Origin of the sequence: Brevibacterium album DSM 18261, assembly GCF_000426445.1 — a bacterium.
In the GTDB taxonomy this organism is placed as follows: Bacteria; Actinomycetota; Actinomycetes; order Actinomycetales; family Brevibacteriaceae; genus Brevibacterium; species Brevibacterium album.
In genome coordinates this window covers 824,340-1,026,773 of the sequence record NZ_KE384526.1, presented here as the reverse complement: position 1 = coordinate 1,026,773, position 202,434 = coordinate 824,340, and the positions used below count along the sequence as shown (strand labels likewise).

General features: G+C 71.1%; 157 protein-coding genes, 4 tRNA genes, 1 other RNA gene and 2 pseudogenes (1 of these 164 cut by a window edge). 78 read left to right on the top strand and 86 right to left on the bottom strand.

What is annotated here, in order from left to right; translation table 11 throughout:
• The 10 genes from K318_RS0118190 to dctP all read right to left on the bottom strand — a co-directional run.
• The coding region (locus K318_RS0118190) for an aldehyde dehydrogenase family protein (RefSeq protein WP_029090529.1) at positions 1 to 501 on the bottom strand (501 nt) is incomplete at its 3' end.
• A gap of 133 nt (positions 502 to 634) precedes the next feature.
• Positions 635 to 1,174 (bottom strand): Lrp/AsnC family transcriptional regulator, encoded by a 540-nt coding sequence (locus tag K318_RS24070; RefSeq protein ID WP_051298206.1) that lies wholly within the window; start codon positions 1,172 to 1,174, stop codon positions 635 to 637.
• 12 nt (positions 1,175 to 1,186) lie between these two features.
• Complete coding sequence (locus K318_RS0118180; protein WP_029090528.1) at positions 1,187 to 2,272, bottom strand: Zn-dependent alcohol dehydrogenase; 1,086 nt, start codon at positions 2,270 to 2,272, stop codon at positions 1,187 to 1,189.
• 56 nt (positions 2,273 to 2,328) lie between these two features.
• Positions 2,329 to 3,729, bottom strand: a complete 1,401-nt coding sequence (locus tag K318_RS0118175; protein WP_029090527.1) for a dihydrolipoyl dehydrogenase family protein — start codon at positions 3,727 to 3,729, stop codon at positions 2,329 to 2,331.
• Between the two features lie 46 nt (positions 3,730 to 3,775).
• Positions 3,776 to 5,260, bottom strand: coding sequence for a dihydrolipoamide acetyltransferase family protein (locus tag K318_RS0118170; RefSeq protein WP_029090526.1), 1,485 nt, complete (start codon positions 5,258 to 5,260; stop codon positions 3,776 to 3,778).
• Entirely contained in the window at positions 5,257 to 6,237 is a 981-nt protein-coding gene (locus K318_RS0118165; RefSeq protein WP_029090525.1) for an alpha-ketoacid dehydrogenase subunit beta, read from the bottom strand. The genes K318_RS0118170 and K318_RS0118165 overlap by 4 nt, the downstream gene beginning before the upstream one ends.
• Positions 6,234 to 7,292: a thiamine pyrophosphate-dependent enzyme gene (locus K318_RS0118160; protein WP_035282278.1), complete on the bottom strand. Its 1,059-nt coding sequence runs from the start codon at positions 7,290 to 7,292 to the stop codon at positions 6,234 to 6,236. The genes K318_RS0118165 and K318_RS0118160 overlap by 4 nt, the downstream gene beginning before the upstream one ends.
• A gap of 52 nt (positions 7,293 to 7,344) precedes the next feature.
• The gene (locus K318_RS0118155) at positions 7,345 to 8,793 is read right to left on the bottom strand and encodes a TRAP transporter large permease (protein WP_169721495.1); all 1,449 of its coding nucleotides are present in this window, start codon (positions 8,791 to 8,793) and stop codon (positions 7,345 to 7,347) included.
• Positions 8,790 to 9,332 (bottom strand): TRAP transporter small permease, encoded by a 543-nt coding sequence (locus K318_RS24065; protein ID WP_084500398.1) that lies wholly within the window; start codon positions 9,330 to 9,332, stop codon positions 8,790 to 8,792. The genes K318_RS0118155 and K318_RS24065 overlap by 4 nt, the downstream gene beginning before the upstream one ends.
• 68 nt (positions 9,333 to 9,400) lie before the next feature.
• On the bottom strand, positions 9,401 to 10,510 hold the full coding sequence (dctP, locus tag K318_RS0118145; protein ID WP_029090522.1) for a TRAP transporter substrate-binding protein DctP: 1,110 nt from the start codon (positions 10,508 to 10,510) through the stop codon (positions 9,401 to 9,403).
• Between the two features lie 301 nt (positions 10,511 to 10,811).
• On the opposite strand from dctP, the gene K318_RS0118140 reads away from it, so the two are divergent.
• Positions 10,812 to 12,095, top strand: a complete 1,284-nt coding sequence (locus K318_RS0118140; protein WP_029090521.1) for a TRAP transporter substrate-binding protein — start codon at positions 10,812 to 10,814, stop codon at positions 12,093 to 12,095.
• Between the two features lie 168 nt (positions 12,096 to 12,263).
• Here K318_RS0118140 and K318_RS0118135 read toward each other — a convergent pair whose 3' ends face one another.
• Entirely contained in the window at positions 12,264 to 13,433 is a 1,170-nt protein-coding gene (locus K318_RS0118135) for a CaiB/BaiF CoA transferase family protein (protein ID WP_029090520.1), read from the bottom strand.
• Between the two features lie 156 nt (positions 13,434 to 13,589).
• Between K318_RS0118135 and K318_RS0118130 the strand changes: the two genes are divergently transcribed.
• Both K318_RS0118130 and K318_RS0118125 read left to right on the top strand, forming a co-directional pair.
• Positions 13,590 to 14,645, top strand: a complete 1,056-nt coding sequence (locus K318_RS0118130) for a phosphotransferase family protein (RefSeq protein ID WP_084500396.1) — start codon at positions 13,590 to 13,592, stop codon at positions 14,643 to 14,645.
• Between the two features lie 366 nt (positions 14,646 to 15,011).
• Positions 15,012 to 15,575 carry an NADPH-dependent FMN reductase gene (locus tag K318_RS0118125; RefSeq protein WP_029090518.1) on the top strand — a complete coding sequence of 188 codons (564 nt, stop codon included), beginning with the start codon at positions 15,012 to 15,014 and terminating at the stop codon, positions 15,573 to 15,575.
• Between the two features lie 238 nt (positions 15,576 to 15,813).
• On the opposite strand, the gene K318_RS0118120 is transcribed toward K318_RS0118125, so the two are convergent.
• Entirely contained in the window at positions 15,814 to 16,878 is a 1,065-nt protein-coding gene (locus tag K318_RS0118120) for an alcohol dehydrogenase (RefSeq protein WP_029090517.1), read from the bottom strand.
• 420 nt (positions 16,879 to 17,298) lie between these two features.
• On the opposite strand from K318_RS0118120, the gene K318_RS0118115 reads away from it, so the two are divergent.
• A complete protein-coding gene (locus K318_RS0118115) occupies positions 17,299 to 18,432 on the top strand; it encodes a TAXI family TRAP transporter solute-binding subunit (RefSeq protein WP_029090516.1) in 1,134 nt (377 codons plus the stop codon).
• An 82-nt stretch (positions 18,433 to 18,514) separates the two neighbouring features.
• Positions 18,515 to 20,497, top strand: coding sequence for a TRAP transporter permease (locus K318_RS23225; protein WP_084500395.1), 1,983 nt, complete (start codon positions 18,515 to 18,517; stop codon positions 20,495 to 20,497).
• Between the two features lie 9 nt (positions 20,498 to 20,506).
• On the opposite strand, the gene K318_RS23220 is transcribed toward K318_RS23225, so the two are convergent.
• Positions 20,507 to 21,097 carry a hypothetical protein gene (locus K318_RS23220; RefSeq protein WP_156914098.1) on the bottom strand — a complete coding sequence of 197 codons (591 nt, stop codon included), beginning with the start codon at positions 21,095 to 21,097 and terminating at the stop codon, positions 20,507 to 20,509.
• A 176-nt stretch (positions 21,098 to 21,273) separates the two neighbouring features.
• Here K318_RS23220 and K318_RS23215 point away from each other — a divergent pair, with 176 nt between their 5' ends.
• Genes K318_RS23215 through K318_RS25780 form a run of 3 tightly spaced genes read left to right on the top strand, consistent with a single transcriptional unit; the run spans position 21,274 to position 25,024 of the window.
• A complete protein-coding gene (locus tag K318_RS23215) occupies positions 21,274 to 22,869 on the top strand; it encodes a sensor histidine kinase (protein ID WP_051298202.1) in 1,596 nt (531 codons plus the stop codon).
• Positions 22,857 to 23,501: a response regulator transcription factor gene (locus tag K318_RS0118095; RefSeq protein ID WP_029090515.1), complete on the top strand. Its 645-nt coding sequence runs from the start codon at positions 22,857 to 22,859 to the stop codon at positions 23,499 to 23,501. The genes K318_RS23215 and K318_RS0118095 overlap by 13 nt, the downstream gene beginning before the upstream one ends.
• A gap of 35 nt (positions 23,502 to 23,536) precedes the next feature.
• Positions 23,537 to 25,024, top strand: coding sequence for a DUF4097 family beta strand repeat-containing protein (locus tag K318_RS25780; protein WP_029090514.1), 1,488 nt, complete (start codon positions 23,537 to 23,539; stop codon positions 25,022 to 25,024).
• A gap of 151 nt (positions 25,025 to 25,175) precedes the next feature.
• On the opposite strand, the gene K318_RS23210 is transcribed toward K318_RS25780, so the two are convergent.
• Entirely contained in the window at positions 25,176 to 25,973 is a 798-nt protein-coding gene (locus tag K318_RS23210; RefSeq protein ID WP_084500394.1) for a pyroglutamyl-peptidase I, read from the bottom strand.
• 197 nt (positions 25,974 to 26,170) lie between these two features.
• On the opposite strand from K318_RS23210, the gene K318_RS0118080 reads away from it, so the two are divergent.
• Positions 26,171 to 27,190 (top strand): NADP-dependent oxidoreductase, encoded by a 1,020-nt coding sequence (locus K318_RS0118080; protein WP_029090513.1) that lies wholly within the window; start codon positions 26,171 to 26,173, stop codon positions 27,188 to 27,190.
• 27 nt (positions 27,191 to 27,217) lie between these two features.
• On the opposite strand, the gene K318_RS23205 is transcribed toward K318_RS0118080, so the two are convergent.
• Complete coding sequence (locus K318_RS23205) at positions 27,218 to 27,907, bottom strand: DUF1990 domain-containing protein (protein WP_084500393.1); 690 nt, start codon at positions 27,905 to 27,907, stop codon at positions 27,218 to 27,220.
• Positions 27,904 to 28,968, bottom strand: a complete 1,065-nt coding sequence (locus K318_RS23200; RefSeq protein ID WP_035282275.1) for an asparaginase domain-containing protein — start codon at positions 28,966 to 28,968, stop codon at positions 27,904 to 27,906. The genes K318_RS23205 and K318_RS23200 overlap by 4 nt, the downstream gene beginning before the upstream one ends.
• Positions 28,969 to 29,140: 172 nt before the next feature.
• Here K318_RS23200 and K318_RS0118065 point away from each other — a divergent pair, with 172 nt between their 5' ends.
• Entirely contained in the window at positions 29,141 to 30,235 is a 1,095-nt protein-coding gene (locus K318_RS0118065; protein ID WP_035282273.1) for an MBL fold metallo-hydrolase, read from the top strand.
• 103 nt (positions 30,236 to 30,338) lie between these two features.
• Here the strand turns inward: K318_RS0118065 and K318_RS25325 are convergent, their stop codons facing one another.
• Together K318_RS25325 and K318_RS0118055 are read right to left on the bottom strand one after the other, a co-directional pair.
• Complete coding sequence (locus tag K318_RS25325) at positions 30,339 to 30,803, bottom strand: VanZ family protein (RefSeq protein ID WP_211233357.1); 465 nt, start codon at positions 30,801 to 30,803, stop codon at positions 30,339 to 30,341.
• Positions 30,800 to 31,588 carry a hypothetical protein gene (locus K318_RS0118055; protein ID WP_029090511.1) on the bottom strand — a complete coding sequence of 263 codons (789 nt, stop codon included), beginning with the start codon at positions 31,586 to 31,588 and terminating at the stop codon, positions 30,800 to 30,802. The genes K318_RS25325 and K318_RS0118055 overlap by 4 nt, the downstream gene beginning before the upstream one ends.
• Before the next feature lie 302 nt (positions 31,589 to 31,890).
• On the opposite strand from K318_RS0118055, the gene K318_RS0118050 reads away from it, so the two are divergent.
• Entirely contained in the window at positions 31,891 to 32,559 is a 669-nt protein-coding gene (locus K318_RS0118050; protein ID WP_084500392.1) for a DNA-3-methyladenine glycosylase I, read from the top strand.
• 167 nt (positions 32,560 to 32,726) lie between these two features.
• On the opposite strand, the gene K318_RS23190 is transcribed toward K318_RS0118050, so the two are convergent.
• Both K318_RS23190 and K318_RS0118035 read right to left on the bottom strand, forming a co-directional pair.
• Positions 32,727 to 33,419 (bottom strand): hypothetical protein, encoded by a 693-nt coding sequence (locus K318_RS23190; RefSeq protein ID WP_051298199.1) that lies wholly within the window; start codon positions 33,417 to 33,419, stop codon positions 32,727 to 32,729.
• A 167-nt stretch (positions 33,420 to 33,586) separates the two neighbouring features.
• On the bottom strand, positions 33,587 to 34,240 hold the full coding sequence (locus tag K318_RS0118035) for an NAD(P)-dependent oxidoreductase (RefSeq protein ID WP_029090509.1): 654 nt from the start codon (positions 34,238 to 34,240) through the stop codon (positions 33,587 to 33,589).
• Positions 34,241 to 34,377: 137 nt separating this feature from the next.
• Between K318_RS0118035 and K318_RS0118030 the strand changes: the two genes are divergently transcribed.
• Entirely contained in the window at positions 34,378 to 34,875 is a 498-nt protein-coding gene (locus K318_RS0118030; RefSeq protein ID WP_084500391.1) for a MarR family winged helix-turn-helix transcriptional regulator, read from the top strand.
• A 163-nt stretch (positions 34,876 to 35,038) separates the two neighbouring features.
• Here the strand turns inward: K318_RS0118030 and K318_RS25130 are convergent, their stop codons facing one another.
• Positions 35,039 to 35,746, bottom strand: coding sequence for a helix-turn-helix domain-containing protein (locus tag K318_RS25130; protein WP_029090507.1), 708 nt, complete (start codon positions 35,744 to 35,746; stop codon positions 35,039 to 35,041).
• 294 nt (positions 35,747 to 36,040) lie between these two features.
• On the opposite strand from K318_RS25130, the gene K318_RS23185 reads away from it, so the two are divergent.
• Entirely contained in the window at positions 36,041 to 38,944 is a 2,904-nt protein-coding gene (locus K318_RS23185) for an MMPL family transporter (protein ID WP_035282271.1), read from the top strand.
• Positions 38,944 to 41,535, top strand: coding sequence for a YhgE/Pip domain-containing protein (locus tag K318_RS0118015; RefSeq protein ID WP_035282269.1), 2,592 nt, complete (start codon positions 38,944 to 38,946; stop codon positions 41,533 to 41,535). Before K318_RS23185 ends, K318_RS0118015 begins: the two co-directional genes overlap by 1 nt.
• A 22-nt stretch (positions 41,536 to 41,557) precedes the next feature.
• Here K318_RS0118015 and K318_RS23180 read toward each other — a convergent pair whose 3' ends face one another.
• On the bottom strand, positions 41,558 to 43,639 hold the full coding sequence (locus K318_RS23180) for an FAD/NAD(P)-binding protein (RefSeq protein ID WP_051298198.1): 2,082 nt from the start codon (positions 43,637 to 43,639) through the stop codon (positions 41,558 to 41,560).
• Positions 43,636 to 45,900, bottom strand: coding sequence for an LCP family glycopolymer transferase (locus tag K318_RS0118005; protein ID WP_051298197.1), 2,265 nt, complete (start codon positions 45,898 to 45,900; stop codon positions 43,636 to 43,638). Before K318_RS0118005 ends, K318_RS23180 begins: the two co-directional genes overlap by 4 nt.
• Before the next feature lie 279 nt (positions 45,901 to 46,179).
• Here K318_RS0118005 and K318_RS0118000 point away from each other — a divergent pair.
• The 3 genes from K318_RS0118000 to K318_RS0117990 all read left to right on the top strand — a co-directional run bounded on the left by K318_RS0118000 (position 46,180) and on the right by K318_RS0117990 (position 48,320).
• A tRNA-Ser gene (locus tag K318_RS0118000) sits at positions 46,180 to 46,268 on the top strand.
• A 264-nt stretch (positions 46,269 to 46,532) separates the two neighbouring features.
• On the top strand, positions 46,533 to 46,853 hold the full coding sequence (locus tag K318_RS0117995) for a hypothetical protein (protein ID WP_029090504.1): 321 nt from the start codon (positions 46,533 to 46,535) through the stop codon (positions 46,851 to 46,853).
• A 147-nt stretch (positions 46,854 to 47,000) separates the two neighbouring features.
• Positions 47,001 to 48,320, top strand: coding sequence for an Nramp family divalent metal transporter (locus K318_RS0117990; RefSeq protein WP_029090503.1), 1,320 nt, complete (start codon positions 47,001 to 47,003; stop codon positions 48,318 to 48,320).
• 146 nt (positions 48,321 to 48,466) lie between these two features.
• Here K318_RS0117990 and K318_RS0117985 read toward each other — a convergent pair whose 3' ends face one another.
• On the bottom strand, positions 48,467 to 50,299 hold the full coding sequence (locus K318_RS0117985) for a phosphoenolpyruvate carboxykinase (GTP) (protein ID WP_029090502.1): 1,833 nt from the start codon (positions 50,297 to 50,299) through the stop codon (positions 48,467 to 48,469).
• A gap of 306 nt (positions 50,300 to 50,605) precedes the next feature.
• On the opposite strand from K318_RS0117985, the gene K318_RS0117980 reads away from it, so the two are divergent.
• The 3 genes from K318_RS0117980 to K318_RS23175 all read left to right on the top strand — a co-directional run bounded on the left by K318_RS0117980 (position 50,606) and on the right by K318_RS23175 (position 54,008).
• A tRNA-Arg gene (locus K318_RS0117980) sits at positions 50,606 to 50,681 on the top strand.
• A gap of 73 nt (positions 50,682 to 50,754) precedes the next feature.
• Positions 50,755 to 52,101, top strand: a complete 1,347-nt coding sequence (locus K318_RS0117975) for a DUF2079 domain-containing protein (RefSeq protein ID WP_245579942.1) — start codon at positions 50,755 to 50,757, stop codon at positions 52,099 to 52,101.
• Positions 52,102 to 52,187: 86 nt separating this feature from the next.
• Positions 52,188 to 54,008, top strand: coding sequence for an alpha/beta-hydrolase family protein (locus tag K318_RS23175; protein WP_245579954.1), 1,821 nt, complete (start codon positions 52,188 to 52,190; stop codon positions 54,006 to 54,008).
• A gap of 199 nt (positions 54,009 to 54,207) precedes the next feature.
• Here K318_RS23175 and K318_RS0117965 read toward each other — a convergent pair whose 3' ends face one another.
• From K318_RS0117965 to K318_RS23165, 3 genes are all read right to left on the bottom strand, one after another.
• Positions 54,208 to 57,090 carry an ExeM/NucH family extracellular endonuclease gene (locus K318_RS0117965; RefSeq protein ID WP_029090500.1) on the bottom strand — a complete coding sequence of 961 codons (2,883 nt, stop codon included), beginning with the start codon at positions 57,088 to 57,090 and terminating at the stop codon, positions 54,208 to 54,210.
• A 165-nt stretch (positions 57,091 to 57,255) separates the two neighbouring features.
• The gene (locus K318_RS23170) at positions 57,256 to 58,725 is read right to left on the bottom strand and encodes a protealysin inhibitor emfourin (protein ID WP_035282267.1); all 1,470 of its coding nucleotides are present in this window, start codon (positions 58,723 to 58,725) and stop codon (positions 57,256 to 57,258) included.
• A 168-nt stretch (positions 58,726 to 58,893) separates the two neighbouring features.
• Entirely contained in the window at positions 58,894 to 59,253 is a 360-nt protein-coding gene (locus tag K318_RS23165) for a cupin domain-containing protein (RefSeq protein ID WP_156914096.1), read from the bottom strand.
• 94 nt (positions 59,254 to 59,347) lie between these two features.
• On the opposite strand from K318_RS23165, the gene K318_RS0117950 reads away from it, so the two are divergent.
• Positions 59,348 to 60,847, top strand: a complete 1,500-nt coding sequence (locus tag K318_RS0117950) for a hypothetical protein (RefSeq protein ID WP_035282813.1) — start codon at positions 59,348 to 59,350, stop codon at positions 60,845 to 60,847.
• 23 nt (positions 60,848 to 60,870) lie between these two features.
• Here K318_RS0117950 and K318_RS23160 read toward each other — a convergent pair whose 3' ends face one another.
• From K318_RS23160 to K318_RS0117935, 3 genes are all read right to left on the bottom strand, one after another.
• The gene (locus K318_RS23160; protein ID WP_051298195.1) at positions 60,871 to 61,464 is read right to left on the bottom strand and encodes a hypothetical protein; all 594 of its coding nucleotides are present in this window, start codon (positions 61,462 to 61,464) and stop codon (positions 60,871 to 60,873) included.
• Positions 61,465 to 61,556: 92 nt separating this feature from the next.
• A complete protein-coding gene (locus tag K318_RS0117940; RefSeq protein ID WP_029090498.1) occupies positions 61,557 to 62,762 on the bottom strand; it encodes a macrolide family glycosyltransferase in 1,206 nt (401 codons plus the stop codon).
• 124 nt (positions 62,763 to 62,886) lie between these two features.
• Positions 62,887 to 66,420: a proline dehydrogenase family protein gene (locus tag K318_RS0117935; protein WP_084500390.1), complete on the bottom strand. Its 3,534-nt coding sequence runs from the start codon at positions 66,418 to 66,420 to the stop codon at positions 62,887 to 62,889.
• Positions 66,421 to 67,706: 1,286 nt separating this feature from the next.
• On the opposite strand from K318_RS0117935, the gene K318_RS25125 reads away from it, so the two are divergent.
• Both K318_RS25125 and K318_RS0117925 read left to right on the top strand, forming a co-directional pair.
• A complete protein-coding gene (locus K318_RS25125) occupies positions 67,707 to 68,348 on the top strand; it encodes an FCD domain-containing protein (RefSeq protein ID WP_169721493.1) in 642 nt (213 codons plus the stop codon).
• A gap of 106 nt (positions 68,349 to 68,454) precedes the next feature.
• A complete protein-coding gene (locus K318_RS0117925) occupies positions 68,455 to 70,506 on the top strand; it encodes an acetoacetate--CoA ligase (protein ID WP_029090495.1) in 2,052 nt (683 codons plus the stop codon).
• 511 nt (positions 70,507 to 71,017) lie between these two features.
• Here K318_RS0117925 and K318_RS25670 read toward each other — a convergent pair.
• From K318_RS25670 to K318_RS24060, 3 genes and pseudogenes are all read right to left on the bottom strand, one after another.
• Positions 71,018 to 71,566, bottom strand: a pseudogene (locus K318_RS25670) (sugar transferase); the annotation flags it as partial.
• Positions 71,563 to 72,807, bottom strand: coding sequence for a GNAT family N-acetyltransferase (locus K318_RS0117915; RefSeq protein ID WP_029090493.1), 1,245 nt, complete (start codon positions 72,805 to 72,807; stop codon positions 71,563 to 71,565). The gene K318_RS0117915 and the pseudogene K318_RS25670, both read right to left, overlap by 4 nt.
• Before the next feature lie 340 nt (positions 72,808 to 73,147).
• Positions 73,148 to 74,884 (bottom strand): hypothetical protein, encoded by a 1,737-nt coding sequence (locus K318_RS24060; RefSeq protein WP_029090492.1) that lies wholly within the window; start codon positions 74,882 to 74,884, stop codon positions 73,148 to 73,150.
• A gap of 279 nt (positions 74,885 to 75,163) precedes the next feature.
• Here K318_RS24060 and K318_RS0117905 point away from each other — a divergent pair, with 279 nt between their 5' ends.
• The 4 genes from K318_RS0117905 to K318_RS0117890 all read left to right on the top strand — a co-directional run bounded on the left by K318_RS0117905 (position 75,164) and on the right by K318_RS0117890 (position 80,496).
• Positions 75,164 to 76,639 carry a malate:quinone oxidoreductase gene (locus K318_RS0117905; RefSeq protein ID WP_029090491.1) on the top strand — a complete coding sequence of 492 codons (1,476 nt, stop codon included), beginning with the start codon at positions 75,164 to 75,166 and terminating at the stop codon, positions 76,637 to 76,639.
• A gap of 152 nt (positions 76,640 to 76,791) precedes the next feature.
• The gene (locus K318_RS0117900) at positions 76,792 to 77,589 is read left to right on the top strand and encodes an isocitrate lyase/PEP mutase family protein (protein ID WP_029090490.1); all 798 of its coding nucleotides are present in this window, start codon (positions 76,792 to 76,794) and stop codon (positions 77,587 to 77,589) included.
• Between the two features lie 541 nt (positions 77,590 to 78,130).
• Positions 78,131 to 79,306: a PrsW family intramembrane metalloprotease gene (locus K318_RS23140; protein WP_169721492.1), complete on the top strand. Its 1,176-nt coding sequence runs from the start codon at positions 78,131 to 78,133 to the stop codon at positions 79,304 to 79,306.
• On the top strand, positions 79,303 to 80,496 hold the full coding sequence (locus K318_RS0117890) for a MarP family serine protease (RefSeq protein WP_029090489.1): 1,194 nt from the start codon (positions 79,303 to 79,305) through the stop codon (positions 80,494 to 80,496). Before K318_RS23140 ends, K318_RS0117890 begins: the two co-directional genes overlap by 4 nt.
• A 100-nt stretch (positions 80,497 to 80,596) precedes the next feature.
• Here K318_RS0117890 and K318_RS0117885 read toward each other — a convergent pair whose 3' ends face one another.
• The 3 genes from K318_RS0117885 to upp form a co-directional block, all read right to left on the bottom strand.
• Positions 80,597 to 81,517 (bottom strand): endonuclease/exonuclease/phosphatase family protein, encoded by a 921-nt coding sequence (locus K318_RS0117885; RefSeq protein WP_029090488.1) that lies wholly within the window; start codon positions 81,515 to 81,517, stop codon positions 80,597 to 80,599.
• 68 nt (positions 81,518 to 81,585) lie between these two features.
• Positions 81,586 to 82,551 carry a winged helix-turn-helix domain-containing protein gene (locus K318_RS0117880; RefSeq protein WP_029090487.1) on the bottom strand — a complete coding sequence of 322 codons (966 nt, stop codon included), beginning with the start codon at positions 82,549 to 82,551 and terminating at the stop codon, positions 81,586 to 81,588.
• Between the two features lie 356 nt (positions 82,552 to 82,907).
• Complete coding sequence (gene upp / locus K318_RS0117875; RefSeq protein ID WP_029090486.1) at positions 82,908 to 83,543, bottom strand: uracil phosphoribosyltransferase; 636 nt, start codon at positions 83,541 to 83,543, stop codon at positions 82,908 to 82,910.
• Positions 83,544 to 83,620: 77 nt separating this feature from the next.
• Between upp and K318_RS0117870 the strand changes: the two genes are divergently transcribed.
• The 3 genes and pseudogenes from K318_RS0117870 (at position 83,621) to K318_RS0117860 (ending at position 85,060) form a co-directional block, all read left to right on the top strand.
• Positions 83,621 to 84,169 (top strand): tRNA adenosine deaminase-associated protein, encoded by a 549-nt coding sequence (locus K318_RS0117870; RefSeq protein WP_029090485.1) that lies wholly within the window; start codon positions 83,621 to 83,623, stop codon positions 84,167 to 84,169.
• A 185-nt stretch (positions 84,170 to 84,354) separates the two neighbouring features.
• A pseudogene (gene tadA, locus K318_RS0117865) lies at positions 84,355 to 84,804 on the top strand (tRNA adenosine(34) deaminase TadA); the annotation flags it as partial.
• 165 nt (positions 84,805 to 84,969) lie between these two features.
• Positions 84,970 to 85,060 (top strand) — tRNA-Ser (locus K318_RS0117860).
• A gap of 291 nt (positions 85,061 to 85,351) precedes the next feature.
• On the opposite strand, the gene K318_RS0117855 is transcribed toward K318_RS0117860, so the two are convergent.
• On the bottom strand, positions 85,352 to 86,569 hold the full coding sequence (locus K318_RS0117855; RefSeq protein WP_029090483.1) for an aminotransferase-like domain-containing protein: 1,218 nt from the start codon (positions 86,567 to 86,569) through the stop codon (positions 85,352 to 85,354).
• A 67-nt stretch (positions 86,570 to 86,636) separates the two neighbouring features.
• Entirely contained in the window at positions 86,637 to 88,202 is a 1,566-nt protein-coding gene (locus tag K318_RS24055) for an alpha/beta hydrolase (RefSeq protein WP_051298192.1), read from the bottom strand.
• 214 nt (positions 88,203 to 88,416) lie between these two features.
• On the opposite strand from K318_RS24055, the gene K318_RS0117845 reads away from it, so the two are divergent.
• From K318_RS0117845 to tgt, 3 genes are read left to right on the top strand one after another with little or no spacing between them, the layout of a single operon-like run.
• Positions 88,417 to 89,535 (top strand): histidinol-phosphate transaminase, encoded by a 1,119-nt coding sequence (locus K318_RS0117845; RefSeq protein WP_029090482.1) that lies wholly within the window; start codon positions 88,417 to 88,419, stop codon positions 89,533 to 89,535.
• Between the two features lie 7 nt (positions 89,536 to 89,542).
• A complete protein-coding gene (locus tag K318_RS23130) occupies positions 89,543 to 91,039 on the top strand; it encodes an FAD-binding oxidoreductase (RefSeq protein WP_084500389.1) in 1,497 nt (498 codons plus the stop codon).
• Complete coding sequence (gene tgt, locus K318_RS0117835) at positions 91,036 to 92,400, top strand: tRNA guanosine(34) transglycosylase Tgt (protein ID WP_084500388.1); 1,365 nt, start codon at positions 91,036 to 91,038, stop codon at positions 92,398 to 92,400. The genes K318_RS23130 and tgt overlap by 4 nt, the downstream gene beginning before the upstream one ends.
• Positions 92,401 to 92,527: 127 nt before the next feature.
• Here the strand turns inward: tgt and K318_RS24050 are convergent, their stop codons facing one another.
• A complete protein-coding gene (locus tag K318_RS24050) occupies positions 92,528 to 94,156 on the bottom strand; it encodes an NYN domain-containing protein (protein ID WP_084500431.1) in 1,629 nt (542 codons plus the stop codon).
• Positions 94,157 to 94,288: 132 nt separating this feature from the next.
• The gene (locus K318_RS24045; RefSeq protein ID WP_051298190.1) at positions 94,289 to 94,894 is read right to left on the bottom strand and encodes a TetR/AcrR family transcriptional regulator; all 606 of its coding nucleotides are present in this window, start codon (positions 94,892 to 94,894) and stop codon (positions 94,289 to 94,291) included.
• A gap of 208 nt (positions 94,895 to 95,102) precedes the next feature.
• Between K318_RS24045 and K318_RS0117820 the strand changes: the two genes are divergently transcribed.
• From K318_RS0117820 to K318_RS0117745, 16 genes are all read left to right on the top strand, one after another.
• Positions 95,103 to 96,050 (top strand): ABC transporter permease, encoded by a 948-nt coding sequence (locus K318_RS0117820; RefSeq protein WP_035282263.1) that lies wholly within the window; start codon positions 95,103 to 95,105, stop codon positions 96,048 to 96,050.
• Positions 96,047 to 96,943: an ABC transporter permease gene (locus tag K318_RS0117815; RefSeq protein WP_035282261.1), complete on the top strand. Its 897-nt coding sequence runs from the start codon at positions 96,047 to 96,049 to the stop codon at positions 96,941 to 96,943. Before K318_RS0117820 ends, K318_RS0117815 begins: the two co-directional genes overlap by 4 nt.
• A complete protein-coding gene (locus K318_RS23115) occupies positions 96,936 to 98,030 on the top strand; it encodes an ABC transporter ATP-binding protein (RefSeq protein ID WP_051298189.1) in 1,095 nt (364 codons plus the stop codon). Before K318_RS0117815 ends, K318_RS23115 begins: the two co-directional genes overlap by 8 nt.
• Positions 98,027 to 99,211, top strand: a complete 1,185-nt coding sequence (locus K318_RS23110) for an ABC transporter ATP-binding protein (RefSeq protein WP_029090478.1) — start codon at positions 98,027 to 98,029, stop codon at positions 99,209 to 99,211. Before K318_RS23115 ends, K318_RS23110 begins: the two co-directional genes overlap by 4 nt.
• Positions 99,208 to 99,648: a Zn-ribbon domain-containing OB-fold protein gene (locus tag K318_RS0117800; RefSeq protein ID WP_029090477.1), complete on the top strand. Its 441-nt coding sequence runs from the start codon at positions 99,208 to 99,210 to the stop codon at positions 99,646 to 99,648. The genes K318_RS23110 and K318_RS0117800 overlap by 4 nt, the downstream gene beginning before the upstream one ends.
• A gap of 1 nt (position 99,649) precedes the next feature.
• Positions 99,650 to 100,798 (top strand): thiolase family protein, encoded by a 1,149-nt coding sequence (locus tag K318_RS0117795; RefSeq protein ID WP_029090476.1) that lies wholly within the window; start codon positions 99,650 to 99,652, stop codon positions 100,796 to 100,798.
• A 52-nt stretch (positions 100,799 to 100,850) separates the two neighbouring features.
• Positions 100,851 to 101,996 (top strand): acyl-CoA dehydrogenase family protein, encoded by a 1,146-nt coding sequence (locus K318_RS0117790; RefSeq protein WP_029090475.1) that lies wholly within the window; start codon positions 100,851 to 100,853, stop codon positions 101,994 to 101,996.
• Positions 101,997 to 102,049: 53 nt separating this feature from the next.
• Positions 102,050 to 102,841, top strand: coding sequence for an SDR family NAD(P)-dependent oxidoreductase (locus K318_RS0117785; RefSeq protein WP_029090474.1), 792 nt, complete (start codon positions 102,050 to 102,052; stop codon positions 102,839 to 102,841).
• Positions 102,842 to 102,886: 45 nt separating this feature from the next.
• On the top strand, positions 102,887 to 103,702 hold the full coding sequence (locus tag K318_RS0117780; protein ID WP_084500386.1) for a crotonase/enoyl-CoA hydratase family protein: 816 nt from the start codon (positions 102,887 to 102,889) through the stop codon (positions 103,700 to 103,702).
• Positions 103,703 to 103,707: 5 nt separating this feature from the next.
• On the top strand, positions 103,708 to 104,730 hold the full coding sequence (locus K318_RS0117775) for an NAD(P)H-dependent flavin oxidoreductase (protein WP_211233356.1): 1,023 nt from the start codon (positions 103,708 to 103,710) through the stop codon (positions 104,728 to 104,730).
• A gap of 54 nt (positions 104,731 to 104,784) precedes the next feature.
• Complete coding sequence (locus K318_RS23105) at positions 104,785 to 106,341, top strand: AMP-binding protein (RefSeq protein ID WP_051298188.1); 1,557 nt, start codon at positions 104,785 to 104,787, stop codon at positions 106,339 to 106,341.
• A 118-nt stretch (positions 106,342 to 106,459) separates the two neighbouring features.
• Positions 106,460 to 108,010, top strand: coding sequence for an ABC transporter substrate-binding protein (locus K318_RS0117765; protein ID WP_029090471.1), 1,551 nt, complete (start codon positions 106,460 to 106,462; stop codon positions 108,008 to 108,010).
• Between the two features lie 73 nt (positions 108,011 to 108,083).
• Positions 108,084 to 109,049, top strand: a complete 966-nt coding sequence (locus tag K318_RS0117760; protein ID WP_029090470.1) for an NAD(P)H-dependent flavin oxidoreductase — start codon at positions 108,084 to 108,086, stop codon at positions 109,047 to 109,049.
• 111 nt (positions 109,050 to 109,160) lie between these two features.
• Positions 109,161 to 109,580: a cupin domain-containing protein gene (locus K318_RS0117755; RefSeq protein ID WP_051298187.1), complete on the top strand. Its 420-nt coding sequence runs from the start codon at positions 109,161 to 109,163 to the stop codon at positions 109,578 to 109,580.
• A gap of 207 nt (positions 109,581 to 109,787) precedes the next feature.
• Complete coding sequence (locus K318_RS0117750; protein ID WP_029090468.1) at positions 109,788 to 110,024, top strand: amphi-Trp domain-containing protein; 237 nt, start codon at positions 109,788 to 109,790, stop codon at positions 110,022 to 110,024.
• 199 nt (positions 110,025 to 110,223) lie between these two features.
• Positions 110,224 to 111,444: an ATP-binding protein gene (locus tag K318_RS0117745; RefSeq protein ID WP_029090467.1), complete on the top strand. Its 1,221-nt coding sequence runs from the start codon at positions 110,224 to 110,226 to the stop codon at positions 111,442 to 111,444.
• A 221-nt stretch (positions 111,445 to 111,665) separates the two neighbouring features.
• On the opposite strand, the gene K318_RS23100 is transcribed toward K318_RS0117745, so the two are convergent.
• Positions 111,666 to 112,394, bottom strand: a complete 729-nt coding sequence (locus K318_RS23100; RefSeq protein WP_051298186.1) for a queuosine precursor transporter — start codon at positions 112,392 to 112,394, stop codon at positions 111,666 to 111,668.
• Between the two features lie 268 nt (positions 112,395 to 112,662).
• The gene (locus K318_RS23095; RefSeq protein WP_245579940.1) at positions 112,663 to 115,410 is read right to left on the bottom strand and encodes a M3 family metallopeptidase; all 2,748 of its coding nucleotides are present in this window, start codon (positions 115,408 to 115,410) and stop codon (positions 112,663 to 112,665) included.
• A gap of 118 nt (positions 115,411 to 115,528) precedes the next feature.
• On the opposite strand from K318_RS23095, the gene K318_RS0117730 reads away from it, so the two are divergent.
• Complete coding sequence (locus tag K318_RS0117730; RefSeq protein ID WP_029090466.1) at positions 115,529 to 116,770, top strand: MFS transporter; 1,242 nt, start codon at positions 115,529 to 115,531, stop codon at positions 116,768 to 116,770.
• A gap of 201 nt (positions 116,771 to 116,971) precedes the next feature.
• Here the strand turns inward: K318_RS0117730 and K318_RS23090 are convergent, their stop codons facing one another.
• A complete protein-coding gene (locus tag K318_RS23090; protein ID WP_051298185.1) occupies positions 116,972 to 118,621 on the bottom strand; it encodes a multicopper oxidase family protein in 1,650 nt (549 codons plus the stop codon).
• A gap of 297 nt (positions 118,622 to 118,918) precedes the next feature.
• On the opposite strand from K318_RS23090, the gene K318_RS23085 reads away from it, so the two are divergent.
• Positions 118,919 to 119,317 (top strand): helix-turn-helix domain-containing protein, encoded by a 399-nt coding sequence (locus K318_RS23085; RefSeq protein WP_156914095.1) that lies wholly within the window; start codon positions 118,919 to 118,921, stop codon positions 119,315 to 119,317.
• Between the two features lie 58 nt (positions 119,318 to 119,375).
• Here the strand turns inward: K318_RS23085 and K318_RS0117715 are convergent, their stop codons facing one another.
• The 10 genes from K318_RS0117715 to K318_RS0117670 form a co-directional block, all read right to left on the bottom strand.
• On the bottom strand, positions 119,376 to 119,972 hold the full coding sequence (locus tag K318_RS0117715; RefSeq protein WP_029090465.1) for a ClpP family protease: 597 nt from the start codon (positions 119,970 to 119,972) through the stop codon (positions 119,376 to 119,378).
• Positions 119,969 to 120,787 (bottom strand): ClpP family protease, encoded by an 819-nt coding sequence (locus tag K318_RS23080; RefSeq protein WP_084500430.1) that lies wholly within the window; start codon positions 120,785 to 120,787, stop codon positions 119,969 to 119,971. The genes K318_RS0117715 and K318_RS23080 overlap by 4 nt, the downstream gene beginning before the upstream one ends.
• Positions 120,788 to 120,961: 174 nt before the next feature.
• The gene (locus tag K318_RS0117705; RefSeq protein WP_029090464.1) at positions 120,962 to 121,909 is read right to left on the bottom strand and encodes a phosphate/phosphite/phosphonate ABC transporter substrate-binding protein; all 948 of its coding nucleotides are present in this window, start codon (positions 121,907 to 121,909) and stop codon (positions 120,962 to 120,964) included.
• A 52-nt stretch (positions 121,910 to 121,961) separates the two neighbouring features.
• Positions 121,962 to 122,702 carry a histidine phosphatase family protein gene (locus tag K318_RS0117700; protein WP_029090463.1) on the bottom strand — a complete coding sequence of 247 codons (741 nt, stop codon included), beginning with the start codon at positions 122,700 to 122,702 and terminating at the stop codon, positions 121,962 to 121,964.
• A gap of 37 nt (positions 122,703 to 122,739) precedes the next feature.
• Positions 122,740 to 124,509: a phosphonate ABC transporter, permease protein PhnE gene (gene phnE / locus K318_RS23075; protein WP_051298184.1), complete on the bottom strand. Its 1,770-nt coding sequence runs from the start codon at positions 124,507 to 124,509 to the stop codon at positions 122,740 to 122,742.
• On the bottom strand, positions 124,506 to 125,330 hold the full coding sequence (gene phnC, locus K318_RS0117690; protein ID WP_029090462.1) for a phosphonate ABC transporter ATP-binding protein: 825 nt from the start codon (positions 125,328 to 125,330) through the stop codon (positions 124,506 to 124,508). Before phnC ends, phnE begins: the two co-directional genes overlap by 4 nt.
• Before the next feature lie 64 nt (positions 125,331 to 125,394).
• Positions 125,395 to 126,345 (bottom strand): phosphate/phosphite/phosphonate ABC transporter substrate-binding protein, encoded by a 951-nt coding sequence (locus tag K318_RS0117685; protein WP_029090461.1) that lies wholly within the window; start codon positions 126,343 to 126,345, stop codon positions 125,395 to 125,397.
• 341 nt (positions 126,346 to 126,686) lie between these two features.
• Positions 126,687 to 126,944 (bottom strand): helix-turn-helix domain-containing protein, encoded by a 258-nt coding sequence (locus tag K318_RS0117680; protein ID WP_211233355.1) that lies wholly within the window; start codon positions 126,942 to 126,944, stop codon positions 126,687 to 126,689.
• A 226-nt stretch (positions 126,945 to 127,170) separates the two neighbouring features.
• Complete coding sequence (locus K318_RS0117675) at positions 127,171 to 128,697, bottom strand: L,D-transpeptidase (RefSeq protein ID WP_051298182.1); 1,527 nt, start codon at positions 128,695 to 128,697, stop codon at positions 127,171 to 127,173.
• A gap of 289 nt (positions 128,698 to 128,986) precedes the next feature.
• Entirely contained in the window at positions 128,987 to 130,414 is a 1,428-nt protein-coding gene (locus tag K318_RS0117670) for an MFS transporter (protein ID WP_029090458.1), read from the bottom strand.
• Between the two features lie 173 nt (positions 130,415 to 130,587).
• On the opposite strand from K318_RS0117670, the gene K318_RS0117665 reads away from it, so the two are divergent.
• Both K318_RS0117665 and K318_RS24900 read left to right on the top strand, forming a co-directional pair.
• Positions 130,588 to 130,672 (top strand) — tRNA-Ser (locus K318_RS0117665).
• A 372-nt stretch (positions 130,673 to 131,044) separates the two neighbouring features.
• Positions 131,045 to 131,533, top strand: a complete 489-nt coding sequence (locus K318_RS24900) for a hypothetical protein (protein WP_156914094.1) — start codon at positions 131,045 to 131,047, stop codon at positions 131,531 to 131,533.
• Positions 131,534 to 131,740: 207 nt separating this feature from the next.
• Here the strand turns inward: K318_RS24900 and K318_RS0117655 are convergent, their stop codons facing one another.
• The 5 genes from K318_RS0117655 to K318_RS0117635 all read right to left on the bottom strand — a co-directional run bounded on the left by K318_RS0117655 (position 131,741) and on the right by K318_RS0117635 (position 138,016).
• Positions 131,741 to 132,418 (bottom strand): class I SAM-dependent methyltransferase, encoded by a 678-nt coding sequence (locus tag K318_RS0117655; RefSeq protein WP_029090456.1) that lies wholly within the window; start codon positions 132,416 to 132,418, stop codon positions 131,741 to 131,743.
• A 397-nt stretch (positions 132,419 to 132,815) separates the two neighbouring features.
• Entirely contained in the window at positions 132,816 to 134,324 is a 1,509-nt protein-coding gene (locus tag K318_RS23065) for an MFS transporter (protein WP_035282256.1), read from the bottom strand.
• Between the two features lie 117 nt (positions 134,325 to 134,441).
• The gene (locus K318_RS23060; RefSeq protein WP_051298181.1) at positions 134,442 to 136,808 is read right to left on the bottom strand and encodes a heavy metal translocating P-type ATPase; all 2,367 of its coding nucleotides are present in this window, start codon (positions 136,806 to 136,808) and stop codon (positions 134,442 to 134,444) included.
• Positions 136,792 to 137,778 carry a hypothetical protein gene (locus K318_RS23055; RefSeq protein ID WP_051298180.1) on the bottom strand — a complete coding sequence of 329 codons (987 nt, stop codon included), beginning with the start codon at positions 137,776 to 137,778 and terminating at the stop codon, positions 136,792 to 136,794. Before K318_RS23055 ends, K318_RS23060 begins: the two co-directional genes overlap by 17 nt.
• Positions 137,779 to 137,809: 31 nt before the next feature.
• On the bottom strand, positions 137,810 to 138,016 hold the full coding sequence (locus K318_RS0117635; RefSeq protein WP_029090455.1) for a heavy-metal-associated domain-containing protein: 207 nt from the start codon (positions 138,014 to 138,016) through the stop codon (positions 137,810 to 137,812).
• Between the two features lie 194 nt (positions 138,017 to 138,210).
• On the opposite strand from K318_RS0117635, the gene K318_RS0117630 reads away from it, so the two are divergent.
• Positions 138,211 to 138,510, top strand: coding sequence for a metal-sensitive transcriptional regulator (locus tag K318_RS0117630; RefSeq protein WP_211233354.1), 300 nt, complete (start codon positions 138,211 to 138,213; stop codon positions 138,508 to 138,510).
• Positions 138,511 to 138,747: 237 nt separating this feature from the next.
• Here the strand turns inward: K318_RS0117630 and K318_RS0117625 are convergent, their stop codons facing one another.
• The 4 genes from K318_RS0117625 to K318_RS0117610 form a co-directional block, all read right to left on the bottom strand.
• On the bottom strand, positions 138,748 to 139,050 hold the full coding sequence (locus K318_RS0117625) for a metal-sensitive transcriptional regulator (RefSeq protein ID WP_029090453.1): 303 nt from the start codon (positions 139,048 to 139,050) through the stop codon (positions 138,748 to 138,750).
• A gap of 127 nt (positions 139,051 to 139,177) precedes the next feature.
• On the bottom strand, positions 139,178 to 140,203 hold the full coding sequence (locus K318_RS0117620; protein WP_029090452.1) for a CNNM domain-containing protein: 1,026 nt from the start codon (positions 140,201 to 140,203) through the stop codon (positions 139,178 to 139,180).
• Positions 140,200 to 141,588: a hemolysin family protein gene (locus tag K318_RS23050; protein ID WP_035282254.1), complete on the bottom strand. Its 1,389-nt coding sequence runs from the start codon at positions 141,586 to 141,588 to the stop codon at positions 140,200 to 140,202. The genes K318_RS0117620 and K318_RS23050 overlap by 4 nt, the downstream gene beginning before the upstream one ends.
• 239 nt (positions 141,589 to 141,827) lie before the next feature.
• The gene (locus K318_RS0117610) at positions 141,828 to 142,733 is read right to left on the bottom strand and encodes a LysR family transcriptional regulator (RefSeq protein WP_029090451.1); all 906 of its coding nucleotides are present in this window, start codon (positions 142,731 to 142,733) and stop codon (positions 141,828 to 141,830) included.
• 236 nt (positions 142,734 to 142,969) lie between these two features.
• Here K318_RS0117610 and K318_RS23045 point away from each other — a divergent pair, with 236 nt between their 5' ends.
• The 6 genes from K318_RS23045 (at position 142,970) to K318_RS23035 (ending at position 150,041) form a co-directional block, all read left to right on the top strand.
• Positions 142,970 to 144,088: a PrpF domain-containing protein gene (locus K318_RS23045; RefSeq protein WP_035282251.1), complete on the top strand. Its 1,119-nt coding sequence runs from the start codon at positions 142,970 to 142,972 to the stop codon at positions 144,086 to 144,088.
• A complete protein-coding gene (locus tag K318_RS23040) occupies positions 144,085 to 145,182 on the top strand; it encodes a Bug family tripartite tricarboxylate transporter substrate binding protein (RefSeq protein ID WP_051298179.1) in 1,098 nt (365 codons plus the stop codon). The genes K318_RS23045 and K318_RS23040 overlap by 4 nt, the downstream gene beginning before the upstream one ends.
• 89 nt (positions 145,183 to 145,271) lie before the next feature.
• Positions 145,272 to 147,236, top strand: a complete 1,965-nt coding sequence (locus K318_RS0117595) for a tripartite tricarboxylate transporter permease (RefSeq protein ID WP_029090450.1) — start codon at positions 145,272 to 145,274, stop codon at positions 147,234 to 147,236.
• Positions 147,237 to 147,787: 551 nt separating this feature from the next.
• Positions 147,788 to 148,348, top strand: coding sequence for a GNAT family N-acetyltransferase (locus K318_RS0117590; RefSeq protein WP_051298178.1), 561 nt, complete (start codon positions 147,788 to 147,790; stop codon positions 148,346 to 148,348).
• A 204-nt stretch (positions 148,349 to 148,552) separates the two neighbouring features.
• Entirely contained in the window at positions 148,553 to 149,302 is a 750-nt protein-coding gene (locus tag K318_RS0117585) for a hypothetical protein (protein WP_156914093.1), read from the top strand.
• A gap of 169 nt (positions 149,303 to 149,471) precedes the next feature.
• Entirely contained in the window at positions 149,472 to 150,041 is a 570-nt protein-coding gene (locus tag K318_RS23035; protein ID WP_245579938.1) for a GNAT family N-acetyltransferase, read from the top strand.
• Between the two features lie 16 nt (positions 150,042 to 150,057).
• Here the strand turns inward: K318_RS23035 and K318_RS0117575 are convergent, their stop codons facing one another.
• Both K318_RS0117575 and K318_RS23030 read right to left on the bottom strand, forming a co-directional pair.
• The gene (locus K318_RS0117575) at positions 150,058 to 151,287 is read right to left on the bottom strand and encodes a DUF3137 domain-containing protein (RefSeq protein WP_029090447.1); all 1,230 of its coding nucleotides are present in this window, start codon (positions 151,285 to 151,287) and stop codon (positions 150,058 to 150,060) included.
• Positions 151,284 to 151,862: a LemA family protein gene (locus K318_RS23030; protein WP_051298177.1), complete on the bottom strand. Its 579-nt coding sequence runs from the start codon at positions 151,860 to 151,862 to the stop codon at positions 151,284 to 151,286. The genes K318_RS0117575 and K318_RS23030 overlap by 4 nt, the downstream gene beginning before the upstream one ends.
• 200 nt (positions 151,863 to 152,062) lie before the next feature.
• Here K318_RS23030 and K318_RS0117565 point away from each other — a divergent pair, with 200 nt between their 5' ends.
• Positions 152,063 to 154,003 carry a potassium transporter Kup gene (locus tag K318_RS0117565; RefSeq protein ID WP_029090446.1) on the top strand — a complete coding sequence of 647 codons (1,941 nt, stop codon included), beginning with the start codon at positions 152,063 to 152,065 and terminating at the stop codon, positions 154,001 to 154,003.
• 16 nt (positions 154,004 to 154,019) lie between these two features.
• Here the strand turns inward: K318_RS0117565 and K318_RS0117560 are convergent, their stop codons facing one another.
• Complete coding sequence (locus K318_RS0117560) at positions 154,020 to 155,075, bottom strand: Rv2578c family radical SAM protein (protein ID WP_029090445.1); 1,056 nt, start codon at positions 155,073 to 155,075, stop codon at positions 154,020 to 154,022.
• A 201-nt stretch (positions 155,076 to 155,276) separates the two neighbouring features.
• Between K318_RS0117560 and K318_RS0117555 the strand changes: the two genes are divergently transcribed.
• Positions 155,277 to 155,696, top strand: coding sequence for a hypothetical protein (locus K318_RS0117555; protein WP_029090444.1), 420 nt, complete (start codon positions 155,277 to 155,279; stop codon positions 155,694 to 155,696).
• 94 nt (positions 155,697 to 155,790) lie between these two features.
• A complete protein-coding gene (locus tag K318_RS0117550; RefSeq protein ID WP_029090443.1) occupies positions 155,791 to 156,669 on the top strand; it encodes an NAD(P)H-binding protein in 879 nt (292 codons plus the stop codon).
• Positions 156,670 to 156,824: 155 nt separating this feature from the next.
• Here the strand turns inward: K318_RS0117550 and K318_RS0117545 are convergent, their stop codons facing one another.
• Both K318_RS0117545 and K318_RS0117540 read right to left on the bottom strand, forming a co-directional pair.
• Entirely contained in the window at positions 156,825 to 158,411 is a 1,587-nt protein-coding gene (locus K318_RS0117545) for an AbgT family transporter (RefSeq protein ID WP_029090442.1), read from the bottom strand.
• A gap of 105 nt (positions 158,412 to 158,516) precedes the next feature.
• Entirely contained in the window at positions 158,517 to 159,890 is a 1,374-nt protein-coding gene (locus K318_RS0117540; RefSeq protein WP_029090441.1) for a M20 family metallopeptidase, read from the bottom strand.
• A 214-nt stretch (positions 159,891 to 160,104) separates the two neighbouring features.
• On the opposite strand from K318_RS0117540, the gene K318_RS0117535 reads away from it, so the two are divergent.
• From K318_RS0117535 to K318_RS24035, 3 genes are all read left to right on the top strand, one after another.
• Positions 160,105 to 163,410, top strand: a complete 3,306-nt coding sequence (locus tag K318_RS0117535; protein ID WP_029090440.1) for an acetyl-CoA carboxylase family protein — start codon at positions 160,105 to 160,107, stop codon at positions 163,408 to 163,410.
• 95 nt (positions 163,411 to 163,505) lie between these two features.
• Positions 163,506 to 165,224 (top strand): class I adenylate-forming enzyme family protein, encoded by a 1,719-nt coding sequence (locus tag K318_RS0117530; protein ID WP_051298176.1) that lies wholly within the window; start codon positions 163,506 to 163,508, stop codon positions 165,222 to 165,224.
• 69 nt (positions 165,225 to 165,293) lie between these two features.
• Positions 165,294 to 166,046 carry a TetR/AcrR family transcriptional regulator gene (locus tag K318_RS24035; RefSeq protein WP_051298175.1) on the top strand — a complete coding sequence of 251 codons (753 nt, stop codon included), beginning with the start codon at positions 165,294 to 165,296 and terminating at the stop codon, positions 166,044 to 166,046.
• 10 nt (positions 166,047 to 166,056) lie between these two features.
• Here K318_RS24035 and K318_RS23020 read toward each other — a convergent pair whose 3' ends face one another.
• The 6 genes from K318_RS23020 to K318_RS23005 all read right to left on the bottom strand — a co-directional run bounded on the left by K318_RS23020 (position 166,057) and on the right by K318_RS23005 (position 176,614).
• Complete coding sequence (locus K318_RS23020) at positions 166,057 to 166,932, bottom strand: ABC transporter permease (protein ID WP_035282247.1); 876 nt, start codon at positions 166,930 to 166,932, stop codon at positions 166,057 to 166,059.
• Positions 166,932 to 167,876, bottom strand: a complete 945-nt coding sequence (locus K318_RS0117515) for an ABC transporter permease (protein ID WP_029090438.1) — start codon at positions 167,874 to 167,876, stop codon at positions 166,932 to 166,934. Before K318_RS0117515 ends, K318_RS23020 begins: the two co-directional genes overlap by 1 nt.
• Entirely contained in the window at positions 167,873 to 168,703 is an 831-nt protein-coding gene (locus K318_RS23015; RefSeq protein ID WP_051298174.1) for an ABC transporter ATP-binding protein, read from the bottom strand. The genes K318_RS0117515 and K318_RS23015 overlap by 4 nt, the downstream gene beginning before the upstream one ends.
• On the bottom strand, positions 168,700 to 169,803 hold the full coding sequence (locus K318_RS23010; RefSeq protein ID WP_084500382.1) for an ABC transporter ATP-binding protein: 1,104 nt from the start codon (positions 169,801 to 169,803) through the stop codon (positions 168,700 to 168,702). Before K318_RS23010 ends, K318_RS23015 begins: the two co-directional genes overlap by 4 nt.
• Before the next feature lie 6 nt (positions 169,804 to 169,809).
• Positions 169,810 to 171,321 carry an ABC transporter substrate-binding protein gene (locus K318_RS0117500; protein ID WP_029090437.1) on the bottom strand — a complete coding sequence of 504 codons (1,512 nt, stop codon included), beginning with the start codon at positions 171,319 to 171,321 and terminating at the stop codon, positions 169,810 to 169,812.
• 124 nt (positions 171,322 to 171,445) lie between these two features.
• The gene (locus K318_RS23005) at positions 171,446 to 176,614 is read right to left on the bottom strand and encodes a DEAD/DEAH box helicase (RefSeq protein WP_051298173.1); all 5,169 of its coding nucleotides are present in this window, start codon (positions 176,612 to 176,614) and stop codon (positions 171,446 to 171,448) included.
• Between the two features lie 253 nt (positions 176,615 to 176,867).
• On the opposite strand from K318_RS23005, the gene K318_RS0117490 reads away from it, so the two are divergent.
• Positions 176,868 to 177,725: an AraC family transcriptional regulator gene (locus K318_RS0117490; RefSeq protein ID WP_029090436.1), complete on the top strand. Its 858-nt coding sequence runs from the start codon at positions 176,868 to 176,870 to the stop codon at positions 177,723 to 177,725.
• A gap of 101 nt (positions 177,726 to 177,826) precedes the next feature.
• On the opposite strand, the gene K318_RS25320 is transcribed toward K318_RS0117490, so the two are convergent.
• Complete coding sequence (locus K318_RS25320) at positions 177,827 to 181,867, bottom strand: hydantoinase B/oxoprolinase family protein (RefSeq protein WP_211233353.1); 4,041 nt, start codon at positions 181,865 to 181,867, stop codon at positions 177,827 to 177,829.
• Between the two features lie 314 nt (positions 181,868 to 182,181).
• Between K318_RS25320 and K318_RS22990 the strand changes: the two genes are divergently transcribed.
• Both K318_RS22990 and K318_RS22985 read left to right on the top strand, forming a co-directional pair.
• Positions 182,182 to 182,823: a GntR family transcriptional regulator gene (locus K318_RS22990; RefSeq protein ID WP_051298172.1), complete on the top strand. Its 642-nt coding sequence runs from the start codon at positions 182,182 to 182,184 to the stop codon at positions 182,821 to 182,823.
• A gap of 230 nt (positions 182,824 to 183,053) precedes the next feature.
• The gene (locus tag K318_RS22985) at positions 183,054 to 184,475 is read left to right on the top strand and encodes an MFS transporter (protein WP_211233352.1); all 1,422 of its coding nucleotides are present in this window, start codon (positions 183,054 to 183,056) and stop codon (positions 184,473 to 184,475) included.
• Between the two features lie 81 nt (positions 184,476 to 184,556).
• Here the strand turns inward: K318_RS22985 and K318_RS0117470 are convergent, their stop codons facing one another.
• Together K318_RS0117470 and K318_RS0117465 are read right to left on the bottom strand one after the other, a co-directional pair.
• Complete coding sequence (locus tag K318_RS0117470) at positions 184,557 to 185,543, bottom strand: HAAS signaling domain-containing protein (RefSeq protein WP_029090435.1); 987 nt, start codon at positions 185,541 to 185,543, stop codon at positions 184,557 to 184,559.
• Positions 185,540 to 185,887, bottom strand: a complete 348-nt coding sequence (locus tag K318_RS0117465) for a PadR family transcriptional regulator (RefSeq protein ID WP_029090434.1) — start codon at positions 185,885 to 185,887, stop codon at positions 185,540 to 185,542. Before K318_RS0117465 ends, K318_RS0117470 begins: the two co-directional genes overlap by 4 nt.
• A gap of 90 nt (positions 185,888 to 185,977) precedes the next feature.
• Here K318_RS0117465 and K318_RS24030 point away from each other — a divergent pair, with 90 nt between their 5' ends.
• Positions 185,978 to 186,883 (top strand): DUF1707 SHOCT-like domain-containing protein, encoded by a 906-nt coding sequence (locus tag K318_RS24030; RefSeq protein WP_051298171.1) that lies wholly within the window; start codon positions 185,978 to 185,980, stop codon positions 186,881 to 186,883.
• The gene (locus tag K318_RS24025) at positions 186,880 to 187,752 is read left to right on the top strand and encodes a DUF1707 SHOCT-like domain-containing protein (RefSeq protein ID WP_051298170.1); all 873 of its coding nucleotides are present in this window, start codon (positions 186,880 to 186,882) and stop codon (positions 187,750 to 187,752) included. The genes K318_RS24030 and K318_RS24025 overlap by 4 nt, the downstream gene beginning before the upstream one ends.
• A gap of 12 nt (positions 187,753 to 187,764) precedes the next feature.
• On the opposite strand, the gene K318_RS0117450 is transcribed toward K318_RS24025, so the two are convergent.
• From K318_RS0117450 to ffs, 5 genes are all read right to left on the bottom strand, one after another.
• Positions 187,765 to 188,298, bottom strand: a complete 534-nt coding sequence (locus tag K318_RS0117450) for a type 1 glutamine amidotransferase domain-containing protein (protein WP_029090433.1) — start codon at positions 188,296 to 188,298, stop codon at positions 187,765 to 187,767.
• A 135-nt stretch (positions 188,299 to 188,433) separates the two neighbouring features.
• Complete coding sequence (locus K318_RS22970) at positions 188,434 to 189,426, bottom strand: cation diffusion facilitator family transporter (protein WP_084500379.1); 993 nt, start codon at positions 189,424 to 189,426, stop codon at positions 188,434 to 188,436.
• Positions 189,427 to 189,639: 213 nt separating this feature from the next.
• Entirely contained in the window at positions 189,640 to 190,572 is a 933-nt protein-coding gene (locus tag K318_RS22965) for a DUF808 domain-containing protein (protein WP_035282242.1), read from the bottom strand.
• Between the two features lie 280 nt (positions 190,573 to 190,852).
• Positions 190,853 to 191,491, bottom strand: a complete 639-nt coding sequence (locus K318_RS22960; RefSeq protein WP_084500378.1) for a MaoC/PaaZ C-terminal domain-containing protein — start codon at positions 191,489 to 191,491, stop codon at positions 190,853 to 190,855.
• A 22-nt stretch (positions 191,492 to 191,513) separates the two neighbouring features.
• An RNA gene (gene ffs / locus K318_RS24475) (signal recognition particle sRNA small type) lies at positions 191,514 to 191,609 on the bottom strand.
• Between the two features lie 276 nt (positions 191,610 to 191,885).
• On the opposite strand from ffs, the gene K318_RS0117430 reads away from it, so the two are divergent.
• A complete protein-coding gene (locus K318_RS0117430) occupies positions 191,886 to 192,242 on the top strand; it encodes a VOC family protein (protein WP_029090432.1) in 357 nt (118 codons plus the stop codon).
• A 42-nt stretch (positions 192,243 to 192,284) separates the two neighbouring features.
• Here K318_RS0117430 and K318_RS0117425 read toward each other — a convergent pair whose 3' ends face one another.
• Positions 192,285 to 192,935, bottom strand: coding sequence for a GyrI-like domain-containing protein (locus K318_RS0117425; RefSeq protein WP_029090431.1), 651 nt, complete (start codon positions 192,933 to 192,935; stop codon positions 192,285 to 192,287).
• Between the two features lie 118 nt (positions 192,936 to 193,053).
• On the opposite strand from K318_RS0117425, the gene purU reads away from it, so the two are divergent.
• Positions 193,054 to 193,914, top strand: a complete 861-nt coding sequence (purU, locus tag K318_RS0117420) for a formyltetrahydrofolate deformylase (protein ID WP_029090430.1) — start codon at positions 193,054 to 193,056, stop codon at positions 193,912 to 193,914.
• Positions 193,915 to 194,024: 110 nt separating this feature from the next.
• Here the strand turns inward: purU and K318_RS0117415 are convergent, their stop codons facing one another.
• Positions 194,025 to 194,492 carry a flavodoxin family protein gene (locus K318_RS0117415; RefSeq protein WP_029090429.1) on the bottom strand — a complete coding sequence of 156 codons (468 nt, stop codon included), beginning with the start codon at positions 194,490 to 194,492 and terminating at the stop codon, positions 194,025 to 194,027.
• A gap of 174 nt (positions 194,493 to 194,666) precedes the next feature.
• Here K318_RS0117415 and K318_RS0117410 point away from each other — a divergent pair, with 174 nt between their 5' ends.
• From K318_RS0117410 to K318_RS22950, 3 genes are read left to right on the top strand one after another with little or no spacing between them, the layout of a single operon-like run.
• Entirely contained in the window at positions 194,667 to 195,629 is a 963-nt protein-coding gene (locus tag K318_RS0117410) for an alpha/beta fold hydrolase (protein WP_029090428.1), read from the top strand.
• A gap of 9 nt (positions 195,630 to 195,638) precedes the next feature.
• The gene (locus K318_RS22955) at positions 195,639 to 196,562 is read left to right on the top strand and encodes a Sir2 family NAD-dependent protein deacetylase (RefSeq protein WP_245579937.1); all 924 of its coding nucleotides are present in this window, start codon (positions 195,639 to 195,641) and stop codon (positions 196,560 to 196,562) included.
• Positions 196,543 to 197,319 carry a TIGR03085 family metal-binding protein gene (locus tag K318_RS22950; RefSeq protein ID WP_169721491.1) on the top strand — a complete coding sequence of 259 codons (777 nt, stop codon included), beginning with the start codon at positions 196,543 to 196,545 and terminating at the stop codon, positions 197,317 to 197,319. Before K318_RS22955 ends, K318_RS22950 begins: the two co-directional genes overlap by 20 nt.
• 147 nt (positions 197,320 to 197,466) lie before the next feature.
• Here K318_RS22950 and K318_RS22945 read toward each other — a convergent pair whose 3' ends face one another.
• Together K318_RS22945 and K318_RS0117390 are read right to left on the bottom strand one after the other, a co-directional pair.
• Complete coding sequence (locus tag K318_RS22945; protein ID WP_051298168.1) at positions 197,467 to 198,306, bottom strand: ABC transporter ATP-binding protein; 840 nt, start codon at positions 198,304 to 198,306, stop codon at positions 197,467 to 197,469.
• Between the two features lie 99 nt (positions 198,307 to 198,405).
• A complete protein-coding gene (locus tag K318_RS0117390; RefSeq protein WP_029090427.1) occupies positions 198,406 to 199,716 on the bottom strand; it encodes an ABC transporter permease in 1,311 nt (436 codons plus the stop codon).
• 197 nt (positions 199,717 to 199,913) lie between these two features.
• On the opposite strand from K318_RS0117390, the gene K318_RS22940 reads away from it, so the two are divergent.
• Complete coding sequence (locus tag K318_RS22940) at positions 199,914 to 201,512, top strand: sensor histidine kinase (RefSeq protein ID WP_051298167.1); 1,599 nt, start codon at positions 199,914 to 199,916, stop codon at positions 201,510 to 201,512.
• Positions 201,509 to 202,273, top strand: a complete 765-nt coding sequence (locus K318_RS0117380) for a response regulator (RefSeq protein WP_029090426.1) — start codon at positions 201,509 to 201,511, stop codon at positions 202,271 to 202,273. Before K318_RS22940 ends, K318_RS0117380 begins: the two co-directional genes overlap by 4 nt.
• Before the next feature lie 99 nt (positions 202,274 to 202,372).
• Here the strand turns inward: K318_RS0117380 and K318_RS22935 are convergent, their stop codons facing one another.
• Positions 202,373 to 202,434, bottom strand: the end of a protein-coding gene (locus K318_RS22935) for a CsbD family protein (protein ID WP_245579936.1). Its footprint extends 229 nt past the window's final position; the window shows 62 of its 291 coding nt (coding positions 230-291); its start codon lies beyond the right edge, outside the window; it ends in the stop codon at positions 202,373 to 202,375.

Sequence of the window (202,434 nt, the reverse complement as noted above, 5' to 3'; positions counted from 1 at the left end):
GGCCGAGGACTTCGGGTCCTGGGGTGCGTGCTTGAGGATGATCGTGTTGCCCAACGCGAGGTTGGGGGCGGCGAAGCGGGCGACCTGGTAGTAGGGGAAGTTCCAGGGCATGATCCCCAGGATGGACCCGACGGGCTTGCGGCGGACGTAGGCCTGGTCGGCGGGATCGGTGCCGCGGAGGGGTTCGTCTGCGAGGAAGGCTTCTGCGTGTTCGGCGTAGTACCGGTAGATGAGCTGGCAGAGCTGGAGTTCGCCCTTGGCCTCGGCGATCTTCTTGCCCATCTCCTGGTGGATGATCTCAGCGAGCTCGTCTGCCCGTTCGGCGTAGAGGTCGGCGACCCGGTTCAGGACCGCCGCCCGCTCGGCGACCGGCCGGGCCGCCCACTCGGCGAAGGCGTCATGGGAACGCTGCTGGGCCTCGGCGATCTGAGCGTCCGTGGCGGTGGGATACGTCTCCACGACCTCACCGGTGGCGGGGTTGAGAATCTGATAGATCGACATGATGTGCTCCTTTGCAGTGGGTGAAATGGCTGTCTGGGTGGGGACGCTGGGTGGAAGCGGACCGAGGGCCGGCCCCGGCGGCCCTCGGTACTCGAAAGGGGAAGGCTGAGCTCCACAGGGAGCCGGGCGCCGGTCAGTCCTCGGCTCCGAGCTCGGCGAGCAGCTGGTCGAGGACCCTGACGCGGTAGTCATCGCGCTCGAACGCGGCCAGGCTCACCCGGGTGTCGGAGTGGAGGATGCGGAGATTGCCCTCGATCAGCTTGTTGAACAGGACATCGTTGAGGTGGTCCCTGTCCCGCACGTTGATCTTGAGCAGGAGGTCGTGCGAGCCGGTTGTCATGACGACCTTCTCGACCTCCTCGATGTCGGTCAGCTGCCGTGACTGCTCGCGGTGCTCCGGTCCCAGTTCGCGCTGGACGTTCACGTAGACGGTGAGGCCGTAGCCCAGCGCCTCGAGGTCGATCTGCGCGGTGTAGCCGGTGATCACCCCCGCGGCCTCGAGCTGCGCGATCCGCTCCGCGACGGCCGGGGCGGACAGGCCCACCTCCTTGGCCAGGGACCGCTGGGAGCGCCGGGAATCCTGGACCAGGAGCCGCAGCAGCTGCAGGTCGATCCGGTCGAGGTCCTTCCGCGCGGCCCGGGTGCCCCGGGCGGCAGGTCTGCGACTGTTCACTCGAACCTCTCATCACTCCATGACGACGACGGACCGAGCCCCTTCCGCGCGGCCCATCCGCTCGAAGCCGTCGGAGAGCTCATCGAGGCCGATTCTATGGGAGATCATCGCCTCGAGATCGAGGTCGCCCGTCAGCGCGTGCTCAGCCATGCGGGGCACATCACGGGCGGGATCGCTCGAGCCGAAGACCGAGGACCGCAGGGTCCGGTTGAAGTGGAAGATCTCCATCGCGCTGAGGCTGACCCGGTCATCCGCCCGGCCGACGCCCACGACCGTGCACTCACCGCCTCGGCGGGTCGACTTCCACGCCGCCCTGATGGTGGCAGACAGCCCCACGCATTCGAGGGCGTGGTCCGCACCGCGGCCCTCAGTGAGCGCGCGAACGTCGCGGCTGAGCGAGTCCGTCGACAGGACGAAGTCCGTCGCCCCCATCTGCAGGGCGAAATCGCGCTTGGCCTCCGAGACATCGGCGGCGATGATCCGGGAGGCCCCGGCCAGGCGGGCGCCCATGATCGCCGAGAGCCCGATGCCGCCCAGCCCGATGACGAGAACGCTGTCCCCCTCGCGGATGCCGGCGGTGTTGACGGCGGCTCCCACGCCGGTGAGGACTGCGCAGCCGAGCAGTGCCGCGTGGGCCATGTCCAGGCCCTCCGGGACGGACACCACGGCGTGAGCGGGCATGACCACCTCCTCGGCGAAGGCGCCCACGCCCAGCGCCCTGTGCACGGGCGTGCCGTCCGCCCGCGCGGTGTAGGGAGCCGAGGTGCCGGCCCTCTCCACCGCGGAGCACAGCCAGGGCTGCGCCGCGCGGCAGAACCAGCACTCCCGGCACGGCGGCGCCCAGTTGAGGACCACCGGCTGCCCGGGCTCCAGGCCCGTGACGTCCGCCCCCACCTCCGCGATGCGGCCGGAGGCCTCGTGCCCGAGGACGACGGGCAGCTCCGAGACGACGGTTCCGTTCATATAGGACAGATCCGAATGGCAGGCCCCGGCGGCTGCGACCCTGATCCGGACATCGTCGGGGCCGAGAGGCGGCAGTTCGAGGTCTTCGAGAACGAGAGGCCTTCCGACCTCGTGGAGTACGGCCATCGTGACCATGTGTGCCTTCTTCCTGGACCGGCGGACGCCGATCCGACAGCGGCTGCGGGAGGGGGTCAGGCGCGGGGGACCAGTGCGGCCGCGGCGTCCTGCACCAGCTCGGAGAGCGTGGGATGGGGGTGGACGGTAAGGGCGAGGTCCGCCGGGCTCGCCGCCATCTCGACGGCGAGGGTGACCTCCCCGATGAGCTCGGAGGCGTGCGGTCCCACCAGGACACCGCCCACGACGGCATCGGTCTCCGTGTCCACGACCAGCTCGGCGGAGCCCTCCGCCGCCTCCATCGTCGCAGCGCGGCCCGAGGCGCCCAGCGGCAGCCGGACCGTACGCGTGCGCAGGCCCTCGGCCTCGGCGGCCGCCGGCGTGAGGCCCGTGACGGCCACCTCGGGATCGCTGAAGACGACGAGCGGGATCGTCGTGGAGGACAGTGCGGCGCTCTGCCCGCACAGGGAGCGTACGGCGACCCTCGCCTCGGCGATGGCCTTGTGCGCGAGCGCCGGGCCGGCGACCACATCGCCCACTGCGGCGATGCGGGGTGCCGCCCGGAAGCCCGCGTCCACGGGGATGAGCCCGGAGGCGTCGAGCCGGATGCCGGCCTCGGCCAGCCCCAGATCCCCGGTGGCCGGCCTGCGCCCCACGGCCACCAGCACCGCATCCGCCTCGACGGTGGTCGTGGCCCCGGCGGAATCGGCGACGCTCAGGCTCCTGCCGTCCCAGCCCTGGGCGGTGCGGTCGGTGAGCAGGTCGATCCCCAGCCGGCCGGCACGGCGCGCCACCTGCTTCTGCGCTCCTGCGGGCATACCCGGCAGGATCGTGTCCGCGGCCTCGACCACCGTCACGGCGCTGCCCAGCTTGCGCAGCGCCGTGCCGATCTCGATCCCGATGTATCCGCCGCCCACCACCGCGAGCCGTTCGGGCAGCTCCGTGAGGGCGAGGATGCCCGCGGCGTCGAACACTGCGGTCCCGTCGAAGGGCACCGGCGGGATCTGCACCGCGGCGGAGCCGACCGCGATCACCGCGTCCTCGAACTCGACGTGCCGGGGCGGGCTCTCGCCTCCCAGCTCGATGACACCGCGGGCCTTCCCCGTGAAGGTGAAGGATCCCGCGACGATCTGGACCCCGGCCTTCCTCAGCGCGCCGTGGACCCCCTTCGACAGGCGTGAGACGAGTCCGCCCTTCCACGCCTGGAACCGGCCCATGTCGACGGGACCGGACGCGAGGCCCAGTGCGGAATCGGCGAAGGCCACCGCGCGGCTGCGCAGCTCCGCGGCCTCGATGAGCGCCTTGGAGGGGATGCACCCCTCCAACAGGCAGGTCCCCCCGATCCCGTCCGCACCCGCCCTGTCGACCAGGGTCACGCTGCGCCCCTGTGCGGCGGCCTCGAGCGCGGCGGTGTAGCCGCCCGGGCCCGCGCCGATGACGAGGAGGTCGAGCCCCTCCGGCATCTCTCCGACGACCATCAGCGGTTCCTCCCCTGCACGCGCGCTCTCTCTCCCGTGGTCACCATCAGAACTCCTCCGCCAGCATCCGCACGGGGTCCTCCAGGAGCGCCGTCAGCTGCTCCAGGAACGCGCCCATGTCCGCCCCGTCGATCAGCCGGTGGTCGGCGGAGACCGCAACCGGCAGGATCGGGCGGACCACCGGTGCGCCGTCCTCGGCGACCACCTGGTCCGCGATCCTGCCGAAGCCCGCGATGGCGGACTCGGGCGGGCGGATGATGGGAGTGCCCAGCCAGCCGCCATAGGAGCCGAAATTGGTGATGGTGAAGGTGCCGCCGGACATCTCCTCGCTGGTGATCGTCCGCGCCCGTGCCCGGTCGGCCAGGGCCTGGGCGGCCTGGGAGATCCCCACGAGGGACAGCGCCTGGGAGTTCTTGAGCACCGGCACGAAGAGCCCCGCCTCCGTCGACACCGCCAGTCCGATGCTGCGGTGCCCGAAGTAGGTGATCCGCTCCGTCTCCATGTCGAGCGCGGCGTTGAACTTGGGACTGTGGGCGAGGGCGATCGACACCGCCCGCACGAGGAACGGCAGATAGGTGATCTTCTCGCCCCGGCCGGATGCGGCGAGATGCGCGTTCACGGCACGCCGCGCGGCGACCAGCCCGGAGGCGTCGACCTCGCGGAAGTCCGTGATGTGCGGGACCTGCTGCCAGGACTGCGTCATGTTCCTCGCGATCTGCCTGCGCAGTCCCCGCAGCGGTGCGGTCTCGTCCTCCCCGCGCGGACCCGCCGCAGGGGGAAGCACGGGGGCATCGGTCCGGAATCCCCCGGCCGTCGCCGAGGTGCCCTCCTCGGAAGCGCCCGCCGCCGAGGCCGCGGAAGGGACGGCCCCGGCTTCGGCGCTCGTGGGCGTCGCCGCACCTGCGGATGCCGCTGCGCCCTCGGCCGTGAGGCCTGTCTGCGCGGCATCCGCGGCGGCGGGACAGACCTGGGCGGCGGCCAGCACATCGTCCTTGGTCACCCGGCCGCCGGGACCCGAACCCCGCACCTCGCGGAGGTCCACGCCGAGATCCAGCGCCGCTCTGCGCGTGGCCGGGGAGGCCAGCACCCGCCCGCGGTGCGTCGGGGATTCCGCCGAGGCGGCGGCCCGGTCCGCGACCGGCGTGGACGCGGCATCGCCGGCGGCGGTCGCAGAGGAGGTCTCCGCACCGAGGCCCGCGGGAGCTTCCCGCGAGGGGGGAGCGCCTTGTGCGGGAGCTTCCTGTGCGGACGGGGGATTCCCGGCTGCGGGAGCTGTGCCGTCGCCGGCCTCGGCGAGTGCGATCTCGACGAAGACGGCGCCCACCTCGACCATGTCGCCGGGTTCGCCGGCCAGTGCCGTGACGGTTCCCGCGATGGGAGAGGGGACCTCGACGACGGATTTGTCCGTCTCCACCTCGGCGAGCACCTGGTCGGGGACGACCTCAGCGCCCACTGAGACCTTCCAGCTGATGATCTCGGCTTCGTCGAGGCCCTCGCCCACATCGGGCAGGTGGTAGGAGAACGTGCTCATCGCGCGCTCACCGCCTTGCGCGCCGCCGCGACCACACGGTCCACAGCGGGCAGGAAGGTCTCCTCGATGCCGATGTTCGGATAGGGCACGTCCGGGGCCGTGACTCTCAGCACGGGCGCTTCGAGCGAGTAGAACGCCTCCTCCTGGATGGTGGAGACGACCTCGGCTCCGAAGCCCGAGGTCAGCGGCGCCTCGTGCACCACCACGGCGCGCCCGGTGCTCGCGACAGCCTCGCGGATCCCGTCCACATCCAGCGGGACCAGGGTGCGGAGGTCCACCACCTGTGCGGAGATCCCCTCGTCCGCGAGTGCGGCGGCCGCCTTCTCCGCGAGCTGGACAGCTGCGCTCCAGGCGAAGAGCGTGACATCCCTGCCCTCGCGCGCCACTCGCAGCCTCCCGAAGGGGATGGTGTGCTCCCCCTCCGGGACCTCGCCCTTGACCAGGCGGTAGCCCTTGAGCGGTTCGCAGAAGAGCACCGGGTCCTCACCGCGCACTGCTGTGGTGAGCAGGCCCTTGGCCTCGGCCGGGGTCGAAGGCATGACGACCTGCAGGCCCGGCACGTGGGTGAACTGCGCTTCGATCGCGTCCGAGTGCAGCTCCGGGGCGCGCACTCCGCCGCCGAAGGGCGCACGGATGGTGACGGGCGTGGTGAATCGACCCTGCGAGCGGTAGCGGAAGCGCGCCAGCTGCGGCACGATCTGGTGATAGGCCTGATGCGTGAACCCCATGAACTGGAGCTCCGCGATGGGGTTCATCCCCGCCAGCGACAGGCCGATGGCGGAGCCCACGATGGAGGCCTCGGCCAGCGGCATGTCGACGATCCGCTCCTCCCCGAACTCCGCCTGCAGGCCCTCCGTCGCCCGGAAGACGCCGCCCAGCTTCCCGATGTCCTGGCCGAGGACCATCACCTTCTCATCGCGCAGCATCTCCTCGCGGATGGTGCTCCGGATCGCTTCGATCATGGTCATGACGGTCATCGCTGGACTCCCTTCGCAGCGGTGTGGAGTATCTCTTCCCGCTGTCTGAGCAGGCGGACGTCCGGCTGGGACCAGACGTGGTCGAACAGGGACTCCGGCAGGGGCGGGCGCACGGCGCCGAGAGCCTCGATCGCCCTGTCCACCTCGTTGCGATTGCGCTCCTCGATCCCGGCGAGGTCCTCGTCCGTGAGGGCTCCCTGCGCGCGGAGGTGGGAGACGACACGCGGAATGGGATCGAGCTGCTCCCAGCTGAGCTTCTCGTCCGTGTCCACGTACTTGCTGGGATCGTCCGCAGTGTTGTGCGCACCCAGACGGTAGGTCTGCGTCTCGATGAGTGTGGGCCCCTCGCCTGCGCGGGCGCGGGCGACGGCCTCGGCGGAGGCCTGGGCCACGGCGAACAGGTCATTGCCGTCCACCAGCACCGAGGGCACCCCGTAGCCGGCACCGCGCTCCGCGAAGCTCTTCGCAGCCGACTGCTTGGAGCGGGGCGTGGAGATGGCCCAGCCGTTGTTCTGCAGGACGAAGACCACGGGTGCCTTCCTCACCCCTGCGAGGTTGAGGGCTTCGTGGAAATCGCCTTCGGAGGAGCCGCCGTCGCCCACGAAGGTCATGACGACTCCCGGGTCGGCCTGCAGCTTCAGCCCCCAGGCGAGACCCACAGCGTGGGGGAGCTGCGCGGCCAGACCGATCTGCGGGGGCAGCACCTTCACGCCCTCCGGGATGCGGGCGGCCTCGGAATTGCCCTTCCAATAGGAGAGGATGCCCTCGATCGAGAGCCCGTGCCGCAACAGGGCGGGCAGCTCACGGTACTGCGGCACGATCCAGTCCGTGCCCGGATCCAGGGGCAGGCAGCTGCCCACCACGGAGGCCTCCTGCCCCCGCACGGCGGAGTAGGTGCCCATGCGGCCCTGCCGCTGCAGGCTGAACGCCCGTTCGTCCACGAGCTTGGACAGCAGCATGAGTTCGAGCGCACCGAGAGTCGAGGCCGCGTCGAGCGGTGGGTCGATGCCCGGAGCCAGGGCGCCCGAGGCGTCCAGCAGTTCACGTCGTTCCATTGTGCCGATGCTCCTTCGCATTGGGGTGGGCATGGGGGGTGTTTGAGGCGATTCAGCCGCGGATGGTGCTCGGCAGCCAGGTCACGAGATCCGGGAAGGTGAAGAGGATCGAGACCACCAGCAGCTCCGCCGGGACGAACCACGCGACGCCGCGGAATGCGTTGGCCACCGTGACCCCGCGGGTGCCGGCGAGGACGAAGACGTTCATGCCCACCGGAGGTGTGATCAGTCCGAGCTCGACCATTTTGATCATGAGGATGCCGAACCAGATGCCGTCGTATCCCAGGCCGGTGACCAGAGGGTAGGCGATGGGAACGACGATGAGCAGGACGGAGAGCGAGTCCAGGAACATCCCGAGCGGGATCATGAGCACCAGCAGCAGGATCACCACGAGCGCCGGCGAGGGGTTCAGGCCGATCACCCACGTGGCGAACTGCGTGGGAACCCCGGCGGACACGAGGAAGTACGTGAACACCGTGGCGCCGATGAGGATGCCGAAGATGAAGCTGGAGACGGAGGCGGCCTCCGAGAAGGACTCGCGGATGCTCGCGATGAGCGCGCTGCGCCCCTGGCGGAAGCCGTCCAGCAGGAGCATGACGAGCGCCGTGGCCGCACCGAAGGCGGCGGATTCCGTGGCGGTGAGGATGCCCGAGTAGATGCCGCCGATCACGATGGTGAAGAGCAGCGCGATCTTGAGCGCCCCCGCATAGCCCTTGCGCTTCTCCGCCAGCATGGCGTCGGTGGGGTCATCGGGGTCCGCGCGGCCCGTGCTCCCGCCTGCGGCGGAGATGCGGCCGGGTGCCGGAGCCGCCTCGGCGGCTGCGGTCCTCCCCGCCCCTGCGGCACCGGTGAGCACCGGCACGTTGCCCGAGACCAGCGAGGGCTTGAGCTTGGCGCGCACGAGGATGAGCAGCCCGAAGACGAGCACCGTGATGATGCCGGGGACTATTCCCGCACTCAGTGTGGCGCCCACGGACTCGCCGGTGAGCAGGGCATAGACCACGAGGACGATGCTCGGCGGGATGAGGAAGCTGAGCGTTCCGCCTGCGGCCACGACTCCGGCGGCGAAGGAGGTGCTGTACCCGTACTTCTGCATCTGTGCTATCGACATCCGGCCGATCGTGGCGGTGGTCGCCACGCTGGATCCGGAGACCGCGCCGAAGGCCGCGCATGCGAACAGGGAGGCGAGGGCGAGGCCGCCAGGGAGCCTCCGGAGGAGGCGGTGCCCCAGCAGGAAGACGTCCTCGGCGATCCGCGCCTTCTCCGCGAGCACGCCCATGAGGACGAACATGGGGATGACGACGAGTGCCACCTTCGCAGTGGACTGGTAGGGCAGGCTCGCGAGCGCGGAGGAGGCGGTGGAGGAGCCGGAGAGGACGAAGAGGCCGAGCGCGCCGGAGACTGCGAGGGCGAAGGCGACGGGGATGCCGGTGGCCAACAGCGCGAGCAGGATGACGACGGCCGCTACGACCACGAGGAGGATGATCGGCTCCATGCTCATGCCCTCCCTTCCGTGCCGTCCTCCGAGGCGCTGTCCTCGGAGGCGCTGTTCTCCGGGGCTCCTCTGCCCCACGTCTTCGCCAGGGTGATGACGCATTCGAGGATCAGCGCGGCCAGGGCGACGGGGATCACGGCCTTCGCCGGCCAGATCGGCACCTGGATGAGCCCGTACCGGTACTCGCCCGCGGAGATCGAGCGCAGTGCCGCGCCGCCCGTCTGGAACGTCATCCAGACGAGCACGGCAATGGCCGTCACCATGCCGATGGTGAACACGATCCTGCCCGCACGGGCCGGCATTCTCTCGACCACGAGGTCGACAGCCACATGGGCTCCGGTGCGCATGGCGTATGCGAGGCCGAGGAACGCGGCGGCGACGAGGAACACCTCGCTGAACTCCGTGGTGCCCGGGATCGACCGGCCGGTGAGGGATCTGCGCGCCACGTCTGCGACGGTCAGGACCATGATGAGAGCGATGGTCAGCGAAGCGATCACCGCGAACGTGCTTGACAGCCGTCTGGAGAAGGTGTCGAGTGCTTTCATGTTCTGCGACCCGTCGTTCGGCGGCGAGGACGGTGACGCTGCCCTGTGCGGCTGCACATCAGCCGGTGTCAGCCGGCCTGCGCGAGGCAGGGGCGGATGGAGAGATCGGCGTCCGAGCTTCCCTCGCGATCGGCGATCTGCGACTGCAGCTCTTCGAGGAAGGCATCGGCATGCGCCTCCTCGACACCGGCGGCGACGGCATCGGCCTTCCACGACTCGATCTGCGAATCGCCCACCTCATCCCGCAGCTTCTTCTGTTCCTCCTCGGAGAACTCGACCGGAGCGCTGCCGGACTCCAGATAGGCGGTGCAGCTCTCCTCGAGATCGCTCGCGACGAAGCCCGAGGCATCCGCGGCGAACGTGTCGACCTGTGCCTCGATGGCCGTCCGCTGTTCGTCCGTGAGGCCGTCCCAGTCGGACCCGTTCATGAGGATGGCGCCCACCGAGTACACGCCGAAGCCGGGATCGGCCACATGGGGTGCGACCTCGTGGAAGCTGTTCTGGATCGCGATGTCGAAGGGGTACGACGTGTAGCCGTCGATGACGCCGGTCTCCACCGACTGATAGACCTCGCCGGCGGAGATGGAGACGGGGTTCGCGCCGATCTGGCTGATGGTGTCCGAGAGGAGGCCCACGGCGCGGATCTGTTTGCCGCCGAAGTCCTCGACGGTCTCGATGGGGGAGCTCGAGCCCACGATCGTCGTGGCGACGGGGACGAAGGAGACGAGGTGCACCCCTGCCTTGTCGTACTCGGCCTGCAGGACCTCGCTGCTCCGGTACATCTCGTTCATGGCGTCCGTGTGCGAGGCCGGATCCTGGGACATGAACGGGACGCTCGCGACATTCGTGAGCGGCAGTTCTCCCGGGTAGTAGAAGGGGTTGATGATGCCGACGTTCGCACGGCCGTCCGCGATCCCAGGCAGGATGTCCGCGGCGGCCAGCAGGGACTCCTGGTGGAACACCTCGGTGTCGGCGATGTCCTCCTCTGCCAGGAAGTCCGTGACGCCGACGAAGGCCCGGCTGAACGAGTTCTGCTCGGGCATGTAGTTCGCTCCCTGCCATGAAGCGGCACCGGTGTCGCTCCCGCCGGCTCCGGCGACACCGCCGCAGGCAGCGAGCGCGAACGCGGCACCGGCCGCCGTCGCGGCTCCGCAGAGGCTCCTGGTGGATATGCGCATGAGGATCTCCTTTGATTCTCGTGTCGGTTCCAGGCTCCTGTGCCGGGCTCGCGGTCTGGTGCGGCATCGGCGAACGCTGGACATGAGCCAACATAGTCACACGCATAGTGTGAGTCAATGAAAACTTTTCAATCGGAAAGCAATTAGATCAATGAACATTTCATGTAACTTCCTGACTGAGCGTCGCTCGTGCGGTCCTCCTGCGGCGCCCGGGTTGCTGCGGCGCAGGAGGAGGGTGGGCCCTTGACAGGTGCTTATCGAACGATCACTGTTCTTATGTGCAGAGACAAGGAGGTCGCACATGCATGGAGCATCGAAGAGCACCCTGACAGCCGTCGCCGGGACTGCTGCTGCCGTCCTCGCCCTGACAGCCTGTGCCGGTTCCGCCGGCTCGTCCGGCGGGGGCGGAGGGGCAGGCGGAGGGGCCGGATACGAGTACGGCGCCTCGGACGAGGAGATCCTGGCTGCGTTCGAGGACGTGGAGCCCGTCACCATCAAGTACCAGCCTTCCGCGCAGTCCGCCGAGGGGCCGGACTCCTACCGGGCGCAGGCGTTCAAGGACAACCTGGAGACCAGGTCCGGTGGGAAGATCACGGTGGACACCACCTATGCGCAGGGCATCGCAGGTTACACGGACCTGCCCGATGCGCTCGCCGACGGACGCGTGGACATCGCCTACGCGCTCCCCATCTACCAGCCGGATGAGTTCCCCGTGTTCCAGGCGTGGGTGACCGGCACGACCCTCACCGGCACCTCGCCACTCGTCGACGAGCTCGCCGCCAATGCGGCTCTGGGGGAGCTCGCCTGGCAGGACGAGAATCTCGTCGCGGAGTTCGAGGATCGGGGGCTCACTCCGCTCAACCTGTTCAATGCCGCCGGCGCCGTCATGTCGTTGTGCTCGGAGCCGCACACCACCGCAGCCGATTGGGCTGGGAACCAGGTGCGCGCCTCGTCCACCGCCCAGAGCGCGCAGCTCGAGGCGGTCTCAGCCTCGCCGGTGTCGCTCGAGTACACCGAGGTGTTCGAGGCGCTCCAGCGCAACACCATCGACTGCACGCTCACGGCGACGCTGCCTGCGGAGACGGCAGGCGTCTTCGAGGTGGCGAACGAGGTCGCCTATACGACCGACGTGACCTTCGCCCGCGGTCCCGGCGGGGTGTTCGCCGGCAGCGCATGGGACTCCTGGCCGCTGGCCGTCCGCCAGCTGGTCTTCGACTCGATGGCCGACGAGTTCGTCCAGTCGCGTCGCGGTGACCTTGCGGGCAACTACGCTGCCGCTGAGCTGGTGCGCGAGGGAGGGGGCTCCTTCGCGGAGATGGACCGGGAGACCCAGTCGCTCATCCGCGCGGCCTCCGAGGGGCTCGTGGAGGAGAAGGTCGGTGACGGCCTGCTGCCGGAGGGGTCGGTGGAGGCCATCCCCGCCTCGGTCTCCGAATGGCGCGACATCGTCACGGAGCTGGGGTATGAGGACGAGGGCTCCTTCGCGGACTTCGACGCCTGGTACCCGGAGGACGACAGCGACTACCTCACCCCGCTGGGCGAACGGTACTTCGCGGAGGTCATGCTGCCGCACCGGCCCAGCTGAGGCTCGCCAGCTGCGCGAGCGGGGGTCCGCGCGGCCGAACATGCCAAGCCGCGGTCGCGAAAGCTCAGCATGCGCACGTGATTGCGCGGCGCAGCTGAGTTTTCGCGACCGTGTGCGGCAGCGGGACGCGCGCCCGGAGCCCTCGCTGCAGAGAGGCGAACTCCGCTGTCAGCCCTCCGAGTCCAGCCAGGCGCGCACGGCATCGCCGTCCGCGCCCAGCTCCGGCGGCTGCTTCCGGTAGCTCACGGGCGAGGCGGAGAACGAGAGCGAGGGGCGGATGGTGGGGATCGACCCCTCCTCCCCGGTGGTCCACACCGGCTCGAGGCCCAGCTCCTCCGCTGTCACCAGGCCCTCGTTCACGCTCTGCACGGGTGAGCTCGGCAGTCCCGCGGCGCTCAGGAGCTCGAACCACTCGTGCTTGCCCCTGTGCGAGAGCGCCTCCTCCAGGAGGGGCCGGAGCTCGTCGCGGTTGACGTTGCGCTTCTCCGGGGAGTCGAAGCGCTCATCCTCGCTCCACTCCGGATGTCCCAGCACCTTCGCCAGGCGTGCGAACTGCCCGTTGTTCGCGCCCACGATGATGAGCTCCCCGTCCCCGGTCGGGAACGCGTTGTACGGGTAGATGGTGCCGTGCTCTGCACCGGCGCGCCGCGTGGTCTGCCCGCTGAGGGCCACCTGGTACTGGTTGGTCATCGTGAACAGCGCATTGCTCATGAGGTTGTTCTCGATGAGCTGGCCCTCGCCGGTGAGGTCGCGGTGCCGGACGGCCGCCGTGATCCCCAGCGCGGTCATCATGCCCGTCGTGATGTCGAAGAGCGACACGCCGGAGCGCACGGGCGGGCCGTCGGGCTCGCCGTTCATGTCCATGAGGCCCGCGGCGCCCTGCACGAGGACGTCGTAGCCGGGCATGTCTGCGCCCTTCTTCGTCCCGAAGCCGCTGATGTGCGCGTAGATCACCTGTGGGTTCAGTGCGCGCACGCCCTCGTAGCCCAGGCCGAACTTGTCGATCGAGCCGGGCTTGAAGTTGTGGAGGAAGACGTCTGCGCGCGCAGCGATGCGCTTGGCGACCTCGAGGTCGTCGGGGTCCGTGAAGTCCAGGGCGATCGAATGCTTGTTCCTGTTCACGGCCTGGTAGTAGCTGGCCTGGCCCATGTGGACGGGAGGGCTCCAGGAGCGTGTGTCGTCACCTGTGGGGCTCTCCACCTTGATGACGGTCGCGCCCAGATCGCCCAGGGTCATCGAGCAGAAGGGTCCCGCGAGGACGCGCGAGAAGTCCGCGACGACGATGCCGCTGAGCGGCCCCTGCGCGGTGTCCGTGGTCTCTGTGGGCAGACTGGTCATCGTCTTCCTCCGTGGGTGAGCGGGCAGATGTGCTGGCCTACTAGCGTATAGTCCAAGAGGCCGAACGTTTGATAAGGCCAAGCTCTGAGACGGCGGCCCAGGGTCCTCGCCGGTCCGCCGCCGGAGCTTCGCCACTGCCGCGAGGAGAAGCCGACGATGATGTCGAGAAGCCAGACAGCGTCCGCATCAGCCCCCAGCGGGATCGGCCCCGGCGTGCGCCCGTGGATCGCGGCCCGTGTGGGAGCGGACGAGAGCGCGATCGGGTTCCGGGTGCTCTCCGTGGGCCGTTCGAACCTCACGTTCGCCGTCACCCTCGACGGCGTCGACCGCTGGGTGCTGCGCCGCCCGCCCCTGGGGCACGCGGGCGGCAGCGCCCATGACGTCTCCCGCGAGGGCCGGATCATGGCCGCACTCGGCCCCACGCCCGTGCCGGTGCCCACCATCCTCGAGATCGTCGACGATCCGGATGTGCTCGAGGTGCCCTTCGTCTTCCAGGACCACTGCGACGGGTTCCCCATCCACGAGCCCGCGGACCTCGAGCTCATCCCCGCCTCGGGATCGGTGGCGGATTCGATGCTCTCGCTGGTCGACGCTCTCGCGAAGATCCACTCCGTGGACGTCGATGCGGTGGGCCTGGGGGACCTCCGCCGTCCGGGAGGCTTCGTCGAGCGCCAGCTGCGCCGCTGGCTGGGGCAGTACGAGGCGGTCACCACCCGCGACATCCCCGTCATCGCCGAGGTGCAGGCCGCGCTCGCGCGCGACATCCCGCCGGAGACCGCCACCGGCCTCGTGCACGGGGACGTCAAGCCCAACAACATGCTCTTCGACCGCCGCACGGGCGAGGTGCAGGCGGTCGTCGACTGGGAGCTGTCCTCGATCGGCGATGTCGTCACGGACCTGGGCTACCTCCTCGCCATGATGTTCGTCCCCCTCGAGTACACGGGCATCTGGACGCCCACGCCGGCCGAGGGCGGGCTCACGGCGGAGCAGGTCGTCTCCCGCTATGCGGAGCTCACCGGCCAGGACACCTCACGGGTGCCGTACTACGCCGCCTTCGCCGCCTGGAAGCTCGCCTGCATCCGGGAGGGCGTCTACACCCGCCTCAAGCAGGGGCGCATGGGCGATCTCGACCTGGACCCGGAGGAGACGGGGGCGGGTGTGGAGCCGTTGGCCGCCCATGCGCTCGAGATCCTGCGCTCGGGGCAGCTCTGAGGCCCGCCTCGGCGTCAGCGCTCGCGTCTCGGTTCGCGCTCGCGTACTCGTGTCTCGGTTCGCGCTCGTGTCTCACTCTGCTTCGCCGCATCCGCGTGGGAGCGATGCACAGCGAGACATGAGTCGCACCTGAGACGGGAACCGTCCCTAAGACGGGAGCCGCACCGGAGGCACGTGCGCCTCGGGCGGGTGAGATCCGTGACACAGGCGCCCGCCGAGACGCGTGAGAAGGAATAACCGGCGCGCCCATCTCCTTGGACTCCCCGGGGTCGGACAGACGGTCCGGGCCCGTACGGCAGCGCCGCGCCCGAGGCGCCGGTTCGCCCGCCGTGCCACGCACACCAGGAGCAGCAGGAGTCTGAGACCATGACGCGGATCGGAATCATCGCAGGCAGCAACCGCCCCGGAGCGCTCAACCCGCAGGTGGTGGACTGGGTGAAGGCGCAGCTGGACGCGGCCGGCGTGGAGAACGCGGTCGTGCGGTACGAGGACTTCGATCTGCCCATCCTCGACGAGCCGATCCCCGGCGGCGCGCACCAGTACCAGAACGCGCACACGGTGGCCTGGGGCGCGGCCCTGGAGCCCTTCGACGGGTACATCGTCGTCACCCCGGAGTACAACCACTCCGTCCCCGGCCCGCTGAAGAACGCCATCGACTTCGTCGGCCCCGAGTTCGCGCACAAGCCCGTCGCCTTCGTGAGCTACGGTGCGGACAAGGGCGTGCGCGCGGTCGAGGCGTGGCGTCTGGCCTTCACGAACTTCCGGGCGGCCACGGTGCGCGGGACCGCCTCCTTCTCGATCTTCACGGACTTCGCCGAGGGCGAGTTCGCTCCGGAGGAGGTCTCCGCCCAGACCTTCGGGCCCATGCTCGGGGACCTGCTCGCGTGGGCCGAGGGCTTCAAGACGGTCCGCGCGGCGCTCGCGGCCTGACGCCCGCGTCTCCCTCCCGCTCGCGTCTCACTTCGTGCTCGTGTCTCATCCTGCGTCGATCTTCCGGCTCGCAGGCGAAGCGGAGTGAGACATGAGCGGGACTTGAGACGCGAGTGGGAACTCAGACATGAGCGGGAACTGAGACGCGAGCAGGCACGACAGGAGGGGCCGAGACGGACATCCGTCTCGGCCCCTCCTGCACGTCACCCGGGCGCATCCGGGTGACGCGCCCTGCCCCTCAGCCCGCGACGAGCACCACGCGGCCGGTGACCGCGCGGTTGGCGAGGTCGTCGAGGGCGCCGGTGACGTTCTCGGCCTCGAGCGGGCGCTCCTGGATGGGCAGGCGGGGGAGGTCCGTCTCGCCGGCGAGCTCCACGAGCGCCTTGAGCTCGGGCAGGCTGCCCACGAAATTGCCCTCGATCTTGAGCTGGGAGAGCGCCAGCAGGGTCGTGGGGAAGGCCAGCTGCCCGCCGAACAGTCCCACGCTCACGAGCTTCCCGCCGATCCCGAGCGCACTGAGCGCGAGGCCGGAGGTGGCGCCGTTGTTGACGAAGTCGATCGCGCCGGCGAGCTTGCCCCCACCGGCGGCGATGAGGTCCGCGACCGGGTTCTCGCCGGTCGTGAGCACGGTGGCGGTGGCGCCGGCGGCCTTCGCGTTCTCCAGCGCGGCCTCGCTGACATCGGCGGCCACGATGTTGTTGTGCCCGCGGGCCTTCAGGATCGGGATGACGCTGAGCCCCACGCCGCCGGTGCCGATGACGGCGATGGGGCGGTCGACCTCGGGGGTGAGGACCTTGGTGGTCGCGGCGTAGGAGGTCAGGCCCGAGCATGCGAGGGTGGCGGCCCAGGAGGGATCGAGGTCGCCCACCGGCACGAGGTAGCGGGAATCCGGCACCCAGACCTCGCGGGCATAGCCGCCGTTGAGCGCGACGGAGAGGTTCCGCTTGGCGCCGGTGCAGTAGTTCTCACGGTCCTCGGCGCAGGCCTGGCACTGCCCGCAGCCGATCCACGGGAACACGATGAACTTCTCATCTCCGGGCTGCACGGAGGATTCGGGCCCGGCGGCCACGACCTCGCCGACGATCTCGTGTCCGAGGACGAGCGGGTACTCGGCACCGGCCGAGGTGTAGGGGAGCTTGCCGGCGTCGCCGAGGTCGAAGAACCCCTCGCGCGCGTGGAGGTCGGAGTGGCAGACACCGGAGTTCGTGATGCGGACGAGCACGGAGGCGCCCGTGAGCTCCGGGGCGTCGATGTCGATCTCCTCGGCGGGAGCGTTGGGGGAGGCGATGCCGAATACCTTCATGAGACCCTCCTCGGTCTGCGGAATCTGGTCGTCTGTGACCTGGCTGAACGTTCGACAGATAGCCGGGCGCTCATGCATCACTCAATCACAGGGAGGGTGCGCGCGGCTACTGATCTCGGAGGAGGACTTCCGATGTGCGGGGGGCCTGCGCTGCGACGAGGCGCGAAGGGGCGCCCGCGCCGCACGCCCTCGCAGACACCGCCCCCGACTGCAGATGCGCATCCTCGCGCGGCAGACATGCGCGGCCTGCGAGCGCACCCTCTGATCCGGCGCAGGACGCGCATCAGATTACTTAACTTTTCTGCATCAAAGGATTGTGATTTCTCTCGATCATGTGCATAGTTGAGCGTGCCAGTCATGTGAACGGCATCACGGTCGTCAGTGCGGACGCCGGTGTCGACGAACGCTCAAGGAGCTTCAATGAGGAAACTTCCAGCAGTCGCCTCGGCGGCGGCGCTCGCCCTGACCCTCTCCGCCTGCGGGAGCGGCGGACAGGAGGCCCAGACAGCGGTCGAGGAGGGCCCCCTCCCGGACACCTACGCCATCAGCACCTACGGGACCGGGACCTCGACCTATGCCGACACCTCGGCGGTGGCGGAAGCGCTCACCAACAGCGAGGGGGCGAGCATCAGGGTGGTGCCCTCAGACACCGCGATCGGGAGGGTCTCCCCGCTGCGCGATGGGCAGGCGCTGTTCTCCCGCGGCGGCGACGAGTACATCTACGCCTTCGAGGCCGAGTACGATTTCGCCGTGCCGGACTGGGGGCCGCAGGACGTCCGGATGACGTGGGCGCCCACCGCGCCGCACAGCCTCATGGCCATGAGCGATTCCGGCATCGAGACCTTCGCCGATCTCGAGGGGAAGCGCGTCCCCTGGGCCACCGCGAACCCCTCGGTGCAGAACAAGATGACCGCCTTCCTCGCCTATGCGGGACTCACCTGGGACGATGTCGAGGCCGTCGACATCAGCTACGGCGATCAGGCCGATGGGCTGCGCAACGGGCAGATCGACGTCGTCTACCAGCAGGTCTACGGCTCCTCCCTCTACGAGCTCGACAGCCAGCACGATGTGCAGTGGCTGGACCTCGACGCCGGCGACGAGGAGGCGGTGGAGCGGATGATCGAGGTCGCCCCCTCGACCTACGTGGACACCTTCACCGGCGGTCCGGCGCAGGCCGAGGGCGAGGAGACCGAGGCGCTCTTCTACACCGTCCCCGTCATCACCTACGCGGACACCTCGGTCGAGGCCGTCCACGACCTCGCCACGCAGCTGCACGAGAACTTCGACGCCTACAAGGACGTCACCCCCACGACGGACGGCTGGGGGATCGACGCGATCCAGAGCGAGCCCACCCAGGTGCCGTTCCACGACGGCCTCGTGCAGTTCCTCGACGAGCAGGGCGTGTGGACGGAGGAGGCCGAGGCCCGCAACCAGGAGCTCATCGAACGGCAGGAGCAGCTCCAGGCGGAGTGGGACGCCTACCTGGAGGCCACCGAGGAGTCCGAGGTGGGGCATGAGAGCTGGATCGAGTGGAAGGACGAGAACCTCAGTTGACCCCCGGCGGCGGTGAGTCCGCTGCCGGCCCGCATCAGGGGCCGGACCGCACAGGTCCGGCCCCGCCCCCGATTGGACTCCCATGGATACTCGACTCACCCCGCTCTGGAGGGCGGTCGTGGCGGTGCTCACCGTCGCGGGCATCCTCCTGGCGATGAACCAGGTCTTCTTCTGGAACCCCGGCGGCTTCTCCCTGCTCCGCAACTCCTATCTGTACTTCGTCCTCGCGTGCTTCCTGCCCATCTGCTTCCTCGCGTTCCCCATCGCCAAGGCCGTGCGGCACCGGCCCGTGCCCCTCTACGATGCGGCTCTCGCGCTGATCGCGGCCGGCACCTGCGTGTACTTCGGGCTCAACGGCGAGAACATCGTCAACCAGGGCTGGGACTACGTGGCGCCGCAGACTGCCGTTCTGCTGGCCTACGTCCTCTGGATCCTCGTGCTCGAGGCGCTGCGCAGGACCGCGGGCCTCATCGTCACCGTCATCGCGCTCGCCTTCTCGCTCTATCCGCTGGCCGCCGGCCACATGCCGCTCGACTTCCTGCGCGGCATCTCCGCGGATCTCACCGGCTCCGCACGGGCACATGCGATGGGCGTGGACTCGATTCTCGGCCTGCCGCTGCAGACGGCCGGGCTCATCCTCATCGGCTTCCTCCTCTTCGGCGTCGCACTGCAGCACACGGGAGGCGCGACGTTCTTCTACGACCTCGCCCAGGCCGTGTTCGGCCGCTACCGGGGCGGTTCGGCCAAGGTCTCGGTCTTCTCCTCCGCGTTCATGGGCATGATGTCCGGCTCTGCGGTCTCGAACGTCCTCACGACCGGACCCATGACGATCCCGGCGATGAAGAAGGCCGGGTTCCCGGGACGCTACGCCGCCGGCATCGAGGCGACAGCTTCGACCGGCGGCACCGTCACCCCGCCCATCATGGGCAGCGCCGCGTTCCTCATGGTCTCCTTCATCGGCGTCCCGTACAGCGAGATCGCACTCGCCGCAGCGGTGCCTGCGGTCCTGTACTTCCTCGGCATCTTCGTGCAGGTGGACGCGTATTCGGCCAAGGCGGGCCTGCGCGGCGAGGCGGGTCCGGGTGCCGGTGCCGTCGGCGGCATACTGGCGCGGGGCTGGCCCTACCTCGCCGCGCTCGTGGGCCTCGTGGTCCTGCTGGTCGTCCAGCAGCGCGAATCGCAGGCACCGTACTGGATCGTGGGCTTCCTCGTGGTCGTGCTGATCGTGAGGCTGGCGGCGCAGGGGAAGGCCCGGCAGATCCCGGAGTCGCTGTACTCCTTCGTGGTCTCGGCGGGCCGGACCATCGCCGAGATCATCGGCATCATCGCCGGTGTGGGACTGATCGTGGGCGGTCTGTCGATGACGGGCGTCTCGCTCTCGCTGGCCCGCGAACTCGTCGCAGCGGTGGGGGAGAACGTCGTCCTCATCCTCCTCGCGGGAGCGGTCACCTGCTTCATCCTGGGGATGGGCATGACGGTGTCGGCCGTCTACGTCTTCCTCGCGATCGTCATGGCGCCGGCGCTCACGCAGCTGGGCGTGAACCCGATCGCCGCCCATCTCTTCGTCATCTACTGGGCGACGGTCTCCTACATCACCCCGCCGGTGGGACTGGCGGCGTTCGCGGCCGCGAACATCGCGAAGACGCCGCCCATGGCGACGGCGTGGAAGGCCACCCGGCTGGGCGCGGTCAAGTACCTCGTGCCGTTCGCCTTCGTCTTCAACCCCGCGCTGCTGGGGCAGGGGAGCGGCCTCGACATCGCCCTGGCGATCGTCACCTCGGTGGTGGGCGTCATCTTCCTGGGCTGCGCGTTCGAGGGCTGGATGGTCGGGGTGGGACGCGCCCTCACCGTTCCCGCACAGATCCTCATGGGCGTCCTCGCCGCCGCGTCGCTGGTCGCGCCCTCGGCGGTCATGAGCTTCGCTGGTCTGCTCGGGTGCGCGGTGGTCGCCTTCGCCACCCGCTTCTGGAACGCCGGCGACGAGACCGTGTCCGCGGAGCGCGAGCGGGCGCGGATGGCAGCCGAGGCCGCGGCGGACGAGGGGAGGTCACCCGCGGAGGCGTGAGCGCCGCGCCTACCGCCGCGGCTGCTCGCGCAGAAGGCTGCGCAGGTGATAGCCGCGGACGGTGCCGAAGAGCACGAGCACGACGGTCGCCGCGGCCACCAGTCCGACGACGGCCCAGTCGATCCCCGGCTGGGTGTGGAAGAAGGCGAGCTCCGCGATGAGCACGGAGAAGATCGAGGCGCACACCGCCGGGATCGTCCACGAGGCCGAGATGCGCGAGGAGATGGAGATGATGACGACCGCTCCTGCCGCGATGGCCAGCGGCGACACCTGCCACACCGTGATGACCACGAGTCCGGCCACGAGGGCCGAGGGCGGCCCGATGTAGGTGTCCTCCTCGAGCTCCTCGCTGTCGTGGCGGATCGCCGCGGGCACGAGGCACAGCGCCAGCAGGCCCAGGACGGCGTCGGAGACGAGCGTGACCCAGAACAGCTCGGGATCGGACATCTTCACCCCGGGCAGCCAGGCGTTGATCGCGGCCGCGTGGTAGAAGAACGAGTACACGAGCCCGAGGACGGCGGAGATGAGGACCAGCGCCGTGGTCCTGTGCTTCGACCGCAGCGGCGAGCTCACCGGTGGGCCGGGTGGGGGCATGGTCATGGCTCCTCGTCCTGTGCCGGTCGTCGTGTGCGGTGTCCGCAGCTCTCCCACCATGGTAGGCAGTCTCCTCCGTCTGCGCTCGCGGCTGATCCCCAGGTCCAGGTGGCGGGTTTTCCCCACCGACGACGGCAGTTCGCCCCGTGGTCCGCGGTCCTCCGGCGCGGGATAGTGGAGGCATGAACGACGAATCCACGAGACCGCTGCCGCAGGAGGGCGCCGCTCCCGGTGCCGCGGCTCCCGGCGAGACCGCCCCGGCCGATGCGCCCACCCGCGTGATGCCGGACGGCGAGATGCCGACCCGCGTGCAGGCCGCGGCCCAGCCGCACGAAGCCGCCGAGGCGCAGGAATCCTCCCAGCCTCAGGCCACCCCCGTACCTCACCCCACCGGAGACCCGAGCCCCGCCGACTGGGACCCGGACAGCTGGGCTCCCGCAGCGGCACCCGCCCGCTACACCAAGGCCCGGATGCCCTGGCTCATGGGCATCTTCAACGTCACCGTCTCCGCCCTCGTCGGGGTGTTCCTGCTGTGGATCCCCACCCTGCTGTTCTTCTCGGGCGTGGCGGGGCTCTTCGCGCTGGGCAGCGGCGTCCTCGCGCTCATCGTCTGGTTCTTCGTGATGCGCGCGATCCATCATGTGGAGCGGCTGCGCTCCGAGGCCGTCTACGGCGAGCACATCCTCGTGCCCCGCTGGCGGCGGACGCTGCGGACCGGGTTCCCCGGGTGGCTGCACCAGCAGTGGCTCATCCTCGCCTCGGGCGCGTTCTGGCGCTCGACCGCGCACCACTACGTGAAGGCGGTGTACGGAGCGTTCGTGGGCGTCCTGGTGACGCTCGCCGTCGCCACCGGCGTGGGCGTGCTGACGCTCGCGATCAACCCTGACGCGGGCTCCTCGTTCTTCGTCATGGGCTTCACCGACGTGCCGGCGGGCATCCTCGACGGGTTCGGTGAGAACGTGCCCTTCGCCGCGCGCTTCTGGGTGGGCGCACTGGGCGTGCTCATCGCGCTCGTGGGCTTCGCGATCCTCGTGTTCTCCCCGTGGCCTGACCGCATGCTCGACCGGGCTCTGCTGCCTCCGGCCAAGACCGAGGAGCTCGAGGAGCAGCGCGCGACGCTCACCCGCGAGGTCGGCCAGCTCGAGACCGCCCGCTCGGGCGCGGTGGACGCCGCGACGACGGAGCGTCTGCGGATCGAACGCGATCTGCACGACGGGGTCCAGCCCATGCTCGTGGCGCTGAGCATGAAGCTCGGCATGGCGAAGTCGAAGCTGGACTCGGACCCGGACGGGGCCAAGCGGCTCGTGGGCCAGGCGCACGAGGACTCGAAGGCCGCGATCACGGAGCTGCGGCAGCTGGCCCGGGGCATCCACCCGGCGGTGCTCGACGACCGCGGACTCGATGCCGCGATCAGCGCGCTCGCCGCACGGTCCTCCGTCCCCGTCTCGCTCGATGTGCGCGTCCCGGAGGGCGTGAACAGGGAGGCCGAGTCCGTGGCCTATTTCGTCGTCGCGGAATCGCTGACGAACATCGCCAAGCACGCTCAGGCGACGTCCGCGCACGTCGCGATCACCGGCATCGCGGCCGAGGCGGGACACGCTCTGCAGATCGTCGTGACGGACAACGGCCTCGGCGGTGCGAAGATCATGCGTGACGGCGTGTCGACAGGACTCCGGGGACTGGCCGACCGCGTCGCCGCAGCCAAGGGAACCCTGTCCGTGACCAGCCCCGCCGGCGGTCCGACAACGATAGTCGTGGAGGTGCCATGCGCATCGTGATCGCAGAAGACAACGTCCTCCTCCGGGAGGGCATCTCCCTCCTCGTCACCGATGCCGGGCACGAGGTGGTGGAGGCGGCCGCGGATGCGAACGGCCTGCTCAGCGCCGTCGCCGCCCTGGCTCCGGACCTCGCCGTGGTGGATGTGCGGATGCCGCCCTCGTTCACGGACGAGGGGATCCGGGCCGCGACCCTCATCCGCGAGCAGAATCCCGAGGTGGCCGTCCTCGTGCTCAGCCAGTACGTGGAGGAGCGCTACGCGAGCGAGCTCATCGCCTCGGGCAAGGGCAGCTTCGGCTACCTCCTCAAGGACCGGGTCGCCGATGTCGAGGACTTCCTCGGAGCGCTCGAGGAGGTCGCCGCGGGCGGCACCGTGCTCGATCCCGAGGTGGTCTCCCAGATCCTCGTCCGCTCGCGGAAGCAGGGCGGGCTGGCCGATCTCACGGAGCGCGAGCGCGAGGTGCTGGAGCACATGGCCTCCGGCAAGTCGAACTCCGCCATCGCGCAGACGATGTTCCTCTCCGCCGGGGCGGTGGAGAAGCACATCAGCTCCATCTTCGCGAAGTTCGGACTCTCCGCGGACACGAGTGAGAACCGCCGCGTGCTCGCCGTCCTCCGCTTCCTGGGCGTCTGAGCCGCACATACCCTCTTCACCACAAGGACCCGATCATGAACGATCAGCACGACCCCGAACAGCAGAACCCCTACGATCCCCCGCCGCGGCAGGACGTGCCGCAGACTGAGTCGCAGCCGCAGGTGCCGCCGCAGACCCAGCCGCAGGCCGCGCCGCCTGCGGAGAACGCGCAGAACCGTATGCCGAGCGGGCAGCAGGCACAGCCCGGGCCGCAGGTGCCGAGCGGGCAGCACCCCGCGCATGCGCCGTTCGGAGCCCCCGGCACCACCCCTGCTCAGAGCATGCCCGGTGCTGAAGGTGCTCCGGGGCAGGGTGTTCCGGGCCAGGGCGCTCCCGGCTACGGCTTTCCCCGTCACGGCGCTCCGAGCCAGGGCATCCCCGGTCACGGCGCTCCGGGTGTGCCTGCGGGTGCCGCGGCAGGCGGCTACGGCGGGCAGCCGCCGCAGCCGCCCCACACCCCGCCTCCCATGCCGGGGCCGCAGCCGCCTCGCGGTCCCTCCTCGGAGCCCGGGCGGCCGGCGGAGCCGATGACCCTGGGCGGCCCGGGCCGGGCTCTGGGGCGGACGCTCATCGCAGTGGCGGCGATCGCCGCGCTCGCGGTCCCCACTGCGGCGATCGGTGTGGGCGCCTACCACCAGATCAACCAGATCACGGAGACCACGACGATGGACCTCCCCGCGGACACCACGGCGCTCACCGTGGACGCCACCCGGTCCACGGTGTCCGTGGAGGTCGACGAGGAGCTCGACGCCCCCGCCGTGGAGCGGATCTATCAGGGTCGTCGGCAGGCGGTGCCGGAGCTCCAGGTGAGCGAACAGGACGGCGAGGCGCGGATCCGGCTGGACGATTCGGGCAACTCCCGCTGGTGGCTGGACGGCTACGAGGAGCTCAGGGTGAAGCTGCCCGGGGAATACGCGGAGCAGCTGAGCCTCGACGTGGCGACGACGTTCGGGACGATCGACGTGGCGGGGGAGTACGACGCCGTGAATGCCTCGACGGAGGCGGGCGTGGTGAACGTCATGGACGTGATCGCCGGACAGGTCGAGCTCTCCGCGACGACAGGGGTCATCGATGTGTGGGACGGATCTGCGGAGGTCCTCACCGCGCAGACCCAGACCGGTGCGATCTCCGTCTCCGGCACACGGGTGTCCTCGCTGCTCAAGGCCACGACCCGCAGCGGCTGGGTGGACCTCGAGCTGAGCGGCGGGACCGTGCCGGCGGACGGCATCGAGGCGAGCGCGAAGAGCGGCGCGGTCGATGTGGCAGTGCCGCGGGAGAGCACGCTGGAGGATGCGGAGCTCACCGGCTACTCGGTCACGTCACAGACCCAGGCGGGCTGGACGGACGTGCTGATCGCGGATTCCGCGGCGGAGGAGGGCGTGGTGCCCATCACCGTGAGCACCTCGAGCGGCGGGATCACGATCGAATATCTCGACGGAGCGGACGACCGGGGCTGGGACGAGAGCGACGCCGCATGGGACGAGGGTCATGACGGGTACGGCGGCGACCGGTACGGAAGCTAGCACCGGACCTGCGGCTCCCTGAGCGCTGACCGCGGGCCCGGGGCGATGAGCAGGCAGCGATGAGCGCCTGGCGCCGTCTCGCCTGGCCGCAGGCTCACTGCGCCGCAGGGTCACCGCGCCGCCGGAGCGCCGCGCCGCCGGGGTGCTCCGCTCAGTCCTCGGCGCCCGCGGCCCCGGTGTCGGCGCGTGAGACGGGAGCCTCTCCCGCATGCCGGATCGCGGCGAGGACGGCGGCCACGGCCGCGGCGTCGATGAGCGCCTGAGGCAGGGCACCGTCCTCGGAGGAGGCGCTGTGAGTGGTGTCGCCGGCGGCTGTGCCCCGGGCGGAGGCGTCGGCCCCGCCCGCATGGCCGGCTCCTGCTGGCTCGGCGGCTCCGCCCGGTTCGGTGGCCCGGGGGACGTGGACGAAGCCGGCGAGCGGCGCCTCCTCGCCGTTCTCCCGCATCCGCGCGGCGCATTCCAGCGCCGCGTACATCACCGCATTGCACACGAAGGTGCCCGCCGTGTAGGAGAGACGCGAGGCGACGCCCGTGGCCCGGACCGCCTCGGCCATCGCGCCCACCGGCAGGGTCGAGAAGTGCGCGGGCGCCGCCCCCGGCACCAGGGGACGATCGACCGGCTGCGCGCCGGCGTTGTCCGGGATGCGCGCCTCGGCGAGGTTGAGGGCCACGCGCTCGGGGGTGACTTCGGCCCGACCCGCCGCCAGCCCGAAGGAGACGACGACAGCCGGGCGCACCTCGGCGATGAGCTCCGCGATCTGCCCCTGGGCGGCGGCGAACTCGACCGGCAGGACCCGCACGGTGAGGTCCGCGATCCCGGCGAGTTGGGAGGCGACCGCGCGGACGGCGTGCTCGGCGGGGTTGTCATCACCCGCGCCGAAGGGCTCGAAGCCGGTCACGAGCACCCGTGGGAGCGGGCCTGCGGGCGCATGCGGTGGGAGATCGGTCATGTCGCCAGGCTAGCGAATGCACGGTCGGACGCGGCGGCTATCGCCGGGGCAGCGCTTCCCGTCCGGAACCCTGCCGCCCGCAGAGCCTCCCCAGCGGCGCAGGGCTCACATGAGAGCATCCTCAACTTCCGCACCTGTCTGCGCGGATGACCGGTAGTGTGAGCGGCAGCACTCACCCCTTCCCGAGAGGACCGATGATGACGTCGATGTACCGCAGCTACCGCCTCGCCTCCCGCCCGCAGGGCGCACCGACCGCGGAGAACTTCGAGATCGCCGAGGCGCCGGTCCCGACGCCGGCCGAGGGCCAGGCCCTGCTCCGCACCCTCTACCTCTCCCTCGATCCCTACATGCGCGGGCGGATGGACGATGCGAAGTCCTATGCCAAGCCCGTGGAGATCGGGCAGGTGATGGTGGGGGCGACCGTCGCCGAGGTGGTCGAATCGCGCTCGCCCGAGGTCAAGGCCGGTGACATCGTGCTCGGCTACGGCGGCTGGTCGGAGTACTCGGTCGAGGACGCGACGACGCTGCGCGTGCTCGATCCCGCGGCCGCGCCCGTCACGACGGCGCTGGGCGTACTCGGCATGCCCGGCTTCACGGCCTATGCGGGACTGCTCGCGATCGGCGATCCCAAGCCGGGTGAGACGGTGGCCGTGGCCGCCGCGACGGGGCCGGTGGGTTCGGCCGTGGGCCAGATCGCGAAGATCAGGGGCGCGCGGGCCATCGGGATCGCAGGCGGGCCCAGGAAGGTCGAGCTGCTGCGGGAGTTCGGCTTCGACGAGGCGCTCGACCACAGGGAGGACGACCTCCGCGGGACGCTCAAGGCCGCTGCCCCCGACGGCATCGACGTCTACTTCGAGAACGTCGGCGGCCATGTGTGGGACGCCGTACTGCCGCGGCTCAACACCTACGCGCGGGTGCCGGTGTGCGGGCTGGTCGCCGGCTACAACGGCACGGGCGCGCTCTCACCAGCCGGGTCGATGGAACGGCTCATGCGGGCGGTCCTCACGAAGTCGCTCACGCTGCGCGGGTTCATCCAGACCGAGTTCGTCGAGGCGATGCACGCGGACTTCCTCCGTGATATGACCGCATGGGTCGCCGAGGGGCGGGTGAAGTACCAGGAGGACGTCATCGACGGCTTCGACGACGTCGTGGGGGCGTTCAACGACATGCTCGCGGGGAAGAACTTCGGCAAGACGGTCGTGAAGGTCGCGGACTGAGGGCATCCCAGGACGGGAACGCCCTTCTCACAGACTGCGGAGATAGCGCCTGCGGTACAGCGGCTGGAGCGCGAGCGCGCCGGGGAACAGGAGGCCGCGGAGTCCGGGAGCAGCCGTCGTGAGCGAGCGGAGCGTGAGCCTCACCGTGCCGTGGGCATCCCGGCTCATGACCCAGGCCTCCTCGCCGCACACCGGATGGCCCGCGCGGGTGCCGTAGGCGCAGCCTGCCCTGTCCTCCGCGTCCACGACCGCGACGACCCGCACGGGCTCACGCACCACCATCGGCCCGAGGCGGGCGAGGACGATCCGGTCCTCGCCCGCCCGCACACGGGCCTCGCCTTTGTGCGGGGTGCCGTCCGGCCCGGGTTCCGGGGTGGGATCCGGGGTGTTGTCCGGCTCGCCACCTGGCTCACCGCCCGGCCCGCGGTCCTGCCTGGGTTCCAGCCCGCTGTCCGCCGGTGCCAGGGAGAAGCCCGACCGCAGCTTGACCTCCCAGCGGAGGACCGCCTCGGCGGCGGTGCGCCAGGCTTCCTCTCCCCGGCCGATCACCGTCACCGCCTCGTGCCGCCGGAAGCCGGCGGGCGTCGGATCCCAGACCGCGTCCGCCGGCCGGGTGGCACCTGGGCAGCCACAGGTGAGCGGCGCGGGCGCGGGCTGCGTGCACCCGGACGGCCTGCCGTGAGCCGAGGGCTTCCTCCTCCGTCGCCGACCGCTCACTGCAGCCAGGCGGGGAAGGCGGTCTCGAAGCGGTGGGCGAGGACGAGCGCCAGCCGGGCCTTGCGCGCATCGAGCACACCTGCGGGCACGAGGCCGCGCGCGATGAGGTCGAGCTCGGCACCCGGGTAGCCGTAGGTGCGTTCGAGCACCGCGCCCGCACCGGTGCGGGAGGCCAGCACGACGGGCATCTCCGCCGCGAGCGCCCCGGCCCGCTCGACCGCCTCGACGGAGACGTGCCCGCCGCCCACTCCGGAGAGCACGCAGCCGGAGTAGCCGGCGCCGGGCAGCGCCTCGAGGAGGGCCAGGTCGTCGCCGAGGCCCGCCTCCACGAGCGCGATGCGCGCGAATCCGAGGGCGGCGGCCGCCTCGGGCACCTTCCAGCCGGGCACCTCGCGGGAGGCCAACGGCACATGGGGCAGGAGCACGCGGTCCTCGGAGACCCAGCCCAGCGGTCCCATGCCCGGGCCCGAGGCGAACGCCGCGACCGAGGTGGTGTGCGCCTTGACGGCATAGAGGGGATCGTGGAGCTCATCGGCGAAGACGAGGACCGAGGCGAGTCTCCGCTGGGCGGCCAGCTCGCGGACCTGCGGGCTCAGCGCGGTCAGCGCCGCTGCGCGGACGTTCGCCCCGCCGTCCGCCCCCGGCAGGGAGGGATTGCGCATCGCACCCGTGACGGCGATGGGGATGCCGGAGTCGTTGAGGAGCGCCAGGACGAAGGCGGAGTCCTCCAGCGTGTCGGTGCCCTGCGTGAGCACGATGCCGTGGGCGCCTGCGGCTGCGGCGCGGCGGGCGGCGCGGACCACGGCACCGAGGTGCGAGAGCGTGATCGAGCCCGAGCCCACCTGCGCGAGCTGCTCGAACGTGATGCGGAGGGGAGGGGCCGCCGGGTCCTCGCCGTCGTCGCGCAGATGGGCGGTGGTCGAGGCGGGCAGGTCGTCGAGGTGAGCGGCCGCGGCGATCTCCTCCGCGCCCACGCTCGGCACGACGCCGCCTCCCGAATCCGCCGGGACCGAGGCGATGGTGCCGCCCAGGGCGATCACATGCAGGTGGGGAGTGCTCATTGCGCGAGTCTAACGACGCGCGGGCGGAGTGCGGTGCTGCGGGTGCGCCAGGGGGTGCGTCGTGCCCGTGAGCGAACGGCCGTTAAGGTGAAGCGGAACACAGTTGCACGGACGTGGCCGCGGACGAGCCCGCACACAGGGCATCGCCGCGATCGAGAGGGAGGACTCACCGATGGGCGGACAGGCAGAGGCGGGGCACCTCGACATCCGGGCGCTGAGCGCGACGCAGGCCCAGGCGTGGAAGGACCGGGTGATGCCGCCGCCGGAGCGGATCGCCGAGGGGACATGGGCGATCCCGGTCCCCATCCCGGACAACCCGCTCCGGTACACCTATTCCTACGCTCTCGCCGCCGATGACGGCGTCGCGGTCATCGACCCGGGCTGGGACGGTGCGGAGCGGCTGCGGGCGCTCACCGACGGCCTCGCCGGGGCCGGCTGGCGTCCTGAGGACATCGTGGGCATCGCGGTGACGCACTACCACCGCGACCATCTGGGCCTCGTGCCCGCGCTCCTCGAGCTCGCGTCGGAGGCATGGGTGGCGCTGCACGGCAACGACATCAGGGCGGTGACGGACCTGGTGCGGAGCCGGCGCGAGGAGGCCGCCGCGATGGCCGCGGGCCTCGGTGATGCGCTGGGCGTCCCGCCGGAGCGCGGGAACGAGTTCGCGAGCATCTTCACCGCCGCGACCTCCACGCGCGGGGACTCGCCGATGGCGGGGTTCCGCTGGCCGCGCCGCGTCCTGTCCGTGTCCGAGGGCGAGCTGCTGCCGGTGCCCGGCCGCAGCATCCGCGTCATGTGGACGCCGGGACACACCTTCGGCCACATCGCGCTCCACGACGAGGAGCACGGCACCTTCTTCTCCGGCGACCACGTGCTCCCGAGCATCTCCCCGAACATCGGCCTCGACGTCGTGTCCCTCTCGCACAGCCTGGGCGACTACCTGGGCTCGCTCGAGCGCATGTCGCGGCTGCCGGAGTCCACCGCCGTGGCTCCGGCCCACGGCTACCGCTTCGAGGGGCTGGGCATCCGCGCCGAGCAGCTGCTCGCCCACCATGATCAGCGGCTGGCCGAGCTGCGCGCCCGGGCCGAGGCCACCGCGGACCACTCCGTGTACTCGCTGTGCCAGGGCATGCACTGGGCCCGCGGCTTCGACTCCCTGCACGGCTTCCAGCTCTACGCGGCCCTGCTGGAGACCGCGGCGCACATGCACTACGCCGGCTTCCCGGTGCCCGAGCTGTGGCGGGGACGGGCGGAGCAGGCGAGCTGACGCAGCTCAGGTCTGATCTCACCCGCCGGGTGAGCACTTCCTGTCGGTCTGAGGCGCTCAGCCCGACAGGAACTGCTCACTCGATGGGACGGAGGGCGGCAGCTCAGGCCCGGGGCCGGCGGAGCGCGGTGCTCAGCCGCATGATCCCTGCGGCAGTGAGCCAGCCCAGGGCGATGCCGATGCCGTCTGCGAGAACATCGAGGGGATCGCCTGAGCGGGATTCGAGGAAGACCCCCTGGACGATCTCGCTGACGACGGCGTGGACTGCGTTGATCGCGAGCACCCAGCGGGTGCGGACGCCGGCGAGCATCGCGGTCGCAGTCACCGCGGCGAACGCGGCCGCGTGGAAGACCTTGTCCGCGTGCGGGAAGGGGGCCGGACCGCCGCCTTCGGGTGCGTACAGGCCGTTGAGCTGGGCGATCAGGCACAGCACGGCGAGGACGGCCCAGAGCAGGCGCACGGGAGGGCGGCTCGCCTCGATGTCCAGCGGCTCGGCCTCGGCACCTGCGCGTTCGAGCGAGCAGGTCTCATCCGAGGGCGGGCGGGTGCGGTGCTCGGCGATGCTCACTCCTCGTCCTCGCGCCGGTGCACGCCCTGGGCCTCGGCGGTGGGAGCGGTCGGTGCCGGAGCGGAAGGGGCGCTGGTGCCCGCGGCGGCCTCGGGAGCGGGATCCGAGGGGCTGCCCGCAGGGTCCCCGCCGTCGAGGGCCTCCGCGGGGGAGTCGCCGGCGGCGGCGATGAGCGCGGAGATGAAGACCTCCCCGGTCCGCTCCTGCAGGGCGGTCATGAGGAGCGAGAAGACGGAGACGGTCACGGTGCCCGGGGCGGGGACAGCTTCCGATGCCGGGGCGGCGAGCCGCACCGAGGGCATGCCGTGGTCCGGGGCCTGCGGGTGGTCGTCCTCCAGCGTCCAGGTGCCGCCGAGCGTGCGGATGAGGGTCTCGCCCACATAGCGCATGAGATCTTCGGCCAGCCGCCGGTTCGCCGGTGCCGCGGCGAGGGCGGGGGAGGCCAGGCGGGAGACGGCATAGGCCTCGACCCAGGGCAGGGAGGCGGGAGTGAGGTCCTTGACGAACTCGCGCTCCTCGTCCTCGACCGCGACCGAGGCGGGCAGCCCGCCGGCGATGAAGGCCTCGAGCCGTTCGGGCATGGTGGCGAGGAAGCGCTCGAAGGCCTGCTGCTGGGCGTCGACGGTCCCGGCTTCTGCTGCGTGGGTGCCGGAGGCGCCGCCCTCGCTCGCGGCGGAGGACGCCTCGGCGGGAGCCTCTGCGGCGGAGGACGCCTCGGCGGGGGCCGTCTCGGGGAGGGGCTGGGCTGCGGGATCGCCTGCGGCCCGGGTGGGGTCGAACGTCATGGGGGACAGCCTAGACGTGAGGGGCCGGGGTCTGTCACGTCCGAGTGAGGCGGATCGCCATGCGCGGACCGCCTCTGGGATGATGCTGATGAATGCCAGCGCACGATCATGCACCATCGCGGCGCGGTCCGCGGGCGCGAACCAGAGGGCGACAACGACTGCGCGGGCGAGGACCGGAAGGGCAGATTCGGCGGTCATGCTCGGGTGCAGGGGAATGACGGCGGTGCGGCACCGGCGCGGGCGGGCGGTGGAGGCCTCAGGCCGTGCGGAAGCACAGCCGTGCAGATGAAGAGGAGAGCGGGATGGTCACGGACGATCACGGCAGACCGGGAACCGCGGTCGGCGCGGAGCACGACAGCGCCGGCGCAGGCGGCGAGGGGAACGGCCTCGTGCGCGGCGAGGACGGTCTGCTGCGACCGCCCTGGGCGGCTGTGGACCCGCTCCTGCGGGAGTACTACGACACGGAGTGGGGCATGCCCGTGCGCGATGAGACCGGCATGTTCGAGCGGATCAGCCTCGAGGCGTTCCAGTCGGGGCTGTCCTGGGCGACGATCCTGCGCAAGCGGCCGGCGTTCCGCGAGGCGTTCGCGGGATTCGACCCGGAGGCCGTCGCGGAGTTCGGCGAAGCGGACTTCGAGCGGCTCATGGCGGATGCCGCGATCGTGCGCAACCGGGCCAAGATCAGGGCGACCCTGGCGAACGCGCGGGCCACGCTGGCGCTGCGGGACAGGGGCGGGCTGGCGGACTTCGTGTGGTCCTTCCGCCCGGAGGCCACACCGGAGCCCCGCACCTTCGCCGAGGTGCCCACCCAGTCCTCGGAGTCCCGCGCGCTGTCGAAGGCGCTGAAGCGTGAGGGCTTCGCCTTCGTGGGGCCCACGACGATGTACGCGCTGATGGAGGCCGTGGGCATCGTCGACACGCATCTGCTGGGCTCCCACCGCCGCGGGACCTCGGGGGTGTGGGCCGGCTGAGCGCCGGCCGGGGAGGGCGAAGCCGGGACAGCTGAGGCCAGCGGGACAGGCGGGGCGGCCGAGGCCGGCCGTGGACCCAGCCGGAGCAGGTTGAGCAGCCGAGGCAGGCCGGCGCATCGGACCCACTCGCTTCATGCCTTGCACGTGCTCGCAACGCCGTGCCCGCCTTACACTCTCGGCACCCTCCGGGCGAAGACCGGGAACGGCGTGAGGCCGGCGTCATGCAGCGTCCGCCTCACGGTTCCGTAGAAGGACGGCCGCAGCAGCTGCCCGGCGAGGAACGGCATCACCCCGCCCGGCAGACGCGCGTAGTTCATGATGAGGAACGGCGCCTCGGGCTCATAGCCGAGCAGAGTGGAGTTGTCCACGCCGAGCTTCTCCAGGTACCACGTGGAGACCGCCTTCCATGCATCGGTCGCCTCGGCCGTCGCCTCGCCCGTGCCCTTCGGGTGTGTGCCGGCGAAGTGATTGAGCAGGATCTCGCCGTCGCGGGCCTCGGTGTCGCCGATCCTGCCCGTGTTCCGGGCGGTGAGCGCCAGTTCCGGATCCGTGAGTCCGAGCTCGGTGGTGCGTTCGGTCAGGGCGTCCGTGAGGGGCTGAGTCGAGTGCATGAGCAGGGCGAGGTCGCAGCGCGGGCCGCCGGGCAGCGGTGGGATCACCGTCATCTCAAGGGCGTGCGCGGTGTGGACTCCCTCCTCGCGGACCAGCTGCGCGACGAGGGCGGCAAGACGTGCGCGAAGCGGTGCCCGCTCGTCGCTGTGTAGGACGAACGGCCCCCGCAGGCGCAGGTCGATGTTCCATGCGAGGTGTGTGAACCAGCCGCTCAGGGGCTGTTCGAAGTCGGCGGTCCGTGTGCTCATTCTCGTGCTCCGATCCGTGTGCCTCTGCGATTGTGCGTACAGGTCTTGTGTGCGCCGCCCGGCTGCGCACTGCATCGCGCGCGGTGCGCGGCGTGCGCGGCGGAGGCGTCCGTCTCGCGGGATACTGCGGTTGTACGTCTGCGGGGCGGCAGTCGGCACGCGGCGTCCTATTCCGCCACGTACACGTGCTGTCGGCCGAGATCCCTGCGCTCGGCGATGTCCAGGAGTGCGGTGGCCATGTCCGGTGCCGCGATCGACCAGCCTCCGCGCAGAGGTCCGTCGAGGCCGAGGCGGTACTGTCGCTCGCGCCCTGACGGTCCGTGCCTCCTCTGTGGCCGGATGCGGGGCGCGCGCACCGCGGTCCACTGCGCAGACGACTCCCACAGCGCGATGTCCATGCGCCGCATGTCGTCGTACGTGGCGCCGAGGAGCCGCTGCAGGAGAGGCAGCACGATCCAGAGCTTGAGCGGTCCCTGGTGCGCCCAGTGGTCGGCGACCTCGGAGGAGATGACCACGATGCGGTCGAGCCCGTGCGCCTCCATCCCGGCGATCAGATTGCGCGTGCCCTGCGAATAGAGGGTGGTGGGTGTGCGCGAAGCTCCGATCCCGACGGTGCTCACCACCGCTTCGATGCCCTCGAGCAGCGGCATCACCGCCTCGGCGTCGAGGATGTCCGCCCGGACGACCCGCAGCCGAGGGTGGGTCAGGGCGAGCTTCGAGGGATCGCGGGCCACGGCCGTCACCGTGTGCCCGCGGGCCAGAGCCTGCGCGATGACGTGCTGTCCGACCATGCCGGTGGCTCCCGGCACGAGGATCCTCATGCTGTTCTCCCCCTGCTGCTGTCACTGCAGGCGGCGGTCGATGCGGATGCTCGTACACTGGACATCAGTCCCCCTAAGGTGGAATCCACATCGGGGATGTTCCCGAGTGTGGAGTAAGTGTAGCAAGGAGTGCAGTGATGACGGAGGGGAAGGCGACGGAAGGCGGTCCGCGCCAGGTGGACGCGGAGGTCCCGGGTGTCGCGGGTGGTGAGCAGATCGCGCGGGTGCGGAGGGCTCTGCAGGGCCAGCTCGTGAATGCGGTGCTGGGCAATGAGCGCGTCGCCCGGCAGCATGGCCTGCGGGTGACGGACCTGCAGGCGCTGCACCTGCTCGTCCTGCGCGAGGACGTGCGGACGCCGCGGCGGATCAGTGAGATCACGGGGATGCCGACGAGCACGGTCACCAAGCTGATCGACCGCCTCGAGGCCGGCGGCTATGTGCGGCGCGCGCCGGATCCCGCAGACCGGAGGAGCACCCGGCTCGAGCTCGTGGTCGAGGCTCTCGCCCCGCTGCAGCTGCTCTATGGCCGGGCGGACGAGGACTTCGACGCCGTCAGCCGCGAGTTCACGTCCGCTGAACTGGACACCGTGATCCGCTACCTCGACGCCGTCAGTGTGGTCTCAGCGCCACAGTGACGCTGCCGCCAGGGGCAGACCCACGTTCTCTGCGCGGTCCCAGTGCCGCGCCCCCTATCTTCTGTTCACTTCCCATAGCCGTCGGCGCCAGGGAGGCTGTGGGAAGTGAGCAGAAGATGCGGGGAGGCGGGTCAGCACCCGGTGCGGCCTCATGTCGGGGCGGTCAGTCCTCACAGGGGAAGCGGACGAAGGCCATGAGCACCATGAGCAGGCGGCTGGTGTCGACCTCGACCTCCTCGTCCTCCGGGTGGGCGGCCACGGCCTCGTCCGCGGCCACGTCGTGGCAGCCGCTGCAGATCATGATGAGGTCCTCCGCGCTGATGAGGAGACGGGCGCCGTGCGAGGAGAGCAGCGCCTCGATCACGGTTCTCAGCTGGGCCTCGTGCACCCGCTGCACCTCATCCATGCGGGTCTGGAGGTCCGGATTGCGCAATGCGTGCACCCGGATCTCGCGCGAGGCGATGATCGCCGTCCGCGATCCGCTGAACGGCAGGCGGAAATGGCTCAGCAGATCGGAGAGGATCGCGCGCTTCTCCTCCTGGGTGACGGCGTGACCGCGGCTGGCACACACCGTGCCCGAGGCTCCCGCGCTGTCCGCTTCCGTCGTGCCCGAAGTGCCGCCGCGCTCGGCCTCCATGCTGTCGAGCAGCCGGCTCGCGCCCGCGGTCACCGCGGCGAGGACCTGGTCGATGATGTCGAGCACCAGCTCGTCCTTCGACGAGTAGTTGGAGTAGAACGCGCCGCGGGTGAAGCCGCCCTCCTCGCAGATCTCCTCGATGGAGGCGCCTGCCACCCCCTGACGGGCGAACACGGTGGTCGCCGCCTCGCGCAGGGCTGTCCTTGTGCGCCTGCGGCGGTCGCTGATGGTCACGGTTCCTCGTTCCTCCGGTCTCTGCGCGAGGTGCGCACGTTCGGTCGCTGCCGTCGATTCTCGCTCACATGCGGTCCCGCCGGGTGCGGCCTCACCGGGAGGGCCCCGTCCGCGTGCACCTGCCTGAGGAGGCGGTTTGCATGCGAGCCCCGGGGCCGCAAGAATACAGGAGTGTATTCGATACAGAAGTGTATCGAGCGTGATCCGAAACGGTGAGGCCCGCCGCCAAGCCCTGTGCGCCCGCAGGAGCCTCGCCCCGGACCACCGCCCATCTCCCGCGCGAAAGGCTGCAGCGTGTCCTCCTTCCTCTACGATCTGGGCCGGCAGGCCTTCCGGAAGCGCAAGACCGTCGTCGCCGTCTGGCTGGCGATCTTCGCGGTCGTGGCAGGCCTCGTCGCCGCCTTCGCGGAGGACTTCCAGGACGATTTCACGCTCCCCGGCGCCGAGGCCCAGGAGGCCCTCGACGCCATGCAGCTCACCTTCCCGGAGATGTCGGGCGCGAGCGCGCAGGTGGTCGTCGTCGCCGCGGACGGCGGGGACATCGCACAGGCGCCCTACGCCGAGCGCATCGAGGAGGCGGTCGACGAGATCTCCGAGCTCCCGCACGTGGAGCAGGCGGCCTCTCCCTTCGACGACATGATCGAGGGCGCGGTCAACGACGCCTCCACGGCCGCGCAGATCAGCGTCCAGTACGACGCCGGCCTCGAGGAGCTGCCGGCCGATGAGGTGAAGGATCAGCTCGCCGCGGTCGCGGATGCGCTCGAGGCCGATCTGCCCGCGGGCTCCCAGACCGCGCCCGGCGGCGAGCTCTACCAGGTCACCGGCGTCCACATCTCGATCGTCGAGGCGATCGGCGTCGTCATCGCCTTCGTCGTCCTCATCCTCACGCTCGGCTCCCTGCGCGCGGCCGGCATGCCGCTCATCACCGCGATCCTCTCCGTGGGCATCGGCCTGCTCCTCGTGGTCCTCTCCACCGCGTTCTTCACCGTCAACGCCACGACCCCCATGCTCGCGCTCATGCTGGGCCTGGCCGTCGGCATCGACTACGCCCTCTTCATCGTCTCCCGCCACCGGCGCTTCATGGCCGAGGGCTGCGATGCCGAGGAGGCCGCCGCGCGCGCCAACGCCACCTCCGGATCCGCCGTCGTCTTCGCGGGCGTGACGGTCATGGTCGCGCTCACCGGCCTCTCCGTCGCGGGCATCCCCTTCCTCTCCGTCATGGGCATCGCCGCCGCGGGCACGGTGGGCATCGCCGTCGCCGTCTCGCTCACGATGCTGCCCGCGCTGCTCGGCTTCGCGGGCGAGCGCATGCGCCCCAAGCCCAGGAAGGCGCGGTCCGACAGGGCGCAGAAATCCTCCGCCGAGGCGCAGGCCGGTTCCCCGCGCACCTCATCTGCCGCGCCCGGGCCCACGGCGGAGACCGGAGCGGCCACCGCCCAGCCCGCCCGCGCCTCGGCGGCATCCGCCCTGCCCGAGTACCGCGGCATGCAGCGGTTCTACGCGGGCTGGGTCCGTGCGGCGATCAGGGTGCCGGTGCTCACGATCCTCGTGGTCGTCGTGGGCCTCGGCCTCTTCGCGATCCCCGCCTCCAAGCTCGCGCTCGCCCTGCCGGACGGGGGCAGCGCGGAGGAGGGCAGCCCGCAGAAGATCGCCTACGACCTCATCGCCGAGGAGTTCGGCCCCGGCTACAACGGGCCGCTCGTCGTCAAGGCCGACATCATCTCCTCCGACGATCCGCTGGCCGACATCGACGCGCTCGCGGACGAGATCGAGGAGGTCGAGGGCGTCGAGGCTGTCGTGCTCGCCACCCCCAACCGCAATGCGGACACCGGCATCGTCCAAGTGATCCCCACCACCGCCCCCGACGACGCCGCCACCGAGGAGACCGTCGAGCGCATCCGCGCGCTGGAGCCGCACTTCATGGAGGAGTACGGCTTCGCCACCGCCGTCACGGGCTCAACCGCGCTCGGCATCGACGTGAGCACGCAGCTGGGCGGGGCGCTGCTGCCCTTCGGCATCTTCGTGGTGGGCTTCTCCCTCCTCCTGCTCATGGTGGTGTTCCGCTCCATCGTGGTCCCGATCAAGGCGACCGTGGGCTTCCTGCTCTCCGTCGTCACTGCCTTCGGTGCCGTGGTGCTCGTCTTCCACGAGGGCTTCCTCGCCGGTCCGCTGGGCCTGCCGGACACGGGGCCGGTCATCAGCTTCCTGCCGATCATCCTCATGGGCATCCTGTTCGGCCTCGCGATGGACTACGAGGTCTTCCTCGTCACCGCCATGCGCGAGGAGTACGTCCACGGCGCGGACGCGCGGACCGCGATCATCAGGGGCTTCGTCTCCTCGGCCGCCGTCGTCGCGGCCGCGGCGGTCATCATGTTCGCGGTGTTCTTCGCCTTCGTCCCGACCGGCGAGCCCATCATCAAGTCGATCGCCCTGGGCCTTGCGGTAGGCGTGTTCACGGACGCCTTCATCGTCCGCATGACGCTCGTGCCCGCGGTGCTCGCGCTCCTGGGCGACGCCTCGTGGAAGCTGCCGCGCTGGCTCGACCGCATCCTGCCCCGCGTGGACGTCGAGGGCGAGGGCCTCGTCCACCAGGTCGAGCTGCGCGACTGGCCGCACCCGCACGCGGACTTCGCCGCGTACGGCGAGGGACTGGCGATCGAGCACGCGGACGGCTCGCACGTGTACCGGGACGTCGACGTGGCCGTGCGCCCCGGCGAGGTGCTCACTGTCACCGGCCGCGGCTCCTCGGCGCTGCTGCTCACGCTCTCCGGCAGGATCGCGCCCGACCGCGGCCGCCTCAAGATCGCCGGCATGGTGGTGCCCGAGGAGGGCCGCAAGATCCGCGGCGCCGTCCCCTTCCTCACCCTCGACTCCCCGGAGCCGGAGTTCATCGCGGACCTCCGGACCCTGCGCGAGGCAGCGGCGGCTCCGCCCGATCTCCTCGTGCTCGACCATGCGGACCGGCCGCAGGACAGGGCGAGTGCCGAGGCCGCGGCGGAGCTCGTCCGCGCCGCCCTGGAGCGCGGCGGCGCGGTGGTGCTCGGCCTCGTGGACCCGGAGGCGGACTGGATGATCCCCGCAGGCGCCGAGTACGCACAGATCGACCTGGAATCCCGTCCGGAGCGTGCGCCCGCCGCGGCTGCGGCACCGGGCGACACCCGCACAGACATGACCGCCCACCACGGAGGTGCTCGCTGATGGCGACGTTCGAACGCGCAGACACGGACCGGCGGGCCTCCTGGGTCACTGTGCTGGGGCTCATCCTCGTGCCCGTGCTCATCGCGGCGGGCTTCGTCCTCGCGACCTGGAAGATGGGCGAGCGGCTGGACCGGGTTGACGCCGCGATCGTCAACACGGACGAGGGCGCGGAGATCGACGGGCAGACGGTGCCGCTGGGACGCCAGCTGGCGGCCGGCCTCGTGGACAGCGACTCCGACGACAACATCAGCTGGGTGCTCTCCGATGCCGAGGACGCCGAGGACGGACTCGCCGAGGGCAGGTACGCCGCCGTCGTCACGATCCCGGAGGGCTTCTCCGAGGCCGTGACCTCCTCCGGCGACGAGGACCCCATGCGGGCGCGGCAGGCGACCCTGGACGTGCGGAACTCCGCCTCCTCCCCGCTCATCGACTCCGCGATCGCGACCGCCGTCACCTCGGCCGCCACCTCGCAGTTCAACGCGATGTGGTCCCAGAACTACCTCGACCAGGTGCTCATGGGCTTCACGGACATGGGCGAGCAGATGGAGGAGATGGGAGATGCCGCGGACGAGCTCGCCACCGGTGCCGGTGAGCTCGACACGGGTGTGGGCGAGCTGGCTGCCGGCAGCGAGGAGCTCGATGCGAACAGCGGCGAGCTCACGGACGGGTTCGGGCAGATGCGCGACGGCGTCGGCGCGCTCTCCGAGGGTGCGGACGGCCTCGCCGACGGCATCGGCCGGGTCTCGGGCGGCGTGGACGAACTCGCCGGAGGTGCCGATGAGCTCGCCGGCGGCGCCGATGAGCTCTCGGACGGGGCCGGGCAGCTCTCCGCGGGGATCGACCAGATGTACAGCGGTGCGGACGGCAGCCCGGGTGCCGCCGATCTGCCCGATCAGACCCAGCAGCTCGCGGACGGCGCGTCCGACCTGTCAGCGGGTGCGGGCCAGCTCTCCGAGGGCGTGGACGAGTACACGGAGGGGATCGACGGGATCGTCGAAGGGCTTGCAGGCGCCGGCAGCGGAGGCGGCCTCGGCGAGCTCGCCGACGGCGCCGAGCAGGTGGCTTCCGGTGCCGGAGGCGTGTCCGACGGCCTCGACGCCGTCCACGGCGAGCTGGAGAGCGGCGCCGAGGGTGCGGGGCAGATCGCGCAGAACCCCGCAACGACGAGCCTGGCCGGGCTCGCGGAGCAGGGGTTCCTCACGGGTGAGCAGGCTGCGGCGCTCCAGGGGCAGGCCGAGCAGCTGTGCGCGGACAGCGAGGACGCCTCGGCGTGCACGGAGCTCGCTGTGGCCGCGGCGGCCTCCGGCGCGGCGACGGGCCTCGGCACGGGGGCGGGCGCGCTCGATCAGGCGGATCCGGCCACCGGTCAGTCCCTGCGGGACGGGGCCTCCGGTGTGGCCGACGGCGCCGAGGGCGTGGCCGAGGGCGCACGCCAGGCCGCCGACGGCATGGCCGAGCTCGAGGAGCAGGCCCCGGCCCTGCTCTCGGCCTCGGAGGAGCTGCGCGGCGGTGCCTCGGACCTCGCCGACGGCGCGGGCGGGCTGGTCGACGGCACGCAGCTGCTCGCCGACGGCATGGGGCCGCTGGCCGAGGGCATCAGGGACGCGGGCAGCGGCGCCGCGGAGCTCTCCGACGGCGCCGGCCAGCTCTCGGACGGTGCGGGTGAGCTCGCCGACGGCGCGGGCCAGCTCTCCGAGGGGATGGGTCCCCTGTCCGACGGCGCGGTGCAGCTGTCCGACGGTGCGGACGAGCTCGGCGCGGGCATGGGCGAGTTCGGCGACGGCTTGGACCAGTACACCGGCGGCGTGTCCCAGCTGGCGCAGGGCATCGGCATGCTCACCGAGGGGACCGGCCAGCTCGCCGAGGGCACGGAGCAGTTCGCGGACGGCATCGCCGAGGGGGCGGAGCAGGTGCCCAGCTACAGCCAGTCGGAGCGGGACAATCTCGCCGAGGTCGTGTCCGAGTCCGTGACGGATGACGCGGGCGGCTTCAGCGGCCTCGCGCAGAACTCGACCATCGCGATGCTCGTGGTCATGGCGATGTGGATCGGCGCTCTGGTCGTGTACACCGTGCTGCGCGCGGTGCCGGCGAGTGCGCTGACCTCGCGCGCCTCCTCGTGGGCGGTGCTGCTGAAGGGGCTGGTGCCGGGTCTGGTCGTGGGCGCGGTGCAGGCCGTCGTGCTCATGGTCCTGGCCGTCACGGTGCTGGACATGCCGCTGTTCGACGTGGGGCCGCTGCTGTGCCTGCTCCTCGTCGCCGCGCTCGTGTTCACGGTCGTGAACTTCGCGCTCACGGCGTGGCTGGGCGGCTTCGGGAGGCTCGTGTCCGTGGCGGCCGTCGTGCTCGCGGTCGCAGGCCGCCTGTTCAGCGCCACGCCCGCCTGGTTCGACGCCTTCGCGCCGTTCCTCCCGCTCACCCCCGCGATGAACGGCATGACGGCGCTGGCCGCAGGCTCACCGGGGCTCGGAGCGGCGTTCGGCGGGCTGCTGGGCTGGTTCGTGCTGGGGCTGATCGGGTCGATCACCGCCGTTGCGCGCAGCCGCGTGGCGGGTTCGAAGGGCCTCGCCCGGCTGTCCCGCTCAGGCGCGTGAGGGCCGGCTGAGAGCGTGCCCCTCAGCACAGGGCGAGCACTGCCCGGGCCACGGCATCGGCATCGCGGAAGATGCGGGCATCGGACTGCGGGTTCGCCGCGATCGCGAGGCCCAGCTGGACCGAGGACAGCTGGAGCGAGAGCACGAAGCGCGCGGGGTGGACGCGCCCGCGCGCGTCGACCGTCCGATAGGGCGACCCGGTGACCGCGAGACCCGTGGAGGGAGCCACAGTGGTCTCGTCGAGCCGATGCTCGGCCGCGGTGAGCTGACCGCGGTCGAGCATTCCGCGGATGAGCCGGTCAGCGGCCTGCGTGACCCGGTTCGCCGGTGAGCTCGCGTCCACGAGCGCTCGCGCCCGCAGCTCGCCGTCCACGGCGGATGACGTCGCCGTGAAGCCCGCCGGCTCTCCCGCGCGCGAGGTGCCGATCCTCACCTGAGGGCCCGCGAAGTCCACGATCCCGGCCTCCGCCAGGGCGATGAGCTCGGCGAAGCGCTGCGGAGGAGGACCGTCGCAGATGCCGGAGACGAAGTCCTCGAACCAGCCGCGCACCTCGGTGACGAAGCTCGCCGGCTCCACCCGCTCCTCGGCGACGAGCTCCTTGAGCAGCAGCCGCGCCTGCCACAGCACGGGGAACAGCGCCTTCTCCGGCGAGAGCTCCGGTCCCGTGAGCGAGGCCGCGAGGTCCGCGCGGAGGAAGTCCAGCATGGCGGTGCGCAGCTCCGCGCGGCTGCGGCAGCCGTGGGCGTCCAGGGGCCGCAGGAGGCGGTGCAGGTCCAGCAGGAGGCCCGGCTCCGCAGCGGTCGCGGCGGGGTCGAGGGCGCGTGCCTCGGCGGTGTGCCACTGCTCCGCCTCGTGCCGGGGTTCGTCCCGCAGGTGGCGGTCCGTGGCCTCGGCGAGGGCGGTGTGCAGCAGCGCGGGATCCTCGCGGAAGACCTCGGGGCGCGAGCGGGCGAGAGCCGTGTACCAGGCCCGGCGGAGATCGGCGAGGATGAGCGGCCAGAGCTGTTCGTCGAACCGCAGGCCGTCCGGCCGTGCCGGCAGCTGTGCGATGTTCTCAGCCGTGAAGTGGGCGAGGGCGGTGCCGGGCGGCACGGGCAGGGGGTGCGCGGCCGTGAGGGGCTTGCACCGGTACGGGACGCCGCGGCGCGAACCCGGGATGAGCACCGGCTCCCGGCCGCTCGGCAGGTAGCGGAGGCGGGGGAGGGCGCTGTGTGCGGCGGGGGCGGCTCCGGCCGGGAGCTCGGGTTCGAAGACACCGCCGCGTCCGCAGGTGAGCAGGGCCTGCAGGTCGAAGAAGTTGAGGCCGAATCCGCGGATGAGCACGGGTTCGCCGGCCGGGAGGAGGTCCACCGGCGTCTCCGCGGGCAGACCCGGAGGCAGGTAGACGAGTCCGGCTGCGTCTGCGAAGCGCTTCCAGGCCGCGCGTTCGTCGCTCAGCGCCGCCGGGATGTGACCGACGCAGAGGATGACGGCGTCGACCTCCGCCGTGCGGCCGTCGGAGAGCCGCAAGGCCTGCGGCGCGGGGGAAGCCGCGGCAGAGGGCTCCGTGATTGCGGATGCCGTGCGTCGGGGAGCGCGGGCGTCCGCATTCTCCGGGAGGTCGAGGATCTGCCGGACCTCGCAGGCTTCGTGGACGATCCGGACGTGCGCAGGCGCGCTCGTCACCAGGCGGTCCCATGACCAGGCGAGGTACTCGCCATACTCGCGGCGCCGCGGGAACAGGCCGGAGGATGCGGGGGCCGATCCCGCCCATTCCGGCATGGAGGGGCCGGAGCCGGTGCCGGGGACGCGGCAGGAGGAGTCCGGGAAGACCGTCTGTTCGTCCAGGACGGTGTTCATGAGCAGCTCGCCGGGCTGGTCCGTGCGCCACACCCGGCCCGGGCCGGGGGAGTGGGGATCGAACACGCGGATGTCGAGGGAGACCTCGGCGGCAGGCTGCTCCCGTGCGTCCCGGGAGGGCGCCGCCTCGTCGGGAGCCGCGGCGGGGCGGGAGGGTGCCGCCTCACCGGCAGACGTCGTGCGGGCGTGGGCGAGCAGGCGCTCGAGGGCGATGAGGCCGCGGGGACCGGCCCCGACGATGCCGATCCGCAGCGCTGGGCTCACTCCTGCTCTCCGCCGGGGCCGGGCCAGCCGGGCCAGCCCGAGCTGGGCTCGTAGCCGCGCGGGTAGCACTTGCCCTCGGCGTTCTCCACGCCCTGCTCGGGCTCCTCGGTCGCCTCGGGGGTCGGCTCCTCCTCAGGGGCCTCCTCCGCGGTCTCGCCGCCCGAGGCCTCCTCGGCCTGGCTGGGCTCTGCCGGGTTGATCTGCTCCTGCACCCAGCTGTGGAGCGCCTCGTAGTCCGGGCTGACGGTCGCCACGACATCGTTGTTGATCTGGGCGGACTTGATCTCGCTGCGCTGCATGGCGATCGCGAGCTCGACGAAGGCGGGCACCTCGTTCTGCGCGATGTCCGTCTGGATGTTGCGCTCGGCCGAGCCCGCGAGCTTGGGGTAGGCCGCGGCGAGCTCCTGCGGGTTGATCTGGTCGAGCGTCGTCTTGATCATGCGCTGCTGACGGCACATGCGGTCGTAGTTGTCCGCGCCGTCGCGGGAGCGGACGTACCAGAGGGCCTTCTTGCCGCGCAGCACCTGTTCGCCGGGGTCGATCCAGTCGTTGATCGGGTTCTTCAGGCCGGTGTTCATATTGGTGCCCCCGCCCATGGGGATGGGGCGCTCCACGTCGATGCGCACGCCCCCGATCGCATCGATGACGTCCTCGAACCCGGCCATGTCCACGCTCGTGTAGTAGTCGACGTCGAGGCCCAGGGAGCCCTCGACCGCCTGCATGGTGGCCTCCATGCCGACATCGAGGCCTTCGGAGACCTCGCCCACGGACTCCGGGTTCTGCTCGGCCCAGGTCCAGACGGCGTTGATGAGGCTCTCGTCGGGGCCGAAGCCGTCGAAGCCCAGGGGGAACCGCTCGGCCAGTGCGCTGCCCTCGGGGAACTGGGCGCGGTTGAGGTTGCGGGGCACGCTGATGAGGGTGGTGTCGCCGGCCCGGGTGTCGATGGAGGCCACGAGCATGGTGTCGGGGCGGGTGCCCTCGCGGCCGTCGCCGTTGTCGCGTCCGATGAGGAAGACGTTGATCCTCTCCTTGTCGGCCCACAGGTCGTCCTTGGCCGCGATGGCGCCGCCGGAGCGGCCGAATACCTGGACGATGGCGTCCGCGTGCACCTTGGAGTAGGCCGAGCCCACGCCGAGGGGCACGGCGACGCACACGATGAGCGCGGCGACGAGCGCCCAGCCGAGGCCGCGCTGCGGGGAGGTCATCCGGGTTCCCCGGCGCAGGACCCGGTAGGAGCGCAGGATCGTGATGATCCAGATGACCACGGCGACGGCGAGGGCGCCCGCGATCGAGTAGAGGAGGATAGGATCGCCGGCCACGCGCGCGAGCGCCCGCACCGGAGTGCGCCAGACGATCCAGCCGATCACGACGGCGATGACGGCGAGGAAGCCGATGAGCACGATCCAGCCGCGCCGGTGCCTGCCGTGGATGAGGCCGAGGCCCGGCAGAAGCGTGCCGAGGGTGGTCCAGCGCACGAGGGAGCTGAAGCCCTCGCCCGTGCGGCGCGAATGGCGCGGCTGGGCGTCTGCGGGAGCGGCGGCTGCGGCGTGGGTGTCGCGGCGGCTGCGGCGTGAGGGCTGGGGCGGGGAGGGGTGCTCCGCCGAGGGGTGCTCCGCCGCAGAGTCGGTGCGGCAAGCCGAGGCAGCCTCCCGGCGGGGGCTCGCGGAGGCCTTCGCGGCAGCGCGGGAGCCGGAGCCCGAGGAGGTCGCAGCACCTGCCGCGGCACCTCCTGCGCCCGTCCCGACCGCGCGAGAGGCGTGCCGGGGCGAGCCGGTCCCCAGCTCGGCGGCATCGACCGAGGAGAGGGGAGCCCAGCCGGCGGCCGGGGTGCTCGGCTCAGGGGCGGGGGCCGAAGCTGCCCGGCGGCTGTCGTCCTGCGGGCCGGGAGCTCGGGAGGCGGAGGTCTGCGGGCCGGAAGCCCCGGGGGCGGAGGCCTCCTGGGTGCGGGCGGCGCGGCGGGAGCGGCGCGAGGGGAGGGGGTCTGCCTCCGGGGGATGTGCGCCGGGGGAGCCGGAGGACGAGGTGCTGCCGGGGGCGGGCGCTGCCGGGCCCGACGCCGCCTGGCCGCGGTCCTCGCGGCGGGCTGCCGGGGGCTGCTGGGCGGAGTCGGCGGCGCTCTGCGGGGCGCGGTGATCATCGCGACGGACTCCGTCGAGACCGCGCAGACGTGCACGGCGGGAGGCCCGGATGGGTCCGGTCTGCCCGGACGGCTTCTCGCCGCCCGGGTCCTCGCCTCTCCGCCGGCTCTCGTCTTCGGCCACTGGCGTGTCTCCTCGATGGTGCAGGGGTCATGCGCGCGGCCCGGGACTCGCGGTGGGCCCGGGGCGCGACTGGTCCGATCTCCGGCCCCGACGGACCAGAGGCTCCCATAGTAAAGGCCGGAGATTGAGGTTTCGTTGATACCGCACCGGTGGCCCGCTGGGCGCCTGGCGTGTGAGGGTCTGTGAGCGGCGGGGCGCGGTCTCTCGGCGCTCTCCGCTTTGCCGTGGACGGCCTGCCTTGTGTACTCTGGTCGAGCTGTCCGGAATGCCGGGCGGCGGGGAGTCGTGGCTGAGCGGCCGAAAGCACCACCCTGCTAAGGTGGAGTCCCTCGTTAGGGGGACCGTGGGTTCAAATCCCACCGGCTCCGCGTTCTGGAAGACCCCGTGACCTGCGAAGACACGCAGATCGCGGGGTCTTCTTCGCATCCTCGGTGTCCACACGTGCACAGGAAGGGCGCACTCATGCAGCCGAGACGGGCCGACAGGCGACTGTCAGCCCGGTTCCGCGCCGGCAGCGGACTCCCTGCGCGGACGCGGGCAGGCCGTCCCGGCGGTACCGTTCCCCGAGATCCGCTCTCTCATCCGTGCGCCGTCCTCTTCGCCTAGCGGATCGCGTCTGGCAGGCTGGTGCTATGACGGAGAACACAGTGCGCTTCACCGGTCACCTCGCGCGCGCCGCCCGGGCGCTGGTGCAGACCTCGGCGACCTACACGGCGGACGCCGCCGGTCTCACGCGGGGCCAGCTGCGCGATTTCGAGAAGGGGCGGGGCAGCCTCGACCCGGTGCAGGTCAAAGCGCTGCGCACGGCCCTGGAGAGACTGGGTGCGGTCTTCCTCCCGGACGGGGAGGACGGTCGCGGCTCCGGCGTCCGGCTGAAGTTCTCCGAGTCGAAGACGGGGCTGGTCGAGAACTGGGAGGGCGAAGGTGGCTTCGCCGCGGACGACGACGTGTGAGCGTGCGGGCCCGGGTGCCTGTCTCCGTGCGGTGCCCGTCCAGAGCAGCATGCACGGGTGCCCGCGCTCATGGCCGGCGGGCACTCCTGACCTGCGGTTCGAGCACCCTTCTGTGCAGGAGGCGGTCGAGTCCTCTAGATTGCCTCTGTGAATGAGAACACTGAGAGCACCGCACCCGGTGCCGACGGAGCGCGGTCCGAGGCCGACGGCGTGCCCGCCGCGGCTGCGGAGCGGCCCAAATGGAAGCTGATCGGCCCCGGCCTCGTCGTCGCGGCGACGGGCATCGGGGCCGGCGACCTCGTCGCCACCCTGGTCGCAGGATCGCAGTACGGCTACGCCCTGCTGTGGGCGGCTGTCGCCGGCGTCGTCATCAAGATCTTCCTCGTGGAGGGCGCCGGCCGCTGGTCGCTGGCGACCGGGCACACGATCTTCGAGGGCTGGCGCAGGCTCGGCAGGTGGACATCGGTCTACTTCGGCCCCTACATCGTCGTCTGGGGGTTCGTGTACGGGGCCACGGCGATGTCGGCCTCGGCACTGCCGCTGGCCACCGCGCTGCCGATCTTCCACTCGAACTACGACGTCATCGTCTACGGGATCGCCTCGGGCCTCATCGGCGCCGCACTCGTGTGGTTCGGGAAGTACCACGCGCTCGAGAAGATCGTCGCGGTCCTCGTGGGGCTCATGTTCGTGACGGTGGTGGGCCTCGCCGTCGCGACCCTGCCGAACATCCCCGAGCTGCTCACCGGCCTCATCCCGATGATCCCCGAGGGCGGTGTCGTCTACACGCTGAGCATCGCCGGCGGCGTGGGCGGCACCATCACGCTCGCCGCCTACGGCTACTGGCTCAAGGAGAAGGGCTGGAGCACGCCTGCCTGGATGCGGGTCATGCGGATCGACAACTCGATGGCCTACGTCATCTCCGGGCTCTTCGTGATCTCGATGCTCGTCATCGGCGCGGAGTTCCTGTACTCGGCCGGCATCGCGATCCAGGGCGGCGACCAGGGCCTGCTCGACCTCGCCGATGTGCTGTCCGAGCGCCACGGCGAGGTCATGTCGAACGTGTTCCTCGTGGGCTTCTGGGCGTCCTCGTTCTCCTCCGTGCTGGGCGTGTGGAACGGCGTGTCGCTCATGTTCGCGGACTTCTGGGGCCGCACCCGCGGTCTGCCCGAGGACCACCCGGACCGCGGCCTCGGCGGCCGGTTCTACCGGTTCTACGTCCTCTGGCTCACGTTCCCGCCCATGCTCCTGCTGTTCATCGGCAAGCCCGTGGGCATCATCATCGCCTACGGCGTGCTGGGTTCGTTCTTCATGCCGTTCATGGCCATCACCCTCCTCTTCCTCCTGAACTCCCGGCACATGCCGAAGGAGTGGAGGAACAGCTGGTGGCTCAATGCGGTCCTCGTGGTCATCGCCGCGATCTTCCTGGTGCTGGGGGCCAACGAGCTCATCGGCGCGTTCTCCGGCTGACCGTCGGAGCCGGCCACGGCATCGCGGTGGCCGACAGCATCGCGGCGGCCGACAGCGGAGGGCCCCTGCATCCGGCTCGGGATGCAGGGGCCCTCCTGTGCCCGCGGGCGCTCAGCCGCGACGCATTGCGGCCGAGCGCCTCGCGGTCACTTCACTCCCAGGCGGCCGCGCAGCTCGTCGACCTCCGCCCGGAGCTCGGCCGGCACATGGCTGCCGAGTTCGTCGTACCACTCCGCGATGGAGGCGAGCTCCGCGGCCCACTCCTCCGGCCTGATGGCGAGTGCCTTGGCGACCTGCTCCTCGGAGACGTCCAGGCCGTCGAGGTCGAGGGCGCCGGGTGCGGGGGCGTAGCCCAGCGGGGTCTCCACGGCCTCACCCGTGCCCGCGGTGCGCTCGAAGACCCACTTGAGCACGCGGGAGTTCTCCGAGAAGCCGGGCCACAGGAAGCTGTTGTCCTCGTCGCGGCGGAACCAGTTGACGTAGAAGACCTTGGGCAGCTGTGCGCCCTCGGTCGCCCCGATGCTGATCCAGTGCTGCAGGTAGTCGCCCACGTTGTAGCCGATGAACGGGCGCATCGCCATGGGGTCGCGGCGGACGATGCCCACCTTGCCCTCTGCGGCCGCCGTCGTCTCCGAGGACAGCGTCGAGCCCATGAACACGCCGTGATTCCAGTCGTGGGTCTCCGTGACCAGCGGCATCGTCGTCTTGCGGCGGCCGCCGAAGAGGATCGCGGAGATCGGCACACCGTCCGGGTGCTGCCATTCGGGCGCGATGGTGGGCACATTGGCGAGCGGGGTGCAGAAGCGGGAGTTCGGGTGGGCGGCGGGAGTGCCGGACTCGGGGGTCCAGTCGTTGCCGCGCCAGTCGGTGAGGTGGGCGGGTGCCTCCTTCGTCATGCCCTCCCACCAGACATCGCCGTCGTCCGTGAGGGCGACGTTGGTGAAGATGTTGCCGCCGGCCTCGATCGCGCGCATTGCGGTGGGGTTGGTGTCGTAGCCGGTGCCCGGTGCCACGCCGAAGAGCCCGAACTCGGGGTTGATGGCGTAGAGGCGGCCGTCCTCGCCGAACCGCATCCAGGCGATGTCGTCACCCAGGGTCTCGGCCTTCCAGCCGGGGATCGTGGGCTCGATCATGGCAAGGTTGGTCTTGCCGCAGGCGCTGGGGAAGGCCGCCGCGATGTAGCGGACCTCGCCCTCGGGGTTCGTGAGCTTGAGGATGAGCATGTGCTCGGCCAGCCAGCCCTCGTCGCGGGCGATCGCCGAGGCGATGCGCAGCGAGTAGCACTTCTTGCCCAGGAGTGCGTTGCCGCCGTAGCCGGAGCCGTACGACCAGATCGACCGCTCCTCGGGGAAGTGGGTGATGTACTTGGTGGGGCTGCAGGGCCAGGGGACGTCCTGCTGGCCGGGCTCCAGGGGGGCGCCGACGGAGTGGACGCACTCGACGAAGTCCGCGTCGAGGCGGTCGATCGCATCGAGGGCCTCGGAGCCGGAGCGGGCCATGATGTCCATGGAGAGGACGACGTAGGGGGAGTCCGTCACCTCGATGCCGAACATGGGGTGGGTGGCATCCGCACGGCCCATGACGAAGGGGATGACGTACATGGTCCGGCCGCGCATGGAGCCGGCGAAGACCTCCTTCAGGGTCTCCTTCATCTCCGCCGGAGCCTTCCAGTTGTTGAGCGGGCCGGCGTCCTCCTCCTTCTCGGAGCAGATGAAGGTGCGGCTCTCCACCCGTGCCACGTCGTCCGGGTCGGAGGCGGCGTAGTAGGAGTCCTTCTGCTTGGCGAGGCGGACGATGGTGCCCGCGGCCTCGGCCTTCGCCAGCAGGGCCTCGCGCTGCTCAGGGCTGCCGGTGATCCACTCGACGGAATCGGGGGTGGCGAGCTTCGCGACGGATGCGACGAAGTCCAGCACTCGCGCGTTGGAGGTGGGTGCGTCCTGAAGCAGGTCCTCGACCGAGCCGGTGTCGATGACAGTCATGATCGTCTCTCCTGGGGTGGGTTCGTCCCGTGCGTCTCGGGATGACAATCACGGTACGGGCCGGGTGAGCGGAGGGGACCGGTCTTCCCGGGGTCCGAACCTGTGCACTGACTCACAGGAGCATGGTCGGTGGTGTGCTTGCGTCAATGTAGTGGCGTGTTTTGCCAGATATATGATGTTTTGCGCCATTGGGTCCAAAGCATTACCCCGAGCATCCTGTGATGCAGATCGCGAGCCGGTGGTTTGTGGTGGCCGCGGGGCGTGTGTATAGTTATCTCCGTTGCCGAGCGAACAGCGCGGCGGCGGGCGCCATTAGCTCAACGGATAGAGCATCTGACTACGGATCAGAAGGTTGGGGGTTCGAATCCCTCATGGCGCGCCATGCTCGAGGCCCTGATCAGCGGAAACGCTGGCCAGGGCCTCTCATCATATCTGCTCTGTACCATCGCTGAGTGATGAGCACTCAGAACTTGGACGCCCCCGTCTCCCGTGAGGCCCCCGGCGCACCGCATCCGCTGCTCCGCTGGGCGCCCGCGCTCTCGGCAGCCGCGGCTTTCGTCCTGTATGCGGCGCTGTCCGTGATCATGTGGCGGAGCTTCTACTCGCCCTCCTGGGACCTGGGCATCTTCACGCAGATGATGACCCGGTATGCGGAGTTCAGCGCTCCGATCGTGGACATCAAGGGCCCGGACTTCAACCTGTGGGGCGACCACTTCCACCCCATCCTCATCCTGCTCACGCCGCTGTTCTGGCTGTGGCCCTCGGGACTCGCGCTCATGCTCGCCCAGTCCGCGCTGTTCGCCGCATCCGTGTGGCCGGTCGTCTCGCTCGCGCGCGAACGCCTCGGCCCCCGCGGTATGTGGCTCCTGGCCTTCTCCTACGTCTTCTCGTGGGGGCTGCTCAACGCGGTCACCGCGCAGTTCCACGAGATCGCCGTGGGTGTGCCGCTCATGGCCTTCGGACTGGTCTGGTGGGTGCGGGACAGGCGCCTGCCCGCCGCGGTCGCGATCGGCATGCTCGTCTTCGTCAAGGAGGACCTCGGCCTGACGGTCGCGATGTTCGGCCTCGCGGTCTGGCTGCGCAGCCGTGCGGACATCCGCTGGGCGGCGGCCTTCGCACTGTGGGGAGTCGCCTGGCTCTTCTACTCCGTGGTCTTCTTCCTGCCCGCCTTCAATACGGAGGGCCAGTACGACTACACCTCCAATGTGGCGATCGCGGACGTGCTCTCCGAAGGGCTGCTCATCAAGATCGGGACCGCGGGCTTCCTCGTCCTCGCAATGGGGATCGTCGGCCTGCGCTCGCCGTTCGCCCTCCTCATGCTGCCCACGCTGGGCTGGCGGTTCGCGGGCAATGTCGAGGGGTACTGGGACACGAGCTTCCACTACTCCGCCGTGCTCATCCCCGTCGCCGCCGTGAGCCTGCTCGACGGAGCCCGGCGCGGCGAGCGGACGTTCGCGCCCCTGGTCGCGGCCGTCGCCGCCGTGGCACTGTTCAGCCAGACCCACCTCAACCTCCTGTGGGAGGCCGACCGCTACCGCGTGGATGGAGCGGGGGCCGTCGCCGCGGCACGCGAATACGACTCCGTCGTCACGGACATCAGGCTCCTCGCCTACCTCGCACCCCATATGGACGTCTACTGGACGGGCAGCTCCGAGGATGCCGAACCCGAGGCCGTGGCGCTGCGGTCCGACGACTACGAGCAGGACATCGACGCGTGGGCCGAGGCCCGCTATGGCGGTGAGTGGAGCACCGTGCACGACTCCGGCGGCTACCAGGTGGCAGTGCGGGACGGGACGCAGTGAGACCTGTGGCACAGTGAGAGCGAGGCCGCGGCGAGGCGACCGCGGAAGACGGATCGGCCGCTGTGAGGAGGGGCGCCGCAGTGACGATGCGAGGGTTCCGGTGGCTGCGCGAGGCCGGGAGGCAGGCTCCCGGCAGGCACGTGTCGGCCGCACCGATCGTCATCGGCGCGCTCGCCTCGTGGGCCGCAGTCTCGCCCAGCCTCATCCCGCGGCGCTGGTGGATGACGGGGGTCTCGGTGGCCGGGGCGGCCTCGGCGACGGCATTGGGCACACGGCTGGCCCTCCGCGGACAACGGCCCTGGCGGTGCGCTCTCGGCCGCCTCTCCCCGCGGCTCGGCGACGTGGCCGGCCGGCGCGGCGTTCGCCTGCCCGCCGATGCCCCGCACCCGTGGCTGCGCGGAGGCGTTCTCGTGCTCACCGCCGTCGGGACGGGAGCAGCACTCGCCCGCGCGTCCGTACGGCAGCAGGAGCTCTCGCGTCTCTTGCGCATGCGCCCCGAGGGGGAGATGCAGCTCCTCCTGGGATTCGCCGCGGGCTGGCTCGGCTGGGGCGGGCTCGAGGCGGCGGTGAGAGGCGTGCGCCGCATGCGGCTGCGGACCGCCCGGCTCCTCGCAGCCCGCCTCCCCTGGATCCCGAGCGCGGTCGTGACCGCCGCCGTCATGCTGTGGACGCTCACCATGGACCGCTGGCTGCTGGGGCATGCGCTCACCCGCGCCGATCACTGGGCCGTCATGGATTCGTTCGCGCGGCTGGGCGCACGGCCGCGGCCGGTGGAGCCGGAGCGCTCCGGCTCTCCGCAGTCCCCCGAACCCTTCGCGACGATGGGCATGCACGGCCGCCGCTTCGTCACGGAGGGGCCGCGCGCGGCGCGGACCGCCGAGGCCTGGGCGCGTCCGGCGCTCACCTCGGCCGCGGCGAGCCCGGAGGGAGGGGACGCCGCGAGGGAGCCCATCCGCGTGTTCATCGGGCGGCTGGGACACCCCGATCCCGCCGAGGCCGCACAGGCGACCGTCGCAGAGCTGGAGCGCACGGGAGCCTTCGAGCGCCGCGCGATCCTGCTCGCGGCCGGCACCGGCTCGGGCTGGGTGCCGCCCTGGCAGGTCGAGGCCTTCGAATACCTCATGCGCGGGGACTGCGCGACGGCCTCGGCGCAGTACAGCTTCGCGGACTCCTGGCTTGCCTTCCTCATCCACCGGGAGCCCGCGAAGGCGCTCTCGCTCGCACTGCGGAGGGCCGTCCGCAGCCGGCTCGACGCGATGCCCGCAGCGTCCCGGCCCCGGCTGTACGCGACCGGGGAGTCTCTGGGCGCATACGGCGGACTGGGGGCATACGGCTCACCGGGGGCGATGCTGCGCAGGCTCGACGGCGCGGTGTGGACCGGCACGCCCCGCGCCTCCCGCATCCTCACCCGCCTGCTGGCGGCACGAGCGCAGGGCTCGCCCGAGGCGCATCCCGTCCACGGAGCCGGTCGCCATTTCCGGTTCGTCGCCCGCCCACGCGATCTGTGGGAGGCGCCCGAGGGCTGCTCGTACGGCCGCTGGGCCCGGCCGCGGATCGTGTTCGCCCAGCATCCCTCCGACCCGGTCGTCTGGTGGAGCCCGGAGCTCATCTGGCGCCGGCCCGACTGGCTCCGCGAGCCTCGCGGAGAGGGCGTCTCGTCTGCCGTGCGCTGGCGGCCCCTCGTCACGTTCGCGCAGCTCACCGCCGATATGCCGCGATCGGTGGGCGTGTCCGGCGGATACGGGCACAGCTACCACGGCGAGGTCGTCCACTACTGGAACGCCGTCCTCGGGACGGGCCATCCGCCCGAGGTCTGCGATGAGATCGCCGCAGTGATCGCCGAGGACCTGGCGCCCGCCTCCGGCACCCTGCCGCTCAGCGATGTGAGCGTGCGCATGCAGGGGTGAGCACGAGGGGCCGCGTGCGCGGCGGACGTGGACGCCCACTTCTCCACCCAGACGCCCATCTTCTCCTCAGGCGCCCAGGTGTTTCGCTGGCTCAGGACGTGGACGCCCACTTCTCTCGCAGACGCCCAGGTATTCGTCACGATTTCTGGGTGTCCAGGAGAGAAGTGGGTGTCATGGTGCGGCGTGGCAGGCCGCAGACTCAGCCCATGCGGCGGCGGGCCAGGACCACGGTCGCGGTGCCCAGCCCGAGCAGGACCGCACCTGCGGCAAGTGCGCCGAGGCCGCTGCCGGTGCGCGGGAGCCGGTCCTTCCCGTCTCCGCCGGCATCGGTGCGGCTGTCGCCGCTGCCACCGTCGTCCGCGCCGTCGCCTGTGCCGTCCGGACCTGCGCCGTCATCGCCGTTGCCGGAGCCGGGGCGCTCATCGTCCCCGTCGTCACCCGGGTCCGCGGAGGGGTCGTCGGGGCGCTGGGTGGGCTCGCCGGAGGGGTCGCCTGTGGGCGTGCCGGTCGGGTCCTCGGTCGGCTCGCCGGTCGGGTCCTCGCTGGGATCCTGCGACGGCTCCTCGCTCGGCTGCCCCGCTGCCTCCCGCTTCAGGCCCACGAGGAGCGGGTCGTGATCGGAGGAGCGGAAGGGGCCCTCCGCGTACAGATCGGCGATGTTGCTGTTGTAGCGGCTGTACTCGAGGCCGATGGACTCCACCGAGTTGATGTTCCACACGTCCGCCCCGGTCACGTCCGCCGACAGCGACGGCGAGACGAGCACATGGTCCAGACTGCCCACCCGGCCCCCGTAGAGGTAGGTCTGCTCGTCCGTGTGCGCACGGCCCACGTTCGTGTAGCCCGCGTCGTAGAGCGCCCGCATGGGGTCCTCCTCCGTGTAGGAGTTGAAGTCGCCCAGGAGGACGACGTCCTCCGTGCCGGCTGCAGAGGCCTGGGCGTCGGCGAACTCCGCGAGCGCCTCGGCCTGCCGCACACGGTCGGCGTTGGAGCTGCCCTGACCGTCGCCGTTGTCCACATTGCCCTCGCCGGAACCGGAGCCCTTCGACTTGAAGTGGTTGACCACGGCGAGGAAGGTCCCGTCCGCGGAATCCTCGCCCGCCGAGGCCGGTGCAGCCCCCGCGGAGCCCGCCGAGGCCGGCGCCCAGGCCTGTGCGAGCGGCTCACGGGCATTGGAGAATGCCGGCGAGTCCGTGAGGATCGCCGATTCGCCCACGGGCCGCACCTCGGCCGGCTGGTAGATGAAGGCCGTGCGGATGACGTCCTCGTCCTCGGGCAGCGCCTCCGGCGAGGGGATGAAGTCCCAGGTGCCGGCACCGGCCTCGGCGTTGAGCGCCTCGACCAGTGCGGCGAGGGCCTCGTCCCTGTCCTTGCCGAACGCCGAGGAGCGCTCGATCTCCTCCAGCGAGAGCACCGAGGCGTCGAGGCCGTTGATGGCGTCGACGATCTTGGACTCCTGGCGCTCGAAGCTCTCCCGGTTCGCCGCGCCGCGGGCATCGCAGCCGCCGCGCACCGTGATGGGATTGCCCTCGCGGTCCTCGTAGAAGGTGCAGCCGTCGAGCTGGTCGCCGGTGGTGGGGAAGTAGTTGAGGACGTTGAAGCTCGAGACGGTGAGGTCCCCGCCTACGTCCTGCGGTGCATCCTCGCGCGTGTCCGCGAAGCCGGCGGGCGCAGCCTCCGCATCCGCCCCCGTGAGCCACTCCGTGGGCTGCAGCCGCCACTTCTCGCGGCTGTACCCGACCACCACGGGATCTGTGAATGCTGCGGCTGCGCCCACCCGCACGGGCTCCTCGGTCGAGACATAGGGCGCCGGCACATCGGAGGCGCCCCGCGTGTAGTCGGCACTCGCCCCGTCGTCCAGCACGAACTCCCGGGCCTGGTTCTCCTCCTCGTAGGCCTGGGCCTCTGCACCGGGGGCCACGACATCGGTGGCCTGCATGAGGGGCTCGGCGCCATTGACGAGGCCCACCTCGCCGTAGGTGTGTGTGGTGTAGGTGTCCGTGACCGTGATGTCGCCGGTGGGCAGGAGCAGCATGGATTCGAGGGACTCGCGCTGGTCCGCGTCCTCCGGGAAGGCGCCCTCGAAGGGCACCGGGGCTTCGGCGGGAGCGCCCTCGTGCAGGCCGGCGGCGTCCACCGTGATCTGGGTCTGCCCGTAGTACTCGGAGACCTCTCCCGTGACGATGACGGAGTCGCCGGGGCTCACGGTGCCGGCGGTCTGCGGGGAGTAGACGAAGAGGCCGGAGGAGGCGCCGCCCAGCTCGTGGTCGGTGCCGGTGCCGGAGGTCTGGATCGCGAAGCCGTTCAGACCGCCCTCGGCCCAGACTGCCGTGACGACGCCCTCGGTCGTGACGCGCTGTCCCGTGTACGGCGAGGCGTCCCCGGTGCCCTGCACCTCGGCGATCGGCAGGATGTCGCCGGGATCCGGGGTCTCACCGGGTTCCTCGGGCTCCTCCTGCCCGGGATCGCCCGGCAGCCGGTCGGGGGTGGGCTCGGCGGACGTCCACGCACCGTCGATGAGCTGGATGGACTCCCCGCGGGAGGAGGTCGCGCCGGTGGGAGCGGCTTGGGCGCCCTGGACCGCCTCGGGGAGGAGGTTCCCGCCGCCGGCCGTGACCCCGCGCCCGCCCGCGACGCCGCCGACCTGGTCGAAGTCGACGAGATCTCCGGCGGCGTCCACGGCGAAGGCCGAGGCCCCGTAGCGCCCGTCGGCGGCGGCGCCTGAGTTCACCGAGTTGGTGATCGGGACGGACACCGCGAGTGCGCCGGACTCGCCCACCGTCGTGCCCTCGGCCAGCGTGACGACATGGGCCGCGGACTGGGGTGTGCCGCCGCGGGACACGCTGCCCACCGTCCAGCCGGAGAGGTCGGTGCCCGGAGCGGCCGCGATCTCGATGAAATCGGTGTCGTCGCCGCCGGCGTAGGCGATCTCGGAGATCTCAGCCGCCTCGGCGGGGTCCGCCTGCTCGGAGACGGCCAGGGCCGAGGCGGCCTCGGCAGTGAGCGGTGCGAGCAGCGGCGCGCCCACGAGGGCGGCGGTCACTGCTGCGGCGAGGAGCGGGACGGGGCGGTGGGGGACGCGCATGGACATCCTTCGTCTCAGAAGCGGGGGAGCGGAGCGTGCGCCGGGCATGGCGCACAGGTGATGCTCGAACGGTACTCAGGATGTCTTCAGCATACGTGTGCGGAGCACGAACGGGAGGTGAACGCGACGGCGGTTCTCAGCCGGAGGTGCCTCGAACCCGGGCGTTCAGCCCCCGAGCGTGCGGCGGAAGAGTTCGCGGACCCAGTCGGGCAGGCGGGACTCGGGCAGTCGGACATGGAGGCTCGCCGCCTGGCATTCGACCCGGTACACATAGCGGTCCGGCTGCGGCGCGGGCTCCTCCTCCCACTGCGGGAGCTCGGGGCCGCTGAGGAGCCGCTCCCAGTCCTCGGCGTCCGGGGCGGGGAGCTCTCCCAGCCTGAACTCCCGCTCCCTGCTCAGCCCCGCGAATCCGCCCGAGCGGTCCAGGCGGACGGAGGCGTCCCGGCCGTGGGCAGGGCCGGGAGCGGCGGAGTCCGGCGAATCCGCGGAGCCCGCGGCCGGATGTGTTCCCGATGCGGGCACATCGGCAGGGGTCACCCCCACCTCGGCCCAGGCCGTGCGCACCGCCTGTTCCTCCTGGGTGCCGAGGTGCGCCGCGGCCTCCGCTGTGAGCGCGGCGAAGCCCGCGAAATCGCAGTCGGCCGCGATCCCGGGGCCCGTGAGTGCGGCGTACCAGATAGCCCCCGCGCGCTCCCAGGCACGGCCGCCCAGTGCGGTCGCCGCGAGGTGGAAGGCGCGGTTGGGGATGCCGGAGTTGATGTGGACCCCGCCGTTGTCGTCCTGCGTCCGCACGAAGTCGTCCATGTGCCCCGGCTGCGGATCCCGGCCGAGCACCGGATCGTCATAGGCGGTGCCCGGAGCCGCCATCGACCGCAGCGCCCTGCCCTGCACCCGCTCCGTGAACAGCTCCGCCCCGATCAGCCAGTCGGCCTCCCCGGCGGTCTGGTCCAGGAGCCGCTGCCGCACGAGGCTGCCGAAGACGTCCGCGATGGACTCGTTGAGCGCCCCCGGCTGGTCCGCATAGCGCAGCCCCGCGGTGAACTCGATGACGCCGTGCGCGAGTTCGTGCCCGATCACATCGAGGCTCGCGGTGAACCGGTGGAACAGCTCGCCGTCCCCGTCGCCGAACACCATCTGCCGCCCGTCCCAGAAGGCATTGGCATAGTCCCTGCCGAAGTGCACCGTGCCGAGCAGCGGCATGCCGCGCCCGTCGAGCGAGTCCCGGCCGAACTGCTCGAAGAAGAGCTCCCAGGTGGCGCCGAGGCCGTCATAGGCTTCATCGGCCGCAGGATCTCCCGTGGCACTGCCGCCCTCGCCGCGCACCCGCATTCCGGGGAGGTCCTCCGAGCCCTGTGCGTCGAAGACCGTGCGGTCGGGACGCGCGCTCGCATCGGATGCCCCGTCCGTGCCGACAGCGGGGGTGCGGCGGCTGTCAGATTCCGGCGCTTCGCGCAGCTGGGCCGGGCCCGAGGCGGCACCTCCCGAACCCGGCGCCCGCGCCTCGGCCGCCCGGTACCGGCTGGTGCGCATGCGCGCATCACGCTCGAGGGTCGTCCGTGCACAGGCGGCGGCATGGGCGGGACCGCGCTCCGCGATCGCCTCGAGCAGGTACGGCGGCAGCAGGGTGGCGCTCATCACTCCAGTGTGCCCCAGTTCACGCGGGGAGGGAACAGCTCCGCACAGGGCGGGCCGGGCGCTCTCCTCGGGCGGGTGGAAGCCGGTCCGCAGAATACGGGGGCGGGGCGCTGGGGGCGTGGCACGCGGAATGAGGCCTCGCGCGGAGGAACGGTGTGCGGACGCGGATCAGCGCGACCGCTTGAACTCGACCTCGACGAACGCGCACTCCGCGTCCGTGTCGTTGACGACGTTGTGTGTGCTGCCCACGGGCCGGGTGTAGGAGGCCCCGGGAACGAGCACGTTCTCCTGCTCACCCTCCGGGGTGAGCACGCGGAGGGTGCCGGTGGTGATCGGCACCACCACGTAGTCGAGTTCATGCGTGTGCATCCCCGTCTGCGTGCCCGGCGGGAACCTCCATTCGGTCACCCGGGTGAGCTCGTCGTCGAGCTGGACGGTCGCGAGCGCCGTAGGCCGGCCGTCGTCACCGTCGGCGGGGGACCCGGGAGCAGGAATGGCAGCGTCAGCGGTGCGGGCATCATCGCTCATGGAACCCACTGTACCGAGGCCGCCGGATGTGCGGCCTCGGCATGGCACCGTCCTTCTCAGCTCGCAGTGATTCCCACGCCCTAGCGTGGCCGGCATGAGCTTCCCCCGCACACACCTCGCGGCTGCCGCCGTCCTCGTGCTCACCGCTGTGGGCCTCGCCGCCTGCGACACCGGGGACGAGGCCGAGGTCGTCCTCCGCACGGACGCGGAGGGCACGTCCCTGGCCGCCTCGGACCAGGCCGGCGAGGCGACGGCTGCGGCCTCCGCCCTCGCTTACGAGTCCGCCGAGGCGGTGGTGGTCGGCAGTCCGGAGGGCTCGTGGTCGGTCTCGGAGAAGGTGCGGGAGCTCGGCGCGCCCGGCCTGCTCAGCGACGGCGGTGCCGAGGACGAGGCCGCGCTGAGCGAGGAGCTCGACCGTCTCGGGGCGCAGACGGTGTTCGTCCCTTCCGATCAGGAGGTGCCCGTAGCCGCCGGCGAGCGGGAGGTCATCGCCTACGATCCGCAGACCCTCGAACCCGAGGACGCCCAGGCCCCCGAGGTCTCCCGGAGCGGAGAGGCTGCGAACGCCTCCCTCTTCGTGGACCGGGGCTCCGACCGGACCCCTGCCCAGGAGGTGGCGAGCGCGGCGGTCGAGGCGGCCTCGGGCGCGGTCGCCCACCTGCCGGAGGGGGACCCGCGGGCCACCTCGGAGACCGTTGCCGCCGCGAAGGCGGCTGAGGACGGGGGCATCCTGGCGCTCGGGGACGCCTTCGGCGACGAAGCGCTGCTGACGTCCCGCCTCGAGACCGCCCGCACCGCTCCCGAGCTCCCCGGCGGAGGCAGCGCGGTGTTCCCCGGCAGGCGCATGGTCGCCGCCTACGGCTCGCCGGGCATCCCCTCGCTCGGCATCCTCGGAGAACAGGACCTCGACGGGACCGTGGAGCGCGTGAAGGCGCTCGCCGCGGAGTACCAGGGGCTCTCCGAGGAGCCCGTGATCCCCGCGATGGAGATCATCACCACCGTGGCCTCGGGACAGCCGGGGGCGGACGGCAATCACTCCTCGGAGCTGGACCCCGAGACGCTGCGGCCCTGGGTGGAGCGGGCCGGTGAGGAGGGCATCTACGTCGTCCTCGACCTGCAGCCGGGGACCTCGAGCTTCCCCGAGCAGGCGCGCCTGTACGAGGACCTGCTCGCGCAGCCCCATGTGGGCCTCGCCCTGGATGCCGAGTGGCGGCTGGAGGAGGGGCAGCGGCACCTCGAGCAGATCGGCTCCGTGGATGCCGCCGAGGTGAACGAGACGGCGGACTGGCTCGCCGAGCTCACGGCCGAGCGCGGACTGCCGCAGAAGGCCTTCGTCCTGCACCAGTTCTCGCGCTCGATGATCGAGAACCGCGAGGACATCGACACCTCCCACGATGAGCTCGCGATGCTCCTCCACGCCGACGGCCACGGCACGCCCGACCTCAAGCTCGGTACGTGGAACGCACTCCAGGAGGGGCTGCCCGCCGGGATCCGGATGGCGTGGAAGAACTTCTACGACGAGGACACGCCCATGTTCACGCCGGAGCAGACCTTCGAGGTGGAGCCGCGCCCCTGGTTCGTCTCCTACCAGTGAGGACGGTGGGCGGGGGTTCCGCGTCAGCGTGGGCTGATCGCGTGGTTCTTCCGCGCGGCGCGTCCTGCACGGAGCCCCGTCCAGTGCCCTGCCACGGTGGCGGCGACAGCGAGCGGCCACAGGAGGAACGGGGCGTAGCAGGCGAACAGCAGCGCGCGGTGGCCTGCACCCATCCCCTCGTCCGGGGTCCAGCCGTCCGTGATCCCCAGCCACGCACGCGTGAACGCGACCAGCAGTGTGCCGATGATCCAGAGGAGGGCCGCTGCGCCGACCGTGCCGAGGATGCCCGGCACCACCGGGGGAATGCGTCTGCCGCGCAGGACCGGCACCCAGCGCGGGACCCTCTCGCTCCACCGGCAGACGAGGCCGAAGACGAGGACCGCCGCGAGGACCTGGAGCACATCGAGCGCCAGCACATAGGAGACGGTCTGCGCCGTGGAGCGGTAGAAGGAGGCAAGGCCCAGGCCCACGTCGACGCCCGCGAGCATCGCGATGCGCCACGCCACGGAGGGCAGCGGAAGGAGGAGCGCGGCCCAGGCGGCGAGGCGCATCCAGCGCGGGACGGGCGCGGTGTGTGAAGCGGGAGAGGGGGAGTCCGACTGCGGTGTCGTGTCCATGCTCCGACCCTAGGGAAGCGCCTTCCGTGCGAGGAGGGGGACAGCCCCCTGTCCGGAGGCGGAGAACCGCCGCCAGCCTGCCGGCCCGCAGCTCAGCCGAGGCCGCGCGCTGCCGCCGCCTCGACCGCATCGGCGGCCGCGGAGGCGCCGCCCGAGGTGCGGATCTCCTCCCGCATCCACGCGCACCGGCCCGCGATCACCGGGTCCGCCCGCACGGCCTCGACCGTGGTCCAGAAGCCTTCCGCCTCGAGGGAGTCCGGGTCGAGCGTCCGGCCGAGGCCGAGCTCTGCGATCCGGTCGGCGTTGGCCCGCTGCTCGGCCATCTGCGGGACCGCGACGAGCGGCACCCCGGCCGCCATCCCCTCGACGGTCCCGCCCATCCCGGCGTGCGTGAGGAACACGGAGGCGTGCTCGAGGACGGACAGCTGCGGCACCTGGGGGTGCGCCTCGACGTTCGCCGGCAGGGTTCCCAGAGCAGCAGGGTCCACCGTGTCGCCGATCGACATGACCACATGCCACGGCCTCCCTGCCGCGGACTGCGCGATCATCCGGAAGAAGTCCGGACGGTCGTGGTACGCCGTGCCGAGCGAGACCAGCAGGACGGGCAGACCCTCCGAGGCGGCCGGCGGCGACCAGCTCCCCTGATGTGAACGGTCGGTGAGCACGGGGCCCGTGAACGTGTAGCCGGACCCGAAGGTCTCGCCCGCCGGCTGGAACGCCCGCGGGACCGTGACGATCCGCTCGACGGCCCCCGCCCCCTGCATGAAGCCGCCCACCCCGCTGATCCCGCGGGTGCGGAGGAAGCGCCTCAGCCTCCACAGGAAGCGCAGGAACACGGGGTCGAGCGGGTTGAGACGGATGTAGCGCTGCATGTTCCAGTGCCGGTTGCTCACGAAATTGGGCCAGGTCTCCACCGTCGGCACCTGCCAGCCGTGCCCGACTGCGCGCCCCCACCAGGCGACGGGCCCGTCGTGGACGAGCACATCGGGCCGCGCGAGGCGGCCGCGGGCGCGCAGCGCGTCGAACTGCCCCGTCATGTGGATCGTCTCCGCGAGAGCGAGCTCCGAGGCCCGGGCGAAGGCCCGCCCGTGGAACTGGGGTGCCGCGTGCTGCGGGGAGTTCAGCCAGCTCGAGCGCAGGGGGACGAACTCCGCCCCGGTCTGCGCGATCGCCGCCTCGAAGGGCTCGGGTGCCGCGTAGGCGACGGCATGGCCGCGGGCCGTGAGCTCCTGGGCGATGCCGAGCGTCGGGTTCACGTGGCCGTGGCCCAGGGGACCCGTGAAGAGGATGCGTGCCATGAGGGCCTCCGCCTGCCGTGGGATCGGCGCGGCACCGTGAGCGCGGTGCCGCGCAGTGTCGCCACGAGTATCGCAGGCGTCCCCGGTCCCGCGCTGTCGCGGAACCGGGGACGAGGGGATGTGCTCAGGCGCGCCGCGTGAGCCGATCCGCGAGCTCGGTGAATTCCCGGTTCGGGGTGCCGAAGCGGTGCGTCGTCATGGAGATCGCCTGCTCGTGCACGTAGTGCCGCAGCTCCACCGCGCCCGAGGCCGTGGGCACCTGGTCGAGCACCGCCACCTCGGGACGGGCGACGGCGGCGTCGAGCAGCTCGCCCTCGACGGCGCCGAGCACGCGGATGCGCGCGCCCACCGTGTCGTCGTACTCGCGGCGGCCCACCCGGTCCGCGAAGGTCTCCGCATCCTCGACGGCCACGGCGACCGCACCGGCACCGGCTGCGGCCGAGGCCTCGGCCCCGGGGGCCGCGCTCCAGCGCAGGGAGGCGCCGGCGGTCGCGGCCGCATGGGCGATCCGCTGTGCGATCTCCGCGGCCACGGGCTCCGTGACGCGGACGGTCACCTCGCGGGGGAGGAGGCGGAAGATGTTCGCCTCGGAGACGAGGCCCGTGGGATCGGCGGGTGCGCCCATCTCCGCCCAGGCGCGGCGGTCGGACTCCTGGGCGCGCGCCAGCCATGCGGCATCGGGCGTGCCCGAGGCGTCCTGCCACGTGCCGAACTGCTTGAGGTAGTGCGGTCCGCCCGCCTTGGAGCCCAGCCCCACGCTCGACTGCTTCCAGCCGCCGAAGGGCTGCCGCCGGACGATCGCGCCCGTGATGCCGCGGTTGATGTAGGCGTTGCCGGCCTCGACCCGGTTCACCCAGGTCTCGGCCTCGGCGGCATCGAGGGTGTGGATGCCCGCGGTGAGCCCGAAGTCCACGGCGTTCTGGATCTCGATGGCCTCGTCGAGGGTCTCCGCCCGGATGATGCCGAGGACGGGTCCGAACGCCTCCGTGAGGTGGAACCACGAACCGGGCTTCACGCCCGTCCGGATGCCCGGGGACCAGAGTCGGCCGCTCGCGTCGAGCTGCTGGGGCTCGAGCAGCCAGGACTCGCCGGGCTCAAGACGGGTGAGCGCGCGCTCGAGCTTGTCCGAGGGCGCGACCGTGAGCGGGCCCATCGTCGCCTCGGCGGTGTGGGTGCGCTCGGCACCCTCCGGCCCGCCCGCCGGCCAGCCCACGATGAGGGACTTCGCGGCATCGACGAGCTGGTTCTCAAGGCGCTGCGAGTCCGCCGCGGAGCCCACGAGGATCGCGAGCGAGGCCGCCGAGCACTTCTGGCCCGCATGCCCGAAGGCGGAGTGCACGAGGTCGGCCACCGCGAGATCGCGGTCCGCGGAAGGGGTGATGATGAGCGCGTTCTTGCCCGAGGTCTCGGCCGCGATCTGCGCATCCCGGCGGAACGAGCGGAACAGCGAAGCCGTCTCGGAGGCGCCGGTGAGGATGACGCGGTCCACGTCCGGGTGCCCCACGAGGGCCCTGCCGACCTCGTGCTCGGCGGGCTTCACGAGCCTGACGACCTCGGCGGGGACACCGGCCTGCTGCAGGCACTCGATGATGAGCGCGGAGCAGCGCGGGGTGGGCGAGGAGGGCTTGTGGATCGCGGAGGAGCCCACCGCGAGTGCGGCCACGGTCGAACCGGTGGGGATCGCGACGGGGAAGTTCCACGGCGGGGTCACGACCACCACGGAGTCCGGGGTGAACTCGACGCCGTCAGCGGCCTCGATGCCGGCGATGTCCTGCGCCCGCTGCGCGTAGTAGCGGAGGAAGTCGATGGCCTCGGACACCTCGGGATCGGCCTGGTCCGGCGTCTTGCCGGCCTCCTCGGCCATGACCGCGAGGAACTCGCCGCGGCGGGCGCCGAAGATCTCGGCGGCGCGGTGGAGGACCCGCCCGCGGTGCTCGGCGCCGGCGGCGCACCAGGCCCGGGCGGCCCCGCGCGCGCTCGCGACGAGCGCATCGACGTCCTCCGGGGAGTTCAGCTCCTCCGGCGCGATCTGCGCGTCCCGCACCTCGGCCATGTGCGCGGCGTGCCAGGCGCGGTTGGCCGCGAGCGCCGGGTCCGTGTCCGGCTCATTGGCGAACTCGGCGGGCAGGGCCGGGAGCTCGGCGTCCGGTGCGAGGAGGCCGGGCAGTGAGGCCGTCTCGGCACCGCGGTCCTGCCTGCGGCGCGGGGAGGGGGCGGCATCACCGTCGGCCTCGATCTGTGTGCACAGGGTCTCGACCGCCTCGCGGAAGCGGCCCTCCTCGCGCGTGAAGATGCGGTTGCCGTTGGCGAGCTCCGTGATGCCGGACATGAAGTTCTCGTCCGCGGAGTTCTCCTCGAGGCGGCGGACCAGATAGGAGACTGCCGCATCGAAGTGCTCGGGGTGCACGGCGGGCACGTAGAGGCGGATGTCGCCCACGTCCCGGCTGATGACCGCGGCCTGGGCGCGCGCCATGCCCTGCAGCATCTCGAACTCGAGGGAGGAGGACACGCCGCGGGCGGCGGCGAGCTCGTGGGCGAAGGCGATGTCGAAGATGTTGTGGCTGGCCACGCCCATGCGCAGGCCCTCGAGGTGCTCGCTGCGGAGCACCCAGTCGAGGACCCGCTTGTAGTTCGCGTCCGTCTCGACCTTCGTGGGCCAGACCGTCACCGGCCAGCCGGCGGCCTCGGCGTGGACCTTCTCCATGGGGAGGTTGGCGCCCTTGACGAGGCGGATCTTGATGCCGGCGTGACCGCGGGCGGCGCGCTCGGCGGCGAAGGCGGAGAGGCGCTTGACGGCCGCGAGCGCATCCGGCAGGTACGCCTGGATGACGATGCCGGCCTCGTAGTCGGCGAGCTCCGGCTCGGAGAGCAGCCGGGTGAAGACCTCGATGGTGAGGTCGAGGTCCTGGTACTCCTCCATGTCGAGGTTGACGAAGGCGGTGCCGGCCGGCTGCGCGGCGGCGCTGCGCAGGAGCGGACGGAGGCGGTCGCAGACCATCTCCACGCTCTCCTCGAAGGCCCACAGGTCGATCTGCGAGCACATGGAGGAGACCTTGATGGAGACGTAGTCCACGTCGTCGCGGAGGATGAGGCGCTCCACCTCCTCCGTGTGATGGCGGGCCTCCTCCTCGCCGAGGACGGCCTCGCCCAGGAGGTTGACATTGAGCTTCGAGCCGTCGCGGCGGAGGGCGGAGACGGCCTTTGCGAACTGCGCGGGGCGGGCGTCGACGATCATATGGCTGAGCATCTGGCGCATCCGGGCGCGGGCGGCGGGCACGACCACGCGGGGCAGGGTGCGGCCGAGTGCGGCGCCCGCGCCGATCTGCAGCCGGTCGAGGGCGGACAGGGACTGCGGGGTGTGCTCGGCGACATCGGCGAGCGCCGCCGCTGCCGCGGCGGGGTCCTCGGTGCGGATGACGCGGTCCACGAAGCCCACCGCGAAGCCCACGCCGTCCGGATCGGAGAGGATCGCGGCGAGGCGGTCGGCACCGGGATCGGCCTTCTCCTGCGAGGTGGCCAGGCGGAGCCAGCGGCGGGCGGTGTCCACCGCGACCTCGGCGGCGTCCTGCAGCTGGGCGGTGCGCTGGTCCGCGCCCGGGGCGCCTGCGGCCTGCGCACCTGCGGTCTGTCGGTCGTCGATGCCCTGCGCTGCTGTCATGGCCGTCTCCTCACTGCTGTCGTCGCAGGCGCTCTGCCGCTGGCTGTGCGGAGCCCGTGGCGTGCGGTCTGCGATGTGGTCGTGTCTGCGGGGTGCGCTCGGGAAGCGTTCCCGGGCACTGGTGCTCCGGCCCGAGGCTCCCGAGCCTGGCGCTCCCGGTCGCGGGCGGGCGGCCGGGGGCGTCCCGGACCGGCTGCGCTCCGAGCATCGCCCTTCCCCTCCAGTGTGGACCTCGCCCGGATCGCGAGAGAAGACCGTGGGAGGAACCGCGAAGAGCAATGAGTCATAATCCGGGTATGGCGACTCCGCGCACAGGCCGGCCCCGCGGCCGGCCCCGGATCCAGGAGACCGCGGACCGGGTGGTGGCCGATGCGCTCGCACGGGCAGGCAGGCGCATCGACGGTCCCGCATGGTCCTCGCGTGCTCTGGCCGAACGGACAGGTCTGTCCCAGACGGCGGTGTCGCGGGCCGTGCGCAGGCTCGCGGGGGAGGAGGCGCACTCCGGGATCGCTGCGGATGCGGTGGGCGGAGCGGCCGGAGGACGCGGAAGCCCTGAAGGCGATGCGGGGGTGCCGACCGTGCTGCGGAGCGCGGTGATCGATGCAGAGGGCTGCAGGGTGGTGTTCGAGCCCGTGCCCGGAGATGACGGGCCCGGAGGTGGAAGTCACCGTGACGGAGCGGCAGAGCGGGTCGGACAGAGCGTACGCGGCGCACAGGGCAGTCGGGACGAGCGGAATCGTCCGGGTGCGCAGGGCCGTGGCCGCCATGCGGGCATGCAGGGTGCGCCCCGAGCCAGCGGGACGGGACAGAGGCGGCGGGCGGCGCTCATGGGAGCACTCGTCGTCATGGGGATTCGGCATCCGCCCGATCTGGCTGTCCGGCTCGCCGGATGCGAGGAGATCCCCCTGGACCTGCTCGATGCGCTCGCCGCTCACGTCGAGGCGGGCCGGGCGGAGTTCTCCTGGGAGGCGGAGGTGCCTCGGGCCGTCGGACGGCACCGTGAGGGAGCCCCGGTTTCTGACTCATCACTCGGTGCGGCTGCGCACGAGGTGCCGCGACAGGTTGGAGTGCCCGGGAGGAATGCAGCGAGCGGGCAGGATGCAGGGTCGGAGAGGGACGCAGCGACTGGGCTGGACTCAGGGTCCGGGAGGGAGGCAGGGTCCGACTCCGAGCCGGCCCGGTCCTCGCCCGAGGCGCCTTCATCCGGCTCCGGGCCCGCCCGTCGGCGCGCGAGGGAGCGGGCGTGGCTGCCGAGGAGCGGCACCTCGGCGACGGAGCAGCTGGCGGTGCGCCTGCGGGACGCGATCATCGACACCGGCCTGCGTCCGGGGGACCGGCTGAGCGCAGCGCGGACTGCGGAGCTGCTGGAAGTCCCGCGGTCCAAGGCCGCCGAGGTGCTGCGGCGCATGGTCGACGACGAGATCCTCGACGGGTCAGCCGGAGATGTGCGCATCCCTCAGGCCTCCGCCGACGATGTCATCGAACTCTACGCCGCGCGCATGCTCCTGGGAGATGTGCTGCTGCGGGCGGCGGCGCACCGGCCTCGCCGGTACCTCCTGCCGGCGCGGCGGGCGCTCGACGCGGTGGCGCGGGGAGCGGCGTCGGGGGAGCATGTGGACGACGCGGACCTGCGGTTTCAGCAGGAATGGGCGCGCGCCTCGGGACTGGAGCAGACGGTGCGGCTGTTCGAGTCCTCGACGGTGCGGGTGCGCATGCTCATCGCGGTGCTGCGGCTCGACTACGCGCGGACGGCTGCCAGCATCCTGCGCGATGATCGCGCGATCCTCACCGCCCTGGCCGCGGGAGACCCGCGCGCGGCGGTGCATGCCTGGCACCGGAAGATCGACGCGGCAGTGCGCCACATGCACGGCCGTGCCCGGAGCACGGCCTTCGACGTGCAGCTGTGGAGCCGGCTCACAGGACTGTGAGCCTCACGGGATGCATAGGATGAGGAAGGCTGCGGCGCGGCGCCGCGAGGAAGCACCGCCGCCGGAGCTGCCGCCGATCCGTCGTCCCGAGCAAGGAAGCCCATCGATGACCGACTCTCCCCTCCTCTTCACCCCCGCTCCCGCAGACGTGAGAGGTTCGCAGCTGTGGGCGTTCCAGCAGCGCATGGGACGTGAGCATGCTGCGCCGCAGGGCTCCTACCAGGAGTTCTGGCAGTGGACGATCGACAAGCTCGACCTCTTCTGGGAGGAGGCCATCGCGGAGGCGGGCATCGTCTGGGAGCGGAACGGCGCACCGGTCCGCGTGGGCGAGGCGATGCCGGAGGTGCGCTGGTTCCCCGGTGCGCGCATCAACTATGCGGAGAACATCCTCCGGTGGGCGGGCAGTCGCGGTCAGGAGGCCGCGGTGATCGGCCGGCACGAGGACGACCGGCGTGAGGTGCTGACCTGGACGCAGCTGAAGGGCCAGGTCGGGGCGCTCGCGGCACAGCTGCGTCGCTGGGGAGTCCGGCCCGGGGACACGGTGTGCGCGGTCCTGCCCAATCTTCCGCAGACGGTCGTCGCGATGCTGGCCTGCGCCAGCGTGGGTGCTGTCTGGTCCGTCGTGAATACGGACTTCGGCCCGCAGGGCGTGGCGGACCGCTTCGCCCAGATCGAGCCCGCGGTCCTCCTCACCGCGGACTCCCTGCTGTTCAACGGCGGGCAGCTGGACCTGCGGGAGCCGCTGCCGGAGCTGCTGGAGGCCCTGCCCAGCGTCACCCGCCACATCCTCGTGGACCAGCAGCGTGCGTCCACGGGCACCGGTGGTGTCCCGCACACGGCCGCGCCGGAGGCGGGTGCGCACCCGGGGACCGTCGTCTCCACGAGCGGCCGTGAGGTGGAATCGGCGCTCTTCTCGGAGATCGTCGCCGAGGCGGTGGAGCCGGAGTTCGAGCGCGTGGAGTTCTCCCATCCCCTCTGGGTGCTGTACTCCTCGGGCACCACGGGCCGGCCGAAGGGGATCGTGCACGGGCACGGGGGTGTGGTCGTCGAGGCCAATCGTGCCAACATCCTCCAGTACGATCTGCGCCCCGGCGATGTGCAGTACTCGGCCGTCGCGACCACCTGGGTGGTGTGGAACCTGCTGGTGAACGCGATGATGCGGGGAGCGGCGATCGTCACCTATGACGGCGCCCCCTTCGCGGGCGGAGCCGGCCGGCAGTTCGAGCTGCTCGCCTCCGAGCGGGCCACGCACTTCGGCACGGGGGCCGCCGTGCTCTCGGCGGCACAGCGCCTGGGCTTCTCCCCGCGTGCGCACATGGACCTCTCCGCGCTGCGCTCGATCCTCTCGACGGGCTCGCCCCTGCCCGATCCCACATGGGACTGGGTGTACGCGCACGTGAGCGAGACCGTGAAGCTGGGCTCGGACTCCGGGGGCACGGACATCGCGAGCGGCTTCATCGGCTCCAACCCCTATGATCCGGTGGTGCGGGGCCGGCTGCAGGGCGCATATCTGGGCGTGGCCGCAGACGCATGGGGACCGGACGGACGGCCCGTGGTGGGTGAGCTCGGCGAGTTCGTGGTCACCGCACCCATGCCCTCGATGCCTGTGAGCTTCTGGGGAGACGAGGACGGCTCCCGCTACCGCGAAGCCTATTTCGACGTGTTCCCGGGCGTGCGGCGGCACGGGGACTGGGTCACCCGCTTCGAGGACGGGAGCTACGTCATCCACGGCCGCTCCGATTCCACGATCAACCGCGGCGGCATCCGCATGGGCTCGGCGGACATCACCGGTGTGGTCGACCGGATCGAAGGCGTGGCCGCGTCGATGGTGGTGGGCGCGGAGCTCACGGGAGGCGAGTACTACATGCCGCTGTTCGTCGTGCCGGAGCCGGGCACCGCTGTGGACGAGAGCCTGCGGGAGCGGATCACGGAGGCGATCCGCAGCGAGGTCTCACCGCGCTATGTCCCCGATGAGATCGTCGAGGCCCCCGGCGTCCCCACGACCCGGACGGGCAAGCTTCTCGAGATCCCGGTCAAGCGGCTGCTGCAGGGCGGCGACCCCGCCCGGGCCAACCGCGAGACCGCCGCCGATGCCGCGGTCCTGGACTGGTACATCGACTTCGCGACTGCGAGGGCTCGGGGCGCGGGGAGGGAGTGACCGGCTCGGGTTCCTCGGGCCAGAGCGGCAGGGCGTATGGCGTCTGTCCGTCGGGCGGTGCGAGGCCGGGAGGGAGGGGCTGTCCGTCCTGGTCCGCGAGTGCGGGGCGGAAGCCCGCCGCGCGGAGATGAGCGGGCAGGGGCAGACCCTCGTGGACGAAGACGAGAGCGAGGTCCGCGTCTTCGCCCCGCGCACGGCTGAGCAGGACCCGGAGGGCCTCCTCGTGGAGGCGGGCATCGACGTGGGGGTGTGCGGCATCGGGGCCGTCCGGCTCGGCGTGGGACGCATGCGGTTCGAACGCGATGACCGCGCACGCCCCCGCGTGGATGCGGAGGCGGCTGGTCCCGAGGGGACGCCCGCCCTTCGTGCGGACCTCCCAGGCCTGTGCGCCTCCGTCCTCGTGCGCCCCCAGCGGGGTGTGGGTCAGGAGGGCGGAGCGGAGCGTCCCGCCGAAGCTCGCCGAACTCACCCCTCCACCGTCCGTCACCCCGGACCGGCTGAGCACGGTGCCCGCCGTCCGGAGGAGGATGCGGAGATCGAGGAGGGGGCTGAGCCCTGCGGCGTACTCGACGTCGAGATCGAGCCTGTCGTCCCAGGGCAGTGCGTTCCGTCCGCTCACCTGGGCCAGACCCGTGAGGCCCGCCCGCACGGAGTGCCGGCGGGCCTGGTGCGGGGTGAAGAGCGGGAGATAGTCCGGTGTGAGGGGCCGGGGGCCGATGAAGCTCATGTCGCCGCGCAGAATGCTCCACAGATTGGGCAGCTCGTCCAGGCTCGTCGCGCGGAGCCAGCCGCCGAGGCGGGTCATCCGGTCGGCATCGCTCACGAGGCCGCGCGCGGGGTCCGGCGGAAGCATGGTGCGGAACTTGCGCAGCCCGAACGTCCGCCCGTCCTGCGTCACCCTCTCCTGCCGGAAGAGCACGGGCGAGCCGAGACTCAGCCTCACCGCGAGGGCCGTCGCCCCCATGAGCGGTGCGGCGAGCATGAGCGCTCCGGCGGCCGCAGCGATGTCCGCGCACCGCTTCACCGCGTGATAGGACGGGGAGCCGCCGCGGGAGCTCATGAGAGGCTCCCTGCACCTGCACCTGCACCTGCACCTGCACCTGCACCTGCACCTGCACCTGCACCTGCACCTGCGAGGGGCAGCGGGGACCGGCAGGCGCCGATGCATTCCCCGGAGGCCGCGGGATCGCGGTAGGCGGGGAAGAACGAGGTGCGGGGCGGGGGAGCGCCGGAACAGGCCGTGAGGCTCGCATAGCGTTCGGGGTCGAAGACCTGCTGGCCGGTGAGATAGGTCCTGCTGCCGTCCGCGACGAGGGAGCGCTTGAAGCTGAGCAGGCTGTCCTCGTGCGTGTTCGTCACCCCGCCCGTGAGCACGTACTCGGCCGCACCGCGGCCGCGCGCGTGGAGGAACGCCTCATAGGAGACGAAGGTGTTGGTTCCGAGGTGCATCACCTCGCGCTCCGTCGCGCCGAGGAGCGCATAGCCCACCTCATCGGCGAAGACCATGAGCTCGGCGGAGACCGGCCGCTGCTCGTGCACGGCGTAGAGGTAGGCGAAGCGCCCCGGGAACGCCGTGTGCAGGGTGTCGAAGAACTCGCGCGAGTAGAGGAATCGCTCGGAGGCGCCGGTGCGCTCCATCGTGTGCCGGTAGAGCCGCAGGAAGTCCTCGACGAGTTCCCCCGTGCGATCGATCCGGATCTCCATCCCCGCGGCGCGGGCTCGGCGCACATTGCGCCTGGCGCTCTTCGACATCCCCAGCCACAGCTGCTCCTCGTCCAGCCCGCCGAGGTCCCTGACCACGTGCGGAGCCTGCTCCACCTGAGCTCCGGGGTAGGGCAGGTGGCCGGCGGACGCGGGGTTCATGCGGATGAACTCGGACACGACTCCGCTGTGCCGGGCCCAGGCGCGGAACTCGGACCAGAACTCCCGGCTCAGCGCGTGCGCATCCCTCCCGCCGGCCACTGTGCCGAGCGGCCCGCCGTAGAGGAGGGGCGCGGTGATGTCGACGATCTCCTCGGCGACGGGGTTCCCGCAGGCATCTGCGGTGATGGGCCGGGTGAGGAAGCCGTAGAGCACCTGCGAGCCCCTGCCGTCGGCGTAGTGCGCGCAGAGGACCTCCTGTCCTGGGGCGGCGAACCGTGAGAGATAGGCGGGGTGGCTGAAGACGTCCCCCGAGGCGGCCTCCTCCCATGCCGCCTCCCACCGTCTCAGGTCTCGCGGGTCGGAGGCGTCCCAGACCCCGAATCCGGCGGGCTGGGCTCCGTCCTCCGTCGTCCGTGGGGCATGGTTCGTGTGCAGCACAGGTGGTCTCCTGTCCTCGCTTCGTCCGCTTCCCCGGTGAACGGAGCGGTCGCGGCCGCAGCCGAACAGGAGCGCGGCCGATGATCGCGGCCGGCTCCACCGGAGTGGTCGATGCCAAACTAGTACTGTTCGGACCGGCTCCGGAATGCTTCTGGACCTTCGGTGCGGGCGTCCGCGGCTTCACTGCGGGAAACCGCGCGGCCGGACGGTCACCGCCGGCGCCGCGCCCGGGACGGGCCGCAGGCGACCGCGAGCGACGGCCGGGACCGCGCGGATCGCGACCGCCCGGACTGGTCCGGCGGCAGCCGCACGGTCTCGCTGCCGGAACGGATCGCGCCCCTCACCGACGACGGGTGAAGGAGATCGCGAAGCCTCCGATTCCGATCAGCATCAGCGCGAGTCCCAGCGCGGCGGAGGTGCCCGCGCCCGTGCGGGGCAGCGAGGCCGGGGCCGCGGACGGATCTTCTGCCGGGGCGGGGGTGGCCTGCCGGTCACCGTGACCGGACCGGACGTCCTCCTCGCCGGGATCGGAGGTCCGGGGCTCTGCGGGCTCCTCGGACGGCGCGGATTCGCTCGGTCGGGCTGTGGGCTGCGGCGTCTCCTCGGGGCTGGGCTCGGTCTCCGCGGCCTCGGGCTCCTCTGGTTCGGCGGTGTCCGGAGCCGGAGGTTCGGATGAGGGCTGCGTGCTGGGCTCATGGGTGCCGGGAACGGTGGGCACGATCGCGGAGAACGACGGTTCGGGCGCCGGCGCGCTGGGCTCCGGAACCCTGCTGGGCTCCGCGGTGACCGTCGGCACGATCGCGCTGAAGGACGGCGCGGGCTCCGGGACCGCGTGCTCCGCCCGCGCGCTGCCCTCCGCCGTGAGGGGCTCGCCCGGTGTCACCACCGACTGCACGCGTTCCGCGTCCTCTCCCTCCGGCCGGTGCAGGCGCACAGAGGCCGCCGGCAGGTTCCGTGCGGTCGCCGAGACCGTGACCGTTCCCGGCACCAGGTCTGTGAGAGCGACGACGGAGGGTTCCTCGCCGGTGGTGAGCACCGTCCCGGCCGCGGTCGCGCCCTCCGCGTCGAGATGCACGGAAGCACCGCTCACATGTGCTCCCGAGGCGCTGGTGAGGGAGACGAGCGCGTGCGCGGCAGCGGTGTCTCCGGTGTCCGTGCCGGCCCCGTTCGCGGCAGAACCGGGCTCCTTCGCCGCTGAGCCGTCCGTGCCGGAACCGCCTGCGTCCGCGCCCTCCGCCCCTGCGCCCGTCGTTCCCGAGCCGGGAAGGACGAGCTCGACCTCGAGCGCATAGGGGCCGGCGAACTTCGCCGCCTCCTCGGTCATCGTCCGGTATGCCGCGGCCGCGCCCCGGAAGTCTTCGCCCAGCTCACGAGGGTGGCGCGGGGAGATCGCGTGGCGGTGCGGGATCGCCTCGTCGAACTTCACCAGTGCGGAGAGGGCCGCCTGCACATCGGCGGACGCGGAGCCGTGGTTTGCGGCCAGCGCCCACGCCGTCTCCGCAGTCTCGATCGTCTGCGCAGGCTCCTCCGTGGGGAAGTGCGCAGACCGGGGCGTGCGCAGGCCGGCGTCCACGCAGTAGGCGAACACGGACGGAAACGTCCGGTAGGCGCCGTACCAGGTCTTCCCCTGTTCGGTCTCGTGCCACATGCCCGGCCCCAGGATCTCCGCAGCACCGCTGCCGAGCGCGGGCCTCGTCTCCTGAGAGGCGGCGAGGCTGGACGAGAGGAGGGGAGCGGACCGATCCCCGTCCCCTCCCGTCCGGGCGGCTGCGTGTCCGGCGGCGCCCTCCTGCCCGGAGCCGCTCAGCTGTGCGGCACTTGCTGCCGGCGGGACACCGGCCAGTGAGAGGGCGAGGGCTGCGGCTGCGGCGGCTCTGAGGAGCCGCCTCGGGGAATCCGCCCCTGTCCGGGCCCTCGCCCGGGGGACGCGCCTCGGATTCGACCCGGAGATCGCCGGCTGGATCGCCCCCGGGCGAGCGGCGGGAGGCTGCGGCTGCGTGGGACCGGTGGACAGGGGGCGGACGTGGCGCGCAGAGGTCCGGCGGATGCGCCCTGCGGCGCTGGTGTGTGCTCTCATAGCGCCCATTGCACCCCCCTTGCGCTCGCCCGCGGAACCGGACCTGCGAACCTGTGGATGACGGCCTCGGCGTCCACAGGATCTTGTACGCAGGGCCGGGCCCGTGTGAGGCGGTCGTGTGACCGCAGGCGGACACCCGCACGGATCCAGGGCGGGACCCGCGTTTTCCTCTGGAGCAAGGGGCAGGAGTAGAGTCGAAGCGTTGTGCGCAGGGGCTGGTACCCGCATGCCGCCCCCTGAATCCACAGATCACGAATGCGACGAACGGACGAGGTTTCGATGACGTACACCAAGGAGAACGCCGACGTAGTGCTGATCGGCGGCGGCATCATGAGCGCGACCCTGGGCTCGCTGCTCGTCGATCTCCAGCCTGAATGGGACATCCGTGTCTACGAGAAGCTCGACTACGTCGCCCGTGAGAGCTCGCAGGCATGGAACAACGCGGGCACCGGGCACGCCGCCCTCTGCGAGCTCAACTACTCTCCCGAGGACGCGAGCGGCCACATCGACATCACCAAGGCTGTCAACATCAACGAGCAGTTCCACCAGTCGCGTCAGTACTGGTCGTTCCTCGTGAAGGAGGGCGTCCTCGACGACCCGACGACCTTCATCAACCAGGTCCCGCACATCTCCTACGGCCGCGGTGAGAAGGGCCGGAAGTACATCCGCAACCGCTACGAGACCATGGTGCAGAACCCCCTGTTCGCGGACATGGAGTACGCAGAGGACCAGGCCACCCAGGCCGAATGGCTGCCGCTCATGTTCGAGAACCGCGGGCCGGGCCAGGTCAACGCGGTGTCCAAGGTGGAGAAGGGCACCGATGTGGACTTCGGTGCGCTCAGCCGCCAGCTCCTCACCCATATGGACGACCGGGGTGTGCAGGTCCGCACCGGCCACTCCGTGACGGACCTCGAACGCTCCGCGGACGGCTGGACTGTCTCCGTGAAGGACGAGCATTCGCACGAGTCGTTCGAGGTCAACGCGCGCTTCGTCTTCATCGGCGCCGGCGGCGGGGCGCTGCACCTGCTGCAGAAGTCCGGCATCGCCGAGGGGCGCGGCTACGGAGGCTTCCCGATCTCCGGCATGTTCCTCAAGACCAGCGACGAGGAGCTCGTGGCCCGCCACCACGCCAAGGTGTACGGTCAGGCGGCGGTGGGCGCGCCGCCCATGTCCGTGCCCCACCTCGACACGCGCGTGATCGACGGCCAGCAGCACCTGCTGTTCGGACCCTACGCCGGTTTCTCGCCCAAGTTCCTCAAGAAGGGCCGCTTCACGGACCTGCCCTTCAGCGTGCGCGGCAACAACCTGCCGACCATGCTGAACGTCGCGAAGGACAACTTCGACCTCGTCACCTATCTGCTCGGCGAGCTCGCGGCCACGAAGAAGCAGCGCTTCGCCGCCCTCGAGGACTTCACCCCCGAGGTCGATCCCTCCAAGTGGGAGCTCATCACCGCGGGCCAGCGGGTGCAGACGATGAAGAAGGACCCCGCCAAGGGCGGCGTCCTGGCCTTCGGCACAGAGGTCGTCTCCGCCGCGGACGGCTCGGTGGCCGCGCTCCTGGGCGCCTCGCCCGGCGCCTCGACCGCGGTGTCGATCATGCTGGGCCTGCTCGAGCGCTGCTTCCCGCAGCAGTACGCCGGCTGGGAGCCCCGCCTCAAGGACATGGTCCCCTCGCTGGGCCGCAAGCTCCACGAGGACCCCGCTCTCCTCAAGGAGATCGGCGAGTACACCGCGGGCACGCTGCAGATCGGCTGACAGCCGCCGCCCGCACGGGTGCAGCCGGCCGGGCCAGCGCGGCCGAGGTGCGCCTCACCGGAGTGCACGCATGCCGAGGCCCCGGACCGGGAGACCGGGCCGGGGCCTCGGCGCGCACGGGTCGTGTCCGCGGCCGGCGGTATCATCGTCGGATGGAGCGCACCGAGTTTCTCGACCTGCACGTGCCCGGATCGCCGCTGATCCTGCCGAACGCCTGGGATGCCGGAGCCGCACGGATGCTGGAGTCCCTGGGGTTCTCCGCCGTCGCGACGACGAGCAGCGGGTTCGCGGCGACGCTCGCCCGGCGCGACGGCGGGCTGAGCCGCGACGAGGCGCTGGAGAACTGCGCGGCGATCGTCGCCGCGACCTCCCTGCCCGTCAACGCGGATCTGGAGAACGGCTACTCCGATGACCCCGCCGGGGTGGCGGAGACCGTCGCCCTCGCCGCGGAGACGGGGGTCGCGGCGGTGTCCGTCGAGGACTGCAGCGCGGCGTCCGGGGGCCGCGTGTACGAGCTCTCCCATGCCGCCGAGCGCATCGCCGCAGCCGCCGAGGCCGCGCGCGGAGCCGCGCAGCTCGTCATCGTGGGCCGCGCGGAGAACTTCCTCCAGGGAGTCCCGGACCTCGCCGACACCATCGCGCGCCTCCAGGCGTACCAGGAGGCCGGCGCCGATGTCCTGTACGCGCCGGGGCTCACCTCGGCCGCGGACATCCGCGCGGTCGTGAGCTCCGTGGACCGGCCGGTGAACGTGCTGGCCACCGGTGCCTGCCCCTCGGTCGAGGTGCTGGCGGAGCTGGGTGCGGCCCGCGTCTCCGTCGGCGGGGCGCTGGCGTTCACCGCCTATGCGGCCGCCGCCGAGGCCGCACGCGAGCTGCTGGGCAGCGGCACCTACGGGTATCTCCCCCAGGCGGCCGCCGGGCGCGCGATCGCCGAGGCCGCCTTCGACTGACGTCCGCCTGCGTCTCCGCGCAAGGCATCCCCTCCTGCGCGGAGGACCGGCACGTGCCGGTGACGGGCGAATGGTGCGGTACTGTCACCGCGCGATCAGGTCTGCGCCAGGGCCGGTCCGTAGACTGGAGAACCGGATGATCGGCGGATGCTCCCGAGGCCGGCGCTCCCGCCGTTCCGGGGGACGCACGACCTGAGGCAGGATCGCAGGGCCCGTCCTGAGACGGGGCCGCCGGACCCGCACGGACCCGTCCGGCGGTCGCGCCGATCGAAGACGCACCCTACGCAGAGGAAGCCAGATGAGCTACGGGCACCACGACCCGCGCACGCCTCGGCCTCGCGGTCATGCCCCCGGGCCGGGACAGCACCCGGGGCCCGGGCGCGCACCGGGCCCCGGGCAGGCCTCGGGACCGCCCCCCGGAGCCGTGCAGCCCGGGTTCTCGGGCCATCCCGGCCCCGGTCAGCACCCGCACCCCGGAGCCGTGGGACGCCCGGGTGCCCCCGGCTGGTCGCCGAACCCGTATCCCGTGCAGCACACGCCCGTGAGCGCCGCGCAGGGAGCGTGGACGCAGCACTTCCAGGTGCGGCAGACGAGCCGTGATCCCAAGCGGACCCAGAACCTCGTGCTGCTGCTGGTGGGCATCGGAGGCATCGTCGTCCTCGGGATCGCCCTGCTGCTCATCCTGCTCTTCACCTCCCTGCAGTTCAACGGGGTGGGGCTCCTCATCGTGCTGCTCTCGGGCATCCCTCTGGCGGGGATCATCGCCACGGTGCTCCTGTTCGACCGGTGGAGACCGCAGCCGCTGGTCCTCCTGGCGTTGTGCGTGCTGTGGGGCGCGGTCGCCTCCGTGGTGCTCACCTTCGCGTTCCAGATCCCCACCATCCACCTCGCGGGCGCGGTGGGGATCGACCTCACGGGCGATCTCACCGGCGCCGTGGTGCTCGCCCCGATCTTCGAGGAGACGACCAAGACGGTCTTCCTCGTCGTGATCGTCCTGGCCGCCCGCCGGTACTTCGAGGGGCCCCTCGACGGCATGATGTACGGCTCGCTCATCGGCGCGGGCTTCGCCTTCACGGAGAACCTGCTCTACCTGGGCGGGGCGTACGCGGAGATGCAGGCGGCCGGCCTCATCGTCACCTTCCTCGTCCGCTGCGTCATGAGTCCGCTGCTGCACTCCAGCTTCTCCGCCCTCGCGGGCCTGACCATCGGCTTCGCCGCGCGTCGCGGGGCGTGGTGGGCGACGGTGCTCATGTGGATCCCCGGTCTCATCGGCGCGATGATCCTCCACGGCATCTGGAACGGAACCTCCTCGCTCGTGGGCGGGGGAGTGGGCGGCCTGCTCGTCATGCTGGCCCTCTCCGTCGTCATCGCGGGCGGCTGGTGGACCACCCTCGCGGTCCTGTGGCACGGCGAGACGAAGACGACCCGCGAGGCGCTCATGCGCTATGCCGGGGCCGGCTGGCTGACGCAGGAGGAGGCCCAGATGCTCGGCACGTGGCGCGGACGCCGGGCCGGTCGCCGCTGGGCCCGGCCGGGCCCCGCCCGGAGGCACATGACGCAGATGATCCGGGTGGCCGCGGCGCTGCCGGCCGCCCGCGCGCGCGTCGAGGCGGAGGTGGGCGGGCCAGCCGAGAGGGAGTACGAGGTCTACCTGCTCAAACAGCTCACGCTCCACCGGAGCGAACTGCTCGCCGCGATGGGGCTGGCCGGACGGTGACCGCATTCGATCTCGCCCTCCTCGTCTTCGCCGCGCTCATCGCCGCCGGCGGCTGGACCGCCGGCCTCCTGGCGGGTGCGAGCACGCTGGCGGGATTCATCGCCGGAGCAGTGCTCGGCCGGTTCTCAGGGCCTCCGCTGGGGGAGGCCCTGATCGCGAGCGGGGTCGTGGCCGAGCGGACCGCGGACACCCTCGTCTTCTCGCTGCCCCTCGTCCTCGGCTTCGTCTTGGCGGGCCTCGGCGGATGGCTCGGCACGCTCATGCGCGAATCCATCCGCGGCCGGGTGGGCCGTGGTGCCGATGCGCTCGGCGGTGCCCTCACCTCGCTCATCGCCTTCGCCCTCGTCGTCTGGCTGGGCGCCGGGCTCGCCCGCAGCACGCCGCTGCTCTCCCTCAATCGCGCGGTCGCGGAATCGGCGGTCGTCCAGGCGCTGGACCGCAGCATGCCGGTGACCTCGGCGGAGGCGCTCGGCGCGCTGTCCGAGGTGCTTGCCGCGCAGGGCTTCCCGCAGGTGTTCTCCGGCCAGGAGGAGCAGATCCGGGCGGTCGACGACCCGGACTCGAGCATGGTCGAGGTGGGTCGCGGAGCCGAGGAGCAGACGCTTCGGGTCACGACCACCGCGACCGAGTGCGCAGCACCTCAGGCGGGCTCCGGCTGGGCGCTCGACCGGGAGCTGGTCGTCACCAACGCCCATGTCGTCGCCGGCTCCACGGACCGGATCGTCCAGATCGCCGGCCGTGGCGCTCCCCACCGGGCCGAGGTGGTCGCGTTCGATCCGCAGCGCGACATCGCGGTGCTCAGGGTCCCGGGGCTCGACGCCGAGCCCCTGCCGCTCGGCGAGCCCCTGGCCTCCGGCGCGGACTCGGTGCTCGTGGGCTTCCCCGAGAACGGTCCCTTCACGATCTCGCCGGCGCGCGTGCGCGAGCCGCTGCGGGCTCAGGGGCTCGACATCTACGACGACGCCTCGGTGGTGCGCGAGGTGTACGCGCTCCGGGCCGTCGTGCGCCACGGGAACTCGGGCGGGCCGCTGCTCGACGGGGACGGCCGCGTCGCGGGAATGGTCTTCGCGAGGTCGGCGGCGGACGACGAGACGGGCTACGCCCTCACGCTCGCGGAGATGTCGGGCGTGCTGGAGCAGGCCCGCGAGGCCGCCGAGCCCGTGCCGGCGGGCCGTTGCGCCGCCGGCTGACCAGCCCTCACCAACCCACTGGATGAGCGGTTCCTGCCTGTCTGCGCGTCGCACACCGGCAGGAACCGCTCACTCGAGAGGCTGGCCTCAGGACCGGGCCTCAGAAGTCGTAGGAGGCGAGGATCGCGCGGTGGTCGCTCGTGCCGCGTCCGAGCACCTCATCGCCCACGGGTTCGAGCCCGCGGCTGAGCACGTGGTCCAGGCGGGTGACGGGGAAGATGCCGGGCCAGGTGAAGCCGAAGCCGCCGCCCACCGCCTGCCGGGAGTCCTCGAGACCTTCGCTCACCGCGGCGAAGTTGCGGTCGGACGCGGCCGTGTTGAGATCGCCGGCGACGATGACCCGCTCGGCCGGATCCTCCCGCACCGTCTCCCCGAGCTTCCGCAGGGCCATGTTGCGGCTGGACTCCATGCCGGGGCGCACGGAGGGGATGTGGACGACGTATACGCGCACATCGCCTGAGTCGGTGCTGATGGTCGTCACGAGGGCCCGCGGCCACTGCACCCCGATGTCGACCTCCTCGGGCTGGGTCATCGGCCACTTCGACCAGACCCCCAGGGAGTCCATGACGTGCCCGTGGGAGAAATGCGACTCCATCTGCTCCTGGATGATCTGCCCCGAGAGCGAGGCGATCTCCTGCACGGCGACGACATCGGGGTCCTCCTCGACGATGCTGAGCGCGGTGGCCGAGGGCTGCGGCAGCTTCGCGCCCACGTTCTGGGTCGCGAGGGTGAAGTCCGGGTCCTCGGGGGCTGAGGCGGGCCGGAGGTAGGGCCAGAACATCGAGGCCCAGACGACAGCGGGCACGAGCACGCCTGCGATGGAGAGGAGGGAGAGCCGGAACAGCGCGATCAGCAGGAGGAGGGCGATGAGGACCCACGTCCACGGCAGCAGCGTCTCCACCACGAGCGCGAGGCCCGAGGCGGTGGGGACGAGCGAGTGCATCGCGAGCATCGCGGCGAGCACGATCCCGAAGGCGAGGACGAGGATCCCCCGTGTGGGTGAGCGGCGTGAGGCTGACATCGCGGCCGAGTCTATGCGCCGCATCTGGGGCGATGCTGGACGGGGAGGAGGCTTCGGCTGTGAGCGCCTCAGCGGCTCGCGCGCGCCTGCCAGACCGCGACGTCCGGGTGCTCGTCGTAGCGGTAGCCGGCTCCGCGCATGGTGCGGACGATCGCCGAGTGTGCGCCGAGGCGGCGGCGCAGCCGGCGGATGTGCACATCGACGGTGCGGGCGTCCGGACGCTCCTCGCCGGTGCCCCAGAGAGCGTCGATGAGGTCCTCGCGGGACAGGGTCGCGCCGGGGTGGGAGACGAGGGTCGCGAGCAGGTCGAACTCCTTGGTCGTCACCGGCACCTGCGCGCCGTCGATGTGCACCTCGCGGCGCGGGATGTCGATGCGGAGCGGGGCATCGGCGGCGGGGTAGGAGTAGGGCGGCTCATGCACTCCGGAGTGCGCCTCGGGCGCATAGGGGCCGCTCTGAGCGGCCGAGGCGAGCGGACCGCCGAGGCCGCCTTCCGTCTGCCGGCCGGCCGGCTGCTGCTCGCGCAGCGGGGCGCGGCGGCCGGGGGCGGTCCTCGTGCGCGCGGCCTCGGTGCGGGCTCCCGCGCGGGCATCGAGCTGCTCGCGGGTGGCGGGCGGGGCGACGCGGCTGGGGATGCGCTGGCGCACGGGGCCGTGGAGGCCGGCGGGTGAGCCGGTCGCGGCCTGCGAACCCACGGCCACGGCGCGGACGGCGTCGATGTCGCTGCCGAGACCCTCGGGGGCGAGTGCGATGATCGCCTGGGTCTCGGCCGCACCGGCGAGACTGCTCACCTGGTCCTTGAGGGCCTGGGCGATGGCGGCGAGGTTGGTGCCCTCGGCGGCGGCCTTGGCCTCGTCGAGGCCCACGTAGAGGACGATGCCGCGGGCGGCGCGGGGCCCCGAGCTCACGCCGGCGGGGCCGTAGGTGCGGGGGGCTGACTGCGGGTCGACAGGTGTCAAGCGGGCTCCCGTTCGACGCGCGGCGCGTGCGCTGCGGGGGTGGAACGCCTCGGGCTGAGGTGCGGCTGCGGTCATGGTGTCTCCTCGGTGCTTCGCTGCTGTGCGAGTGCGGGCCGCGCGTGCGAACGGCGGGCAGGTGCTGTGAAGATCCGTTCGCGGCGGTACAGCGGGTCTCAGCGGCTGCCGCGAACGCACGGCATGAGCTGTGCGGGACAGCTCGCCCTGCGGGAGGAGAGATGCGTCATGTCCGTCATTGTTCTTAACCCGACGACCCTGTGCCAAGTTTCCGTGAAGATATATGACGAAATATTACACTGCATGACAGTGGCGGCGGGGTTCACTCTGTTCCGTTCCGCCCGCTCGCCGCTGTCGCCCACGGCGGCCGCGCAGCTGCGCGGCGCACGTGAGCCTTCGTGCACTGACCGGGGGGGTCAGACGACTCCGTAGAGCCGGTCGCCGGCATCGCCGAGGCCCGGCACGATGTAGCCGTGCTCGTTGAGCCGCTCGTCCAGTGCGGCGGTGTGGACGGTCACCTGGGCGACGCCCTCGTACTTCTCCGTGATCGCCTCGACCCCCTCCGGGGCGCTCACGAGGCAGATCGCGGTGACGTCGGAGACGCCGCGGGCCAGCAGGAAGTCGATGGCCATCGCGAGCGTGCCGCCGGTGGCGAGCATGGGGTCGAGCACGAAGACCTGGCGGCCCGTGAGATCGGCCGGGAGCCGTTCCGCGTAGGCGTGGACCTCGAAGGTCTCGTCGTCGCGGACCATGCCCAGGAAGCCCACCTCGGCGGTGGGGAGGATCCGCAGCATGCCCTCGAGCATGCCCAGGCCGGCGCGGAGGATGGGGACGACGAGGGGGCGAGGGGAGTCGAGGGCGGTGCCGGTGGTCTCGGCGACCGGTGTCGTGATGGTGGCGGGGGCGATGCGGATCTTCCGGGTCGCCTCGTAGGCGAGCAGCGTCACGAGCTCGTCGGTGAGGGTGCGGAAGCGGGCGGAGTCGGTGCTCCGGTCCCGGAGGACCGTGAGCTTGTGGGCGATGAGCGGATGGTCTGCGACATGGAGGTCCATGTTCCGAGAATCTACCGGAGTGAGACGGCGATTCCGTGGGCTCCGGCGAGGGGGAGCCGCGGTGCGACAATGGAGCCATGGCTTATTTCACAGCAGTCCTGGCGCGGACGGACGACTCCTTCCGGCCGCTCGACCTTCAGCTCGAGGACGTCTCGGACCTCTCCGATCTCACGGACCTCGTGGACGGCGCGGGGGACGGCTCGGCGGACGGCAGCGCTGTGGCGATCGTGGAGCACGAGGACGAGTGGTTCGCGTTCATCGTGATCGACGGCGGGGACGCGGCGGTCTTCGTCTCCGATATCGCCGCGGCCGCCGGCAGCCCCTACGCCGACCTCTTCGCGGACTACCTGGACTCGCGTCCCGACGAGTACGAGGCGGACGAGGAGGAACCGGCCGACGAGGACGAGCCGGCCGATGACGAGGACGACGACGAGGACGAGCCGCAGATGCTCGAGTTCGAGGAGGCCCCCGAATGGGGCGGGGACCCCGATCTCTTCTCCGCGGACGGGGTGCAGGGCGCGGAGCTGCTCGAGCAGCTGCGGAAGCACGCCTCGGACCCGGCGCGCGTGGTGGCGCATGTGGGCGAAGAGGTGGGCTTCGCCGAGGTGCTCGAGGGCGCGCGCTGAGTTCTCGCGAACAGGCTGAGCCCGCGCGGAGTCCTGAGCCCTCGCGGAGTCAGGCTGCGCGCGGGGCCGGCGGTGCGGGGGCCGAGGCGGGTGCGCGCGGGGCGCCGGCGTGCGCCGGTGCGGGTCCGCGGGACGCCTCGGACGGTCGAGGGGCGGCCCGCTCGGGACTTGCGGCGCGGCCGGAGCACGAGGACTGGATGCGCAGGGCGCTGTCCGCGGCGGACGGCGCCCTCGCCAGCGGTGACATCCCGGTGGGAGCCGTGGTCGTGGACCGCGACGGCAGGGTGCTCGGCGTGGGCCACAACATCCGCGAGGCGGCGCACGATCCCACGGGCCATGCCGAGATCGTCGCACTGCGGGAGGCCGCCCGGACGCTGGGCCGGTGGCGGCTCGAGGATGCGGTCCTCGTCGTCACGCTCGAACCGTGCGCCATGTGCGCGGGTGCTGCGGTGGCCGCGCGTGTGGCCGGCATCGTGTTCGGCGCCTGGGACGAGAAGGCGGGAGCCTGCGGCTCGGTCTGGGATCTCGCGCGCGACCGTGCGGCGCTGCACCGGCCCGAAGTTCACGCCGGTGTGCTCGCGGAGGAGTGCGCGGGCCTGCTCACGGAATTCTTCGCGCAGCACCGCGAGGCGTGAGGGGCGCGAGCGTCCGTCCTATGATGCTCGATCGCATGGTGCGGGTGTGGTCTCTGCGGCGGGGGCGCGGCTTCCCGGGGCCGGCGTCGCCCGGAGCGAATGACGATCGTCACACTTGCCGTCTCCGAGTTGGGCTCACGGAGGGGCGTGTGTAGAGTAGTCCCCGGTAGCGTGTCCGAGCGGCCGAAGGTGCAACACTCGAAATGTTGTGTACGGTAACCCCGTACCGTGGGTTCAAATCCCACCGCTACCGCCAAAGAGAACCCCTGCTGAGCAGGGGTTCTCTTCATTTCCGCGGCGGCCCTCCGCTGCAAGGCGGGCAGCCCACCGCTCCGCGTATGCGGTTTCTGCGCCGGAGGGTGGTAGAACGCGCAGAAACCGCATACGCGGACCACGCCGGATGCAACGGTGCGCCGCACGTATGTGGAATCTGCGTGGTTCCGCGCGGCGAGACGCAGATCCCACATACGTGTAGGCATGCCTGAGCGTGCGGCTGGCTGGAGTGCAGCGCCTGCCTGCGCGTGCGCCTGCTTGAGCGTGCGGCGCTTCAGCCCTGGACGCGGTCGAGCGCGCGGGTGAGCCGCGTGATGCCCTCGGCCATGCGCTCCACCGGCGTGCGCGAGAAGCTCATGCGCAGCTGCGAGGTCTGCCGGCCGTCGGCGAAGAACGGCGCACCGGGGACGAAGGCCACGCCCTCCTCGATCGCGAGCGGGGCGAGGGCCTTCGTGTCCACGCCCGGCACCTCGAGCCAGGTGAAGAAGCCCCCGGCGGGGACGGTCCACGACGCCCGTGCGCCCAGTCCGGCGTCGAGCGCATCCATGAGCCCTGCGCAGCGTGCGGCGTAGGCCTCCCGCAGCACCGGCAGCGATGCCGCGTAGTGGCCTTCCGAGATGTACGCCTCCAGCAGCGTCTGGCCCAGCGCTCCCGCGCACTGATCCGTGTTGGTCTTCGCCTGTGCCATCGCGTCGATGACGGTCGCCGGTCCTACCGCCCAGCCCATCCGCGTGCCGGGGGTGAAGGTCTTGGAGAACGTGCCCGCCTGCACCGTCACGTCCGGCGCCAGCTCGTACAGGGACTCCACATAGGAGCCGTCGAAGGCGAGGTCCCGGTAGGCGACGTCCTCGAGCACCAGCAGCCCCAGGCGGCGTGCGATCTCGACGATCTCGCGGCGGCGCTCGAGTCCGAGGCGCAGCCCGGAGGGGTTCTGGAAGTCCGGGATCACGTAGACGACCTTGGGCGGGGTGCCCTGGGCCACCGCCTGATCGTAGGCGGTCTCGATGCTGGCGGGCACGAGGCCGTGCTCGTCGCTCTCCATCGGCACGCACACGCCGTCATGCGACTGGAAGACGCTGAACGCGCCCAGGTACGACGGCGCCTCGACCAGCACGGCCTCGCCCGCATTGAGCATCGCCTTGCAGATGAGGGTGAGCGCGTCGACCCCGCCGGAGGTGACGATGAGGTCGTCCGGCCCCGGCGTCACCGCCTGGGTGCGGGAGACCTCGGCGCGCAGCACCTCCCGCAGGGAGGCCAGGCCGTAGTTGGGCGCGTACTGGAGGGCGGCCTCGGGCCGGGAGCCGATCACCTTGGCCGCGGTCTCGCCCAGCAGCTGCGTGTCGTAGAGGGCGGGGTCCGGGAAGCCCCCGGAGAAGTCCACCAGGTCACCGCCGGCCGAGGCCATCGCCAGCACCGCGGAGAGCTCGGAGGGGCCTGCCTGCGCGCGGGTGGCCAGCCGCGAGAACCATGTGTCGTGTGCAGTCTCAGTCATGCCCGCATGCTAGGGGAGCGGCGGGAACCCGTGCGCGCCGTCTCAGAAACGGTGCCGTCTCCGCAGCTCAGGCGCCGGCCTCGGGCCCCTTCGCCAGATAGCCGCGCGCGAAGCGGAGCAGACCCGCGAAGGCATGCGCCTGCGCTTCCCGGTGAGAGAGGAAGAGATCGTGCATGGCTCCGGGCACGCGGTCGAGCACCACGGTGGGCGCCAGGTGCACCGCCCTCCGCGCGATCGCCTCGACGTCGAGCACGATGTCCGTCCCCTCCATCTCCTGGTCGTAGCTCATCTTCCGCAGGCTCCGGCTCGAGGTCTGGACGAGCACGGGCGCCGCGATGTCCAGCCCCTCCTCCACGGCCCTGTGCCCTGCGAAGATCGCCCGCATCCAGCCCGCGTAGACGGGGAAGCTCTCCGGAGGCTTGAGCCGCATGTCGTAGGGGAGCCTGCCGAGCGCGGCCGAGGTCGCCATGACGTAGTGGTTGGGCATGTGCAGGGGCAGCGCCGCCGTGGCAGCACGGCCGCGAGCGAACACCGGCTGCAGCAGCCTGCGGATCGCGGTGGAGAACTGGAACTCCAGCCACGGCGAGTTGAGCGCGAGCCCGTGCACGCGACCCGGGTTCCGGTCCGCCCACAGCGCGGCGATGAGGCCGCCCGTCGAATGGGCGGAGAGCACGAGCCTCCGGCCCGGGGACTCCTCCGCGATGACGGTGAGGGCGGCCTCGAGGTCCGCATCGTAGTCGGAGAGGTCGGTCGTGAAGCCCGGTCGCTGGAGGGTCTCGGGGTCCGGCTGGTGCCGGCCGCGGGCATACACCGAGCGCTCCATTCGCGCGGGGTCGAGGTTCCGCCCGTAGCCGTGCAGATCGAGCGCGTAGAAGTGCGCCCCCAGCGCCGTCCAGAACCGCGCCAGGTTCGCGTGGAAGAAGTAGTCCGACCACCCGTGCAGGTGGAGGACCACCACATCGTCGAGCAGTCCCGGCTCCATGTCCGGGAACAGCGGCCGCCAGGCATCGCGTGCGGCCGCCGGGTCCAGCGCCGCCGGATCGCGCACCGCCGAGGCGCCCGTGCGTCCGCGCGCGCCCGCACCCGCCCGCATCGACTGGTCCGCCCCCGCCGGCTGAGGCTGGACGGCCGGTCCCGGGCGATAGGCGGGAGCGGTGCGCGCGGCCGGTGCGCGAACGGCTGCGGCTGCCGGCCTCGGCCGATGCGCGACGAGGGTCGCCTGCCGGTCCTCGCGGGCGGGGCTCGCACCCGCCCGGTCGTCGCCGGCCGCGGTCGCGTTCCGGGCACCGGAGGACGCCGAGGCGGCCGCGCCTTCCCGAGCCGCCTCGCCTTTCGCGGGGCCACCGGCTTCCGGAGTGTCTCCGGCCTCTCCGGCAGGCGCGGGGGCACCGGCCGGTCCTGCATCCTCGAAGACCGGAGGGGCGGGCAGGGGCAGGGTGAGCGCGGCGAAGTCCGGCCCGAGGATGTCCTCGTGCCAGCCGCGGGCCTCCTGCCAGTCGCCGTCCTCCCGGTGGCCGGCGGCTCCCCCTCCGCCGGCCTCGGACGCGGCGCGGTCTCCCGCAGTGCCCGCTCGCTCTGCGGGAGCGGGAGAGGCAGGGCTCTGTGGTCCGGGCGCATCCGCGGGGGAGTCCATGACCCCATTGTGCACCCGGCACTGCGCAACCGGCACTGCGCACCCGGCACTGCGCAACCGGCCTCGGGGAGGGCTCGATGCCCGGACCGCGTCTGTCCGAGCCGCCGCCGCTGTGCCCGCACCCGCGTCCGGGAGGCGAGCGCCGATGCGGCTGGCTCCGCCCGGACCGCGGGCGTTGGGCCCGGGCCTCGGCGGCGAATGGCAGAATCGGACCATGACGAACTTCCGCGTGCGGCCCGCCCTGGCCGAGACTCCCGCCTACATCCCCGGAAAGCCGCCGGCTCCGGTCGAGGGCCTGCAGTCGTACAAGCTCTCGTCCAATGAGCACCACATGACGCCGCTGCCCGCCGTCCTCGAGGCGATCGCGGACGCCGTGACCAGCCCTCATGTCTACCCCGACCCCTCGGCGCACGATCTCACCGCCGCGATCGCCGCGCTCCACGAGGTCCCCCACGACCACGTCGTCGTCTCCGCGGGCGCGTCCGAGGGCCTGTCCGCGCTCATCGGCATCACCTCGGAGGCGGGCACCAGCGCGGTCTTCCCCTGGCCCTCCTTCGAGATGTACCCGCAGGTCGTGAGCTATGTGGGTGCGGAGAAGATCGCCGTCCCGCTCGCGAGTGAGGGCCGCATGGATCTGCCCGCGATGCTGCAGGCCATCCGCGAGGACACGCACCTCGTCCTCCTGTGCTCGCCCAACAACCCCACCGGCGCGGTGGTGGGCCAGGCGGAGTTCGACACGTTCATGGAGCAGGTGCCCGAGGACGTCCTCGTGGTGCTCGACGAGGCCTATGCGGACTTCGCGGACGGCAGCGAGGCCGCCGCATCCATCCACGCCGCCGAGGACGGTCTCGACGCCCCCGTGGACTCCGGCGCGGCGCTGAGCCGGTACCCCAACCTCGCGGTGCTCCGCACGTTCTCCAAGGCCCATGGGCTCGCCGGTCTGCGCGTGGGCTACACGGTCGCCCAGCCCGGAATCATCCACGAGATGCGCAAGTCCATCGCCCCGTTCAGCGTGACCGCACCCGCGCAGGCGGGTGCGCTCGCCTCGGTGGCGGCGAGGGCGGAGATCGCGGTGCGGGCGAAGGAGGTGGGCCTCATCCGCGACGACCTCGCCGCACGGCTGCGCGAGGCGGGCATCCCGGTGCCGCCCAGCGGCGGGAACTTCGTGTGGCTGCCCCTGGGGAGGCGCTCGCAGGAGTTTACGGATGACTGCATGGCCGCGGGACTCGCGGTGCGGAACCTGGGATCGGGCGTACGCGTGACGGTGGGACCGCAGGAGGCGATGGACCGCCTCGTCGAGGTCGCACGCGCCTTCATCGGAAAGCGAGCATGAGGAACTGATGACGACAGCAGAACAGCACACCGGCGTCCGCGCACCGGGCGGTGGAAGTCCGCACGGAAGCGCCCCCTCTCCGCTCACCCCCGCCGAGGAGCCCGTCGACCTGGCGCCGCTGGCGGCGGAGCTCAGCGCGGGCGCCCTCGTGACGGACCCGGACGTGGTGCTCGCCCACTCGCAGGACCGCGCGATCTTCTCCCCGGTCGGCCGGGCACGCGCCCTCGTGCGGGCCCGCAGCGTCGAGGACGTGCAGGCGACGATGCGCTTCGCCACCGCCCACCGCCTGCCCGTGGTCCCCCAGGGCGCGCGCACCGGTCTGGCCGGTGCCGCGAACGCCACCGACGGCGCGCTCCTGCTCTCCGTCGCCGCGATGAATGCGGTGCTCGACATCGACACGGTGGAGCAGACCGCGCGCGTGCAGCCCGGCGTCATCAACCGGCAGCTCAAGGACGCGCTCGCGCCCCACGGGCTGGCCTATCCGCCGGACCCGGGCTCCGTCGACATCTCCTCGCTGGGCGGGAACGTCGCGACGAACGCCGGAGGCCTGTGCTGTGTGAAGTACGGCGTCACCAAGGACTATGTGCGCCAGCTGCGGGTGGTGCTCGCCGACGGCTCGCTCACGACCCTGGGCCGCCCCACCGCCAAGGGCGTGGCCGGCTTCGACCTCGCGAGCCTGTTCGTGGGCTCGGAGGGCTCCCTGGGCGTGGTCGTCGAGATCGTGTTCGACCTCATCCCCGCCCTGCCCGATCCCATCACGGGGGTGGCGCTGTTCGCGGACATCAAGCACGCCGCCGCGACCATCACGGAGTTCATGGCCTCCGGGGCCACGCCCTCGCTGCTGGAGATCATCGACGGGCACTCCATCGACTTCCTCAACGACTACGGCGACTTCGGCCTGCCCGCGGGCTCCGCGGCGATGCTGCTGGTGCAGTCCAACGGCGACGGCTCGCTCGAAGCGGCAGCGGCGGAGCTCGAGCAGTTCCAGCGGATCGCGGAATCGCTCGGCGCCGTCGAGGTGACGATCTCCGACGATCCTGCGGACTCCGAGCTGTTCGTGGCCGCCCGCCGAGCGGTGGCCCCGGCGATGGAGAAGTTCGCCGCCACGCGCGGCGGGGGCGAGCTCGTGGACGATGTGTGCGTGCCGCGCGGGGCGCTCACGGAGTTCTTCGCCCGCATGGAGGCCATTGCGGCGGAGCACGAGGTCTTCGTGTCCGTCGTGGGGCACGCCGGTGACGGGAACATGCACCCGGCGGTGATCTTCGACGCCGGTGACGAGGAGTCCACCCGGCGCGCGCACGCGGCCTTCGACGCCATCATGGAGGCCGGCCTGGACCTCGGCGGCACCATCACGGGCGAGCACGGCGTGGGGGTGCTGAAGAACCAGTGGCTGGCGCGCGAGCTCGATCCCGTGGCCCAGCGCCTGCATCTGGCGATCAAGCGCGAGCTGGACCCGCTGGGCCTCCTCAGCCCGGGCAAGATGCTCCAGGCGCTGCGCGGATGAGCGGCGAGGTGAGCGCGCAGACGGACGGCGGGGCCGCCTCGGGGGCGCAGGCGGTTCCGGCGGCAGCGAGGCGAGCAGAGGCAGGCGAGGTGACAGCAGCGCGGACGGCGGCCGCCGAGGCGCCGGTGAACGCACGCGGCCGCTTCGGCTTCGCGGAGGGCACCCGGCTGGAGAGCGGCGGGCGCACCGGCGTGATCCGCACCCCGCACGGGGAGATCGCGACCCCGGCGTTCATCCCGGTGGGGACGAAGGCGACGGTGAAGACGGTGACCCCGGAGCAGGTGGAGGAGCTGGGCGCGGACGCCGTGCTCGCCAATGCCTACCACCTGTACCTGCAGCCGGGCGCGGACATCGTGGACGAGGCCGGGGGACTGGGAGCCTTCATGAACTGGTCCGGCCCCACCTTCACGGATTCGGGCGGCTTCCAGGTGATGAGCCTGGGCGTGGGCGCGAAGAAGGTGCTCTCCACGGAGTTCTCCGGGACCAACCGGACGGACATGCAGAAGGACCTCCAGCAGGAGGTGCGCGAGGAGCGGCTGGCGAACGTGGACGAGGACGGGGTGACCTTCCGCTCGCACATCGACGGCTCGCTGCACCGCTTCACCCCCGAGGTATCGATGCAGGTCCAGCACCAGCTGGGCGCGGACATCATCTTCGCCTTCGACGAGCTCACGATGCTCACGAACACGCGCGGCTACCAGGAGGAGTCGCTGGAGCGCACGCGCCGCTGGGCCGAGCGCTGCGTGGCCGAGCACTTCCGGCTCACCGCCGAGCGCGCGCACCGGCCGTATCAGGCGCTGTTCGGCGTGCTGCAGGGCGCGCAGTACGAGGATCTGCGGCGGAAGGCGGCGCGGGACCTCGCGGCGATGGACTTCGACGGGTTCGGGATCGGCGGGGCGCTGGAGAAGGAGAACCTCGGCACCATCGTGGGGTGGGTGTGCGAGGAGCTGCCGGACGACAAGCCGCGCCACCTCCTGGGCATCAGCGAGCCGGACGACTTCTTCGCCGCCATCCGCCGGGGCGCGGACACCTTCGACTGCGTCTCGCCGTCCCGGGTGGCCCGGAATGCGGCGGTGTACTCGCATGATGGGCGGTTCAACATCTCCGGTGCGCGCTTCAAACGGGACTGGAAGCCCATCGAGCCGGAGTGCGACTGCTACACGTGCAGCCACTACTCGCGGGCCTACCTCCACCACCTGTACAAGGCGAAGGAACAGCTGTTCAACACGCTGTGCACCATCCACAACGAGCACTTCATCGTGGGACTCGTGGCGCGGATCAGGCAGTCCATCGAGGACGGCCGCTTCGAGGAGCTCGAGGCCGAGGTGCTGGGGAGGTACTACAGCGGCAACCGGCCGTGAGGCGGGCGGCGCTGTGCGTCTCCATGCCCCTCTTCCCTGAGTTGCGTCTGCGCAGCGGCCGTGTCGGGCGACCGCTGCGCAGACGTTTCTTCGCGGGAGCGGGAGGGCAGGGAGAGAGGCCTGCGGCTCAGCGGTCCCGGACGGCGGCCCAGAAGCAGTTCCGCAGGTGCTTGCGGATCGTCTGGCTGTTGGTCTCGAACTCGCCGATGCGGGCCGCGCAGTCCTGCAGGAGAGCCCGGTCGAGGTCCGGTTCCAGGTACGGGTAGTCGCCGAGCACCTCCTCGAGCTGGATCTGGGTGACGGAGGCGAGCCAGCTCCGGGCCGTCTTCTCCGCGACGCCCTCCACGATGTCGAAGATCGTCTCCGTGTCCTCACCTGCCGACTGCGAGCTCGTGGAGTACAGCGGGGCCGCGGGGACGCGGGGTGTCCCGGCTGGCACTGTTCTAGGAGCCGGGGTGCCGGGGGGCGCTGTGGCGGGGCTCGGCGCGCCCTGGCCCGGGGCCTCGGCAGTCGTGCGCACGCAGTCGGCGGGCGTGGGTGTGGTTCCGGCGGATGCGGGTGAGGCCGGGGTGCCCGAGGCTGCTGCGGGCACCTGCTCGCTGGTTGCCGTGCCGGTGGGCGTCTGCGCTGTAGGCGTCTGCCCGCTGGCAGGCGGTGTCTGCCGTCCGCGGAGGGGGCCGGGGGTCACGGTGCGCTCGGCTTCCGGTGCTGTGCCTGAGGGGGCGGAGTCCGAAGCCGCTGGGCCTGAAGCTGTCGGCTCGGAGGCAGCGGAGCCCGAGGCAGTGGCCTCCGAATGCGGGGTGACCGGCCGCGCGGGGCCCGGCTTGGGCCGTGGAGCGTCAGGATGTTCGGCTCCGAGCCCCCCTGCCGGTGCCTGCGCGGGGGACTTCGCGTGCGCGTGGTGCTCGGGGTCGGCGCGCTCGTGCCGACGGGTGCGCGCGGCGTCGGATTCCGCCCTGTGGAGTTCAGCCTCGATGTGTCCGGCTCCGCAGGGCGCTTCCTCTGCACGGCCCGTCTCGGCGAGCCCCAGCGCTGCGTCTCCGCCGGCAGCCGCCTCGGCATCGACACCGGCCGCAGCCTCGGCGCCGCTCGTGCCCGTCCGCTCCTCGACGGGGACTTCCGCAGCCTCCTGCGAGCGGGACTGCAGCAGCGAGGCCGCGGCCACGGCGCTGATCCCGTCCGCGCTCTCCTTGCTGCGGTGGGACATCGACGGCTCGAAGCAGGCGCGGATGAGGTCCGCGGGGATCGGCAGGATGCGGTCGACCTGGAGGGCGAGGTGCTCGGCGACCGAGGCGAGGCCCACGCGGCGGTGCGGATCCTCGAGGCCCATGAGCACCACCTTCATGCCCTGGTCCTGGGCGGCCTCGACCGCCTCGGCGATGTCGTCGTCACCGCACAGCAGGTAGGCGACGCGGGCGGAGCGGGTGCGGGCCACCTCGACCATGTCGAGGCCCAGCCGGAGGTCCACGCCCTTCTGCGCCCCGTTGATTCCGATCCGGCCCAGACGCACCTTCACGTCGTCGATGAGGGCGATCTTCTTGTGCTCATCGGCCATGATGCCGTTGCGCGAGGCGTCGTACCAGTAGACCCGGAGCGGGGAGAGGCCGGAGTCCTCCCATGTGCGCTCGACGATGCCGCGGATGAGCCGGCGGACGTCCACCACCGTCGAGGACCGCAGGGAGGTGCCGGTGGTCTCGGTGCTCCCCACCGCCAGGAGGAACCCGGCGTCGATGAAGACTGCGCTCTGCTCATACATGCTCTGCACGGTGCTCTCCTGTGTTGCGGCCGGCCCGTGTGAGGCACGTCCGGCTGCGGTGGGTGGTGCTGGTGGTGCTCGGTGTCCCCTGTGCCCATCGTAGAGAGTGCACCGTGAGAGCCTCGCACATGGTCAGGGGCTATGGGAGGGGGAAGCCGCGATGTCCTCGCGGACATCGAGGGCGAAGAGGTCGATCATGTGCTGGGCGAGCTCCTCCGGCGTCGTCGTCCCATCGGGGTCGTACCAGGTGAAGATGCCGCGGAGCACGCTCTGGACGAGGTTCGCGTAGATCGCCGGTTTGCCCGGCAGGTGCATCGATCCCTCCTCACGGCACTGCTGCAGCGTCTGCGCCGTCCGCAGCGTCGCCTCCTTCATCCACTCCCTGCGCTCGGCCTCGTCCTCCGCCGAGAGCTCGAGGACGTTGACGGACATCGCCTCGTAGTAGACCCGCAGGTCCTGCGTCGACCGGGCGGCGGCGACGATCGTGGCCCGCAGGGCATCGATGCCGGTGAGGTGGGTGTGCTCATCGACCCGGTCCCGCAGCGTCTCCCTCACCTTCCGGGCGATGCTGTCGAGCAGCCACTGCTTTCCCTCGGAGTACCTGTAGAGCGTGGGCTTCGAGACCCCGGCCTCGGCCGCGATGTCGTCGAGCGTGGCGTTCCGGTACCCCTTGTCGCGGAACACGCGGGCAGCCGCCGCGAGCACCTCGTCCGTCGTCGTCGCGCGTGCCTGGGCCATATTCGATGCTTCCTTCTCCGCTGGGGCTTCTCCTCACGGGGAGGCGTGCAGGTGCCCCGCATGGGTCCGCCGAGGTCGCCGCCCTCGGCTCCGACGCTACAGCAGGCGCCTTCCGTGGATCGCACGGGGAGGGGGCTTCGATCAATACTTGACTAACCAGTTAAGCAAGAATACGCTGACATCACCTTCGAGCTCGATGAGGAGTGCGATGCAAGCAGCTTTCCTGATCCACAGAGCCCTGCGGGGTCTGCTGGTGCTCTGGCTCGTCCACCTGATGACGTTCATGCTCATCCGGCTGGTCCCCGGTGATCCGGCCGAGGTCATCGCGGGCGAGCAGGCCACGCCCGAGGCCGTCGACCAGATCCGGGAGAGCCTCGGTCTCACGGAGCCGCTCCCGGTGCAGTACTGGAACGCCCTGCGCGGAGTGCTCACGGGAGATCTGGGGGAGTCACTCTTCTCCGGCCTCGCCGTCACGCGGCTCCTCCTCGACGCGGTCCCGCCCAGCCTCTCCATCGCCCTGGGCGCGCTCGCCTTCGCGGTCATGGCGGGCGTCCTCCTCGGTGCGATCGCCGGTCTCACCCGGGGCCGCATCGTGGACCGCTGCGTCTCGGCACTGGCGGGCCTCGGCATCGCGATGCCGAGCTTCTGGGTGGGGATGATGCTCGTCACGATCTTCTCCATCACGCTGAACTGGCTGCCCGCCACCTCCTATGCGCCGCTGGCGAGGGGGACGGGGGAGTGGGCCTCGCACATCGTGCTGCCCGCCATCGCCCTCGGCACGACGGTCGCGGCGGAGATCGCCCGGCACACTCGCGGAGGGGTCATCGACGTCATGGAGAAGCCGTTCATCCGGGCCGCCCGCGCCCGCGGCGCGACCGGCGCGCAGCTGGTGCTGCGCCACGTGCTGCGCAACACCGCGATCCCGGTCATCACGGTGATCGGCCTCTCCGGCGGCACGCTCCTGGGCGGCACGGTCGTCGTCGAGACGGTGTTCGGCATCTCCGGCCTCGGCAACCTCGCGATCAGCTCCGTGCTCTCCCGGGACTACCCCGTCATCCAGGGATACGTCCTGCTCACCGCGCTCATCGTGGTCGTGATCAATCTGACCGTGGACATCCTCTACGGCGTCGTCAACCCGAAGGTGAGGAAGCGATGACGCAGTCACAGCAGCACCCGCCCGCCGTGGCGGCGGTCGAGGCGCCCGCGCTGGTCTCCCGCCGGTCGACCCTGCGCACGCCCCTGCGCCAGGGGACCGCGGTCGCGGCACTCGTCTACCTCCTCCTCGTGCTCGTGATCGCGGTCCTCGCACCGTGGATCGCGCCCCATGATCCGGCGGCGCAGGACCTCTCGAACGGCTTCGCACCCCTGAGCGGCGAGCACCTCCTCGGCACCGACCGCTACGGCCGCGATGTGCTCAGCCAGATCCTCTCCGCGACGCGCGTGGCGCTCGTGTCCCCGCTCATCGCGGTCGGCATCGCCGTCCTCGTCGGCATCCCCGCCGGTCTGCTGGCCGGGATGCGGGGCGGGCGCACGGACAGCGCGCTCAGCGCGCTCGCGGACACGCTGCTGAGCGTCCCGGCCATCGTGTTCGCCCTCGCGATCGTCGCGGTCCTGGGGCAGGGGCTCACGAACGCGATGCTCGCCGTGGGCATCGTCCTCTCCCCGACCCTGTTCAGGGTGGTGCGCGGGGCGACGATGGTCGTCTGCGAGGAGACGTTCATCCTCTCGGCGCGCGCGATCGGCTCCGGCTCCGTGCGCATCATGCTCAGGAACGTGCTCCCCAACATCGCCGCGCCGGTCCTGGTCCAGGTCACCCTGCTCATGGCGATCTCACTGCTCGCCGAGGCGGCGCTGAGCTTCCTCGGTCTGGGCATGCAGCCGCCGGCCGTGAGCTGGGGCAGCATGCTCCGGGCCGCCTATGAGAGCCAGTTCGACGCGCCCTGGGCCGTCGTGGCCCCCGGTGTGGCCATCGTCCTCACTGTCCTGTCCTTCAACACCCTGGGCGACGCCCTGCGCGACGCCCTCTCCGGAGGAGACAGCAATGACTGAGCCCACCGCCGCCTCGTCTGCCGAGGCCGGCACCGCCGCCGAGGCCACGGCCGCTCGCGAGGCCGCCTCGTCCCCCGAGGCCACGGCCGCTCCCGAGGCCCCGGACACCGTCCTCGAGGTCCGCGACCTCACCGTCGACCTCCGCGGTGCCGCGGTCCAGCCCGGACTCGTGCGCGAGGTGAGCTTCCGGGTCCGCCGCGGCGGTGCGACCGCGCTCATCGGCGAGAGCGGCTGCGGCAAGACCATGACCGCGATGAGCCTGCTCGGCCTGCTCCCCCGTGAGGTCCGGGTGTCAGGAGGCTCGGCGGTGCTGGAGGGCACGGACCTGCTCGGGCTCTCGCCCCGGCAGCTCGCGCGGGCGCGCGGGCGGCGGATCGGCGCCGTCTTCCAGGAGCCCATGAGCACGCTCGACCCGACCATGACGGTCGGGGATCAGATCGGCGAGTCGCGGCGCATCCACCTGCGCGAATCCCGGTCCGCGGCACGGGTCCGCGCACGCGAGCTCCTCGAGCTCGTGGGCATCCCGAACGCGGCCGCCCGGCTGCGCGCCTATCCGCACGAGCTCTCCGGCGGCATGCAGCAGCGCGTGGGGATCGCCGCGGCGATCGCCTGCGATCCGCCCCTCCTCATCGCGGACGAGCCCACGACGGCGCTCGACGTCACCATCCAGGCGGAGATCCTCGACCTGCTGCGCGAGCTCCGCCGGGAGCAGGACCTCGCGGTCCTGCTCGTCACGCACGACCTCGGGGTCGTCGCGGACTTCTGCGACGAGGTGGTGGTGATGTACGCCGGCGGCGTGGCGGAGACCGCCGGCACGGACGAGCTCTTCGGCACGCCCCGGCATCCCTACACGAGCGCGCTCATCGCCTCCGTGCCCACCGGGGCGGAGCCGTTCTCGCGCCTCACCTCCCTGCCCGGCAGGGTGCCCGCGGCCGGCTCGTTCCCCGCCGGCTGCCGGTTCGCCGCGCGCTGTCCCTTCGCCACCGACGACTGCACACGCACCGACGTCTACCACGACCTCGCGACCGAACCCACCCGCTGCCTGCGGGTGGTCCGCGGGGAGATCACACCGGAGGCCGCAGCATGAACGCGAGCGCATCCGCCGCCCCTGCGGCGTCCGAGGCCGCCCCTGCGGCATCCGAGCCCGTCATCGAGGCCCGCCGTCTCCACCGCACGTTCCCCCTCGGGCGGGACCTCCTGGGCCGCCGCACGGGTGCGGTCCGGGCCGTCGACGGCGTCGATCTCGCCCTGCGCAGCGGGGAGACCCTCGGCATCGTGGGCGAATCCGGATCCGGGAAGACCACCCTGGGCCGCATCCTCGCCTGCCTCGACCTGCCGGACAGCGGTGAGCTCACCGTCGCCGGCCACCGCGCCGCCCGCTCGCGCCGGGCACGGGACACGCGCGACCTCCGCCGCCGCGTCCAGGTCGTCTTCCAGGACCCCTACGGCTCTCTCGATCCGACCAAGCGCGTGGGGCACTCGGTGGGGGAGCCCCTGCTGGTGCACGGCCTGGCCACGCGCGCGGAGGCGGAGGCCAGGGCTGGTGAGCTCCTCGACCTCGTGGGGCTCGCTCCGGCGCTCGCCTCGCGGTATCCGCGTCAGCTGTCCGGAGGACAGCGGCAGAGGGTCGCGATCGCGCGGGCGATGGCGCTCGGTCCGGAGATCCTCATCGCCGATGAGCCGACGAGCGCGCTCGACCTCTCCACCCGCTCGGGGATCCTCAACCTCCTCCTGGAGCTGCAGGAGACCACGGGCCTGTCGATCGTCCTCATCTCCCACGACATGGCGACGATCCGCCATATGGCTCACTCCGTCCTCGTCATGTACCTGGGCCGGGTGGTCGAGGAGGGCCCCACCCGGGCGATCACCGAGACTCCCCTCCATCCCTATACCCAGGCGCTGTTCTCCGCCGTGCCCATCGCGGACCCCGCCGTCCAGCGCACGCGGGAGCGGATCGCGCTGCGCGGGGAGATGCCCAGTCCTGCGGACCCGCCCAGCGGCTGCCGCTTCCGCACCCGCTGCCCCTTCGCCAAGGAGGTCTGCGCCGTGCGGGATCCGGAGCCCGTCGGGGTGGGCACCGTCCTCGGGGCGCCGGCCGCCGCCGAGGCGGGGGAGAGCGTCGTCGCCGAAGCCGTGGCGGGGCACACGGCCGCCGCGGGCCACACGGATTCCGCGGGGCACACGGTCGCGTGCCACCGCGCCGCCGGCGACCCCGAGTACGCGCAGCAGCCATTGGCCGCCGAGGCCGCACGAGAGGAGCGAGCATGACCACCGGTTCCCGCACGGAGACGCTGCCGCTGCACAGGGGAGCGGGGCGGGATGTGCGCCTGCTCTCGACCTCGTGCACGGCGTGCGGCTACGTCGATTTCCCGCCGCAGTCCTACGGCTGCCGCCGCTGCGGCACCCACGGCGACGAGCTGTCCCACGCCGAGATTGCCGCCTCCGGCACGGTGCTCATGAGCTCCGAGGTCCATTCCCATCCCGACCGCTCGCTCGCCGTCCCGTTCACGGTCGCGATCGTCGCGCTGAGCGCGGGCCCGGTCGTCCGGGTGACGATGCGGGACACGACGCCGGTGCGGCGCGGTGACAGGGTCGCAGGAGTGATCGTCCCCGCCGAGGCCGCCGCAACCGCCGAGGCTGAGACGGACGCAGCAGCCGGAACGCCCGCCGCGGCCCAGCTCCGCTTCGCCAGGATCGAGGACTGACATGCCCAAGACCCTCAGAGACCTCTCGCCCGTCTACGTCGCGGGCATCGGCTTCCACCGCTATGAGCGCGTCGGCAGCGGACGCACGCTGCCCGACCTCGGCCTCACCGCCGTCCGCGAAGCCCTCGCAGATGCCGGGGTGGCCTATCCGGACGTGGACAACATCTATACCGGCACAGCGGTCTCCGGCATGGCCGTCACCCGGCCGACGCTGTCGTTCATGGGCGCGACCGGAGTGTCCATGACGCAGATCGACAACGCCTCGGCCTCCGGTTCCAGCGCCGTCCGCCTGGGTGCGCTCGCCGTCGCGACGGGCGTCTCCGATGTCACCCTCGTGCTCGGGATCGACAAGCGCCTGGCCGTCGCCAACGCCGCGGAGCACACGGGGCTGGGCAGCCTCGTGGGCGGCCGCATCGTCCCCGCCACGCATTTCGCGCTGCTCGCGGACGAGTACATGACGCGATACGGAGCCACCCGCGAGCAGCTGGCCGCCGTCGCGGTGAAGAACCACGGCAACGGCGCACGCAACCCCTATGCGCAGCGGCAGCAGGCCAGGAGCCTCGACGAGGTGCTGGGCGACCGCCCGGTCTCCGGCGTCTTCACCCGGCTCATGTGCTGTCCCGTGGGGGAGGGGGCCGCCGCAGTCGTCCTCGTCTCCGAGCAGGGGATCGAGCGGCTGGGCCTCGACCGGTCCCGCTGCATCCGCATCGCCTCCTCCGTGTCGGTGAGCGAGCAGCTCTACGGGGAGGCCAACCACGATGCGGAGCTCACTCGCACCGCCGCCTCCCGGGTGCTCGCCGAGGCGGATCTCGGCCCCGAGCAGCTCGATGTCGTCGAGCTCCACGACGCCTTCTCGATCGAGGAGCTGCTCTACGCCGAGGCGATGGGGCTGTGCGAGGAGGGACAGGCGGGCAGGGAGGTCGCTGCGGGCAGCTTCGACATCGGCGGCCGCGTGGCCGTGAGCCCTTCGGGTGGGCTGCTGGCGATGGGCCATCCGATCGGCCCCACGGGTGTGGGACAGATCGGTGAGATCACGCGTCAGCTCCGCGGGGAGGCCGGTCCTCGGCAGCAGCCGGACGCGCGCCGCGGGCTCGCGCACATGGTGGGCCTCGGAGCGGTCTGCGTCGCCCATGTGCTGGTGCGCGACTGACGGCGCGCGGCCGATGCCCCGGACCCCCGCCCCGACCCCCGTAGGAGGAAGCATGTACGAACCGATCACCCGACCGGAGGAGACGAACGACCTGCGCGCCCTCGTCCGCCGCATCTGCGATGACCACCAGATGCCGCTGGAGGAGCGCATTCTCCGGGGCGAGCAGGTGAGCTGGGAGGACCACCGGCCCGGCCGCGAGGCGGCGAAGGAGGCCGGCCTCTGGGGGCTGCGGCTGCCCGAGTCGCTGGGCGGGGCGGACCTGTCCGTCTACGACCTCGTGAACTGCTTCGAGGAGGCCGCCCGCCCGCTGGCCCAGCTCCGGTTCGCAGGCGGCCTGCCGGCCGCGCTCGTCTCCGCCGAGGGCGAGCAGTACGAGCGGTACACCCGGCCGATCCTCGAGGACCGGATGCGGTGGGCGTTCGCCCAGACTGAGCCCTCCGGAGGCGGGGATCCCGGAGGTGCCCTCCGCACCACGGCGGTGCGGGACGGGTCGAACTGGGTCATCAGCGGCTCCAAGGTGTTCATCTCCGGGGTCGATGCCGCCGATATCGTGCTCGTCGTCGCGCTCACGGACCCTGACAAGCGCCAGCGCGGCGGCATCTCGCTCTTCGCGGTCGAGAAGGACAATCCGGGGCTCACGATCGCCCGCGAGATCGAGGTCCTCGGCGGGCTGCGGGTCCACGAGCTGTTCCTCGACGACTGCCGGGTGGAGGAATCGGCGCTGCTGGGCGCCGCGGGCGGGGGGTTCGCAGAGGCCCAGAAGCTGCTGAGCACCGCGCGCATGACGGTGGCGGCGACCGCGCTGGGCATCGCTGACCGGGCGCTGGAGATGATGATCTCCTATGCCCGGACGCGCTCGGTCTTCGGCGGACCCCTGAGCGAGAAGCAGGCCGTCCAGGGCTTCATCGTCGATTCGTGGACGGAGATCCACCAGGCCCGGCTCGCCCTCTACAACGCCGCCGGGCGCACGGACGCCGGTCACGACACGCGGGTGGAAGCCGGTATGGCGAAACTCCTCGGTACGGAGACGGTGGGGCGGGTCCTCGACCGCGCCATCCAGGTCCACGGCGCCGCGGGCACCTCCCTCGACAGCCCCCTGGCCCACTGGTACGGCCTGCAGCGCCTCTCCCGGATCTACGAGGGGCCGTCCGAGGTCCAGAAGTACCGGGTGATCGCCCGGAAGCTCCTCGAGCACTGAGCCGGTGCTCCCCACATCCTGAATCAGCCCATATGAAAGCACGGTGAGAACACATGTCCGACCTCCTCAGCCTCGACGGCCGCATCGCCCTCGTCACGGGCGCCGGCCAGGGCATCGGCGCCCAGATCTCGCGCCATTTCGCAGAGCACGGGGCGCGGGCGGTGATCGTCAACGACTACTTCCTCGACCGCGCACAGGCGGTCGCGGACGAGATCACCGCCGCCGGCGGCTCCGCCTTCGCTGTGCAGGGAGATGTCACGGACCATGCGGGCATGAAGGCGCTCGCGGAGTCCGTGAGGGAGGCCCACGGCCCCATCGACATCCTCGTGAACAACGCGGGCAATTCGGGGGCGAACCCGGCCGCCGACGTCTCGGCGCCCTTCTGGGAGACCGGACCGGAGACCTGGGACAGTCAGATCGGCGTGAACTTCTACGGAGTGCTCAACAGCACCGCGGCGGTGGTCCCGGCGATGATCGAGCACGGCTACGGCCGGATCGTCACGATCATCTCCGAGGCCTCGCGGTACGGGGACCCCGGGCTCGAGGTGTACGCCGGGGCGAAGGCCGGCGCGGCCGGCTTCACGCGGGCGACGGCACGCGCGCTGGGCCGTCACGGGGTCACCGCGAACTGCGTGGCGATCGCCGCGACGCTCACCCCGGCCATCGAGGATCGCCTCGCGCAGAACCCCGAGCGGCTGAAGAAGATGATGTCGAAGTACGTCATCCGGCGCCCGGGGCGGCCCTCGGACGTGGCGAACGCTGTGCTCTTCCTCGCCTCAGATGCGGCCGAGTACATCACCGGCCAGACCTACCCGGTCAACGGCGGCTTCACCTTCAACCTGTGACCGCACACCGGCGGCACGCACCGAGACACACAGACGGGATGTGAGATGAGCACAGGAGCTCAGCACGACGGAGGCCCCGGGCGCACAGATCCCGGGCACGCAGGCGCTGTGCGCACGGAGCGCCGCGGACCGGTCCTGATCGTCACGATCGACCGGCCGCAGGCCAGGAACGCCATGGACTCCGCCGCCGCGCAGGCGATGAACGCGGCGATGGACCTCCTCGATGAGACGGACGAACTGTTCCTCGGGGTCATCACGGGTGCGGGGGGCACCTTCTCCGCGGGGGCGGACCTCAAGGAGGCGGCGCAGGGAGGTCCCCGGCAGCGGCCCGCGCGCGGCGGCTTCGGCATCATGGCGAGGCCGAGCAGGAAGCCGCTCATCGCTGCGGTGGAAGGCTATGCGGTGGGCGGTGGGCTCGAGCTCTGCCTCGCCTGCGATCTCATCGTCGCGGCCCGGGACGCCCGGATGGGACTGCCCGAGGTGCGGCACAACGTCGTCGCGGTGGGCGGGGGCCTGTTCCGCCTGCCCCGTCGCATCCCCTACCACGCGGCGATGGAGATGGCGCTGACGGGAGAGCTGCGCGGCGCGGAGGAGATGGCGGCGCTCGGCCTCGTCAACCGGCTGAGCGAGCCGGGCGGGGCGCTGGAGACCGCGCTCGCCCTCGCCGACTCGATGCTGGGAAACGGCCCCACGGCCCTGGCCGCGAGCAAGGAGATCATGTTCCGGTCGGCCGAGTGGACGGAGGCCGAGGCCTGGGAGAAGCAGCGGCCCATCGCCCAGGTCGCGCTCGACTCGGAGGACCGTCGCGAGGGCCTGGCCGCCTTCGCGGAGAAGCGTCGGCCCGTGTGGAAGGGACGGTGAGCGCCATGACCGGCCGAACCGCCGCAGGAGCGGGCGCGGAGGCGGGAACCGCGGGCGGGGCGATGCGCGAGCGGCTGCCCGCGCACCTCGCGCGAAGGCTGCGGCTGCCCGCGATCGCCGCGCCCATGCTGCGCGTCTCCGGGACGGAGCTCGTGCGGGAGGTGTGCCGGGCCGGTGCGATCGGGGCCTTCCCCACGGTGAATCCGCGTCCGCCCGAGGCCCTCGGCGACTGGCTCGACGAACTCGATGAGACCCTCACCGAGGACGATGCCCCCTACTGCCCCAACCTCATCATGCGCAGACCCGGCATCGCGGAGGAGGTGGAGATCCTGCTCGAGCACCGGGTGGAGATGGTGATCACGAGCGTGGGCTCGCCCGCACCGGTGCTCCCGGCCCTCCACGAGGCGGGGGTGTTCGTGTTCGCCGATGTGGCGACGGTGCGGCATGCCAGGCAGGCGGTGGAGGCCGGTGCGGACGGGCTCGTGCTCCTCACGGCGGGAGCGGGCGGCAACACCGGCTGGCTCAACCCCTTCGCCTTCGTCCGTCAGGTGAGGCAGTTCTTCGATGGTGCCATCGCGCTCGCCGGCGGGATGAGTGACGGGACCGCGCTGCGTGCGGCGCGGACGCTCGGCGCGGACCTCGGCTATATCGGGACGGCCTTCATCGCGACCCGGGAGAGCATGGCGCAGGACGGCTACAAGGACATGGTCGTGGAGTCCACGATGGACGATGTGCTCCTCACCCGTGCCTTCACGGGATTGAATGCGAACTTCCTCGTGCCCTCGATCCGCGCGGTGGGTCTCGATCCGGAGAGCCTCGAGCACAATGCGGACCTCGCCGCGGCGCGGGCCCGCTACGGGGGCTCCGGGCGTGCGGAGGAGCGCACCGCGGAAGGGGATCTGGACACCGGCAGGCCGCGCCGCTGGAAGGACATCTGGAGTGCGGGGCACTCGGTGAGCGGCGTCTCCGGCGTCGTCCCGGCGCGCGCGGTGATCGAGAGGCTCGCAGGTGAGTACGCGGCCGCGTGACGGGTCCGCGGGGCTGGGAATCGCAGGGCAGACGGCAGGAAGGGAGCACGAGAAGTGAAGTTCGATACGCAGGAGGACATCGCCGCTGAGACGGGGCCGCTGCGCGCTCTGAGGTTCAGGGGCGACGAGATCGTCTTCCGTCACGGCTCACGGGTGCTCACGGCGCGCGAGTGCGTCGCGCTCGTCAACCGGATCGTCCGGGTGCTGCAGGCCCGCGGTGTGCACCAGGGCATGGCGCTGGCCGTGCTCAGCAGGAACATGCCCGAGACCTATCTCACGCAGCTCGCGGTGAGGCACATGGGCGTGCGCTATACGCCGCTCCATCCCATGGGCTCGCTCGACGACCATCTCTTCGTGCTCGACGATGCGGAGATCGACGTCCTCGTCTACGACCCGCGTCATTTCAGCGTGCGCGCCGCAGAGCTCCGGGAGAGCCGTCCGGGGCTCCGGCTCCTCTCCCTCGGTGAGGACGGGGACGCGGACGATCTCCTCGCCGCCGCGGCCGAGCAGTCGTCCGCAGACGTGCCGCCGGCACTGGTGCGCGGAGGGGACATCGAGTCGATCTTCTACACCGGGGGGACGACGGGGCGGCCCAAAGGAGTCCCGCATACGGTCTTCGGCACCTCCTACACCCAGTCGATCAGCGCGGGGGCGGGAGACCGCCCTCCGGGTGCGCTCCCGCAGAAGCTGCTCATCGCCACGCCCATCAGCCATGCAGGCGGCAGTCAGATCGGGCCGATGCTCATGCGCGGAGGCTCCGTGGTCCTCACGGACGGCTTCGATCCGGAGGAGTTCCTACGGCTCGTGGCCGAGCACCGGGTGACCAACGCCTTCCTCGTCCCCACGATGATCTACGTGCTGCTCGACCATCTGCGGGACCATCCGGGCACCGATGTCTCCAGCATCGAGGAGTTCGTCTACGGGGCCGCGCCCATGTCGCCCACCCGGCTGGCGGAGGCGATCGAGCGGTTCGGGCAGGTCTTCGTCCAGGGCTACGGGCAGACCGAGGCCGGCGTCGGCATCCTCCGGCTCGGGCGCGAGGACCACCGGCTCGACCGGCCGGACCTGCTCGCCTCCGCGGGCAGGCCCACTCCCGGCGTCGTCGCGAAGATCCTCCGCGAGGACGGCACCGAGGCGGATCTCGGCGAGGTGGGGGAGCTCTGCCTCCGCGGGCCCATGGTCATGCCCGGCTACTGGAAGCGACCGGATCTCACGGCGCACGCGCTGCGCGGGGGGTGGCTGCACACGGACGACATGGGCTTCATGGACGAGGGCGGCTACGTCACGCTGGTCGACCGGCGGAAGGACATGATCATCTCCGGCGGCTTCAACGTCTATCCGAGCGAGGTCGAGGATGCGATCTCCGAGCTCGCGGAGGTGAGCTCCTGTGCCGTCGTCGGGCGTCCGGACGAGAAATGGGGCGAGTCCGTCACCGCCTACCTCGTCCTCCGGGAGGGCGCCTCGCTCACGGAGGAGACCGTCATCCGCCATGTGCGGGAGAGGAAGGGACCCATCCAGACGCCCAAGACCGTCCATTTCATCGACGAGCTGCCCGTGACGCAGCTCGGCAAGCTCAACAAGAAGGCGCTCCGGACATGGCCGGAGGCCTGATATCCCGGCAGCCGACGGAGCAGGATCCCGACGGCTGCCGGAGCAGGATTCCGGCGGCTCGTCGGGATCGAGATCCCGGTACGGCACCGGGAGCGAACCAGTACGAAGGAGTACTCTCATGAACGCACGCACCTCGCGCACGATTTCGCGGGCCGCGCTCGCAGCGCTCGCCGCCGGCGGGCTCCTCCTCTCCGGCTGCGGTTCCGGGGGCGGTTCGGGAGCGGGCTCCGGAGGCGGCGAGACCGCGGACTCGCTCACCGTCGCGATGTCCTACCGCGCCTCCACACTCGATCCCCACGCCGGCAGCACCTACGATCCGCAGTACACCGGCCAGATCTACGACACCCTCATCGCCTGGGACGCCGAGGGCAAGGCCGTGCCGGGGCTTGCGACTGAATGGGAGTTCAGCGACGACTCGACCGTCCTCACGCTCACCCTCAGGGAGGGAGTCACCTTCCAGGACGGCGAGGAGATGAACGCGGAGGCGGTGAAGGCGAGTCTCGAGCACGCGATGGAGGAGGGGTCCACGATCGCCTCGGACCTCGCGACGGTCGAATCGGTGGAGACGCCGGACGAGTCGACGGTGGTGCTGAACTTCTCCTCGCCGTCGACGCACATCCTCAATGCGCTCGGCGCCGAGGCTGGCATGGTGATCAGCCCGGCCTCGCTCACCGGTGATGTGGGTGAGAACCCCGTGGGCGCCGGTCCCTATCAGGTGGTGTCGCACAGCCCCGACGAGGTGAGGCTCGAGACCTGGGACGGCTACTGGGACGCGGAGAACGTGAAGACGCCGAACCTCACGATCCGGGCGGTGGTCGACGACTCCGCTCGGGTGCGTGCGCTCACCTCCGGCGAGGTGGACGCGGGCAACTTCCGGCCCTCGCAGCTCGCGGAGATCGAGGCCGGCGGGGCGAAGGCGGAGGGCGGCCCCACCGACCTCATCTACCACGTGAATCTCAACACCTCGGTGGAGGGGCTCGACGATCCTGTGGTGCGGAGGGCGGTGTCCCAGGCGATCGACCGCAATGCGATCAACGAGAACCTCCAGGGTGGCAGGTGCCAGCCCACCGCGCAGCCCTATATCGAGGGACTGCCGGGCCACGTCGAGGGCATGGAGGAGGACGAGGGGCTGCTGTACGATCCGGCGGCGGCCGAGGCCGGGCTCGAGGAGGCGGGCTTCGGTGCCTCGAACCCCCTGAACGTGACGATCAGCTCCGCGAACATCTCGGTGTACCAGGAGCTGGCGCAGGTGCTGCAGGACCAGCTCTCCCAGGTGGGCGTCGAATCGTCCGTCGAGGCCGTGGACTCGGCACAGGCGGGCGCGTCCGTGCGCAACAGCGAGTACGAGGTCTACGTGGGGCCGGCGAGCACCGCCGATCCGGATGCCACCTCGTACCTGGCCGCATACCTCTTGCGCGATGCCCCGGCCACCGAGGGCTATGAGGTGCCCGAGGGTGCGCAGCTCCTGACGGAGGCGCGCTCCGTGCTCCCGGAGGAGGACGGGGGTGCTGCGCTGCAGGCACTCGTGAGGGCGGCCTATGCGGAGGCCGCGCCGATCATCCCGATCTGCGCTCCGGACTCCGTCGTGGGCATGGGCGAGGGCGTCGAGGGCTTCACGACTCCGGTCGAGGGGGCCTACGTCTGGAAGACCGCCACGGTCACGAAGTGATCCTCGTGGGCGGTGCCCGGGGAGACGCATGTGAACGCCATCGCCGTGGGATGCGGCAGATCGGGCGGCACCCATGAGAACCCGGATCACGGAGGCCCTGGGCATCGAGCACCCGATTGTGCAGGGCGGGATGCAGTGGGTGGGGACGGCGGACCTCGCCGCCGCTGTGTCCGAGGCGGGCGGCCTCGGGCTCATCACCGCTCGCCTGCACGATTCGGGTGAGCACCTGCTGGACGAGATCGAGCGGGCGCGCACGCTCACGAGCAGGCCTGTGGGCGTGAACATCTCGATCTCGCAGCAGGTCTCGCACGAGTACGGGGAATGGATCGAGGCGGTCGTCGCCGGATGCGTGCCTGTCGTCGAGACGGCGGGGAACAGTCCGAGGCCCTTCCTCCCGAGGCTGAAGGCGCACGGCATCAGGGTGATCCACAAGTGCACGACGGTGCGGCACGCCCTCTCCGCCGAGCGCGACGGGGCGGACGTGATCTCGATGGACGGGTTCGAGGCGGCCGGGCATCCCGGAGAGCACGACACCCCACTCATGGTCGCGGTACCCGCGGCGGTGCGTGCGCTGCGCGTCCCGGTGCTCGCCTCGGGCGGGATCGCCGACGGGCGGGGGATGGCGGCGGCGCTGATGCTGGGTGCCGAAGGGGTGAATGTGGGGACGCGGTTCATGTTCACCCGCGAGTCACCGGTGAGCGAGGCGCTCAAGGCCGAACTCGCCGCATCGACCTCGATCTACGACACGCAGCTCATCCAGCGCTCCTTCGGCAACACCGGGCGGTTCCTGCGGAACGCGGTCACGGAGGAGATCGCCGCCTCGGAGGACGTGTTCCCCGGGGACTTCGAGCGGATCCGGCACCTCGTCTCCGGCCTGCGCGGGCGGGACGCGCTGGCCGGCGGGGATCGCGAGGCGGGCCTCATCTGCGCGAGCCAGGCGCTGGGCCTCTTCGACGACATCCCGAGCTGTGCCGAGGTCATCGCACGGATGATGGAGGAGTGCCGTCAGGCGGTTGCAGGGGCGGCGGCACGGTCCTGACACGCGGTGTGCTCTGAGGTGGGCGTGGAGACGACTGTGTGCAAGAGCCTGCTCCATGCGGAGTGACTGGCCCGCGCCGTGCCCCGGACGCCGCGTGCGAGAGTGGTCTGCATGAATGACGCCGTGCTTGCCGGAACGACGCCCGACGGGTCGGGCCCGGGTGCTGCCGTGCTCGATGTCCTCGCACTCGCGCCGGCGGCGGACCCGGAGCGGAGGAACGGCCGGCCCTCGGTGAAGCGGCTGCTGCAGGCCGACGGCGCGAACCTCATCGCGTTCACGTTCGCTCCGGGGCAGTCGCTGCCGGAGCACACGGCGGCTCACCCCATCACGGTGCAGTGCTTGAGCGGGCTGCTGACCTTCACCTGCGAGGGTGAGACGACCGTACTGACACCGGGGACGGTCGTGCACTGCAGGGCGCACGTCGAACACCGCGTGGACTGCCCGGAAGAGCCGGCTGGTTCCGTCCAGGAGGGCGGTGCCGCGGGCCCGAACGTCCTGCTGCTCACCATGCTCACCGGCGAGAGGCACTGACGGCGCAGTGAGACCGGGGCCTTCGCGCCTCGGAGTTGAACTGCCTGCGCTGCTGCGGGGCTTGGACGCCGCTGGGCGTGTGCAGCGAATTGTCCGCCATGCGCGCTTCCCGCTCCGCCCGCGCCGGTCGCCCGTGCTGTGCACCTCATCCCGCGAGCCCGGCCATCATGCCCCGTGGATGTTTGACGTGCGTGCTTGAATCGGCCCATGAGCGATGAGCTGTACGAACACGAGACCGAGACCGACCTCTCCCGCGAGGAGGCCGCGGCCAAGCTGCGTGCGCTCGCGGACATGCTGGAGCGGCAGAACTCCGTGACCGTCCACCAAGGGGAGAAGGACGTGACGGTGAGCGTGCCCGCACGGGTCTCCTACGAGTACGAGGTGGAGATCGAGGACGACGGTACTGCGGAGATCGAGGTCTCCCTCAGCTGGAAGCGCGGCTGAGGTCTCTGTTCCCGCTCGTGTCTCGGTCTGCGTCGGGGACTCCGCCTCTGAGCGAAATGCAGTGAGACATGAGCGGGAACTGAGACGCGAGCGAGCGCAGGCGTTGAGCGAGGGCTGCTGGCACGGAGCACTTGCTTATCGGATTTACCGAACTTTATCTCAGGCAGATAAAACAGGATAAAGATGGTAATCTCGCTCCATGGATCAGCTCAGCAACCCCTACACCCCCAACGCAGGTGCCACTCCTGAAGTGATCGTAGGGCGCGACGATCAGCTGGATGCCTTCAGTGTGCTCCTGGGCCGTCTGGCTCGTGGGCGGTCTGAACAGTCGATGATCGCGACCGGGCTTCGTGGAGTGGGCAAGACTGTGCTGTTGACCAGGCTCGGCGAGATCGCACGCGAACAGGATTGGCAGGTCGTCGACCTCGAGGCAGGTAAGTACGACGAGGCGCATTTCAGAACTGTGCTGTTCGGCAAGTTGCGGACCGTCCTCCTGACGATGTCTCCGCGGGCACGATGGACGGCCCGCTCGAAGCGAGCCGCATCGGTGCTCACATCCTTCACCCTCACTGCCTCTCCTGATGGGTCCGTCGGCGCCAGCCTGCAGGTCGATCCTGCGGAGGGTCTTGCGGACCACGGTGACCTCAGCCTGGATCTCACGGACGTGCTGGTTGAACTCGGTCATGTGGCGAAGGAGAGAACGACGGGGATCGTGCTGACCGTGGATGAAGTCCAGTTTCTCAGAACCGAGCAGCTTTCGGCTCTCATTCAGGCGATCCACAAGACTGTCCAGCTCAAGCTTCCGCTGACCTTCGTGGGGGCTGGGCTGCCCCAGATCGCTGAACTCGCAGGGGATGCCCGCTCGTACGCCGAGCGGCTATTCAAGTTCCCTGTGATCGGCGAGCTCGGTGATGACGATGCCAGACGGGCATTCGCTGACCCAGCTGCCGCAGAGGGTGTTTCTTTCGATGATGACGCCCTCGATCGTGCGGTGGAGCTGACTCAGGGGTATCCGTACTTCATCCAGGAGCTCGGCTATGCAGTATGGACGGTCGCTGAGAACAATCGGATCACGAAGCGTGACATCGACATCGCAGAGGAAGCGTACGTAGCGAAGCTGGACAGTTCATTCTTCAAGGTGAGGCTGGACCGAGCGACCCCTCTCGAGACCGCCTATATGCGCGCGATGGCGGAGCTCGGCCCCGAGCCGCAGAAGGCCGCAGACGTGGCGAGGGTGATGGAGCGAGATTCCTCACAGCTGGGGCCCACCCGTGCAAAACTGATCAATATGGGGCTTCTCTACACCCCCAACCATGGCTATGCGGCTTTCACGGTGCCGACGTTCGACAGCTTCATGAGGCGTACGATCCCTCAGGAGGTCATACTGCAGTGGCGCCAGGACGCTGGGCGGCATACCTGACCTCTGCGGTCTAGTCTGCCCCTGAGTACCCGCTGAGGTCTCAGTTTCCGCTCGTGTCTCAGTCTGCGTCGGCGGATCCGCCGTTGAACGAGGTGCAGTGAGACACGAGCAGGAACTGAGACACGAGCGTACGCAGAGACATGAGCAGGGCCTGAGCCACGAGCGCAGGCGCCGAGCAGGAACTGAGGCGCGAGCGTGGGCGCAGGCGCCGAGGAGGCCCCTCAGTCCTCCCCGCCGGGCGCGTAGGTGACCTCGCGCCTCTTGAGGAAGCGGATGACGGCGTATGTGACCGGCATGAGGATGACCTCGACCGCGACCTTGTACACGAAGCCCACGATGATGTAGTTGACGAAGTCCGCACCGGGGATCACGCCGGCGAACGCCACGACGCAGAAGATGAGGGTGTCAGCGAACTCGCCCACGCCGGTCGAGGTCATGAGGCGCACCCACAGGTGCTTCTCGCCCATGCGGCGCTTGACCCACACCAGCACGTAGGAGTTCAGCAGCTGGCCCACCACGTAGCCGGCCAGCGAGGCCGCGACGATCCGCGGGTAGAAGCCCAGCACCGCCTCGAACGCGTCCTGCGATTCGTAGCCGGGCCCGGGCGGCGAGATCATGACGAGGTAGAAGACGAGCACCGCCAGCGCCTGCATGGCGAAGCCCATGAAGACGGCCCGTCTGGCCGCCCGGAAGCCGTAGACCTCGCTCAGCACATCGCCGAGGATGTAGGCGAGCGGGAAGAGGAACGCCCCGCCGTCCGTGACGATCGAGAAATCGCCCACGATGGGCCCGAAGCCGATCACCTTCGTCGCCGAGATGTTCGAGATGATGAAGACGCAGCAGAAGACTGCGAGGATGAGCGCGTAGTAGCGGCCCCGGGTGCTCGCGAAGGCCGTCAGCGCTCCCGCGCCGGGTGCGCCGTCTGCGGTCGTGGCGGTGGCCGTTCCCACGGCTCCGCCCGCGCCTGCGCTCCCTGCTGTCGCGGTCCCCGCGCCCGAGGCGATCCCGGCTGCCGTGCCTGCGCTCGCACCGCTTGCGCTCGCGCTGCCTGTGTTCTCCGCCGGATCCGCTGCGTTCCCAGACACCGCGTGCGCGGCCGTCTGTGCGTGCGGACCCGGCTGCCCAGATGCAGCAGGCCCAGATGCGGAGGCGCCAGATGCGGAGGCGCCGGGGGCGGATCCGCCCGCTGCGGGGGTCTCCGCCGCGGGCGCACCCGCGTCACTGTGGTCGGACATCGATTTCCTCTCCTCGTGTCACGCGGACCAGTTCCGCGTAGGTCAGTGGGACCATGGCCTCGACGGTGCCGCCGCCGGCCCACAGCTGTGCGTGCCCGCGCAGCGTGCGGTCCACATAGGACCGCACGTGGGCCGGATGCCCGGCCGGGGCCACGCCGCCCACCGCCTGGCCCGTCGCCGCGAGCACCTGCTCCGGCCTGGCCCGCTTGAGCCGCAGCGCACCGATCTGCTCAGCAGCGAACTCCGTGTCCACCCGGTGCCCGCCGGAGGTCATGATGAGCACGGGCTCCTCGATGACGGGCACCTCGGCGTCCCCGGCCTCTGCGGATGCGCTCGAGGCGGCCTCCGCCTCCGTCTCTCCGCTCGCACTCGCTGGCTCCTGCGCGCTGATGACCTCCTGCTCACCGGTCTGCAGGAGGCTGCGGCTCTCCGCCGCCGCGATGGCCTCCTCGTCCGGGAACTCGGCGATGAAGACGAGGCTGTTGGCGATGGCCTCGACCGGCACCCCGTGGAACTCGGCGGCTGCCTGCGCCGTGGGCAGCGGCTCGGGGTGAACCTGCACGCGCGAGGTGATCCCGGCCTCGCGCAGATCGCGTTCGAGCCGGGCGTGCTCGGGGCAGGCCGGCGGCGCGGGGCGGGCGGGGGCCAGGCCGCGGCGGCGCAGCAGGGGCTCGACGCCCGCCTCGCCGCCGAGGAAGCGGTCGAGGGCGGTGAGCGGATCCCGCGAGTAGCCCGGCGCCAGCACCCCTTCGCGGTAGGCGCGGCCGAGCTCCGGATCGAGGCCGCCGTGGTCCTCGAACAGCTCCGAGACCGCCGCGGCGTACTGCTCCGACCAGAGGTACGAGTAGTACCCGGCCGCATATCCGCCGGAGAAGATGTGCTGGAAGTAGGCGGTGCGGTAGCGCGGGGGGACCACGTCCTCGAAGCCGGCCGCCGCGAGCACCTCCGCTTCGAATGCGAGGACGTCCTCGATCACCTCTCCGTCCTCGAGCGAGTGCCAGCTCAGGTCCAGCATCGCCGCCGCCAGGTACTCGAGCGTCGCGAAGCCCTGGCCGAACGTCTGCGCATCGCGCAGGCGCTGCACGAGCTCGGCGGAGATGGGCGCGCCGGTCTCCCAGTGGCGTGCGTAGCCGGGGAGCACCTGCGGGTGCAGCGCCCACATCTCGAACTGCTGCGAGGGGAACTCGACGTAGTCGCGGGGGACCGCGGTGCCCGCCTGCGAGGGGTAGGAGGAGTCCGCGAACAGGCCGTGGAGCACGTGGCCGAACTCGTGGAACAGCGTGACGGTCTCGTCCGGCGTCAGCAGCGCGGGGCGGCCGGGGGCAGGTGCCGGCACATTGAGGGTGAGCGTCGTGACGGGGTGCAGGCCCGTCAGCCGTGAGCCCGTCACCAGCTCGTCCATCCAGGCGCCGCCGCGCTTTCCCGTCCTCGCGAACGGATCGACGAGCACCAGCCCCAGGGTCCGGGAGCCCTCGGTCACCTCGTACACCCGGACGTCGGGATGCCAGCCGGCCAGGTCCTCTCGGAGGGCGAATGCGAGGCCGTACAGCGCGTTCGCCGCTGCGAAGACGCCGTCGGTGAGGACGCGCTCGAACTCGAAGTGCGCCGCGGCCTCCTCCGCATCCACCTCGAAGGCCTCCGCCCGGTAGCGCTCCCACAGGCGCAGGATGTCGTGGCGCGCAAGCGGCTGGTTTCCGCCGAGGCCGAAGTACTCCCGCACCCGCCCCGCCTCGCGCTCGAACTGGCGCTGGGCGGGTTCGAGCAGGGACTGCAGGAGGTTCCCGGCGGATTCGACGTCACCGGCGGTCGAATCGTCCACGGAGTACTGCGCGTAGCTGTGATATCCCAGGTGAGCGGCCTGCGCGGCGCGAAGCGCGGTGATGTCCGTGACGAGCCCGCGGGTGTCACCGGGCCCGCCGGAGGACCCGCGGCCCAGGGACAGCTCCATGAGCCGGGCACGGGTCTCGGGACGCACGAGGGAGGCGAGCGCGTCCTGCTGGGAGGTGTTGACGAGCGGGAGGCGGTACTGCGGGCCAGCGGCGGCGTCCTGAGAGGCACCCGAGGCAGCCTCGGACGCCGCATGAGCGGCGGCGATCCTGTCCGGGCCCAGGCCCTCGAGATCGGCGGGATCATCCGTCGTGAGCGCACGGGCCGCGGTCTCCTGGACCAGGACCTGCCCGAACTCCGTCTCCAGCCGGTCCAGTTCGCGCGCGATCTCGGCGACGGTCTCGCGCTCGGCCGCCGGCAGCCGCACGCCCGCGCGCACGTGCCGGGTCACGGTGAGCTCGTGCAGGCGGCGGTCCTCCGGGATGAGCTCTGACACGGGCACCCCGCCGAGGCGGTCGAAGAGCTGCTCGTCGAGCTCGATGCTCAGGCGCAGGGAGGTGAGCTGCGCGGAGACCTCCGCGACCGCCTCGGCGAGGGCGTCGTCCAGCACGTTCGACTCGAGGACCCGTACGAAGGCCGCGAGTGCGCGGGCGGGCAGCTGCGCCCGCTCGAGGGGGAGGGTGACCGAGGCGAAGCTCGGCTCCTCGCCGGAGGCCAGGAGGGCGGTGACGGACTGCCGCACGGCCGCGACGACGCGGTCGCCGGCGTCCACGATGTGCGCGGGCGCGATCGCCGCGAAGTCCGGGAGGGCGAGGTCCGCGGGCGCGGAGACGAACTCCCAGACGGGATTCGCCGCCGCGCTCCGATCGCCTGCCGGGGAGTCCACGGTAGGTGGCTGGGTCACTGACGCTCCTTCGCAGATGCGTGTCGTTCGCGGACGCTCCGGTCTGCCGCCGGGGCGCCCGCCTGCAGGGTGCTCACGGTCCGAGCACTGCGTTCTGCCGGGGTACTAGGGTAGTGGGGTGGGCGAATTCGAAGGCTATCGGCGAGGCGACCGGCAGGCCAAGCGCATCGAGGCCGGTCTCCTCATGGCGGGGCTCGCCACCTTCACACTCCTCTACAGCACACAGGCGATTCTGCCGTACTTCTCCCGTGACTACGGCATCACGCCGTCCGCCTCGGCGCTGTCCGTGTCCGCGGCCACAGCGGGCCTCGGCATCGGCCTCATCATGGCGGTGCCGGTCTCGGAGAGGATCGGACGGGTGCGTCTCATCCGGCTCTCGCTCACCGCCGCGGCCGTCCTCGCGTTCTTCGTGGCGTTCGTGCCGTCCTGGCCGCTGTTCCTCGCAGCGCGCTTCGTCATGGGCTTCGTGCTCGCGGGCCTGCCGGCCACGGCCGCGGTCTACCTCAAGGAGGAGATCCACCGCGACTACGCGACGGCCGCCACGGGCGTGTACATCTTCGGCACCACGCTGGGCGGGCTGCTGGGCCGGGTGGCCTCGACCACGACCATCCAGCTCGCCGAGTCGTGGGGCTACGCCGGCACCGGCGTCCTCAGCGTGTCCCACCTCGCGATGCTGGTCGCCGCGGTCATCGGCCTCGTGTGCGCGGTGTCCTGCTGGCTCCTGCTGCCGGAGTCCCGGGGGTTCGTGCCCCAGCAGGACGATCTCGCAGAGCTGGTGCGGAAGTTCGGGAGGGCCTTCCGGGACCCCGTGCTCATCTGCCTCTACCTCATCGGCGGGCTGGGCATGGGCACGTTCGTGGGCGCGTTCAACACGCTGGGCTTCCGGCTCGAGGCGGCACCCTACCTGCTGTCGGTGGGCGCGCTGGGACTCATCTACTTCATGTACCCCGTAGCGGGGGTGGGGTCGATCGTCGCCGGCCGGCTCGCCGGGCGGCACGGTCTGCGCGCCGTCATCCCCTACACCCCGCTCGTGGCCCTCGCGGGGATCGCGCTCACCGCGCTGCCGCAGCTGGTGTGGATCATCGCGGGGATCACGGTGCTGAGCGTGGGATTCTTCATGATGCACTCGCTGTCCAGCGCCTGGGTGGCGCAGCGGGCCTCGGCGTCCGTGGGCGTGCCCGCGCAGGCCATGAGCATGTACATGCTGTTCTACTACGCGGGCTCGTCCCTCAACGGGAATCTCGCACCGCTGGCCTGGGAGCTCGACGGCTGGCGCGGGGTGAGCCTGCTGTCCGGAGCGCTCATGACCGTGGCGTTCGCGCTCGCCCTGGGACTCGCCCGGAGCCGCCCGCTACGGTGAGGGGCGGGTGGGGTGAGGGGTGCATCATCGTCGCGAAAGCGCAGATCGGCGGCGCAATTGCCTGCAGATCCCGAGCTTTCGCGCACTGTGCTGTGCGGGCTTCGCGAAAGCTCAGGATGAGGGCGCAATTGCGTGGTGATCCTGAACTTTCGCGAACGGGCGGGAACGGAACGCGCGCACTGTGCTGTGCGTTGCACCCGCTCAGTGGTCACCGTGGCCGGTGGCCGCGTCCGGTTCCGCGTCCACTGTGAACTGCCCCATCATGCCGTCGTCCTCGTGGAGGAGCAGATGGCAGTGGTACATGTAGGGGATGCTGCCGTCGTCGTCCTCGTGGTGCGGCATGACGACGGCGATGCGCATGGCCTCCTGCGGCGGCGTGTAGACGGTGTCCTTCCACCCTGCGAGCTCCGGTGCCGGCGGACGGCCGCCCACGTCGAGGATCCGGAACTGCGCATTGTGGATGTGGAAGTTGTGCGGTGAGGAGTCCAGGTTGGTGAGCAGCCACACCTCCGGTTCGTGCGAGGACATCGCCGCATCGATCCGGTCCATGTCCATCGTGGTGCCGTTGATCTGCCTCCCGCGCAGGCTGAAGCTGCGCTGCTGGCCGGCGTCCACCGGATCCGGGAGCTCCGCGAGCCGGTCCGGGAGGTCCAGCGCTGCGAGGGCGGAACGGAAGTCCGCCGAGGCGCCGGCACCGGAGCCGTCCTCCTCGCCCGCCTCCGCCTCGGCGGGAGAGTCCCTGCGCACGCGGAGGATCGTGAACTCGTCCTCGCCTCCCACGCCCTCGGGATCCGAGACATTGCCCAGATCGGGATCGCGGGAGACGAGCGTGAGACCGTCCGCGGGCACCGCGACGATGACCTCGGCGCGCTCGGCGGGGGAGAGCGTGAGGGAGTCGGCCTCGACCGGCTCCGGGAGCAGCCCGCCGTCCGAGCCGATCACCGTGAGCGGGGCTCCCGAGTCCAGCCGCAGACCGTAGATGCGGCCGAGCGAGCCGTTGAGCAGGCGCAGGCGCAGCACCTCGCGGTCGGTCGTGAGGACGGCATCGGGCATGCCGTTGGTCAGCACGGTCTCGCCCAGCATGCCGACCTCGGACGTGAAGTTGTGGCCCAGGAGCTCGCCGTCGTCCGTGAGCCGGAGGTCCTGGATGATGAGCGGGATGTCGTCCACCCCGTACTCGTGGGGCAGGGCGGAGGCGGCCTCGGGGGAGGCCGAGGGCGCCTCGGCGGGCGAGGCGGCCATGCCCTGGGGGACGGAGCCGGGCGTGTGCCCGTCCGGGTCGTCGAGGAGGAGCATGCCGGCGAGCCCGCGGCGCACCTGGTCCGAGGTGCTCTCGTGCGGGTGCGGGTGGTACCAGAGCGTGGCGGAGGGCTGGTCAGGGGTGAGCGTGAGGGTCTGGGTCTCGCCGGGGGCGATGGGGTGGTGCGGGCCGCCGTCGGCATGGGCGGGGACGAGCAGCCCGTGCCAGTGGAAGGTGGTCTCCTCGTCGGTGTCGTTGGTCAGCTGCGCCTCGTAGGTGCGGCCGCGGGCCAGCCGCAGAGTGGGGCCCAGGTGCGCGCCGTTGTAGCCCCATGTCTCCGAGGGGACGCCCGGCAGGAACTCGGTGGTGCCGGTGGAGGCGGTGAGGGCGAAGCGGCCGTGCTCGTCCGGTTCGAGGAGCGGCGGGATGGGCAGCGGCCGGCCCTCCTCGGTGGTGGGGACGGGCGTCTCGCCCGCACATGCGGTGAGCGCGGGTGCGAGGGCTGCTAGCCCGAGGAACGCGGAGCCGCCGCGCAGGAGGCCGCGGCGGGAGAGCACCGCGGGAACGGAGCCGAGGCGGGCGGGGACGAGGGCGTGTCCGCGGGTGCTCATGGCGCCATTGTGCCGCCGGCGGGTGAGGGTGTTTACGATTCCCGGTGAGTGAGACTCCGCCGCTCGGTGGGTGGGGCGGTGCGTCTTCTTCACGGTCGGGCGCGCAACAGGTATGTGCTCTCTGCGCGTGTGCGCGGCTGAACGCGCAGAGAGCACATACGCGGCGGCGGGAGAAGGGGCAGGAGGTGCGGCCGGCGGCTTTGCGAGGGCGGCCTGAAGGGCGTCTGCCGGGAGCACGGGGTTCCGCTCTGAGCGGATCGCTGGTTCAGCCCGCCCATGACCGCCTATCCTTGCGGCATGACCGAGACGCCGCTGTTCCGCGAGATGCTGGGTCGCGTCCTGCGCATCCGACGTCTCACGCTGGGTCTGACCCTGCGCGAAGTGGCCGAGCGCTCCGGCGTCTCCGTGCAGTACCTCTCCGAGGTGGAGCGCGGTCTCAAGGACCCTTCCTCGGAGATGATCGCCGCGATCGCCGGTGCCCTGCAGCTGCCGCTCGCCGAGGTGCTCGTGCTCAGCGCCCGCCTCGCCTCGGCTCAGGGCGCGCTGGTGCCGCAGCCCCTCCCCGCTGGTGCCGTGCATCCGCTCCATGCTCATGAGGCCGCATCGGACTCGGCGGGCATGCGTGCACCAGCATTGCATTCCCCAGCGCCTCAGCAGTCCGCCCGGGGGCAGGTCGCCCTCGCACTCGCCGCCTGATCCAGTCGTCGCATCGATCACCCAAGACCGGCAGCGCGCTCGCCGCCTGACACCGGCCTCACCTCTCCTTCCGCTCCACCACGGCATCAGCGATCCCGAACTCCACCGCCTCGGCCGCCGTCAGCACGAGGTCCCGGTCGAGATCCCGCCGCAGCTGCGCGAGGCTGCGGTGCGTGTGCCGGTGCAGGATCGCCTCGACCGCGCTGCGCTGGCGGACCACCTCCTCGGCGGCGAGGATGAGGTCCGGGATCGCCGCGCGCCCGCCCTCCACGCGCGGCTGCCGCAGCACCACGCGGGCATGGGGGAGGACCGTGCGGCTGCCCGGTGCGCCCGCGGCCAGCAGCACGGCGGCATCGGCGGCGGCCTGGCCCACGCAGATGGTGGCGACGGGGGCGGAGACGTACTGCATCGTGTCGTAGATGCCCGTCATCGCGGTGAGCGAACCGCCGGGAGAGTTGATGTAGAGGCTGATGGGCAGGTCCGCGGACTCCGCGTCGAGGTGCAGCAGCTGTGCGATGACGGTCGTCGCCACTCCGTCGTCGATCGCCGTCCCGATGTTCACGATCCGGCTGCCGAGCAGGCGCGAGTGGATGTCGACGATGCGCTCGCCCGCGGAATCACGGGTCACCACGTTCGGAATCGTGTACTGGCTCATGCCGGAGCTCCTTCCTGCTCGCCGGCCGCGGCCCCCGCCGCGCCGCCCCCGGAGCTCGTACGGGAACCGGCCTCGGCCTCGGCGATGGTGTTCCCGGAGATGCCTGCAGCCCGCGGCCGAGGCGAGAGCAGCTGGCCGATGTCCGTCACCAGCGCATCCGCGAGGCCGTAGGCGACGGCCTCCTGCGCAGAGAACCACCGGTCGCGCAGGGAGTCCTCGAACACCTGCGCGTACGTCCTCCCGGTGAGGGCGGCGATGCGGCCGAGCACCGTGTCGCGGACGTCGCGCAGGTCGTCGGCCTGCAGCTCGACGTCCGCCGCCGTGCCGCCGATCCCGGAGGAGCCCTGGTGCAGCAGCACCCGTGCGTGCGGCAGCACGAGGCGCTTGCCGGGCGTGCCGGAGGACAGGACGAACTGCCCGGCCGAGGCCGCCCAGCCGAACGCCACCGTCACCACATCGCAGGGGATGACGCCGATGGTGTCCGCGATCGCGAGCATCATGGGCACGGAGCCGCCGGGGGAGTTGATCCAGAGGTGGATGTCCCGCTGCGGATCCTCGTCCGCGAGCAGGTGCAGTCCGGCGATGAGCTCCATGCCCGAGGCGTCGTCCAGCTCGCCGTTGAAGACCAGGGCCCTGCGCTGGAGGAGGCGGCGGGTGAGGGGCGCCTCGGCGGGAGCGGCGTCTGCTGGGGAGTCGGCGAAGAGGGGAGGTGAGTGGCCCTGCGTGCGCGTGGGGCCGAGTGAGGCGGGCGCTCCGGGCAGTGTGTGCGCTGGGATCAGGGGTGTCGTGTCTGTGCTGGTGCGTCTGTGCGTCATGCCCTCAGCCTGGGGCCGGTCCGTGCGGACCGTGAATGCGGATCCGCCCGGAGCAGAGACGTTCTGCTCCGGGCGGAGGGAGCGCCGCTTCATCCGCCGGGTGAGCGCTTTCTGTCGGTCCTGCGGCTCAGATCCGACAGGGAGTGCTCACCTGATGGGGCCTGGGACACCGGTTCACTGGCATGCGGGCGCATCGGTTGCCTCGCACACCTCCCGTGCACGGGCCCAGTAGCTGTCGTCGGCTTCCGCCATACCCCAGAACGTGCCGAAGACGGCGCAGTACTGCGTGCCGTCGGGGTGGTCCATGAGGAGACTGTCCACCTCGCAGCCCTGCGCTTCGTAGACGGTGTCGCCGTTGATGCTGAAGAGGAAATCGGTGATCCGCTCCTGCATCTCCTCGGGGAGCTCCGTGGACATCAGCACCCCGCTCTCGAGGGTCTCGGTCCGCCAGAGGGTGGTGAAATCGCTCTGCTCCACGTGATCGTTGTCCTCGGCGAAGGTCCTCTCAGCCAGCTGAGCGAACGTGAATCCGGCCGCGCACTCTCCTTCGAAGACGGTGTTCATGACTGAGCGGTGATCGCCCACGAAGATCGCATTGATGTCCTCTTCCGGGTCGATCCCATGCTCGCTGAGCCCTGTGGCGGGGAACAGATAGCCGCTCGTCGAAGAGGGGTTGTTGAAGCACACGTCCAGCCCAGCGAGTTCGCCGAGGTCGGTGATCCCGCTGTCCGAGCGCGTCACGGCGACGGATTCCATCGGCGGCATCTGGGGACTGCCGCTCGCATAGCCGACCGTCGTGACGGGCGCTCCGCGGTCCAGCATGAGCATGCTGCCGAGCGGGCCCATGAATACCAGGTCGAGGTCCCCCGCCACTGCCGCTTCGATGACGGCGGGCGCGGCGGTGGCCTCGAAGAGCTCGATCTCGACGTCCAGCTCCTCCTCGGCCAGTTCGAGGAAGATGCTCCAGAGCTCGTACGTGCGGTCGGCGGAGTCGGAGGGGACGGTGCCGAAGCTCAGGGTGGTGATCTCGTCTGCGGCGGCAGGATCATCGGCGGAGCAGCCCGCGAGACAGAGAGCGGCTGCTGCTCCCGCGGCGAGCAGGGGGCGGGTGGTGCGGGACATGGTGATCTCCTGTCGGTTCGGCCGGATGGGTGTGTGCGTTTCCCCGTCCGGGTCAGCCCATTGCCCGGGCGGCTTCTGCAGCCGGGTGCGGCTGTGCTCGGTCGCCGTCTCCCGGGGGCAGCAGATGCCCCCAGCGGAGGGGCTCCCAGCCGGTGTCCGAAGGGATCAGCTCGATCCCACCCGTGTTCGGCATCCTCTCCGCCGAGGCGAGCCCGGCATGGAAGCCAGTGAGGTGGGAGGCGATGAACCTGATGACGGCGCCGTGGCTCACGATCACGACGGTGCCCGCGGCCTCGGCCGGCACGTCAGCGCCCGTGCCCGTGCGGGCTCCCGTGCCCGAGGCCTCGGTGGCGCCGGCGACTTCGAAGTGGTGCCTGCGGAGGTCCTCGATCACGGGCAGGTACCTCTCCAGGACCTCGTGACCCGTCTCCCCACCCGGCAGCTTCCGGTCGTACTCACCCCTCATCCATGCGGCGAACAGGTCGTAGTAGGCCTGGATGGCGGTCTCGTCCGTCCTCCCCTCGAAGTCCCCGGCCTGAACCTCGTGGAGGCCGTCGGCCACCCGGGCGGGGATCCCGAGGGCACGGGCGATGGAGTCCGCAGTCTGCTGTGCGCGCAGCGCGGTCGAGGTGACCAGGGCTCGACAGGCGAGGCTCTGCGCGTAGCCGGCGAACTCGTCGGCCTGGTCCCGGCCGAGCGCCGTCAGAGGCGCTCCAGGCGGCCGGGTGTCGACCACCCGGCGGACGTTCGCCTCCGTCTCCGCATGTCTGAGGAGTATCAGTCTTGTGCTCATGTGCGAGGATGCTTCCTTCCGTGTGCGATGCGGGGCCTCACAGGATCTGCCTCCGGATCCAGGCCGAGAGCTTCTCCGTGCCGTAGATGATGAGGAAGATCATGATGACCAGGGCGAGCGTCTGATCGAGGTCGCGTGAGCGGAACGAACCCTCGAGCGCGAGGCCGATCCCGCCGGCGCCCACGATCCCGATGATCGTGGCGGCCCGGATGAAGACGTCGAACATGAACAGGCCGACTCCGACGATCGCCGGCATGGTGGTGGGTATCGTCGAGGTGAAGGTGCGCTGCAGCCATGTGGTGCCGCTGGCCTTCATCGCCTCTCCCTGCCCCTCCAGGTCGGTGTCCTCGATGGCGTCGGCGATGAGCTTGCCGGCCATGCCGATCGAGCCGATCGTCAGCGCCATGACTCCGGCGAGGGGCCCCAGCCCCACCGCGGCGACGAAGATGATCGCGATGACCATGTCGGGCATGCCGCGGACGAGCATCGTGAGGGTCCTGGCGACGGCCGCCGCGTGCCGGTGCACGGTCGCGTTGCGGGCTCCGAGGATCCCGATGGGGAGGGAGATGAGCATGCCCAGCACGGTGGCCGCGATCGCCATCCAGATCGTCTCCAGGAGGAGATCGAGGTGCCGGCCGAAGTTCGAGACGAAGTCCGGCGGGAACATCGCGGCGACGTAGGGGACGATGTCCCCGATGGCCGTGATCAGCCTGATGGGCCCGAACTGCAGGATCGCGAAGCTGCTGATGACGGCCGCGATCGCCAGCAGTGCCATGGTCCACCGCCTGATCCGCCCGGCGTACCAGCCCACGGAGATGCGCGCGGGCTGGTCGGGAGTGGCGGTGCGCGCCTTAGCTGAGACCTCCGTCTTCACCGTTCCGGAACCGGCCTCGGACTCCGCCGCCGAGGTGCCCTTCCGCTTCTGCCTGTGTGCGCGGAGCCGGGCCCGCAGGGAGAAGGGGTTCTCCCGGGGAGTGTCCTCGTCCTGGATCGCACGGCGGGCCAGCAGCGAGATCCGCTCGGTGATGATCACGAGGACGAGGATGATCAGCGCGATCGCCAGGACGCGGCTGTACACCAGCTGCCCCTGCACCCGCTGCAGCTCCAGGCCGATGCCTCCGGCCCCCACGAAGCCGAGGACGACGGAGTTCCTGAGGTTGATGTCCAGCCGGTACAGCGCCAGGGATATCCAGTTGGTGAGCACCTGCGGCAGCACCGCGGCGGTGAAGACCTGGAGGCGGCCGGCCCCTGAGGCCCGCACGGCCTCCACCAGCCCCATGTCGATCTCCTCGATGCGATCGCTGAAGAACTTGCCGATCATGCCCACGGAGCTGATGCCCATGGCGAGCACGCCGGCAGCGGGGCCGATGCCCATCGCGCGGACGAAGATGAGCGCCAGGACGAGTGAGGGGACCGCCCGGGTCACGGTGATGATGAATCGGCAGACGTTGTATGCGATGGGTCCGGTCGTGGTGTTCCGGGCTGCCAGAACAGAGACGGGAACTGCGAGGACGAGTGCGATCGAGGTGCCCGCGATCACCATCCAGAGCGTCTCTGCGACGGCGGAGACGTACCGCGGCCAGTCCACGAAGCTGGGCGGCAGCATGCGCCCGAGGAGGTTGCCGATCGCGTCCATGCGACCGAACAGAGCCCAGGGAGTGAACCCGGTCTGCCATACCGCCACGAGGAACAGCGCGGCGATCACCGCTGCGATGGAGGCGAGGCGGCGGCGCCGGGGATCCGGAGGCCTGCGGATCCGGCCGGAATCGGGGCGACCGTCGGCGCGGGGAGTGAGCTGCGCGGTCATGATGCCGCCTGGGGCTGTGCCTGCGCGTAGATCTCCGAGACGTCCTCCGGCGTCAGGGTTCGCGCATCCCGGTCGAGGATGATCTCGCCGCTGCGCAGCCCCACCATCCGGTCGGCCCAGCCGAGCGCGATCTCCATCTGGTGCAGATTGCAGATGACGGTGAGTCCGTCCTGATCGCAGACCTCGAAGAGGAGGTCCATGATCTGGCGCGACGACTCGGGGTCCAGCGAGGCGACGGGTTCGTCCGCGAGCACGATCTTGGGACGTTGCAGGAGAGCCCGGGCGATTCCGACCCTCTGCTGCTGCCCGCCGGAGAGGGTGCTGGCCCGCTGGAAGGCCTTGTCCGCGAGCCCCACGCGCTCCAGCTGGCGGAGCGCCTCCCGGCGGAGGCTGTCTGGGTAGGTCATGATGCCGTACCGAGGTCCGCGGAGACCGCCGAGCGCGCCGACCAGCACGTTCTCCAGCGCGCTCGCCCGCCCCACCAGGTTGAAGTGCTGGAAGACGAAGCCGATCTGCCTGCGGAACTGCCGCAGCTCCCGGCTGCTCAGTCCGGAGGGGTTCTGGCCCAGCACCTCGACCTCTCCCCGGGTGGGTTCGGCGAGGGCATTGATCAGCCTCAGCGTGGTGGACTTGCCGGATCCCGAGAGGCCCATGAGGACGAGGCGCTGCCCGGTGGGCACATCCAGCGTGATGTCGTTGAGCGCGCGGACGGCCCCTCCGGTGAATTCCTTCGTCACATTGCGGATCCGCACCGCAAATTCGTTCTCAGGGCCGACCCGGGAATCTGTCTGCCGGCTGTTCCTGTCAGTCGTACTCGGCATGGTTGTCTCCGCCCATCTGCTTCGGGGACTGCGTCATCGGGGTCTGCTGCTGGATCGGCCGGGGCTAGCTGCCCTGGCAGGCGGGGGCCTCGGTCGCTGCGCAGATCTCGCGTGCGGGGTCCCAGTAGTCGCCGTCCACCTCGCTCATGCCCCAGAAGGTGGAGAACAGCCCGCAGTAGGGAGTTCCGTCCGCGTGCGTCCTCTCGAGCCGCTCCGGGCACTCATAGCCTTCGGGAATGTTGTCGCCGTTGGTGCTGAGGAGGAAATCTGACAGCCGCTCCTGCATCTCCTCCGGCAGCTCGGTCGAGATCGTGATGCCGCCGCCGATGGTCTCCGCCTCCCAGATCCTCCGGAAGTCCTCGGCCTCGATGTCGTCGTTCTGCTTGGGGACGGTCTCTTCGACCATCTGCCTGAAGCTGAAGCCGGCGGCGCATTCGCCCTCGAAGACCGTGCGCACCACCGACTGGTGGTCCCCGACGAAGATCGCGTTGATGTCCGTCTCCGGATCGATGCCCAGCTGGAGGAAGCCGTTGGCAGGGTAGAGGTATCCGGTGGTCGATGCCGGGTTGTTGAAGCACACGTCCTCACCCACCAGGTCTGACAGATCGGTGTAGTGGCTGTCGGCGAGCACCACGCCGATGGTTTCGCCGGGCGGTTCCTGAGGTCCGTAGTTCACGTTCCCGACAGTGCGGAGGGGTGCTCCGCTGTCCTGCATCAGCATGGTTCCCATCGGTCCCTGGTAGACCATGTCGAGGTTGCCGGCGATCGCGGACTCGATGACCGCGGGATTCGCCGTGGCCTCGAAGAGTTCGATCTCGACGCCGAGCTCCTCCTCCGCGAGTTCGATGAAGAGGCCCCAGTTGTCATAGGTCGATTCGGCGCTGTCGGAGGGGACCACACCGAAGCTGAGGCTGCTGATCTCATCGGCCGAGGCGGGATCACCGGAGGAGCAGGCACTCAGGGAGAGTGCTGCCGCAGCTCCTGCGGCGAGCGAGATGCGGGCGAAGCGGGACATGGACACTCCAGTTCCGCCGAGCCGGGGCACAGGTGTGCACGGACTCGGGCTCTCAGATCGTCATGGGTGTGCGAGCGGCCCTGTGGGATCGTCGTTGATCTCTCGGGCCTCCCGGGACCGCGCTCCGCGGTGGAGGATCACGGCCGCCAAGTGCTTCAGAGCGGTTTTGGAAGCTGTGTCAACCCTATATAGATGGAATATGAGAAAACAAGAGGTTCGGCGGAAAAAATGAAGTCGACTTCACTTTCGATTGGCTGCCGATGGCGTCCGAGCCGGTGAGCGGCGTTCCTGGGAGCCGTGCTCGTGCGAGAGGTGTTCTTGTGAGCCGGACCCGGCTGGGGTCACAGGCCGGCTTCGTCGAGGAGCGACGATGCCCTGACGCCCAGGGCGGTTGCGAAGCCGACGAGGGTGGAGATCTTGGGGTTTGACGGGCCGTCGGCATCCTTGCGTCCCGAAGAGCGCCCGCTCTCGATGAGCTGGACCTGGTTCTTCGTCACCCCGGCCTGAAATGCCAGGGCCTCCTGGGAGAGTCCGTGCTCCTGCCGCATCCGACGAAGGGTCGCTCCGAAGCGCCGTGCGCTCTCGCCATTCCAGGTCACCAGTCGAGAGTGCAGAACCTGCCATCTATTTCCCACCCTATGCATAGGGTCATGTCCGGTCGCCCGTGCTTCGCGTGCCTGAGACCTCGTGCGCCTGTGGCCTTGCGCCTCATCCGCCGAGTGAGCACTTCCTGTCGGATTCACGGCCTGAATCCGACAGAAAACGCTCACTCGACGGGGGAGGAGAGGGGGAGGAAGGGGGGAAGGGGGCAACCAGGGCCGAGCCTCAGCTCAGGGCCGAGAGCTCCTGCCACTCGTCCCAGTCGTAGACCCAGTCGGAGATGTCCGAGTGCTCGGTGCTGAGATCCACGGAGGATCCGGTGATCTCGACGGGGTCGCCGTAGAGCGCCATGTCGTAGTACTCCTTGGCGCGCTCATCGGTGAGGTTGATGCAGCCGTGGGAGACGTTCGCCCGGCCCTGCGAGCCCGCCGACCAGGGCGCCCCGTGGATGAACTCGCCGTTGTTGTGGATGCGCACGGCCCAGTTGGTGGGCGTCTCGTAGTTCCACTGCTCCGAGGTCATGACGTAGTGGGCGTGCTTGGACATGACGACGTGCGTGCCGTTGTAGGACGGCGCCTGCGGCGAGCCGAGCGAGGTGGGCCAGTCGACGATCTCCTCCCCGTCGCGCTCGATCTTCATGCGGTGGGTCTGGGCATCCGCGGTGACGCGCTGATCGCGGCCCACCTCGAAGTCGAGGGCGACGTCCTCCTTGCCGTACCAGCGGTCCGAGTACTCCACCCCTTCGAGCGGGAGGTTCACGGACACGTCCACGTGCGCGGGCCAGAACTCCTTGGGCCGGTAGTGGACGCGGCTGATGCCGTCGGTGTCGTAGAGCCAGCCCCAGGAGCCCTCGACCTCGACGGGTTCGCCGTCCTCGTCCGTGACCTCGACGCTGAGGCGGGCCTCGATGTCATCGCGGGCGGACTCGGGGATCGTCGAGTTGAACATGACGATGACGGGGGCGCCGATGCCCACGGTCTCGCCGTCGGAGATCACGGTCTTGGCGGTGAGCTCCTCGACCGCCGTGGTCTCGGGAGTGGTGACGGTGCCGGTGGAGGTGTGCTCGCTGCCGTCGGGGGCGACCGTCGTGGCCGTCCACTGGTAGGAGGCGCCGGTGACGAGGTCGGCCGAGGACGCCCAGTCCGTGCTCGAGCCGCCGGCGGGGGCCTCCGAGGTCGCCTCGCCGTTCGCGGGTGACTCCTCATCCGCCGCATCGGGTGTCTCCGCGTCCACGGTGCCGCCGGCCTGTGCCGCGGCGGAGGAGTCCTCGCCCTGCTCGGCGGCCTCGGCATCGGAGTGCTCGGCGGAGGCGGACGGGGCATCGGAGGCCGCCTCCGCATCTGCAGCGCCGAGCGAGCCGGTGTCCACGGGGACGGTCTCGTGGTCGAGGTCGATGAGCTCGACCTCGGCGAACTCGCCGCCCTCGACGGTGAGCTCGAGCGGTTCGCCGGCGGCGATCGTCATGTCTCCGGAGTCTTCGGCTGTCTCCGTGCCCGAGGCGTCGGCGGGCTCGGTCGCGGAGGCTGCGGAATCAGCGGATTCGGCCTCGGCGGATGCGCTCTCCGCTGTGGATCCGGCCGCAGCAGCGCCTTCGCCGAGCGCCTCGTTGGCGACGGTGACGACGGGGGCGGCCTCGGCGGCGGTTCCGCCCGAGCCGGATTCGCCGCGCTCCGTGGGAGCGGGCGTGCATGCGGAGAGGATGAGGGCGCTCGCGCCGAGGGCGGCGAGAGCAGAGAGGGGACGACGGCGCACCAATGACCTCCGGAATACGATTCGGCTCCGAAGATGCTACGACGCGGGGATGACCGTTCTGTCTCCTCCGCAGAGTGCGCGGTGTCCGGATCGTGATGTGAGCGGACCTCTGCGGTGTCCGATGCCACTCGCAGAAGGGCTGAACTGCGGTTTCACGAGGAACAGGCGGTGTTTCCCGTTAACGAATTGTGATGATCTCGGTCTGACCAGAATGAACCAAAGTGGGGCCTCCTCGCCTCGGCGGACGCTCTCTCCCCTCGCTGTGCGGTGGCGCGGAGCCCGGGCGGGGTCAGCCTCGGCGGTCCAGTCGGGTGACGAGGACCGCGAACGCGAGGGAGACGAGGACCGTGACGGCGGTGGTCCAGGCGAAGGCGAGGGGGATGGGGAGGCTGTGCGTGAGGACGGTGAAGAGGGTGGCCAGGGTGGCGATTCCCACGCCCATCCCGCCCTGCTGAGAGGTGGCGATGAGGCCGCCGGTGAGGCCTGCGACGGAATCCGGCACGTGGTTCATGACGACGGAGACGAGCGGGCCGAACATGAGGCCCTGTCCGCCGCCGGTGAGCAGCGCCGTGAGCTGGAACCAGAGCAGGAAGGGCTCCGCCTGGACGAAGGCGAGTACGGCGAGCGCGGCGAAGCCGGCTGCCTGCACGCAGGCTCCGACGACCATGATGCGGGTGCCGAAGCGGCGCTGCAGGCTTCCGGCGAAGAGGGAGACGGCGATGAAGGCGCCGCCGTTGACGATGAGGCCCACGCCTGCGAGAAGGGGCGTGATGCCGAGGCCCTCCTGCGTGAGGATCGCGTAGTTGTACATGTACGAGGCGAGCATGAGGAAGAACAGCATCGCGAGCGCCATGCCGATCGCGACGGCGGGGACGCGGATGACGGTGAGGGGGAGGATCGAGGGGCGTGCGGCGGCCTCGCGCCTCCGGAGGTGGAGGCGGAGGAGGCAGGCGCCGACCGCGGCCGCTGTGAGGAGCGTGAGGGTGAGTGCGAATGCGCCGGGGGCTGCCAGCGGCCGGAGGGGGTCGATGGCCGCGATGCTGGTCAGTCCGGTGATGAGGCACATGAGGGTGGCGGCGACGATCGCGGAGCCGGGGAAGTCGAAGCCCTCCGGGTTCGGTGAGCGGGATTCCGTGAGGTGGCGGGAGCCCAGCCATGCGATGAAAGCGATGACGGCGATGCTCATGAGGGCCGAGCGCCAGCCCAGGTGCGGAGGGACGGCGCTGATGACTCCGCCGCCCAGGACGTTGCCGCCGATGGTCCCGGCGCCGGCGCAGACGGCGTAGAGGCTGATGGCCCGGCTGCGAGCTCTGCCGTGGAGGACGGCCTGGATGCTGGAGAGGATCTGCGGGGTGGTGAGGGCGGCGGCGCAGCCCTGGAGGAGTCTGCCGAGGATGAGCAGTCCGGGGGTGGGCGCGAGGGCGGTGAGCGCGGCGGTGACGAGGATCGCGGAGATGCCGATGCGGAACAGGCGCCTGCGCCCGTAGGCATCGCCGAGGCGGCCGCAGATGATGAGGCCCGAGGTGAAGGAGACCGCGTACGCGCCAATGACGAGCGTGGTGGTGGAGCCGTGGAGCTGCATGTCCGCCTGGATGCCGGGCGCTGCGATGTTCGCGACGCTGAAGACGTACGTCGACAGGAACGTCGCGACGTACAGCGGCCAGACGTGCGGTGTCTGCGGCTCCCGGGGAAGGGGCGAAAGCGGCTCTGCTCCCATGGTCGGACCTTATCGTACGTTCGGACGATTTGGTGGTGTGCTGTGCGGATGAGGTGTGCAGTCGGAGTGTGCCGGTGGGTGTCCTGGAGGTGTCCGAGGCCTGACGGGAGTGTGACTCAGCTCGCCCTGTGCTGATTGGCCCGGCCGAGGCGGGCTCGTGTACAGTTCTTCTCGGAGGATTCGCCTAGCGGCCTATGGCGCACGCCTGGAACGCGTGTTGGGTTAACGCCCTCAGGGGTTCAAATCCCCTATCCTCCGCAGCTGGAAGCCCCCGGGAAACCGGGGGCTTCCGCTTGTCTGCGGGCGGAGCTGTGTGAGGCGCGCCCCTGCACTTCGAGGGCAGCCTTCATGGGCCTCGTCGGTGCACGTGATGCCTCACGTCAAGACCTCCGGATGAGTTGGTCGTTGCCTCAGCTGTTTCCTCCGGTTGCCCGGTGAGCTGACCGGCTTGGGCATGCTGGTCGTGGTGGGTGCGTCCCTTGGCCTGGGCCAGGGTGTCAAGCCCCGGGTTTTGTAGAGGCTAATTCTCTTGGTTTTCTATGCAGCGAGCACGCTGACCAGCTCGGGTTCCCGGAAGACTGGAGGAACAGCCCCGTCTGGGACCGGAGCTTCGCGCTTGACCGTGAGCCGATGGTGACTGCGAGCCTACTTGACCGGGTGGAGAGCCTGTCTGCTTCGCAGGCCCGTGCAGTGCTGACTGCTGCGAAGCCGACACCCAAGCCTGAATCGCGGACACCGGAGCAATTCGCGGCGGCAAAGCGAGGAGCGCAGAAATCACTGCTGCGGACCTACCTCAAGCACCGGGTCGTGATCGAGATCGAGCTGGGGCGGACGAAGTTCTACCCTGCCTTCCAGTTTCGCGACGGAAAGATCATCGATGCGCTTGCCGAAATCAACAGAGAACTCTCCTCGTCCTGTGGCGATTTGAGCCCGAACCGCGTCGCAGGGGCGCTCCTGGACTGGTGGCAGACGCCGCATCCCGGTCTGCCGAAGGACGCCGGTGGTGCCGACCGGTCGCCGCTCGACCTGCTGGTTGATGTCTCTGAGGCGGAGTTCGCGGATGCTGTTCGCGAGGCGCGGGCGGTGGACAGTTCCATAGCTTCCGAGCGCCGCCTCTGATCAGCACCGGTGTTGCGTGAGTACAGGCGTGGTGGATGCCTGGCGGAGCGCCGCTGAACTGCCGAAGCCGCATGCACGCGCGATGCTCCAGGCGCCGGTCGCGAGCAGACGGCAGCCCTCGCCCAGGCCGGGGTCCGCCTGTTCGGGCCGCCGTCCAGGGAGAACAGGGGGCTGCGCTCGCCCCGAGCGGACGCGGTGAGCCCTGCCCTACGCGCGGCGGCGCACCACGAGGACGCCGTCGTCGAGGGACGCGCCCGTACCGTCCGGCCCCGTCACGGTCCGCATGCGCAGTCCAGCCTCCTCCACCTGCCAGTCGTCCCAGTCGAGGGCGAGGTGCTCGAGCTCCTGCTCCGGCATTCTCGTGGTGGACCAGGGCTGGGCATGCGGATCGGCCCAGGGCGGTGCGCTCACGTGCGCCACGCTGACGAGACGCCCGCCCGGGGCCAGCGCGCGGAGCCCGGCGCGGAGGATCGAGATCCGCTCGGCGTGCTCGGGCATGTGCAGGTACGAGACGGTGACAAGGCCGAACTCGGCGTCCTCCGGCTCCCAGACGGTGAGATCGGCGGTGCGGAAGTCGGCCTGCTGCGGGCTGAAGCCTCGTCCGCGGGCGGTCTCCCGAGCCCGCGCCACCGCCGTCGGGGCGATGTCGAGGCCCGTCACCTGCCAGCCGAGACCGGCCAGCCACAGCGCATCGGCGCCCTCCCCGCTGCCCAGATCCAGGCAGCGGGTGCGCCCGGCCGCGGCATCGGGCCCCGGGAGGGAGCTCACCACGGAGACCAGCGCGGCATTGGGCTCACCGGACCAGAGGCGCGGCGAGTCCAAGTACGTCGATTCCCAGTCCTCGGCTGCGCCGCCCGAGGAGGTTCGCGGCTGCGGCGCACTCATCAGCGACGTCCGAACAGGGTTGCGAGGAACCCGCCGCTGCGGCGAGGCTCCCCATCGCTGCGGCGGGGTTCCGCCTGGTGCCCGCCGCACCACTGCCCCGCGGGCACGGTCTGCTTCACGGAGTCGACGTGCTGGCCACAGCCGGCCCAGGTCGTCTTTCCGCACATCTTGCAGGCGACTGCTCTGCACATGGTCTTTCGCTCCTTGCGTTTCGGGGGAGTGGGCACGGAGTGGAACCGGGTGTCCATGAGGGGCGTCCGCGGAGGGGGGCATGGGCGGACCTCCGGAGAGGGTGAGGAAGAGCCCCTCGAGTTCGTCGACCTCGGGGCACGAGTCCCCGTTCTCGGCGGCATCTGCCCCGCTCACCGTGGTCCCGCAGTCCTCAGCTCTGCTCGCTTCAGCCCTGCTCGCCGGAGCCCTCCGCAGAGGCCGCCGGTCGCTTGGCGTCGATGATCACCACGGTGAGGACGGCGGCGACGGCGATGATGATCGCACCGGCGAGCAGGCCGGCGGAGTAGCCGTCCACGAGGGCGCTGCTCGCCTCGGCGACGAGCGCGCCGTCACCGGCCTCGCGCCCAGCGGTGAGGGCCCCGAGCGCATCGGGGAGCCGGCCGGTGGTGACGGCCACCGCGATGGAGGAGAACACCGCCATGCCCAGCGCCGCCCCGGTCTGCTGTGCGGTGTTGAGCAGGGCCGAGGCGATGCCGGCGTTCTCCTGCTCGACGCTCTCGACCGCAGCCGAGGTCAGCGGCACGAAGTTGAGGGAGAACCCGAGCCCGGTGGCGAAGATCGCGGGCATGAGGTGCAGCCAGTACGAGCTGTCGGTGCCGACCATCGACAGGGCCAGCAGCCCGAGCGCCATGACGGTGGCGCCGATGGCGATGATGGCCCGGGGCGCCAGCGCGGCGATGAGCTTGGAGCTGAGGATCGCGCCGGCCATGATGCCGATGGCGAACGGCAGCCAGGACAGGCCGGTGCGCATGGGGGAGTAGTCGAGCACGTACTGCATGTAGAGGTTGAGCAGGTAGAACATGCCCAAGGGCCCCGAGGCGAACAGCACCATGCCCAAGTAGGCGCCGGAACGGTTGCGGTTCTTGAAGATGTGCAGCGGCAGCATCGGATCCTTCGCCCGCGACTGGACGAACAGGAACACCGCCAGCAGCACGACCGATGCCCCGAGGAAGCCGAGAGTGCCGGGATCGGTCCAGCCGTGCTCGCCACCGCGGGTGATTGCGTAGACCAGGGAAGCCATCGCCCCCGTGCCCAGCGCCGCGCTGACCGCGGTGAGCTTTCCGGTGTGGCGCTCGGCCTCGACCAGACGACGCGAACCCAGCAGCAGGAGGAGGACGACGGGGACGTTGAAGAAGAACACCCAGCGCCAGCCGAGTGCCCCGGTGAGCACGCCGCTGATCAGCAGTCCGCTGGCGAGGCCGACACCGGCCATCGCCGCGTACAGACCGAGCGCGAGGTTGCGGGTCTTGCCCGGGGAAAAGGTCGAGGTGATGAGCGCCAGCGCATTCGGGGTGATCAGCGCGGCCCCGAGCCCCTGGACGGCGCGACCGGCAATGACAAGCGTGCCGTCGCCTGCCAGGCCACCGAGGAGCGCACCGGCGGCGAACACGACGAGTCCGATCTGCAGGACGCGTTTGCGGCCGAAGATGTCGCCCGCGCGGCCGCCGAGCAGCAGCAGCGCGCCGAACACGAGGATATAGCTGTTGACCACCCACGGCAGGGTCGACACGCCCAGGTCGAGGTGTGCCTGAATGGCCGGCAGTCCGACGTTGGCGGTGACATCATTGGCGACGCCCAGGGCCTGGGCGCCCATGATCGTGAGCATCGGGACGACGATCCCGCCGTTGGCGGTGTTGGTGTCCGTGTGCGCGCGGGCAGAGTTGCTTGGAGTCATTGCTTCCTTGTTTCACACATGTGGGCGAGTGGGCGGCGCCCCTGGTAGGGCAACGCGGCATGAGGTGACGTCCGGGCCGAGCACACTGCTCGGCCCGGACGTCGACGGCGTAACCGTTCAGGCGTTCGCGGGCTCGGTGACCGCCTCGAGGTCCCTGCGCTGCGGCGTGGAGTCGACGGCGCGGGACTTGAACGTCCGCAGCCGCAGGCTGTTGGAGACGACGAACACCGAGGAGAACGCCATCGCCGCACCCGCCAGCATCGGGTTGAGCAGACCGACGGCCGCGACCGGGATCAGTGCGGTGTTGTAGGCGAAGGCCCAGAACAGATTGCCCTTGATCGTGCCCAGCGTCTTGCGGGAGAGCCGGATCGCATCCGCCGCCGCCCGCAGGTCGCCGCGAACCAGCGTCAGGTCCGAGGCCTCGATGGCGACATCGGTGCCGGTGCCCATCGACAGGCCCAGATCGGCCTGAGCGAGGGCGGCAGCATCGTTCACGCCGTCACCGACCATCGCAACCCGCTTGCCCTCGCCCTGCAGCCGCGTGATCTGCTCGACCTTATCGGTGGGCATCACCTCGGCGATCACGTTCTCCGGGTCGATGCCGACCTCGGCGGCCACCGAGCGAGCCACAGTGGTGTTGTCGCCGGTGAGCAGGATCGGGGTCAGCCCCAGTTCCTTGAACTGGCTGATCGCCTGGGCCGAGGTGGACTTGATCGCGTCCGCGACCACCAGCACGCCTCGGGCCATGCCGTCCCAGCCCACCGCGACGGCGGTGCGGCCCTGCTCGGAAGCCGCCTGCATCGCGGCCTCGAGCTCCGGGGTCAGGTGCTGTGACCAGTCGGCCAGCAGCCGCGGGCGGCCGACCAGCACGGCATGCGATTCGCCGTTGTCGTTGACCATGCCCTGCACGCCGAGGCCCTCGACATTGGCGAAGTCCTCCACCGTGGGCAGTTCACCGACCTTCGCAGTGGCGTCCTTCGCGATCGCCTGGGCGATGGGGTGCTCGGAGTAGTCCTCCAGCGCACCCGCCAGCCGCAGCACCTGGTCCGGGTCCTCGCCGTCGACGACGATGACATCGTGCAGGGTCATCTGCCCGGTCGTGACGGTGCCGGTCTTGTCCAGCACGACGGTGTCGACGCGGCGGGTGGTCTCCAGCACCTCGGGGCCCTTGATGAGGATGCCCATCTGGGCGCCGCGGCCGGTGCCGACCATGAGAGCGGTGGGCGTGGCCAGACCCAGGGCGCAGGGGCAGGCGATGATGAGCACCGCGACTGCCGCCGTGAAGGCCGCTGAGATCGCGTCGCCGGAACCGGCCCAGAACCCGAAGGTCGCGAACGCGACGGCGATGACGATGGGCACGAAGATGCCCGAGATCGTATCGGCCAGACGCTGCGCCTTGGCCTTGCCGGTCTGCGCGTCCTCGACCATCTTCGCCATCTGCGCCAGCTGGGTGTCGGCGCCCACGCGGGTGGCCTCGACCACCAGCCGGCCGCCGGCGTTCACCGTCGCGCCGACCACCCCGTCGCCGGGGCCGACCTCGACGGGCACGGACTCGCCGGTCACCATCGAGGCGTCCACGGCGGAGGAGCCCTCGACGATGCGGCCGTCGGTGGCGATCTTCTCACCGGGACGGACCACAAAGCGGTCGCCGACGCCGAGCTCGTCGATGCTCACCCGCTCCTCGCGGCCGTCCCGCAGGATCGACACCTCCTTGGCGCCGAGCTCCATGAGCGCCCGCAGCGCGGCGCCGGAGCGGCGCTTGGCGCGGGCCTCGAAGTAGCGGCCCAGCAGGATGAACGTGATGACGCCTGCGCCGACCTCGAGGTAGATGTTGCTCGCCCCGCCGCCGTGACCGGCGCCGATCGTGAACTCGAAGGCATGGGTCACCCCGCGGTCGCCGGCGGTGCCGAAGAACAGCGCGTACAGCGACCACAGCAGCGCGGCACCGGTGCCCATCGAGATGAGCGTGTCCATCGTCGCGGTGGCGTGCTTGAGGTTCTGCCAGGCGGCCCTGTGGAAGGGGAAGCCCGCCCACACGATCACAGGCGCTGCCAGCACCAGCGAGGCGAAGCCCCAGAAGTCGAACTGCAGGGCGGGGAACATCGCCATCGCGATGACCGGGACCGACAGGACCGCGGAGATGATCACCCGGTTGCGCAGGGCGCGCACGGGAGCCTCCTCGTCCTCCTCGGCCTGGTCTCCGCCGGAGCCGGCCCCCGCGTCTGCGGCCGGCTTCTTCGGCTTGGGCAGGGCCGCGGTGTAGCCGGCCTGCTCGACCGCGTCGACCAGGGCGGTCTGCTCGACGCCCTCGGCATAGGTGACCTTCGCCTTCTCCGTGGCGTAGTTGACCGTCGCCGTGACGCCGTCGAGCTTGTTGAGCTTCCGCTCGATGCGGTTGGCGCAGGAGGCGCAGGTCATGCCGCCGATCTGCAGTTCGACGCTGTTGGCCTCGGCCGAGGCGGCCGCCTCACTCGGCGTGGTCATGACTGTCTCCTTCCTCGTGCTCGTGCCCGCCGCTGTCGTTGCCGCTGCCGTGATCGGCACCGTCGTGATCCGGCGAGCCGGACTGGGCATCCACGACGAATCCGGCAGTATGTACCTGCCCGTCGACCTTGAAGTCCAGGTACAGCAGATACCGGCCCTCGGTCGGAGCGGTGATCTCGAACTCGATCTCGGGGCCGCCCTCGTCGCCCGGCTGCGGCTCCTCGCCGTGCGGGTGCACGTGCAGGTATGCCAAATCGCCGTGACGCAGGCCCGTCAGGTGCCCGAACGCCCCCATGTACGGCTCGAGTTCGGTCACCGGCTCGCCGTCACGGGTCACGCTGACGGTCGCGGGTGAACCCTCTCCGGCGGTCAGCTCGCCGTCCAGGCTCACCTCGTAGCCGTCGACGCTCACCGTGGTCACGGTCTCCTCGAACGCCTCCGGCCGATAGTCGCCGGCGACCTGCACGGTCGAGGACAGGGTCAGCGGATCGCCGGTCTCGGCAGGCACGATGTCCGCGTAGACGCGATAGGTGCCCGCGGCCTTCGGCGTCCAGGGCAGGGTCCATTCGCCCTGCTCATCGCGCTCGGGGTGGACGTGCTCGAAGTGCGACCCGTCGGCGCGCACCACGACCAGGTGCAGCTCCTGCTCGTGCGAGACCTCGAAATCGGTCACCGCCGCACCGACGGCGTCGAAGACGGTGAACGCGATCTCGCCCGCTTCTCCGATCTCACCAGGCGCGCTCACCTGCCCGAGGCGGTATCCGCCCGCGTCCAGGGTGACGCCCGAAGCGGCATGGTCTCCGCCGTGGCCCGCCTGTTCGTCTGCTGCCATGTCGTGCTGCTCCCCGTCCTGTTCCTCTGCCCCTGCGGTCGGTCCGACCGGGCCGACCGCCTTGCCGATCCCGAAAGCGCCGAACAGCGCGACGGCCAGGATCGCGGCATAGCCGATCAGTTTCCCGATGGTGCTCATGTGCGCTCCGTCCCCGGTCGATCCGTCGTCGTCAGCTGCCGAGCTGGTAGCCGGCCTCTTCGACCGCGCCGCGGATGGCGGCCTCGGTGACGGGGCCCTCGCTGGTGACCGTCATCTGCCCGGATGTCAGGTCGACGTCGACGTCGGTGACGCCTGCGACCTCGGTGACCTCCTCGGTCACGCTCATGACGCAGTGGCCGCAGGTCATTCCGGTGACGATGTAGGTGCTGGTGCTCATGGGAGATTCCTTTCCTCGCTGGTATCGCTACATTATACCCCTGGGGGGTATAGATCAAGACCGTCGACTCCGAGTGAGCGCGATCCTTGTCGATGGATACCTTAGGGGGGTATGGTTCAATGCGCAAGGGCGGTGGGGAAGGGCCGCATGCGAAGGTGGTGGGTGCCCTGAGTGTCTGACCGGAGAGGATGACGATGAGTGCGGAAGCTCCGCAGCGCGGATACATGCATCGCCAGGAGGACTACCTCAAGCGGCTGAAGCGCATCGAGGGACAGGCGCGCGGCCTGCAGCGGATGGTCGAGGAGGAGAAGTACTGCATCGACATCCTCACCCAGGTCGCAGCGATGACGAAGGCCCTCGAATCGGTCTCGCTGGGCCTGCTGGAAGAGCACCTCAGTCACTGCGTCGTCGAGGCTGCGGCCAAGGGCGGGGCTGAGGCCGAGGAGAAGGTGAGGGAGGCCTCCGAGGCCATCGCCCGGCTCGTGCGGTCCTGAGGGGCGTCACGCGAGGGATCGCTGTATGGGGCCGGTGCCGTCGAGAGCGTGAATAGCGGCGGCAGTGCCGGGGCGAGTGGACCTCCGCGGACGCAGGTGCCGACATCGACGCTGCCGGTGTCACGCTGACTGCCGGTGCGCTTGCCTGTGGCGAGTCGGTCACTCAGGTCGTCAAAGGGCTCGGCCCGGCGGCAGTTCTCTCTGCGTGAAGCTTCGAAGGCTTCCGCCTGCGGCGGGTCAGGAGCGGACGAGCCGGGCGATGGCGTCCGAGGCCTCTTTGATCTTCTCGTCCGCCTCGCGCCCGCCCTGGGCGGCTGCCTCGACGACGCAGTGGCTGAGATGCTCCTCGAGGAGGCCGAGGGAGACGGACTGGAGAGCCTTCGTCATCGCGGCGACCTGCGTGAGGATGTCGATGCAGTACTTCTCCTCCTCGACCATCCGCTGCAGGCCGCGCGCCTGTCCCTCGATGCGCTTCAGCCGCTTGAGGTAGTCCTCCTGCCGGTGCATGTAGCCGCGTGCGGCGGTGTCCTCGGCAGCCATGATCGCCCTCTCCTCCTCCGCTGGATACTGGGCCTGAGTATACCCGGGTGAGGTACCTGTTCCTCGCGCCTGCGCGCGGGCATGCCGAGCGCGGTCGATTCGCACATCGCAGCCGCGCGGCCGGCGCTCACAGCCTGAGCCCGGCGCCGTTCGGCAGCAACTGGCGCAGGACATCGGACATCGTGACGACTCCCGCGAAGTCCCCGTCCCGGGTGACGACGGCGAACTGCTCACCGGCCTCGCGCAGCGAGGAGAGCGCCTCGTACACGGGGGTGGCGGCATCCAGCGTCCGCGGCTCCCGCACGTGCTCGCGGATGCCTGCGTCCGCGGGAGCGAGGAGCACGTCGCGCACGTGGACCATGCCCGGCGGGCTGTCGCGGCGCTCGACCAGGATGCGCAGATGCCCTGTCCGCGCGGCCTCGCGGCGCAGGTCTCCCGCGGTCGCGGTCTCCGGAACCGCGGTGGGACGCCCGGGGCCGGAGGGCAGCAGATCGGCCACACGGAGCCGTTCGAGATCGAAGACCTGCGCGAGCTGAGCACGGAACGTGTCGTCCAGGACGCCGGTCGCGGCGGAGTGCTCGACCAGCTTCCGGATCGCGTCGACATCCTGGCCTCCTTGGGCGCGGCTCTCGGCGGGAGTGTGGCCCGACGCCGCGACCAGTCGGTTCGCCACGCGGTTCACCCACACCAGCAGCGGACGGAGACACCAGGCCAGCATCCGGGCGGGCACGCCGATGATTCCCGCGGCGAACTCCGGGTGTGCGATGGCCCAGGACTTCGGTGCCATTTCGCCGACCACGAGGTGGAGGAAGGTCACGAACAGCAGCGAGAGCAGGAAGGCCCCCGTATCCGCGAGCCACAGGGGCGCGCCCCATGCTCCGAACACCGGACCGAGCCAGGCGTCGACAGCCGGCTTCGTGACGGCGCCGAGGGCGAACGTGCAGATCGTGATGCCGAACTGGGCGACCGCGAGCATGAGCGTGAGCTCGTTCATGCCGCGCAGGGCCGCGCGGGCGCCGCGGCGGGTCGCCGCCTGCTCCTCGAGCCGGTGGGGGCGGGCGGCGAGGAGCGCGAACTCGATGACCACGAAGAAGGCGCTCAGCCCGATGAGCACGATGGTGGACACGATGACATAGGCGGGTGAATCGGTCACAGCTCGGCCTCGCTCCTCTCGGTCTCGTCCTCGGCGCCGGTCTCCACGAGCTCGACGCGCACGGCGCCGGGCACGTGCGAGGCGATGCTGAGCACCGTGACATCGAGGGCCAGGCGCCTGGGGTGATCGTGCACGAGGTCAGCGGGATCGGCGGGAAGCCGCACCCGGATCGTCTCGCCCTCGTCCGGGAAGTCGCCCGCGGAGGCGATCACCAGACCTGCGAGCGTCTCATAGTCTCCGGCCGGCAGTTCGTGCCCGACGGTCCTGCGCACCTCGTCCAGGTGCATGCTCCCGTCGGCCCGCCAGACGCGCACCGCCTCCTCGGTCATCTCCGCAGCCTTCGCGGAGTCGTGCTCGTCGGTGATTTCGCCGACCAGCTCCTCGGCGAGATCCTCTGTGGTGAGGATGCCCGCGAAGCCGCCGTACTCGTCGATGGCGCAGGCGAGCTGCGCCCCTGCGGTGTCCATCTCTTCGAGTGCGTACGGCAGACACATGAGGGTGGGGACGATGAGCGGCGCCCGCATGATCGACGTCACCGGCGCATCGTCGCCGGCCCTGGCGGAGAGGAGATCCACGAGTGCGACGACTCCGATGGGGGCTCCCGCCTCGTCGACGACGGGGCGGCGGCTGTGCGAGTGCGCCATGAGCGCGCGGAGCTCGCCCAGTGCGGTCTCCGGGCTCACCGTCCCCACCTGGGAGACGGGGATCATGGCGTGTTCGACGTCCTCGGAGGGGAAGTCGAGGACCCGATCGATGAGGATCGAGAGGTCCGCGGGCAGGTCACCGCTGTCGCGCGAATCGGCGACGGCGCGCTTGAGGTCCTCGCGCGAGGCGCTGGAGTCGACGTCGTGCACCGGCTCCACCCGCAGCAGCCTGAGCAGAAGGTTGGCCGCGACATCGAAGACCGCGATCAGCCATCCGAACACGGTCAGATAGATCTGCGTCGACCGAGCCAGCCCGCGGGCCAGGGGCTCCGGCGCGGAGATCGCGAGGTTCTTCGGGTAGAGCTCGCCGAAGATCATCTGCACGACCGTCGCGGCGGCGAGCACACCCACGGTGGTCACGGCGACTGTGATCGCGGAAGGGACATCGAAGCCGCCCAGCAGTGTTGCGAGGGAGTCCCCGATGAGCGGTTCGGCCACATAGCCGACGAGCAGTCCCGTGACGGTGATGCCCAGCTGCGCGCCGGAGAGCATGAAGGAGGTGCGGCGAGTGACCGCGAGCGCCCGCTCCGCCTTCGCATCGCCCGCCTCCGCACGGGCGGCGAGGCGGGAGCGGTCGACGGACATGTAGGCGAACTCCTGGGCCACGAAGTACCCGTTCGCCGCGATGATCGCGAGGATGAGGACGATGCCGAGCAGGAGCATCAGGATCGCAGTGCCCATGAGGAGGGGCTCACCCCCTCGGGCGTGCGGGGCCGGTCAGAGCCTCCGGTCGGAATCAGCGTATGACTGCAACTGTCCCCGGGGCCGTCTGACGACGACCCCTGACCTGCGCTGTCTCCCACGTCCTGTGTCACTCCTCGATTGCGGGCGGATCATGATGATGAGCAGGATGCTATCCGCGTTTCCTGCGCGGACGCTCAGAGCGGGGGTGATACGCGCGGATCTGTTCCGTGCCCTGCCTACCGGGCACGGACGCTGTCGAGGAGGGCGGCGCGGAAGGCGACCTCCGCGGGCGAGTAGACCCGCTCCTCCCGCTGCCCCACCATGATCCGGCGCTCCGGCGCGCTTTCCCCCAGGCTGAGCACGCGGATACCCGGGTGGGTGAGGGTGACGGCGCTGCTGGGTGCGAGGGCCACCCCGATCCCCGCGCTCACCATCGCCTGCGCCTCCTGGTAGTCGTTGGCGTACATGGCGATGGAGGGGCGGAAGCCCGCTGCGGTCGCTGCCCGGTCCAGCACCTCGACCACGGGGTGCTCTTCCGCGCGCACCACCCAGGACTCGCGCGCGAGATCCTCCATCCGGACTTCGGCGGCGCCTGCCAGCGCGTGGTGCTGGGATGCGAGGACCACGAAGGGCTCCCGGAAGAGCTCCTCGATCCTGATCCCTTCCCTGTCGAACGGCCGCCACGGGTGGTCCCACAGGAGTGCCAGGTGCGTGAAGCCGCGTTCGAGGTCCGTGACCAGCTGATCGATGCGGGTGCTGCGGATCGACAGGGAGACCGCGGGGTACTGGGAGGTGAAACGCTCGATCACGAGGGGCAGGAAGGACGAGGCGACGGACGGGAACGCCCCGATCACCAGGGAGCCCCGCTTGCCCGCCGTGAGGTCGTCGAGATCGGACTGCGCGGCATCCATCTGCCGCAGGATCTTCCGCGCGTGGGCGGCCATGACCATCCCGGCCTCCGTGGGCACCACGCCGCGCGGCCGCCTGCGCAGGAGCGGCTGGCCCACCTCCTGCTCCAGCCGGCGCAGCTGCTGCGAGACGGCGGAAGGCGTGTAGGCGAGGAGGTCTGCGGCGGCCGTGATCGATCCCGTCTCGACCGTCCGCACGAAGACCTCCAGTCTTTTCGAGTCGAAGGTGACCATGCCTTCAGCCTAGCTGCACATGCGTGTTCTGCGTGTGCCATCGGATCAGAGCCCGTCACCCGCGTGAAGCTGCGGGACATGGCGGGCTTCTCTGTGTCCCTTGGAGCCTCTGTCTTCTCAGTGCCTCTCCATGACATAAGAACTGCTTCACAATACTGAACATCATTCACATTGTGCTTAAGGTCGAATCCGCTCACGATGAGTTCACATTCGTACTCGGTGAGAGGAGCCGCAGCGTGAGGGTGAGCGCGAGATGGATGCGAGGGGGCACCAGCAAGTGCTGGGTCTTCGACGCCGCAGATCTGGATGAGACAGGCTTCAGTGCGGATGCGGCCCTGCCTAGAATCTTCGGGAGCCCCGATCTCCGTCAGTTGGACGGTGTGGGAGGGGCGACCTCGACGACGAGCAAGGCGCTCATCGTGGAGCGCGGCGACGGGTCCGATATCGACGTGAGCTACACATTTGCTCAAGTCGGGATCGAGGAGGCGAAAGTGGACTGGGGCAGCAACTGCGGCAACTGCTCGGCCGCCGTGGGCCTCTTCGCGCTCGAGAGCGGCTGGGTCCCCCTGCGTCCCGGCGCCACTGAGGTGCGCACGTACAACACCAACACCGGTCAGGTCATCATCCAGACGATCCCCACCCCGGGTGCCCGGCTGCCCGATGATCCGCAGGAGCTGATCCCCGGCACGGTCTTCACCGGCCACGGGGTCGAACTGGGGTTCGTCTCACCGGAGGGGAAGACGACGGGCGTGCTGCTGCCGACAGGGGCACCGGTCTCGGAGTTCGCCGTGGCAGAGGGCCGCACGGTGAGGGCGAGCCTCGTCGATGCGGGCGCACCACTTGTCATGGTCGACGCCGAGAGCTTCGGCCTGGCGCCGCAGGACTACGCGGTGTGGGCGGGCCTGGTCTCGGAGCGGCTCTCCGAGCTCGACGGGATCCGCCGCGCGGCCGCCGTCCGGATGGGGCTCGCAGAGACGCCCGAGGCTGCCGAGCGCGCGATCCCCAAGGTGGGCGTGGTGAGCGGCAGTCCGGACGGCGAGGCGGACCTGCAGGTGCTCATGCTGTCGATGGGCCGCCCGCACCCCGCCATGCCGATCACCGGGAGCGTGGGCGTGACGGTCGCGGCGCGAACCCCCGGCACGACGGTCGCGGAATCCCTCGGCGGGGTCGTGGGCGAGGAGCTGCGCATCCGGATCCCGGTGGGGGTGCTGTCGACATTCACCGCGGACCGCCCGGAGGGGCGCGCCGTGGGTGTGCGCCGGACCGCCCGGACTCTGGCCGAGGCCCAGCTCCTCGTCCCGGACGGCCATCTCGAGCGCGCCGCCGAGGCGATGTCGGCGGGAGCGGCGTCATGAGCGTGAGAATCTCCAGGCGGACCCTGCTGAGCGGGGGAGCCCTCGCGGCACTGGCGGGCATGACCGGGTGCGCTCCGGAGCAGACGGGCTACCAGCCCTCCGGCGAGGGGATCGTGGACGTCGTGGTCCCCTACGGCTCCGGCGGCACGGACACATGGGCCCGCTTCATCACCCCGCACTTCGCGGAGCGCCAGCCGGGCGTGGACCGCTATCAGATCGAGAACGTGCCGGGCGGCGAGTCCATCACCGGCACCAACGCCTTCGTGCGCGATGGTGTGACGGACGGCCGGCAGACGCTCGTGGCCTCGGCGACCACCTACTTCCAGAGCATCCTGGGACAGCGTTCGGTCGAGTTCGACTTCCTCGAGATGGAGCCGCTCGCGCTCAACGGCACTGGCGCCGTCCTGTGGACGAGTGCGGAGACGGGCATCCGCTCCATCGAGGATCTCGTCGACAACGCGGAGCAGTACCGGTACGGGGGCATGTCCGCCTCGGGCCTCGACTTCATCCCGCTGCTCGCACTGGAGGCCCTGGGCGCGAACTTCCGCGGCGTGTTCGGCATGGAGGGCCGCGGCCCCACCCGGCTGGCGGTGCAGCGCGGGGAATCCAATCTGGACTTCCAGACCACCTCCTCGTATCTCAGCCAGGTGCAGCCGATGGTCGAGGCAGGCGATGCGGTGGCGCTGTTCTCGGTGGGCAGTCTGGTCGACGGTGAAATCGTCCGCGACCCCAATGTGCCCGACATCCCCACGTTCACGGAGGTGTTCGAGGGGCTGCCCGGCCGTTCCGAGCACCACCGCCTCGCCTATGAGGCGTTCCGCTCGTTCTCGGTGCCCGGCTTCTTCTATCAGAAGGGACTGTGGGCGAACGCGGGAACCGAGCCCGGCGTCATCGAGGGATACGCGCGAATGGTCGACGAGCTCAACGGCGATGAAGAGTTCATGGAGAGGGCGAAGGACGCGCTCGGGGGCTATGAACTCGTCGCCGGCTCCGAGGCCCGGGAGGCATTCAGGGACGCCCTGCAGATGGATCCCGAGGTCCTCGCCTTCGCCAAGCGCCTGCTGACGGACAAGTACGACGTCGTACTCGACTGAACAGCACCTGATCGAATCACACGGTGCCGCACCGGTTCGCAGGCGAGCGGCCGGCACCGGATCCCTTCACCTGACTTGAGGAAACAAAGATGTTCGAAGCTGCTGGCGAGGCCCTCCTGGCCTTCGCCGATCCCGCCATGCTCCTGTACCTGGCCGTGGGGACCCTGGTCGGGATCGTCATCGGCGTGATCCCCGGCCTCGGAGGCACCGGCGCGGTGGCCGTGCTCCTCCCGTTCGTGTTCGTGCTGGAGCCCAACCAGGCCATCGCCATGATCATCGGCGCTGTCGCGGTGGTGCACACCTCCGATGTCATCACCTCGGTGATCCTGGGCATACCCGGTTCCGCCGCCGCCTCGGTGTTCCTGCTCGACGGCCACGAGATGGCGAAGAAGGGGCAGGGCGGCAGGGCGCTGTCCGCCAGTTTCATCGCCTCGACGATCGGCGGACTGATCGGCATCGTCGCGCTCACGCTCGTGGTGCCGATCGCCTCACCCATCGTCACCTCCTTCGGCTCACCGGAGATCTTCGCGCTCATCGTCATGGGCGTGTTCCTCACGGCGATGCTCTCGAAGGGCAACATCGTCAAGGGCCTCATGATCTCCGCCTTCGGTCTGGCCCTGGGGCTGGTGGGGGTCTCCCCGGTTTCCGCGGAGTACCGCTACACCTTCGGCTCGGAGTTCCTCACGGACGGGATCGGGCTCGTCGCCGCGGCACTCGGGATCTTCGGACTCGCGGAGATCATCGACCTGGTGGCGAAGAAGAGCGCGGTCTCGGATGCGAAGATCAGCCTCGGCGGGGGCTGGGGCGCAGGTATGCGCGACATCGTGAAGCACAGATGGGACGTGCTGCGCGGCTCCGCCGTGGGCGTGGGCGTGGGCATCCTGCCGGGCGTGGGCTCGACCGCGGGCTCCTGGCTGTCCTATGGGCAGGCTCAGGCCTTCGCCAGCCGGCGCACGGACAACCGGTTCGGCAAGGGCGATCCCCGCGGCGTGATCGCTCCGTCCGCCGCCAGCAACGGCATCGAATCCGGTGCGCTCATCCCCACCCTGCTGTTCGGCGTGCCCGGAGCGGCACCCTTCGCTCTCCTGCTGGGCGTGCTCCTGATCTTCGGCGTGCAGCCCGGCCCCACCCTCATCACCAACGACCTCGGCCTCGTCTACGTGATCGTGTGGTCCTTCGCGATCGCCAGCGTGTTGGGTGCGATCCTCGCATTCTTCCTGGCTCGCCCCCTGGCACGGCTGAGCTATGTCCCCTTCCCGGTACTCGCCGCCGCGCTCATCCCGATCCTGTTCATGAGCGGATTCCAGGAGCCGCTCAACCTCAACGTCTTCTACCTCATGCTGCTCCTGGGGGTCGTGGGCTGGGTCTGCAAGATCGTGAACATCCCGCGCGCGCCCTTCCTCATCGCGTTCGTGCTGGCAGAGCCGCTGGAGCGCTACTACTTCCTCACGGTGAACGCGTTCCCCGTGACGGAGTGGGCCACACGCCCGTTCGTGCTGGTCGTCCTGCTCATCCTCGTCGGGGCCATCGTGGTGCCGATCGTGCGCAGGGCGCGGCGGCGGACCACGGAGGAGGAGGCCGAGGTCCAGTTCTCGGAGAAGTCCGATATGCCGGTCCCCATGTTCGTGGAGATGGGCGTCTCACTGCTGGCCCTGCTCTTCTTCATCGTGGCGATCGTGCTGTCCGCGGGCTTCTCCGAGAGTGGGCGGCTGTTCCCGGTCGCCGTGGGCTCCGCCGGTGTGGTGCTGGCCTTCATCAGCCTGGGACGCGACTGGTTCCGGACACGGGCGAACGGGCTGGGCCGGTTCGACGATGTGTGGATCGCACGCCTGCGGGTGGTGGGGCTGTCGCTGGCATGGGTGCTCGGCTTCATCTGGCTGGTGTTCGTCCTCGGGATGCTCGCAGGCTCCGGGGTCTTCACCTTCGTCTTCCTCCTTGTTGCGGCACGGAAGAAGCTGCTGTTCACGGTGATCTACACCGCGTGCACGGTGGGCGTGATGTACGGGCTCATGGAGTTCGCACAGCTCGTGCCGCCCAGCGGCTACCTGTTCTGAGGCGGGCGGGGCCCGGCACAGATCGGTGCAACCGAAGCGCGGCCGGTTGCGACTCACGGGTGAGAGCGACAGGTCCGGAGGGAAGAGGACCGCATCGCAGCCGGAACAGATCGGGCTGCGATGCGGGACTCGCCCCACCGTCTGCCGATCCGCGCATCGACCCCGGCACGCTCGCGCAGCTGGCACAGCATCGTTCGGACCTGCGGCCGGCGATCCTCCTGGCCATCGGCGTGTCCGCCGCGGCGATCCTGATGAGACGGCGCGGGCTGCAGATCGCGGTGGGAGCGGCCGGCCTCGCCCGAGCAGGGCTGATCTGCGGGCATCGCGTCCCCTGCCTCCGGAACACCGTGCTGCGGCGTGCGGAGCCGGAGGTTCGATGCGGCATGCCGGAGGTTCGGCGTGATGCCGGAGGTTCAATGTCATCCTGCCGCGCGGACGAGCGCTCCTGACAGCTATGCGGTCTCCGGCTCTGCCCGTCCGTGAGATGCTGTGCTCCTGACCAGCTCCTTCGGTAAAATCCTTCCCTCTCGTCCACGGAAAGAGCGCCCGCAATGCTTTCCACTCCCATCGTCCCGCTCGCGGAGGCACACCTCGATGCGGCGGCGGCCACCCTCGCCGCCGCCTTCGACGACTACGCCTGGACGCGCTGGGTGGTGCCGGAGGAGAACTACGAGGCCCGCCTCGGCGAACTGCAGCGTCTGTACCTTGCGCATGCCCGGCAGCACGGGATCGCGCTGTGCTCAGAAGGCGCGGCCGGGGTGATCGCGCTGCTGCCGTCGGACGCGCCTCCACCCGCCGAGGCCGTCCTCGCACGGATCGCCGAGCTCCACGGTGAGCGCCTGGACCGCCTCGGTGAGCGCGGACCCGCGGCAGGGGACTGGACCCTGGAGACCGTGGGAGTCGATCCGGGAGTGCGGGGCCGGGGCCTCGGCGGACGGCTCGTGGAGGCGGGGCTTGAAGCGGTGCGCGCCCGCGGGTGCGGGTCCGTGGTCCTGGAGACCTCGGACGAGCGCAATGTGGCCCTTTACCGCCGCCACGGGTTCGACGTCACCTCTCACATCGTCTCGGCCACAGGTCCCGAGGTCTGGACGATGCGGCGGGATCTGAGGTGAGCGGAGCGGGGTCGTCGATGAGGGGGCGCTTCCTGCCCGCCGTCGAACTCGTCGTCTTCGCGGTCTCGGTCTGCGTGCATTCCGGCATCGTGAACGTCCTGTGGAGCACCGTGATAGCGGGAACCCCCCCCAGGCGCAGCACGGGTGGGTCTGGCCGGGTGCCTCAGCGCTGTGCTCGCGGGGGCTGCGGGGTACAGGCTGCTCGTGCGCTCACGTGTCCCGGGACGCACGGGTCCCATTCTCGGGGGCATCTTCGCAGCGGTGCTGGTGTGCAGCGGGCTCGGCTCCCTCCCTGTGCTGAGCTCCGGAATCGCCGAGGCGCCTGCTCTGGTCCCGCTGCTCCTCGCCGCCCAGGCGGCCGCCGTCGCGGTGCCCGCCCTGTTTCCACTCGTCGCCGCGGCGTTCGTGCTCCAACCGGCGGCCGGAAGCCGCGGCAACAGAGGTGCGCACCTGTTCCTGGCGTTCCTGGTGGTCGCCGCCGTTGCGGTGGTGGGGAGCCGTGCGTGGTGGGAGGCAGCCCTGTGGCGCGGTCCCGGAGACGAACCTGCACCCGCTCTGCCCGCTCTCGCCTCCGATGCTGCTGTGCTCGCCGCCCTTCTGTGTGCGCTCATCGCCGCGGCGCTGTCCTGGTCGATGTCCGACGGCAGCGGGGTGCGGCGTGAGGGCCCGGATGCGGAGACGACCTCGGCATCGCCGTTCCGCCGCGCGGTGATGTTCGCCTACCTGTGGGCGACGATGGCGCTCATGCAGGTGCTCGCCTTCGGGATCGCGTACCCGGACGGGTTGGGGATCGGAGGGACGCTCCTCGTGACAGCGCTCGTCTTCGTATGGCCGGTCTGTGCGGTCGCCGTGGTCCCGGTCGTCCTGGTGACTAGGCGGAGAAACCCCAGTGGTGCTGATCAGGGGCGTCGGACACGGAGTGCATGCTGGACGAGGACGAAGATCTCCGGGTGAGAGACCTTTTGCACCCCTGCCGGGCTGTCGTGCCGGCTCGGGCTGCCGCATCGCGCGTGCGTCCCGTCCCCTCGGTTCTGCGACGGTGCGGGTCGCTGGGCACCACACACACAGCGCGGTTCTGTTAACGTCACCGGTGCTCTGACCTGCGCTGGAAAGGAACTGCGCTGTGACTGCCGCCAACCCGCCCGTGCTCCGCTTCGCCTCCGTGAGTGCCGCCGACCCTCTCGCCGCTCCTCTGCTCGCGGACCTCGGCCGCGAGTACGACGAGCGGTACGCGGACATGCGCACCGAGGGGGCGGTCCGGGAGATCGACAGGTATCCGGCCGAGCTCTTCGCCCCGCCCTACGGTTGCTTCCTCCTCCTGCTGGAGGGGGAGACTCCGGTCTCCGGCGGCGCATTCATGCGCTTCGACGAGGAGACCGCTGAGCTCAAGCGCATCTGGACGAGCACGCGGCACCGCGGGCGGGGCCTCGGGCGCCGGGTGCTCGCGGAACTGGAGCGACGCGCCCGCGGCCTCGGCTACCGCCGCACCTACCTCACCACGGGGCCGCGCCAGCCTGAGGCGGTCGCCCTCTACCTGCGCAGCGGCTACACGCCGCTCTACGACACCGCGCTCCCGCCGGAGCAGATCGGCATGCACCCCTTCGAAAAGGTGCTCGCGGCAGAAACGGCAGACGCGGCGAGCTCAGCGGCCGCAGCCGGTGCGGCAGCCACGTCACCCGCGGCTGTCGCATGAGACCTGCCGCGCTGCCTCACCGCTTCGTCCAGATGCGGGTGTTGAGGTCGAAGTGCTCGGTGAGCGAGAGGAACAGCACGAGGTCGTCGTAGATCTCGCGCGCGGCGGCCTCGGCATCGGGGCTGCCGAAATCGGCGCTGAAGCGATTGGTCTTCGCCACGACGCCCACGTTCATCCGCGTACCGGTGAAGGAGACGGCGATGTGCGGCGAGTCCAGGCGCTGCACCAGTGTGCTGATCGCGTCCATGAGCTGCGGCGTGAGCAGGTACCGCGCCTCGGCCTGATCGCTCGTCCAGCCGTGGAAGAAGTCCGTGATCCGGGTGTCCTCCAGCCGCAGAGGCTCCAGCCCCAGCTCCGCCGCCCCCTCCGCGGACTGCCGGCGCAGAGCCTGCGGCTTCTCCGCCCGCGGCAGGAGGTACGTGCGCGAGGCGAACTCCTTGTGGAAGTCCGCGCTGAAGAACACAAGCGAGGCTCCCAGGGACGCGTTCATCCCCTGCAGCCCCTCACCGACCGGCTTCAGCGCCTTCGCAGCCTGCTTCCCCAGGACGGAGCTGCCGCCGCCACCGGGGCGGGACATCCGATGCCCGCGCAGCTCGCGGGCGGTGCGCTCCTCACCGGTGCGCCGCACCTCGCGGGAGAGCCGGCGCTCCTCCCGCGCCCATGCTCGCTCCCTGCGCGCCTCGCGCTCCTGCGCCTGCTCCCTGCTCTCCTCACTGACCGGGGGCTCCGAGAGCTCCCATTTGAGATCGCCGAGGAGGAACTCGGTCTCCCCGAACCGCCCGGCGATGAGGTCCTCCTGCGGGACCGAGGCATCGGCGATGAACCCCGCACCGCGCAGGACCTGCTGGGGGACTTCGCCGTCCGGCGCGTAGCTCGCGCTCAGCCGCGCACCGTCACGACTGCTCATCCCGGCGGTGAGCTGCTCGAACAGCGGTGTCACCACCTCGGCGGTGTGCCGCGCGGAGGCCTTCGCGAAGGTGCGCCACACGGCGAGCGCGGGCAGGCCCAGCAGCAGGAGGCCCGCGCCGATCGCACCCGCGACGATGAGGCCGTCGACGGACCCCAGCAGGAAGATCCCGCCGAGGATCAGCACGAGGCCCAGCATCATCGACAGCGTCAGCAGGCAGCCCAGCGGACTGTTCCTGCGCAGACTCGATGCCTGGCGCGAGATGTCCTCCGCGGGAGCCGCGACCTGTGCCCAGACCTGCTCGAACTCCGGCACGTCCACCCTGTGCAGCCCGCTCATCGGTCCAGGAATCCCTTCAGGTCGTACTGCTCGCGCTTGACGGCGTTGGTCAGCTCGAACAGCTCGTGATCGCGGAAGCCCAGTATCCCCGCGACGAGGACGGTGGGGAAGACCTGGCGGCGGGTGTTGTAGTCCGTGGCCGCGCTGTTGTAGACGCGGCGGGCTGCCTGCAGACGCTCCTCCGCCTCGTTGATCGTCCGCTGCAGGAGTTCGACGTTCTGCTGGGTCCGCATCTCCGGGTAGGCCTCGACCGCGGCGAGCAGGGCACCCTCCGCGCGCCCGAGCGCGCCGCTTAGCTCCGCCTTCTCCGCCACGCTCAGCTGCTCGATCCCACGGCCGGTGCGCAGCGCGGTCGCTCCCAGCACCATCTCCACCTCCTTCGAGACCGCGCCCGAGGCGGTCTCGGCCTGCGCCTTCACCTGATCGAAGCGGGTCTCGAGGGCCACGTCGATGCCCCTGAGGGCCTCGTGCGAGCGGTTGCGCGCGCGGACGAGGCGGTTGCGGACGGCGATGAGCCAGACGGCTGTGACGATGACGACGGCGCAGACGGCGGCGATGACGGCCCAGAGCGGCACGGGGAACCTCGCGGGGTCGGGGGCAGTGCGGCGCCGGTCCGGCAGTGCGACCTGCGGGGAGGCGCTGCCGGTTCGGCAAGGTGCCCTAAGCGTACGACACGGCCGTCGGGGGAGCAGGCCCGCGCGGCCCCGTGCGATCCCGGAAAGACCCTGCCACTTCGCAGGTTCCCGCCGCCCCGCGCGGGTGCACACTGAGTTCCATGTTCTCCTCAAGGAGCGCCGGGTCCGCGGCGGCGGTGGTCGGCAGCCTCGGCGTGGTCTTCGGCGACATCGGGACCAGCCCGCTCTACGCCCTGCACACCGCGTTCAGCATGGACCACAACGCCGTCCCCGTGACGCCCGAGAACGTGTACGGCACCATCTCGCTCGTGCTGTGGACCCTCACCCTCATCGTCACGGTCAAGTACGTGCTGCTGGTGACCCGCGCGGACAACGAGGGCCAGGGCGGCATTCTCGCACTCGTCGCTCTGCTGCGGCGGCGGATCACGGGCCGCCGCAGCCTCCTCGTCGTCACCGCGCTCGGCATGGTGGGCGCCGCGCTCTTCTACGGCGATTCGCTCATCACCCCCGCCATCTCCGTCCTCAGCGCCGCCGAGGGCATGACGGTGCTCTCCCCGGGCCTCGCACCCCTCGTGGTCCCGGTCTCCGCGGCGATCCTCGCGCTGCTGTTCGCGGTGCAGCCCTTCGGCACGGGCGGGGTGGGCAGGGCCTTCGGCCCGATCATGCTGGGCTGGTTCCTCACCCTCGCGGCGTTGGGCGTGCCGCACGTCCTCGCCCACCCTCGGATCCTCGCGAGCCTGTCCCCGCACTGGGCGGTGGAGCTGCTCACCCGCCATCCCCTCGCCGCATTCGTGCTCCTCGGTGCCGTCGTCCTCACCGTCACCGGGGCCGAGGCGCTCTATGCCGACCTGGGTCACTTCGGCGCCCGCGCCGTCCGCCTGGCGTGGCTCACCGTCGCGATGCCGGGGCTCGCCCTCGTGTACCTCGGGCAGGGTGCGGCCGTCATCGCCGCGCCCGAGGCCGTCGCCAACCCGTTCTTCCACCTCGCTCCGCCCGCCCTCCGCGCGCCCCTGCTCATCCTCGCGGTCGTCGCCACCGTCATCGCCTCGCAGGCCGTGATCTCCGGAGCGTTCTCCGTGACCCGGCAGGCGATCCGGCTGGGACTGCTCCCGCGGCTCGCGGTGCGCCACACCTCGCGGCGGGAGGAGGGGCAGATCTACCTGCCGGCCGTGAACTGGACGCTCTTCGCCGGGGTCATGGCGCTGGTCCTGCTCTTCGCCTCCTCCACCCGGCTGGCCGAGGCCTACGGTCTCGCGGTCACGGGCACCTTCGTGCTGGAGTCGGCGATCTTCCTCGTGTTCGCAGGCGTCGTCTGGGGCTGGGGGCGGTGGCGGATCGCCGCGTACGTGTGTGCGGTGGGTCTGCTCGAGCTCCTGCTCTTCGCGGCGAACTCCGCCAAGCTCCTGGTGGGCGGCTGGCTGCCGCTCGTGATCGGCGGCGTCGTGCTCGTGCTCATGCTCACCTGGCGGCAGGGGTTCGAACGGGTCGCCGCGGAGCGCAGGCGCATCGAGGGGCCGCTGGCGCCCTTCGTCTGTGCACTCCCCGCTGATCCGGTCACCCGCGTGCCCGGAACCGCAGTGTTCCCACACCGCAGTGCGGACACCACCCCGCTGGCCATGATGCAGTGCGTGAGAAGCCTGCGCATGCTCCACGAGCGCGTCGTCATCGTGCGATTCGCGGATGCGAACGTGCCCCATGTTCCGGCGGACGAGAGGATCCGGGTCGAGGCATGCGCGGCTGGGATGGGAGGCGAGGCGGTCGAAGCGGTCGAGGCCGGCGCGGGCGGCGTGCCCGCCGGCGGGGTGGTGAAGGTGACGGTGTCGGTGGGCTTCACCGATGCCCCGGACGTCCCGCACAATCTGGCACTCGCCGCCGACCGCCTCGCCGCCCTCGGGATCGACCTCTCCGAGGCCCATTACTTCCTCTCGGTCCTGGCACTGCACCCGCGGGGCGCCCACCGGCTCCGGAACTGGCGGAAGACGCTGTTCCTCGCGATGGAGAAGAACCAGGCCGACCGCACCGAGGCCTTCCGCCTGCCGCCGGACAGGACCATCGTGCTGGGCTCCGAAATGCTGATCTGAGGCCGGCGAGGGCGGTTCAGAACAGCGTGGGCACGAGCGGTTCCAGCGCGGGGACGCCCGCGCCGTGGGCCCGGTTCTCCCGTGCCGCGCGCTGCCGGGCGAAGCGGCGGGCCTCGGGGGTGTCGTCATCGGCCTTGGCGCTCAGCCCGTGTTTCTTCAGCAGCGGCCGCATCCGCTCGTCCAGCCATTCCCGGTAGCGGGCCGAGGCGTAGGACGAGCCCCCGTACATCCTCCGGTACCGCTCCAGCAGCTCCGGGTGCTCGCGTTCGATCCACTCGAGGAACCACTCCCGGGTCCCGGGCCGGAGGTGGAGCGCGCCGTAGACCACGCGGGAAGCGCCCGCCTCCCGGATGGAACCGAGCGCCAGATCGAGCTGCTCGCGCGAGTCCGTGAGCTTGGGCATCACCGGCATGAGGAAGACCGTGACCCGGAAGCCCAGGTCGGCGGCGGCGCGCACCGTCGCAAGCCGCGCCGCGGTGCGGGGAGTGCCCGGTTCCACGGCCTGCTGCAGTGCGTCGTCGAACACCGCGATCGACATCGCGAGATCCACCTCCACCTGCTCCGCGGCCTCTGCGAGCAGCGGCAGGTCGCGGCGCAGCAGTGTGCCCTTCGTCAGCACGGAGAACGGGGTCCCGCTGTCCGCGAGGGCGGAGATGATGCCGGGCATGAGCCGATAGTGGCCCTCCGCCCGCTGGTAGGGATCAGTGTTCGTGCCCAGGGCGACGTGCTCGCGGGACCAGCGGGAGCGCGCGAGTTCGGCGCTGAGCACATCGGCGGCGTTCACCTTGACCACCACCTGCCGGTCGAAGTCCAGGCCCGCGTCCATGTCCAGATAGGTGTGCGAGTTGCGGGCGAAGCAGTACACGCAGGCGTGGGAGCAGCCGCGGTAGGGGTTCACCGTCCAGCGGAACGGCATGGAGCTGGCCGGGGGCACCCGGTTGAGCGCGGACTTCGCCAGCACCTCGTGGAAGGTCATCCCCGCGAATTCGGGTGTGCGGACGCTGCGGACGAGCCCCTGCAGCCCGAACAGCTTGGCACCGGGCTTCTCCACCTCTGCGCCGCTCCACCTCATGCGCACAGTCGAACACACGTTCTATATCTTCGTCAAGAGTGGAACCTTCCCCGGTGGTTGGCGGCCGTGGATGTGACCTGAAAGTCATCCTTCGCAATGTGCTCCCGCGGGCGTGCGAGCCTTCGATAGGGTGGCTCCGCTTCCGCACGCGCAGGGCTCACCGGCCCGCCGCCGTGCCATCCGCACACCGAAAGGCTCACCATGTCGCGTTCGCTCACCACTGCGATCCTCCGAGGCGCCAGCGGCGTCACCATCCTCAATGCCGGCGTCGACAAGCTCGGGCTCAGCGAGTCCAGCGCGGCATACCTGCAGTCGATGGCGGCCAAGGGATTCCCCGCGCTGGAGAAGCTGGACGCTGAGCAGTTCGGAAAGCTGCTCGCCGCCGCCGAGGTGGCCGTGGGCGCGACCCTGCTCGCACCGTTCATCCCGACCCGGCTCGCGGGCCTGGCGCTGGGCGGCTTCAGCGCCGGCATGCTCACGATGTACTTCCGGACCGAGGAGTTCACGAAGAGCGACCGCCTGCGCCCCAAGGGCGAAGGGGTCGCGGTCTCGCACAACGTCTGGCTCGCCGCCATCGCCGCCGTGCTGATCATCAAGGGAGGATCCCCGCGCGGCAGGTGAGCGGCGCAGTCGGCGGTCCGGGATGCGGGCGGGGGCGTCTCTGTCCGCGTCCGCACCCGTGACTCCCGCTCATGCGTCCCCGTAGCGTGGCCGCATGAGGATCACAGTGCTCGGTGCGACGGGGATGATCGGCAGCAGGATCGCGAGCGCGCTCGAGGACTCCGGTCACGAGGTGGTGCGGGCCAGCCGGAGCACGGGGGTGGACGCGCTGTCAGGCACGGGACTCGAGGCGGCCCTGCGGGGCGCTGATGCCGCCGTGGATGCGCTCAACCTCGAGACGATGTCCGTCCGGAAGGCCGTGGACTTCTTCGCAGGCAGTGCCCAGAACATCGTGAATGCGATGCGGCGGGCCGGTGTGCCCAGGCTGATCTGCGTCTCCATCGCAGGCGCCGCGGACCCGGCGGTTCACCGGCGTTTCGGCTACTACCGGGGCAAGGCCGTGCAGGAGGAGGTGTACCGTCGCGCTGGTGCGGCTGGTGCGGCTGGTGCGGCTGGTGCGGCTGGTGCGGCTGGTGCGGCTGGTGCGGCTGGTGCGGGCGGCGTCTCGCAGGCGGGGGCGGGTCCCGAGGTGGTGCTCGTCCGCTCCACGCAGTGGTACGAGCTCATCGACGATCTCGTGGGGCGAGCCAGTCTGGGACCCGTCGCCGTCGTCCCGACCATGCGCATCGCCGCTCTGCCCGTCGACAGCGCGGCGGAGTTCACCGCGGCGCTCGTGCGCGGCGATCGGGCCCCCGGTGCCGGGAACGGGCAGGAGTCCGGCGGAGTGGGCATCGCGGCGATCCGCGGACCCGAGGTCTCGACCGTGCGCGCGGCGGCCCGGCGCATCCGCGGCGTGCGCGGCTCCGTGGGCGGCCGGCGGGTGCTCCTCATGGGCGAGCTGCCGTACCTCGGGCCCGCGATCGCCCGAGGCGGCCTCGTCCCCATCGACGCCGAGATCGACTCCGTCACGCTCGACGACTGGCTCGCCCGCTAGTCCCTCGCGCCTCACGGTATGGCACTTTCTGACGGTGCGGGCAGGTGGGTGCCTGCCTGCACCGTCAGAAAGTGCCATGGGACGCCGAGGCCGCGCCGCCGAGGCCGCGCCGCCGAGGCTGTCAGCGACGAGGCCGCGAGCCGCCACGCGCCGGCTCAGCCCAGGAAGAAGTCCTGCCCCGGGCCCAGCGGCAGCCCGGCGAAGTAGAACACCGCGAGGATGCCGGTCCACACGAGCCAGAACGGGATGACGAACGGCAGCATGCGGGCGATGAGGGAGCCGAGGCCGGCCTCGGGCTCGTACTTTCTGAGCAGTCCCAGCAGCACCACCATGTAGGGGTTCATGGGTGTGATGACCTGGGTGGCGGAATCGCCCACGCGGAAGGCGGCCTGCGTGGCGGCGGGCTCGTAGCCGAGGATCGCGAACATGGGGACGAACACGGCGGCCATGATCGTCCACATGCCGGAGCCGGAGATGATGAACAGGTTGAGGAAGCTCGCGAGGACGATGAAGCCCACGAGCGCCGGGAAGCCGGTGAGGCCGATCCCCTCGAGGCCGTTCGCTCCCGTGACCGCGATCCACGAGCCGATGCCGGACCAGTTGAACAGTGCGATGAACTGGCCCAGGATGAACGCCAGCACGATGAACGGCATCATCTCCTGGAGCGCATCGCCCATCATCCGCACGACGTCCTTGGTGGAGCGCAGCGTGCCCACGACCATGCCGTACGCGATGCCGACGACCACGAAGTACGCGAAGACGATGAACACGATGGAGCTCAGCAGCGGGGACTGGGGGAGGAAGCCGCCCTCCTCGTTGCGCCACGGCGAGTTCGGGATCAGGGTCGCGAAGAGGATGAGGCCGGTGAGCACCACGGCGCTGATGACGGCCATGAGGAGGCCCTTGTTCTCCTGCGGAGTGAGCTTGGCCCGCATGTGCTCGGCGTCGGTGCTGCCGGAGTCCTCGCCGTCCACGGCGACCTCGTCGACCGGCACGCCCTGGCGGACCATGCGCGGCTCGATCACGCGGTCGATGATGAAACCGGCCACGAGGCCCAGGATCAGCGAGGCGGTGATGTTGAACCACCAGTTGGAGACGGGGTTGACGACGGTGGCGTCGACGCCGGGCAGCGACTCCATGACCGAGTTCGTGATGCCGGCGAAGAGCGCGTCGAGGCTGGTGGGGAAGATGTTCGTCGAGTAGCCGGCGCCTGCGGCCGCGAAGCCGCCCAGCAGACCGGCGACGGGGTGGCGCCCGGCGGCCTTGAACACGAGAGCGGCCAGCGGCGGGATCACGACGAAGGCGGAGTCGGCCATGATCGAGGCGACGACGCCCACGAAGCCCACCACGTACGGCAGCATCCAGCGGGGCGAGGAGCCGAACATCTTGCGGACGCCTGCGGCGAGCATGCCGGAGTGCTGTGCGATGCCGATCGCGAGGAGGATGGGCATGACGGTGAGCAGCGGCGGGAAGCCGATGTAGTTCTGCCCGAGGTTCGTGGTCAGCCACGTGAGGCCCTCTGCGGTGAAGAGGCCCCTGATGACGGTGGGCTCCTCGCTCCCGGGCACCTCGACGACCACCCCGGCCCATTCCATCGCCGTGGAGACGATGCCGGTGAGGAGGAAGAGGAGGAGGAAGAGCATGAACGGTTCGGGCAGCCTGTTGCCGACCCGCTCGACGCCGTTGAGCAGTCTGTCCGTCCTGGTGAGCCGGACCTTGGGGTCCAGTGCGGTGTTGTCCATGGGATCTCCGTCGGAAGTGTCGTGGGGCGCGCGGCGGGCGGTGCCGTGCGCGGTGTGCCCGGCCCCGGGTGGGGCCTGGCACGGGGAAAGCGCCTCGGGGGCGGGTCAGTCGAAGTAGCGCTCGACGTCGATGGCGCCGCCCGCCGCCTCGAACTCCTCGGCGACGGCGCGGGCCAGATCGGGGTCGTGTGCGACGTCGAGGAGGGTCGCGGCGAGGCCGTAGGAGCCGTCCGCGGCGGCGGACTGCGCGAGCTCCGAGGTCGCGGCGGCGGCGAACTCGCGGGTGTGGAGGGCCACCTCGGCGTCGCTGATCCTGATGAGCGGATGGAGGCCGGGCAGGCGGTAGCTCACGTTGCCGAAGTCCGTCGAGGCGGCGAGCGTCTCCGAGACGACGCCGCGGGGCAGCGGATCGCGGCCGCGCCTGCGCTGGGCTTCGACCCAGCGGCCCGTGAGCGCCTCGTTGGTGCGCACGGGCAGGGAGGCCGGGTGCTCGTCCCAGTTCACGCTCACACCGCAGTCGGTCATGAGCGCCGCCCCCTGGGCGACGTTCTCGACGCGGCGCGAGAGGTCGCGGAGGGTCTCGGGGGCGGGGGAGCGGACGTACATCTCGACGCGCGCGTAGTCCGGGATGACGCTGGCGCGGTCGCCGCCGGAGGTGATGACGGCGTGGATGCGGTCCGTGGGCGGCACCTGCTGCCGGAGCACTCCCAGGCCCTGGTACATGAGCGAGGCCGCATCGAGGGCGTTGCGGCCCATGAAGGGCTGTGCCGAGGCGTGGGCTGTGTGCCCGTGGAACTCCACCGTGAGGGTGCGGCGGCCCAGCCAGAGCTGGTCGGCGAGGTCGTAGCCGTAGCCGTGGGCCATGACGGCGGCGTCGAGGCCGTCGAAGGCGCCGGCCCGCGCCATGATCTCCTTGCCGGTGTGGCCCTCCTCGGCCGGCGTGCCGAGGTAGACGATGCGGGCGGGGACCGCCGCCGGGTCCTCCGCGGCCAGCTTCGCCAGGCCGAGGAAGGCGCCGAGGCCCATCACCGCGATGACGTTGTGCCCGCAGCCGTGGCCGATGACCGGGAGGGCGTCGTACTCGGAGAGCACTGCGAGGGTGGGTGCGTCTCCGATCCCCGCCGGCGCGGGGATCTCCGCGCGGATGGCCGTCTCGAGGCCGTGGACGCCCAGCTCGGCCTCGATGCCGTGGCGGGCGAGGAGGTCCACGATGGCCCGGCTGGAGCGGTGCTCCTCGAATGCGGTCTCCGGGTGTGCGGCGAGGTCCAGCATGAGTGCGACCAGTTCCTCGCGGACGCTCTCGACATGGGCCTCGAGGCGGTCGCGCAGCTCGTCGCTCGCGCCGGCGAAGGCCGAGCCGGGGTGGCGCTCGGTCCCCAGCGCGGCGTCCGTGGCGGCCTGCAGCTGATCGGAGTAGTGCGTGGAGGGCGGGACGGCGGAGGTTGTGTCCCGCAGTGGTGCGGAAGATGCTTCTGGCATGGCGCACAGCCTATACAACCGGGTGTTTCGGGAGTGTGACGCGCAATCGTGCCCCAGGGCCCGCATATTCCGTTTCGCACCACGCCGTGGGAGGGTGCCGAACGGAATATGCGGGCCCTGAGGGCGAGCGGGTGGGAGTCGTGTCGTTGACACAGACGTCAGTAGGTGTTTCACTTCATATTGACACTGATGTCAATATTGTTCGGGAGCCCCGATGCCCACTGTCCTCATTGCCAACCGCGGCGAGGTCGCCGTCCGCATCATCGATGCGGTCCACGCAGTGGGATCCACGGCTGTCGCCGTCTGTGCGGAGGATGACGACCTTCACACGCGCCGCGCGGACGCCGTGGTCCGGCTCGAAGGGACCGGCCCCGCCCCGTACCTGGACATCGCACAGATCATCGCCGCGGCGGAGCGGACCGGGGCCCGGCTCGTCCACCCCGGCTACGGCTTCCTCTCCGAGAGCGCCGCATTCGCACGAGCCTGTGCCGAGGCGGGCCTGACCTTCGCGGGCCCGAGTCCGGAGGCTCTCGAGACGTTCGGAGACAAGGCCGCGGCCCGCGACCTCGCACAGCGGCTCGGAGTGCCGGTCGTGCCCGCCACCGGACTCGCGCCTTCCGCGGAGGAGGCGGAGGCGTTCCTGCGCGCGCACGGAGCGGTGATGGTCAAGGCGACCTCGGGCGGCGGCGGCCGCGGACTGCGGAAGGTGACCGAGGCGGAGCACCTCGCTGCGGCGATCGCCGACTGCGCCCGCGAGGCGGAGCAGTTCTTCGGCACTGCCGACGTCTTCCTCGAGCGGCTGGTGGAGTCCCCGCGGCACATCGAGGTCCAGGTGGTGGGGGACGGAAGCCGCACGCAGCATCTCTGGGAGCGGGACTGCTCGGTCCAGCGGCGCAACCAGAAGCTCATCGAGGTGGCCCCGAGCCCGGACCTGCCCGAAGAGATGCGGCGGCGCATCCTCGCTGCGGCGCTGCGCATCGCAGACGGTGTCGGCCTGAAGTCCCTGGCGACCGTGGAGTTCCTCGTCGAGGACGGCCGCTTCCACTTCATGGAGGTGAACCCCCGCCTGCAGGTCGAGCACACGGTGACCGAGGAGATCACGGGAGTCGACCTCGTCGCCGCCCAGCTCCGCATCGCCGCAGGCGCCACCCTCGCCGAGGCCGGGCTGGCGGAGCCGCCCGCGGCCTCGGGCTTCGCCCTCCAGGCCCGGGTGAACGCCGAGCACCTCGACGGAGCGGGGTACCCTGTGCCCTCGACCGGGCGGATCGAACACCTGTCCCTCCCCTCCGGGCGCTATGTGCGCGTGGACACGGCGCTGCGCAAGGGGGCCGTCATCAGCCCCCGGTTCGACTCCCTGGTCGCGAAGGTCATCACCCGCGCCGAGACCTTCGAGGGGGCGGCGGCCGCGGCGGCGCGCGCACTCGAGGAGCTCCGGATCGACCCGCTCATGAGCAGCCGTGCGCTCCTGCACGGGGTGCTGACCGATGAGGAGTTCCTCTCAGGGCGGGTCGGCACGGGCTATCTCGATGCCGGGCTGTCGAGGCTGCTCGCCCATGAGCTTCCGTGCGACGGCGTCCCCTCCCCGAGCAGTGCCGCCCTGCCCGAGAGCACGGCCGCCGAGGAGGGCGGGACCCGCGCCGTCCCCGACGGCGCTGTGGTCATCAGGGCGCAGCTCGCCGGCGTCGTCGTGTCCCTGGGGCTCGAGGCCGGGGAGGAGCTGCCGGCCGGCGCCGATGCGGCGGTGGTCGAGGCGATGAAGATGGAGCATCCCGTCCGGACCCCCGTGGGCCTCGTCGTCGACGAGGTGTGCGTTCGGGCTGGGGATCTCGTGCAGGTCGGACAGGTGCTCGCCTTCGGGCGTCCGGGTGCCGGTGCCGGGACCGCTGAGGACCTTGCCGTCAGCGCCCCCGGAGCCTCGCGGTCGGAGGGCGCGGACGCTGCGGAGGGCGGGCCCGGGCAAGAGGATGCGGAGCCGTGGGCGGAGGAACTGGAGGAGATCCGGTGGAGGCACGCGGAGGCGGCGAAGCTGGGCGGCGAAGCGAAGATCGCCAAGCAGCGGGCCGACGGAAAGATGACGGCGCCGGAGCGCATCGCCGCACTTGCCGATGCCGGCAGCTACGAGGAGATCGGCCCGCTCGCAGGGGCCGGCCGCTACGCCGATGACGGGAGCCTCGTGGGCTTCAGGCCCTCGAACCACCTGACCGGCACGGCCCGGCTGGACGGGCGTCGGGCGCTCCTGGGCGTCGACGACTTCACGATCCGGGGCGGCTCCGGAGACGCTGCGGTGCACGAGAAGCAGATCTTCGCGGAGAAGCTCGCGGGCGAGATGCGGGTGCCTCTCGTCCGCGTCCTCGACGGTGCGAGCGGCGGCGGCAGCGTCAAGAAGGTGCTGGAGGCGGGAGCCATGTACCTGCCCGTGAACCCGGGCTGGGACTCCGTCGTGGAGAACCTCTCGCGCGTCCCCGTCGTCTCCGTGTGCGCGGGACCCACCGTGGGTCTGGGCGCCGCCCGCTTCGTCATGTCCCACTTCGGGGTGATGGTCTCCGGCGTGGGTCAGCTCTTCACGGCGGGTCCGCCGGTGGTCCGGGCTGCGACGGGCGAAGACCTCGACAAGGAAGGCCTCGGCGGGGAGGCGGTGCACCGCGGCAACGGCACCGTCGAACGGTTCGTCCCCGATGAGGAGACCGCCTACGCGGTGGTGCGCAGCTTCCTCTCCTACCTGCCGTCCTCGGTGGACGAGCTTCCGCCGGTCATCGAGAATGCGGACCCCGGTCCCCATGCCGAGGAAGTGCTGGCTCGCGCCATCCCGCGGAATCCGCGGAGGATCTACGCGATCGACCCCATTCTCGAGGCGGTGTTCGACCGCGGCTCCGTCTTCCGGTTCGCCGAGTACGGCGACGGGACGTACACCGCCCTCGCCCGGCTCGCAGGCAGGCCCGTGGGAGTCATCACGGCGGATCCCCGCAGCGGCGCGACCCTCTCGCGTGAGGGCGCACAGGCCGTGGAGCGGCTCGTGGACCTGTGCGAGACCTTCCATCTGCCGATCGTGAGCCTCACCGATCAGGCCGGGATGACGATCGGTCTGCAGGCGGAGGGGGCCGCGACGATTCGCGCGGGGGCACGTGCGCTCACCGCCGTGTACCAGGCGAGGGTCCCGCAGGCGGAGATCATCCTGCGCCGGGTCTACGGCGTGGGCGGTGCCGGCATAGTCAACCGGCACCGCGCGGTGCGCAGCTGGGCGTGGCCTTCGGGGGACTGGGGATCCCTGCCTCCGCAGGGCGGGATCGAGGCCGCCTTCCGTGCGGAGCTCGAGCGGAGCACGGACCGCGAAGCCATGCTCGCGGCCCTGACGGCGGAGCTCGAGAGGGTGTCCTCGCGCTTCCGGACGGCAGAGACGTTCAGCGTGCAGGACATCATCGATCCGCGCACCACTCGGCGCCGGCTGTGCGAATGGGCCGAGGACGCCTACCGCGTCCTGCCCCGCCTCCTCGGAGCGCCGTCGTTCGGGGTGCGGCCATGAGCGTTGGGCCTCCGCAGGAACCCGGGGCCGATCGGGAGCACGGGAACGGCCGCACAGCCCCATGCACACGCATACGTGGACGAAGGAGTACCGCAATGACCGCTGAGACCACGACCGCCGCCGATGGCGCCGCCATCCTCGCGAAGCTCACCGCTGACGGCGTCACCCTGCTCGACCGGCTCGACCACTGGGCCGAGCACCGCCCCGACGCCGTCTGCATCTACGACGGGGAGGCGGGCACGGAGATCACCTACCGCGAGTTCGCGGCGGCCACCGACAGGATGGCGGGAGGCTTCGCCGCCCTGGGACTGCAGAAGGGCGACAGAGTCTCCGTCCTCACCACGAACAGCGTTCTCGCGGCGCAGACGATCTTCAGCTGCTGGAAGGCCGGTGCCGTCTACTGCCCGGTGAACTTCTCGTACCGGGGCAGGCTGCTGTCCTACCAGCTGAACGACACCCGGCCGCAGCTCATCGTCTCCGACCCCGAGCACGCCGGCCGCATCGACGAGGTGTGGGCGGAGTACGAGGGCGCCGACGGGACGCGCCTTGTGGTGCTCGGTGAGGAGCAGGCGGAGACGGCTGCGGCCTCGGCGCCGCGCATCCCGTGGTCGGCGGTGACGGCGGACCGAGCCCGTCCCCGGATCAGCGTGGGCCCCGGCGACCCGGCGAACATCATCTACACCTCGGGCACCACGGGGCCGGCGAAGGGCGTTCTCCAGCCGCACCTGTGGGTCAACCAGTACACCTTCGGCATGCGGGGGAACCTCGACCATGAGGACGTCGTCTACAACGACCTGCCGATGTACCACGTGGGCGGTGCCTTCGCGAACTTCGGCAAGGCGATCTGGGCCGGCTGCGAGACGGCGATGTGGAATCGCTTCTCGCCCTCGGAGTTCTGGGACCGCATCGCGCTGCGGCGGGCGACCTCGGCGATCCTGCTCGATGTCATGGTGCCCTGGCTCATGAAGGCGCCGCCCACGGAGCACGACCGGGATAACACCCTCTGCAAGGTGCACATGCAGCCCCTGCCGCTCCACCACACGGAGGTCGCACGGCGGTTCGGCATCGACTTCGTCTCCGCCGGATTCGGCCAGACGGAGTCCGGCGCACCCCTCAAGCTGATGCTGCGCGAGTGCCCGCCCGGCACCGGGACGCCGGAGCGGCTGCGCAGGGGCAGACGTGACGAGGACATCCTCGCCGACTGCGCCCGGCGCGGCACCGCGGTGGTGGATGGAGAGACCGTCACGGTCAAGGGCGCGATGGGGTTCCCCGCCGAGTTCTGCGAAGCTGCGGTCCTCGACCCGGACGACCGGCCCTGCGCGCCGGGGGAGCCGGGAGAGCTGGCGGTGAGGCCCCTGATCCCGAACCTCATGATGCTCGAGTACCTGGGCAGGCCGGAGGCGACGGAGAAGGCATGGCGCGGGGGCTGGTTCCACACGGGTGACTCCGCGATCCAGGACGAGGACGGCTCCTTCCGCTTCATCGACCGGCTGGGAGACCGGATCCGGGTGCGGGGAGAGAACCTCTCCTCGTTCCAGGTGGAGGATCTGCTCAACACGCATCCCGATGTCCAGATGTCCGCGGTCTTCGCCGTCCCCGGCGCGGAGGGCGATGAGGACGACATCGTCGCCTATGTGGTCGCCGCCGAGGGGGCGGCCCTGACCGAGGAGGTTCTGCGGGATCACGCCGATGCGACGATGCCGAAGTTCATGCGGCCCAGGCATGTGAGGATCGTCGACGACATCCCCCGTACCCCGACCAATAAGATCGAGAAGTACAAACTGCGCCGCGAGTTCGCCTCCGCAGACGCCTGAGACGCCGGTCACGGGCGGTCTGAGCGGTGTGCGCCCTCACGGCCGACGTCGTACAGGGGAGGAGCCCGCATGGCACGCAGCCAGATCGGCGACGCAGACTGGGCCGCCGCGCGGGCGATCCGGCGCGAGCACGACTCCGCGACGAAGACCGCCCTGCTCCGCGGAGCCAGGGCGGTCTTCTCGCGGCGCGGTTATGCCGGCGCCACGATCGGGGAGATCGCCGCGGCGGCAGAGGTGTCGCGGCCGAGCTTCTACGTGTACTTCGCCACGAAGGCCGAGGTCTTCCGCGGGGTGGCCGAGCAGCTGCGCGAGGAGCTCCTCGAGGCGCACCATCACACGGGCGCCACGGCGGACGACCCCGTGCTCCTCTCCCGCGCGTCCACGGAGGCGTTCATCACCGTGTACGTCGAGAGCCTCGAACTGGTCGAGGAGATCGCGAACCGCGCCGAGCACGATGCGCGCGTGCGCGAGATCTTCGAGGAGACGGTGTCCCGCCCGGCCCACAGGACCCGCGGCCATATCCGCAGCCTCGTGGACGCGGGGCTCGCGCAGCCGCGCGTCACCGTGGAGTACGCCGCGGGCATCATGCGTGCGGTCCTCATGGACGCCGCCCGTGAGATCCGCCGTGCGCCCGGGCAGCGGGACCACGTCATCGATCAGGCGACCCGCCTGTACCTCGCGGTGATCGGCTACCGGGGCCCACTGCCGGAGGGCGATCTCAGAATGCCTGGGCCCGACGCCGCTGTTCCGGAGCCCGAGCGGGCGACCTCGCCGGACGGCGGAGCGCCGGATGATGCCCAGGGGGCGGCCGGCGGGGGCTGAGGCGGCTCCCTCAGCTCCTCCGCTTGGGGTCCAGCCACTCCTGGAACTCGTCCGCCATGATGTTCGCGGCGAAGACCATGAGCGCGATCGCGATGCCCGGCACCAGGATCGCCAGGGGAGCCTGGCTCATGAACGAGTAGGCGCGGGAGAGCACCGCGCCCCAGGAGGAGCCCGGGGCCTGCACTCCCAGCTGCAGGAAGCTGAGGCTGGCCTCGGCCAGCATCGCGAGGCCGAAGATGATCGAGGTCTGCACGATCACCGGCTGGATCATGTTGGGCAGGATGTGGGGCAGCACGATGCCGCGCATCCCGCGTGCCCCGAATGAGCGTGCGGCCTCGACATATGTCATCTCCTTGACGCTCAGGGTCTGCGCACGTGCCAGGCGGGCGATTGCGGGAGCGAGCACGATGCCCACCGCGAACATCGCGTTGAAGAGTCCGATGCCCATCGAGGCGGTCACCCCGATGGCGAGCACGATGGCGGGAAAGGCGAGCAGGGCGTCCACGACGCGCATGAGGGCGGTGTCCACCCAGCCGCCCAGGTAGCCGGCGGCGATGCCCACCGGCAGGCCGAGGCCCAGGGCGACGGCCACCGCGAACAGCGCGGCGGCGATGGTGGCCTGCCCGCCGGCGATCATCCGGGACAGGACGTCGCGGCCCAGGTCGTCCGTGCCCAGCCAGTGCTGCGCCCCGGGGCCCTGGAAGACCTGAGTGAGATCCTGTGCGTCCGGGTCGTACGGCGTGAGCCAGCGGCCCGCCAGCAGCAGGACCAGCGCCAGCAGGAGGATCGCGATGCTGAGGACGCGGACGATCCTGGGCTTCCTCGCCCTGACCGGCGCCGTGCCTGCGGTGCCGGAGGCGGTCTGGGTCGTTGTCGGTGTGCTCATCAGCGGATCCTTGGGTCGATGACGCGGTAGAGGATGTCGACGAGGAGGTTGGTGAAGATCACCAGCAGCGCCATCACGAGCACCACTCCCTGGACGATCAGGTACTCCCGCTGGTTCGTCGAGGTGACGATGAGCGTGCCCAGCCCGGAGAGGCCGAACACGGTCTCGACGACCACCGCCGCGGAGAGCAGGCGGGAGATCTGCAGGCCCACGATCGTGAGGAACGGCAGGCTGGAGTTCTTCAGCGAATGCAGCCAGAGGATGCGGCGCCAGGGCAGCCCCTTGGCGCGGTGCGTGCGCACATGGTCGCTGGAGAGGTCCTCGACCATCGCGCTGCGCACCTGCCTGCAGATCTCCGCACCGCCGACGAGTCCGAGCGCGACGGCCGGCAGGAGAGCGGCCCTGAGCGCTCCCACGGGGTCGTCGGAGAAGAGCGGTCCGCCGGGGCCCGGGAGCCAGCCCAGAACGACGCTGAAGACGAGGATGAGCACCATCCCGAGCCAGAAGTTGGGGATGGCGAGGCCGAGGGTCGCACCGGTGGTGAGGAACCGGTCGAGGCGTCCGCCGGCCCGTGAGGCGGAGAGGATGCCGGTGGGCAGGCCCACGATGACCGCGACCAGCAGTCCCATCGTGGTGAGCGCGAGAGTGACGGGGAGCCGCTCGAGGATGAGCCCGGCCACGCCCTGCCCCGTCATGAAGGACACCCCGAGATCGCCGGTGAGCACGCCTCCGAGCCAGGTGAGGTACTGCATGGGCAGGGAGAGGTCCAGGCCCAGCTGAGACCGGATCTCCGCGAGGCGCTCCGGCGTGGCGTACTCGCCCGCGATCGCATTGGCGGGATCGCCGGGGATGAGCCGGATGAGGAGGAAGACGACCACGGTGGCCAGGAGCACAGTGGGAACGGTGGAGAGGAGACGGGTGGCGATGAGGGACGTGACCTTCATGAGCGCGTCCTTCCCGGGTCCGTCGTCCCTGCGCCGAGCAGCGGCTGGTCGGGCCCGCCCACCGTGAGCTGCGAAGCCAGCAGCTTCTCCGTGTACTCCTGCTGGGGCGACCGCGTGACCTGCTCGGTGGGTCCTGTCTCGACCGTCTTCCCCAGGTGCATGACGTGGAGATGGTCGCTGATATGGGCGACGACGGAGAGATCGTGGCTGATGAAGACTAGCGCGAGATTCAGCTCTTCGCGCAGGTCGCCGAGCAGATTGAGGATCTCGGCCTGGAGGGCGACGTCCAGGGCGGCGACCGACTCGTCGCAGATGAGCACCCGGGGCTCCACGATGAGGGCGCGGGCGATGCAGGCCCGCTGCTTCTGTCCGCCGCTGAGCTGGTGGGGGAAGCGCATGGCCTGGTCCATGCGCAGGCCCACCTGGGTGAGCATCTCCTCGGCCCTGGCCTCTCGTTCGGCCCTGGTCCCGATCCTGAGCACGCGGAGCGGCTCGACGATGCTGGTGAGGATTCGTCTGCGCGGATCGAGGGCGCTGTGCGGATCCTGGAAGACCATCTGCGCCGTGGTGCGGAAGCGGACGAGGTCGGCCCCGCGCAGGCGGCTGATGTCCCTGCCCTCCCATTCGACGCTCCCGGACGAGACCGGGACGAGGGCCAGGAGCGCGCGGACGAGCGTGGACTTGCCGGAGCCGGACTCGCCGATGAGCCCCACCGCGGTGCGGGCGGGAACGTCGATGTCGACGCCGTCGACGGCCGTCACGGAGCGGTTCCGTCCGGCCCGGAACTCCACGCGCACGTCCCGCGCCGTGATGATGGATTCGCTCATGGCCTCTCCTCTCCGTCCGCGTGCGTGCCGATCGTGTGCGCGTGAGCAGCGGGCGCTCGTTCCACATCGGGTGCCGTGGATTCGGACTCGTCCAACCTGCCGTGTGCGAGCGTGCGCAGTGCGTCCCCGAGCTCCCCGGTGCGCAGGCACCGGCTGTGCAGCTCGCCGCCGGCGGGCGCGAGGGGAGGATGGGCATCGGCGCATGCGGCGACCGCGAAGGCGCAGCGGTCGGCGAACCAGCATCCCGGAGGCTCCGTCCCGGGAACCGGCACCCGTCCGGGGATGCTCATGAGGCGGTGACCGCGCCTGTCGGGCCGCGGCAGCGCGCCGAGGAGAGAGGCGGTGTACGGGTGGCCGGGAGCATTCAGCACCTGATCCACGGGCCCGGTCTCCACGATCTCCCCGGCGTACATCGTCGCCATCCGGTCGCAGAGCCGGCTCACGACGCCCAGATCGTGCGTGATGAAGAGGACCGCGGTCCCCGCGGCTGTGCAGGCGGAGCGGACGAGCCGGAGCAGCTGGAGCTGGACGGTCGCATCGACGGCGGTGGTGGGCTCGTCCGCGATGAGGAGCTCGGGCCCGCAGATGAGCGCCAGCGCGATGACCACGCGCTGGCGCATTCCGCCGGAGAGCTCGTGCGGATAGGCGCCGAAGCGCCGCTCCGGATCGACGATGCCCACTGCGTCGAGCATCTCGACGGCCCTCCGCCTGGCCTCCTGCGCGGAAACGCGGCGGTGGGCGCGCAGGGTCTCCGTGAGCTGGCTGCCGATCGTGAAGACCGGATCGAGCGCTGTCATGGGCTCCTGGAACACCATCGACATGCGATCGCCTCGCACCCGGCGGAGGTCGTCGCCGTGACCGTGCAGGAGTTCCTCGCCCTGGAGCCTGACGCTGCCGGAGACCTCCGCGGTGCGGGGATCGAGCAGCCCCATGGCGGCGAGGGCGGTGACGGACTTCCCGCTGCCGCTCTCGCCCACGAGCCCGAACACCTCACCCGGTGCGATCCGGAAGCTCACGTCCTTGACGATGGGCGCACGGGCCCCGGGATCCCGCGGATCGGAGAACGACACCCGCAGGTCCTTCACTTCGAGCAGATCCATCGGTCCTCACCTCGTTTCGGTGACATCGGTGAACTTGGGCTTGCCCAGCAGGTTGGGCTGGTAGCCCCGGACGTGCCCGGCGTGGGCGACGAGGGTGTCCTCGAAGACCAGCGGGACGAAGGTGGCGAACTCGAAGGTGAGACGGCCCGCCTCCTTGAGGTCGGTCGCGCGGGTGTCCTCGGTCGTCTTCTCGTTCGATCGGTCCACCGCTTCCTGGAGCCCCGGGGTCGGGACGCCTCCGGTGTTGTAGTAGCCGGCTTCGTCCAGGAGCTGCGCATACGTCTGGGCCGGGTCCGGCCGGCCGGTCCAGGAGGAGAACAGCGCGTGCTCGCGGTTCTCGTCGAAGTACTCGGTGGTGGACTGCACCAGCTCCCGCGGCTTCATCGTCACATCGAGCCCGATGTCCTCGTAGGAGTAGCGGATGATCTCCGCCAGCCGCACGGTGTTCGCGTCATTCGGCAGCAGGACCGAGACCGAGGCGCCCTCCGCACCTGCCTCGCGGAGCAGCTCGCGTGCGCGTTCGGGGTCGTAGTCGTACTGGCTCTCCGCCTCCACGGAGGCCCAGTGGGACTCGGGCAGGTACGTGGAAGCGGGTTCCGCGTAGCCGAAGAACCCCACCTCAGCCATCTGCTCGCGATCGATGGCCAGGTTGAGGGCCTGCCTGACCTCCCGCTTCGCCATGAGCTCATCGGACAGGTCGAGGTAGATCATCCGCACCCGCATGCTCGGGTCCGCATTCACCGTGATCTCGTTGTTGAGCGCGAGGCTCTCCGCGTCTGCCGCTCCCACCTGGTAGGCGATGTCCACCTGGTTCGTGATGAGGGCGTCGACGCGGGTCTTGGGGTCCGAGAGCACGCGGTAGGTCATCCGGGGAGAGGCGTGGACGTCCTCGTTCCAGTAGTCGTCATTGGCCGTGTACTCGACGGCGCTGCCTCGCTTCCACTCGCGCAGCTCCCACGGGCCGGTGCCGACGGGGGCGGAGGCGAGGGTCTCAGGATCCTCCAGCGCGGCGGGGGAGACCATCATGCCGGCACGGTCGGAGAGGATGAGGGGGAGCGCGGAATCCGGTTCCGAGAGCTCGATCCGCACAGTCCGCGCGTCCACTGCCGTGACCGTGTCGACGGAGGAGAGCTCCGACTGCAGATTGGAGCCCTCCGAACGGGAGCGGTCGAGATTCGCCTGCACCGCCTCGGCGTCGAACTCCGTCCCGTCGTGGAAGGTGACTCCCTCGCGGAGGGTGAGGACGAGGGTGCGCGGATCCTCGTAGGTCCACTCCTCCGCCAGCCCGGGAACGGGCTCCGTGGTCTCCGGGTCGAAGCCGATGAGCGTGTCGAAGACCGGATAGAGGAAGACATGGTCGTTCCCGGAATTGCCCGTCGCGGGGTCGAAGGAGGAGACATCGCCGGTCATTGCGACGACGAGCTCGCTGAGGCGGTCCTCCGAGGAGCCGAGCGCGGAGCAGGCGGTGAGGCTGAGGCAGGCGAGTCCCGCCGTGCCTCGCATGAGAAGTGACTTCATGAGTCTCCTAGGCGTCATTGCCGTGGTGCGGCTCACATTAACGAGGCTTTGACAGTTGTGTCAATGAATTTTTGACACACATGTCAGCGGGGGTGAGACGGGCGGAGAGGGGCGGTGACGGCCTTCAGCGCGTGTGCGAGTAGAAGCGCAGGCCCCGGGGTGTGATGGACATCCCCGCGCGCTGGAGCGCCTCGGACCACGGGTGGCCGAGCGCCGAGGCCCCGTCGATCGTCTCCAGGGTGAAGCCGCCCAGCCGGAAGCGGTGCAGTGCGGACACGAGGGCTCCCGCGCACTCCTCTGCGGGCACGCCGGCACCGGCATCCCCGTCGGCCTCCGGGAACGTGAGCAGGACGCGGCCTCCGCGCGCCAGCCAGGCGATGGGCGCACCGTTCCTCAGTGCGATGAGCGCACCGGCGGCACGCGAGGGCCTGCGCTCGCCCCCTGTGGGCTCCGGCCACGGCAGAGCGCTGCCCCAGGGGTTCGCAGGGTCTGCGGCGGACAGCACGAGGACCTCGGCGTCGGAGCTCGCAGAGTCAGGGGCCTCCGCGAGATCGCGCAGCCGGTCCACCGTCGCATGCTCGGCGAACTGCGCACCTCCGAGCCCCGCCACGAAGCTCCCGCGCACCGCCCGGCCGGCGTCCTCCAGCCCGGAGAGCACCTTCTGCAGCACGGGGAACCCGCCGGGCACGTGCTCCGCCACCGCTGCCGACCGCGTCACCACCCCGTAGCGATCGAGGAGCGCCTCCGCCGTTCCCAGAGCCCGCTCCGTGGGCGTCACCGGTTCGACCGGAGCCAGGGACCAGCGTCCCCGCAGGCGCGGATCATCGACGGGGCCCGCGAGGGCTCCCGCACCGGTGCCCGGAAGCGACCGATAGGCCGAACCGTACGAGGAGCCGAAGCGAGCGCTGCCGCCCCTCCTGCGCCCGGACGCGCTCCTGCGCGAGGCGCTGCGTCTCACCAGCCCGCCGCCGGCACTCGCAGACGGCCGTTCGAGCGCACCGCGCACGGGGGCGAAGGAGTCGCTCGCCGCCAGTCCGCGCGCGGCAAGGTCCCACAGAGCCGCCCGCAGTGGCTCTGCCTCCCGCGGTGACTCCGCCGCCCGCAGCGCCTCCGCAGCCCGCAGCGCCTCTGCAAGCGGGGTGGCTCCCGCACGGTCGTCTCCCGCACGGTCGTCTCCCGGCAGCGCATCCCCGAGGCGCGCCGTGATCTCCCCGGTCGTCCATGCGCCGCCCGCGCCCAGCACGGAGAGAACGGATTCCTGCAGGGAGGAGAGCGGAGGCGCGGCAGGCGCCGGCAGCGTCTCACCCGCGAGCTCCGCGAGGTGGAGGGCGATGAGCGGATCGGCGCCGTCCTTCCCTCCCGTCCCCGTTCTGCCGGAGGGGCCGCCGCGCTGTGGTCCGCCCTTCTCCGCACTGTCGCCCGTCGCGTCGAGCTCGGGCGCCCAGAGGACCTCGCCGGTGGCGATGAGACCGTCGAGCAGGGACGGGGAGAAGTCCTCGATCCGTGCCGGCAGCACCTGCGACTCCCACAGCGAGGCCGGCAGTGCGAGCCCGGACAGCTGTTCGACCACCCGGAGCAGCCCCTCGGCACCGTGCAGCGGCCTGCGCGCGAACTGCCGCTCCGCGAGCAGCCGGGCGAAGGCGCACGCGGGGACAGGCCGGGTCGCCTCCCGCGCCGCCTGCAGGCCGCGCCTGCGAACCCGCGCGAACACGTCCTCGTGCATCCACGCCTCCGCCAGCGGGATGAGGGCCCCCGCACTCCTCAGCCGTTCCAGCGGGCCGTGCAGCACCGCCGCACCCACACCCCAGCGCCGCGCGAGCTCCTCCGCGGTGAACCTGCCGTGCGTCCGTGCGAAGCGGAGCAGCAGATCGCCCACGGGGTCCGCGCCCGGATCCAGGAACTCCCGGGGCACGCCCGCGACCGGCACCGCGCCCTCGCCCAGGACCGCCCGCAGACGGCCGGCATCCTCGACTGCGGCCCAGGCGTGCCGATCCCCGGCAACTACGCGCACGGCACGGCCCGCCGCCGCGAGCTCATCGAGAGCCCGCTCCGCCGAGGCCCCGTGCCCCTCGCCGTCCTCAGCGTCCGGTTCCAGCCGGTCGGCGACCTCGGCGGCGGTCAGCGGTCCGAGCGCGCGCAGGAGGTCGGCCGCGCCCTCCTTCCCGTGAGCGCGGCGGCCGGGTGCGGTGCGCTGCAGCTCCGCCTCCACCTCGGCGATGATCCCCGGTTCGAGGAGGTCAGCGGCCTCGCCCCGGCCCACGAGCTCGGCGAGCATCGCCGGATCGAGGCTGAGCGCCGAGGCCCTGCGCTCGGCCAGCGGCCTGTCGCCCTCGTACAGGAACTCGCCCACATAGCCGAACAGCAGGTCGCCGGCGAAGGGGGACGGCACCGGGGTCTCCACGGCGGTGATGCGCACCTCCCCGCTGCGGATGCGGCGCATGAGGGCCTGCAGGCCGGGCAGATCGTAGACGTCCTGGAGGCATTCGCGCGCGGTCTCGACCAGCACCGGGAAATCGGGGAACTCCGCGACCGCTTCGAGCAGGCGCCCGGCCCGCAGCCTCTGCTGCCACAGCGGGCTGCGCCTGCCGGGGTCCCGACGCGGCAGCAGGAGGGCGCGTGCGGCGCACTCGCGGAACCGCGCGGCGAACAGCGCCGACCCTCCCACCAGCCGCTCGACCCGCTGGACCAGATGCTCGGGCTCGAAGTCGACGAGCTCGGGGCCGGGCGTCGGACCGCGGACGGCGTTCGCCGAGGCGCCGGGCCCGGGGATGTGGGCCGTGCCGGAGGGACGGGTGGGACTGGAGATGTGCGCCGTACCGGAGATGTGTCCGGTCTCCTCGGCGGGGATGCGGGCGATGATCCCGTCATCGGCGGCGATGACCGCGGCGCTGCCGCCGTAGGCCTCACGCAGCCGTTCGCCGAGTGCCAGCGCCCACGGCGCATGTACGCGCCTGCCGTAGGGGGAGTGGAGGACCAGCCGCAGATCGCCGTTCTCATCGGGGCAGGTCTCGAGCACGAGTTCGGTGTCCGTGGGCACGACCCCGGTGCTCCGCCGCTGGGCGTCGAGGAAGGAGCGGAGGTTCGCCTGCACGCGGGGCTCGCGGGCGCCGGGTGGAGCGGCGGGACCGGGGTGCGCCTCGGCGGAGGTCTCCTCCTCCTGCTGGAAGCGGCGGACGAAGGCACCCATCGCCTCTCCCAGCTCCAGCGGCCGGCCGGGCCCCTCTCCGCGCCAGAACGGCAGCCGCGCGGACCTGCCCGGCGCAGGCACCACCGTCACCCTGTCCGCGCCGATCTCCTGGATCCGCCAGGAGCTCGCGCCCAGGGTGACGATATCGCCCACCCGGGATTCGTGGACCATCTCCTCGTCCAGTTCGCCCACGCGGCGGGCACCCGCGGCCTCCTCGTCCCGGGGCAGCAAGACGGAATAGGTGCCGCGGTCGGGGATAGTGCCCGCATTGGTGGTCGCGATCCGCTGCGCGCCCGGCCGGGCGGCGAGTGCGCCCGTGCCCCTGTCCCACACCAGCTGCGGGCGCAGTCCCGCGAACTCCTCCGCCGACCAGCCGCCGGCGAGCATCCGCAGCACGGACTCGAAGGAGGCCCGGCCGAGCTCGCGGAAGGGGTGGGAGCGGCGGACGAGGTCGAACCAGTCCTCGGCCGTGGTCTCCGCCATCGAGATGTGCGCGACGGTGTGCTGGGCGAGGACGTCGAGGGGATTGCGCGGCGGCGCGAGCGGTTCGAGCTCGCCGCGCTCCATCCGCTCCACGATGACGGCGGCCTCGAGCAGATCGCGGCGCGTGCGCGGGTATACGAGGCCGTGCGCGGTGGCCCCCACCTGATGGTTGGCTCTGCCCACGCGCTGGAGGCCGCTGGCGACGTCCGGGGGAGCGGCGATCTGGATGACGAGGTCCACCTCGCCCATGTCGATGCCGAGCTCCAGGCTGGAGGTGGCGACCACGCAGCGCAGCTCGCCGGATTTGAGCTCGTGCTCGACGAGGAGCCGCTGCTCCTTGGACACGGAGCCGTGGTGCGACCGGGCGATGATCGGCGGAGGCGCGCCTTCGGAGGCGTCTCCGACGGCGGAGGCGCTTCCGCTGGGGAACGCGCTCCCGCTGGGAGAGCCGGCCCCGCTCTCGCCGGCGGAGGCGTCCTCGGCCCCGGCCTCGCCGGACCTTCCCGTCGTCGGCCCCGTGGCCGAATGGAGGACGGCGGGATGGGTGCCGCCCGTCCGCTCCGCGTGGAGTTCGTTGAGCTTGGCGGTGAGCTTCTCCGCCAGCCCCCGCGAGTTGACGAAGACGATGGTGGAGCGGTGGGCGAGCACCTGGTCGAGGACGCCGGCCTCGATGTGCGGCCAGACGGAGCCGGAGCGTTCGGCGGCGTCCGAACCGAGCGCGGGGGTGTTCACAGTGCTGCCGGCGATGTCGCCGAGGTCCTCGACCGGCACGACGATGCGCATGTCCGGCACCCGTTCGGCCGGCGGCCGGACCACCGTGACGGGCGCAGCGCCGCCGAGGAAGGCCGCGACGGTCTCCTCCGGGCTCACCGTCGCGGACAGGCCCATGCGCCGGGCGGGGGACTCGAGCAGCGCATCGAGCCGTGCGAGCGAGAGCGCCAGGTGCGAACCGCGCTTGGTGCCCGCGACCGAGTGCACCTCGTCGACGATGACGGTGTCGACGTCCCGCAGCGTCTCACGCGCCTGTGAGGTGAGCATGAGGAAGAGGGACTCCGGCGTCGTCACGAGGATGTCCGGAGGCCGGCGCCGGAGCCGGGCGCGTTCGGCGGGCGGGGTGTCCCCGGTCCGCATGCCCACCGTGATGCCCGAGGCCGGCTCACCGCGGGCTGCCCGCTCCGCGTCGATCCCGGACAGCGGGAGGTCGAGGTTCTTCCGGATGTCTGCGGCCAGCGCCTTGACGGGGGAGATGTAGAGGACGCGGGTGGCCGATGCCTCCTCTTTCACGGCGGTGCTCCTGCGCCGCGGGCTCGCCCGCCGGCGTGCCTCCTGCGGCTCCTGCGCCGCTTCTGCGCGCTCCTGGGAGAGCCGGTCGAGGGCGTGCAGGAAGGCTGCGAGGGTCTTGCCCGAGCCCGTGGGCGCGATGACCAGGGCGTTCTCCCCGCCGGCGACCGCGCGCCAGGTGGCCGCCTGGACCGGCGTGGGCTGCCCGAACCGGCCGTTGAACCAGGCGCGCGTGGCGGGGGAGAAGCCCGCGAGGGCTTCCCCGTCTGCCGCCGCGGGGCTCCCGACGGTCCGGGCGTCTGCTGCTGCCTGCCCGGTGCCGCGCTCCTTCGAACCTGCCATGCCGCCATTATGTCGGGAGCCACGGACACGGCTGCCATGCCCGTCTCTCGCCGGTCCCCGGAACGGCATGACCGCATCGGACGCGGATCATCAGGCGGGCGGCTCACGGTCCCCGTAGCGTGGGAACCGGTTGGGAGGCAGGCGCCCGCACGGCAGGCGGGCGAGGCCGTCGGCCCCGTGCGCTGAACGAACGGCGAGGCGCGGACCCGCAGGCCGCCCACCGGACCGGCACGGACACCCCGGGGAGAGGCGCATGGAGAACTGGAACGCAGCGATGGACCACATCGAGGCGCACCTCGCGGAGCGCATCGACGTCGCGGCGCTGGCGCGGCAGGCGGCGGTGTCGGAGCACCACTTCCGCCGGATGTTCGCGACACTGGCGGGCATCCCCCTCTCCGAGTACATCCGCAGACGGCGGATGACCGTCGCGGCGGCCGAGCTGCGAGCAGGGGCGGGCGTGCTCGACACGGGTCTGCGCTTCGGCTACGGCTCGGGCGAGGCCTTCACCCGGGCGTTCCGCTCGGTCCACGGGTGCACTCCCTCGCAGGCGCGCATGCCGGGAACGGTCCTGCGCTCCCAGCCGCGGCTGAGATTCCGACTGACCATCGAAGGGAGAGAGCACGTGGACTACCGCATCGTGAAGAAGGGGGAGTTCCGCCTCGCAGGACTCCGCACGCGCGTGCCGATCGTCGCGCTGGGGCCGAACACCGCCATCGAGGAGTTCGAGCGGGGCATCGCGCTGGTGGACCGGGCCGAGCTCGAACGCCTCGCTGACGGGGAGCCGACGGGTTCGCTCGCCGTGACGGAGCACCTCGACGGCGGGCCGGGCGAGAGCTCCGAGGTCGCCTACTGGCGTGCGGTCGTGACCGGTCAGGATGTGCCGGAGAGGTTCGAGACCGCCGAGGTCGCGGCCTCGGAGTGGCTCGTGCTGAGCGCGGAGGGGGAGTTCCCGGAGGCGTTGCAGCAGATGTGGGCGACGGCGGCCGCGGAGTGGTTCCCGGCCAACCCCTACAGCTGGGCTCCGGGACCGCAGCTGCTCTCGGTCGAGTACGACGGGACCGGCGACGGCGGCCGGGGCGAGCTGTGGATCCCGATCCGCCCGGAGGGGTGAGCCGCGCCCATCTGAGAGGGCCCGCATATTCCGTTCCGCACCACACCGCGGCGTGGTGCGAAACGGAATATGCGGGCCCTCCTCGTGGTGAACGGGTGCCGTCATCGTTCCCGCAGCCGTGCCGTCTCCTCCTCGTCGACGGCGAACATCTCCTCCGTCAGCACGAGCGCGTCGTCGGAACCCGTGAAGCGGAGTGCGACGCCGTACTCCTCCCGCGCACGGTCCACGGTGACGTAGCCGGACACGACATCGGCGAGCACCTCCGCCACCGGACGCTCGCGCGGATCGCCCCAGCCGCCGCCTCCCGGGAAGTCGAGCGCCACCCGCGCATCATCGCCGAGGAACACCTGCGCCTTGCGCGGCAGCGGCTCGCCCGTGAGGGCGTCCGTGAACGCGCCGCGCGCTCCGTCCCGGCCGTCCAGCGCTCCGGGCGCGGGGAAGTCCACCCGGTCCACATTGGCGTTGACGGACCATGCGCCCTTCCCGCGCCTGCGCACCCTGATCCGCTGTCCCAGGCCTCCGCGGTGCAGGCCGGCCCCGGCCGAATCCGGCCGCAGCTCACGCTCCACCTGCACGATGGGCGTGAGCGTCTCCAGCACCTCCGTGGGTGCCGCGCGGACGCCCGTGGGGAAGCCCGTGGTGGTGAGCCCGTCTCGGCGCGGCCTGCCGCCGCTGCCTCCGGCGCCGAAGGCCGTGAGCGTGAAGTGCGCCGGGCCGCCCCCGCCTGCCGCCGAGGCTGCGTCACCTGCCGCACCACCGGCCCCCGCCTCGGCGTCCTCGCCCACGAGCCCGCGCCACACCGTCATCCACAGGGCGTCCGCGCTCGCCGCGGGCAGTCCCTCCGGCACGGCGGGCCGGAGCGCCTCGAACACGAGGCTCGGCAGGAAGTGGCCCACCAGGTGCCGGGAGGCCACCGGCGCAGGCTCGAGGCAGTTGAGCACGCTCCCGGCGGGCGCCGTGGTCGTGACCGGGCGGAACGCGCCGGCGTTGTGGGGCACCTCGGGCGCGAGCGCGGCCTTGATCGCGAACGAGGTGTACGCGCGCGTGTAGTTGAGCACGACGTTGATCCCGTAGCGCGACTGCGGGGAGGACCCCACGTAGTCGATCCCGATCTCCTCGCCCTCGACCGTCACGGTCACGGCCAGCAGCAGCGGCTCGCCGCCGAACCCATCCGTCTCCATCGCGGCGGTGTAGCGGCCGTCGGCGAGCTGCCCGATCCGCTCCCGCAGCGCGCGCTCCGAGCGGTCCATGATCTCCGCGGCCACTGCGTCGATCTCGTCCAGCCCGTGCTCGTCCATGAGCGCGAACAGGCTGCGCGCGCCCACCTGGTTGGAGGCGATCTGCGCGTAGATGTCGCCCATCGTCTCGTCCGGCGTGCGCACATTGGCGCGGATGAGCTCTTCGAGTGCGGCGTTCGGTCCGGCGGCGGTGCGCAGCTTCATGATCGGGATCCGCAGACCCTCCTCGTAGACCTCGCGGGCCTCGGCGGAGAGGATGCGCCCGCCGATGTCCGGCGAATGGCAGCAGCTCGCGAACCACGCCACGAGCCGGCCTGCGCGGAAGAACGGCGTCGCGATCGTGAGGTCGTTGATCTGCCCCGCGGTCATCCAGGGGTCGTTGGTGATGAGCACATCGCCGTCGGCCAGCTCCTCCGCCGGGAAGCGCGCGGCGATGTGCTCCATCCCCGTCGCCATGGCGTTGATGTGGCCGGGCGTCCCGGAGGTCGACTGCCCTATCATCCGCCCCCGCGAGTCGAACACCGCGCACGCGAGGTCATAGGACTCGCGCACCACAGGGCTGAATGCCGTGCTGATGAGGGCGGACTGCTGCTCGTCGAGGATCGAGTGCAGGCGACCGGCCACGAGCCCCACGACGACGGGATCGACGGAGGCACTCTCCGCGCGCGAGGCGGCTGCTCCCACCTGCGAGGGAGATGCCCCGAACGTCACGCGCACCGTCTGGTCCCCGCCCATCCGGGCAGAGGCTCCCACGGGGACGAACAGGGTCGACTCGGTCTCCTCGATGAGCGCCGGTCCGCTGACCTCGAAACCGCTGCCGAGGTGCCTGCGTGCATATACGGGCACGTCCCGGAACCCGGTCTCTGGGCCGAGGTAGACGGCCCTGCTCCCGGCGGCTATGTTTCCCGTGGAACCGAGCCCTGCGGAGCCGAGGCTTGCGGGGCCGAGCCCTGGCGCACCGGCCTCCGCGGCGGAGGCTTCTGTCCCCTCCCCGGCGGCGCTGGCGAGGCCCTCCCCAGCAGCGTCCGCGAAGCGCAGCGGCTGGTCCGGCTCCGGGCCGGAAGCGCGCACGCGCCAGTTGAGCACCTCGATGCCCACGCCGGTGGGCGCGACCTCGCCGAACCTCTGCGCGTACACCGCGCGGAAGGCCGCTTCGAGCGCCTCCGCGGTCGGGCGCGCACCGTCGGCCAGGGGCACCTCGACCTCCGCCCCCTGCCCGGAGAACCGCATGTCCGCCGAGCGCTGGTGGGTGACCTCGGCCTCGAGCACCCCGGAGGCCAGCAGAAGGGCGCCCGCCTCCCGCTCGAGCTCTGCGAAGGCGGCCTCGGCGGCCTCCTCTATTCCGGGCTCCACGAGCGAGAAGCGGGAACGGACCACATCGATGGACGGGGGTGCGGAGAGGAATCCCAGAGTCGAGAGCACGCCGGCCGCGGGCGGAGCCAGGAACGCCGGAGAGCCGAGCGCCTGCGCCACGCCCGGTCCGTGGAGGGGCCCGTTGCCGCCGGAGACGAACAGCGGCAGGTGCTCGAGCTCGCGGCCGCGCTCGATGGCGTGGACCCGGGCTGCATCGGCCATGTTCGCGTTGACGGTGGCGTGGACTCCCCATGCGGCCTCCTCGACGGAGATACCGAGGGGTTCGGCGATCTGTTCGCGAATGGCCTCGGCGGCCGCCTCGCGGTCCAGTGCCATGCGCCCGCCCAGGAACGAGCCGGGGTCGAGGAGGCCGAGGAGGAGATCGGCGTCCGTGACCGTGACCGCGGTCCCGCCCTGGCCGTAGCAGACGGGACCGGGGTCCGAGCCCGCCGAGTCCGGGCCCACCGTGATGAGGCCGAGCGAGTTCACGCGCGCGATCGAGCCGCCGCCGGCGCCGATCTCGATCATGTCGATGACGGGTGCGCGCACGGGCAGGCCGGAGCCGGGCCTGAGTTTGTGCGAGCGGCCCACCTCGAAGGTGTGCGCGAGCAGCGGGCGGCCGTCCTCGATCATGCAGAGCTTGGCGGTGGTGCCGCCCATGTCGAAGGCGAGGAGATCGTCGTCGCCGGTGTTCCGGCCGAAGGCGATGGCCCCCAGCGCACCGCCGGCCGGTCCGGACTCGAGCATGCGGATGGGGAAGCGCTGGGCGACCTCGATCGCCGTGACGCCCCCGTTGGACAGCATGATCATGGGGGCGTCGCGGACGCCGAGCCGCGTGAGTCCGGCCTCCAGCTCCGCGAGGTAGTCCTCGACGACGCCCTGCACGTAGACGTTCGCGAGCGTGGTGGAGAAGCGCTCGTACTCGCGGACCTCGGGGTTGATGTCGCTGGACAGAGCCACGCGCAGGCCGGGTGCGGCCTGCTCGATGAGCCGCCGGGCGTGCCGCTCGTGGGCCGGGTTCACATGCGCGTGCAGGAAGCAGACGGCGACGGCCTCGACGCCCGCCCCCTGCAGCTCGCGGACCGCGCGCAGAAGGTGCTCCTCGTCAAGGGGTTCGGCGACCTCTCCCGAGGCGAGGATCCGCTCCGGCACGCCGATGCGGAGGCTGCGGGGGACCAGCGGCACGGGCATCTCGATCTCGAGGTCATAGAGGTCGTAGCGGTGCTCGCGGCCCATCTCCACGACATCGCGGAAGCCGGCCGTGGTGAGGAGGGCGGTGCGGGCGCCGCGGCGCTCGATGAGGGCGTTCGTCACGAGGGTGGTGCCGTGGACGAGCCACTCGATGCGGGCGGGGTCGAGGCGGTGGGAGCCGAGGACGCGGTCGAGGGCGTCGACCACGCCGGCCGCGGGGCTGCCGTGGGTGGTGAGCACCTTGCCGACGGCGACGATCCCGTCCGCGTCCAGGACGGAGAGGTCCGTGAACGTGCCGCCGATGTCGATGCCCACGCGCAGTCCGGACGCCGCGGCCTGCGGGCTGGAGCTGTTCTGCATGGTCCCTCCGAACGCCGTGTGTCGACTCCCTCGTCTCCTGGGACTCATCCTGCTGGATCGTCGGACGATCTGCAAGGGCAGTCCGTGTGCGAGGCCGGTGCCTCCCTGCTGCGTCGCGGCCGGGGCCCGCGGCGGGGCCTCCCGGAGGGTCGCCGTCAGCCTCGCGGCCGGTGCCTGAGGCGGGTGTCTTGGCAGTCGTGACGGCCAGCGCCTGAGCCGCGAAGTGGGTCGCCCCGCTGCCCGCCCGACGACTCGTCGTCTAGGTTGGGGCTGTGAGTGACGAGGGGATGCCGGGGCGGAGCGCTGCAGGCCGCGTGGCTGACGAGATCCGCGCGCGGATCGTCAGCGGTACGGTGCAGCCGGGGGCCAAGCTGCCCGAGGAGGAGGTGCGTGCGGACCTGGGGGTCTCGCGGAGCACGCTGCGCGAGGGCCTGCAGCTGCTGGTGCGCGAGCGGCTCGTGGTGCACGAGCTCAGCCGCGGCTTCTTCGTGCGGGTGCTGCGCCGGGAGGACGTGCGCGACCTGTTCCTGGTGCGCGAGGTCGTGGAGTGCGGCGCGCTCTCCGTGGCTTCTGCAGTGTCCGCGGTGCCTGCGGGAGAGGCGGAGCGCGCCGGCGATGCGCTCGCCGGCCTGCGTGCCGCGCTCGGCTCCGGCGAGGAGGCCGCCTCCCGCCGGGACTGGCAGGGCGTCGCGGCGGCGAGCATCGAGTTCCACCTCGCGCTCGTGGCGCTGGCGGGCTCGGCGCGGCTGGACGCGCTCATCGCCCAGGTGCTCGCGGAGTTCCGCCTGGCGTACGCGCACATGGACGACCCCCTGGACTTCCACCTGCCCTTCCTCGCGCGGCACCAGGTCCTCGTCGACCTCCTCGCCGACGGCGCGGTGGGCGCGGCGACCGAGTACCTGCGCACGTATCTCGCGCACTCGCGGGCCGCTCTGCTGGAGCGCGTGCCGGAGTAGAACGGGGGACGCGGCCGCCGCGTGCCTGCGCACGATCCCCTCGCGCGTGCACGGGCACCCCGTCCGCGCGGCTCCGGGGTTCGGGGCGGGCTGCCCCGCGAATGAGGAGACCGGTCCTTCGCAATCCCGATTGATTTCGTCCGACGATCTGCGTAGCGTGCGCGGGAGCACAGAGCCGTGTCGGCGCTCTCGGGGAGGAGGACGCCGCAATCTCCGTGAGGAGTGCACCCATGTCGACCGACCCATCTGCCTCTCGCCGCCCGCTTTCCGCCCCTCGTCCCGCCCTCACCTCGGATTCCGCCTCCGAACCCGCCTCCGGCCCGCATGCGGACCCCGGACGCACCGGCGGGAGCGCCCGGGCCGGTGCCTCCGGCGAGGTTCCCGCACCCTCGCCGGCGCTGGTGCGGCGGGCGACCGTCGGGGCCTCGATCGGCAGCGTCGTCGAGTGGTTCGACGTCGCGCTCTACGGGTACCTGGCCGTCGTCATCGGCGAGGTGTTCTTCGACTCCGCGGACCCCACGGCGGCGCTGCTGAGCTCGTTCGCCGTCTTCGCCTCGGCGTTCCTCGTCCGCCCGCTGGGCGGCATCTTCTTCGGGGCGATGGGCGACCGGATCGGGAGGCAGAAGGTGCTCGCCGCCGTCATCCTCACGGCCTCCGGGGCGACCTTCCTCATCGGGCTGCTACCCGGATACGACAGCATCGGCCTGTTCGCGCCCGTGCTCCTCGTGCTCCTCCGCCTGGTGCAGGGGTTCTCGGCCGGAGGGGAGATGGGCGGTGCCTCGGCGTTCGTCGCGGAGTACGCGCCCAGGCAGCGGCGCGGGTACCTCGTGAGCTTCGTGGAGATGGGATGCATCCTCGGGTTCCTGCTGGGGGCCGCGACGGTGCTCGTGATGAACACGGTGCTCACGGAGGCGCAGATGCACGACTGGGGCTGGCGGATCCCCTTCCTCGTCGCGGGGCCGCTGGGCGTCGTGGGCCTCTACATCCGCGCGAGGCTGGAGGAGACCCCGGAGTTCGCCGCCCTGCGCGCCTCGGGCCGGGTGCGGCGGAATCCGCTGAAGGAGACGCTCGTGCGCCACTGGCGTGCGGTGCTCGTGGTGGCGGGGTTCGCCCTGTTCCAGAACGTCGCGATCTACGTGATCCTCACGTATGTGCCCACCCACCTCTCGGTCACGCTGGGCTTCAGCTCCCTGCTCGGCTCCGTGTCAGCGGTCCTCATGATGGTGGTGCTCTGCGCGCTCATTCCCGTGACCGGTCGCCTCTCGGACCGGGTGGGGCGCAGGCCGGTCCTGCTGGCCTCGTGCGTGAGCTCCGCTGCGCTCGGCGTGCCGCTGTTCCTCGGGATGGGCGCGGGCGGGGCCGTGCTCGCAGTCGTCTGCCATGTGCTCCTCGGGGTGCTGCTGAGCCTCTTCCTCGGGCCCGTCCTCGCCGCCGCCAACGAACTGTTCTCGACCGATGTGCGCTACGGCGGCTTCTCCCTGGGCTACAACGTGTCCGTCTCGCTGTTCGGCGGGACGGCGCCCTTCGTCGTCACCCTGCTCGTGGCGGAGACGGGCTTCGCAGCGGCGCCCGGCCTGTACCTCGCGGCGGCGGCCGTGATCACCGGCATCGTCGTGCTCATGGTCAGGGAGACGGCGCCGCTGCGCGCCTGACCGCAGCGCTCAGCACCCGCATATTCCCTCAGGCACCCAGCCGCGGTGTGGTGTCCGAGGGAATGTGCGGGCCGCAGCTGCTCAGCGCCGGGACTCCCGGAGCGCCCGCAGCGTGCTCACCAGATCGCAGGCGAAGATCGCCCACACGGCCGCCACCGCCAGCACCGTGCCGAGGGCGCCGTCGAGCAGCCCCTCGTCCCCCAGTGCCGGATGGAGCACCCGCTGGGTGAGCAGTGCGACGGTGAGGAAGGCGGCGATCAGCACGTCGACGGTGATGCCCGCGAACGCGGGACCGGGAGTGAGGCGCGCACGCACCGCCTTCCACACCTCGGTCGCGGCCAGGAGCGCCAGCAGACCCCAGTACCCGAGGAACCATCCGGCGGCGAGGCCGGGATTGACGAAGGGCTCGCCGCCGTTGAGGTGGCCCACGTACAGGAAGCTCGTGGGGATGACCGGCACGGCGGCCAGCAGGGCGATGAGGACGAGGCTCACGAGCGCGTCGGCCCGCACGGAGCTGCCCGAGGCCGCCCTGTCGCCCAGCTGCTCGACCGTCCACGGCCGCATTCCGGGGAGCCGTCCGCGGGCGGACCGGTCCTCCGCACCGCTCGTCCGCTCGACGACGGCCAGCAGGATCGTGAGGGTCGCGAAGGCGATGAGCAGCGCGCCGACGGTCTGGCCGAGCGCGGTGCCGATGAGTCCGCCGAGCTGCGGTCGTGCCTCCGTCGCGGAGTACACGATGCCGTTGACGAGCAGTGCGGCCACGCCCACGAGCGGCAGGATCCAGCGCAGCGCCCACATGTACACGGGGTACCAGTCCGGGCCGATCAGGTGCTGGGGCGTGCGCGCGTACTCGCGGGCCAGCGCCGCGGGATCGCCGAGCTGTTCGAGCACCTCCCGCTCCGCCGCGCCCGAGGTGATGGCGGCATCCGCTGGGTCCGCGGCGCCCGACTGCCGGGCCTCGACCATATCGGCGATCATCGCGTGGATCTCGGCCCCGATCTCCTCTCGCTGGTCCTCGGGGACGTGTGCGAGGACGACGTCCACATAGCGCTCTGTGAGGGCGGTCATGGCGTGGTCTCCTTCCGGAGGGCGGTGAGGCTGGAGGTGAGGTCCAGCCAGTCGGCGTACAGGGCGTCCGCGACCCGGGCCCCGGCCTCTGTGAGCGTGTAGTACTTGCGCGGGCGCGCCTCGGCGGTGTTCCACTCCGCGCGGAGCAGGCCCTGCTTCTCGAGCCTGCGGAGGAGCGGGTAGAGCGTGTTGGCCTCCACGCGGATGCCCGCCTCCTCGAGGCCGCTCAGGAGGGAATAGCCGTACTGGGGCGTGCGGCAGGTGAGGAGGCTCGCGAGGACGACGGTGCCTCGGCGGAGCTCCTGCTGGTGGATGGCGAGCGCCTCGTTCTCCTGACTGCTCATGCCTCACACCATACTGTGTGGGGCACACTATTGCAATGGGCGATATATCGTGCGGCGCGGGGGAGCGGGCGAGAGGTGCAGAATACTGGTATGCACCAGCCTCGGCTCACGGACAGACCCTCCTTCGCGCAGCGCGATGCGTATCGGGACGTGCTCGCGCGCGGTTATGCCGAGGGGCGCCTGGACGACGCGGAGTTCGAGGCGCGGCTGGGCCGTATGGACCGGTGCGAGACCGTCGAGGGGCTCGAGCGGCAGGTGGCCGACCTGCCGCGCGGGGAGCTGCCGAGGCCCGAGGGTGCCCGCGCAGCCGGCCTTCGCGCCTCGCGCGCCCAGGATCCGCGCATGCGGATGGAGGAGCCGCGGGCGCGGCGCAGGCGCCGGTGGGCGGGCTTGTTCGCCGTCGCAGCCGCGGTGGGTGCGCTCGGCGGTGCGCTGGCGGCGGGCGGCGCGTCCTCGCAGGAGGGGACTGGCGACGGCCAGCCCGCCTCCGAGGCGATTGCTGCCGATGCCGAGGCGGAGTCCGCGATCGACCGCTCCTCGGTGCTCTGGGCCTTCGAGGCGCTCGAGGAGCAGAGCGCCGAGGCGTCGCTCCTCAGCCTCAGTCCGGGCTACCTGTATGCGGAGGTGCCCGCCGCCGGCAGCCGGTACGATGCGCTGTACCTCAGGGAGGGCGGAGCGCCGGAGCGGAGCCCGGGCGGCACATTCGAGCCCGGCACACGCGGCTCGCTCGTCTTCGAGACGCGCATGCTCGACCCTGAGCTCATCGCGGCGATGATCGAGGCCGCCCCCGAGGTGTACGAGAGGACGGCGGGCGTCTCCGGGGCTCGCCCGGAGGGGGTCCATGTCCGGATGCACCCGGCGGAGTCGGCATACGCGGGGGTGGATCCTGCACTCCCGCTCGTCGAGGTGCGGATGTCGGCCGATGACTACGGTGAGGGCGGCGGGGACGTCGTCTGGTCCGCCGACGGCAGCGCGCTGGTGGAGGTGGGCCGATGACGGCCGGTGCACACGGCGATCGGTTCGCGGGCCTCCGCCCCTCCTACGACGACCGGGCCCGCTGTGCGGACGCTCTGGCGGCGGCGGTGAGCGAGGGCCGGCTCACCGAGGAGCTCTACGAGGAGCGGCTCGCCGCGGCCGAGCGGGCTGTGAGCATAGCGGAGCTCGACGCACTCGTCGCCGATCTGCCCTCCTCCGAGGGGGCGGCCGGGAAGGCGCGGCCTCGGCGCCGGGGCCTGCGCGCTCTCGCGGCGGTGGCGGTCATGCTGTTCGCCGGTGCGGCCTCGTTCGGCATCACCGAGATGGTGGCCGGCCGGGATTCAGGCGAGGCATCGGCGGGGCAGGGTGCGGGCGCGGGCAGCGAAGAAGGCGCCGGGGGCGAGGCCGGCGACGAAGGCGGTGGCATCGCCTCCGAGCGGCTCGACCTCCAGCTGGACACGGTACCGGACATGGACCCGCGCAGTGTGCCTGCCGCCATCGGAGCAGCACGGGACTCGGGCATCGCCGACATCGACAGGGTGACCCTCACCGAGGGGTTCACGTATGTGGATGGGCGCGACGCCGGCGGCGAGTACCGCTCCATGAGCATTCAGCCGGATCGGATGCCCACCGTCGACGGAGGTTCCGAGTGGCGCGGCGTCTTCCTGGACCTCGATGCGCTCGACTTCGACCTCGACGAGGCTGTGAGCCGGGCGCGCGAGTACGATCCGAGCGCTGGCGAGGAGGTCCGCTCCGTCATGGTCTACCGGGGGACGGGCGGGCCGGCCGATTCGGGGGAGTCCGGCAACCTCGTGGACGTGGCCTTCGAGGAGTCGGACGAGCCCTTCGCCGTCACGATGCGCATGCATGATCTGGCGCGCGTGGAGTGAGCCCTCGCGGATTCAGCCCAGCGCCTGGATGATCTCCCGGTTGAAGGCCTCCAGGTCTCCCGGATTGCGTGAGGTGATGAGGTTTCCGTCGACGACGACCTCGCTGTCCTCCCACTGCGCGCCGGCATTGACCATGTCGACCCTGATGCTGCCCACGGAGGTGAGGCGCCGCCCGGAGGCGACGTCCGCCTCGGCGAGGATCCACGGCGCGTGACAGATCGCTGCGACGATCTTGCCCTGGTCGAAGAACTCGCGGACGAGGCGGACGGCCTCGGCGTCGGTCCGGAGCGCATCGGAATTGAGGGTGCCGCCGGGCAGCACGAGGGCGTCGTACTCAGTCGCGGAGGCTCCCTCGACCGGCGCATCGACGGCGAAGGTCTCGGCGTGCTCCCAGTCGCCCTCCATCGCCTGGAGGCTGCCCTCCGACGGTGAGATCAGTGTGGTTGCGGCTCCCGCGTCCTCGAGGGCCTGCCGGGGGCTCGTCAGCTCGATCTGCTCGACACCACGGGTCAGCAGGAATGCGATCCTCTTGTCTGCGATGCTCACGGTGCTCCCTTCCGCTGGGGTGTGCAGGTCCGTTCCGAGGCCCGTCGCCGGTGATCCGCGGAGACGCGCCCCCATCGTCGCATGCAACAGGGCGGCTTGCCAACGGCCGGTGGTGGTGCGAGGTGTGCCGGGGGCTCAGGCGTGCGGCAGCGGATCCTCCGCCGAGCAGTCCTGGGCCTCCAGCTGGAAGGTCGTGTGCTCGATGCGCTCGGCGAAGTGCTCGCGGACGCACGTGCGCAGGTCGTCGAGGATCGCGGCTGTGTGCCCGGCGGTGAGGCACTCAGGCGCCACCTCGACATGAGCCGTCAGCACCGGCAGTCCCGTGCCGATGGCGGAGACGTGGAGGTCGTGCACGCCGTCCACATGGGCGTTCTCCAACAGGTGCGTGCGGAGCTCGTCCAGGTCGATGCCGCGCGGCACGGCCTCCATGAGGATGCGCACCGAGCTGACGAGGATGACGACCGCCCGGGGCACGATGAGCGCGGCGATGAGCAGGGCGGCCAGCGTGTCGATGGTGGTCCAGCCCGTGGCGGAGATGACGAGGGCGCTCACGATCACCGCGACCGAGCCCAGCGCGTCGTTGAGGACTTCGAGGAACGCCGCCTTGAGGTTGAGGTTCGCATTGCGTCCGCCCGCGAGCACCGCGAGCGAGGCGATGTTCCCGGCGAGGCCGATGATGCCGAAGACCAGGAGCCCCTGGGCCGGCACCTCGGGCGGGGAGAAGAGGCGGCCGATCCCCTCGGCGAGCGCATACGCGCCGACGGCCATGAGGAGGAGGGACTGGGCGGAGGCGGCGAGCACCTCGGCGCGCTTGAGGCCCCAGGTGTGCTTCGCGGTGGTGGGGCGGAGCATGAGGGTGGCGGCGATGAGCGCGAGCAGCAGGCCCGCGGCGTCCGTGAGCATGTGCGCGGTGTCGACGAGGAGCGCGAGCGATCCGGTGAGGACCGAGCCCACGAGCTGGGCGATCATGATCCCGGCCGTGATGGCGAAGGCGATGGCCAGCCGGGTGCGGCTCGCGCCGGCTCCGTGTGCGTGCCCGGCGTGTGGGTGTTCGGCGCGAGCTCCGCTGTGCTCTGCGCCGTGCTCTGTGCTGTCGGCGCTGTGCTCTGTGCTGTGCGGGCGGATCATGGTGCACCTCCGTTCTGGCTTCCCGCACTTAATATAAACGAATGCGCATATGTTTGTCCATAGGGTTGCCGGCCGTGCACGCGCAGCCCGCCTCGCTCATTCCTCGCTTCCGCCTCCGCGCGCTCGTGTCTCAGTTCCTGCTCGTGTCTCAGTCCGCATCGTCGTGGGCCCGCGGAGACGACGTGGACCGAGACATGAGCGGGAGTTGAGACCTCAGTGCTTGCCCGGCAGCGGCAGCACCTTCATCACGCCCACCACGACGGACCCCACGAGGAAGCCCAGGACCATCGAGAAGAAGGTGTTCACGAGCCATGCCAGCGCCGGCCCGATGAGCGCGAGGTGGTGGACGGGCTCCTCGAGGGCGTGCACGAGGTCGTAGGGGAGCGTGAGGCCCAGCTCGTCCATGCCGACGAGCAGGATGTGCCCGCCGACCCAGAGCATCGCGAACGTGCCGATGAACGACAGCGCGGTGAGCACCTTCGGCATCGCCCGCACCAGCAGGTGTCCGGTCCGCTGCGAGGCGGGAGCAGAGCGCCTGGTCATCGCGAGGCCCACATCGTCCATCTTCACGATGACGGCCACAGCGCCGTATACGAGCACCGTGATGCCGATGCCGACGACCACGAGGATCGCCGCACGGGTCCACAGGGTCTCCGCGGCGACCTCGTTGAGGGAGATGACCATGATCTCGCACGACAGGATGAAGTCCGTGGTGATGGCACCGCGCACCACGGTGTCCTCGGCCGCCTTGCCGCGCACCTGGCTGGGCTCGGCGGAGCGCTCGGCGTGCCTGCCGCGCAGTTTGTCCCAGATCTTGTGCGCTCCCTCGTAGGAGAGGTACGCGCCTCCCAGCATGAGCAGCGGCGTGAGGAGCCAGGGGACGAAGGTGCTCAGCACGAGCAGGACCGGGAGGATGATGAGCAGCTTGTTGATGAGCGAGCCCTTGGCGATGCGCCAGATCATCGGCAGCTCGCGCTTGGGCGAGACGCCCGTGACGTACTGCGGGGTCACGGCCGCGTCGTCGATCACGACGCCGGCGGCCTTCGCGCTCGCCTTCGCCGCACCTGCGGCCACATCGTCCGCGCTCGCCGCCGCGAGCCGGGCCAGAGCGGCCACGTCGTCGAGCAGGGAGATGAGGCCGCTCATCGGAGTGCTCCGCAGGATGCCGCCGAGGCGGGGGTGGGCAGTGCGCGGACGGCCTCGGGCACCGTCGGCACGGGGCGGGGCGTCGCTGAGGCGAGGGAAGCGGGCCGTCCGACCGCCCTCCCGCACGGGGAGGGAGTGGCGCAGTGCCGGCGAGGACGCGGGCGCGGATGGGTGGGATGCTGCAAGCGGGGCATTGCTCAAGGATACGGAGGCGGCGGCGGATCGTGACCCCGCTCAGGCTGAGCGGTGGGTGTGAGTGCGGCGCCGCCGAAGGGAGGGCTCAGCCCTGTGCGGTGCCGGGGACGACCCGTGTAGTGCCCGGGGATTGTGCAGTGCCCGGGACCTGCGTGGAGCCCGAACACTGTGCGGAGCGCACCAGGAACTCCACTTCGATGTCGAGGACCTGCTTCCCGTCCTGATTGCTCAGCCTGCCCTCGGCCGTGCCCAGGCACCGGCCGTGGCGCGGAGGGCTGAGGGACTCGACGGTCATCGCGCCTGTGAGGGTGTCGCCCGGACGCACCGGTCTCATGAACCGCAGGCGGGTGAACTCCTTGCCCGCGACGATGTCGTACCTGCTGAGCACCGCCTCGACGGAGAGCTTCTGGTAGATGCCCAGGGTGTGCACCCCGCTGGCGATGAGACCCCCGAACTCTGAGGTCTCCGCCGCGGCCTCGTCCACGTGGAAGTACTGCGGATCCCATGCGCGGCCGAAGGCGAGGATCTCGTCTGCCGTCACGGTGTGCGTGCCGAAGGCGGTCTCCACACCCACCTGCATGTGCTCGGCGGGAAGGCGGCGGGGAAGGCTGTCGCGGCCGGACGGGCTGACAGGTACGGACGCCGTGCCGAGCCGACTGCCGGGCCCGGAAGCCGTGTCGGGATCGGCAGTCGTGCCGGGGGCGGAGGTCGGCTGAGCGGACATGGTGCTCCTCGGTGCGCGCAACGAAAAGGACTTCCCACGCACCCGCCAGAGCTCACTTACCCTTGCTGCCTTTCGGCCCTGGGGGAGTTCGCAAGATGACGCCGCGTGGGAAGCCGCAGACCACTCTAGTCCAGAGTCCGCCGGGAGGGAAATGAGGGTGCACAGTCCCGTCGGGGTGTGAACGGGGTCTCGTTCGTGATGCCGGAGGCGGTCATACCGGGACCCCGTCTCTGTCCTCCTCTGTGTCCGTGGCTGTGCGTAGACTCCGCAGCACAGGCACCGCAGTCCGCTGCTCGCGCGAGCGTGCGCTTCGTGCAAGGGTGAGCTCCTCGCGGGAGGTCGCGCACCCGGGGGAGGGACGGCGGAGCGATCACCCACGGCCACAGGAGGTCTCATGCCCGGACTCGGAATGATCACACTCGACACTGCGAACCCGCAGACGCTCGCTGCCTGGTGGGCGGAGCGGCTGGGCGCCGAGGTCGTGCTCGACGCCGACGGCTGGTTCATCATGATCGACGTTCCCGGCTGGACCACCAACCTGGGGTTCCAGTACGTCGAGGCCCCCACGCCCGGTAAGAACCGCCTCCACCTCGATCTGACCTGGGAGGAGGGGCAGGAGCGCGAGGCCGGCATCGCTGCATGGATCGCGGCCGGCGCAACCCACCTGGGCCTGCGGGGCGAGGAGGACTTCCGCTGGGACACGTTCACGGACCCCGACGGCAACGAGTTCTGCCTCGCCGCCGGCCACTGACGAGGGCGACGGGCACCGGACTCGTCGTCCCTGTCCGTGCTGTCACCGGGACTCGGGTTCAGGAGGCTGCGCGCCCGCCTTCTCGACCGGCTGCCGCAGCAGGGTGCGGAGCTTTGCCGGTGCTGTCCTGCGCGGGTCGCTGAAGTAGACCTCGTGGTGCCTGCCCGTCATGCGCAGGCCGTTCGCAGGGATGAACTCGCTGTGCATCCGCTCGAGCACGGGGCCCTCCTCGTCGAACGGGCCGAGGTGGAGGGTCTGCACGCAGAGCCCCTCCGCGAAGGCCTCGAACCTGACATCCCCGAGACGCTCGGGGGCCTTCTTCGCCCGCACCTGCTCGACTGCCCGCGAGACGTGCTCACGCCCGATCCACCCGGGCACCATGAGCATCATCGTCCACTCCCAGCGGGACTTCATGCGGGAGGTCGTGAACGCAGCCATGTCCTCGGCCCACCAGAGGCCTTCGAGGGGCGGCACCACATAGTCGCGGTCCAGTTCGCCCCGGCTCAGGAACTTGAGCGCATAGGCCAGGGGGTACAGCGCCTCGAGGGCGGCCGTATAGGCGGGAGAGGAATTGGGATCGCCGCGCCCGTCCACCATGAGGAACTGCATCTCGGGAACGTCGACGATCCGCATCGTGCCGCGGGCGGCCCTGTACCCGTCGAGGCTCTTCTTGAAGTCGACCTTCTCGCTCATGTCCCCACTGTCCCAGATCGGCCGGAGGCGCAGTCGAGCCGCCCGCTCGCCGTGCAGGCGGAGTCTGCCCGCCCGACCGGCACACGGCCGCACGCAGCGGCCCGCCTATCATTGCCGGATGAGCGATCCCCATTCCTTCGTCGTCACCCTTCACTGCGAGGACCGTCCCGGCATCGTCGCGGCGGTGTCCGCGGTGCTCGCCCGGCACGGCTGCAGCATCACGGAGTCCAAGACGTTCGAGGATCGCGACGGAGGGATGTTCTTCGCCCGCATCGCCTTTACGGATGCGGGCGGGACCCTGGACCTCACTGCACTGCGCGCGGACTTCGACAGCGCGGCGGCGGACTTCGGGATGGACCTGAACCTCGTGCCCGCGGATGAGCGGCTCAAGGTGGTCGTGATGGCGTCGAAGTGGGTGCACTGCCTCCGCGACCTCCTCTACCGTGCGGAGGCCGGCCACCTGCCCGTCGAGATCACCGCCGTGGTCTCCAACCATCCGGACCACCGCTCCGTCGTCGAGTGGCACGGCGTCCCCTTCCACCATGTGCCGGTCACGCAGGAGACCAAGCCCGAGGCAGAGGCTCGTCTGCTCGAGATCGTCGAGGCCACGGGGGCCGAGCTCGTGGTGCTGGCCCGCTACATGCAGGTGCTCTCCGCGGAGCTGACCGAGCGCCTCGAGGGCCGCTGCATCAACATCCACCACTCGTTCCTGCCCAGCTTCAAGGGGGCCAAGCCCTACCACCAGGCCTTCGCCCGAGGCGTGAAGATGGTGGGCGCCACTGCTCACTACGTCAACAGCGACCTCGACGAGGGGCCGATCATCGTCCAGCGGGTCGTGGACGTGGACCACTCCTTCAGCCCTGCCGACCTCCAGCGCCACGGCCAGGACGCGGAGGTCGCCGCGCTCACGGACGCCGTGCGCATGCACGCCGAGCACAGGGTGATCCTGCACGGCGGCCGCACCGTCGTGCTGCGCTGAGGAGGCATGCCGCGGTGAAGAAGGCAACGGCCTGCGCTGAGGAGGCGCACTCCGGCGTGAAGCGCGCTGCCGGCCGGGTGCGCCGCCACGTCTCATCTGAGAACGGCGTCTCACTCGAGAGCGCGCGCCATCACCGTCGCGGTCATCTCCGTGACCTGTTCGAGGTGCGAGTCCTCGACCGCGCCGATCCACACGACGGGATCGGCGGCCTGCGTCCAGCCCAGGCCCGTGGTGATCGCCTCCATCGCCTTCTCCGCGCCGGTCGTGTCGGATCCGCCGTGGATCCAGTAGGCGAAGGGCCTGCCCGCGGTCGGCTCGCGGACGTGGTCGTAGACGGTGTCGAAGAAGTGCTTGAGCGCGCCGGAGATGTAGCCGAAGTTCGCCGTCGTTCCCAGGACGTATGCGTCCGCGGCGAGCACCTGGTCGATATCGGGCTCCAGCGCGGCGACCTCGACGAGTTCGAGCTCACCCCCGGCCAGCTCTGCGAGTTCGGGGAGATCGGCCGCGGCCAGAGCCGCATCCGCGATCCGTCTGGTCGATTCCGTGGGCGAGTGGTGGATGAGGAGGATGCGTGCCATCACCTCACGCTACTGTTCTTCGCCCGTCTTGCCCAGGGGCGGTGGAGTGCGGTGTCGCGCTTCCGGGGCTGTATATAGTCGGAGGGGCGGTGACCGACCACTCGCGGTGCGTCGGCGCTGCGCGTGCTCGGCGCAGATGCGCCCGCGACCCGCACCCCGGCAGAGAGGCTGATGATGGCAGACGAGACCCCCGGAACCCAGCCTCCCCGCGGAGCGCCCCATGACAACGCCTCGGTGGCCGCGCGCCTCGCCGCCCTGCCGCAGACCGCGAGCGCCGAGGCCTTCACCGTCGCCGCGAACGGATTCGAGTTCAGCGGCTACCGAGCCGAACCGGCCGTCCCCGAACCCCGCCTCGGCGTCGCCGTGCTGGTCCACGGCTGGCCGCAGTACGCGAGCTGCTGGGAGGGCGCGGCCGCGCTGCTCCTGTCCGCAGGCGTGCCGATCCTCGCCTATGACCAGCGCGGATACTCGCCCGGCGCGCGGCCCGATGCGGTCGAGGACTATGACGTCTCCCATCTGGTCGCGGACCTGGCCGCTGTGACGGAGGCCTGCGGCCTCGCGCGCTTCCATCTCGTGGGCCATGACTGGGGCGGGGTCATGGGGTGGCCGTTCGCGGCCGCGCACCCGGACCGGCTGCTGACGCTCACCTCGGTGTCGACCGCCCACACGCTCGCGCACGGCAGGCGGATGAAGGAGGATCCGGAGCAGTACGCGCGCATGGAGTACCTGCGGAAGATCAGGCACCACCCGGAGGAGTTCTCGGCCGCGATGCTCCGCGACGGCGGCGCGCGCCTGGCCGCCTTCTACGAGGATGCGATCCCCGCGGACGTCGTCGGCTCCTACCTCGAGCGCTTCTCGGAGCCGGGCGTGTTCGACGCCGTGCTCAAGTACTATCGCGCGCTGGGTTCGCGCGAGCCGATGCCCGCGACCCCCATCACGGTGCCGACCCTCTACGTTTGGGGCAGCGAGGATGTCGCCTTCACCCGGGGCGCGGCCGAGCTCACGGGCGAGTACGTCGAGGCGCCCTACCGGTTCGTCGAGATCGCAGGGGGCTCTCACTGGCTGCCCGAGCAGCATCCGGACACCGTCGCCGAGGCCGTCCTCGCCCACGTCCGCGAACACAGCGGGGGCGCCTGAGCCGTGGCGGTGATCCGGGACCCCCTGCGCGGTCGCACCCGGCCGGAGGCCGCCTCGCACACCGATGAGGAGATCATCGCGCGGCTGCTCGCGGTGGGCCCCGAGCGCACCGTCGCGCTCGCAGGCGCCGGCATGAGCACGGACTCGGGGATCCCCGACTACCGCGGCCCGCTGGCCTCCCCGCGTTCGCCCATGACCTACCAGGCCTTCCTCGCCGGCCCCTTGCAGCGCTCCCGGTACTGGGCGCGCAGCTGGGTGGGCTGGGACCGCATCGAATGGGCGCGCCCCAACACCGGTCATCGCGCACTGGCCGGCCTGGGTCTGCGCGGTCTCATCACGCAGAACGTGGACGGGCTCGACCGGATGGCGGGCACGGCCGGAGTACTCGAGCTGCACGGCAGGCTCGACCGGGTGGTCTGCCTCAGCTGCGGCGAGCGGTACTCGCGCCAGTGGATGCAGGATGAGCTCACGGCGCTGAATCCCGGCTTCCTCGACCGCATCGAGGTGGACCCGCGCGAGATCGAGGTCGCCCCGGACGGCGATGCGGAGCTCGAGCAGACCCGTGGATTCCGCGTGGCGGACTGCCCGCGCTGCGGTGGCCTGCTCAAGCCGGATCTCGTGTTCTTCGGGGAGTCGGTCGGGAAGGATCTGGTGGCCGAGGCCTCGGCCCTCGTCGCCGGTGCCGAGGCGCTCGTGGTGCTCGGCAGCTCACTGGCCGTGCTCAGCGGCCTGCGGTTCGTGCGGCAGGCGGCGAAGCAGGATGCGCTCGTCGTCATCGACACCGACGGGCCCACCCGCGGCGATGAGCTCGCGGACATGCGGTCTTTGTCCAGAACCTCCGATTTCCTTGCCGCTTGGTTGGAAGCCGCGGGTCGGTCTCGACTTGCGCACGCACGTGATGCAGGCTTGGACTATGACGCACCTCGCACGTGAAGAACGTCTTCGGCTGGCTTCTCTCCTGCGGACCGTGGGACCGGACGCTCCCACCCTGTGCGAAGGCTGGAACGCCCGGGACCTCGCGGTGCACCTGGTGATGCGCGACCGCGATCTGCCCGCGCTCGCCGGCGAGCACATCAAGCTCTTCTCGAAGCGGCGCGAGCGGGTCGACCAGGTGCTGCGCGACACTCCCTGGCCGGAGCTCATCGGCAAGATCGCGGCGGGCCCGACGGCCTGGAATCCGAGTTCCTGGGGCATCGGCGTGGACTCCCTCATGAACACGGTGGAGTTCCTCATCCACCATGAGGACGTCCGCCGTGCGCAGCCCGGGTGGCGGCCGCGCCAGCTGGGCACAGAGGTTCAGAAGGACATGCTGCCGATGGTCCGCAGCCTCGCGCTGGTCTATGCCCTGCGGCACGGGATCCACCTGGTGCTGCAGCCCCGCGGCTTCGACGAGATCCGTGCGGGCCGGACCAACCGTTCGACGGTGACGGTGAGCGGTCTGCCGGTGGAGCTGCTGCTCTACCTGTTCGGGCGTGAGAAGCACGCGGATGTGACCGTGCGCGAATCGGACCCGGTGGCCTCGGACGAAGAGGCCGAGGTGGTGGGCGGCACCACGCAGGAGATCGCCATCGTCGAGGAGGAGGTGGACGAGGACTCCGACGGAAAGCAGTGGCCCGGCTTCCTCAGCGGCCTGCGCCCGGGGAGGAAGGACGGCCGCAAGGGTCCCGTGGTCACGCCGCCGGAGGGGTGAGCGGCTCTCGCGCCGGACGTCCAGTTCTTCGTATGAACGCCCAGTTCCTCGCACGGACACCCGGTTCTGCGCGGGTTGACACCCACTTTTCCCGCGGACGCCCAGTTGCTGAGGCGAATGACTGGGCGTCTGCGGGAGAACTGGGCGTCATGCTGAGCTGATGGAGGATGCTGAGCCGGGCGAGGCCGCTGTGCGTTCCCGACGATCGCTCAGCACTCCGTCCGTCATCGTGAGCGCCTGATCGAACATCGGCATGAACTCCACATCGTGGGTGACGAGGAGGGTGGCGGTGCCCAGCGTGCGCGTGACGTCGAGGACGAGCGCGATGATGTCGTGGCTCCGCGCGCTGTCCAGGGCGGAGGTGGGTTCGTCGACGACGAGCACATCCGGTTCGCACATGAGCGCCCGTGCGATGTTGACCCGCTGACGCTGCCCGCCGGAGAGGGCGTGGGGCCGGGCGCTGCGGTGCGCGCTCAGACCCACGAGGTCGAGCAGTTCATCCGCTCGTGCACGCCGCGCAGCCCTTTCGCTCCTGCCCGTGTGACCGGACCTGGACCTCTTCGCGCGCGGCTCTGCTCCCGAACGCCCGCGCCCACTTGCACTCGCTCCCGTGCCCGGGTTCGCATCCGCACGCCCCGTGCCGCCGAGGCTGTGATCCAGCTCCGCCATGACCCGCACCTGCTCCGAGGCGGTCAGCGAGGGCAGGAGGTTGGCCTGCTGGAAGACGATGCCCACCCGCTCCCGGCGCAGTGCGGCGGTCTGGGCGGGCGAGAGGCCGGCGGTCTCGATGCCGGCGATGCACACGGAGCCGGTATCGGGCGTGATGAGGGTGGAGGCGACCGCCAGGAGGCTGGACTTGCCGGAGCCGGAGGGCCCGGTGAGGCCCGTGACCGTGCCGGCGGGAACCGTGAACGAGGCATGGTCCACGGCCGTGGTGCGCGAGGCGCCGTCGGGGAACGTGAGGGTGACATCGGTGAGGGTGAGCATGGGAACTCCTCGGGAAGCGGTGTGAGGTTGGGGCTTGGTGGGAGGGCAGACTGGGCCGTGGGCCGTGGGCCGTGGGCCGTGGGCCGTGGGTCGGTGCGCTCAGCGCGCGCTGCCGAGTGCGGAGAGCGGATCCGCCCGTGTGATCGAGCGCAGGGCGAAGACCGCGCCGGCGGAGCCGAGCACCACCATGAGCACTGCGGGCAGCGCCGTCGTGTACCACGTGACGACGAAGGGCACCACGCCCTCGATCCCCGCACCGATGAGCGCTGTGAGGCCGATACCGGCGGCCACTCCCGCGATCAGCACGACGAGCGACTGCCCGAGGGCGTCCCTGAGCAGTGAGGAGGTGGACGCGCCCAGGGCGCGCAGCACGGCGACATCGGCCTGCCGCTGCATCGTCCACACCGTGAAGAAGGCGCCGATCACGAGCGCCGAGATCCCGAACAGCATGCCCGCCATCATCAGCAGCGAGCCGATCTCAGAGCGGAACGAGCTGATCGCGAGGAGCGCATTCAGGGGCGTGACCGCCCGCGTGCCCGTTTCCTGCTCCAGTCCCGCGAGTGCGGTCGCCGAGGGGTGCCCGGCTTCCACCGCGCTGGCTCGGGCCTCCACCGCGCCGGCCTCGGCTTCCACCGCGCCGGCCACGGCACCTGCCACTGCTCCGGCACCCGCCTCGGGCCCTGCCGCGGCATCCGCACCCGCCTCGGTGGACACTTCCGTGTCCGTCCCGGTCCGGGCCTCGGGCTCGTCCATCCCCGCACCTGCCCCGGCGCCGGCCTCCGCGGCCTCCGGCAGCGAGTCCACGACGAGGGCCGTCGCCGCGGCGTCCGGCTGCCCCAGTCGCCGCTGCATCTCCTGCCAGTCTTCGAGGGTGACATAGACGGCCGGCGTGTGCGCGTACCAGCGCTCGGAGTCCATGACGGACACGTCGAGGTCGAGGCCCAGGACGGTGAGCGTGCCGCCCTCCTCCGCACCGAGTGCTTCCGCGGCGCCGGAGCTGAGCACCGCCTCACCGTCGGAGCCAGGCGAATCCGCGGTGCCGCCCATGAGGGCCACGGAGGCACTGGTGTCCCCACTGTCCGCGGAGAACTGCGTGATCCCCACGGGATGCGCCTTTCCGGTGGTGGCGGAATGCCTCCACGCATCCACCTGTGCGGGGGTGAGCTGGGACTCGGAGAAGGAAGCAGGGCCGGCCTCGGCGGCGTCCTCCTCGGAATCCGCGCCCGAGGCGTCCTCCGCCAGCACGATCCGCTCGCCTCCCAGCGCCTGGACGGCGGAGATGTTCTGCTGGGCGAGACCGCCCGTGAGGCCCGAGAGCAGGCCGATGAGCAGTGTGATGAGCAGGACCACCGCGGTGATGAGGGCGAACCTGCCGCGGGCGAACCGCATGTCTCTCCAGGCGATGAACACTGGGACTCCTTCGTGAGCTGAACCGGACGAGATCAGCCTCGCTGCTGCGGGGGTGTGCGCACATCGGATGCGGGATGGGTCTCCGGGAGCCGGACGGGCGAGGGGCGGATCGTACTTTCGGTTGATTTCGGCGCGGGAGGGGCGCGGTTCGGCGTCGGGGCGGGTCCGGAGGGGCGCACGCACAGTAGCGTGGGAGCATGCTCCCCTCCTCGGACGCGCAGGCGGCAGGCGGCGTCGCGCACACGCGGTCCGCCGTACAGGGCGCAGGCGCGCTCGGACCCGTGTTCGCGGCGCTGAGCGCGGGACTGCACCTGCTGGTGGCGGGCCTCGGCGTGCTCGTGGCCGTGCGGGCGCTGGAGGGGGATGCGCTGAACACTGCTGCGGCCCTCGTCGTCGTGGGTCTGTTCGAAGCGGCGTATGCCGGGGGCATCCTCCTGCGCTCCCGGTTCGCGGGCGGTGCGGCGGGGGTGCCCGGCAGGGACCCCGCACTGCGGAGAGCCCGGCGTGCGGCGCTGCTGTGGCTGAGCACGCTGACACTCCTGTGGGCGATCCTCGTGGTGCTCGTCCCGGATGCGGCGTTCCTCGTGTTCCCGCTGTTCTTCCTCTGCCTGCACCTGCTGCCGCGATGGTGGGGGCCGGCTGCGGTGGTGGCCGCGGCCCTGGTGTCCGTGGGTGCGCTGGCGGGTCACCGCGGGCTGACCGTCGGCGGGATCACGGGGCCGCTTCTGGGGGCCGCCGTGGCGATCGCGATAGGGCTCGGATACTCCGCCCTGTTCCGTGAGGTGCGCGAACGTCAGCGGCTCCTCGAGGAGCTGCTCGCCGCCCAGGCCAGGCTGGCGGATTCGCAGCGGCTCGCCGGCGTCCAGTCCGAGCGCACGCGGATGGCCGCAGAGCTCCATGACACTGTCGCGCAGGGCCTGTCCAGCATCCAGCTCCTGCTCAGTGCCGCAGAACGGCGCATGGATGCCGCCGAGGCCGCGAGCGGCGGCGCTGCCGCTTCGGCGGTCGCGCTCGTCTCCCCGGCACCCGCATCGCACGCCGTGCCTGTGCCTCCGGCGGCACCGCTCGAGCCTGCGCCGGCGTCGCCTGTGGCCCCGTCGCAGGGACCGGGCCGGGCGGAGATCGCCCTGGCGAAGCGGACGGCGGCCGATTCCCTCGCAGAGGCGCGCGCATTCATCCGCGCGCTGTCCTCTCCGACGCTGGCGGTGCGGGCGCTGCCGGATGCGCTGGAACGCCTGTGCACCTCGGCGGATGCGACGGCCGACGCCCATGTGCGCTTCCGCGCCGATGGCGCTCCCCACATCCTCCCGCGCGCGGCGGAGACCACCCTGCTGCGGATCGTGCAGGGTGCGCTCGGCAACGCGGTGGCGCATGCGCGTGCGGCGGGAATCGTCGTGACTCTCACCTACCTGGAGCGCGGCGCGGCAGTGGACATCGTGGACGACGGGGTCGGGTTCGATCCGACCGCAGTGCGCCCGCCTGCGGAGACCGGGTCCTTCGGGCTGGGCATGATGCGAAAGCGCGCGGAGGAGGCAGGCGGGAGGCTCGTGGTGGAGTCCGCACCCGGCCGCGGCACGGCGGTGAGCGCCGTGCTCGAGGAGCTGGTCGAGGAGGGCACGGGCCCTGCCGCGGGGGAGGCGGGCATCTGCGCCGGGGAGGCAGGTCTCGACGCAGGAGAGGCGGGCGGCGGTGGCGGAGAGCCAGGCGGCGGCGATGGCGCTCCAGGCCGCAGGGACGGTGCCGGAGAGAAGGGCCGTGGCGGGAGGGCCGCGACCGAAGCGGGAGGAGAGGAATGAGGGTGCGGGTGCTGATCTGCGATGACCATCCGGTGGTGCGCGCCGGGCTCGTCGCGCTGCTGTCCACCGCCTCGGACATCGAGGTCGTCGGGCAGGCGAGCTCCGGCGAGGAGATCGTGCGCATGGCGGAGGAGGTCCGGGCCGATCTCGTGCTCATGGACCTGCAGCTCGCCAGCGCGCCGGATGCGGTGCACGGAGCCGAGGCCACCCGCCGCATCAGGACCGGGAGCGGTGCGATGTCAGGGGCGGCGGACGCGACCGGCGGGGCTCCCTCGCGCGGTGCGGCCGCCTCGGGCCAGGGCACGGCGAGCATGGGCACGACGGGCGCGGATGCGGGGCATGCGGGCTCGGCGGTGCGGGCCGCCCCTCACGTCCTCGTGCTCACCAACTACGACAGCGACGCGGATGTGGTGGCCGCGATCGAGGCGGGTGCCTCGGGCTACCTCCTCAAGGACACGCCGCCGGACGAACTGCTGGCGGCCGTGCGCCGGGCGGCCGCAGGGGAGACGGCACTCGCACCGTCCGTGGGCTCGCGGCTCGTGGAGAGGATGCGGGCGCCCGCGACGGCGCTGAGCCAGCGGGAGCTCGAGGTGCTCGAAGCGGTGGCGGAGGGGCTGACGAACGCCCAGATCGCCGCCCGCCTGTTCGTCTCCGCCTCGACCGTGAAGACCCATCTGGTGCACGTCTTCGAGAAGCTGGGTGCGCGCTCCCGGACCGATGCGCTGGCGAAGGCCCGGGCCTCGGGCCTCATCCGCGGCTGAGCAGGGGGACGCCCGGGAGCTGAGCAGGGGAAAGCCGGCGGCTGAGACGAAACGGGGGACGCCGGGTGTCCGGCGTCCCCCACTCCTCACGGCTGAGGCTCAGCGGTCGTCCGCTGCGTCCCTCGTGCCGTCGACGAACCCCTCGGCCTTGGCCTTGAGGT

Bases quoted from the DNA above. Each gene is read 5' to 3' on its own strand.
- K318_RS22945 (WP_051298168.1), bottom strand. From the start codon at position 198,306: ATGCTCACCCTCACCGATGTCACCCTCACGTTCCCCGACGGCGCCTCG.
- K318_RS0117540 (WP_029090441.1), bottom strand. From the start codon at position 159,890: ATGCCAGAAGCATCTTCCGCACCACTGCGGGACACAACCTCCGCCGTC.
- K318_RS0117575 (WP_029090447.1), bottom strand. From the start codon at position 151,287: ATGAGCGGGCTGCACAGGGTGGACGTGCCGGAGTTCGAGCAGGTCTGG.
- K318_RS0117775 (WP_211233356.1), top strand. From the start codon at position 103,708: ATGACCGGCCGAACCGCCGCAGGAGCGGGCGCGGAGGCGGGAACCGCG.
- K318_RS24045 (WP_051298190.1), bottom strand. From the start codon at position 94,894: ATGGCCCAGGCACGCGCGACGACGACGGACGAGGTGCTCGCGGCGGCT.
- K318_RS23200 (WP_035282275.1), bottom strand. From the start codon at position 28,968: ATGAGCACTCCCCACCTGCATGTGATCGCCCTGGGCGGCACCATCGCC.
- K318_RS0117655 (WP_029090456.1), bottom strand. From the start codon at position 132,418: ATGAGTGCGCCGCAGCCGCGAACCTCCTCGGGCGGCGCAGCCGAGGAC.
- K318_RS0118160 (WP_035282278.1), bottom strand. From the start codon at position 7,292: ATGGAACGACGTGAACTGCTGGACGCCTCGGGCGCCCTGGCTCCGGGC.
- K318_RS0117885 (WP_029090488.1), bottom strand. From the start codon at position 81,517: ATGTCAGCCTCACGCCGCTCACCCACACGGGGGATCCTCGTCCTCGCC.
- K318_RS24055 (WP_051298192.1), bottom strand. From the start codon at position 88,202: ATGGACTCCCCCGCGGATGCGCCCGGACCACAGAGCCCTGCCTCTCCC.
- K318_RS23225 (WP_084500395.1), top strand. From the start codon at position 18,515: ATGGATACTCGACTCACCCCGCTCTGGAGGGCGGTCGTGGCGGTGCTC.
- K318_RS0118080 (WP_029090513.1), top strand. From the start codon at position 26,171: ATGACGTCGATGTACCGCAGCTACCGCCTCGCCTCCCGCCCGCAGGGC.
- K318_RS22940 (WP_051298167.1), top strand. From the start codon at position 199,914: ATGCTCCCCTCCTCGGACGCGCAGGCGGCAGGCGGCGTCGCGCACACG.
- K318_RS0117935 (WP_084500390.1), bottom strand. From the start codon at position 66,420: ATGACAGCAGCGCAGGGCATCGACGACCGACAGACCGCAGGTGCGCAG.
- K318_RS0117380 (WP_029090426.1), top strand. From the start codon at position 201,509: ATGAGGGTGCGGGTGCTGATCTGCGATGACCATCCGGTGGTGCGCGCC.
- K318_RS0117430 (WP_029090432.1), top strand. From the start codon at position 191,886: ATGCCCGGACTCGGAATGATCACACTCGACACTGCGAACCCGCAGACG.
- K318_RS23085 (WP_156914095.1), top strand. From the start codon at position 118,919: ATGACCGAGACGCCGCTGTTCCGCGAGATGCTGGGTCGCGTCCTGCGC.
- K318_RS0117985 (WP_029090502.1), bottom strand. From the start codon at position 50,299: ATGACTGTCATCGACACCGGCTCGGTCGAGGACCTGCTTCAGGACGCA.
- K318_RS23055 (WP_051298180.1), bottom strand. From the start codon at position 137,778: ATGAGCACCATCGGGAAACTGATCGGCTATGCCGCGATCCTGGCCGTC.
- K318_RS0117845 (WP_029090482.1), top strand. From the start codon at position 88,417: ATGACGAACTTCCGCGTGCGGCCCGCCCTGGCCGAGACTCCCGCCTAC.
- K318_RS0117880 (WP_029090487.1), bottom strand. From the start codon at position 82,551: ATGACCGCAGCCGCACCTCAGCCCGAGGCGTTCCACCCCCGCAGCGCA.
- K318_RS0117975 (WP_245579942.1), top strand. From the start codon at position 50,755: ATGAGCACTCAGAACTTGGACGCCCCCGTCTCCCGTGAGGCCCCCGGC.
- K318_RS0117670 (WP_029090458.1), bottom strand. From the start codon at position 130,414: ATGGGAGCAGAGCCGCTTTCGCCCCTTCCCCGGGAGCCGCAGACACCG.
- K318_RS0118170 (WP_029090526.1), bottom strand. From the start codon at position 5,260: ATGAGCACGTTCTCCTACCACCTGCCCGATGTGGGCGAGGGCCTCGAC.
- K318_RS0118165 (WP_029090525.1), bottom strand. From the start codon at position 6,237: ATGACCGTCATGACCATGATCGAAGCGATCCGGAGCACCATCCGCGAG.
- K318_RS0118095 (WP_029090515.1), top strand. From the start codon at position 22,857: ATGCGCATCGTGATCGCAGAAGACAACGTCCTCCTCCGGGAGGGCATC.
- K318_RS0118180 (WP_029090528.1), bottom strand. From the start codon at position 2,272: ATGGTCACGATGGCCGTACTCCACGAGGTCGGAAGGCCTCTCGTTCTC.
- K318_RS0117685 (WP_029090461.1), bottom strand. From the start codon at position 126,345: ATGTCCCGCTTCGCCCGCATCTCGCTCGCCGCAGGAGCTGCGGCAGCA.
- K318_RS25780 (WP_029090514.1), top strand. From the start codon at position 23,537: ATGAACGATCAGCACGACCCCGAACAGCAGAACCCCTACGATCCCCCG.
- K318_RS0117610 (WP_029090451.1), bottom strand. From the start codon at position 142,733: ATGGTCACCTTCGACTCGAAAAGACTGGAGGTCTTCGTGCGGACGGTC.
- K318_RS23215 (WP_051298202.1), top strand. From the start codon at position 21,274: ATGAACGACGAATCCACGAGACCGCTGCCGCAGGAGGGCGCCGCTCCC.
- K318_RS0117705 (WP_029090464.1), bottom strand. From the start codon at position 121,909: ATGTCCCGCACCACCCGCCCCCTGCTCGCCGCGGGAGCAGCAGCCGCT.
- K318_RS23005 (WP_051298173.1), bottom strand. From the start codon at position 176,614: ATGGCAGGTTCGAAGGAGCGCGGCACCGGGCAGGCAGCAGCAGACGCC.
- K318_RS0118030 (WP_084500391.1), top strand. From the start codon at position 34,378: ATGACGGAGGGGAAGGCGACGGAAGGCGGTCCGCGCCAGGTGGACGCG.
- K318_RS23220 (WP_156914098.1), bottom strand. From the start codon at position 21,097: ATGACCATGCCCCCACCCGGCCCACCGGTGAGCTCGCCGCTGCGGTCG.
- K318_RS0117545 (WP_029090442.1), bottom strand. From the start codon at position 158,411: ATGGACAACACCGCACTGGACCCCAAGGTCCGGCTCACCAGGACGGAC.
- K318_RS0117470 (WP_029090435.1), bottom strand. From the start codon at position 185,543: ATGACCGCCCTCACAGAGCGCTATGTGGACGTCGTCCTCGCACACGTC.
- K318_RS0117590 (WP_051298178.1), top strand. From the start codon at position 147,788: ATGCTTTCCACTCCCATCGTCCCGCTCGCGGAGGCACACCTCGATGCG.
- K318_RS0117820 (WP_035282263.1), top strand. From the start codon at position 95,103: ATGCAAGCAGCTTTCCTGATCCACAGAGCCCTGCGGGGTCTGCTGGTG.
- K318_RS25320 (WP_211233353.1), bottom strand. From the start codon at position 181,867: ATGCAGAACAGCTCCAGCCCGCAGGCCGCGGCGTCCGGACTGCGCGTG.
- K318_RS22970 (WP_084500379.1), bottom strand. From the start codon at position 189,426: ATGATCCGCCCGCACAGCACAGAGCACAGCGCCGACAGCACAGAGCAC.
- K318_RS0117995 (WP_029090504.1), top strand. From the start codon at position 46,533: ATGACGGAGAACACAGTGCGCTTCACCGGTCACCTCGCGCGCGCCGCC.
- K318_RS24900 (WP_156914094.1), top strand. From the start codon at position 131,045: ATGGTGACTGCGAGCCTACTTGACCGGGTGGAGAGCCTGTCTGCTTCG.
- K318_RS23110 (WP_029090478.1), top strand. From the start codon at position 98,027: ATGAACGCGAGCGCATCCGCCGCCCCTGCGGCGTCCGAGGCCGCCCCT.
- K318_RS0118135 (WP_029090520.1), bottom strand. From the start codon at position 13,433: ATGACCAGTCTGCCCACAGAGACCACGGACACCGCGCAGGGGCCGCTC.
- K318_RS0117530 (WP_051298176.1), top strand. From the start codon at position 163,506: ATGACCGCTGAGACCACGACCGCCGCCGATGGCGCCGCCATCCTCGCG.
- K318_RS0117900 (WP_029090490.1), top strand. From the start codon at position 76,792: ATGGAGCGCACCGAGTTTCTCGACCTGCACGTGCCCGGATCGCCGCTG.
- K318_RS0117785 (WP_029090474.1), top strand. From the start codon at position 102,050: ATGTCCGACCTCCTCAGCCTCGACGGCCGCATCGCCCTCGTCACGGGC.
- K318_RS24065 (WP_084500398.1), bottom strand. From the start codon at position 9,332: ATGAAAGCACTCGACACCTTCTCCAGACGGCTGTCAAGCACGTTCGCG.
- K318_RS0118125 (WP_029090518.1), top strand. From the start codon at position 15,012: ATGACGCGGATCGGAATCATCGCAGGCAGCAACCGCCCCGGAGCGCTC.
- K318_RS22965 (WP_035282242.1), bottom strand. From the start codon at position 190,572: ATGAGCGGCCTCATCTCCCTGCTCGACGACGTGGCCGCTCTGGCCCGG.
- K318_RS0117765 (WP_029090471.1), top strand. From the start codon at position 106,460: ATGAACGCACGCACCTCGCGCACGATTTCGCGGGCCGCGCTCGCAGCG.
- K318_RS24025 (WP_051298170.1), top strand. From the start codon at position 186,880: ATGACGGCCGGTGCACACGGCGATCGGTTCGCGGGCCTCCGCCCCTCC.
- K318_RS0117950 (WP_035282813.1), top strand. From the start codon at position 59,348: ATGAGCTTCCCCCGCACACACCTCGCGGCTGCCGCCGTCCTCGTGCTC.
- K318_RS0117630 (WP_211233354.1), top strand. From the start codon at position 138,211: ATGAGTGCGGAAGCTCCGCAGCGCGGATACATGCATCGCCAGGAGGAC.
- K318_RS23160 (WP_051298195.1), bottom strand. From the start codon at position 61,464: ATGGACACGACACCGCAGTCGGACTCCCCCTCTCCCGCTTCACACACC.
- K318_RS0117535 (WP_029090440.1), top strand. From the start codon at position 160,105: ATGCCCACTGTCCTCATTGCCAACCGCGGCGAGGTCGCCGTCCGCATC.
- K318_RS23115 (WP_051298189.1), top strand. From the start codon at position 96,936: ATGACTGAGCCCACCGCCGCCTCGTCTGCCGAGGCCGGCACCGCCGCC.
- K318_RS0117780 (WP_084500386.1), top strand. From the start codon at position 102,887: ATGAGCACAGGAGCTCAGCACGACGGAGGCCCCGGGCGCACAGATCCC.
- K318_RS0117745 (WP_029090467.1), top strand. From the start codon at position 110,224: ATGGATCAGCTCAGCAACCCCTACACCCCCAACGCAGGTGCCACTCCT.
- K318_RS22960 (WP_084500378.1), bottom strand. From the start codon at position 191,491: ATGTCCGCTCAGCCGACCTCCGCCCCCGGCACGACTGCCGATCCCGAC.
- K318_RS22950 (WP_169721491.1), top strand. From the start codon at position 196,543: ATGACGCACCTCGCACGTGAAGAACGTCTTCGGCTGGCTTCTCTCCTG.
- K318_RS0118050 (WP_084500392.1), top strand. From the start codon at position 31,891: ATGGTCACGGACGATCACGGCAGACCGGGAACCGCGGTCGGCGCGGAG.
- K318_RS0117555 (WP_029090444.1), top strand. From the start codon at position 155,277: ATGTCGCGTTCGCTCACCACTGCGATCCTCCGAGGCGCCAGCGGCGTC.
- K318_RS23060 (WP_051298181.1), bottom strand. From the start codon at position 136,808: ATGACCACGCCGAGTGAGGCGGCCGCCTCGGCCGAGGCCAACAGCGTC.
- upp (WP_029090486.1), bottom strand. From the start codon at position 83,543: ATGGACCTCCATGTCGCAGACCATCCGCTCATCGCCCACAAGCTCACG.
- K318_RS0118175 (WP_029090527.1), bottom strand. From the start codon at position 3,729: ATGGTCGTCGGAGAGATGCCGGAGGGGCTCGACCTCCTCGTCATCGGC.
- K318_RS23010 (WP_084500382.1), bottom strand. From the start codon at position 169,803: ATGGATCTGCTCGAAGTGAAGGACCTGCGGGTGTCGTTCTCCGATCCG.
- K318_RS0117425 (WP_029090431.1), bottom strand. From the start codon at position 192,935: ATGAGCGAGAAGGTCGACTTCAAGAAGAGCCTCGACGGGTACAGGGCC.
- K318_RS23080 (WP_084500430.1), bottom strand. From the start codon at position 120,787: ATGACGCACAGACGCACCAGCACAGACACGACACCCCTGATCCCAGCG.
- K318_RS23170 (WP_035282267.1), bottom strand. From the start codon at position 58,725: ATGAGCGCCACCCTGCTGCCGCCGTACCTGCTCGAGGCGATCGCGGAG.
- K318_RS24050 (WP_084500431.1), bottom strand. From the start codon at position 94,156: ATGTATGAGCAGAGCGCAGTCTTCATCGACGCCGGGTTCCTCCTGGCG.
- K318_RS23175 (WP_245579954.1), top strand. From the start codon at position 52,188: ATGCGAGGGTTCCGGTGGCTGCGCGAGGCCGGGAGGCAGGCTCCCGGC.
- K318_RS23190 (WP_051298199.1), bottom strand. From the start codon at position 33,419: ATGAGCACACGGACCGCCGACTTCGAACAGCCCCTGAGCGGCTGGTTC.
- K318_RS0117565 (WP_029090446.1), top strand. From the start codon at position 152,063: ATGTTCTCCTCAAGGAGCGCCGGGTCCGCGGCGGCGGTGGTCGGCAGC.
- K318_RS0117515 (WP_029090438.1), bottom strand. From the start codon at position 167,876: ATGAAGGTCACGTCCCTCATCGCCACCCGTCTCCTCTCCACCGTTCCC.
- K318_RS0117560 (WP_029090445.1), bottom strand. From the start codon at position 155,075: ATGAGGTGGAGCGGCGCAGAGGTGGAGAAGCCCGGTGCCAAGCTGTTC.
- K318_RS24030 (WP_051298171.1), top strand. From the start codon at position 185,978: ATGCACCAGCCTCGGCTCACGGACAGACCCTCCTTCGCGCAGCGCGAT.
- K318_RS0117925 (WP_029090495.1), top strand. From the start codon at position 68,455: ATGACCGACTCTCCCCTCCTCTTCACCCCCGCTCCCGCAGACGTGAGA.
- K318_RS0118055 (WP_029090511.1), bottom strand. From the start codon at position 31,588: ATGACGTTCGACCCCACCCGGGCCGCAGGCGATCCCGCAGCCCAGCCC.
- K318_RS0117635 (WP_029090455.1), bottom strand. From the start codon at position 138,016: ATGAGCACCAGCACCTACATCGTCACCGGAATGACCTGCGGCCACTGC.
- dctP (WP_029090522.1), bottom strand. From the start codon at position 10,510: ATGCGCATATCCACCAGGAGCCTCTGCGGAGCCGCGACGGCGGCCGGT.
- K318_RS0118015 (WP_035282269.1), top strand. From the start codon at position 38,944: ATGGCGACGTTCGAACGCGCAGACACGGACCGGCGGGCCTCCTGGGTC.
- K318_RS0117790 (WP_029090475.1), top strand. From the start codon at position 100,851: ATGTACGAACCGATCACCCGACCGGAGGAGACGAACGACCTGCGCGCC.
- K318_RS23090 (WP_051298185.1), bottom strand. From the start codon at position 118,621: ATGAGCACCCGCGGACACGCCCTCGTCCCCGCCCGCCTCGGCTCCGTT.
- K318_RS0117410 (WP_029090428.1), top strand. From the start codon at position 194,667: ATGGCAGACGAGACCCCCGGAACCCAGCCTCCCCGCGGAGCGCCCCAT.
- K318_RS0118035 (WP_029090509.1), bottom strand. From the start codon at position 34,240: ATGAGGATCCTCGTGCCGGGAGCCACCGGCATGGTCGGACAGCACGTC.
- K318_RS0117700 (WP_029090463.1), bottom strand. From the start codon at position 122,702: ATGAGCACAAGACTGATACTCCTCAGACATGCGGAGACGGAGGCGAAC.
- purU (WP_029090430.1), top strand. From the start codon at position 193,054: ATGAGCGATCCCCATTCCTTCGTCGTCACCCTTCACTGCGAGGACCGT.
- K318_RS0117750 (WP_029090468.1), top strand. From the start codon at position 109,788: ATGAGCGATGAGCTGTACGAACACGAGACCGAGACCGACCTCTCCCGC.
- K318_RS23165 (WP_156914096.1), bottom strand. From the start codon at position 59,253: ATGAGCGATGATGCCCGCACCGCTGACGCTGCCATTCCTGCTCCCGGG.
- K318_RS0117815 (WP_035282261.1), top strand. From the start codon at position 96,047: ATGACGCAGTCACAGCAGCACCCGCCCGCCGTGGCGGCGGTCGAGGCG.
- K318_RS24060 (WP_029090492.1), bottom strand. From the start codon at position 74,884: ATGAGAGCACACACCAGCGCCGCAGGGCGCATCCGCCGGACCTCTGCG.
- K318_RS0118155 (WP_169721495.1), bottom strand. From the start codon at position 8,793: ATGAGCATGGAGCCGATCATCCTCCTCGTGGTCGTAGCGGCCGTCGTC.
- tgt (WP_084500388.1), top strand. From the start codon at position 91,036: ATGAGCGGCGAGGTGAGCGCGCAGACGGACGGCGGGGCCGCCTCGGGG.
- K318_RS0118140 (WP_029090521.1), top strand. From the start codon at position 10,812: ATGCATGGAGCATCGAAGAGCACCCTGACAGCCGTCGCCGGGACTGCT.
- K318_RS0117800 (WP_029090477.1), top strand. From the start codon at position 99,208: ATGACCACCGGTTCCCGCACGGAGACGCTGCCGCTGCACAGGGGAGCG.
- K318_RS0117755 (WP_051298187.1), top strand. From the start codon at position 109,161: ATGAATGACGCCGTGCTTGCCGGAACGACGCCCGACGGGTCGGGCCCG.
- K318_RS0117795 (WP_029090476.1), top strand. From the start codon at position 99,650: ATGCCCAAGACCCTCAGAGACCTCTCGCCCGTCTACGTCGCGGGCATC.
- K318_RS0117595 (WP_029090450.1), top strand. From the start codon at position 145,272: ATGTTCGAAGCTGCTGGCGAGGCCCTCCTGGCCTTCGCCGATCCCGCC.
- K318_RS0117940 (WP_029090498.1), bottom strand. From the start codon at position 62,762: ATGGCACGCATCCTCTTCACGGGTCCCCTGGGCCACGGCCACGTGAAC.
- phnE (WP_051298184.1), bottom strand. From the start codon at position 124,509: ATGACCGCGCAGCTCACTCCCCGCGCCGACGGTCGCCCCGATTCCGGC.
- K318_RS0117500 (WP_029090437.1), bottom strand. From the start codon at position 171,321: ATGAAGTCACTTCTCATGCGAGGCACGGCGGGACTCGCCTGCCTCAGC.
- K318_RS0118130 (WP_084500396.1), top strand. From the start codon at position 13,590: ATGATGTCGAGAAGCCAGACAGCGTCCGCATCAGCCCCCAGCGGGATC.
- K318_RS0118065 (WP_035282273.1), top strand. From the start codon at position 29,141: ATGGGCGGACAGGCAGAGGCGGGGCACCTCGACATCCGGGCGCTGAGC.
- phnC (WP_029090462.1), bottom strand. From the start codon at position 125,330: ATGCCGAGTACGACTGACAGGAACAGCCGGCAGACAGATTCCCGGGTC.
- K318_RS0117465 (WP_029090434.1), bottom strand. From the start codon at position 185,887: ATGAGCAGTCAGGAGAACGAGGCGCTCGCCATCCACCAGCAGGAGCTC.
- K318_RS0117870 (WP_029090485.1), top strand. From the start codon at position 83,621: ATGGCTTATTTCACAGCAGTCCTGGCGCGGACGGACGACTCCTTCCGG.
- K318_RS0117715 (WP_029090465.1), bottom strand. From the start codon at position 119,972: ATGAGCCAGTACACGATTCCGAACGTGGTGACCCGTGATTCCGCGGGC.
- K318_RS0118115 (WP_029090516.1), top strand. From the start codon at position 17,299: ATGAGGAAACTTCCAGCAGTCGCCTCGGCGGCGGCGCTCGCCCTGACC.
- K318_RS0117855 (WP_029090483.1), bottom strand. From the start codon at position 86,569: ATGACTGAGACTGCACACGACACATGGTTCTCGCGGCTGGCCACCCGC.
- K318_RS23015 (WP_051298174.1), bottom strand. From the start codon at position 168,703: ATGAGCGAATCCATCATCACGGCGCGGGACGTGCGCGTGGAGTTCCGG.
- K318_RS0118120 (WP_029090517.1), bottom strand. From the start codon at position 16,878: ATGAAGGTATTCGGCATCGCCTCCCCCAACGCTCCCGCCGAGGAGATC.
- K318_RS23210 (WP_084500394.1), bottom strand. From the start codon at position 25,973: ATGACCGATCTCCCACCGCATGCGCCCGCAGGCCCGCTCCCACGGGTG.
- K318_RS0117490 (WP_029090436.1), top strand. From the start codon at position 176,868: ATGGAGAACTGGAACGCAGCGATGGACCACATCGAGGCGCACCTCGCG.
- K318_RS23065 (WP_035282256.1), bottom strand. From the start codon at position 134,324: ATGACTCCAAGCAACTCTGCCCGCGCGCACACGGACACCAACACCGCC.
- K318_RS0117625 (WP_029090453.1), bottom strand. From the start codon at position 139,050: ATGGCTGCCGAGGACACCGCCGCACGCGGCTACATGCACCGGCAGGAG.
- K318_RS0117760 (WP_029090470.1), top strand. From the start codon at position 108,084: ATGAGAACCCGGATCACGGAGGCCCTGGGCATCGAGCACCCGATTGTG.
- K318_RS23130 (WP_084500389.1), top strand. From the start codon at position 89,543: ATGACGACAGCAGAACAGCACACCGGCGTCCGCGCACCGGGCGGTGGA.
- K318_RS0117965 (WP_029090500.1), bottom strand. From the start codon at position 57,090: ATGCGCGTCCCCCACCGCCCCGTCCCGCTCCTCGCCGCAGCAGTGACC.
- K318_RS0117905 (WP_029090491.1), top strand. From the start codon at position 75,164: ATGACGTACACCAAGGAGAACGCCGACGTAGTGCTGATCGGCGGCGGC.
- K318_RS23050 (WP_035282254.1), bottom strand. From the start codon at position 141,588: ATGGGCACTGCGATCCTGATGCTCCTGCTCGGCATCGTCCTCATCCTC.
- K318_RS0117550 (WP_029090443.1), top strand. From the start codon at position 155,791: ATGAGGATCACAGTGCTCGGTGCGACGGGGATGATCGGCAGCAGGATC.
- K318_RS23020 (WP_035282247.1), bottom strand. From the start codon at position 166,932: ATGAGCACACCGACAACGACCCAGACCGCCTCCGGCACCGCAGGCACG.
- K318_RS23040 (WP_051298179.1), top strand. From the start codon at position 144,085: ATGAGCGTGAGAATCTCCAGGCGGACCCTGCTGAGCGGGGGAGCCCTC.
- K318_RS22985 (WP_211233352.1), top strand. From the start codon at position 183,054: ATGTCGACCGACCCATCTGCCTCTCGCCGCCCGCTTTCCGCCCCTCGT.
- K318_RS24035 (WP_051298175.1), top strand. From the start codon at position 165,294: ATGGCACGCAGCCAGATCGGCGACGCAGACTGGGCCGCCGCGCGGGCG.
- K318_RS0117415 (WP_029090429.1), bottom strand. From the start codon at position 194,492: ATGGCACGCATCCTCCTCATCCACCACTCGCCCACGGAATCGACCAGA.